At 46.4% G+C, this 230,686-nt stretch carries 172 protein-coding genes, 15 tRNA genes, 3 rRNA genes and 2 pseudogenes (2 of these 192 only partly in view); 115 read left to right on the top strand and 77 right to left on the bottom strand.

Features of this window, described 5'->3' with window-relative positions; all coding sequences use genetic code 11:
* The 6 genes from AC5YB3_RS03360 to purF all read left to right on the top strand — a co-directional run.
* Positions 1–2,851, top strand: the 3' portion of a protein-coding gene (locus AC5YB3_RS03360; RefSeq protein ID WP_494526563.1) for a FimV/HubP family polar landmark protein. Its footprint begins 590 nt before the window's first position; only the last 2,851 of its 3,441 coding nucleotides appear in the window; its start codon lies off the left edge, out of view; it ends in the stop codon at positions 2,849–2,851.
* Between the two features lie 102 nt (positions 2,852–2,953).
* Positions 2,954–3,739 (top strand): tRNA pseudouridine(38-40) synthase TruA, encoded by a 786-nt coding sequence (gene truA / locus AC5YB3_RS03355; RefSeq protein WP_494526562.1) that lies wholly within the window; start codon positions 2,954–2,956, stop codon positions 3,737–3,739.
* 44 nt (positions 3,740–3,783) lie between these two features.
* Positions 3,784–5,055, top strand: a complete 1,272-nt coding sequence (gene folC / locus AC5YB3_RS03350) for a bifunctional tetrahydrofolate synthase/dihydrofolate synthase (protein ID WP_259524135.1) — start codon at positions 3,784–3,786, stop codon at positions 5,053–5,055.
* A complete protein-coding gene (gene dedD, locus AC5YB3_RS03345) occupies positions 5,048–5,800 on the top strand; it encodes a cell division protein DedD (RefSeq protein WP_259544644.1) in 753 nt (250 codons plus the stop codon). The genes folC and dedD overlap by 8 nt, the downstream gene beginning before the upstream one ends.
* A gap of 115 nt (positions 5,801–5,915) precedes the next feature.
* Positions 5,916–6,404 (top strand): CvpA family protein, encoded by a 489-nt coding sequence (locus AC5YB3_RS03340; RefSeq protein WP_006082220.1) that lies wholly within the window; start codon positions 5,916–5,918, stop codon positions 6,402–6,404.
* A gap of 269 nt (positions 6,405–6,673) precedes the next feature.
* Positions 6,674–8,188 (top strand): amidophosphoribosyltransferase, encoded by a 1,515-nt coding sequence (gene purF / locus AC5YB3_RS03335; protein WP_006085457.1) that lies wholly within the window; start codon positions 6,674–6,676, stop codon positions 8,186–8,188.
* Between the two features lie 187 nt (positions 8,189–8,375).
* Here the strand turns inward: purF and AC5YB3_RS03330 are convergent, their stop codons facing one another.
* Positions 8,376–8,663 (bottom strand): hypothetical protein, encoded by a 288-nt coding sequence (locus AC5YB3_RS03330; protein ID WP_494526561.1) that lies wholly within the window; start codon positions 8,661–8,663, stop codon positions 8,376–8,378.
* A 166-nt stretch (positions 8,664–8,829) separates the two neighbouring features.
* Here AC5YB3_RS03330 and AC5YB3_RS03325 point away from each other — a divergent pair, with 166 nt between their 5' ends.
* A complete protein-coding gene (locus tag AC5YB3_RS03325) occupies positions 8,830–10,947 on the top strand; it encodes a DNA topoisomerase III (protein WP_494526560.1) in 2,118 nt (705 codons plus the stop codon).
* Positions 10,948–11,150: 203 nt separating this feature from the next.
* Here AC5YB3_RS03325 and AC5YB3_RS03320 read toward each other — a convergent pair whose 3' ends face one another.
* Positions 11,151–12,440: an alpha/beta fold hydrolase gene (locus AC5YB3_RS03320; RefSeq protein WP_494526559.1), complete on the bottom strand. Its 1,290-nt coding sequence runs from the start codon at positions 12,438–12,440 to the stop codon at positions 11,151–11,153.
* A gap of 255 nt (positions 12,441–12,695) precedes the next feature.
* Between AC5YB3_RS03320 and AC5YB3_RS03315 the strand changes: the two genes are divergently transcribed.
* The 10 genes from AC5YB3_RS03315 (at position 12,696) to AC5YB3_RS03270 (ending at position 24,540) form a co-directional block, all read left to right on the top strand.
* A complete protein-coding gene (locus tag AC5YB3_RS03315) occupies positions 12,696–13,340 on the top strand; it encodes an MBL fold metallo-hydrolase (RefSeq protein WP_413490655.1) in 645 nt (214 codons plus the stop codon).
* A 146-nt stretch (positions 13,341–13,486) separates the two neighbouring features.
* Positions 13,487–15,226, top strand: coding sequence for a methyl-accepting chemotaxis protein (locus AC5YB3_RS03310; protein WP_012089579.1), 1,740 nt, complete (start codon positions 13,487–13,489; stop codon positions 15,224–15,226).
* A gap of 389 nt (positions 15,227–15,615) precedes the next feature.
* A complete protein-coding gene (locus tag AC5YB3_RS03305) occupies positions 15,616–16,632 on the top strand; it encodes an XdhC family protein (protein ID WP_494526558.1) in 1,017 nt (338 codons plus the stop codon).
* Entirely contained in the window at positions 16,632–17,414 is a 783-nt protein-coding gene (locus AC5YB3_RS03300; RefSeq protein ID WP_494526557.1) for a nucleotidyltransferase family protein, read from the top strand. Before AC5YB3_RS03305 ends, AC5YB3_RS03300 begins: the two co-directional genes overlap by 1 nt.
* A gap of 3 nt (positions 17,415–17,417) precedes the next feature.
* Positions 17,418–17,936, top strand: coding sequence for a (2Fe-2S)-binding protein (locus AC5YB3_RS03295; protein ID WP_494526556.1), 519 nt, complete (start codon positions 17,418–17,420; stop codon positions 17,934–17,936).
* Between the two features lies 1 nt (position 17,937).
* Positions 17,938–20,184, top strand: coding sequence for a xanthine dehydrogenase family protein molybdopterin-binding subunit (locus AC5YB3_RS03290; RefSeq protein WP_494526555.1), 2,247 nt, complete (start codon positions 17,938–17,940; stop codon positions 20,182–20,184).
* A 211-nt stretch (positions 20,185–20,395) separates the two neighbouring features.
* Positions 20,396–20,887 carry a DUF1097 domain-containing protein gene (locus AC5YB3_RS03285; protein WP_006085447.1) on the top strand — a complete coding sequence of 164 codons (492 nt, stop codon included), beginning with the start codon at positions 20,396–20,398 and terminating at the stop codon, positions 20,885–20,887.
* Between the two features lie 104 nt (positions 20,888–20,991).
* Positions 20,992–22,446, top strand: coding sequence for a methyl-accepting chemotaxis protein (locus tag AC5YB3_RS03280; protein ID WP_063884771.1), 1,455 nt, complete (start codon positions 20,992–20,994; stop codon positions 22,444–22,446).
* A gap of 764 nt (positions 22,447–23,210) precedes the next feature.
* On the top strand, positions 23,211–23,498 hold the full coding sequence (locus AC5YB3_RS03275; protein WP_297897169.1) for a GIY-YIG nuclease family protein: 288 nt from the start codon (positions 23,211–23,213) through the stop codon (positions 23,496–23,498).
* A gap of 82 nt (positions 23,499–23,580) precedes the next feature.
* Positions 23,581–24,540 (top strand): DUF2971 domain-containing protein, encoded by a 960-nt coding sequence (locus tag AC5YB3_RS03270; protein WP_432320918.1) that lies wholly within the window; start codon positions 23,581–23,583, stop codon positions 24,538–24,540.
* 765 nt (positions 24,541–25,305) lie between these two features.
* Here the strand turns inward: AC5YB3_RS03270 and xthA are convergent.
* The 16 genes from xthA to AC5YB3_RS03190 form a co-directional block, all read right to left on the bottom strand.
* Complete coding sequence (gene xthA, locus AC5YB3_RS03265; RefSeq protein ID WP_011847158.1) at positions 25,306–26,118, bottom strand: exodeoxyribonuclease III; 813 nt, start codon at positions 26,116–26,118, stop codon at positions 25,306–25,308.
* Positions 26,118–26,417 (bottom strand): YciI family protein, encoded by a 300-nt coding sequence (locus tag AC5YB3_RS03260; protein WP_006082200.1) that lies wholly within the window; start codon positions 26,415–26,417, stop codon positions 26,118–26,120. The genes xthA and AC5YB3_RS03260 overlap by 1 nt, the downstream gene beginning before the upstream one ends.
* A complete protein-coding gene (locus AC5YB3_RS03255) occupies positions 26,417–26,962 on the bottom strand; it encodes a septation protein A (RefSeq protein ID WP_012587356.1) in 546 nt (181 codons plus the stop codon). Before AC5YB3_RS03255 ends, AC5YB3_RS03260 begins: the two co-directional genes overlap by 1 nt.
* 120 nt (positions 26,963–27,082) lie before the next feature.
* The gene (locus AC5YB3_RS03250) at positions 27,083–28,216 is read right to left on the bottom strand and encodes an IucA/IucC family C-terminal-domain containing protein (protein WP_494526554.1); all 1,134 of its coding nucleotides are present in this window, start codon (positions 28,214–28,216) and stop codon (positions 27,083–27,085) included.
* A 122-nt stretch (positions 28,217–28,338) separates the two neighbouring features.
* Entirely contained in the window at positions 28,339–30,582 is a 2,244-nt protein-coding gene (locus AC5YB3_RS03245) for a TonB-dependent siderophore receptor (protein ID WP_494526553.1), read from the bottom strand.
* Positions 30,583–30,677: 95 nt separating this feature from the next.
* Positions 30,678–32,606 (bottom strand): IucA/IucC family protein, encoded by a 1,929-nt coding sequence (locus AC5YB3_RS03240; RefSeq protein ID WP_494526552.1) that lies wholly within the window; start codon positions 32,604–32,606, stop codon positions 30,678–30,680.
* A 9-nt stretch (positions 32,607–32,615) separates the two neighbouring features.
* On the bottom strand, positions 32,616–33,281 hold the full coding sequence (locus AC5YB3_RS03235; protein ID WP_494526551.1) for a GNAT family N-acetyltransferase: 666 nt from the start codon (positions 33,279–33,281) through the stop codon (positions 32,616–32,618).
* On the bottom strand, positions 33,281–34,786 hold the full coding sequence (locus AC5YB3_RS03230; protein ID WP_347673990.1) for a lysine N(6)-hydroxylase/L-ornithine N(5)-oxygenase family protein: 1,506 nt from the start codon (positions 34,784–34,786) through the stop codon (positions 33,281–33,283). Before AC5YB3_RS03230 ends, AC5YB3_RS03235 begins: the two co-directional genes overlap by 1 nt.
* 843 nt (positions 34,787–35,629) lie before the next feature.
* Entirely contained in the window at positions 35,630–35,914 is a 285-nt protein-coding gene (locus AC5YB3_RS03225) for a DUF2798 domain-containing protein (RefSeq protein WP_006082193.1), read from the bottom strand.
* Between the two features lie 236 nt (positions 35,915–36,150).
* A complete protein-coding gene (locus AC5YB3_RS03220; RefSeq protein ID WP_494526550.1) occupies positions 36,151–36,570 on the bottom strand; it encodes a glycerate kinase in 420 nt (139 codons plus the stop codon).
* Between the two features lie 384 nt (positions 36,571–36,954).
* Complete coding sequence (gene trpA, locus AC5YB3_RS03215; RefSeq protein WP_342897893.1) at positions 36,955–37,776, bottom strand: tryptophan synthase subunit alpha; 822 nt, start codon at positions 37,774–37,776, stop codon at positions 36,955–36,957.
* Positions 37,777–37,781: 5 nt separating this feature from the next.
* Positions 37,782–38,972 (bottom strand): tryptophan synthase subunit beta, encoded by a 1,191-nt coding sequence (trpB, locus tag AC5YB3_RS03210; protein ID WP_219251498.1) that lies wholly within the window; start codon positions 38,970–38,972, stop codon positions 37,782–37,784.
* 188 nt (positions 38,973–39,160) lie between these two features.
* Positions 39,161–40,648: a bifunctional indole-3-glycerol-phosphate synthase TrpC/phosphoribosylanthranilate isomerase TrpF gene (gene trpCF, locus AC5YB3_RS03205; RefSeq protein WP_494526549.1), complete on the bottom strand. Its 1,488-nt coding sequence runs from the start codon at positions 40,646–40,648 to the stop codon at positions 39,161–39,163.
* Positions 40,649–40,652: 4 nt separating this feature from the next.
* Positions 40,653–41,726: an anthranilate phosphoribosyltransferase gene (trpD, locus tag AC5YB3_RS03200; RefSeq protein ID WP_494526548.1), complete on the bottom strand. Its 1,074-nt coding sequence runs from the start codon at positions 41,724–41,726 to the stop codon at positions 40,653–40,655.
* Positions 41,723–42,325, bottom strand: a complete 603-nt coding sequence (locus AC5YB3_RS03195; protein ID WP_494526547.1) for an aminodeoxychorismate/anthranilate synthase component II — start codon at positions 42,323–42,325, stop codon at positions 41,723–41,725. Before AC5YB3_RS03195 ends, trpD begins: the two co-directional genes overlap by 4 nt.
* A 9-nt stretch (positions 42,326–42,334) precedes the next feature.
* Positions 42,335–44,008: an anthranilate synthase component 1 gene (locus AC5YB3_RS03190; protein WP_494526546.1), complete on the bottom strand. Its 1,674-nt coding sequence runs from the start codon at positions 44,006–44,008 to the stop codon at positions 42,335–42,337.
* Between the two features lie 417 nt (positions 44,009–44,425).
* On the opposite strand from AC5YB3_RS03190, the gene rnm reads away from it, so the two are divergent.
* The 6 genes from rnm to AC5YB3_RS03160 all read left to right on the top strand — a co-directional run bounded on the left by rnm (position 44,426) and on the right by AC5YB3_RS03160 (position 49,386).
* Positions 44,426–45,286, top strand: coding sequence for an RNase RNM (rnm, locus tag AC5YB3_RS03185; RefSeq protein WP_014358016.1), 861 nt, complete (start codon positions 44,426–44,428; stop codon positions 45,284–45,286).
* A complete protein-coding gene (locus AC5YB3_RS03180) occupies positions 45,283–45,903 on the top strand; it encodes an L-threonylcarbamoyladenylate synthase (RefSeq protein ID WP_011788944.1) in 621 nt (206 codons plus the stop codon). The genes rnm and AC5YB3_RS03180 overlap by 4 nt, the downstream gene beginning before the upstream one ends.
* 159 nt (positions 45,904–46,062) lie before the next feature.
* Complete coding sequence (locus AC5YB3_RS03175) at positions 46,063–46,851, top strand: segregation and condensation protein A (RefSeq protein ID WP_011847143.1); 789 nt, start codon at positions 46,063–46,065, stop codon at positions 46,849–46,851.
* A gap of 3 nt (positions 46,852–46,854) precedes the next feature.
* Entirely contained in the window at positions 46,855–47,451 is a 597-nt protein-coding gene (gene scpB / locus AC5YB3_RS03170; protein WP_011847142.1) for an SMC-Scp complex subunit ScpB, read from the top strand.
* Positions 47,444–48,319, top strand: coding sequence for a 23S rRNA pseudouridine(2605) synthase RluB (gene rluB / locus AC5YB3_RS03165; protein ID WP_011847141.1), 876 nt, complete (start codon positions 47,444–47,446; stop codon positions 48,317–48,319). Before scpB ends, rluB begins: the two co-directional genes overlap by 8 nt.
* A gap of 101 nt (positions 48,320–48,420) precedes the next feature.
* Complete coding sequence (locus AC5YB3_RS03160) at positions 48,421–49,386, top strand: exo-alpha-sialidase (protein WP_312000050.1); 966 nt, start codon at positions 48,421–48,423, stop codon at positions 49,384–49,386.
* A gap of 145 nt (positions 49,387–49,531) precedes the next feature.
* Here the strand turns inward: AC5YB3_RS03160 and AC5YB3_RS03155 are convergent, their stop codons facing one another.
* Positions 49,532–50,269: a YciK family oxidoreductase gene (locus tag AC5YB3_RS03155; RefSeq protein ID WP_312000049.1), complete on the bottom strand. Its 738-nt coding sequence runs from the start codon at positions 50,267–50,269 to the stop codon at positions 49,532–49,534.
* Positions 50,270–50,531: 262 nt separating this feature from the next.
* Here AC5YB3_RS03155 and AC5YB3_RS03150 point away from each other — a divergent pair, with 262 nt between their 5' ends.
* The 4 genes from AC5YB3_RS03150 to AC5YB3_RS03135 all read left to right on the top strand — a co-directional run bounded on the left by AC5YB3_RS03150 (position 50,532) and on the right by AC5YB3_RS03135 (position 57,760).
* Positions 50,532–53,012 (top strand): VolA/Pla-1 family phospholipase, encoded by a 2,481-nt coding sequence (locus AC5YB3_RS03150; RefSeq protein WP_494526545.1) that lies wholly within the window; start codon positions 50,532–50,534, stop codon positions 53,010–53,012.
* A 111-nt stretch (positions 53,013–53,123) separates the two neighbouring features.
* Positions 53,124–54,140, top strand: coding sequence for a protease SohB (gene sohB / locus AC5YB3_RS03145; RefSeq protein ID WP_494526544.1), 1,017 nt, complete (start codon positions 53,124–53,126; stop codon positions 54,138–54,140).
* 334 nt (positions 54,141–54,474) lie between these two features.
* Positions 54,475–57,027 carry a bifunctional lysylphosphatidylglycerol flippase/synthetase MprF gene (gene mprF, locus AC5YB3_RS03140; RefSeq protein WP_494526543.1) on the top strand — a complete coding sequence of 851 codons (2,553 nt, stop codon included), beginning with the start codon at positions 54,475–54,477 and terminating at the stop codon, positions 57,025–57,027.
* 7 nt (positions 57,028–57,034) lie between these two features.
* Complete coding sequence (locus tag AC5YB3_RS03135) at positions 57,035–57,760, top strand: virulence factor (protein WP_259529855.1); 726 nt, start codon at positions 57,035–57,037, stop codon at positions 57,758–57,760.
* Between the two features lie 96 nt (positions 57,761–57,856).
* On the opposite strand, the gene AC5YB3_RS03130 is transcribed toward AC5YB3_RS03135, so the two are convergent.
* Together AC5YB3_RS03130 and AC5YB3_RS03125 are read right to left on the bottom strand one after the other, a co-directional pair.
* Positions 57,857–58,924, bottom strand: coding sequence for a DUF3083 family protein (locus tag AC5YB3_RS03130; RefSeq protein ID WP_006082174.1), 1,068 nt, complete (start codon positions 58,922–58,924; stop codon positions 57,857–57,859).
* Positions 58,925–59,069: 145 nt separating this feature from the next.
* Positions 59,070–59,669, bottom strand: a complete 600-nt coding sequence (locus AC5YB3_RS03125; protein ID WP_494526542.1) for an arylesterase — start codon at positions 59,667–59,669, stop codon at positions 59,070–59,072.
* Between the two features lie 52 nt (positions 59,670–59,721).
* On the opposite strand from AC5YB3_RS03125, the gene AC5YB3_RS03120 reads away from it, so the two are divergent.
* From AC5YB3_RS03120 to lepB, 3 genes are all read left to right on the top strand, one after another.
* On the top strand, positions 59,722–60,450 hold the full coding sequence (locus tag AC5YB3_RS03120) for an ABC transporter ATP-binding protein (RefSeq protein WP_006082172.1): 729 nt from the start codon (positions 59,722–59,724) through the stop codon (positions 60,448–60,450).
* A 2-nt stretch (positions 60,451–60,452) separates the two neighbouring features.
* Entirely contained in the window at positions 60,453–62,981 is a 2,529-nt protein-coding gene (locus tag AC5YB3_RS03115; RefSeq protein ID WP_494526541.1) for an ABC transporter permease, read from the top strand.
* Positions 62,982–63,263: 282 nt separating this feature from the next.
* On the top strand, positions 63,264–63,926 hold the full coding sequence (lepB, locus tag AC5YB3_RS03110) for a signal peptidase I (RefSeq protein ID WP_494526540.1): 663 nt from the start codon (positions 63,264–63,266) through the stop codon (positions 63,924–63,926).
* A gap of 119 nt (positions 63,927–64,045) precedes the next feature.
* Here the strand turns inward: lepB and gltS are convergent, their stop codons facing one another.
* The 3 genes from gltS to folX form a co-directional block, all read right to left on the bottom strand.
* Positions 64,046–65,269, bottom strand: coding sequence for a sodium/glutamate symporter (gene gltS, locus AC5YB3_RS03105; RefSeq protein WP_006082169.1), 1,224 nt, complete (start codon positions 65,267–65,269; stop codon positions 64,046–64,048).
* A 529-nt stretch (positions 65,270–65,798) separates the two neighbouring features.
* Positions 65,799–66,692 (bottom strand): TIGR01777 family oxidoreductase, encoded by an 894-nt coding sequence (locus tag AC5YB3_RS03100; RefSeq protein WP_006085415.1) that lies wholly within the window; start codon positions 66,690–66,692, stop codon positions 65,799–65,801.
* 86 nt (positions 66,693–66,778) lie between these two features.
* Positions 66,779–67,141 carry a dihydroneopterin triphosphate 2'-epimerase gene (gene folX / locus AC5YB3_RS03095; RefSeq protein WP_006082167.1) on the bottom strand — a complete coding sequence of 121 codons (363 nt, stop codon included), beginning with the start codon at positions 67,139–67,141 and terminating at the stop codon, positions 66,779–66,781.
* A gap of 98 nt (positions 67,142–67,239) precedes the next feature.
* Here folX and AC5YB3_RS03090 point away from each other — a divergent pair, with 98 nt between their 5' ends.
* The gene (locus AC5YB3_RS03090; protein ID WP_012197293.1) at positions 67,240–68,349 is read left to right on the top strand and encodes an AI-2E family transporter; all 1,110 of its coding nucleotides are present in this window, start codon (positions 67,240–67,242) and stop codon (positions 68,347–68,349) included.
* 6 nt (positions 68,350–68,355) lie between these two features.
* Positions 68,356–69,273, top strand: a complete 918-nt coding sequence (locus AC5YB3_RS03085; RefSeq protein ID WP_494526539.1) for a class I SAM-dependent methyltransferase — start codon at positions 68,356–68,358, stop codon at positions 69,271–69,273.
* 263 nt (positions 69,274–69,536) lie between these two features.
* Here AC5YB3_RS03085 and AC5YB3_RS03080 read toward each other — a convergent pair whose 3' ends face one another.
* From AC5YB3_RS03080 to ackA, 4 genes are all read right to left on the bottom strand, one after another.
* A complete protein-coding gene (locus AC5YB3_RS03080; protein ID WP_006082164.1) occupies positions 69,537–69,761 on the bottom strand; it encodes a hypothetical protein in 225 nt (74 codons plus the stop codon).
* Positions 69,762–70,389: 628 nt separating this feature from the next.
* Complete coding sequence (locus AC5YB3_RS03075) at positions 70,390–70,824, bottom strand: nuclear transport factor 2 family protein (protein ID WP_006082163.1); 435 nt, start codon at positions 70,822–70,824, stop codon at positions 70,390–70,392.
* Positions 70,825–71,305: 481 nt separating this feature from the next.
* Positions 71,306–73,459 (bottom strand): phosphate acetyltransferase, encoded by a 2,154-nt coding sequence (gene pta, locus AC5YB3_RS03070; protein WP_494526538.1) that lies wholly within the window; start codon positions 73,457–73,459, stop codon positions 71,306–71,308.
* Between the two features lie 113 nt (positions 73,460–73,572).
* Positions 73,573–74,772 carry an acetate kinase gene (gene ackA, locus AC5YB3_RS03065; RefSeq protein ID WP_006082161.1) on the bottom strand — a complete coding sequence of 400 codons (1,200 nt, stop codon included), beginning with the start codon at positions 74,770–74,772 and terminating at the stop codon, positions 73,573–73,575.
* Between the two features lie 141 nt (positions 74,773–74,913).
* Between ackA and yfbV the strand changes: the two genes are divergently transcribed.
* Positions 74,914–75,357, top strand: coding sequence for a terminus macrodomain insulation protein YfbV (yfbV, locus tag AC5YB3_RS03060; RefSeq protein ID WP_086012247.1), 444 nt, complete (start codon positions 74,914–74,916; stop codon positions 75,355–75,357).
* Between the two features lie 44 nt (positions 75,358–75,401).
* Here the strand turns inward: yfbV and pflA are convergent, their stop codons facing one another.
* Together pflA and pflB are read right to left on the bottom strand one after the other, a co-directional pair.
* Complete coding sequence (pflA, locus tag AC5YB3_RS03055) at positions 75,402–76,142, bottom strand: pyruvate formate lyase 1-activating protein (RefSeq protein ID WP_063884797.1); 741 nt, start codon at positions 76,140–76,142, stop codon at positions 75,402–75,404.
* 63 nt (positions 76,143–76,205) lie between these two features.
* Positions 76,206–78,488, bottom strand: coding sequence for a formate C-acetyltransferase (gene pflB / locus AC5YB3_RS03050; protein ID WP_006082158.1), 2,283 nt, complete (start codon positions 78,486–78,488; stop codon positions 76,206–76,208).
* Between the two features lie 1,261 nt (positions 78,489–79,749).
* Between pflB and focA the strand changes: the two genes are divergently transcribed.
* Positions 79,750–80,742: a formate transporter FocA gene (focA, locus tag AC5YB3_RS03045; RefSeq protein ID WP_494526537.1), complete on the top strand. Its 993-nt coding sequence runs from the start codon at positions 79,750–79,752 to the stop codon at positions 80,740–80,742.
* A gap of 153 nt (positions 80,743–80,895) precedes the next feature.
* Here focA and AC5YB3_RS03040 read toward each other — a convergent pair whose 3' ends face one another.
* The 4 genes from AC5YB3_RS03040 to cysK all read right to left on the bottom strand — a co-directional run bounded on the left by AC5YB3_RS03040 (position 80,896) and on the right by cysK (position 87,774).
* Positions 80,896–83,670, bottom strand: coding sequence for a TonB-dependent receptor domain-containing protein (locus AC5YB3_RS03040; RefSeq protein ID WP_494526536.1), 2,775 nt, complete (start codon positions 83,668–83,670; stop codon positions 80,896–80,898).
* A gap of 690 nt (positions 83,671–84,360) precedes the next feature.
* A complete protein-coding gene (locus tag AC5YB3_RS03035; protein WP_494526535.1) occupies positions 84,361–85,359 on the bottom strand; it encodes a TDT family transporter in 999 nt (332 codons plus the stop codon).
* A 152-nt stretch (positions 85,360–85,511) separates the two neighbouring features.
* Positions 85,512–86,585 carry a methyltransferase gene (locus AC5YB3_RS03030; RefSeq protein WP_494526534.1) on the bottom strand — a complete coding sequence of 358 codons (1,074 nt, stop codon included), beginning with the start codon at positions 86,583–86,585 and terminating at the stop codon, positions 85,512–85,514.
* A gap of 220 nt (positions 86,586–86,805) precedes the next feature.
* Complete coding sequence (cysK, locus tag AC5YB3_RS03025) at positions 86,806–87,774, bottom strand: cysteine synthase A (protein WP_006085400.1); 969 nt, start codon at positions 87,772–87,774, stop codon at positions 86,806–86,808.
* A gap of 251 nt (positions 87,775–88,025) precedes the next feature.
* Here cysK and AC5YB3_RS03020 point away from each other — a divergent pair, with 251 nt between their 5' ends.
* Positions 88,026–89,273 carry an RDD family protein gene (locus AC5YB3_RS03020; RefSeq protein ID WP_126491682.1) on the top strand — a complete coding sequence of 416 codons (1,248 nt, stop codon included), beginning with the start codon at positions 88,026–88,028 and terminating at the stop codon, positions 89,271–89,273.
* A complete protein-coding gene (locus AC5YB3_RS03015) occupies positions 89,270–90,391 on the top strand; it encodes a beta-ketoacyl-ACP synthase III (protein ID WP_494526533.1) in 1,122 nt (373 codons plus the stop codon). Before AC5YB3_RS03020 ends, AC5YB3_RS03015 begins: the two co-directional genes overlap by 4 nt.
* A 128-nt stretch (positions 90,392–90,519) precedes the next feature.
* Here the strand turns inward: AC5YB3_RS03015 and cysZ are convergent, their stop codons facing one another.
* A complete protein-coding gene (gene cysZ / locus AC5YB3_RS03010; RefSeq protein ID WP_494526532.1) occupies positions 90,520–91,299 on the bottom strand; it encodes a sulfate transporter CysZ in 780 nt (259 codons plus the stop codon).
* 221 nt (positions 91,300–91,520) lie between these two features.
* On the opposite strand from cysZ, the gene AC5YB3_RS03005 reads away from it, so the two are divergent.
* From AC5YB3_RS03005 to AC5YB3_RS02950, 12 genes are all read left to right on the top strand, one after another.
* On the top strand, positions 91,521–94,937 hold the full coding sequence (locus AC5YB3_RS03005; protein ID WP_494526531.1) for a chromosome segregation protein SMC: 3,417 nt from the start codon (positions 91,521–91,523) through the stop codon (positions 94,935–94,937).
* Positions 94,938–94,960: 23 nt separating this feature from the next.
* The gene (gene zipA / locus AC5YB3_RS03000) at positions 94,961–96,067 is read left to right on the top strand and encodes a cell division protein ZipA (protein WP_494526530.1); all 1,107 of its coding nucleotides are present in this window, start codon (positions 94,961–94,963) and stop codon (positions 96,065–96,067) included.
* 103 nt (positions 96,068–96,170) lie between these two features.
* Positions 96,171–98,228, top strand: a complete 2,058-nt coding sequence (ligA, locus tag AC5YB3_RS02995; protein WP_494526529.1) for an NAD-dependent DNA ligase LigA — start codon at positions 96,171–96,173, stop codon at positions 98,226–98,228.
* Between the two features lie 494 nt (positions 98,229–98,722).
* Positions 98,723–99,220, top strand: a complete 498-nt coding sequence (locus tag AC5YB3_RS02990; protein WP_126491686.1) for a DUF2919 domain-containing protein — start codon at positions 98,723–98,725, stop codon at positions 99,218–99,220.
* Between the two features lie 225 nt (positions 99,221–99,445).
* Positions 99,446–100,651 (top strand): HD-GYP domain-containing protein, encoded by a 1,206-nt coding sequence (locus AC5YB3_RS02985; protein ID WP_494526528.1) that lies wholly within the window; start codon positions 99,446–99,448, stop codon positions 100,649–100,651.
* A 56-nt stretch (positions 100,652–100,707) separates the two neighbouring features.
* Positions 100,708–101,571, top strand: a complete 864-nt coding sequence (locus AC5YB3_RS02980; RefSeq protein WP_432368815.1) for an SDR family oxidoreductase — start codon at positions 100,708–100,710, stop codon at positions 101,569–101,571.
* A gap of 122 nt (positions 101,572–101,693) precedes the next feature.
* Positions 101,694–102,314: a thiol:disulfide interchange protein DsbA/DsbL gene (locus AC5YB3_RS02975; RefSeq protein ID WP_011847108.1), complete on the top strand. Its 621-nt coding sequence runs from the start codon at positions 101,694–101,696 to the stop codon at positions 102,312–102,314.
* Between the two features lie 641 nt (positions 102,315–102,955).
* The gene (locus AC5YB3_RS02970; RefSeq protein ID WP_006082142.1) at positions 102,956–103,222 is read left to right on the top strand and encodes a DUF4212 domain-containing protein; all 267 of its coding nucleotides are present in this window, start codon (positions 102,956–102,958) and stop codon (positions 103,220–103,222) included.
* An 11-nt stretch (positions 103,223–103,233) separates the two neighbouring features.
* Positions 103,234–104,970, top strand: coding sequence for a sodium:solute symporter family protein (locus tag AC5YB3_RS02965; RefSeq protein WP_226060350.1), 1,737 nt, complete (start codon positions 103,234–103,236; stop codon positions 104,968–104,970).
* A 215-nt stretch (positions 104,971–105,185) separates the two neighbouring features.
* Positions 105,186–107,033 (top strand): DUF294 nucleotidyltransferase-like domain-containing protein, encoded by a 1,848-nt coding sequence (locus AC5YB3_RS02960; protein ID WP_494526527.1) that lies wholly within the window; start codon positions 105,186–105,188, stop codon positions 107,031–107,033.
* Position 107,034: 1 nt separating this feature from the next.
* A complete protein-coding gene (locus tag AC5YB3_RS02955; protein WP_494526526.1) occupies positions 107,035–107,721 on the top strand; it encodes an exonuclease domain-containing protein in 687 nt (228 codons plus the stop codon).
* Positions 107,722–107,965: 244 nt separating this feature from the next.
* Positions 107,966–108,547: a lecithin retinol acyltransferase family protein gene (locus AC5YB3_RS02950; RefSeq protein WP_494526525.1), complete on the top strand. Its 582-nt coding sequence runs from the start codon at positions 107,966–107,968 to the stop codon at positions 108,545–108,547.
* A gap of 103 nt (positions 108,548–108,650) precedes the next feature.
* Here the strand turns inward: AC5YB3_RS02950 and AC5YB3_RS02945 are convergent, their stop codons facing one another.
* Both AC5YB3_RS02945 and AC5YB3_RS02940 read right to left on the bottom strand, forming a co-directional pair.
* Positions 108,651–109,718, bottom strand: coding sequence for a ketoacyl-ACP synthase III (locus AC5YB3_RS02945; protein WP_006082137.1), 1,068 nt, complete (start codon positions 109,716–109,718; stop codon positions 108,651–108,653).
* 91 nt (positions 109,719–109,809) lie between these two features.
* A complete protein-coding gene (locus tag AC5YB3_RS02940; protein ID WP_006082136.1) occupies positions 109,810–110,481 on the bottom strand; it encodes a GntR family transcriptional regulator in 672 nt (223 codons plus the stop codon).
* A 468-nt stretch (positions 110,482–110,949) separates the two neighbouring features.
* Here AC5YB3_RS02940 and gmhB point away from each other — a divergent pair, with 468 nt between their 5' ends.
* The 6 genes from gmhB (at position 110,950) to rrf (ending at position 117,665) form a co-directional block, all read left to right on the top strand.
* A complete protein-coding gene (gene gmhB, locus AC5YB3_RS02935; protein ID WP_115333712.1) occupies positions 110,950–111,498 on the top strand; it encodes a D-glycero-beta-D-manno-heptose 1,7-bisphosphate 7-phosphatase in 549 nt (182 codons plus the stop codon).
* 613 nt (positions 111,499–112,111) lie between these two features.
* Positions 112,112–113,656: ribosomal RNA gene (locus tag AC5YB3_RS02930) — 16S ribosomal RNA — on the top strand.
* Positions 113,657–113,804: 148 nt separating this feature from the next.
* Positions 113,805–113,881 (top strand) — tRNA-Ile (locus tag AC5YB3_RS02925).
* A gap of 137 nt (positions 113,882–114,018) precedes the next feature.
* Positions 114,019–114,094, top strand: a tRNA-Ala gene (locus AC5YB3_RS02920).
* Positions 114,095–114,456: 362 nt separating this feature from the next.
* Positions 114,457–117,359, top strand: a 23S ribosomal RNA gene (locus AC5YB3_RS02915).
* A 190-nt stretch (positions 117,360–117,549) separates the two neighbouring features.
* Positions 117,550–117,665, top strand: a 5S ribosomal RNA gene (rrf, locus tag AC5YB3_RS02910).
* The 16S, 23S and 5S rRNA genes sit together here with 2 tRNA genes alongside, the layout of an rRNA operon.
* Before the next feature lie 483 nt (positions 117,666–118,148).
* Here the strand turns inward: rrf and AC5YB3_RS02905 are convergent.
* Together AC5YB3_RS02905 and AC5YB3_RS02900 are read right to left on the bottom strand one after the other, a co-directional pair.
* On the bottom strand, positions 118,149–118,907 hold the full coding sequence (locus AC5YB3_RS02905) for a DUF2057 domain-containing protein (protein WP_494526524.1): 759 nt from the start codon (positions 118,905–118,907) through the stop codon (positions 118,149–118,151).
* Between the two features lie 204 nt (positions 118,908–119,111).
* The gene (locus AC5YB3_RS02900; RefSeq protein WP_268650560.1) at positions 119,112–121,157 is read right to left on the bottom strand and encodes a bifunctional 2',3'-cyclic-nucleotide 2'-phosphodiesterase/3'-nucleotidase; all 2,046 of its coding nucleotides are present in this window, start codon (positions 121,155–121,157) and stop codon (positions 119,112–119,114) included.
* Positions 121,158–121,865: 708 nt separating this feature from the next.
* On the opposite strand from AC5YB3_RS02900, the gene AC5YB3_RS02895 reads away from it, so the two are divergent.
* Complete coding sequence (locus tag AC5YB3_RS02895) at positions 121,866–124,010, top strand: M3 family metallopeptidase (protein ID WP_494526523.1); 2,145 nt, start codon at positions 121,866–121,868, stop codon at positions 124,008–124,010.
* 215 nt (positions 124,011–124,225) lie between these two features.
* Here AC5YB3_RS02895 and AC5YB3_RS02890 read toward each other — a convergent pair whose 3' ends face one another.
* The 4 genes and pseudogenes from AC5YB3_RS02890 to AC5YB3_RS02875 all read right to left on the bottom strand — a co-directional run bounded on the left by AC5YB3_RS02890 (position 124,226) and on the right by AC5YB3_RS02875 (position 128,534).
* A complete protein-coding gene (locus AC5YB3_RS02890; RefSeq protein ID WP_432342027.1) occupies positions 124,226–124,609 on the bottom strand; it encodes a GCN5 family acetyltransferase in 384 nt (127 codons plus the stop codon).
* 3 nt (positions 124,610–124,612) lie between these two features.
* A pseudogene (locus tag AC5YB3_RS02885) lies at positions 124,613–125,059 on the bottom strand (acetyltransferase); the annotation flags it as partial.
* 311 nt (positions 125,060–125,370) lie between these two features.
* Positions 125,371–125,847: a hypothetical protein gene (locus tag AC5YB3_RS02880; protein ID WP_494526522.1), complete on the bottom strand. Its 477-nt coding sequence runs from the start codon at positions 125,845–125,847 to the stop codon at positions 125,371–125,373.
* 482 nt (positions 125,848–126,329) lie between these two features.
* Entirely contained in the window at positions 126,330–128,534 is a 2,205-nt protein-coding gene (locus AC5YB3_RS02875; RefSeq protein WP_115334363.1) for a M3 family metallopeptidase, read from the bottom strand.
* A 409-nt stretch (positions 128,535–128,943) separates the two neighbouring features.
* Between AC5YB3_RS02875 and AC5YB3_RS02870 the strand changes: the two genes are divergently transcribed.
* The 3 genes from AC5YB3_RS02870 to AC5YB3_RS02860 all read left to right on the top strand — a co-directional run bounded on the left by AC5YB3_RS02870 (position 128,944) and on the right by AC5YB3_RS02860 (position 134,880).
* On the top strand, positions 128,944–130,587 hold the full coding sequence (locus AC5YB3_RS02870) for a dipeptidase (RefSeq protein ID WP_494526521.1): 1,644 nt from the start codon (positions 128,944–128,946) through the stop codon (positions 130,585–130,587).
* A gap of 724 nt (positions 130,588–131,311) precedes the next feature.
* Entirely contained in the window at positions 131,312–133,237 is a 1,926-nt protein-coding gene (locus AC5YB3_RS02865) for an ATP-dependent nuclease (RefSeq protein WP_494526520.1), read from the top strand.
* The gene (locus tag AC5YB3_RS02860; protein ID WP_494526519.1) at positions 133,234–134,880 is read left to right on the top strand and encodes a UvrD-helicase domain-containing protein; all 1,647 of its coding nucleotides are present in this window, start codon (positions 133,234–133,236) and stop codon (positions 134,878–134,880) included. The genes AC5YB3_RS02865 and AC5YB3_RS02860 overlap by 4 nt, the downstream gene beginning before the upstream one ends.
* Before the next feature lie 567 nt (positions 134,881–135,447).
* On the opposite strand, the gene ggt is transcribed toward AC5YB3_RS02860, so the two are convergent.
* Complete coding sequence (ggt, locus tag AC5YB3_RS02855; protein ID WP_494526518.1) at positions 135,448–137,187, bottom strand: gamma-glutamyltransferase; 1,740 nt, start codon at positions 137,185–137,187, stop codon at positions 135,448–135,450.
* 108 nt (positions 137,188–137,295) lie between these two features.
* Between ggt and AC5YB3_RS02850 the strand changes: the two genes are divergently transcribed.
* Entirely contained in the window at positions 137,296–138,723 is a 1,428-nt protein-coding gene (locus tag AC5YB3_RS02850) for a GNAT family N-acetyltransferase (protein ID WP_494526517.1), read from the top strand.
* Between the two features lie 120 nt (positions 138,724–138,843).
* Here AC5YB3_RS02850 and AC5YB3_RS02845 read toward each other — a convergent pair whose 3' ends face one another.
* Positions 138,844–139,467 carry a LysE family translocator gene (locus AC5YB3_RS02845; RefSeq protein WP_268650607.1) on the bottom strand — a complete coding sequence of 208 codons (624 nt, stop codon included), beginning with the start codon at positions 139,465–139,467 and terminating at the stop codon, positions 138,844–138,846.
* Between the two features lie 358 nt (positions 139,468–139,825).
* Here AC5YB3_RS02845 and AC5YB3_RS02840 point away from each other — a divergent pair, with 358 nt between their 5' ends.
* Positions 139,826–140,410 carry a sugar O-acetyltransferase gene (locus AC5YB3_RS02840; protein WP_494526516.1) on the top strand — a complete coding sequence of 195 codons (585 nt, stop codon included), beginning with the start codon at positions 139,826–139,828 and terminating at the stop codon, positions 140,408–140,410.
* Between the two features lie 122 nt (positions 140,411–140,532).
* Here AC5YB3_RS02840 and hppD read toward each other — a convergent pair whose 3' ends face one another.
* Together hppD and AC5YB3_RS02830 are read right to left on the bottom strand one after the other, a co-directional pair.
* The gene (gene hppD, locus AC5YB3_RS02835; protein ID WP_494526515.1) at positions 140,533–141,573 is read right to left on the bottom strand and encodes a 4-hydroxyphenylpyruvate dioxygenase; all 1,041 of its coding nucleotides are present in this window, start codon (positions 141,571–141,573) and stop codon (positions 140,533–140,535) included.
* Positions 141,574–141,670: 97 nt separating this feature from the next.
* Positions 141,671–142,831: a homogentisate 1,2-dioxygenase gene (locus tag AC5YB3_RS02830; RefSeq protein WP_259541508.1), complete on the bottom strand. Its 1,161-nt coding sequence runs from the start codon at positions 142,829–142,831 to the stop codon at positions 141,671–141,673.
* 214 nt (positions 142,832–143,045) lie between these two features.
* On the opposite strand from AC5YB3_RS02830, the gene AC5YB3_RS02825 reads away from it, so the two are divergent.
* On the top strand, positions 143,046–143,960 hold the full coding sequence (locus tag AC5YB3_RS02825) for a LysR family transcriptional regulator (protein ID WP_006082119.1): 915 nt from the start codon (positions 143,046–143,048) through the stop codon (positions 143,958–143,960).
* 180 nt (positions 143,961–144,140) lie between these two features.
* Entirely contained in the window at positions 144,141–144,935 is a 795-nt protein-coding gene (locus AC5YB3_RS02820; protein WP_126491714.1) for a TIGR00266 family protein, read from the top strand.
* A gap of 149 nt (positions 144,936–145,084) precedes the next feature.
* Here AC5YB3_RS02820 and AC5YB3_RS02815 read toward each other — a convergent pair whose 3' ends face one another.
* From AC5YB3_RS02815 to AC5YB3_RS02805, 3 genes and pseudogenes are all read right to left on the bottom strand, one after another.
* Positions 145,085–146,359, bottom strand: coding sequence for a hypothetical protein (locus AC5YB3_RS02815; RefSeq protein ID WP_494526514.1), 1,275 nt, complete (start codon positions 146,357–146,359; stop codon positions 145,085–145,087).
* Between the two features lie 522 nt (positions 146,360–146,881).
* Positions 146,882–147,226, bottom strand: a pseudogene (locus AC5YB3_RS02810) (hypothetical protein).
* An 88-nt stretch (positions 147,227–147,314) separates the two neighbouring features.
* A complete protein-coding gene (locus AC5YB3_RS02805; protein ID WP_311906091.1) occupies positions 147,315–147,776 on the bottom strand; it encodes an EVE domain-containing protein in 462 nt (153 codons plus the stop codon).
* A gap of 277 nt (positions 147,777–148,053) precedes the next feature.
* Here AC5YB3_RS02805 and AC5YB3_RS02800 point away from each other — a divergent pair, with 277 nt between their 5' ends.
* Together AC5YB3_RS02800 and AC5YB3_RS02795 are read left to right on the top strand one after the other, a co-directional pair.
* Positions 148,054–148,434, top strand: coding sequence for a DUF6508 domain-containing protein (locus AC5YB3_RS02800; protein WP_006082114.1), 381 nt, complete (start codon positions 148,054–148,056; stop codon positions 148,432–148,434).
* A 150-nt stretch (positions 148,435–148,584) separates the two neighbouring features.
* Positions 148,585–150,297, top strand: a complete 1,713-nt coding sequence (locus tag AC5YB3_RS02795) for an AMP-binding protein (RefSeq protein WP_494526513.1) — start codon at positions 148,585–148,587, stop codon at positions 150,295–150,297.
* 101 nt (positions 150,298–150,398) lie between these two features.
* On the opposite strand, the gene AC5YB3_RS02790 is transcribed toward AC5YB3_RS02795, so the two are convergent.
* The gene (locus AC5YB3_RS02790) at positions 150,399–150,671 is read right to left on the bottom strand and encodes a PGPGW domain-containing protein (protein ID WP_107948027.1); all 273 of its coding nucleotides are present in this window, start codon (positions 150,669–150,671) and stop codon (positions 150,399–150,401) included.
* 272 nt (positions 150,672–150,943) lie between these two features.
* Between AC5YB3_RS02790 and AC5YB3_RS02785 the strand changes: the two genes are divergently transcribed.
* The 3 genes from AC5YB3_RS02785 to AC5YB3_RS02775 all read left to right on the top strand — a co-directional run bounded on the left by AC5YB3_RS02785 (position 150,944) and on the right by AC5YB3_RS02775 (position 153,845).
* Entirely contained in the window at positions 150,944–151,690 is a 747-nt protein-coding gene (locus tag AC5YB3_RS02785; RefSeq protein WP_259541514.1) for a substrate-binding periplasmic protein, read from the top strand.
* A 161-nt stretch (positions 151,691–151,851) separates the two neighbouring features.
* Entirely contained in the window at positions 151,852–152,892 is a 1,041-nt protein-coding gene (locus tag AC5YB3_RS02780) for a M14 family zinc carboxypeptidase (protein WP_494526512.1), read from the top strand.
* Positions 152,889–153,845, top strand: coding sequence for an alpha/beta fold hydrolase (locus AC5YB3_RS02775; RefSeq protein WP_012587412.1), 957 nt, complete (start codon positions 152,889–152,891; stop codon positions 153,843–153,845). The genes AC5YB3_RS02780 and AC5YB3_RS02775 overlap by 4 nt, the downstream gene beginning before the upstream one ends.
* On the opposite strand, the gene AC5YB3_RS02770 is transcribed toward AC5YB3_RS02775, so the two are convergent.
* A complete protein-coding gene (locus tag AC5YB3_RS02770) occupies positions 153,835–154,242 on the bottom strand; it encodes a YccF domain-containing protein (RefSeq protein ID WP_259561283.1) in 408 nt (135 codons plus the stop codon). The two genes, AC5YB3_RS02775 and AC5YB3_RS02770, sit on opposite strands and share 11 nt — an antisense overlap.
* Before the next feature lie 285 nt (positions 154,243–154,527).
* Here AC5YB3_RS02770 and AC5YB3_RS02765 point away from each other — a divergent pair, with 285 nt between their 5' ends.
* Positions 154,528–155,574, top strand: coding sequence for a pyridoxal-phosphate dependent enzyme (locus AC5YB3_RS02765; RefSeq protein ID WP_347674774.1), 1,047 nt, complete (start codon positions 154,528–154,530; stop codon positions 155,572–155,574).
* Between the two features lie 30 nt (positions 155,575–155,604).
* Here AC5YB3_RS02765 and AC5YB3_RS02760 read toward each other — a convergent pair whose 3' ends face one another.
* From AC5YB3_RS02760 to AC5YB3_RS02740, 5 genes are all read right to left on the bottom strand, one after another.
* Complete coding sequence (locus AC5YB3_RS02760) at positions 155,605–155,865, bottom strand: hypothetical protein (RefSeq protein WP_012089509.1); 261 nt, start codon at positions 155,863–155,865, stop codon at positions 155,605–155,607.
* Between the two features lie 300 nt (positions 155,866–156,165).
* Positions 156,166–156,339: a hypothetical protein gene (locus AC5YB3_RS02755; RefSeq protein ID WP_006082106.1), complete on the bottom strand. Its 174-nt coding sequence runs from the start codon at positions 156,337–156,339 to the stop codon at positions 156,166–156,168.
* Between the two features lie 819 nt (positions 156,340–157,158).
* The gene (locus tag AC5YB3_RS02750; RefSeq protein WP_259561281.1) at positions 157,159–157,881 is read right to left on the bottom strand and encodes a ChrR family anti-sigma-E factor; all 723 of its coding nucleotides are present in this window, start codon (positions 157,879–157,881) and stop codon (positions 157,159–157,161) included.
* A complete protein-coding gene (locus AC5YB3_RS02745; protein ID WP_494526511.1) occupies positions 157,874–158,536 on the bottom strand; it encodes a sigma-70 family RNA polymerase sigma factor in 663 nt (220 codons plus the stop codon). Before AC5YB3_RS02745 ends, AC5YB3_RS02750 begins: the two co-directional genes overlap by 8 nt.
* A 145-nt stretch (positions 158,537–158,681) precedes the next feature.
* Positions 158,682–159,233, bottom strand: a complete 552-nt coding sequence (locus AC5YB3_RS02740; RefSeq protein ID WP_012089507.1) for an LON peptidase substrate-binding domain-containing protein — start codon at positions 159,231–159,233, stop codon at positions 158,682–158,684.
* 101 nt (positions 159,234–159,334) lie between these two features.
* Between AC5YB3_RS02740 and AC5YB3_RS02735 the strand changes: the two genes are divergently transcribed.
* Positions 159,335–159,949: a class I SAM-dependent methyltransferase gene (locus AC5YB3_RS02735; RefSeq protein WP_012089506.1), complete on the top strand. Its 615-nt coding sequence runs from the start codon at positions 159,335–159,337 to the stop codon at positions 159,947–159,949.
* 316 nt (positions 159,950–160,265) lie between these two features.
* A complete protein-coding gene (locus tag AC5YB3_RS02730; protein ID WP_006082100.1) occupies positions 160,266–161,210 on the top strand; it encodes a chemotaxis protein CheV in 945 nt (314 codons plus the stop codon).
* 185 nt (positions 161,211–161,395) lie between these two features.
* On the opposite strand, the gene AC5YB3_RS02725 is transcribed toward AC5YB3_RS02730, so the two are convergent.
* On the bottom strand, positions 161,396–162,037 hold the full coding sequence (locus AC5YB3_RS02725) for a hypothetical protein (protein WP_012197283.1): 642 nt from the start codon (positions 162,035–162,037) through the stop codon (positions 161,396–161,398).
* Positions 162,038–162,088: 51 nt separating this feature from the next.
* A complete protein-coding gene (locus tag AC5YB3_RS02720; RefSeq protein ID WP_006086180.1) occupies positions 162,089–162,448 on the bottom strand; it encodes a DUF2750 domain-containing protein in 360 nt (119 codons plus the stop codon).
* 429 nt (positions 162,449–162,877) lie between these two features.
* On the opposite strand from AC5YB3_RS02720, the gene AC5YB3_RS02715 reads away from it, so the two are divergent.
* Positions 162,878–164,188, top strand: coding sequence for a lytic murein transglycosylase (locus AC5YB3_RS02715; RefSeq protein ID WP_494526510.1), 1,311 nt, complete (start codon positions 162,878–162,880; stop codon positions 164,186–164,188).
* Between the two features lie 144 nt (positions 164,189–164,332).
* On the top strand, positions 164,333–164,821 hold the full coding sequence (locus AC5YB3_RS02710) for an FKBP-type peptidyl-prolyl cis-trans isomerase (RefSeq protein ID WP_006082096.1): 489 nt from the start codon (positions 164,333–164,335) through the stop codon (positions 164,819–164,821).
* Positions 164,822–165,035: 214 nt separating this feature from the next.
* Here AC5YB3_RS02710 and AC5YB3_RS02705 read toward each other — a convergent pair whose 3' ends face one another.
* A complete protein-coding gene (locus tag AC5YB3_RS02705) occupies positions 165,036–166,979 on the bottom strand; it encodes a M1 family metallopeptidase (RefSeq protein WP_494526509.1) in 1,944 nt (647 codons plus the stop codon).
* A gap of 252 nt (positions 166,980–167,231) precedes the next feature.
* On the opposite strand from AC5YB3_RS02705, the gene AC5YB3_RS02700 reads away from it, so the two are divergent.
* From AC5YB3_RS02700 to AC5YB3_RS02685, 4 genes are all read left to right on the top strand, one after another.
* Entirely contained in the window at positions 167,232–167,459 is a 228-nt protein-coding gene (locus tag AC5YB3_RS02700) for a DUF3389 family protein (RefSeq protein ID WP_006082094.1), read from the top strand.
* Positions 167,460–167,573: 114 nt separating this feature from the next.
* On the top strand, positions 167,574–168,245 hold the full coding sequence (locus AC5YB3_RS02695; RefSeq protein WP_494526508.1) for an alpha/beta hydrolase: 672 nt from the start codon (positions 167,574–167,576) through the stop codon (positions 168,243–168,245).
* 363 nt (positions 168,246–168,608) lie between these two features.
* On the top strand, positions 168,609–170,327 hold the full coding sequence (ushA, locus tag AC5YB3_RS02690) for a bifunctional UDP-sugar hydrolase/5'-nucleotidase UshA (protein WP_494526507.1): 1,719 nt from the start codon (positions 168,609–168,611) through the stop codon (positions 170,325–170,327).
* Positions 170,328–170,759: 432 nt separating this feature from the next.
* On the top strand, positions 170,760–173,420 hold the full coding sequence (locus AC5YB3_RS02685) for a TonB-dependent receptor (RefSeq protein WP_494526506.1): 2,661 nt from the start codon (positions 170,760–170,762) through the stop codon (positions 173,418–173,420).
* A 104-nt stretch (positions 173,421–173,524) separates the two neighbouring features.
* Here the strand turns inward: AC5YB3_RS02685 and AC5YB3_RS02680 are convergent, their stop codons facing one another.
* Both AC5YB3_RS02680 and AC5YB3_RS02675 read right to left on the bottom strand, forming a co-directional pair.
* Positions 173,525–173,884, bottom strand: coding sequence for a TraR/DksA C4-type zinc finger protein (locus AC5YB3_RS02680; protein ID WP_011847065.1), 360 nt, complete (start codon positions 173,882–173,884; stop codon positions 173,525–173,527).
* 247 nt (positions 173,885–174,131) lie between these two features.
* Positions 174,132–175,085 (bottom strand): tRNA-dihydrouridine synthase, encoded by a 954-nt coding sequence (locus AC5YB3_RS02675; RefSeq protein WP_494526505.1) that lies wholly within the window; start codon positions 175,083–175,085, stop codon positions 174,132–174,134.
* Positions 175,086–175,353: 268 nt separating this feature from the next.
* On the opposite strand from AC5YB3_RS02675, the gene AC5YB3_RS02670 reads away from it, so the two are divergent.
* The 10 genes from AC5YB3_RS02670 to AC5YB3_RS02625 all read left to right on the top strand — a co-directional run bounded on the left by AC5YB3_RS02670 (position 175,354) and on the right by AC5YB3_RS02625 (position 185,336).
* Positions 175,354–175,785: an HvfA family oxazolone/thioamide-modified RiPP metallophore gene (locus AC5YB3_RS02670; RefSeq protein ID WP_006082089.1), complete on the top strand. Its 432-nt coding sequence runs from the start codon at positions 175,354–175,356 to the stop codon at positions 175,783–175,785.
* Between the two features lie 115 nt (positions 175,786–175,900).
* Entirely contained in the window at positions 175,901–176,770 is an 870-nt protein-coding gene (locus AC5YB3_RS02665) for an HvfB family MNIO-type RiPP peptide maturase (RefSeq protein ID WP_494526504.1), read from the top strand.
* The gene (locus AC5YB3_RS02660) at positions 176,770–177,516 is read left to right on the top strand and encodes an HvfC family RiPP maturation protein (protein WP_494526503.1); all 747 of its coding nucleotides are present in this window, start codon (positions 176,770–176,772) and stop codon (positions 177,514–177,516) included. Before AC5YB3_RS02665 ends, AC5YB3_RS02660 begins: the two co-directional genes overlap by 1 nt.
* Before the next feature lie 354 nt (positions 177,517–177,870).
* A complete protein-coding gene (locus tag AC5YB3_RS02655) occupies positions 177,871–178,239 on the top strand; it encodes a YbaN family protein (protein ID WP_494526502.1) in 369 nt (122 codons plus the stop codon).
* A gap of 267 nt (positions 178,240–178,506) precedes the next feature.
* Positions 178,507–179,058, top strand: a complete 552-nt coding sequence (gene apt, locus AC5YB3_RS02650) for an adenine phosphoribosyltransferase (protein ID WP_494526501.1) — start codon at positions 178,507–178,509, stop codon at positions 179,056–179,058.
* A gap of 37 nt (positions 179,059–179,095) precedes the next feature.
* A complete protein-coding gene (gene dnaX / locus AC5YB3_RS02645) occupies positions 179,096–182,560 on the top strand; it encodes a DNA polymerase III subunit gamma/tau (protein ID WP_494526500.1) in 3,465 nt (1,154 codons plus the stop codon).
* 223 nt (positions 182,561–182,783) lie between these two features.
* Positions 182,784–183,113: a YbaB/EbfC family nucleoid-associated protein gene (locus AC5YB3_RS02640; protein WP_006082082.1), complete on the top strand. Its 330-nt coding sequence runs from the start codon at positions 182,784–182,786 to the stop codon at positions 183,111–183,113.
* A 12-nt stretch (positions 183,114–183,125) separates the two neighbouring features.
* Complete coding sequence (recR, locus tag AC5YB3_RS02635; protein ID WP_006082081.1) at positions 183,126–183,725, top strand: recombination mediator RecR; 600 nt, start codon at positions 183,126–183,128, stop codon at positions 183,723–183,725.
* Between the two features lie 460 nt (positions 183,726–184,185).
* A complete protein-coding gene (locus AC5YB3_RS02630) occupies positions 184,186–184,677 on the top strand; it encodes a GNAT family N-acetyltransferase (RefSeq protein WP_012089490.1) in 492 nt (163 codons plus the stop codon).
* Between the two features lie 245 nt (positions 184,678–184,922).
* Positions 184,923–185,336 carry a hypothetical protein gene (locus AC5YB3_RS02625; protein ID WP_006082079.1) on the top strand — a complete coding sequence of 138 codons (414 nt, stop codon included), beginning with the start codon at positions 184,923–184,925 and terminating at the stop codon, positions 185,334–185,336.
* A gap of 180 nt (positions 185,337–185,516) precedes the next feature.
* Here the strand turns inward: AC5YB3_RS02625 and AC5YB3_RS02620 are convergent.
* The 6 genes from AC5YB3_RS02620 to AC5YB3_RS02595 form a co-directional block, all read right to left on the bottom strand.
* Positions 185,517–185,593 (bottom strand) — tRNA-Met (locus AC5YB3_RS02620).
* Positions 185,594–185,640: 47 nt separating this feature from the next.
* Positions 185,641–185,717: transfer RNA gene (locus AC5YB3_RS02615), tRNA-Met, on the bottom strand.
* 47 nt (positions 185,718–185,764) lie between these two features.
* Positions 185,765–185,841 (bottom strand) — tRNA-Met (locus AC5YB3_RS02610).
* 47 nt (positions 185,842–185,888) lie between these two features.
* Positions 185,889–185,965, bottom strand: a tRNA-Met gene (locus AC5YB3_RS02605).
* Between the two features lie 144 nt (positions 185,966–186,109).
* Positions 186,110–186,186 (bottom strand) — tRNA-Met (locus tag AC5YB3_RS02600).
* Between the two features lie 41 nt (positions 186,187–186,227).
* Positions 186,228–186,304, bottom strand: a tRNA-Met gene (locus tag AC5YB3_RS02595).
* A gap of 257 nt (positions 186,305–186,561) precedes the next feature.
* On the opposite strand from AC5YB3_RS02595, the gene rlmKL reads away from it, so the two are divergent.
* The 5 genes from rlmKL to rmf all read left to right on the top strand — a co-directional run bounded on the left by rlmKL (position 186,562) and on the right by rmf (position 193,093).
* Positions 186,562–188,691, top strand: a complete 2,130-nt coding sequence (gene rlmKL / locus AC5YB3_RS02590) for a bifunctional 23S rRNA (guanine(2069)-N(7))-methyltransferase RlmK/23S rRNA (guanine(2445)-N(2))-methyltransferase RlmL (RefSeq protein ID WP_063883043.1) — start codon at positions 186,562–186,564, stop codon at positions 188,689–188,691.
* Positions 188,684–188,938 (top strand): glutaredoxin family protein, encoded by a 255-nt coding sequence (locus AC5YB3_RS02585; protein ID WP_011847054.1) that lies wholly within the window; start codon positions 188,684–188,686, stop codon positions 188,936–188,938. The genes rlmKL and AC5YB3_RS02585 overlap by 8 nt, the downstream gene beginning before the upstream one ends.
* Position 188,939: 1 nt before the next feature.
* The gene (locus tag AC5YB3_RS02580; RefSeq protein WP_006082076.1) at positions 188,940–190,865 is read left to right on the top strand and encodes an ABC transporter ATP-binding protein; all 1,926 of its coding nucleotides are present in this window, start codon (positions 188,940–188,942) and stop codon (positions 190,863–190,865) included.
* Positions 190,866–190,893: 28 nt separating this feature from the next.
* On the top strand, positions 190,894–192,729 hold the full coding sequence (locus tag AC5YB3_RS02575; RefSeq protein ID WP_494526499.1) for a DUF3466 family protein: 1,836 nt from the start codon (positions 190,894–190,896) through the stop codon (positions 192,727–192,729).
* Positions 192,730–192,916: 187 nt separating this feature from the next.
* Complete coding sequence (gene rmf, locus AC5YB3_RS02570; RefSeq protein ID WP_006082074.1) at positions 192,917–193,093, top strand: ribosome modulation factor; 177 nt, start codon at positions 192,917–192,919, stop codon at positions 193,091–193,093.
* Positions 193,094–193,216: 123 nt separating this feature from the next.
* Here the strand turns inward: rmf and fabA are convergent, their stop codons facing one another.
* Both fabA and AC5YB3_RS02560 read right to left on the bottom strand, forming a co-directional pair.
* Positions 193,217–193,732, bottom strand: coding sequence for a bifunctional 3-hydroxydecanoyl-ACP dehydratase/trans-2-decenoyl-ACP isomerase (gene fabA / locus AC5YB3_RS02565; RefSeq protein WP_006082073.1), 516 nt, complete (start codon positions 193,730–193,732; stop codon positions 193,217–193,219).
* Between the two features lie 74 nt (positions 193,733–193,806).
* A complete protein-coding gene (locus tag AC5YB3_RS02560) occupies positions 193,807–195,540 on the bottom strand; it encodes an AAA family ATPase (RefSeq protein ID WP_107404352.1) in 1,734 nt (577 codons plus the stop codon).
* A 221-nt stretch (positions 195,541–195,761) separates the two neighbouring features.
* On the opposite strand from AC5YB3_RS02560, the gene AC5YB3_RS02555 reads away from it, so the two are divergent.
* From AC5YB3_RS02555 to AC5YB3_RS02505, 11 genes are all read left to right on the top strand, one after another.
* Positions 195,762–195,852 (top strand) — tRNA-Ser (locus tag AC5YB3_RS02555).
* Positions 195,853–196,782: 930 nt separating this feature from the next.
* Positions 196,783–198,780 (top strand): methyl-accepting chemotaxis protein, encoded by a 1,998-nt coding sequence (locus AC5YB3_RS02550; protein WP_494526498.1) that lies wholly within the window; start codon positions 196,783–196,785, stop codon positions 198,778–198,780.
* A 181-nt stretch (positions 198,781–198,961) separates the two neighbouring features.
* Positions 198,962–199,052 (top strand) — tRNA-Ser (locus AC5YB3_RS02545).
* Positions 199,053–199,603: 551 nt separating this feature from the next.
* A tRNA-Ser gene (locus AC5YB3_RS02540) sits at positions 199,604–199,694 on the top strand.
* 419 nt (positions 199,695–200,113) lie between these two features.
* Positions 200,114–200,758, top strand: a complete 645-nt coding sequence (gene uvrY / locus AC5YB3_RS02535) for a UvrY/SirA/GacA family response regulator transcription factor (protein WP_006082070.1) — start codon at positions 200,114–200,116, stop codon at positions 200,756–200,758.
* 103 nt (positions 200,759–200,861) lie between these two features.
* Complete coding sequence (gene uvrC / locus AC5YB3_RS02530) at positions 200,862–202,691, top strand: excinuclease ABC subunit UvrC (protein ID WP_494527216.1); 1,830 nt, start codon at positions 200,862–200,864, stop codon at positions 202,689–202,691.
* Positions 202,692–202,738: 47 nt separating this feature from the next.
* Complete coding sequence (pgsA, locus tag AC5YB3_RS02525) at positions 202,739–203,287, top strand: CDP-diacylglycerol--glycerol-3-phosphate 3-phosphatidyltransferase (protein ID WP_006082068.1); 549 nt, start codon at positions 202,739–202,741, stop codon at positions 203,285–203,287.
* A 220-nt stretch (positions 203,288–203,507) separates the two neighbouring features.
* Positions 203,508–203,583 (top strand) — tRNA-Gly (locus tag AC5YB3_RS02520).
* A 44-nt stretch (positions 203,584–203,627) separates the two neighbouring features.
* Positions 203,628–203,701: transfer RNA gene (locus AC5YB3_RS02515), tRNA-Cys, on the top strand.
* 49 nt (positions 203,702–203,750) lie between these two features.
* Positions 203,751–203,837 (top strand) — tRNA-Leu (locus AC5YB3_RS02510).
* 140 nt (positions 203,838–203,977) lie between these two features.
* A tRNA-Leu gene (locus AC5YB3_RS02505) sits at positions 203,978–204,064 on the top strand.
* 576 nt (positions 204,065–204,640) lie between these two features.
* Here AC5YB3_RS02505 and AC5YB3_RS02500 read toward each other — a convergent pair.
* Both AC5YB3_RS02500 and pepE read right to left on the bottom strand, forming a co-directional pair.
* On the bottom strand, positions 204,641–206,236 hold the full coding sequence (locus AC5YB3_RS02500) for a glucan biosynthesis protein G (RefSeq protein WP_494526497.1): 1,596 nt from the start codon (positions 206,234–206,236) through the stop codon (positions 204,641–204,643).
* Positions 206,237–206,811: 575 nt separating this feature from the next.
* Positions 206,812–207,525 carry a dipeptidase PepE gene (gene pepE / locus AC5YB3_RS02495; RefSeq protein ID WP_115334391.1) on the bottom strand — a complete coding sequence of 238 codons (714 nt, stop codon included), beginning with the start codon at positions 207,523–207,525 and terminating at the stop codon, positions 206,812–206,814.
* A gap of 286 nt (positions 207,526–207,811) precedes the next feature.
* Between pepE and htpX the strand changes: the two genes are divergently transcribed.
* A complete protein-coding gene (gene htpX, locus AC5YB3_RS02490) occupies positions 207,812–208,675 on the top strand; it encodes a protease HtpX (protein ID WP_006082065.1) in 864 nt (287 codons plus the stop codon).
* A gap of 229 nt (positions 208,676–208,904) precedes the next feature.
* Here the strand turns inward: htpX and AC5YB3_RS02485 are convergent, their stop codons facing one another.
* Entirely contained in the window at positions 208,905–209,840 is a 936-nt protein-coding gene (locus AC5YB3_RS02485) for a LysR family transcriptional regulator ArgP (RefSeq protein WP_259482195.1), read from the bottom strand.
* 125 nt (positions 209,841–209,965) lie between these two features.
* On the opposite strand from AC5YB3_RS02485, the gene AC5YB3_RS02480 reads away from it, so the two are divergent.
* Positions 209,966–210,583, top strand: coding sequence for a LysE/ArgO family amino acid transporter (locus AC5YB3_RS02480; protein WP_106650801.1), 618 nt, complete (start codon positions 209,966–209,968; stop codon positions 210,581–210,583).
* Positions 210,584–210,827: 244 nt separating this feature from the next.
* Here the strand turns inward: AC5YB3_RS02480 and bcp are convergent, their stop codons facing one another.
* Both bcp and AC5YB3_RS02470 read right to left on the bottom strand, forming a co-directional pair.
* Positions 210,828–211,295, bottom strand: coding sequence for a thioredoxin-dependent thiol peroxidase (gene bcp, locus AC5YB3_RS02475; RefSeq protein ID WP_006086208.1), 468 nt, complete (start codon positions 211,293–211,295; stop codon positions 210,828–210,830).
* Positions 211,296–211,298: 3 nt separating this feature from the next.
* Positions 211,299–211,850: a glycine cleavage system transcriptional repressor gene (locus AC5YB3_RS02470; RefSeq protein ID WP_006082061.1), complete on the bottom strand. Its 552-nt coding sequence runs from the start codon at positions 211,848–211,850 to the stop codon at positions 211,299–211,301.
* A gap of 172 nt (positions 211,851–212,022) precedes the next feature.
* On the opposite strand from AC5YB3_RS02470, the gene dapA reads away from it, so the two are divergent.
* From dapA to nadE, 10 genes are all read left to right on the top strand, one after another.
* Positions 212,023–212,907 (top strand): 4-hydroxy-tetrahydrodipicolinate synthase, encoded by an 885-nt coding sequence (gene dapA / locus AC5YB3_RS02465; RefSeq protein ID WP_006082060.1) that lies wholly within the window; start codon positions 212,023–212,025, stop codon positions 212,905–212,907.
* Between the two features lie 3 nt (positions 212,908–212,910).
* Positions 212,911–214,008, top strand: a complete 1,098-nt coding sequence (bamC, locus tag AC5YB3_RS02460; RefSeq protein ID WP_063884263.1) for an NlpB/DapX family lipoprotein — start codon at positions 212,911–212,913, stop codon at positions 214,006–214,008.
* 362 nt (positions 214,009–214,370) lie between these two features.
* Positions 214,371–215,453, top strand: a complete 1,083-nt coding sequence (locus AC5YB3_RS02455; protein ID WP_006082058.1) for an efflux RND transporter periplasmic adaptor subunit — start codon at positions 214,371–214,373, stop codon at positions 215,451–215,453.
* Positions 215,450–218,545, top strand: a complete 3,096-nt coding sequence (locus AC5YB3_RS02450) for an efflux RND transporter permease subunit (RefSeq protein ID WP_494526496.1) — start codon at positions 215,450–215,452, stop codon at positions 218,543–218,545. Before AC5YB3_RS02455 ends, AC5YB3_RS02450 begins: the two co-directional genes overlap by 4 nt.
* A 192-nt stretch (positions 218,546–218,737) precedes the next feature.
* Entirely contained in the window at positions 218,738–220,651 is a 1,914-nt protein-coding gene (htpG, locus tag AC5YB3_RS02445) for a molecular chaperone HtpG (RefSeq protein WP_259573847.1), read from the top strand.
* A gap of 302 nt (positions 220,652–220,953) precedes the next feature.
* Positions 220,954–221,817 (top strand): co-chaperone YbbN, encoded by an 864-nt coding sequence (locus AC5YB3_RS02440; protein ID WP_259522694.1) that lies wholly within the window; start codon positions 220,954–220,956, stop codon positions 221,815–221,817.
* A gap of 140 nt (positions 221,818–221,957) precedes the next feature.
* Positions 221,958–222,602 (top strand): adenylate kinase, encoded by a 645-nt coding sequence (gene adk / locus AC5YB3_RS02435; RefSeq protein ID WP_006082054.1) that lies wholly within the window; start codon positions 221,958–221,960, stop codon positions 222,600–222,602.
* 111 nt (positions 222,603–222,713) lie between these two features.
* The gene (gene hemH / locus AC5YB3_RS02430) at positions 222,714–223,733 is read left to right on the top strand and encodes a ferrochelatase (RefSeq protein WP_494526495.1); all 1,020 of its coding nucleotides are present in this window, start codon (positions 222,714–222,716) and stop codon (positions 223,731–223,733) included.
* 477 nt (positions 223,734–224,210) lie between these two features.
* Positions 224,211–225,515 carry an inosine/guanosine kinase gene (locus AC5YB3_RS02425; RefSeq protein ID WP_494526494.1) on the top strand — a complete coding sequence of 435 codons (1,305 nt, stop codon included), beginning with the start codon at positions 224,211–224,213 and terminating at the stop codon, positions 225,513–225,515.
* A 201-nt stretch (positions 225,516–225,716) separates the two neighbouring features.
* Positions 225,717–226,547, top strand: coding sequence for an NAD(+) synthase (gene nadE / locus AC5YB3_RS02420; RefSeq protein ID WP_494526493.1), 831 nt, complete (start codon positions 225,717–225,719; stop codon positions 226,545–226,547).
* 263 nt (positions 226,548–226,810) lie between these two features.
* On the opposite strand, the gene AC5YB3_RS02415 is transcribed toward nadE, so the two are convergent.
* Positions 226,811–227,293 carry a DUF6942 family protein gene (locus tag AC5YB3_RS02415; RefSeq protein WP_494526492.1) on the bottom strand — a complete coding sequence of 161 codons (483 nt, stop codon included), beginning with the start codon at positions 227,291–227,293 and terminating at the stop codon, positions 226,811–226,813.
* Positions 227,294–227,478: 185 nt separating this feature from the next.
* On the opposite strand from AC5YB3_RS02415, the gene AC5YB3_RS02410 reads away from it, so the two are divergent.
* Positions 227,479–228,954 (top strand): alpha/beta hydrolase, encoded by a 1,476-nt coding sequence (locus tag AC5YB3_RS02410; RefSeq protein ID WP_494526491.1) that lies wholly within the window; start codon positions 227,479–227,481, stop codon positions 228,952–228,954.
* Positions 228,955–229,052: 98 nt separating this feature from the next.
* Here the strand turns inward: AC5YB3_RS02410 and AC5YB3_RS02405 are convergent, their stop codons facing one another.
* On the bottom strand, positions 229,053–230,686 hold the 3' portion of the coding sequence (locus tag AC5YB3_RS02405) for a sensor domain-containing diguanylate cyclase (RefSeq protein ID WP_494526490.1). 601 nt of this gene lie beyond the right edge of the window; the window shows 1,634 of its 2,235 coding nt (coding positions 602–2,235); its start codon lies off the right edge, out of view; the stop codon is at positions 229,053–229,055.

Raw genomic sequence — 230,686 nt, 5'->3', positions numbered from 1 at the left:
GCGCTTAGAAGCAGCTGAAAGTAAAAATCTGTCATTAACCGATGAATTAGCTCGCACCCAAGATCAACTCACTGTCCGCACTTCAGATGTTGAAGCGCTAAAAGTGAAAGTTGAAGAATTGAATCAACGCATTGCCGTGCTAGAAGAAACCCTGCAAGCCAGCAAACTGCAAAATCAAGCTTTGAAAGCCGAAGTTGAAGCTGCCCAAACGCCAGAGATGGCAACGGGAACGGCTGAAGCTGAGACTCTGGCCCCTGCTGAGCCCGATGATTTATGGCGTAATATCCTCAACAGTCCAGTGTTAATGATTGCTGCCGCTGTGATCCCTGCCTTGTTCTTGTTACTGGCGGTGTTCTGGTTGCTGCGCCGTAAGCGTAATAAAGAACGTCGTGAAATGCAGGCGCAAGAAGCGGTGATGGCCGCGGGTGCTGCTGGCGTTGCCGGTACTGCCATCATGGACATGGATGATGACGACTTAGATGATATGGCGGTGCATTTAGATACCGACCATGCCGACTCTATCGATAGCCTGCTTGATATGGGCAGCGTCGATTTACAACCTGAGCAAGATTTGACTGACTCAAACGATCAGATGGATATGGCGTCTGAAATGTTTGTCGATCCGGGTCTCTCTGCCGAAGCTGAGGTTGAAGACGAAGGGCAATCTCTTGATGACCTGTGGGCCGAAGCCATGGGCGATCAGGAAGAGGATATTGTTGAGGAGAAACCTAAATCTGACAATATTCTTGAGGAAGCCGATCTCGATGCACTATTAGCGGGCCTAGGTTCAGAAGACAGCACTGAAGCTGAAGACGATTTAAGTGAATTAGAGCGAAACTTTGCTAGCGATTTAGCTGAAGAAGACGTTGAAGTAGAAGATACTCAAGCTGCCAATGAAGCCGTCGCTGATGACGATGATCTCGATGCCTTACTTGCCGAGTTTAGTGTTCCTGCTGAAGATCCAGAAACGGCAAAAGAACCTGCAACAGAATCTATTGAGTCTGACGATGAAGATCTCAGTGCCGCCATCGCCGCAGAACTCGATGATGAGCTAGATGATGAACTGGGCGGAGAAGAGGTTGATGATATCGATGCTCTATTGGCCGATTTCGATAAATCAATGCCAACCGCTGAACCTGAAGTCGAATCTGATCTTGGCGCTGAAATTGCTGCCGAGTTAGATGCCGAACTTGATGAGCTGGGCGTAGAAGATACCGACGACATCGATGCCTTGTTAGCAGATTTCGATAAACCAGCAGAACCTGAAGTTGAGCCTGATATTGGCGCTGAAATTGCCGCCGAGTTAGATGCTGAGCTGGATGAGCTTGGCGTAGAAGACACTGACGATATCGATGCGCTGTTAGCGGATTTTGATAAACCAGCAGAGCCCGAAGTCGAGCCTGATCTGGGGGCTGAGATTGCCGCCGAGTTAGATGCTGAGCTTGTTGAGCTTGGCGTCGAAGACACTGACGATATCGATGCGCTGTTAGCTGATTTCGATAAACCAGCAGAACCCGAAGTCGAACCCGATCTTGGCGCTGAAATCGCCGCCGAGTTAGACGATGAACTGGATGAATTAGGCGTAGATGAATCCGATGATATCGATTCGTTGCTGGCGAGTTTTGATGCTGAGCCTGAAATCAAAGTTGATGCTGAAGACGATGCCGAAAACGATACCGAAGATGATGCGATCAGTGCAGAAATTGCCGCAGAGCTAGAAGCTTCGTTACCGGAAGATATCAAGGGCGAAGCGTCAGGCGATGAAGATTTAGATGCGCTGTTAGCTGAATTTGATGTGCCAGAGCAACTCGATGCCGATGAAGATGAATTCGACTTCGATATGGAAACGGCGCAGCTTGATGCGGACGATAACGCCACAGATGAAGACAATTTACTCAAAGGTATTGGTGCGTCTCACTCGATTGATGGCACTGATGATACTTTCTCGTTAGTTGAAGAGTTGGGTGAAGATGATGATTCTGACGCCCTGACTACGGCAGCAGCCACTTTGGCAGCCGCTACCGCGGCAGCGAGTGTTAAGGAAAAAGAGTCTTCTTTCTTTAATGATTTAAAAGCCAATAAGAGCAAAGATCCCCACGTGCTTGATTGGGACTCAGAGCTTGATTTTGCGCCTAAGGCCAAACCTGCTGCGACGCCAGCCGATGCCGCCGCTGAAACGGATGTCGATGATGTCGAGCCTAATGCCGATGCTTCGCTAGCTGATACGCCTACTCCGGATGATGCGACTCAAGAGAAGCCGATTAAGGCGACGCGTAACGATGTTGATTTTAGTGAAGATTTTAAACTCGATACCCAAGAGGATGCTGACGATTCTGAGCAAGGCCTCGATTTAAGCGACGACAATGTACTTGCTGCTTTCACGGCCAATACCGATTTTGATGACGATGAAGATGTACTGACGTCGGAAGACAGTTTCTCACTCGTCGATGATCTCACAGTCGATGAAGCGTTAGCTGCACTCGATGCTCAAGAGTCGCGCAAAGCGCAGAAGAAGTTTGTTCCTGAGCATGATTTAACGAATTTCCAAAATGAAAACGGCTTTATCGACATCGACAAGTTGTTGAATGATGCCGATGAAGACGGCACTGATACCGATTTGTATTCGGAAGTCGACGTGGAAATGAGTGATGTCGGAGCCTTAATTGGCGATGCCGCTATGATTGATGTCGATGATGAAGAAAACTCAGTCAACGCTAAGCTGGATTTAGCCCGCGCTTATATCGAAATTGACGACAGCGACAGCGCCAAAGCCCTGCTCAAAGAAGTGCAAATTGACGGTAATGAGCGCCAGCAAGATGAAGCCGGACGTTTACTCAAAGAGATGAGTTAATCCCGATTGAGAGAGTTTCAACCTAACGGCGCCTTCAGCGCCGTTTTTTTTATGGGCTGCTGTGATAAAATGCGCCGCAAAATCAATTGTGAGGAAAAGTGGATGCGGATTGCATTAGGTATTGAATATGACGGCAATGGTTATTTTGGCTGGCAACGTCAGGCCGAAGTCGATTCAGTACAAAGGCAATTAGAACGGGCGTTATCGATAGTGGCTAATGAGCCTATCGGCGTCTTCTGCGCTGGTCGTACCGATGCGGGCGTGCATGCCACAGGCCAAGTGGTTCATTTTGAAACCAATGCCATTCGTAATGAAGGCGCATGGACCTTAGGGGTGAATGCTAATTTGCCCGACAATATTGCGGTGCGTTGGGTTAAAGAAGTCGACGACAGTTTTCACGCGCGCTTTTCGGCTACCGCCAGACGCTACCGTTATGTGATTTACAATCACAGTTTTCGCCCTGGGATTTTACGCCATGGTGTCAGCCATTATCACGGCGATATTGATGCCGATAGAATGCACCAAGCGGCGCAGGCACTCTTAGGCGAGCAAGATTTTACCAGCTTTCGCGCAGTCCAGTGCCAGTCAAAAACGCCGTTTCGTAATGTACATTGCGTCAATGTTACGCGCCAAGGCATGTATGTGATTGTTGATATCGCCGCCAACGCCTTTTTACATCACATGGTGCGCAATATCGTCGGTTCATTATTAGAAATCGGTTTAGGCAATCAGCCGCTGACGTGGATGGGTGATTTGCTCGCGTTAAAAGACAGAAACCAAGCCGCAGCAACGGCTAAACCCCATGGGCTTTATTTAGTTGATGTGACTTATCCAGAACAATATCAATTGCCTAAGCTCGCCCTTGGGCCATTATTTATGTTGGATTGAAAAGATCTTATTTGAGAGATTATCGAATACGAGGATGTACGGACATGCTAACAGCGCCAGCGTCAAATGCAGCATTGGAACAGTGGTTGGATTATTTGTTATCCATACATCCAACCGAAATCGATATGGGATTAACCCGTGTTTCTAAGGTCGCGCAAACCCTTGGCCTATTAGATTTAGGCCAAAGCAAGATAGTCACAGTGGCAGGGACGAATGGTAAAGGCACGACTTGCGCCATGCTGGAAAATATTCTGCGATTATCGGGTTTGACTGTGGGCGTATACAGCTCGCCGCACATGCTGAAATACAACGAGCGAGTGCGTATTAATGGCAGCGACGCCAGTGATAGCGCCTTTGTCGCCGCCTTTGAACAAATTGAAGCGGCGCGCGCCGAGATTTCCCTGACCTTTTTTGAATACGCCACGCTTGCGGGCCTGATACTGTTTAAAGCCGCCAAGCTGGATGTAGTCATCTTAGAAGTCGGTTTAGGTGGACGGTTAGATGCCACCAATATTATCGATGCCGATATCAGCGTGGTGACCTCGGTCGATTTAGATCATGAAAGTTATTTGGGGAATACCCGTGAACTCGTCGGCCGTGAAAAGGCGGGTATTTTCCGTCACGGTAAAGCTGCTATTGTTGGCGAGCCCAACTTGCCGCATACCGTCAATGATGTTGCCAATGAGGTTGGTGCCATCTTGTATCGCGTCGGCAACGAATTCAGTTATCAAGTCCATGGCAATCTGTGGGACTTTCAAGGCCAAGTGCTCAAACTACACGATTTAGCGTTACCGACCTTGCCGCTACCTAATGCGGCCACGGTATTGGCCGTAATTGAACAGGGTTGGCCGAATATCGCGCCCGCTATTATTGCCGAGGGTATTAGCACGGCTCGGTTAACCGGTCGATTAGAGCGGGTGAGTGAGCAGCCGTTAGTACTACTTGATGTGGCGCATAATCCCCATGCGGCGCGTTTTTTGGTGCAGCAATTAGCGCCAATGGTTGTAGGTAAGCGGGTGTTTGCCCTTTGTGGCATGTTGAAGGATAAAGATATTGCGGGCGTGTTGCCTGTGCTCCATCCTCTGGTCGACACTTGGTATTTAGTGAGTCTTCATGGGGAGCGTGGCGCGAGTTCTGCCATGCTACGCAAAACCTTAGCACCCGAGGCCAGCGCATTTGAGTTTGAGGGCATAGCTGAGGCATGGTCGGCATTAAAAGCGCAAATTAACCCAGATGATGTGGTAATTGTGTTTGGCTCCTTTTACACTGTGGCAGGTTTTAAGTCTCAATTTATGCAGGAAGTCCGTTTTGTCTAGCCAGTTTCATAATCGTTTAGTCGGCACTGTGGTGCTGGTTGCGCTTGGAGTGATTTTTTTGCCGGATATTTTGGATGGCAAAAAAGATCGCCAAGAAGAGCAATTTTCTGAAATACCTTTGCGTCCGACTGTGATTGAGCAGCAAAAAGCCGACGATGATATGTTTGAAGTCTTGTCGGCCGAAGATGCTGCCGCGCTGAGTGGGGCAGATGTCGCATTAGCTGAGACAGGCAATAATGCAGACATTGACAAGTCAGCTGCCATCGCTAAGCAAGACGTTAAGGCGGACGTTAAACCTGAAGTGAAGAAGCCAGAGGTTAAGCAAGCAGAAGTTAAAAAGCCGGAAGCGAAACCAGAACCTAAAAAAGAGCCACCTAAGGCGACGGTAAAAACGGAGCCCGCTAAAAAAGCTGAGACTAAAGCGCCAACCGTCGCTAAGACTGAAAAGCCCAAAGCAGAAACGCCTAAAGCCAGTGCTGCCAGCCGTGACAGCTTAAAAAGTGGCTTTACCTTGCAGCTTGGCAGTTTTAACAATGCAACCAATGTTAAAGCCTTGATTGCACAGCTACGTAAGAGTGGTTTTAAAGCGTACACTATCCCTGAAAATCCTAAAGATGGCGTATTAACCAAAGTGTTTGTCGGGCCAGATGTGTCTGAGGCAAAGCTGAAGAAAATACAAATTGAGGTGGAAAACCTCACGCGTCTTAAGGGCTGGATTGTTCCTTTTAATCCCTTAGAATCTTAATGGTGATATAAGATCAGCGACTGAAAATGATTTATTTACCTCTCTAGGGGTGAGAATCGTTTCAGTCTCTGGTAGAATCGCGCCGTCTTAAAGCCCATGTCGGAAAGCCATCTCAATGGTTTGGATTGATTACGCTATCATATTCGTCATCGGATTATCGACTCTCATCAGTCTAATCCGCGGATTCGCCAAAGAAGCCATGTCCTTAGTGGTATGGTTCGCGGCTTTCTTTGTTGCCAGCCAATTTTACCAAGATCTTGCCGTTCACTTAACTCAAATGAACGATGAGATGCTGCGTAATGGCGTTTCTATTGCCATCCTCTTTATTACCACTTTGGTACTCGGTGCCTTAGTTAACTATATTCTCGGACAACTTGTTGTCAAAACCGGATTATCTGGCACTGACAGGCTTTTGGGCTTGTGCTTCGGTGCTATTCGAGGCGCGCTTATTGTTAGCGCCTTGTTGTTTTTCATGGATGCTTTCACAGGCTCGCCCAACACCCAATGGTGGAAGGACTCTGTGCTAGTGCCCGAATTTGGCGTTGTCATTCAATGGTTTTTTGACTATTTGGAAAACACCTCCAGCTTTGTACCCAAACTATAAGAAAGAAAATTAATTAATCCTAAGTGATGGAAAGTAGCAATCGCTTAGGTATGTACGTCACTCCTGTTCAAGGGTTTATGCCTAAAAACAGGGTAACTGTGAGCGCAATAGCAAGTTTAGGCGTGCGATTGCGATTAACAGGTCAGTGACGGGATACCTTGGCGACCGATAGGTAGCACTTAAGCCGAAAGGCTAGAGGTTTACTTTATCATTTGCTTATATTTCAACATGAAAGGGCATAGAACATCTTACAATGAGGAAGCTTACCCATGTGTGGTATCGTCGGAATAGTTGGCCAATCATCGGTTAATCAGACCATTTATGATGCACTGACAGTGTTGCAGCACAGAGGTCAGGATGCGGCAGGTATTGTGACCATTGATCGTGGTGCTTTCAGACTGCGTAAAGCCAATGGTCTGGTCAAAGACGTTTTTGAAGTCAAACACATGCAACGCCTACAAGGTAATGCAGGTATTGGCCATGTGCGTTATCCAACAGCGGGCAGTTCAAGCGCATCTGAAGCGCAGCCTTTCTATGTTAACTCGCCATTTGGGATCTCTTTAGCCCACAACGGCAACTTAACCAATACAGTCGAATTAGCCGAAGGGCTGATCAAAAAACGTCGCCATGTGAACACCACTTCAGATTCTGAAGTGTTGCTCAACCTGTTGGCCGACGAACTGCAAAAAACTACGAGTTTGACCCTGACGTCGGAAGAAGTGTTCGATGCCGTCGCTAACGTACACCAGCAAGCTCGTGGTGCCTATGCGGTTGTGGCTATGATTATCGGTCAAGGCCTAGTCGCGTTCCGTGACCCATTTGGTATTCGTCCTCTGGTGTTAGGTAAGCACGAAACGCCAACGGGTACTGAATATATGGTCGCTTCTGAAAGCGTGGCACTCGATGCCGTCGGTTTTGAAGTGATGCGTGATGTGGCGCCAGGTGAAGCGATTTACGTGTCAATTGATGGTCAGCTGTATACCCGTCAATGTGCAGCAGAACCTAGCTACGCCCCTTGTATCTTCGAATTCGTTTATTTTGCCCGTCCAGATTCGACTATCGATAAAGTGTCTGTTTATGCCAGTCGCGTAAACATGGGCGCTAAGCTTGGCGAGAAGATTAAGAAAGAATGGTACGATCATGACATCGACGTGGTGATCCCTATTCCTGAAACTTCTTGCGATATCGCGCTGGAAATTGCCCGTTGCATGGACTTACCATACCGCCAAGGTTTTGTGAAAAACCGTTATATTGGTCGTACTTTTATCATGCCGGGTCAACAGGAACGTAAGAAGTCAGTGCGTCGCAAGTTGAATGCGATTAACACTGAATTCAAAGGCAAAAATGTCTTGCTGGTGGACGACTCTATCGTTCGCGGTACGACGTCTGAGCAAATCATCGAAATGGCCCGTGAAGCGGGTGCCAAGAAAGTGTACTTTGCCTCTGCCGCACCGGAAATTCGTTTCCCGAACGTATATGGTATCGACATGCCAACGTCAAACGAGTTGATCGCCCATGGCCGTGATGCCGATGAAATCGCTAAGTTAATTGGTGCCGATGGCATTATTTTCCAAGACTTACCTGATTTAATCGAAGCGGTAAGAATGGAAAATCCAGCGATTAAGCGTTTCGAAACCTCTGTTTTTGATGGTCATTACATCACTAACGATGTAGATCAAGCGTATTTAGATCACTTGACGCAACTGCGTAATGACGATGCTAAAGCGGATCGTAACAAAGATATAGGTACTAACTTAGAACTGCATAACGTCTGTCACCCATAAGGTGAAACGTTAGGCGGATAAAAAGCCAGTGATAATGTCATTGGCTTTTTTTATGGCTTTTTTATGGAGCGTTAACCGCCACTTGGGAAAGGTATCGCGATTGGGCGAGGGGGAACATCTATGAGTGTTTGTTCTCGACATCCGCATGCGAGGCTGCTGATCTTTTCAGCCATAGGTTTTGTCGTGTTTATCCCCAGATCCACAGCAGCATCCACACCCCGAATAAGCTGCTTAAGCTATGGCGGGTGACTTGGTGTTTTAGCAGTAGCGATAAACTCACCGCAATGGGCATTACTAACATGAATCCCCATGCTAAAGGCATGTCGATGATTTTCATTTGTCCCAGCCAAGTGCTGGTGAGCATGCTTATCGCGAGTAACATCAGGCTATGAAATAGCAGTAACTGATTGAATCTTAATATCAATGCTGGACTGATTGTCATCGTCTGCCGCGCATTTATTGCAAATTGTCTCATAGCCACTCCTCTAAAATTTAGTGTATTCTAGTAGTTGTTGAGAATTATTCGCAATTGAATTTACACTTGAGCTTTGGTATTTAAGCTCGGTTTGCCACAGAAATTTGCACTCATCGGGCGTTTGGGCTAAATTATACTGTAATTATATCCAGTGCCTGGTGTTTGTATGATCCTCTATATCGCAGAAAAACCTAGCCTAGGGCGGGCCATTGCCGATGTATTGCCTAAACCCCATAAAAAAGGCGATGGATTTATCGAAGCCGCCAATGGCGATTGCGTGTCTTGGTGTGTCGGTCACTTGCTCGAACAAGCAGAACCTGATGCCTATAATCCCGAATTTAAGTCGTGGAAATTCGAGCACTTGCCAATAGTGCCTGACAAGTGGCAACTAAAACCTAAGGCCGCAACTCGCAGTCAACTCACAGTGCTAAAACGATTAGTCAAACAAGCCAATACGCTGGTCAATGCGGGCGATCCCGACCGTGAAGGGCAGTTACTCGTGGATGAAGTGATTGCCTATCTTGGCGTGAGGGGTGACAAGTTACATCAAACTCAGCGTTTACTGATCAGCGACTTAAACCCACAAGCCGTAAAACGGGCGCTAACGCAGCTGCGCAGTAATCGAGAGTTTATTCCTTTGTCCACATCGGCCTTAGCCCGTAGCCGCGCCGATTGGCTCTACGGCATGAATATGACCCGCGCGTACACTATCCAAGGTAAAAAGGTTGGTTATCAAGGCGTATTGTCCGTCGGGCGAGTGCAAACGCCTTTACTCGGGCTAGTGGTGCGCCGTGATGAAGAGATTGCTAATTTTCAATCTAAACCTTTCTATGAAGTGCTAGCGCATTTGGCGACCGAAAAGCAGGAAAACTTCAGCGCTAAGTGGCAACCCAGCGAAGCTTGTCAGCCCTATATGGACGAAGAAGGGCGAGTACTAGCCAGAGGGTTAGCGCAAAATGTGGTGAGTCGCATCAGTGATAAACCCGCCTTAGTCACTCAATTAGTGGCTAAGGACAAGAAACAGAATCCGCCATTGCCCTACAGCTTATCCGCGTTGCAGATTGATGCGGCGAAACGGTTTGGCATGAGTGCTAAGGATGTACTCGATACCTGCCAGAGTTTGTATGAACGCCATAAACTCATTACCTATCCCCGCTCCGACAGCCGTTATTTACCCGTCGAGCAACATAGCCTAGCGCCGTCGGTTCTTAGGGCGATTAGCGGTGGTGCCGCTGAGTTACTGCAAGGCGCCGATGCCCCCGATCCACGGCTTAAATCCAAGGCATGGGATGATAAAAAAGTGGATGCCCACCACGCCATTGTTCCTACCGAGAAGACGGCTAACTTATCCAACTTGAGTCAGCGTGAGAGGCAGTTATATCTTCATGTTGCCCGCCAGTACTTAGCCCAGTTTTATCCGGCCTATTGTTACAGTGAAACCACAGTACAAGTGACAATAGAGGGCGGCTTATTTAATACCAAGGCGCGTCAGGATAAATCTCTTGGCTGGAAGCTGCTCTTTGCCCGCCAAGAGCCAAATGGTAGTAAGCCGAGTGGCAACAAGTCGACGGAGGAAAATGCGGGTAAGGATGATGAGGAGAATGACGAGTTTATCGGCCAATTACCGCCTCTGAAACTAGGTCAGGCTTTGCATTGTACTCGAGGCGAGTTACTGGAGAAAAATACTCAGCCGCCAAAGGCCTTTACCGATGCCACTTTACTCAGTGCTATGACGGGGATTAGCCGTTACGTAACCGACCCTGAGATCCGTAAAATTCTCAAAGAAACTGATGGCTTAGGTACTGAAGCCACCCGTGCAGGCATTATTGAACTACTGTTTAAACGCGTTTTTTTACAACGCTTAGGTAAATCTATCGTTTCGACGGATGTGGGTAAGGGATTAATTAACAGCTTACCCGCGAGTGCAACAACGCCTGACATGACTGCCCTTTGGGAAGCAAGCTTGAACGGTATTTGTCATAAAGAAACCTCCTATCAAGCCTTTATGCAACCGCTGCTCGGTACTTTATCCACGCTTATTCACAATGCAGGAGCACAACTGCCCACCGCGCTTAATGGTTTAAAAGGCCAAGGTTATCGTAAAACGGCTGGGAATAAATCCGGTTATCGTAAGTCGCCTTACCGTAAAGCCTCTAGCTCGACAAAACGCACTGGCACGGCAAGTACCGCTAAAACAAGTACAACAACAAGTAGCAGTGCGAAAAAGTCGAGTGCGAGTTCAGGGACTCGGAGTCGAACACGCAAAGTGGCTTCTGAGGTTTGATAGGCACGAGTATCATTGGTTTTAGGGGCATTTCCGGCCATTAAATGGCTGGAAATAGCCCTAAATTTTGGCAAAAAAAAAGAGTAAACCAAAACGGTTTACTCATACGGAAATAGGTCGTTGAAACTTGCCAAAATCACTCAATAGATGAGGAGCAGGTTTATAATGTCAGCGTTAACTTAATTAGCCCTTAAAATTAACCTTTATCTTAAGGTGTCGCCTCGGTTTAAGCTGATGAGCTTATCCAGTATGTGCTCACCATCCATGCGAATGCCGTTGTGTTCATATTCTGACGTTAACCAATACTTTAGCCTGCCGACCTGTTGCGCGGTTTCTAGGCTATATTGCATCTCGACAAACATATCTTCACTGTAAATGGTTGCGGCAACGGGGACGCGGTTTTGCGCAAGTTGTTCAAGATTATACAGTGCAGGCCAATCTGATTTATGGGCAAGGATTTCTGCCGCGGCTTTAAGCGGAACTAAGTGACTGAATTGGTCAAACATCCAAGGGTAAATCATCTCGCCGGTGAATAAAAATGGTTTACCTTGCTGATAATTAAAGGCGGGGAATTGTTGTCTTACTCTGTGTGCCGCCCATTGTGAAGCTGAGTGCTGGCAGTAAATAGCCTCATGCAGCAGGGCAAAAATCGGGTTAGTGTTGTAGTCGAGCATTTGACCAAAATGATTTAAAAATAACGGATTCACGACTGTCCCAGAAGCCGTGTTGATCAAAGCCTGCTCAAGTAAATAGTAAACCGATTCAGGCCCTTGCTCCATGCCGATATTAATACCCAGCAGCTGCAACATTTCAACCGTGAGGCGTTCTCCCGTTGCTAAATACACTTCATTTTCAAGCAAATGTTTTGCTAAGCGAGTGACTAAATTTTGGGCATCGTGGAAGCGTTGGAAAAATTGTTTATTCTTCACCAGCACGCGTTGATAAGTTGCAAGGTAGACGTCATCAGCGCTGCGGGTTAATGACGGTATGCCACCTGTAATATAGGCTTCGCTGACACCTTGAGGGGCGGCGCTTAAATAATGTAATACGCAAAATCCCCCGAAACTTTGGCCAAGAATCGCCCATTTATCGGCGGGGCAAAGTTGGGCACGAATCGTCTCGGCATCACGAATGATATTGTCAGCCCTGAAATGGCTCATATACTCAGCTTGAGCTGCGGGCTCTAAGTGTTGCAGGCTTTGGTAATTAATCGGTGTTGATAAGCCTGTGCCGCGCTGATCGAGTAATAACACCCGATATTCTTTTAATGCGCGGCGGATCCAGCCGCTGTTGCTGGCGGGGCGCATGGCCGCAAATCCGGGACCGCCTTGGAAAAACACGATATAAGGTAGCTTTTTATCTTTGTTTTCTGGGCTACAGAGTTCTCTGGCAAACACTTGGATTTGCTCTGCAATCGGATTTTGATAGTTGAGGGGCAAGGTAAAAGTATGTTTCTTCGCCAGCACTCCGGCGAGAATAATATCGGGTTTCATCAAACAACCTTAATGGCAGAGGATCATGTTATTGTGATTGGCAGATTGTATACCCAAATAACCTGAAGATGCAGCAACCTAGGCTAGTTGAAACTCGTATCTTCAACTACCTTGGGTATAGACCAAATAGTTTATGCAGCAGGCTAGGATTATTTGATTAGCTTTTGGTGAAGATCAATTTTTCCATTTTAAATTTGAGCCATGATGAGTTTCTTAGCGTAATCTATCGCTTATGGATAACACGAGATTGAAGCTATGAAGTATCAGATTATTCCAGTGACACCTTTTCAGCAAAATTGCAGCCTGATCTGGTGTGAAAAAACAAAGCGAGCTGCGGTCGTGGATCCTGGTGGAAACATTGACAGGATCCAAAACGAAGTGACGAAACTTGGACTCGTCCTCGACAAAATTATCCTTACCCATGGGCATATCGATCATGTCGGTGGGGCAAAAGCCTTAGCGCAAGCCACCAATGTACCGATTATTGGCCCGCATATCGCCGATAAATTCTGGATTGAAAACTTACCTAAGCAAAGCCAAAACTTCGGTTTTCCCCATTGCGATGCCTTTGAGCCGGATCAATATCTGCAGGACGGCGATAACGTGCAAGTGGGTGAACAAAGTTTGTCAGTGCTGCATTGCCCAGGGCATACGCCGGGACACATTGCCCTTTTCTCTGCCCAATCTAAGTTGGCGTGGGTGGGGGATATTTTGTTTAGAAGTTCAATCGGTCGCACCGATTTTCCTCAATCAAATCATCAGGATTTAATTCACTCGATCACCGAAAAACTGTGGCCCTTAGGCGTCGAAGTCGAATTTATTCCGGGGCATGGTCCTATATCAACCTTTGGTGAAGAGCGCGAGCATAATCCCTTTGTCGCGGATCAACTTTTACTCTAAGTGTCACGTTATTAAGAACTGTTTGATTTGTGAGCGATAATCACTCGCAAATCAAATGATTATTTCCATTGATTGTCCCACTTTTACCGATGTTTTCTGATTTTCCTTCTAGACTTAAAGCAGTTCTTCCGTCTATTGGGGTAAGTATGAAAACAAAAACCATGATGAGTGTGGTATTTTCGACCATAGTCGCGAGTGCCGTGATTTCTGCAGCACTGAGCTTCAATGTGAAGTCTAAAATCGATCTCTTTAATGATGCCGCCAGCATCCGATATCAGTCCTATCAACTTGCCGATGAATTAAGGCAAGGTTCCGATGACTTAACACGTCTCGCCCGTACCTACGCCGTCACAGGCGATGAAAAATACGAAAAAATGTATATGGATATTTTGGCTATCCGTAATGGTGAGAAACCCAGACCCGAAAAATATCATCAGATTTATTGGGATTTGGTACTGAGTTATGGCGATAAGCCAAAGCCAGACGGCGCGAGAATTGCTATAAAAGAGCAAATGAAGTCCCTCGGTTTTTCCGATGAAGAATTCCGTTACCTCGAACAAGCCCAAAAAAACTCAGATGCGTTAGTCGCCCTCGAAGTGAAAGCCATGAATGCCGTCAAAGGTATCTTTATGGACCCCAACACCCAAACCTACACGATCAAAGGCGAGCCGAACTTAACCATGGCGAGGGAGTTATTACATAGCGACCAATACCATAGAGAAAAAGCCAAGATCATGCAGCCGATTGATGAGTTCTTTACGGCGTTGGATAAACGTACCGATGGTGAAGTTAATGGTCGTCTCGACTCCTTACATGCGGCATTAAACTGGTCTCAGTTCGTGTTATTTATCGTGATTTTAGCGGCCGTTGGTGGTTTCATTATCGTTAAGAGCCGGATTGTGACTCCATTAGTGCAGACCTGTAGTGAGTTGCTCGACATTCAGCGCTCTAAAAATCTTGCGCGGCGGATTTCTGTCACCACTCAGGGAGAGATTGGCGAAATCGTTAATCAAATCAACTTGTTTATCTCTTCCCTTGCCAGCTCCTTATCGACAACGGATGGTATTGCAAAAGAGGTCGCTGATTTAGCGAAGCAAACCAAGGCATCCATTCAAGTTTCGCGTGAAAGCTCAAATCGGGTGGCGAGAGAACTAGATGCCAGCGCCAGTGCGATGGAAGAAATGACCACGACGTTAGTGCATGTGAGTGAGAGTACGTCGAACGCTGAAAGCCGCGCCGCTGAAAATGAAGCGCATGTCACTGTGGGTAAACAGACGGTATCGGAAGCGTTGAAAGCCATGTCGGTATTGGAAACTGAGTTTACCAATACTCAAGACTCTATGTCGCATTTAGTGAACGAAAGTACCCAAGTCAGTAATGTGTTGAGTGTGATTAAGGCGATTGCAGAGCAGACGAATTTGCTGGCACTGAATGCCGCGATTGAAGCCGCAAGGGCCGGTGAGCAAGGGCGAGGCTTCGCTGTGGTGGCCGATGAGGTTCGATCACTAGCCCAGCGAACCCAAGATTCCACTAAAGAAATCGATGATATTGTCGCAAGCCTTCAGAGTCGTACAAATCAAGTGGGTACATCAGTGACTCAAGCCGCGACGCTTATGCAAAAGGCGGGAGTAGAGCTGCAACGTATCGTGGCAGTATTTGAGGACATTCGTCACAGTACGGAAGCGATTCATGGGATCAATACTCAGGTTGCCGCTTCAACTGAGGAACAGTCCTTGGTTTCTAAAGAAATCGCTTCGAGTATGATGGTGATCCGCGATAATTCCCGTGAAGTATCACAGATTATCGAGCAGATAGAATCGACCTCCATTAGCCTAGATAACCAATCTCAGATACTGCGCACTAAGGCGGGGGAATATCAGTTTTAGATGAGATGTGGTTGATTTACGAACGAACGCCACTCAAGACACGGATGTCAATCCTTCCTCTTCGAATCCTCCCCTGAACATATTTTCTGCTTCGACACTTTTTGACATCTATTACTCCTTTCAATACGTACACGCCTTTGCTAACTTGGTTGCCCATGTGTTTAATGCCGAGCGTTTGGCGATGCTGTTTTTATCGACAAATGAAACTCGCATCAAACCTTGATAACAAAATAGACGTCGATAGCTGTGATATTCATCAGCGATCTTAACCAGTGATCGTTTTAGTTTTGACAGTTTTTAGTTTCGACGGTTATTTGTTTCGATAGTGTCGACAGTAAAAAGTGCATTAAGTCTTTTCAAATATCCCTAACCCAATGGAGTCCTTGCGGATGGATCACCAAATCGAAGATTTACTAGAGCATTGGTTACCGCTGGCGGATGACGCTTGGGTGCTTGCGGTGATCACCCAAATTCAAGGCTCGGCCTATCGCAAACCCGGCGCCATGATGTTGTTCCATGAGTTCGGTCAAGGCGTGGGTATGTTAAGTGGCGGCTGCTTAGAAGCCGATCTCCGCCGCCATGCCCAAAAGGCCATGCAGACAAAGCAAGTCACGTGCGTGACCTATGACGCGAGCGATGAGTCCGATGCCAGCTATCGACTCGGCTGTGGCGGCATAGTGCATATCATGTTGATCCCACTCTTAAAAGAGAATCATGATCTTGGTTTGGTTGAGCTAGTACAGGCATTTCGCCACGGTCGGTCAGGTTTTTATCAATTGCCATTAGTCAAAGCGGGGACGGATGCGCGCCAATATCAGGCCGCTTTCTACCCCGAAGCGTTGACACCGTTCCCCGCCAGCGATTTTGTCCGCACAGGTGTCTTCACCCAAGAGGCGGGAGAATCGCTGATTATTCCGCTGAGACCGAGATTCCACCTTGGGATTTTTGGTGGTGGTATCGACGCTAAGCCTATTGCCGCCATGGCCGATACCTTAGGCTGGCAAGTGACAGTTTTTGATGGTCGTACCGCCTATGCCAGAGCGGCGGATTTCCCCCATGCCCATGTAGTGAAACTTACCGCGGGGGAATTAACCGCGAATCATATCGCTCAATTGGATTGTGCTGTGGTGATGAATCATAACTTGGGCTTAGATGCTGCGGCATTGAAGGTCATTCAAGCCCACCCACTCGCCTATGTCGCCTTGCTTGGCCCAGCCCATCGACGGGATAAAGTGCTGGGGATGGCAGGGCTGAGTACTGAATCTTTTTCTGGGGTGTTTTCTGCCCCCGCAGGGCTTGCCCTTGGCGGCGAGTTACCGAGCGCAGTGGCGTTAAGTATTTTGGCCCAATGCCACGGCGTACTCCATGGTGCGACCTTAAAACATCTCGATGAGATAATGCGTTGATGACATTGCCGCCAGTGCAAAAGCCCACTGCGCTAACGTCGACACTGCCCGGTTCGAGACAGCCCAGTTTGGCAGTGCCAAAGTTGGCAGCGCAGGCGCCACGTTCATCCAAGCGGTTGTTGATCGTGGTACTTGCAGCGGGTGAAAGTAAGCGCTTTGAGGGGGTTAAGTTAGCGCAGCTTGTACCATTACTTAGCGCTACAGAAACTCGCGAACAAGCCATCATTTGCACCCATATTGAGCGTTTACAACAGCTTCATTGCCAAGATTTAGATTTGGATCACCAAGACACACATTCGCCACAATATGCGCCTTTGTTAGTCATACTCGGTGCTCATCAGCACGTATTACAGCCATTATTAGCCGAACTTCATTCCCGCCACTCCTTTGATGTTTTAATTAATCCACAGTGGCACACGGGTTTGGCCTCCTCTGTGAGTTTGGCGGCAAGTTATGCTAAGGAGCAAGGCTTTGATGCCATGCTGCTGACACTCGCTGACCAAGTGGCCTTGAGCGGCGATGATTATCGCCAACTGATTTTGACATGGCATGAAACGGGTAAAGACGTTGCCGCCCATTATTTGGATGATTTAGGTGTACCTGCTATTTTTAATGCCTCTACATTGCCTTTGTTCACCCACTTGAGTGGTGATCGCGGGGCGAAATCTATTTTAAAACAACAAGCACAGCAGGGAGCGTTAGTCGCTATAACACTACCCCGCGCCGCAATTGATATTGATACCCAAGCCGATCTTGCGTCGTGGTTGGCACTTAAGGAGTGAGTTATGGCAGAAGTTTTATCAACCAAAGCAGTTGTCAAGGAAGCGAATACCGCCGCTTCCACCCAAACACTTTCCGCTCAGACACTGACCATCAACGGTAAATCATTTACCTTAGATGTCGATCCTAAAATGCCAATCCTGTGGGCACTACGGGATATTCTAGGGCTCACGGGCACTAAATATGGCTGCGGTGCAGGGCTATGCGGTGCTTGTACTGTGCATTTAGACGGCCAACCCGTACGCGCTTGCTTAACCAGTTTAGGGCAGGCACAGGGAAAACGACTGACAACAATTGAAGGGCTGGATAATCAAAAGCTTAAAAATGCTTGGGCCGAACATAACGTGCCCCAGTGTGGCTATTGTCAGGCGGGCCAACTGATGTCGGCTGCGGCGTTAGTTGCGCAGCATCCGAAACCTTCTGAAGAACAAATCAACTCTGCCATGTCAGGCAATATCTGCCGCTGCGGCACCTACCCGCGGATTAAAGCAGCACTGCAACACTATGCCAAACAGGAGGGCTAATATGAGTACTTTTACTGCCGTAGAAAATATCAGCCGCCGCGATGTGTTAAAACTGTTTGGCGCAGTGGGTGGCGGATTAGCATTAGGGGCGAGTGGATTAACTTGGAGCCCTATGGCGCTGGCGCAGGATAAAGAAGCGCGGCTGAATCTGTTTATTGCCATTGGTGAAGACGATAAAGTGTACCTCACTTGCCATCGCTCCGAGATGGGACAAGGGATCAGAACCGGCATTCTGCAAGTATTAGCCGAAGAGTTAGAAGCGGATTGGGATAAAATCGTCCCCATTCAAGGCTTAGCCGATACACGTTATGCCAGCCAAAACACTGACGGTAGCCGCAGTATTCGCGAAAATTACGACCGCATGCGTCAGATGGGGGCGATGGCAAGAACCATGCTAGAGCAAGCCGCCGCTGCGCGCTGGAAAGTCCCCGTGAGCGAGGTGCATACCGCCGACCATAAAGTCTTGCATGCTAAATCGGGCCGCTCGACCAAGTTCGGCGAGTTAGCGTTAGCCGCATCAAAGCAGCCAGTCCCCGCCGTTGAGTCGTTAACCTTTAAAGAGGTTAAAGATTTCAAGCAGATTGGCGCATCACGCCAAATCGTTGATATGGATGCCATGTTAAGCGGCAGCGCGATTTATGGTTACGATATTAAACTCGACGGTATGCTCTACGCCAGCATCATGCGCCCGCCCGTGCTTGGGAGCGATGTGGCAAGCTTGGACGATACTGCGGCGCGCAAGTTGGCCGGTGTATTAGATGTGTATCGTTTGCCCGCCGCTAAGGGCGCACCCGCGTTTCAGGCTTTGGGCGGCGTTGCTGTTATCGCCACAAACACTTGGAGTGCCCTCGAAGGCCGCAAAGCCTTAAAAGTCACTTGGACTCAGGCCGACAACAGTCAGCATGATTCAAGTCTTTATTTAAAGGAGCTTGTCGAGCGGGTACAGCAAAGCGGTAACGTTGTGCGCCAAGCTGGTGATGAAATCAAAAACTGGCCCGAGGCGAATACGTTAAAGGCGGTTTATACCGTGCCTTATTTAATTCATTCTTCTATCGAGCCGCCCGTTGCCACCGCCCATGTCACTGAAAAGGGCTGTGAAATCTGGGCATCGACCCAAACGCCGCAAAGCACACAGCAAAATGTGGCCGCTGCGCTGGGTATGGAAGAAGATGCGATTAAAGTGAATGTCACCCTATTGGGTGGTGGTTTTGGGCGTAAATCTAAACCTGATTTTAGCGTTGAAGCCGCGCTGTTATCTAAGCAATTCAAGCGTCCAATTAAAGTGAGTTGGAGCCGCGAGGATGAAATCCAAAACGGTTACTACCATGCTATCAGCGCCCAGTCCTATCAGGCGCTGTTCGATGCCAATAACAAACCGACCGCGCTTTTAGCCCGTACGGGATTCCCATCTATTAGCTCAACCTTTGCTGAAGGGGTGGAATATCCCTCTGGCGGTGAGTTGGATTTAGGCTTTGTGGATGTGCCCTTTGCTTTGCCGAATTTAAGATACGAAGCGGTAAAAGCGCAGGCGCATAGCCGTATTGGTTGGATGCGCTCTGTGTGTAACATTCAGCACGGTTTTAGTGTCGGCAGTTTTGTCGATGAAATGGCTCATCGTTCTCAGGTTTCTTGCCCTGCAATGTGGCGTAGCCTGTTAGGTGAAGCAAGGCGTGAGACCTTTACCGACCAACAGTTTAAATATGGCAACTATGGCGAAGATCTTGATCGTCATCCCGTGGACGTGAGCCGCTATTTTGGGGTAATCGACGCGGTCGAAAAAGCCCAAGCTAAGGCGCCTAAGGCGGGTAAAAATCAGGGCTGGGGGTTTGCCGTACACCGCAGTTTTGTCAGTTATGTCGCCGTGGCCATGCTGGTGGAAGTGAGTGAGGATAAACAGCTTAAAGTGCTGAATGCCATCGCTGCTATCGATGCGGGCACGATAGTCAATCCAGATAGGGTAAAAGCCCAGACTGAAGGCGCGATTGTATTTGGCCTGAGTTTAGCCTTGATGGGGGAAATCACTTACAAAGAGGGCAAAGTACAGCAATCGAATTTCCACGATTATCCTTTGCTGCGACTTCCTCAAACCCCCGATATTGAGATCATCATTATTGAGTCCGATGCTGCGCCTGCGGGCGTGGGTGAGCCAGGTGTTCCGCCCGTTGCCCCAAGTTTAACCAATGCGATTTTTGCGGCGACGGGGCAGAGGATCCGCGATCTTCCCGTGAACAAACTATTGCGAGTGTAAGTGACGGCAAGAGAGTTAACTGAACGCCGTTTGAACAAAAAAGCGCCTAATAAGCGCTTTTTTCGTTTTTTTACCACAAAAAATTTGCTTGTTAGCGATTTTACGGGCATTAATGCCGAAAATTAGCAATAGATCAGGTTTTTGTTACCAGAATAGAGGTAATTTAACTAACAGATAAACTTCCGTGAATAGAATTATAAAGGGGTCATCCATGGAAAATCGTTGGCAAGTCGCTATTTCTGCCGGCCTATTGGCGGCTATTTGGTGTGGCGTCGCAGATGCCTTTCATCTGGTCACTTGGATTGGCTTTTTAGGTTGTAGCACTTTTTTTGCTCAACCCAAGGCTGGTTTTCAAGGCGTGATGATGGCGTGGTGCACGAATCTGTCCGGTGTGTTTTGGGCTTGGCTCATTATCTCGGGTAGCAGCTTTTTTATTTCGCCCGTATTTGGGTATATTTTTACCGGCATAGCCACTTCGGCCATGTGTTTACAGGCTAGTTATCAAAAGCTTAGCTTTATTCCCGGCGCATTTATTGGCTGTTGCACTACCTTTGCCATGGCGGGTGATGTGGCCAATGTCGTGCCGTCGTTGATCATTGGTGGCTTATTAGGTTTTAGCATGAGCCTGTTAACGGGGCAGTTGGTTAGCTTGACACAAAAGTGGTCTGCCGCCACGCGTAGTCAAGTGGCTAGCGCGGATTAGCATAATACCTGCTCAGATCTTATTACTGACATAGCTGTCGAAGCGATCTGGGCTATAATGCTGATTTAGTGCCAAATAGCATTTTGTTCTTAGGAATTATCAAGATGAAACAAATCCAGTTTCGCACCATTGATGCCATATTGATCAAGTTCAGTCTCAACGGAAAGTTTTGGGTAGTGTGTTCTATGGTGGCGTTGATCACGGCCGCCGTGGCACTCGTCAACTATCAACATACTCACCGAAACGTCGAGCAAGCTTCTATTGCCCGCGTTCAAGCGAGCGTCGATACCTTAGCGCAAGTTGCCACGGCGCAAAAGCTAGAAGCTGATGCCTTATCACAATTTGCCAGTCAATACGGTTTAACTGTGACCTCAAGGCAAAGTGAAGCGCAGCGTCAAGGGGATAAAGTGACGGCCAGCGCCAGCGTGTCAGGCATGCAAGCCTTACAACTGACGCAGAATGTCCATGAGTGGGAAGTCGATGCGCGCAGCGATGCTAACTTTATGTTCTGGTTAGCATTAGTGGGCTTGTTGCCCTTATTCCAACTGAGCTACTGGATTTCAACCTCACTCGGCGGTGGCTTGTGGGATATGTACTTAGCCATCAAACGCTTAGCTGATGGTGATTTGAGCTTTAGATTAAACTTCTTTGGCACTGACGATTTCAGTTTGATTGCCCGCGAAATTGACCGCTGCGCCGATAACATGAGTGAAATGGTGTCGGCCATTGGTAAAAATGCACAAACCTTGTCATTAGCATCCGATGAATTTAATCAACAGGCGGCCACCAGTGATGAGCTGATTGGTTTCCAACATCAATTCCTCGATTCCGTTGCTGTGGCGATGGCGCAAATGACTTCAGCGATTGAAGAAGTTTCTATCAACGCGAGCAACACTTCGCTGCAGACTAAAGAAAACTCAACCCAAATGTCGGCCAGTCGTGGGCGCATTAGCCACACAGTGGACAGTATTGGCTTACTTTCAACTAAGATTGGCGCAGCGTTTTCATCGGTTGAACAATTGTCTAAGGATGCGGCGAGTATCGATGCCGTGGTTACGACGATTAACAGTATTTCGCAGCAAACCAATTTGTTAGCCTTAAATGCGGCCATTGAAGCGGCCCGTGCCGGTGAGCAAGGTCGTGGCTTTGCCGTGGTGGCAGACGAAGTACGTACCTTAGCGGGTCGAACTCAACAGGCCACGGTAGAAATTCAGTCTATGATTGAAGGCTTACAGTCTGGCACGAGTCGTTTATCTAGCATTACCATGGAGATAGTCGATCAGGCCGATGAAGGCCGCAGCGCGATTATCGCCGTCGGTGACGATGTTCAAGGCATGGCGCAATCGGTGAATGCGGTATTTGATATGAGCAGCCAAATTGCCGCCTCGGCGGAAGAGCAGAGTGTCGCCGCGCGCGACATTGCCGGACAATTGAATGAAATCCGCCATCAGTCGGAAACCATCAAACAAACGGCCCAGCGCAGTGTGACCTTAGCCAATGATCTGCACCATGCTTCGGTCGAGTTAGATGGCATTTTAAAGCAGTATCGCACTAGCTAGTTTCACCTTTAATGTGAGTCGTCTGCATGGGCTGTTGAGTAATAATGCCCGATGCTGAGCCTCATATTAAGTATTAACGTATCATCCGACAATGGCGGAAATCGTAGTTTTCCGCCATTTCATTATCGAAATACCTCAAAGCAGATAACTGAGTTGCTTAGCATTAATTGTCACCATTTCCCCAATATCACGACCTCCTTTTATTACTAAAAGGTCCCTATTTTAGAGGGGCACTGGTGCAACAATGCCAATCTTAACTAACTCCCTCGCTGCTCGTTCAGCTAAAAAGCTGTTGCCCCAAAGTAAGATAAGTTTGTCGTCAGGTGTGCTGGATGAATTGTCATTGTTTCCCTGTGACACGCCATAAACTCATCCATGAGGGCTCGACGACGGCATCCATGCCGCCAACGGTCACAGTTGCAACAATGCCAATCTTAACGACTATTGAACTGTTCATCCGGCTAAAAGCTATTGCCCCAAAGTAAGACAGTTGAGCTACGCACATTACGCATTAATTGACATTGCTTCCCCAGTGACACGCCATTAACTCGTCCCTGAGGGCTCTACTAAAACCTCCATGTTTTAGAAGGTCACTGGTGCAACAATGCCAATCCTCACTACCCCTCTAGCTATTCGTTCAGCTAAAAAGCTATTGATCCATTTCTTCATAGAGCTGATACTCTTCACTAAACAAGCATGTTCATATTGACCAACATTTTCTAATGTCAGAAACTGACATATAGCCAGTTTCTTTGAAGGTTAATATGGACAGTAATATCAAGGTTATCTACAAAATCTCATACCCAAACGGCAAGATTTACATCGGGAAGGATCTCACAAACAGTATCAACTATTGGGGAAGTGCTAAAAGCGATTTGATTGCTGAGGATTTCAGCTTTGAAGAAAGGATGAGTATGACTATTCTTCGCGAAATCATTTTCTTCTCAGACAGTGCTGATGAGGTCAATAAGAAAGAGGCTGAGCTTATTCGCCAGTATGACTCTAACAACCCTGATATTGGGTACAATCGTTGGCCTAGGTACAAACGATAGACGCCCTTATATTTTTTCGGTAGTCCGTTACCAAGCCCTTAAAATTATTTATCAAACAAATAGCCTTTAGTGTTGCGAGTTAATGAAAATAAAATTGTATAAGTACACACCTCATATTGAGAGTTTTTTAAATACCCCCATGTTGAGGGCAACCAGAACGAAAGATTTGAATGATCCTTTCGAATTGAAGCCAAATCAAGAGCTGGTTGAATCAATCGTCACCAATGGAGCTCAATCTGAAACTGCATTGAGTTTGCTTGGCGGCAGACAAGGTTTTGCAGAATTTAAGCTGTCTTATAACAAAGGAGTTGTTGCACTGAGTGAATGTCATGACAACTTACTTATGTGGTCACATTATGCAGATGAGCATAGAGGTGGGGTTATTGAGTTAACATTTGATTTAGAGAATGAAAGTCATTCAAGAACTCTTGTCCAGCGTGGTTTGTTTCAAAATCTTGCAGATAATAACTATCAATATGGTTTGGTCAGATACCGAAAAAATCGAAGTATAGATCTGTCTATGATTAGTGGACGTCGTTATGAGTTGTGGCAGCAGATAGTTGATCAGCTTGGTTTTATAAAGTCCAAGGACTGGATGTACGAAGAAGAACACCGATTTTTAATCGACATGAATTACTGCAATAAAACATACGTTCCAGATAACGAATACTCTAGAGAAAGAATGACGTTATTTGACGTATCTGTCGAATCTGTTTCTGTTGGAGATAAGAATTATATTGTTGTACCGCCAGAGCATATTCTTAGTAAAGCTGCCAAACACAAGGAATGTGAGCCGCACTTCGAAATGTTATTTCTTAATGGTTTTACTACTCGTACGGAATATTTGCAGTTTGTGGACATTAAACCAGATTGCGTTACAGGGCTATATCTAGGCGCTAAGATGAGAAATGAACAAGTTGAGTCAATTTTGAGTGACACCGATCGATTGTCTAAATTTCAAAATTTGAAAGAAGATATTTATCAAGCGGAAATTCATAGCCTTAACTTTGATTTAGAATTCAAACCTCTGACAGTTACATAGGAGATGCAAGTATAGGTGTAGTGGTTGAGTAAAGTTGACCACTCGATTGATGTTTGCGATACTTAAATTAATCCATGGAATGCTAAATTAGCACACCTCCTAAAACAGAAATGTCCAAAAACGTGCCGCGTATTTCTTTAAAACTCACAGGCCACACCGATGCTAAACAGGTGAGCCATGGGGATTTGCGAGACGACCGTCCGCCCCATGGACGGGGCGGTCGAGCATCCAGGGAGGGACTTGCTGCGTGTCGGTGAGCGAGCACCATGGCAAGCCTGTGTTAGTGGATATCAGCCAACGAATATGCGGGGTCAGTGTAAATTAATATGATTACCATAACTTTGCTAATGCTATTACTCACCTTTATGCATTAAATCTAGTGTACTTTTGCCCTAAAGCTTGCTACGTATTTCTTTAAAAAAACAGGCTTCGCCGATGCTAAACAGGTGAGTCTTGGTGATTTGCGAGACGACCGTCCGCCTCATGGCCGCTCTTTGGCGTCCATGCCATCGCGGCATTTGTGAATCCTTTCACATCAGATGGGGCGGTCGAGCATCCACGGATGGACTTGCTGCGCGTCGATGAGTGAATGCCATGGCTCACGATTAATCTGTGGCTGAAGCTAAGCTCACAACTTTTCTGCGATGTATGCTGTTCATTTTTAACTTACTTGTGCCAATCTCATTCTGCTTAAGTCACTCTCAAACAAAAACATCGGCCTAAGCCGATGTTTTATATCTACTAAGATGGTCGAACGTTAGCTGATTAAGCCTCTTTGAACGTGCTCCAAATGGGCGCGTGATCTGAGGGTTTATCTATGCCGCGAAGATCGTAATCGACATCGGATTCGACTAAACGTGCTGCCAGTGAAGGTGTTGCTAAAATCACATCAATACGCAGGCCGCGGTTGTCATCGAAACCTTTGCTGCGGTAATCGAACCAAGAATAACGTTCGATGCGCTCTGGGTGTAATTGACGGAAAGTGTCGACTAAACCCCAGTCTTGCAAGGTTTTCAACCACTCACGTTCTTCCGGTTGGAAGCTACATTTGCCGGTTTTCAGCCAACGCTTACGATTGACTTCACCTATGCCTATGTCTAAATCGGTCGGTGAAATATTGATGTCACCTATGATGGCGATATCTTCATCATTGCTGTGGTTTGTCTGCAAGTAGTGCATTAAATCCTGATAAAACTTACGTTTAGCAGGATATTTTGTTGGGTGGTCTATGCTTTCGCCCTGGGGGAAATAGCCGTTGAATACGGTTAATGGACGACCATTCGCTTGGGCAAATGTGCCGATAATCATCCGGCGCTGGGCATCCTCGTCATCGGTTGGAAAACCTTTTTGCAGCTTTTCTGGCGCGACTTTAGACAACATAGCAACGCCATAGTGGGCCTTGCCGCCGTGGTAATGCACTTGATATCCCATGGCTTCGACGTCGGCTAATGGAAACGCTTCGTCGTGCACTTTGGTTTCTTGCAGGCCGATAATGTCGGGCTGGTGGCTGTCAATCAAGGCTTGTAATTGATGCAAGCGCGCGCGCAGACCATTGATGTTAAAGGACACTATTTTCATTAGGGCAGGACTCGTTTGAAAGGTTTAACGACCACGCTTTTATACACGCCCGCTTCGATATAAGGATCGGCATCGGCCCAGTGTTTTGCTGCCACTAAGGATTCAAAATCGGCGACAACCAGTGAACCACTAAAGCCAGCATCACCTGGGTTTTCGCTGTCAATGGCTGGATGTGGGCCAGCGATCAGTAAACGACCTTCATCGGCGAGGGCTTGCAGCCGAGCTAAATGGGCAGGGCGAGCGGCTAAACGTTTTTCTAAACTGTTCTCAAAATCTTGAGCTGAAATCATATACCACATTATTTGAGTTCCTTGCGTTGATCTTCGGGAAGGTGTTTATAAAGATAAAATACGGTCAGGACAGTATTAATTAAGGTTAAAGCGGTTAAACCAAACACTTTAAAATTGACCCAAGTTTCTAATGGCAAACTAAATGCGACATAGATATTGACTAGGCCGCAGCTGGCGAAGAAGACGACCCAATACCAAGTTACGCGGGCCCAAATCTTGTCTTCTACTTGCATTTCTTTGCCTAACATCGACTTTAATATCGATTTATTGAGCAATTGGCTGACACCTAAGGCGATGGCAAACAAGCTGTAGATGATGGTCACTTTCCACTTAATAAAAGAATCATCGTGGAACACTAAAGTGAGTGTGCCAAACACTGTCACCATAGCAAAGGTGATTAAGTGCATCTTTTCAAGTTTCTTATATAGCGCATAGGTCACGATTAATTGAAGCGCTGTGGCTGCGATCAATGCGCCGCTGGCGATATAAATATCGAAAAATTTATAGACAGCAAAAAAGATGACGAGGGGCAGGAAATCAAGCAGTTGTTTCATAATTAATCGTGTTAAAGAGACATGGGCTTGAGTGTAGCATGTGCAACATAAGGGCAAAAGCATCATGGGCCTAGGATTGCGATCTTGCCCATTAAACCGATTTAATCTTATAAGCTCGCCTCACGTTGGCTTGGCGGCGTTGACGTTAACCTTTGCACGACTTAACAGCGGGCAATCGTGGCATTGGCCAGTGTTGGCGAGTTGATACCTTAAGCAGCAAGTACGGCGAATGCAGTGGATTTTGGGACTCGTTGAGCTCGATGCTGTGCTCGTTACTATTCTCGCAACAGTGTTCGGTGTTGCGCTGTTTTGCTCTGGTTCGATGAGTAAGTTAATGCTGTTATACAGCGGATTTGTACTGCCATCTAAAAAGGTCCTGCGGCGAAACAGGGCTTGTTTCAATTGCTGGCTGTGCGGCTCAGAGAGTCCCAACTCCCCAAGATACCAGTGGATCAGATAGCCTAAGTGGCTCCAATATAACTTGGCGGGTACAGGGCTTAAAGTGAGCAGGCGCTCAACACTCGGCTGCAGTAAGTTTAAGATAAAACCTTGTAGGACAAGTTCTTTATCAACTGGCGGCTTATATGGGCTTAATGGCGAGTGTACCTCAGTGTCTATCTTGATACTTGGCTTAGTGTTGGTTTGGCAAAGTGGCTCGATGCCGTGATGTTTTTTAAAGGTCAAAGCGGTAATTGGCTGGTGTTTTGCGATGTTAAATTCAAATTTGGCCACTCGGCCACTGGCATGTAGCTGCATAAACACGGACCGTGGCTGCCAGTGAACAGACTCGAATGCGGCTTTTGGGGCATTGAAAATCCATTCCATCATAGGCGGGACTAAGAGGCCGAAATACCATTGGCCCCAAAGTGAATGCAGTGCTTTGCGAGTGTCTTTTCTACTGGGCCCAGCGTTTTTACTGACCAAAGCGCTTTTACTGGCGAAAGCGGGCGTTTGGCTGGTTGCAGCTGTTTTATCCGTCTCGGTTTCGTTTTCGGTTTTAGTTTCAGTCTGACTTTCGGCGCTAGGGTGCGCTATAGCAAAACGTGCGAGCAGTGTTTGATAGGTATCCGCACAGCTCCATTCATCGAAACTGAGTCCCGTGGGTGAGGTCGTTGCGCTAAGGTGCTCGCCATAAAAGGGCGCCCGCTCATGTAACAGCTGATTGAGTGTCAAAATGGTGTGATTCAAACCGTCTTGGCTGAGCGAGGTATCGCGCAATAGTTGCAGTCTGGTGTCTCCTCGTTGGCTTGCCATAGTGACTCCTTAATGGCTGTGATTGATTGCCGCTATTATTGATAAGTCCGATAGATGAGGACCTTGTGAGCCCAAGATTTGGGCTCACAAGGGTTTTAGAACTATCTCAATAAAAGTCTGACTTAGAAGCGATAGTCCAAGGTTAAGCTGGCACTGCGCGGCGTACCGTATTGGAATTGGCTGTATTGACCGACTTGGCTGTAGTAGGTTTTATCTAAGGCGTTGTGCAGGTTGGCGCTAAGCTTAAGTTGCTCGGTGAAGGCGTAACTTGCCATCAGACTCGCCAGTGCATAGGAGCCTTGCTCGACTTCGACTCTAATCGTGTCTATACCATTGCCTACAGGTTTATCGGCATCTTGGTAGACGCGGCTCTGCCAGTTAACCCCTGCACCAATTTGCAATTTATGCCAATCACCACCAAAGGTATAAGTGGTGAAGAGTTTTAACTGCTGACGTGGTGATGTGGTATTGATGCGTTTGCCCTTAGGATCTTCGGTGGTGAACTGGGTGTAGCCTAAGTAAACATTCCAGTCATCAGTGATTTTACCTGTTGATTCAAATTCGAATCCCTGTGTTTTTGTACCGTTTACGCCTTCATACACTTGCGTTGTGGTTCCTGGGATCACATCGCCAGTGCTGATTCCAAGATTGTCTTGCCTGATCTCAAACACCGATAGCGACATATCTAAAGCCTCATCGAACAGGCTCGCCTTAATCCCACCTTCGTAGTTTTTCCCTTTGACCGGATCTAGATAGCTTTTATCGATTCTTTGTTTAGTTTGCGGCGCAAAAATGTCGGTATAGCTGGCATAAAGCGAATATTGCTCGGTCAGAGCGTATGTGAGGCCTAAGTAAGTGGTGAGTTCGTTGCTGATGTTGAAATTGTATAGGCTTTTAAAGTTATCTTGGTCGGTTTCCCACTCATTGAGGCGTAATCCGACGAGGACTGCTAAGGCGTCGCTGAGATTAAGCTGCGTCGCCACATAGGCTGCACTCTGTTTGGTTTCGCCAGATGAGCCAGTGTCTGAGGTATCTTGCCATTGAGGTTTAGGGTACTGGAAGTTCGGATCGCGAAAATCTCCCAGTGGTGGCGCCTTTACTGTGGGATTATAGTAGGGATTGGCGAACTCTTGGCGTTGGCCATTCCAGCCAAACATCAATTGATGTTCCTGACCAAAGAGCTGGAATTGTCCTTCGGCGCGTAAATCCACATTGTGTTGGGTGCGACTGCCGTCTACATAGGCGATAGAGCCTGCTGTTGCGCCGATATTGGTTACAGGATCGGGATAACCCATGGCCCATAGCACATCGAACTCAAGTGAGTTGTCGCCATAGGTGTAAGTCCCTTTTAGGTTCCAGCCATTATCAAATCTGTGTTCGAGACTTGCAAAGGTGTTGAGGCCTTGGGTATGCGCCGAGCCCCAATCGGGCGCCGTTGAAGTGGCGCGATCATAGTTAGTGCGGCTGCCGTCACTGTAAAATAGCGGTAAACCGCCCGACATAGTACCGCTCGGTGTGGCATCTTGGTAATCAACCCCTAAGGTGAACAAGGTGCTATCGCCAATATCGGTTTCGACTATGCCGTATAAGGTGGTGCGCTGTTGCTCGTATCTGTCTTGGAACGAATCCTTATCCTGATAGGCGGCCACTACGCGACCGCGCACCGACCCTGAATCATTTAAGCCGCTGGAAAGATCGACCATACCGCGCACATTATTCCATGAGCCCACACTTACCGATGTGCTGCCCATAAACTCTTGAGTTGGGCGTTTACGGATAAGGTTAATCGCCGCAGAGGGATTACCGGCTCCCGTCATGAGTCCCGTCGCGCCGCGTACCACTTCAACTCGTTCATAGATGGCGGTGTCGATAAGGTTATCGCCATAGTTGAAGCGGGTGTCGTAGGTGGTGGGTACGCCATCGTACAGTATACTGGTCACGGCAATGCCGCGGGCACTAATGCTGTATCTATCGTTATCCATAGGGCGAGCATTAATCCCGGCAACGCTGGTCATGGCATCAATCACGCTATTAAGCTGTTGATCGTTCATCATTTGGCGGGTGATAGACGTGACCGACTGCGGCGTTTCTAAATAGGATAAATCGAGCCCTGTCGCTGTGTTCATCGCTTGGGTTTTATAGCGATTGTCGTGTAAATCCTTAGCGCCAATGACATTGATGATTTCAATCTCTTTTTGGTGCTTCTTGGTTTTACCATCCGCATCCACAGTGTCTGCTACGGCATGGGGCACACTGGCTAACATGGCTGAGCACAGCAATAGCTTTGGGTTAACGATGGCTTGTCTGCAGACGAGTGCGATGCTGGAGAGAGGGAAAGTCTTCATAATGGTGATCTTTAATTCCATTTAGGTTGGGGTTAAATAAAGCGGGCCAACAAGTGGCCCACACAAACGTTTCGTCAAGTTTCAGAAAGTGTCGGGTCTATGCGTTTTGTTGCGCGTTAACGTGTTTTCGACTCAGCGCTGCCAAGTTTGGGGCGCTTAAAGGCATGGCTTTGCCTAAAGGCCGCCAAGGGATTGTCGATACCGCCAGCGAAGCGTAGGTTTTTCTCCCTGTCGGCGAGATCTATCATTTGTTGGTTGTTATTCAATTGGATACGATTGAGGCAGGTGCGTACAAAGCTGTCCTTAAACAGATCGTATTGGGCAAACTTGGCGGCCAAATGTGGATGTTGAGCTTGGTAGTCACGTACATTGTCCGCCACTAATTCCCAGAATTGGCTTTCACTGACGCTGGTTTGCTCATCGAGCAGCGGTGCTAAATAGCGGAAAATACAGTCAAAAATATCCAGTAAGATGTAGTTAAGCTTCATCTCTTCTTCAAGGCTTACCGCAAGGCGTTTTACATCATCAGGCAGCGGCGAGGTGCCATTGAGTACCGCGACTTCTTCGCCTATGTCTTTCATTAAAATCTTGACTGGCACATATTCATCCAGCACTAAGATCAGGTTTTCACCATGGGGCATAAAGACCAGATCGTAGGCAAAAAACGCATGCAATAAGGGCGATAAATACAAGTTGAGGTAACGGTTCAGCCAGTCTTTTGCTGGCAAGCCTGAGGCCGTTATCAAGGCCGAAATCAGCGCTTTATCTTCATGATCCGTGTGCAACAGGGCGGCCATGGTCATCAGATTTTGCTTAGGCGCAATGTGCGGCAGTGGGCTTTCGCGCCATAGGGCAGAGAGCATTTTTTTGTAGGCGCTATCTTGGGTGAGTGCCTGCTCGTAATAATGGTGGTGATAACCTATGGCGGCAATTTCTTTAAGGATCACAAACCCTTGCTGAGTAAAGTAAGGGTCGCTCTCTACCAAGTTCGCCACCCACGCATTGATTTGCGGTGTGCAGCTCATGTATAGGGGCGACAGGCCGCGCATAAAGCCCATGTTTAAGATGGAAAGCGCGGTTTTGACATAGCACTTTTGTGGCGATGAAAGATTGAAGAAAGTGCGTATCGATTGCTGTACTTGGTACTGTTCGCTGCCTTCGCCAAGATAAACCAGATCGCCACGGGCGATGTCGCCGGCAAAGACGCGGGCGATTTTTTCGCGCCACTGCCAAGGATGCACAGGCATAAAGTAGAAGTCCTGCGGATCATGCTGCTGGGTTTTAAGACGTTGTTGGAAGTCAGTGAACTGCTGGCCAAGCTCCTCCTTGAGTAACGCGTCGTGACTCAAGTTTTCGAGGGCGGCAAACGTGGTTTTGCTCTTGCGCACGCCAAGCCAGACTAATTGCATCTGCATCGCGCTTTCTGGGGCAAATTGACGGTAATCCTGCATATCAAAGCCAATCCGTCCGTTATTGGCAATAAACACCGGATGGCCTTCAGTCATACCCGCTTCTATGCTCTGATAATCGGCTCGCGCCAGCGTGGCGGCGGGGATCGCCTGATGCGCTAACTTGTATGCCTTGCTGTAGAGGGTGCTAGTGATTTCCTCTAAATACGTGGGCAGTAAGGTTTCACTGATCCCTAAGTCATTTTTAAGGGAAATGATCAGCGACATCGCATCGAGGGCTTGCTCTTGACCTGCGAGTGAAACGCGGATGGAATCGGCATCGATAGCAAGATGATCGAGCTGATAGTGCCGCGCACTAAAATAGTAAGTGCTGTCTTTGAGCCTGAGTTCATAGTGGTTCAGCCCCGCTTTTTGCCCGTATAGGGTCGGCGTGATGATTTTCTCGTGGGTAAATTCGCAGAGAATTTTCTTCACTAAATGCCGATTAGCCGCTTGCCAATAGGCGGGGGTCAAGTGCTCCGGCATAGAAGTTGAGGTTGTCGACAGCGAAGGGGTGAGTTGAGTCGCCGCTGCGTGAGTTTGATGATCCTGCGTTGGCAATGGATCCATTAGTAAGGCTTTTGTGGGTAAGTTCATCTAGTTCACCTAAAGAGTCGATAATGTCATGGGAGAGGTTACGGGCGCCGCGAGCGAGCTTGGCAGCGCTGAAGTTGTCTGGACTAAGCCCGTCGAAGAGGGTGTGCTCGATGCCAGCTGGCGTTCGGCCGCAGTGCAAAATCCGAGGTAAGCTGCTTTAGTGCTTAATTGAATCGCTTTTTCATAGCGAATGCCCACTCGGCTATTTAAGCGATGAATTTTGCTATTGAGTTGATCGGGTTCAACCACTAGGCGGTTAAAGGCTAATTTTTCAAGCACGAGCTGCGCTATCGCATCCATCACTTTGAAAGATAAGCCGTTGATTGGGCTGCCATCGGGCGGCGCGATAATCAGGTGCATACCGCAATCCCCCGGCGCAACAGGATAGTGGTGACCGATTTCATCGTGGGCGGGATCGTAGAGCTCCACCATAAAGAGTGATTTGCCCTGCCACTCACCCATCAAGGCAAACTTGTGCTTCGTGGCTGCCATAAGGTTCTCTATGGCGGCGAGATTCAAGCCCTGCATGCCCCAAAACTGCGCGTACTCTTGGTTAAACCAAGACTGCAGTGTTGGCAAGTCTTGCTTGAGATCTAACGCTCTGAACTGGAAATCATTGATGCTTGTAATAGCTGATAGCTGCGTTAAACAATGGCTGCTAAATTGACTCGTCATTATTGCGCCTCCTTGTTTGGCGCCATCAAGACCGACATATTGGTTCCCGCGCCTGCGCTCATACTCGAAGTCGGCGTTTGGGGTGGATAGAGATGCGGCGATGCATCAGCAATATTCGTGTGCGGAGACGTCTTAGGGAAATGTTTAGGTTTAAGATTCAGTGTGTTAATCGCATTGGCGCCGCAGGGCTGATGATTGGCAAGTTTGGCCGGATCGAAGGTTTGAAAGGCGATGTGTTCTTCAATGTGGTAGGGCGCATAGCCGAGCACGGCCTTTAATATGATGCCGTTACGATAACAGCCCATGCCAAGATCCGGTGAGCTTACGCCGTGGGTATGCAACCCCACATTTTGGACAAAAATATCCCCGCGAATATCTATGCTGTAGTCGCGTTGTACTGCAAGTTGTCCCGCATCATCGAACTCGATCTGTTGCTTTATATCTTTGATAAATTGAGGTAAACGGTAGTGATAGCCAGTGCCTAATACCACAGCGCCCGTGGTTTGGCTCAAAGGGGTATCTTGTTCTTGATGCTGGAAATGTAATTTGAGTGCATCTGGGTCAGTTTGAATACAGGTTAACGCCACATTGGTCATCAATTGGCACTGGAAATCCGCAATCAAGCGCTTTTGATATAACAAGTCATAGATGTCGTTGATAAGCTCTGCATTAATGCCCTTGTAGAGCGATTTTTGACTGGCGATCAAAGCACAGCGTTTTTCCGGTGCTAATTCGTGGAAGTAATCGACATAATCTGGCGAGGTCATCTCCAACGTCAGCTTAGTGTATTCCAAGGGATAGAAACGTGCTGAGCGCGTCATCCAATTCAGTTGATAGCCATAGGTATCAATGTCTTGCAGTAGATCGTAAAATACTTCCGCTGCACTTTGGCCACTGCCAATGACAGTGATGGCACTCTGACTCTGCAGGTAGGTTTTTTGCTGCATATAGCTAGCTGTATGCATGACCCGCGCATCTTGAATGGGGCAATCCTTTGGCAGATAAGGCTCTGTTCCTGTGCCTAACACTAGCTTTCGGCATTGATAGGTATGGGTTTTGCCACTGCGTCTATCAAAACCTGTGACTCGATAAATACTTTCACCGGCGTTGTAATCCACTTGAGTGACTTTAAAGCCAAATTTTAGATTGCTGAGTTGCTGGCTTACCCATTGGCAGTACAAGTTGTATTCGTGGCGAGGTAAAAAGAAATTCTCACGAATGTAAAAGGGATAAAGTCTACCCGTCTTTTTGGCAAAATTAAGGTAACTGTAACGGCTGGTGGGATCGGCCATAGTCACCAAATCTGACATAAAGGGGGTTTGCAGTCTTGAGGATTTGAGTAGCATGCCTGGATGCCAATCAAAGCTGGTTTTAGCATCTAAAAATAAGCAGTTAAAGCCGTCGATAGGTTCTGATAAGGCGGCGAGGCCAAGATTGAATGGGCCAATGCCGATGCCGAGTAGATCAAAGATTTCGCGATCCATTTCCCTTTGTTGAGTAGTCACTTACGCCTCCTTTGGCAGCATGCTGTTGCGTGTTGCCGATCCAGTAATCAGTTACCTAAGGACGCAAACCAAGTAAATGCGGTAGTCAAAATAGCCTGTTTGGCTATCTATCTTGCTGTGGTTAATTAGCTATGTTTAGCGCAGTCCTTAGGCCATTTTTCCTGCTGCCTCTGTCCCGACAACGGCGAGTAAATTAGCACGTGAAAATATTCAAATGCAAACCATTCTCATTTGAGTGGTGGTGAGTGTTAATACTTTTAACTTACGGATAAGCGGGCTAAGTACGGTTAATAACGTATGTGACGGCAAGATAATTGGCTGGCAAAAAGGCTAAAATTAAGGGGCGTATAATCGAGGGGATTACGAGCATCTTGACTTTTAAGGCTATAAATACAGTTGGTTATATCGATATTTGTGTTGGTTTATTAATCGAGGGGAATTGATTTAGATTGCGGTAATGTCGGCTGAGTCCAATGGGAATAGGTGCCGTTAAACAGTCAGTGTAAATCCATTGTAAAGCGCAGGCTGGAGCCTCGCTGAAGGCATTGGTTAAAATGAGTTGGGTGTGGGTTAAGTTTAAATAGATTGGCCCAGATGTATTGGCTCTGATGAATGAGTTCAGAGGCATTGCCCCAGCTGTATTCGCTTAGCTTGGTATTTTCTCAGAGAGATATTCGCTTAAAACCGCTATTGGCTGGAGCTGTAAATAGGGCGGTTATCACGGCATGGATAGCGGCCGTGCGCGTTTATTAAGGGCATGAACTTAAGCTAAAGCCGTCCTAAGACGGCTTTGAAATGTGGCTGTTAACTCAGAATGCGAGTTCGAAAGGCTAAATCGTAAAACTAGCGTAAATCGACAAAGTGTCCGGTAATTTTACGCACTAATGGCAACACCATCAGCAGTGTCGGGAAGGCGACCACCCATGAGATCAGCCAAGCACCGAGCCAGAGTTCGATAAACTGCGGTGAAGCGCCAACGCCATTGAAAGTACTGATCCCAGAAACGATACAACTCATTAGAATAGAAAGAAAAAAGGGCATTACAACCGTGGCATACTTGGCTGGTAATTTAGGCGTGCCCAAAAAAGTACGAGGTTTGTCATCGGGCAAAGATTTAGAAATAGTCATCGGATCCTCTATTGGAAATTCATCAGGCGAATGATTTGTCACAGGCTAACACTGTCAATTCCGCTATCGACTTCATTTGCTCTCCCCATTGGGTTCAAAAGAGGAAGCAAGGTATTTAAGCGATTGATGAAGTTTAGCCTGCGCGGCGACATTCTAGGTATTGCACCGATAAAGCGCAATCATTAAAGCCCAAGCTCGCCTATCTGTACGTTCACAGTTAGCGCAGGGATCAACTCTCAATTCATTCCATTTGTTACCCAAAGCTCGCCCGTCACATTGACCCAGTGACCGAGCGAAATAGGGGATTTGCCAAGTTCAGTATCAAAGGGGAGTGCAAGGTTTGATTGCGACAGGTAAATCGTATCTTCGGGTGTTTGGCTGATGTCGACGATTTGTCCTGAAGCCTCAAAGTGACAGTTGTTCAGTAGAAATGGTAGGCGTGGAGCTTGCTCAATGATGTCAACTTGAACACTTGCTAGTTGGCCGAGTAATTCAACCGTCACCCATTGGTTAACCGGAAAGCGCATTCTTGCCTGTTGAGCGCTGCCTTGGTAATAAAACCAAATCGGTGCGCCATTGTCGCATTTGCCTGCGACTTCACCTTCAACACCATTGCTACATGGTGTTAGCTCGAGTATATAGATCCGATACTGCATATAAAGTCCATTTCATTTCGATACAGACATGCTACCGAGGAACTGTGAATAAATAACTGCGACTAAATAACCGTTAAGCTATCAGTTTGATTTCTTATCACGGTAGGTGTGGTGTTTGAGGCGTGATTGTTGAGAAAGATAAGAGCCGTAAGAGAACACTAACAATGAGGTGGGCAAGGCAGGGTAAACATAGGAGTCGGTCAATTTAAAGAGAAAATAAGTGAGGCTGCGAATGTGCCTCACTTATTCTGTTGATTTTTCTCTTTCATCGCGTCTTAAGCACTAGCGATTCAGGCTAGCGATTTAGGCTATCAATTTAAATCAGTGACTTAGTTTATCAATTTCAATCAGTAATTTATCTCAGAGATTGAAATCTTGATTAACTTAGGTCGCCGCTTTCATGGCGCGAGTAAAATCGCCAAGTGTCGCCAGTAGCTTAGCTTCATCGTGCTGGTGGGTTTCGATGATCTTCACAACGGCAGAGCCAGAAATTGCCCCTGCAGCGCCTGCTTTGATTGCGGCGCTCACTTGAGCGGGTTCGGCAATGCCAAAGCCGAGTAGCGGTGGCGGCGCGTTAAAAGTTTTCAATTTGGATAGAATTTCTTCCACCGGAACGCCAGCTTTAGTGTCTGTGCCTGTCACCCCTGCGCGGGATAAGAGATAGGTGTAACCTTCGCCGCTGGCGCTAACCAGTGCAAGGGTTTCACTGTCGGCATTGGGCGGCGCGATAAAAATGGGTGCGATACCATGGGCTTTAGCGGCTTCGCTAAAGGGCGCCGATTCTTCCACGGGTACGTCGGCAATAAGCACTGAATCCACACCCGCTTGCTGCGCTTTGGCGTAAAACGCATCTATGCCATTAGCAAAAACTAAGTTCGCATACAGCAGCAAACCGATTGGCAGTTCAGGATATTTAGCACGCACTTGCGCCAGTAATTCAAAACACGCCGTTGGAGTCGTGCCCGCCGCTAAAGAACGCAGGTTAGCACCTTGGATCACAGGGCCATCGGCCAAGGGATCGGAAAACGGAAAGCCCAGTTCTAAGGCATCGGCACCGTTTTGCACTAAGGTATCGATAATTTTCAGCGATAACTCAGGGCTAGGATCGCCAAGGGTGACGAATGGGACAAAAGCGCCACGACCTTCGGCTTTGAGTTTGGCAAAGGTGGCTTGGTAACGGCCAGTGTTGGTAGACGTGTCACTCATGTTTATTATTCCTCTTTACCATTCAAAATGTCAGAAACGGTGAAAATATCTTTGTCGCCACGACCGGAGAGATTGACCACTAAAATGGTTTCCTTGGTGCACTCGCGCGCCATTTTCACGGCATAGGCGATAGCATGGGCCGATTCCAATGCAGGGATAATCCCTTCACAGCGCGCCAGCTGTTGGAAGGCTTCTAACGCTTCATCGTCGGTGGCGGATTCATAACGGGCTCGGCCAGTGGCATTAAGATGCGCGTGCTGCGGGCCAACGGATGGGAAGTCCAATCCAGCTGAAATTGAGTAGGATTCTTCGATTTGGCCTTCGCTATCTTGCATCAAAGGCGCTTTCATACCGAAGAAAATACCTGTCTTACCGTGTTTAAGCGGCGCGCCGTGCATTGGCGTATCGATGCCTTTACCTGCCGGTTCGACGCCAATCAGTTCGACACTTGGCTCGTCGATAAAGTCAGCAAACATGCCGATGGCGTTGGAACCGCCGCCCACACAGGCGATAACCGCATCAGGTAGGCGACCTTCGCGTTCCAGCATTTGCTTTTTGGTTTCTTCGCCAATAATGCGTTGGAACTCACGCACGATTGTTGGAAATGGATGTGGCCCCGCGGCCGTGCCGAGTAAATAGTGGGCTTTTTCGTAGCTGCCAGACCAGTCGCGCATCGCTTCGTTACAGGCATCTTTTAAGGTGGCAGAACCTGAGGTGACAGGAATGACTTCTGCGCCCATCAACCGCATTCTAAATACGTTCGGTGATTGGCGCGCAATGTCTTTTGCACCCATATAGACTTTACATTTTAAGCCTAATAGCGCGCAGGCAAGGGCGGTGGCAACGCCGTGTTGTCCAGCACCGGTTTCTGCAATAATTTCCTTTTTGCCCATTCGCTTAGCAAGCAGTGCTTGGCCTAACACTTGGTTAGTTTTATGGGCGCCACCGTGGAGTAAATCTTCCCGTTTAAGGTAGATTTTCACCATAGGATTGGGGCTTAAATTGCGGGTTAAGGTCAGTGCTGTAGGGCGACCCGCATAGTTTTTCAGTAAATCGGTAAATTCGGCTTTAAAGTCTTCATCTTCCTGCGCTTCCACAAAGGCAGTTTCTAATTGCTTAAGGGCTGGCACTAAAATCTGTGGCACATACATGCCGCCATATTCGCCGAAATAAGGGTTAAGCTTTAACTTTGACATACCTTTTTCCTTATCTTATCAATCAGTTTGTCAGTGGCTTCGATGGTGCTAACCGCGTCTTGGTGTTAAACGCGTTAACTGAGCCGTTATCTATTTAGCCACTGGCATTAATAGGTTCATATTGTTTGTTGAGCATCACGCTTGTCGAGCACCAACAGCATCTAGGGCTTCTTGCTTAGCGCGATAGGCTAGAGACGTAAATGGGTGAAAGCCGTTTGGATAAGTTGCGCCGATTTAATCCCTGCGGCGGTTTCTAGGCCAGAATTAAAATCTAAACCGTAAAATCCTTGGGCATTGGCACTGGCCGCATTGTCGGCGTTGAGTCCGCCCGCCAACATGGCATGGGCCTTTTGCTGGCCTAAGGACTTCACATCAATATTTTGCCAATTAAAGGCTTGGCCCGAGCCGCCAAATTGACCTGCCGTTTTACTATCAAAGAGATAACGCTGTGCTCCCTGAGGTATGTAACCAAGCTCACCCGTTTGCGCATCGACGCTGACGGCTTTCCAAATTTGGGTAGTGAGTCCCGCTTGCTCAAGTCGCTCGGCGAGCTGTGCGATTTCAAGTTCTGTTTCCGTGCCGTGCAGCTGTACGGCAGATAACTGCAAACTGGCGGCGATATCGGTAATAGTACTTGGCGCGGCATTAACAAACACGCCGACAAATTCAATGGCGGGGGCATCGGATGCGCGATACTCCCTGAGCAGTTGTTCTGCTGCATCAAGGGTTAAGGCGCGTGGGGATTTTTCAGCAAAAATCAGTCCGCCATAGACAGCACCTGCTGTTGCTGCGGCGCGAATATCTTCCACGCGGGTGAGGCCGCAGACTTTATTGTGACCGAAGATCAATTTACGGCAGGCCAAATCGATATCTGTCTCGGCCATAATCGAGCTGCCAACGAGGAAGCCATCAACCAGCGGACTTAGACGGCGCACTTGCTCATTGTTGTAAATGCCAGATTCGCTGATCACCACGCGGTCGCTGCCAATCTGTGGCGCCAGCGCTTCTGTGGTAGCGAGATCGGTACTCAAATCCCTTAAGTTACGGTTGTTGATGCCGATAATCGGCGCATCTAATGCGATGGCGCGCTTAAGTTCTTCTTCGTTACTGACTTCGGTCAGTACATCGAGTTGATACTTAGCCGCTTCTTTCGCTAGATGTTGATATTGTTCATCATCAAGCACGGACAGCATCAACAGAATCGCATCGGCGCCTTGGTGGGCGGCGAGTTTGATTTGGTATTCGTCCACAAAAAAATCTTTGCACAGAATTGGTTGGTTCACCCGAGCGCGCACCTTAGGGATATAGTCCATATCCCCTTGGAAAAATTGCTCGTCGGTTAATACCGAAATGCCCGCCGCATATTTACCGTAAATATCGGCAATGGCTTCTACATCAAACACATCGCGGATAAGCCCTTTGGACGGACTGGCTTTTTTGCATTCTAAAATGTAACCCGCCTTGGGTGCCTTGAGTGCGGAAAATAAACTGCGGTCAGAGATTTTTGGCGACAGACTGGCCTCAGGGAAACGCAGCTTCAGGGCGGCAATATGGGCCGCTTTGGTATCGACGATACGGGTTAACACATTACTTTTTGGCATAGCGTTTGTGGCTGCCTCTGGCTGAGTACGCAGGTCTTGAGTCATTGCTGTTGGAGTCACTTCTACTTGAGACATTTGCTTATCTTCCTCTTTCTTGACCGTTGACTAGGGCTTCACCGCTGACTTTTGCGAGCTGGCTTAATAATTCAAAGGCTTTGCCGCTTTGAATGGTAGCGAGCGCAAGTAAGGTTCCGGCTTTGACTGAATCAGTAATTCCACAGAGATATAAAGCACAACCGGCATTGATGGCGACCGCATTGGCGTGTGCTTCAGTGCCGCGACCTTTTAAAATTGCCTCGGTGATCAAGGCATTCTGCGCGGGTTCGCCACCTTCTAAGTCTGTTATCTGCGCTAAAGGCACGCCTAAATCGGCGGGCGTGAGTTGATACTCAACAATGTCGCCGTCATTTAACTCAGCAACTTGGGTGTTGCCGTGCAGCGCGACTTCATCTAAACCGCTGCCGTGCACTACCATAGCGCGTTTTGTGCCAAGCGCCTTTAATACTTTCGCTATCGGTAAGACTAACTCAGGGCTATACACGCCAAGTAACATAAATTCAGGTCGTGCGGGGTTAATTAGCGGCCCTAACACATTGAATAAGGTGCGCGTTTTCAGTGCTTGTCTTACGGGCACTGCATGTTTTACCCCGCCATGGTAGTGGGGCGCAAACAAAAAGCACAGATTCAATGCGTCGAGGCAACGACTGGCAGTCTCTGGCGACATAGTTAAGTCGATGCCAAATTGCGCCAAAAGATCCGATGAACCCGATTTACTCGACACGCTGCGATTGCCGTGTTTGGCGACCTTAGCGCCTGCCGCCGCGGCAACAAAGGCCGCAGTGGTGGAAATATTAATGGTATTAAAGCCATCGCCACCCGTGCCAACAATATCAACTATGCCATTATGAAGCGGATTCTTGTTTCGCTCAGGGCAAGGAAAAGGTTTGGCGGCGGCGCGCATGGCATCGGCGGCGCCGCTGATCTCATCAATGGTCTCGCCGCGCATTTTCAGCGCAACTAACATTCCTGCCATTGCGGCTTCACTCATTTCTCCGCGAATTAATGCGCCAAAGAGTTCGGCGGTTTGTTCGCGGCTTAAACTCTTACCTTGGTATAAAACGTCGAGTAAAGGCTGAATATGGTTGGTACTCATGCGGTTACTCCTGTTGTTATGTCTTGGGTAAGAAAGGCTAAGGTTTGAATGAGCAGTGTGCTGCCTAAGGTGGTGAGAATCGATTCAGGGTGGAACTGAAAGCCAACGGCTCTGTGCTCAGGGTGCAGAATTGCCATCGGCATAGCGTCAGTCGTTGCAATCACCTGCAAGCACTCAGGTACGTGAGTGGCAACGAGACTGTGATAACGGGCAACGGGCAGGGGAGAGGGCAAACCGGCAAATACGCCAGTGCCATCATGGAAAGTCGGGCTTGCCTTGCCGTGCACCACAAAAGGCGCGCGCGCCACTGTGCCGCCGTAATATTCCACCATAGCTTGATGCCCAAGGCAGATACCCAGCATAGGCACTTTACCGGCGACTTTGGCGATAAGCGCCATCATAGAGCCTGCCTCATGGGGCGCACCAGGACCAGGTGATAACACTAGGGCTGCTGGTTCTTGTTCGTTAAGCAGTTTTTCGGCGATAAAATCGGCGGCAACATCGTTGCGGTAAATCACCACTTCACAGCCTAGGCTGCGAAATTGATCCACTAAGTTGTAGGTAAAGGAGTCAAAGTTATCGAGTAGATAGAGTTTCATGTTTGGCTCCTATTTAGATGGTACTGAAGTGGATTGTACAAAAGCCGATTGAGCTGACGCGTCATTCGCTGGCGATTCATTGACTCGCAGTCCAGCGCCCATTTTGATGGCCGAAATCACGGCTTGAGCTTTTTGACGGGTTTCATCTGCCTCGCTTTGGGGATCTGAATCAAACACGACGCCCGCGCCCGCTTGAATAAAGGCGGTGCCATTTTTAACAAAGGCGGAGCGGATCACAATACAGGTGTCCATATCCCCAAGGGCATTAAGGTAACCGACAGCGCCGCCGTAGCTGCCGCGGCGGGCTTTTTCTGCTTGGCGAACCAGTTGTGATGCGCTTACTTTGGGGGCGCCAACTAAAGTACCCATATTCATACAAGCCTGATAAGCATGCAGCGCATCTAAATCTTGGCGCAGTTGACCCGTTACGCGACTGACGAGGTGCATCACGTGAGAATAACGGTCCACTTTCAATAATTCAGCGACTTTACGGCTGCCGCTTTGGCTGATGCGCGCGATATCGTTGCGAGCTAAATCGACCAACATTAAGTGTTCTGACAGTTCTTTTTTATCTAAACGCAGTTCAAGTTCAATGCGGCTGTCTAAGTCAAAATCAATCTCGCCCGTGGCGGTTTTGCCGCGTTTACGGGTGCCGGCAATCGGGTAGACTTCGACTTGATTACTGCTGGCTTCGTATTTGAGTGCGCTTTCGGGTGAGGCGCCAAAAAGGGTGAAATCTGGGCCCCTGAAATAAAACATGTAAGGGCTTGGGTTCGTTAGACGCAGGGCACGATAAGCTCCTAAGGTATTCGGGCAAGGCAAACTAAAGCTACGCGATGGCACCACTTGGAAAATATCGCCCGCAATGATGTGTTCTTTCAAATCGATAACGGTTTGTTTAAACACCTCATCGGAAATATTGACTTGCTCAGTTGCGTCGATGGCGACCAGTGTCGGCACATCGGCAGGTGAATTACCGAGGGTTTTACATTGTGTGCTTAACTGCTGCACTCGCTCGCTCAGCGTTGCGGTGATGGCGGCATACTGGGCTGAATCACGACTGAAATTATGGGTAATGATGTCGGCTTGTTTTAGTTTATGGTCAATAAGGATTAAGGTTTCAGCGAGGTAAAATAAGTAGTCTGGGCAATCATTATCGTGGTTCGGCACGGCTGGCAGCGGTTCGACGGTATCAATCAAGTCGTAGGCCAACACGCCACCTAAAAACAGATCCTCAAAGGCGGGTTTACTTTGGCTGTCATTATGAGTGCCACAATCAATTTGCTGGATAAACATCCGCAGGCCATCGAGTGGTGAAGTTGATTTTAAGCGTGCATCTTCATCCTGCAACTTAGTGTCTTTTTGCAGTGTGACCACTAAGGTCAAGTTATCTCTGGCGACATTGACAGCAGTACTGAAAAAGAGCGCGATGGGAGCAAGTAAGCTCGCGCCATTGTCGGTCAGTGCGGTAAAGGTCAGTTGATAACCGTCGCAGCGGATCATCATGGCGGCATGGGTCATCACCATGCTTTTTAAGTGATCTTTACTGTCGATTTCTGCCGACTCCAACAACATAGTATGGGGCGCATCTTGGGTAATGTGCTGATACAAGCGCAGTGGATCGCTGTGGTAGGTTAATGCCGCCTTGAATGTGCTTGAGCGTGCGAATGTCTGTTTGGGCATGTTCATACTCCAGCTACCTTATAAAATGTCTTTAACATCATGAGTTATCTCGCTTTCTTAATCTTGTTACCCGAGTCTGCCGACATTTTTCGCACCTAACAAAAAAAGCCCGCATTTCTGCGGGCTTCTTGTTGATTCTGGTCACTTTCAAATGAGCACAGAGCTTCACACCACCCGCTAAGTTGGGAAGTGCCACCACCAAATGATGTTTAATGAAGCGTTAATGTGTGTCATTCAAAAGGGTCTCGCTAATTCAGTAATTGGTGTATAGAAAACCTTAGCTGGGGTCGAATGTCAATTGAATATTTTTCATTTTCTGCGATTTATTCACTTTAATGACGCAGAAAATTTAAGTCACACAGCCACAAAATGCGAGATAACAGCGCATTTATTAACAAATTCACGTACAATAGCCCCATGAATACTCAAAGCATATTGGCTGATCTGCACAGCCACACGACCGCATCCGACGGTCAGTTAACTCCGTCTGAATTGGTGGCTAGAGCCCTTGAAAAGGGCGTGCAGTTATTTGCGATAACTGACCACGACACGGTAGCAGGTTTACCCGAAGCCCGTGCCTTTAATCTATCGCAAGCAGAACCATTGAAATTGATCTCTGGCGTAGAAATCTCTACTCGCTGGAACAGTTATGATATCCACATAGTTGCGCTTAACTTCGATGCGGATAATCCTGCGTTATTAGCATTTTTAGAAAATCAGCGTGAATTACGTGAATTACGCGCTCAAGAAATTGGCCATAGATTAGCCAAGGCCGGTATTGAAGGCGCTTACGAAGGTGCTAAGGCGTTGGCGGGTGAAGCGGCATTGAGCCGTGGACATTACGCCCGTTGGATGGCTGAAAATGGTCATGCTGTGGATATGCCGAGCGTATTTAAACGCTACCTTGCCCGCGGTAAAACCGGTTATGTCCCCAATAATTGGGGTGATATGGCCAGCGCCATCGATATCATCCATAACGCGGGTGGATTAGCTGTGTTGGCGCATCCCAGTGGTTATAAGTTATCGGCAAAGTGGCTTAAGCGCTTAGTGCGCGAATATAAAGAAGCGGGTGGAGATGCCATGGAAGTGGTACTTGGCCAGCAAACATTAGACGACAGGGCCAACCTTGTGGCCTTGAGCTTACAAAATCAATTGCTTGCATCGATAGGGAGTGATTTTCACTTTCCAAGTAATTGGATCGAATTAGGTAAAAATCTGTATCAGCCCCAAGGTATTGATTGGGTCTGGCAATCGGAATCTTGGATGGAACGACCATGAGTCAGTTTTTTTATGTACATGAAGTAAATCCGCAAGCTCGCCTTATCAGTCAAGCTGTTGCCGCCTTAAAAGCGGGCGGTGTGATTGTTTATCCCACCGATTCGGGCTATGCCTTAGGCTGCTTGATTGGTGAGAAAGACGCGATGACGCGGATGGCGAGAATTCGTCAAATCGAGAACGATCATAACTTTTCATTGATGTGCCGCGATTTATCTGAACTTGCGACCTACGCCAAAGTGGATAATCAGGCGTATCGCATCCTAAAAAGTTGCACGCCTGGGCCTTATACGTTCATTTTTAAAGCGACCAAAGAAGTGCCGCGTCGCTTACAAAATGATAAGAAAAAGACCATAGGTATTCGCGTGCCCGACAATGTGATCGCACTGGCGTTGCTTGAAGCCTTAGATGCGCCGCTGATGTCGACCAGTTTAGTGATGCCAAATGCAGAATTTGCCGAGTCTGATCCTGAACAAATTCGCGACTTGCTCGAGCATCAAGTGGATGTGATTATCCATGGCGGTTATTTAGGTGAAAAACCGACGACAGTGATTGATATGTCTGAAGATGGCGCCGAAATTTTGCGTGAAGGCGCGGGTGATATCACGCCTTTCCTCTAAATCCAGCGCAATAGATTTATCGCTAATGGATACGAGTGAGCGATGCGGCGAGTGGCTGTGCACATTTGGCAGTTTTATCGTCGCAGATTTACAGGTATAATCGCGCGTTTGGCGTTAGCCTAAGTTGGGTATCGCAGCGTTAACGGAGCAAGATAGCGGATGCAGGGCACGCAACAGAGTCTACCCTTAGCCGTTATTCGTGGTCAGGCAATGACCGAAATGCCGCTGGATTTGTTTATTCCGCCGGAGGCATTAGAAGTGTTCCTTGAGTCCTTTGAAGGGCCATTGGATTTGCTTTTATATTTGATCCGTAAGCAAAAATTAGACGTTGTCGATTTACCCATTCAGCAAATCACCGCGCAGTATTTAGAATATATTACGTTGCTGACTCAGGCTCGAATCGAACTTGCCGCCGATTACTTAGTGATGGCGGCAACGCTTGCCGAGATTAAATCCCGTTTGCTGCTGCCGCGTATGGTGGCTGAAGATGAGGTTGAGGAAGATCCTCGGGCGCAATTGATCCGTCAGTTGAAAGCCTATGAAGTGATTAAAGAAGCGTCGCAAAAACTCGATGATTTGCCGCGGCTCGAGCGGGATGTGTTTCAAGCCAAAGCAGTGGCAGCACCTGACATTAAGCCGTTAATGATCCCGCCAGAAGTCTCGTTGTTTGAAATTGCCCGCGCCTTTGGCGATGTGCTCAAACGTATCGATGCCAATGAAGATCATCACGTTAAGCGTGAACAGTTATCGACGCGTGAGCGCATGAGCCAGATTTTAGCCATGCTGAACTCGGAAGATTTTACGGCATTTGAACGTTTATTTACCGTAGCAGAAGGCCGTGCAGGCGTGGTCGTGACCTTCTTAGCATTGATGGAATTAGTCAAAGAATTATTGGTTGAATTGTACCAAACAGAACCGTTTTCAACTATTTACGTTAAGGCCTATTAATTGATGCAGATAAATCCGACTCAATTAAAACAGCTTATTGAAGCGAGTTTGTTTGTATTGGGGAAACCCTTGTCGGCGAAAATGTTGAAAGACACGGTATTGGTGGATTTCACGGTTTCCAGAGACAAAATAAAAGCTGCATTGGATGAGCTGCAGCAGGATTATCAAGACAGAGGTGTACAACTTGTGAAAGTCGCTGGAGGTTATCGCTTCCAGACCTTAGACGTCTTGAGTCCTTTTTTGCAGCCCCTGTGGCAAGAAAAGGCGCCTAAATATTCGCGTGCGACATTAGAAACCTTGGCGGTGATTGCTTATCGTCAACCTGTGACTCGCGGCGATATTGAACAGGTGCGCGGTGTGGCCATTAGTAGTCACATCATAAAAAGTTTGTCAGATAGACATTGGATTAAAGTAGTTGGCCATAAAGAAGTACCGGGGCGACCCGCGTTGTATGCCACTACCTTAGAATTTTTAGCATATTTTGGCTTAGACACCTTAGCGGATTTACCGCCGCTGTCGGATACTGAGTCATTGCAGGCGGTTTTTTCAAGTGTGAAATTAACGCCGGAACAGTCAGAAGAGCAAAATACTAATGAGTGAAAAATTGCAGAAAGTCTTGGCCCGTGCAGGCCATGGCTCCCGTCGTGAGATGGAGGCATGGATTGCTGCAGGCCGAGTTAGTATTGATGGTGAAATTGCTAGCCTTGGGGATCGGATTGAAGCCGATGCCAAAGTGCGTATCGATGGCAGAGCGATTTCGTTAAAGTCTGCCGAAGACGTGATCTGTCGAGTATTGGCATACCATAAACCCGAAGGCGAAATTTGTAGTCGTAAAGATCCTGAAGGCCGTCCAACGGTATTCGATCGCTTACCTAAAGTGCGTGACTCACGCTGGGTTGCGGTAGGTCGTTTAGACATCAACACCTCAGGTTTATTACTGTTTACCTCAGATGGTGAATTAGCGAACCGCTTAATGCATCCATCGAACGAAGTCGACCGCGAATACGCAGTGCGTACCTTCGGTGAAATCCCTGAAGCGACAGTGCAACGTTTACGTACCGGCGTGATGTTAGAAGACGGCCCTGCGCAGTTTGATAGCATCAAGCCAGCGGGCGGCGAAGGCATGAACCAGTGGTGGCATGTGTGTTTACGCGAAGGTCGTAACCGCGAAGTACGCCGTCTGTGGGAATCCCAAGAAGTGCAAGTGAGCCGTTTGATCCGTATCCGTTACGGTATGGTTGAATTGCCAAAATCACTGCCACGGGGTGGCTGGGTTGAATTGCCAATGGAGCAAGTTAACTACTTGCGTAAATTGGCAGGTTTAGAACCAGAAACCCGCACTATGCTTGCTGCCGATAAACACAGCGTAGCCCGTGCTCAGGTGAAGAGTGCTAAAATTCGCCGCGCCGTACGTAAGCATAAAGTAACCGGTTCGGGAAAACCTAAGCCATCGCGTCAGCGCAGCTAAGTTGTTTTATCCCAATGAAAAAGGCCGCTTAGCGGCCTTTTTGCTTTCTGTTATTTGCAGCTATGTTATAACAAGAGTCAGCTGGATTGAGGAGTGAATGGATGAAGCTAATTTCAGTGCGACGGATTTGGGAGCAAGCTGCCCATAATGCGTTTACCGATTTAATCGCGTTTCAGGAAGCACTTTTTTGTGTTTTCCGTGAAGGGACTGCCCATGTGTCACCCGATGGCGCTTTGCGTATTCTACGTTCAGTGGATGGCGGCGAGACGTGGCAGAGCGTGGCACTTATTCGTTCGGAAGAGGCTGATTTACGCGACGGTAAACTGATTGAATATCAAGGGGAATTGCTTTTACTCGGTGGCGGGACCTTACATGATAAGTCGGGTATACAATCACATCTTTGGCGCTCAGCCGATGGGCGAGTATGGTCGGATGCGCTAAAGATAGCTGATAAGGGCTATTGGTTATGGCGTTTAACCGAGCATCAAAATACGCTCTATGGTGTGGGCTATCGCCCAGGACCTGATGGTGACACTCGGTTGTATAAGAGTGATGATGGCGTGCGGTTCAAGACTTGGCTAAAGGTGTTTAATAATCAAGGTTATGTCAACGAAACAGCCATTGTTTTTGATCAAGACAGCGGCTTTTGTCTCTTGAGGCGCGATCCCGTTTGGGGCCCTGAATTTGTTGGTTTACTCGGTCACAGTCGCGCGCCATTCACCGATTGGCAATGGCAAGAACTCGATAAGCGCATTGGTGGGCCAGTGATGTTGATGTATCAATCCCGCCTGTTGGCTGTGGTGCGCTTATACGATGAACAAGTTCGAACGGCTTTAGTTGAAATTCATCCTGATACTGGCGTTGTTCAAGAACTACTGACACTGCCATCGAAGGGCGATACCAGTTATGCGGGCGTTGTGATTGACGGAAATGAGTTGTGGGTAAGTTATTACTCAAGCCATGAGTTAGCTGACTCACCGCTAGATACGCAGAATTTGCTTGATGAATCAAGCAGAGCCGCTAAAGCTAAAACGATGATTTATTTTGCAAAAATTCAGTTAAGTTAAGATTGGCGGTGCGGCGTTTTTATGCTTTTTATTGCCATTGATTAATACAGCGTTCCATCTTGTGAATATCTAAAATAATAAAGGGCCATCAATAGGCCCTTTATTATTGCTGAATCATATTGCCAAAAACCGATAAGCGATGTGATTACTGAGCGTTGAACTGCTGACCGTTCACTGCGCTTGCGTCTTGACCCATTAAATATAAATAGGTTGGCATGATCTCTTCTGCGGTTTTGAGATCCAGCGGATTTTCAGCAGGGTAGGCTTTAGCGCGCATTTCAGTGCGGGTTGCACCAGGATTGATACTGTTGACGCGAACCGAGGTGCCATCACACTCATGGGCGAGGACTTGCATCATGCCTTCAGTGGCAAACTTAGAGAAGGAATAAGGTCCCCAGTAGGCGCGGCCTTGACGACCCACACTGCTCGACGTGAAGATAATCGATGCACTGGGCGCTTGGCGCATCACAGGTAGTAATGCTTTAGTTAGCATAACTTGGGCCGTGACGTTCACTTTGAGTACGTCTTCGAGTGATGGAATATCTATGTGTTCAAACGGGCCTAGGGCACCGAGCAGGCTCGCGTTATGTAATAAGCCGTCTAAATGATCGAATTGCTCGGCTATGGTATCGGCCATATCGCGATAATTTTGCTCCGTCGCGCCCTTAAGATCTAATGGCACTATGGCAGGTTTTGGATAACCGGCTTGTTCGATGACATCGTAAACCGCTTCTAGTTTTTTCACTGTTTTACCGAGTAAAATCACAGTGGCGCCGTGCTTTGCAAACTCAATGGCAGCGGTGCGACCTATGCCTGCGCCAGCGCCTGTCACTAAAATTGTTTTGCCTTTGAGTAAATCTTTTGCTGCTTGATATTCCAACATGAGTCTCTTTTTCCTCTTGGCGAGAATGCCCGCCACTTCTAGAGTCGCCGAAGTGATAAACGCATGTTTCAAACAAATGAATGAAACTTTGTTATAAATAGCTAAAATGTTTGTGACAAACTTGTGGCTAACTCAATATTTTTACGTTAACTTGAAATGAGTTAGGGGCTAACATAAGCCCTATTGGTCACAGATTTAAAAGCTATTGTGACTAATTTCTTGGGGAAAACAAAACTATTACAACAAGATTTGGGGAAAAAAGATGAAAAGACTCATTTTGGGTGTTGCGATTGCATCTGCACTGGGCCTCACAGGATGTGGTGAGGACAGTTATAACGATCTCAAGGATAAGACAGAACCACTCGTCCCTGAATCGCACATGGTGTTCGACCCTGCTAATTCAAAAGTACCATTACCGAATGATTTGCTATTCAGTGGTACCAAGGATGGCACATTATCGATTCCGGGTGAAAGCTCTGGCAATTATGTTGATCCACAAATCGCGCTTGGGGCGTTAGATGGCTGGTCGACAATATCACCGATTTCCATTGATATTGATTTAGCGAAAAAACACGACGGCACACCGCTGACCTTAATGGCGGCATCGGTTGCACAACCTGGCGCAGTAAGAATGTTTGAGGCCACTGTCGGTGGTCCATTGTCTTCTGATGCTGAATGTACTGCTAAACCGTCAGTTTCAGCGTGTAAAGTCGGAGCAGAACTTCAGTTTGGCGTTGACTTTGTATCCACCGCATCAGGCAATAAAGTGGTGATCGTGCCGCTTAAGCCACTCAAAGCTGGGCAGTCGTATATTTATGCGACAACCAATCTTATTCAAGATTCTGAAGGTCGTGGCATTGCGCCTTCAACTACTTATGGTTTGTTGAAGCTGGACATCACGACATTGCCATTAGAAACACCCGATCAATTGATGCTGCAAACCTTAGTGAACAGCTATGAGAAAGGCATTGCTGCGGCCCATAATGTCGATCCTTCGACCATAAGCTACTCTGGGCTGTTTACGACTCAGTCTGTCGCTAACGTCTATGAAACGACTAAACTGCTGATGGCAAAGGGCGCGCCTTATGCCCCCAGCTTTACTCAGATGCCAACGCCTGCCGGTTATACTGTTGCACAAGCGGTGGGATTAACGGACTCAAATAGTGCTGCCTTTAAAGCCGCTGATTTAGCCGATGTGTATACCGCAAAAATCAAACTGCCGATTTACAGTGACTGTTCTTCGGTCAGTTGTTTATCCGCTGAAGGCAAACCATTAATTAATGGTCATTGGAAAGCACAAGGCGATAGCCCTGTATCTGTGTTATTAGCTTTGCAAGCGGGTACACTCAGCCAAAATAATTTTGGTATGCAAGCCGTGGCCAATGGGATTGCGAACCCCGCCGATGCGTTAGCTAATCCGTCTCTAATGGCGGGTAAAACTTGGTTGTTAGACGATGGTACAGCGGTAGATAAAACTAAGCATTTGACTAAGTTCAACCCAATTCCAGCGATTAAAGGATATGAAACCGTACCTGTACTGATTTCAATCCCTAATGCAGCTAAATTAGCAGCGCTGTACAATAATCCTGATCTAGCGACTGTGCCATTGGCGGGTTGGCCAACCACAATCGCACTGCACGGTTTAGGTGGCGGCAAAGAAATGTCACTGGCCTATGCGGGTTCGTATGCGGCCATGGGCGTTGCAACTATTGCTATCGATATGCCACTGCATGGGGCACGTTCATTCGATGCTAACGGCGATGGGGTTTATGAAGTCTCTGCGACCGATCCTTCTTTTGGGGCTGTAGTCGGTACACCTGATGCCTTTAAAAATGGTAATCCTTTGGTATTCGTGAATATCTCTAGCACTTTGTCGGTGCGTGATAACTTCCGTCAAGCGACGATGGATCATCTAGGTGTTCGATTTGCACTAAATAAATTAGCTACCGATTTAGCTAAGGAGAATGAAGCACAAGTATTTGACGTGTCTAAAATCAGTGCTCAAGGTCTGAGTTTAGGCGCCATTGTCGGCACCGATTTTGCGACCTATGCCAGCACCGGCATGAAGAACCCTGCAACGGGTGATGCCTTGCCAAATGCGTATGGCATCAATGCCGTATCCTTAGCCGCCCCAGCGGGGGGATTAGCAGGAACATTTGCGGGTTCAGCAACCTTTGGTCCAGTGCTGTTTAGCAATATCAAGGCATCTGCGACTTTCCAAGCGCTGGTCGATAAGGCTAATACAGCAGGGTATGAGGTGGGGAGTCCTGAATATGCGGCACTGGTGCAGGCAGTATATGCCCAGTTTATTCCAACGTTTGCCTTTGCGGTTCAAACGGCTGTGGATTCTGCGGATCCAATTAACCATGCCGCTACGTTAAAAGCGACGGGTCTACCTGTTCATTTAATTGAAATAGCCGGTGATGGCAACGGTAACTTACCTGATCAAGTGTTACCGAACCGTGTAGATAACTTCCCATTATCGGGCACTGAGCCGCTGATCTCTGCTATTGGCCTACCTTGTGTCGATAGTACGAGTAAAGGTCATGGCGTTGTGCGTTTCTCTAAAGGTCACCATAGTTCGATTGTGAGCCCAAGTGAAACGGACGCTACAGATGGTATGGCTGCCGCTGCTACCGTTGAAATGCAGACTCAAGTAGCAACCTATGCTGCGACTGCAGGTAAAGATGATGCGACGATTTTAGTGACAAACAGCGATGTCATTGCGACTTGTCCTAACTAATCTGCGCTTAATCGGAAAAACCCAGCGAATGCTGGGTTTTTTTATGGGCCTTTAGGCTGTTAGAATAGCGCGCAATTGACTGATTGATGTAACGCCCTAACGGAGAGCACTTTGGAATTTTTATACGAGTATGGAATGTTTTTGGCGAAAGCCGTCACGATAGTGGTCGCAATCGTTGCGGTTATTATTGTGGTGTTGGCTTCCACTGTTAAACATAAGTCAGATAAGGGCGAGCTGAGGATCACTAACCTGTCTGAAGAGTTAGAAGAACTGAAGCATGGCTTAAAAGAAGAACTCCTTTCAAAGAAGCAATTCAAAGCCTATGAAAAGCAATTAAAGGCTGAAGAAAAGGCGAAAGACAAAGCTGCTGATGATACTAGCACGGGCAAAGTGTTCGTGATCGATTTCAAGGGCAGTATCGATGCTGCTGAGGTTGCGTCACTGCGTGAAGAAATCAATGCCATTTTAGCTATCGCGGAAAAAGGCGATGAAGTGGTTGTTAATGTCGAAAGTGGTGGCGGTATGGTGCATGGCTATGGTTTAGCCTCTAGCCAGCTTGACCGTTTACGCCAAGCCGAAATTCCGCTAACAGTCTGCGTTGATAAAGTGGCTGCCAGTGGCGGTTATATGATGGCCTGTGTTGCGAATAAAATTTATGCGGCGCCTTTTGCAATTGTTGGTTCAATTGGTGTTGTCGCTCAACTGCCGAACTTTAATCGTTTGCTGAAAAAGCATGAAATCGATTATGAGCAACATACGGCCGGTAATTTTAAACGCACTTTGACAGTGTTTGGTGAAAACTCCGATGAGGGAAGACAGAAGTTTCAAGAAGAACTCGAAGAAACCCACGTCTTATTCAAAGCGTTTGTCGGTAAATATCGCCCTGAGTTGGATTTAGTGAAAGTGGCTACTGGCGAGCATTGGTACGGCCAGCAAGCCATTGAATTAGGGTTAGTTGATGCGATTTCGACCAGTGATGATGTGATTATGTCACTTGCCGCAGAGCGCACTGTGTATAAGATGCGTTATCAGGTGAGAAAGAAACTTGCCGATAAAATTGCCCATGGCGCCTCTTTATCTGTGAATGCCATTTTTAATCGTCTTATCGAGAAAAACCGTCCAATGTAACGGAATCTAGTGTGAATACTTTTTGAGTATTCACACTTTTTTGTTTGGCTTAACGCCCCAAGCTGCGTATCTATTGCAGATTTTTTTGGCTTTTATATTATCCCCCCTCAATTTAAAATCATTAACTCACTATTGCTATCAGCTTGTTAAGCACATTAATAAAACGTCATGCAGCAAATGCGTAAATCCATTGCGAATGAAAAATCCCTATGTTAAAAATCCCGTCGATAAAGTGGTGTTAAAAATTAAACTAAAGTTAATTAATTTTTAATGCTGTTTCAATGTTGACGTTAAATAACCTTAGCTGAATCAGTCTTAGGTGCTGGAGATTAACATGGGGAGACGAGTGCGGGTGTTTATTAGCCTTATAATATTCACTGTCTCATTACTCTTGCTTTATAATTTAGAGCAAGAATATCAATTAAGTGACATTATTAAAGAGGTTAAAGGTTTTTCATTTGTTGAGTTGTTATGTGCAGCGCTGCTAACCGTGGGTAGTTACTCTTTATTAACCTTGTACGATTTTATTGCCGTTCGAAATGTCGACAAGGAGATACCTTATCGTAAAATAGTCCCTATTTCTTTTTTAGGTTTTACCTTCTCCAATACTATTGGGTTCTCTCTGTTAACGGGGACGTCGATAAGATATAAGTTTTATTCCGAACTTGGATTAAGTGGTAATAAAATCACTCAAATAGTCATTTCATGTTCAGTGACATTCTTCCTCGGACTCTTTTTTATTTGTGGTATTGCACTGGTATGCTTTCCCTCTGAAAAATTATCAGCCTTACCTTTGCCAACATGGCTATTTCCATTAACGACAGTAATCGGTATTGGCATGCTGCTCAGTGTATTGGGCTATTTACTGATGAGTGTGCTACGAAAAAAGCCATTTAACTTTCGTGGCTTTGAAATTACGCCACCTCTGTTATCTGTATCTTTAAGACAGTTGTTGGTGTCTTCACTTGATTGGATTGTCGTAGGAACCTTGTTTTATAGCTTACTGCCCGCGGTAGAAAATTTGGGCTATATACAGGTCTTAAGTATTTTCTTTGTTGCGAATGCGCTTGGTGTGCTTGCCCATGTGCCGGGTGGTATTGGGGTGTTCGAGTCCGTCGTGACTGTGGCCTTATCGCAATATTTACCGGTTGAGCAAATCCTCGGCGCCATTATTGTCTATCGGATCATTTATTACATTATTCCATTTTTAATCTCTTTGGCATACTTTGTTATTACGATCGCGCTGTCAAATAAAGATAAAATTGTAAAATTAAATACTCGAATTGCATTTATCCGCCAACTGTTACCACCGCTACTGAGTATCAGTGTATTTAGCTCAGGTTTATTATTACTCTTGTCAGTGGTTAACCCTTCTATTATTCATAAGTATCACTGGTTAGGTGAGTTAGTACCGCTGCCGATCATCGAAATATCGAGCATCATTTTGAGTGTGAGTGGTGTCTTGCTATTGTTGTTATCCCATGGATTATTTAAACGCTACCATAATGCCTTTGAATTAACGAAAAAACTGCTGTTGGTGGGCATGTTATTTATTATGCTTAAGGGCGCGGAATGGGAAATATCACTCGCGATAGGATTAGTGTACGCATTGATGTTGCCATGTGAGAATTTGTTTTATCGGAAGGGTTCAGTCGTTGGGATTAAATACTCTTTGGGTTGGCTGTTATCACTTTCTGCTGCCTTGTTCTTGATGATTTGGGTATTATTTTTCTCCTATCAAGATGTTGATTATGATCATTCACTCTGGTTTACCTTCTCCCCCGATAGCCATGTATCGCGAGCATTGCGAGGAGGAGCGATTGCTATCTTTATCGTGCTTACCTTTGCCGTGCGCTATTTTTCGTCTCGTACTCAGCTTAAATCACCACAACTGGACACGCCTTCATTAAAACAGGCGATGGAGATTGTCACGCAGTCGCCGAGCAGTCATGGCTATTTAGCCTTAGTGCAAGATAAATCAATCCTATTTAATGAGGATAAAGACGCCTTTCTTATGTATGCAAGGGCTGGACATTGCTGGGTGGTAATGGGCGATCCAATTGGTAATCAACATAAATTTGATGATTTATTGTGGCAGTTTAGGGAGTTATGCGATGCCTACGACGGTTGGCCGGTGTTTTATCAAGTGACGCAAAAATACCTGCCGAGCTTTTTAGAGCAAGGATTAGGTTTATATAAGCTAGGCGAGGAGGCAATTGTTCAGCTTGACCAATTTGACTTATCGTCGAGTCGCTATCGGAGTTTGCGCCAGAGTCATGCCAAGGCGCAGCGTGAAGGCTTAAGTTTTGCTGTGATTGAGGCGAGCCAAGTGAGGGCCATACTGCCGCAATTAGAAGCCATATCATTGACTTGGTTAAAGGCGAAGCAAGGGCGCGAAAAGGGGTTTTCTGTCGGCTATTTCTCTGCCGCTTATCTGTGCTCGACACCTATGGCATTAGTGTATGCAAACGGTGAGCTCGTGGCGTTTTCAAATATTTGGGCGAGTGCTGCTCAGGTTGAATTTTCTGTCGATCTGATGCGTTACGAGCCTAAATTATCGAGCAGTAATATCATGGATTTTCTGTTTACTGAACTATTGCTATGGGGAAAACAGCAAGGCTATCAGAGGTTTAATCTCGGGATGGCGCCTATGTCAGGCTTGACCGACAGAGCGTTAGTGCCATTTTGGACTAAGCTAGCGAAGGTTGTGTATAAGAAGGGTAATAAGTTTTATAACTTTCAAGGACTTAGAAGGTACAAGGATAAATTTAATCCAACGTGGGAGGCCAAGTATTTGATTTGTTGTGGCGGATTATCTCTGCCAATTGTAGTGGGCAGTTTAGTGACATTAACGAGTCGTGGTGCAACCGGTGTATTTAAAAAGTAGGTGAACGATGAATAAATCCTTTGTGAAAATACTAAGCCTTATGATGATGTTTTGCTGTAGCTTTAGTGTCTTAGCCGATGACTTTGCAGACTCACTCGGCCTGACATTTCTGCCGGTCGTTAGCAGCGCAAATGACAAAGCGAGTGCGAAAAAGCCGCCCTTAGTCATCTTTATGAGTGGCGATGGTGGCTGGGCTAATTTAGATCAAGGTGTGAGCCAGTTATTGCAACAGCAGGGCTGGCCAGTGGTGGGGTGGAGTTCGCTAAAATACTACTGGAAACAAAAAGATCCCAAGGATGTGACTCAAGATACTATGGCCATTATCGATAAGTACGAGGCCGAATTTGGCACACAAAAGGTGGTATTGGTTGGCTATTCATTTGGCGCCGAAATTATTCCTTTTGTGCTTAATGATCTGCCACTTAAGTATCGACATAAGATCCTCGGCGGGGTGTTATTGTCACCTTCGCAGACGTCGGATTTTGAAGTGCATGTGAGTGAAATCGTCACGTCTAGCAATGAGTCCGCGAGTTATCTGACGTTGCCAGAGGTGAATAAGCAGACGACAGTGCCTATGCTGTGCTTATATGGCAAAGACGATGATGCCCCTAAGCATTTGTGCCCAGTAGTAAAACAGCCTAATGTGACTGTGATGGAGTTAGACGGCGGCCATAGCTTTGATGATGATTACGATAAAGTTGTGACTATCATAAAGCATTGGTTGAAAAGCTAAGTTATACCCATCACCGATATCAGCTTGAATACATTCAGAAAGAAAAGGGCGCTTAATGCGCCCTTTGGGTTTTCGCGAATTGAATGTCGCGTTAAATCAGATTTGATAGCTGATATGTTGATGGAAGCGTACGACGAGATCTTCACGCTCTGGGTCTACACCGATATCTGCGGCGAAGGCCTTCAGGGCTGTTTCGACATTGTTCATAAAGCGTCCGAAGCCTGAATCATCACAGTCTTTGGTGCCCGCGACTATGGTGAAGTGCGCGGCTTCGACTAAGTTATCGGCATTCCAGCGACGGATCACTTGTTGCTCAGTCGCATTAGGATCGAACCCTATCATTTGTACTTCGGCTTTGCTGTCGAGTTTTTCAAACTTACTGTTACGCACCAGCGGGGTTAAGCCGTTTGCTATCATGGCAAGACGCGTCAGTTGTCTGTTGGCTGCCGCTTTGAGGAAGCAATCTTCAAGGTGTTGATATAAAGGCGTAAAGTCGGTTGCTGAGTCAGGTAATAAACCCTGCTTAAGCTTGCGACTCAGTGGCAAGCTTACTGTCACATAAGTGAGAGAGCTGACGTTCTCTGGTAATTCGCACTTTCTGGCTTTATATCTTGGGCCGATGGCACGCAGTTTATAGCCATAGGTTTCTTTATAGCCCTTGGCTTTTGCGAACAGATCATAGGATAAATGCTGATGGTCGCGGACCTTAACTTTAAGATCGCTTATCGGCATTAAAGGCATCAATTCTGTCAGTAATTCGCGCACTCTAATGTGGAAACTGGCGGAATTACTGCGGATATCTTCACCCGTGGCAAGGAAGACAATGCGCAGTTTACGGGCGCGATAGTTTTCTTGCGAGAATAAATTTTGGGCTTCGTGGTAGGCTGGATTATAAAAAAATAGAATTTGTTCAGTGGTTTGGAAGCAATATGCTTCGGTATGGTAACGGACAACAGGCAGTTTATCGTTAGTGATCACGTGGACATTACGCAGATCGTGTTGTTCTGCCAAATTAAATATCAAACGGCTTAAGGTTTGATAACAGCTTTGATAATCAGGATATTGACTCAGTAGTTCATCCGTCACCTTGATTTCGGCTGTGATGTATTGATTGGTACGGGCTTCCTTGGGTATGTACACTTTTTGCTGATGGCTAAGGGACATATTGACTCCTTGTTTGAGTTAACCATTTGCTAACACGAATTTTACTGTTTATCTATAGGGTTAATCTTGCGTTAGAACACGTTTTTATCCGTTGAGCATGAGTTTAGCTAAGTAAGCTGTTCGACAGCTTAAAATAGCAGCTATTTTATTGGGTTAACGCATCTTCTATCCATGGTTGCATCCAATTTGCTATCTGCGTCTGCGCCTTTTCGTTGGGGTGAATGCCATCCCGCTGCATTAATTCTGGATGGGGCGCGATATCCTGCATAAAGAAGGGGATCAACACGATATCCTGTGCTTTGGATATGTCTTGATACACTTGGGTGAACTTTTGGGTGTAGCGAGGGCCATAGTTAGGCGGTACCATGATCTCGGTCAGCAGCACTTTTGCGCCGCTATCTTTGGCTAGGGTAATGATTTGGATTAGATTATTTTCAAGTTGCGTTGGGGGGAATCCACGTAAACCATCATTACCACCCAGTTCAACGACCACAAGGTCGGGGGCGACGGAATCGAGTAAGGCGGGTAATCGGCGTAAGCCGCCAGCTGTGGTTTCGCCGCTCACTGAGCCATTAGTAAATTGATGTTCGGGCAGATTTTTTTGCAGCAGCGCCACCCAGCCTGACTGCTCTGCCATGCCATAGCTAGCGCCTAAGCTGTCGCCGAGGATCAACACCTTTGCCGCGTGCGCTGGCGTGGCCATGAATACACTCAATAGGATGAATGCCCCCAGGGTCTTCGCCATTGATTTTAATCTTAGCGATTGATACCAGAATGATTTATATAAGAAGGATCCTATGTCTAACGTCATCTTAAAAAACAGTGCCATCAATGTTGTTAACCTCGAAAAATCAGTGACTACTCAGGAAGGAACGCTCACTATCCTCAAGGGCATTAACTTAGATGTCAAGCAAGGTGAGAGTGTGGCCATTCTTGGCCCGTCGGGTTCGGGCAAGTCTACTCTGCTCGGGCTGCTTGCGGCGCTTGATACGCCTACCTCTGGCGAAATTTGGCTCGATGGCGTGGCGTTATCCCCACTGAATGAAGAGCAAAAAGCCGCGCTGCGTAAACAGAAGGTCAGCTTTATTTTTCAATCGTTTATGTTAGTGGATACCTTAACCGCGCTGGAGAACGTTATGTTACCCGCCGAGCTTGCGGGCGTGAGCAATGCTAAGGAAAAAGCCCAAGCCATGCTGGTGCGGGTCGGTTTATCCCATCGTTTGACCCATTTACCCAAACAATTATCGGGCGGAGAACAGCAAAGGGTGGCGATTGCCCGTGCCTTTATTTGTGAGCCCACAGTGCTGTTTGCCGATGAACCCACGGGTAACTTGGACAGCGTCAACGGCCATAAAATTGCCGATATGTTGTTTGAGCTGAATCAAGAAAGCCACACCACTCTTATCCTCGTCACCCACGATTTACTATTGGCCAAGCGTTGTGAGCGGCAGCTGGTTATGGATAACGGCCATTTACAGGAAGATACGGCGCACACAGCACCGCTCGCCGATGCTAAGGAGGCTTAACAATGGAGTTAAGTCTGGCATGGCGCCTGTTTAAGCGCGAGTTACAGCAAGGGCAATTGTTATTGATTATCCTCGCTATTACGCTCGCGGTACTATCTGTGAGTGGGCTGGCGCGGGTGAGTGAACGGCTGCAAGTGGCGATCACTGGCCAAGCTTCGCAGTTTATTGCCGCCGATCGGATTATCGATTCGCCGGTTAAAATTGATGCGGCGATTTTAACCAAAGCCGAAGATCTTGGGCTTAAGCATGTGACGAACATGCAATTTAATTCCATGGTCTATTCGGGTGATAAGTTTCAGTTAGTCACAGTTCGCGCCGTTGAAACGGGTTATCCACTCAAGGGCGACATTGAACTCACCAGCGGTAAAACCAAGGCTTTACCTCAAGCGGGTGAAATCTGGTTTGAGACTCGCTTAGGTGGACTCCTCGGTTATCCCAAATCCATCGAACTAGGTAACAGCGAATTTGTGCTCAGCAATGAGATCAGCCGCTTACCCGACGCGGGTTTTAATCCTTTTGCTTCATCGCCCGTGGTATTAATGCGCATGGAAGATGTCGCCAAAACGGGAGTGATTCAACCGGGCAGCCGCGTGACCTATCTGTATCAATTTGCTGGCGATGAAGCTTCGCTTACGGCCTTTGAGCAAAGTGTTAAACCGCTTCTCAATAGCACCCAGCGTTGGGTCGATGTGCAATCCGGTGACTCGCCGATAGCGGGAGCGGTTAAGCGAGCTGAGCGCTTCTTACTGCTGGCTAGTTTGATGGGCATTGCACTGGCCTGCGCCGCGATAGGCATTGCCGCCCAGCGTTATTGCCAGCGCCATTACGATGTGGTGGCCATGCTGAAAACCTTTGGCGCCTCAGCAAAGCAAATTCGGTTGTTGTTCGGCACTCACTTATTGTTAGTGACGTTAATGGGGATTGTGCTTGGCCTTGTCGGTGGTGTGTTACTCGATTTTGGGATCAGTTATTTATTGCCACCCGAAATTGCCGCCTATTCGCCGCCACTTACACGCCCCTTATTGCTCGGCATCAGCACTGGGCTTATCAGCGCCTTTATGTTTTCGGCTTACCCACTAATGCGTTTGCTGGCCATTCCGCCACTACGAGTGCTACAGCGTCAGTTAGAAGGCCTACAACTGGGGATGTGGCTGCATCTGCTTTTGAGCTTAGGGGCGATGGCGTTACTGGGCTATTTGTATTCCCAAAGTTGGGCTTTGACTCTGACTGTGGTCGCGGCGGTGTTGCTGCTCGGTGTGCTGTTAAGCGTGCTTGGCTTTGTGATGATACGTTTAGGCCACAGTGTCGGCATGAAGACCACCAATCCCTTACAGTTGGCACTGGCAGGGCTCAGACGTCGTGCGCGGCAAAATGCGGTTCAATTGGTGGGATTTAGCGCCGCACTGGTATTGCTATTGACGATTCTGGCGTTAAGACAAGACTTGCTCAACGAGTGGCAAAAGCAGCTGCCCGAAAATGCACCTAACTACTTCCTTGTTAATATTGCCCCCGACGATGCTAAGCCCTTAAATGATTTTATGACGACTAAGGGGATAGTGGCGACGGATATTTATCCTGTGATCCGTGGCCGTTTAACACAAATTAACGGCGAAGTGCTGATTTCGAATGAACAGTCTGAAGCGGGTGAAAAGGGCAGAGTGGGTATTTCCCGCGAGTTAAACCTAACGTGGCGTAATACGCTGCCTGCTAACAACGAACTGTTAGAGGGGCATTTTAATCAAGCGGCCGATGAAGTGTCGGTGGAATCTGGCGTGGCGGACCGTTTAGGTATTGGCATTGGCGATAAGTTGACTTATGTGATTGATAATCAAGAGCTCACAGTTAAGGTTGCCAGTATCCGTGCCGTGCACTGGGAAACGCTGCAGCCGAACTTCTTTATGATTTTCACCCAAGAAGCCCTCGCGCCCTTTGCTTATACCTCGATGGCGAGTTTCTATCTGAATGATCAGCAAGCTACGAATGACCAGTCAACAAATGACCCAGCAACAAACGGCCAAGCACTGAGTGCCGATGGTACGCCTAAGGATGCGGTAATCCTTGCGCTTATTCAGCAGTTCCCGACCATATCGATCATCGATGTGGGCGCTATGGTGGGGCAGTTACGGCAGATCATAGAGCAAGTGTCGCTGTCGCTGACCTTAGTGCTGGCCTTAGTGTTACTGGCCAGTGCGTTAGTATTGATTGCACAAACTGAAGCGGGCATGGCAACTCGGCAGCGCGAACTGGCTGTGCTGCGTACCTTTGGCGCTTCGGGATGGCTATTGCGCAGTGCAACGGGTTTAGAGTTTGCCTTGCTTGGCGGTATTGCGGGCGTGTTAGCCGTCATTGTGGCTGAATTTGCGTTATATCTACTTAAGACGCAAGTGTTTGAGCTTAATGTGTATATGCACTGGCCTTGGTGGGGAATCGCCCCTGTTTCTGGCGCCTTAATCGTGGCCTTACTTGGGGTGTGGCGTTGCCGACAATTGCTTAGCCAATCTTGCTCTGAGCTATTAAAGGCGGGCAGCTAGTGGTTGCTTGCATGGGCTAACACTTGAGTTTATGACTTAAAATAGACAGCGTTAACAATAAAAAGCACTGATGCCGCATAAGCTCAGTGCTTTTTATTGTCAGGCTTAATCTGCTGAGTTTGAGCATGACTCGAATATGAATATGAGCATGAACATGCGTCTTTACATCGGCTTACAAATTGATCTGTGCCTAAGCTGGTAGCAACAGAACTTAGTGCAACGCAATGGGTCTATCTAACTGAGAACAGCGACTAGCTTATACATGCCATAGAGAGGAAATATATGTTCAAAGGAATAACCAAACTGCTTAAGGAGAACCGCTCCTTTTTTCTGTTTATCAGCTTAATGTTAGTGTTCAGGAGCGCTGTGGCCGATTGGAATACAGTGCCATCGGGTTCTATGCTGCCGACTATCGTCGAGGGCGATCGCATTCTGGTAAACAAGATAGCCTACGATCTTAGGGTGCCATTTACCCATATCGCCTTAGTCAAACTTGCGGATCCCGCCCGCGGTGATATCGTGGTGTTCGATTCGAAAAAGGCCGATAAAAAACTCATTAAGCGGGTGATTGCTGTGCCAGGCGATACTGTGATGATGCGGGATAATCGTTTGTATTTGAATGGCGAACCCCTTAGTTACTCATCCCAAGCATTGAGTCCTTATGCTCCCGCTGATGTCACCGAAATGCAGGAGAACTTACTCGGTATGGCCCACAGTATTCGCCTTAATCCTGTCCCCTCAAAGCTCGCCAATTTTGGACCTGTCACTGTGCCAGACGCGCATTATCTAGCGCTGGGTGATAATCGAGATAACAGCGCTGATTCTCGGGTCATTGGCTTTGTGCCACGCGATGAGATTGTAGGCCGTTCAAGCTCAGTGGTTTTCTCCCTTGATTATGCTGATCATTACTTGCCTCGACCTGAGCGCCTTATGCGCGAGTTTTAGCATGCGCGGATTCTAGTATTCGTGATGTTGCTCCATAAAGAAGGGCGCCGAATGAGGCGCCCTTTTGTTAGCTGATTGATTCAGCAATGATTGATTTAAAAATGATTACTTGAAAGCTACTACTTCATAAAGCTCAAATAGCCCTGCAAGACAATCAAGTTAACGATGTCGATAAAGAAAGCGCCGACGATAGGCACAACCATAAAGGCTTGGGGTGACGGCCCTGTGCGCGAGACGAGCGCGCCCATGTTCATTACCGCCGTTGGCGTTGCGCCCATACCAAAGCCGCAGTGGCCACCGGTGATCACCGCCGCATCGTAATTACTGCCCATCACTTTGAATGTCACGAAATAGGCGAACACCGCCAGTACTGCGGTTTGCACCAGTAAGATGACTAGCAGCGGGATGGCTAAATCAAAAATCTCCCATAGCTTTAAGGTCATCAAAGCCATAGAAAGGAACAGTGACAAAGCGACTGTGCCTATGACATCGATGCTTTCAGTATGGGGCTTATAGCCGCGGGTGAGTTCAGTGATATTGGCGATGATAACGCCAAGGAAGAGAGCATAAACAAAGTCGGGCATTTTGAGCCAAGCTATGCCCGATTGGCTGATCCACAGCGTGAGCCATTTTGAGCCTGCAACACACAGCAGCAGTACAAACAGGGTTTCTAATATGGTTTTGGCTGTGACTTGATCTTCTTCTAACTGATCGTAAGTCACTAAATGCGGATGTTCACTGTGATGCTTGCGACCAATCCCATAGCGAGAAACAAGATTATGTTTACCGATTAATCGCTGCGCAACGGGGCCACCTATGATCCCGCCCATGATTAAACCAAAGGTCGCCGCGGCCATGGCAAACTCTAAAGTATTGATACCGTAGTTTTCCGCAAAGGTTTGTGACCAAGCGACGCCCGTTCCATGGCCACCCGACAGGGTAATTGACCCTGCAATAAGGCCCATAATCGGGTCTAGCCCTAACAGATTGGCTAAACTGACGCCGACGGCGTTTTGGATAACAATATAAATCGAGGCAACACCCAGAAAGATAAAGACTTTTTTACCACCGCTGAGTAACAGCTTGTAGTTTGCCGAGAGGCCAATCGTGCTGAAAAACATCAGCATTAAGGTATTTTGCAGCGATAAGCTGAAGTCGAGACTGATATTTTGAAAGTGAAGAAATGCGACACCCGCGGCGACAACGAGGCCACCCACTATGGGTTCGGGGATATTATATTGCCTAAAGACACGTACATGGCGATTGATGGAGTGGCCGATAAACAGCACGAAAATGGCAATTAAAAATGATTCTAGCTCGCCAATCGTATAGGTCGTGTGCATGAAAATTCCTTACAAACTGTCTTAGTGTGGGCATTTCAGTGAGCACAATGCCCATTGAGGAGTCACCCATCTTGTTATTAAGTACCTGCTAATGCTGGATGTTAAGCGCTTGATGTCGAGGACAGATCAGTGTCAATCCGATAAAAATTTAAAGGATGAGTGAGCGCGAGTGTGTTTCGTTTTATGGTTTACAGGCCAAGAACAGCAGATTAAATAGCCTGTTCTTGAGCATAAATAACTGTCTATTTATGAGGTGTTGCTGAGTCTATCTGTGGTCAAGGTTGAGGTGATTAATGCGTGCCTCCTATGACCGAATGGAGGCGAGTTTAGCAGAAAAGTGTCGCGCTGTCGCTAAATCACATTACAAATCATGATGTTATGATATTGTTTTTCTAGTGTTGCTAAAGTAGCGCTTGTGCTTACGTCAACATGTTGCAAGCCTTAGCACCGAAATTCGTGCGCATTAGCGCCCGAATATGTCGATGTTTACAGCAAGATTCCGCGGGATTGTTAGCATCAGCGTTCTAGCCTATTTGGCTAACACGTCGGTTAAGGCATTGTCGAGGTCACTGAATTGAAACTGAAAACCGGCTTCGAGGGCGCGTTTAGGATAAACAAACTGTCCTTCGGTCAGCAGCTCTGACATTTCACCCATAGCCAAGCGTAATGCAAGCGGAGGGGTCGTGATAAGAGCAGGGCGATTGAGTGCTTTTCCAAGTGCTTTGGTAAACACAGCGTTACTGACTGGGTTGGGGGCAGTGGCGTTAAATACGCCTTTGCAATGTTCTTGGCTGAGTAAAAAGTCGATAAGGGAGATGAGATCTTGCACATGGATCCAGCTCATGCCTTGACGTCCATGACCAATTGGGCCACCGAGTCCGAGCTTAAAGGGCGGTAGCATTTTCTCTAATGCGCCGCCTTTTCCTAACACAATCCCGATACGGATAATGCAGACGCGGGTTTGCTCAGTATTTGCATTAAGCGCTTCTTGTTCCCATTTTCGGCAGATGTCATGGCTAAACTCAACATGGGCACCACTGGATTCATCGAGCAATTTATCATCATGTCGACCGTAATAACCCACTGCCGAACCACTCACCATGATCTTAGGCGGATTACTACTCTGCTGTATTAGCTGAGTTAATCTTGCCGTGATATCCCAACGGCTATCACAAATCCGCTGCTTCTGGTTTTTGCTCCAGCGCTTAGCGACGATCGGCTCGCCCGCAAGATTCACTATGGCGTCGATATGATTCAGGTCGCTCAGCGCATCGAGGCTCTCAAGGTAATGGTGCTGATTACCGAGTATTCTCTGCGTTTGTTGCACTGAGCGCGTTAATAACGTCAGTTGATGATGGGGCGCCAATCGTTCGACTAATTGGCGGCCAATAAAGCCGCTTGCGCCAGTGATCAGTATATTCATGGAACCTCTCTTATCGGTTGAGCTCTGAGGATATATACCGAAATACGGTGTGCAACGATCACTTAGTCTGGGTATTTCTAGCGAGATTATTTCTGATAACACAACTCCATAGAGACTGAATCAGCAAAGCGCAGGGCATGGGGTTTGTCGATTTCGACACTGGCAAATTCAACCCAAGGATGCTCACTGGCGATGGCCAGCGTTTGGCTGGTAAGATTTTCGAGTAATGAGAAACGGTTATTCTCAATCAGCTCAATGATCTTTTTGGTGATAGTGCGGTAATTGAGTGCATCCTCAACATTATCACTGTTACGGGCACGCTCGGCACAATAATGGATCACGACATTGATGATCACGTCTTGGCGATTTTGAATTTCATCTTCTTTAATGCCGATAAAAGTACGAAGTCTTAAGTTTTTAATGCGTATAATCGCGGTTTCTGGTTTCATAATGGCAAATGGCTATCTTAAGCTAAGGTTTCTGAGGTTAAGTGTGTTCTCGGGTTAGCCTAACAATTTTATCTAAGATCAAGAAGGATTTTTAATAAATGACGCGACCTAATGCGCCCTCCGCAGCTTACCGTGGCTTTGCGGTTATGGCCTTTGTAGTGATTATTTTGGCAGGGATTAAGGCGGCGAGCCCGATTGTGGTGCCGTTTGTGCTGTCCAGTTTTTTGGCGGTGATTTGTAATCCCGCGATTGGTTTAATGACCAAATTCCGTGTGCCTAAATGGCTTGCGGTGATCCTCTTGATGGGATTTATTGTGTTGATGGGCCTCTGGTTAGCCTCGGTTGTCGGCAGTTCAGTCAATGAGTTCTCCAAGCAATTACCCCAATATCGGGTGCAGTTAGTCGAGCAATTTGCTTGGATATTAAATAAGTTACATTCCTTCAATATTCAGATTTCGAAGGATCAAGTGTTAGCGTATTTTGACCCTGGCATGGCCTTGTCTATGACCACTAATATGCTGTCGGGTGTCGGCAATGTGATGGCGAATTTATTTCTGATCATCTTAACCATCGTCTTTATGCTGTTTGAAGCACAATCGTTACCAAAGAAATTACATTTGGCGCTGGACGATCCCGATATGCGCCTCAAGCAGATTGACCGCTTTTTACAATCGGTTAATCAATACATGGTGATCAAGACGCTAGTAAGCTTAGCGACCGGCGTTATCGTCGGTGTCGGTTTAACCATTATTGGCGTGGATTATGCCATGCTGTGGGCGGTGATCGCCTTCCTATTTAATTACATTCCCAATATCGGTTCTATCATCGCTGCCATTCCTGCGGTGTTATTAGCCTTTATTCAGCTTGGCCCTGCGGCTGCTGGCGGTACTGCACTTTTATATGTCGGTGCCAACATGGTGATGGGCAATATGATTGAACCTAAATTTATGGGCCGCGGCTTAGGCTTATCGACCTTAGTGGTGTTTTTATCGTTAATTTTTTGGGGCTGGTTGCTAGGCTCAGTGGGCATGTTGTTGTCGGTGCCGCTGACTATGGTGGTTAAAATTGCCCTCGAATCGAGTAAAAGTGGTAACTGGTTAGCCATATTATTATCGGACGATGTTGAAGATAAGTTCGTGGCCAACAACACGGAAAACTCAAGTTCCGATGCCGATGAAGCCGATACAAGTACAACAGAGAGTAAGTAATAGAAGATGCAAAGTTTTATACAAGCGCTAGCGACAATTGAATTAGGTGATGATGCAGTGCGGTTATTCCATGGCCGCGGTGGACACTTCGCGGGTTGTGAACACCTATGTTTAGATTGGTTTGCGCCAGTGCTATTACTGACCAGTTTCACTCCCTTAGCCGATGACGATTTAGCCACATGCCAGCAGGCTATTGCGGCGCGTTGGCAGGCCATTCGTCCAGAAAGCCAACTGAATTTAGTCTATCAATACCGCAGTGCGGGCGAGACTTTTACTCAAGTGCTGCAAGGCGAAGTGCCTGAGCCGCATATTGTTAGTGAAAATGGCGCACGCTTTCAGGTGCATTTAATGCGCGGACAAAACCACGGTTTATTCCTCGATATGGCTAACGGCCGCGAGTGGGTGAGAGCAAATGCCCGCTATAAAAAAGTGCTTAATTTGTTTGCCTATACCTGTGGTTTCTCGGTGGCGGCATTGCAAGGCGGCGCCGATGAAGTGGTCAATATGGACATGAGCAAAGGCGCATTAGGCATAGGTAAACAGAATCATTTGCTGAATGGCTTTAGTGCGGGAGCACGTTTTTTAGGCCATGATATTTTTAAATCTTGGGGCAAACTGAAAAAGCTCGGTCCCTACGACATTATTGTGGCCGATCCACCGAGCAATCAAAAGGGCAGTTTTGTCGCGACTAAGGATTATGTGCGTTTAATCAGGCGTTTACCTGAGTTACTTGCCGATAATGGTGAAGTGTTACTCTGCCTCAATGCACCCGAGCTCGATACCACTTTCCTACGCCAGCAGGTTGCAGATGCGGCGCCAGCACTCGAATACATAGAGCGCTTAGCCAATCCGCCAGCGTTTATGGATGTGTCTGAAGAGAAGTCGCTTAAGGTGCTGCGTTACCGTTTATCGACTCGAGCCTAGTCTTGATTTAGCTTAATAGGCCAGTTTAAACTGGCCTTTTTTGTCGGTTTTTAATGAGGCTAAATGGCTAATTTAATTGCTGATTTTAAAAGTGCAACAAATATGGATGTGCAAACTCAAGGCAACCTTGCTGTCAAACTAGCTTGAGTGTTTAGCTTTTTACGCTGTCACTTGTTTATGAGCAAAATGTTACTGAGCAAATGGCTACTCAGAAAATTATCACTCAGTCATATTATCACCCAATCATTAGCTTAAACGCTCCGTCAGTAGCTTAATCGCTCAGAGAGCTGCGATTGTCCAAAGGTTTCAATCACTTTACTGACTTGATGTTGATCTAAGTGTTTGAGGGCGGAAATTTCATCATAAAGCCTGTCCTGAACATCTAATGGCATATTCATGTGTTCCATAAACATGCGGATCCCTAATACATCGCCGTGGCTAAATAATGTCGTTAGTGTGGTGGCTTCAAGCTCAATAAGTGCGTTCATATCTTACCTCCTACTCGCGTCATTACTTAATTGATAGCAGCTAGCGTCATACTTCCCTAGATTCATTGCTTGTAAGCGATTTCTGTTAATAGCGTTTGTGCATATAGGGCAGCATTAAATGGCGTCATGGGCGGCTAAATATCATCTGTAAAGATGAAAGTGTTTCAGTTTTTTGGACAGATTTTGAGCTTTATAAGTGATAGCACGCCTTAAATGTTATCGAGGAAGAAACAAAACTGAAAGTTTTCTGTAATTATAGTTTTGGCTTTGTTATACTGCTGCCCACGGAATATATCCCTTTCCTCACAGGCAAAATGTCAGCATAGAATGACATGCCTCTGCGACCTTACCCAATCAAGCAGGAGTTGTTATGGAAGTTCATGAATACGAAAATGCTTATTATCAAGTGAAAGACGATGTACTGACGTCTTTACCTGCTGAAAGCGAAGAAGAAGTGATCCAGGCCTAATCGATAACGATTAGACTGACGGTACTTATGAGTCGGACGTAACAAAACAAGCACATTGAAATAGCAACCTTAGGGTTGCTATTTTTTTAGCTGAAATCGGCGCTAGGATTGAGCACATGACAAGACATGCACAATAAAAGTGGCGAGCGAGAAGGGAGATTAACCGTTTACTTTGCGCTTTTCTGGCATCAGCTCGACGATAGTCCACTTACTGCCAATCTTGTGAAGACGTATGGTCCTGTCATCAATCCACGGCTGACCGCCTTTAAGCCCTTTCATTTTGATCACGACAATGACGTCTTTGGTAAATTTACGGAAGAAGTCGATATCGATATCATCAATTTCCATTTCAACATTGGTCATCGACAGGCCGAGCATATTACGCTGCACCGCGGCGGCAATATAGTAATGGGTGAGCACTTGTTTAATTGGCTCATCGACAAATTGCTTGGCTTGTTCAACATCGCGATCGACATAAATCGCTTTAAAAAAGCCTAAGCTCACTTCTTCGGGCGATAACTGGCGTTGATCTTCCGTCGAGGGATCGCCGCAACCAAAGAGGAACAGCAGGGAGATAAAAAATAGAGTTCGCATAAGTTTTAGTTATTGGAATTTGTTCTGAGTATCGCGATTTTAGACTTAATGCACAAGTTCTGTCGTTATTTGCGATCTATTGGGAAATGCGTTGACTCAAGCCTATTGAGTGTGGCATATAGTTAGGAGGCATATAAAAAGGTTATCCACAGAAACTGTGGAAAACTATGTTGAAGACTTCAGTGATACTTTGTAAGTCACTGATATTGTCTTGCTTTATCTGCTGGTTAAAAAGTGACGCTTTTCAGTTTTCCGCCATGTTCCACTTTCACTTGTGGATATTTTTCGCCGTTTACTCACCTTATTCACACCGCTTAATTCGTTTCTCCTCGTATTTAGTCTACTTATTTTGCCATATTGGCTTTGCTATTGAGCCATTGTCGCAGCGCGATAGCCTTGCTTAAGCTAAATTTGAGCATAAAAAAAGCACCGGTAAGTACCAGTGCTTTGTTGTGCGTAACGCTATGCAGATTTCGCTGTGTTAGCCTTTAGCTGTGTCGTTTTGTGCTGCTTGAATTGCCGTTAGGGCGATAGTGTAGACGATATCATCGACTAACGCGCCGCGAGATAAGTCGTTCACAGGTTTGCGCATACCTTGCAGCATAGGACCGATACTGATCAGGTCCGCGCTTCGCTGTACAGCCTTGTAAGTCGTGTTGCCTGTATTGAGGTCTGGGAACACGAAAACGGTGGCTTGGCCAGCGACAGGACTATCAGGTGCCTTAGAGCGAGCAACATTTGGCATAACCGCCGCATCGTATTGTAATGGACCATCAATAATCAGATCTGGGCGTTTTTCTTTGGCGATACGGGTCGCTTCACGCACTTTATCCACATCTGAACCTGTGCCTGAGTTACCGGTTGAGTAGCTGATCATTGCCACTCTTGGCTCAATACCGAAGGCTTTTGCTGATTCCGCCGATTGGATGGCGATATCGGCTAATTGCTCTGCATTTGGATCTGGGTTAATTGCGCAGTCACCGTAAACAAGCACTTGATCTGGCATCAACATAAAGAAGATGGACGAAACTAAGCTTGAGCCCGGTGCCGTTTTGATCAATTGCAGTGGTGGGCGGATGGTATTAGCTGTGGTGTTAACCGCGCCAGATACAATACCGTCAACTTCGTTTTGCGCCAGCATCATAGTGCCAAGCACCATGTTGTCTTCTAACTGTTCACGGGCAACGACTTCCGTTAAGCCTTTGCTGCGACGCAGTTCCAACATAGGTTCTACGTAACGGTCGCGCACCTCTTCTGGATCGATAATGATCACGCCTTCGCCAAGCACCACATCTTGCTGTGCGGCGATACGCAGGATTTCATCTTTTTTACCTAAAAGCACACAGCGAGCGATACCGCGTTCGGCACAAATGGCCGCCGCTTTAATGGTTCGTGGCTCATCACCTTCTGGCAGCACCACAGTCTTGTGGGCGGCGCGCGCCAATTCCGTGAGTTTGTAACGGAAAGCGGGTGGTGACAGGCGATGCTCACGGGGCGAGTTTTTAGTGACGCTTTCAATCCAAGTTTGGTCGATGTGACTGGCCACATAATCCTGCACTAGATCAATACGAACCGCGTCATCTACGGGTACTTCATGGTCGAAACGTTGAATGTTGAGCGAGGTTTGCCAAGTGTTGCTGTCGATTAAGAACACAGGTAAACCGGTTTCAAAGGCCTGTTCACACAGCTTAAGAATTTCTGGCTCTGGCTCGTAGCTACCCGTCAACAGCAGGGCACCAATTTTCACGCCGTTCATGGCCGCAAGACAGGCTGAAACGATGACATCTGAGCGATCGCCTGAGGTCACAAGTAGTGAGTCAGTCTTAATATGGGTCACCATATTAGGGATACTGCGGGCACAGAACGTCACTTTGCGCAGACGACGAGTATGCATTTCGCCGGCATTAAGAATGCGTGCGCTTAAATGCTTCGCCAGATCCGAGGCGCGTGGTGCAACAAGATCAAGGTTGTATGGCACGCTGCCTAAAATACGCAGTGGGCTTTTACCTGGCATTTGGAACATGCTGGCCGCATCTGAGCGTTGAACACCTTGGTGATCAAAGACTTCAGAGAGATCAGGGCGCGCGCGACCTTCGTCGTCAACGGGGGCACCAATCTTGTTGATCACAGCGCCAATCAGGCGTTTGTTCTTTTTTCCGCCCCAAGAGTTGTAGGCGATTTCAAGGCGGTTCATCAACCCAGTTGAAGTATCGCTACCTGGCGTGGCAATAAAAATCACGTCTGCATCCATGGCTTTAGCGATGGCATAGTTCACATCGTCGGCAAAGGGATGGTTACGTGTTGGCACTAAACCTTCAACAATTAAGGTCTCAGTGTTGCTGGCGCAATCGGACGCACGGGCAATGATTTGCTCCATTAATACGTCGGTTTGGTCAGCACGAATTAAGGCTTCGGCATGGGCCATGTCGAAGGGCTCTAACGGATTCACTGTCGGCGATTTGCTCAGAATAGTGGTTGAGCGTTCTGGGCCATTATCATTAGGTCTAAGTTGGGAAATCGGCTTAAAGAACTGAACTTTAACTCCGTGGCGCTCCAGTGCGCGAACCATCCCAAGGCTTAAGGAGGTCAGGCCGACTCCGGTACCTATGGGGATTAACATAATATTACGAGACATAAAAACCTCTAGTTTCGATGGTTTTTGGCAGAAGAGTTTCTGCAAATTTGCTTGTGAGTATGGCTATGTAAAGCGTAAAGCCGTTTGGGTGAGCAAACGGCTTAGGTCATTTTTTATTTGTTGATCAGTTTAATTGAATCTTCGGCGATAACCCATTCTTCGTTCGTTGGGATCACCATGGCAATCGTGCCTTTATCTTGAGTGATGATGCCTTTCTTACCGAAACGCGCCGCTTTGTTGCGTTCGCTATCGACATGGAAATTGAAGATTTCCAGCATGTTGAGCACTTTTTCACGGATTAAGTCTGAGTTTTCGCCAATGCCGCCGGTGAAGACGACTGCATCTAAACGGCCCAGTGGCACAGTGTAAGAGGCGATGTATTTGGCTAAACGGTAGCAGAAGATTTCTAAGGCTAAGGTCGCGCCTTTATGGCCGTCGGCGTAACCTTCTTCGATTCCGCGGCAATCGTTAGTCAGCTCGGAAATCCCCAGCAGACCACTTTGCTTGTTCATCAGGTTATTCACTTCTTCTAAGGTGTAACCCAGTTGGTGAACTAAGTGATAGATGATTGAAGGGTCAATATCGCCACAACGTGTGCCCATGACCAAACCTTCTAATGGGGTTAAGCCCATAGACGTGTCGACACTTTTTCCGCCTTTGATGGCAGTCACTGACGCGCCGTTGCCCAGGTGAGCACAGATAACGTTGGTTTCTTCAATGGGCTTGTTGAGCATTTTTGCCGCTTCACGGCTAACGAATAAATGACTCGTGCCATGCATGCCATAACGACGGATACCGTGTTCACGGTATAACTTGTAAGGCAGGGCGTAGACATAGGCTCTGTCAGGCATGCTTTGGTGGAATGCGGTATCAAATACAGCAACCTGTGGCAATTTAGGGAAAGAGGCAATGGCTGCACGGATGCCGATAAGGTGAGCAGGATTGTGCAGGGGGGCTAATGAAGCACAATCTTCGATACCTTTGATCACGCTTTCGTCGATGATCACAGAACGAGTGAACTTTTCACCGCCGTGAACGATACGGTGGCCAACGGCTTGAATTTTTGCTGCTAATTCAGGCTGTTCCGCAAGGATTTTATTAACAATGTATTCAACTGCTTCACGGTGAGCCGTAAATGCGCCTAAGGCCGCTTCATGTTTTTCGCCGTTGATTTTCCATTTAATGCGCGAGTCTTCTAAACCAAAACATTCGGCTAAGCCAGAAATTTGATCGTCACCTGTTTGCGCGTCAATGACGGCAAATTTGAGAGAAGAGCTACCGCAATTGAGAACTAAAACCAGATTATTTGACATGTGTAAACCCTTTGCCATTGTGTTTAATATAACGATTCAAAAAAATTAGGATCTGCGGTGTTTTTACCATAACAGTCTTGGGGCGATTCGCCAGATTGTGCTATGGTAAAAGCAGTATTCCATTGTAGTTGGTGTCTAAAATTGAGCATTAAGATCCTCAAAACCTTAGGTGATGGTCATCAATATATGAAGACTTGGCCTATGGTTAGACAACTGGGTTTTTATTTCCCTGAGTATCGGGTCGTCCGAGCTACTCAGCTCGCCATACTGGTGATGCCAGTGTTGGCGTTTTTTGTGAGTATGAGCCAGCTGTATATTCACGGTTGGGCATTTCTGCCCCAAGCTGTCACTCTCGGTTTATTTTTCATCAGCTTACCGTTACAGGGGCTGCTGTGGTTAGGTTGGCGAGCGCGCCATCCATTACCGTTAACGCTGTTCGACTGGAGTAACCAGTTGAGTGCGAAGTTGTCGTCCATGGGTATCAATTGCCATACCTTAGGCGCTAAAGCCTGTTACCTCGATATGGCGCTGATTTTAAAAATAGCCTTTGAGCGTTTAGATGCCAGTTATTGGGAAGAACTTTAGGCGATTGCCGCTGTTATCCGCGTTGGCTTTTCTATTACTGTGGATTAATAAATCGCGTTAATCCCTTGCCCAACAAATACGGCTTTGATCTTTTCCATGGTTTCTCGGCTCGGTGGTGATATGCCATCGAGTTGATAGCTTTCGCCCATGGCTTCCCACTTGTGTTTACCTAATTCGTGATAGGGTAGTAATTCTACCTTTTCAATGTTTTTCATGGGCTTGATAAACTCGGCCAGTTGTAATGCCGATGCTTCATCGTCGGTAAATCCGCCCACCACCACATACCGTATCCAAGTCGCTTGATTACGCTCTGCCAAATACTGCGCAAATTGCAATGTTCTATGGTTGCTGACTTTGGTTAACTCAATATGTTTTTCATCGTCCATGTGCTTGATGTCGAGCAGGACCAAGTCAGTGTGGTCGAGTAACTCATCAATCACTGGCGTGTACTTACGTACAAAACCATTGGTATCTAAACAGGTATGAATACCTTCTTGCTGACAGGCTGTGAATAATTCGGCGACGAATTCTGCCTGTAAAATGGCTTCACCACCACTGGCCGTAACACCACCATTGCTGGCATCGAGAAAAGGCCGATAGCTGATGATTTGACTCATTAACTCATCGACCAGAACTTCTTTTCCGCCATCAAGATCCCAAGTGTCACGGTTGTGGCAATACTGGCAGCGCATTAAACAGCCTTGCATAAAGGTGATAAACCGTATGCCTGGACCATCGACTGTGCCAAAGGATTCCACTGAGTGGATCCGACCGATAACTGCCATTGTGACTCCTGTTAAAATAAGTGAGGCTGTAGCACAGTGTACTACAGCCTTGACTAATTTAGCTTACAGACCTTTGGTGAATGTACGCGTGATCACATCTTGTTGCTGCTCTGGCGTCAGTGAGTTGAAGCGCACTGCGTAGCCAGAAACACGGATGGTCAGCTGTGGATACTTGTCTGGATGCTTAACAGCATCTTCGAGCATCTCGCGGTTCATCACGTTGACGTTCAAGTGTTGGCCACCTTCTTTTTTGTCATTGTGGTCGAAGTATCCGTCCATCAATGCCGCTAAGTTGGTACGGCGAGCATCATCATCTTTACCCAGCGCATTTGGCACGATTGAGAAGGTATAAGAGATACCATCTTGAGCGTGGGCAAATGGGAGTTTTGCCACTGAGGTTAAAGAAGCGATTGCGCCTTTTTCATCACGGCCATGCATAGGGTTTGCACCCGGTGCAAATGGCGCACCTGAACGACGACCATCTGGTGTGTTACCGGTTTTCTTACCATAAACCACGTTTGAGGTGATGGTCAGAATTGACTGAGTTGGGATCGCATTGCGATACATTTTACGGTCGCGAATTTTCGCCATAAAACGTTCAACTAAGTCACAGGCGATATCATCAACACGTGGGTCGTTGTTACCAAATTTTGGATAGTCACCGCTAATTTCGAAATCAACTGCAATGCCGTTTTCATCACGAACAGGTTTTACTGTGGCGAATTTGATGGCAGACAGTGAGTCGGCAGCGATAGACAGACCCGCAATACCACAAGCCATAGTGCGACGTACGTCTCTGTCGTGCAGTGCCATTAGCGCCGCTTCATAAGAGTACTTGTCGTGCATGAAGTGGATTGAGTTCAGTGCTGTGACATATTGAGTCGCTAACCAATCCATTAAACCGTCTAAGCGATTCATCACGTCGTCGTAGTTTAATACGGCGTCAGTGATAGGGTCGGCTTTAGGGGCAACTTGGATTTTCAGCTTTTCGTCAACGCCGCCGTTAATTGCATACAACATAGTTTTAGCTAAGTTGGCGCGGGCACCGAAGAACTGCATGTGTTTACCCACAACCATTGGGCTTACACAACAGGCAATAGCATAGTCGTCTGATTGGAAATCTGGACGCATTAGGTCATCGTTTTCATATTGAATTGAGCTAGTGTCGATAGACACTTTGGCGCAATATTTTTTGAAGCCGATGGGCAGTTTATCTGACCACAATACTGTGATGTTTGGCTCTGGACTTGGACCCATAGTGTAAAGGGTGTTCAAGAAACGGAAGCTTGATTTAGTCACTAACGTACGGCCATCTAAGCCCATACCGCCGATTGACTCAGTCGCCCAAATTGGGTCGCCAGAGAACAATTCATCGTATTCTGGAGTACGTAGGAAACGTACCATACGCAGTTTCATCACGAAATGGTCAATCATTTCCTGAGCTTGTTGCTCAGTTAAGGTGCCATTTTTCAGATCGCGTTCAATATAGATGTCGAGGAATGAAGAGGTACGGCCTAATGACATCGCCGCGCCGTTTTGGCTTTTTACTGCGGCTAAGTAACCGAAGTAAGTCCATTGAATTGCTTCTTGTGCAGTGGTTGCTGGGCGAGAAATATCGCAGCCATATTTGGCAGCCATTTTCTTCATTTGACCTAGTGCACGGTGTTGCTCAGCGATTTCTTCACGTAATTGGATAACATTTGATAATTCTTCACCCGCTTCGAACTGCGCTTGCAGTGAAGTGAATTGGGCAAACTTATCTTTCATCAGGTAATCGATACCGTAAAGTGCCACACGGCGATAGTCACCAATGATACGGCCACGGCCATAAGCATCGGGTAAACCGGTTAAAATACCTGATTTACGGCAAGCCATAATTTCTGGGGTGTAAACATCGAATACACCTTGGTTATGGGTTTTACGCAGTTCTGAATAGATGTATTTAACGTCTTCATCTAGCACGCGGTCGTAGGCAGCGCATGAGCTTTCCACCATACGGATACCACCATTAGGCAACATAGCGCGTTTTAGCGGCGCATCTGTTTGTAAGCCAACGATAGTTTCTAATTCTTTATTGATGTAGCCAGCGTCGTGGGAAGTGATGGTAGAAACCATCTTAGTATCGAAATCAACAGGCGCGTGGGTACGGTTTTCCTGTTTGATGCCTTCCATGACTTTATCCCACAGGGTTGTGGTCGCTTCGGTGGCACCGGCAAGGAATGATTCGTCGCCTTCAAAAGGCGCGTAGTTTTGTTGGATAAAGTCACGTACATTGACTTCAGATTTCCAATCGCCAGGGGTAAAGCCTTCCCATGCGTTGGCAAACAGTTCAGTTTTTTCGGTCATCGTACTAATACCTTCTGGTTGAGATAAAGGTTATTGGCGATCAGCGTGAAGCGATGCTGAGTATAAGCCAATAGCTAATTCCTGAAATAAAGCTCCCTTCATGATGACGCCCTATGATGGGAACTGGATTTTGAAGTGCTGTCACTCCAAAAGTCTGTCTATTGATACCCGATAAGATGACAAATATTCGCTTACTTTGATTATCGGCTACCGATCAATCTCTTTTGTAATTGGTAAGACCAATTGCCCACAAGCATATTAACATAGGTCTGCCGCTATCGCATCTTAAACGGATTGGTTTGTGCTCGCTTAATCCCAAATTTGCTAGCTAGGTAGCATTTTTTTACCACAATTAGGAATACAGCACGCTTTTCAACTTGGTGTGACATTCAAACCTATGACTTCCTAAATCAATAAACCTATGGTTGTTGTCATTTACTGTCCCCCTTTATCTGGGAGAAATCTATCCTCGTATAGATTGATTTTTGCTGGGTTGGTGATGGCCGGATAAATAGGGTATGACAGTGGCTGTTGTGTTCGTGACGTAGAAACAAGCTCCTTGTTAGCTATTTGTATTAATTGTAGTTTATTCGCTAATCTCGTTGATGTTTAGGGAATGGCATAAGGTTATCCATACTGGCCAAACGGTAATGCCTGAATTCCGCTAAAAAACATAAAAGAGTGGCTGAGCAAGGCTTTTACCACTCATCAGGCATGTTGTCGCTTGCTGCTGGGCTAAACTGTCAATACTGAGGCGTGGAGCGCTGGCGGAGTCAATCCAGTGGATATTGAAGTGTGCGAGTCAATCTATTGCCACATCTATGCTTTACTGCCTAATCAATGCTTCACGACTGAGTAGATCTGAGTTTACTGAAGCTGATTTAGTGAACCGTTTGATAGCGAGTTTGATAACGAGTGTACTTGAGAGTTGAATTAGCTGGAGACGAGCCATTTTGGTGTTATTGACAACCTAAATAGCATGTCATTCTGGTGGCTAAAATTGACCATTGTTGGTAAGACCAATTAACCTTTTGTGTTTTTGGTTTCAAGTTTTCACATTTTTGGTGTGAATAACATCACGCTTTGGCAATATCTACTTCACAGCATTAGCGCGTTGTATGGTACAAAGCGAGACTTTAGTGAATCATCATTCTTAGCAAATCAACATCTCGGTTTTGATTCGTGCTATCTGCGCAACGGCGCTGCAGGAGAGATATATGCTACGCATTCAAGTCTGTTTATCTGAAGTTGGAGTCATGCAATGAAAAGCCCAAATCCATCATCAACCCCAACTGTGACAAACACTGCCCACGAAGCGCCACAGGTTTCAGCGCACTTTAGTTGTTATAATCAGGCGGAAATTTACGGTACCAGCAAAGTGGTTAAAGCGCCTTGGCAATCCTTTGGCCTAGCTGTGTTTGCTGGCGCCTTCATCGCCTTAGCCTTTGTATTTTATCTGACAGTGACCACAGGTGCTGGCGATGCGTCTTGGGGTTTAGTTCGCTTCGTTGGGGGGATAGCCTTTAGTTTAGGCCTGATTTTAGTGGTTGTTTGCGGCGGCGAGCTGTTCACCAGTTCAGTACTCAGTACCGTCGCCTGGGCACAAAAACAGGTCTCTGGCGCTGAATTACTCAAATGTTGGTGCCGGGTTTATGCGGGCAATTTTGTCGGCGCTATACTGATGGTTTGTTTGATCACCGCCGCGGGCATGTATGAACTCGATGGTGGTAACTGGGGATTAAATGCCCTTAAAGTGGCGCAGCACAAACTGCATCACACATGGATCCAAGCCTTTAGCTTAGGCATTTTGTGTAACATGTTGGTGTGTTTGGGGGTGTGGATGACCTTTGCCAGTCGCGATGTGCTGACTAAATCCCTACTGTTGATCTTACCTGTGGCCATGTTCGTCAGCAGCGGTTTTGAACACAGTATCGCTAACCTGTTTATGGTGCCTATGGGCATGATGATCCAATCTATCGCCAGCCCAGAATTCTTCGCATCTTTAGGCGTTACTCAAGAGCAGTTTGCGGATTTAACCGTGACTAACTTTATATTCAACAACTTAATCCCAGTCACCCTTGGCAATATTGTCGGCGGCGGTGTGATTGTGGGTTTAGGTTATTGGTGGATAGAGCAGGGTAAAACGACGTCAAGCGATCCACACAAAACTCACCATGAGCACTTTTCTGCACCCCATTCACATACCGAAAAACCTCAACATGCGAGTGAAATTAAGCTGACGAAGCATTCTTAGAACGCTTTAAATGACCCGTTGAAGTATAAGAAAATGCCCAGCAAATAGCTGGGCATTTTTTATGCTTATTTACTGGGCTGCGTAAAAGAAGCAAATAAAAACAGCATCCGAAGATGCCGTTTTTTGATTAGGTTCTAATTGATAAAGACGATATTAGAACTTCACATCATATTGTAGATAAACGAAGCGGCCGATATTGTCATAGACACCTTGATCATAGAAAGGCCAGTTGTTTGGTGCGCTGAATGATGGCTGTTTATCCAGTAAGTTACGGACCCCTAAGGTGACTTTGTTATCATCAGCAAAATAGTAAGCTGTTGTTAAATCAAACTGTACATAAGCTGCCACATGTTGACTTCTGCCTGGGTTCACTAAATCACCATTTGCATCGACATCTGTAGCCTTGCCAACATCATAGTAACCAACCAATTGGCAAGACTTGTTACCTGTATTACGCTTATCATACATTTCGTACCCAGGGAGGTAACGCATATTAAGTGAGGTTACAAAATCATTTTGTTCTAATGAAATGCTGCCGTTAATACGATAGTCACGCATTGAATTATCAGCAATATCATCACATAAAGGTTGTACTGCTGAAGATTGCGTTTTATAGCTTAGGAACTGTTCTGCTTGTAAGCTTGACTTCAAAGTACCAAATGAGAATTCACTGCTATATTGAAGATCATAGTTTAGGCCAGTTGCACTCTGCTCTGTCAGGTTTTGTTTGTTAGTTTGAACATAACCGTCTCTGTTAGAGTCAGTTAGACGGCCTTCAGAGTTACGCACGACTAAGTTAGTCAAATTACCTTTTGCTTCTTCATCCAGAATTTCTTGAATAGCAAGGCTACCTACAACGTCATCTATTTTAAGTGACCAGAAATCGACAGATAGTGATAAATTATCTGTAAACTGATAAACTGCGCCAAGGTTATAAGACTTTGATTTTTCTGGTGTTAAATCTGGGTTGCCGCCACTTTTCGAGTTTAACTCTTGGCGTTGACAATCAGGGTGGTTTTGAACATTACCTGCAGCATTACACAGTTTAGTATCAATGGCTCTAGTGACGCCAGACGATTCGGCTAGGAACAAATCGCTTAGGTTTGGAGCTTTAAAGCCTGTACCATATGATGCCCGTAGCAATAAGTCATCAATAGGACGATATGATAGTTTGGCTGAATAAGTCGTATCACTCGCATCAGCTAGCTCCCAATCTGCTTTGTCTTGTCTAGCAGCTAGGCTTACTTCTAGATTATCAAGTACAGGTAATGAAAGTTCTATGAAACCGGCAAGATTACTGAATTGACCACCGCCATTTGAACCTGCACCACCGATAACTTGACCACCTACGGTTGCAGGATCTGAACGATCGGTATATTTTTCTTCGCGCATGTCTAAACCCGTCGCTAGGCCAATTTCACCACCAGGTAATTCAATACCAGGGAGCAGTCCTGATAAGACAAGAGAAGAGAAAGAGACTGTATATTCACCCGTACGATGAATGGCTACTTGTAGATCTCGGCATGTATCAGATAAATCTTTTGAACTACAGTCATTAATAACGAATGGATTCAGTTTTGACTTAGGGTCATTGAATGCATTGGCGACTTCTTCTGACAATAATTGACCAGATGAACCAATTTGACGGTTGGTTAAACGAGAAAAACCAATATCAAAGTTTAGACCCCAATTGTCGTCGATGTTGTAGTTTGCACCACCTACTGCTTCGAATGTTTCATTTGTGTTGTCTTTTTCACGATTTCCGAAATCAAGGTAACGGCGGCCGACGCTAACATTGGCTTCACCCGCTTCAACTAAACGAATAATTTCTTCTGCTTTTGCTTGGTCATCTTTATAACGGTCATTACGTAAAAAATCCGCTAGGAATGGGCTGTTGGATACATCTACTTGACCTGGGGCCGGGGCATTCGAGGTCTTAGTATAAGCACGAGTGTAACGGAATTGACCATTAAACGTCAGGTCATCATTCATCTCATGATTAATGGTAGTAAAGATTGACTGGCGTTCAGACTCTGGCTGAAGTTGATATAAATGTGCAAAATCGTAAGCACAACGACCACTTGATAAGACATCACCTGCAGGGCAGTTTGACCAAGGTTTAGACCCTTCGTCAGTCGCAGCATTTGTGAAACCTTTTGCAGAACTTATTGAAGTAAAACCAGGAATTCCCCAAGTTGATCTTCCATCCCCACCTTCGTGACCTTCTATCAATGCTGTACGACCAAATTCACGATCAGATGCTTGAATTACATCTCGAGCGAAATGTTCTGCAGAGAATAGGATACTGGTTTTCTCGTTACTTGTACCGGTAACAATTGATGCTGATAATTCATTACCATCCCACTTATTTGTCGCACCGCCATATTTGGCACTCAATGCGACGCCATCAAATTCTTTCTTAGTAATAATGTTTATTACACCAGCAACCGCATCAGAACCATAAATTGCAGAAGCACCATCATTAAGGATGTCGATTCGCTCAACTGCTGCCATAGGCACTTGGTTTACGTCAGTAAAAATGCCGCCTGCGGTATTCTTTGCTATGCGACGGCCGTTCAATAAAATAAGTGTATAATCGGAACCAAATCCTTTTACACCAATCGATGACGCACCAGCGGCTTGGCTTAAAGTTGATGATTCATTGAAACCACCAGAGGCTGCATTCGTTCTTAAAAACTCAGAAACGGTAGAAAAGCCTGTTTTTTCTATGTCTGCTGCAGAAAACATCGTTATAGGTGTAGATGTTTCTAAATTGGTTCTTTGAATGCGAGAACCTGTTACAGCAATACGTTCTACTTTTGCACCGTCTTCAGCAGCAAATACAGCTGACGTTGATAAAGCAGCTGTAGTAGCTCCACCTATTAACGCAAAGCGAACAGCTTTGGCTAATGTAGAATTTGCGCGCATTTTATTCTCCCTTAACACATGTTGTATGTTTATTTTTATTTTTCTTAAATGGTTACTTATGTAAAGAATAAGCACTCATTTAATTAAGCTCAGGATATAACCACAAGAAAATAACAAGTGCAACACTGAGCTTTAATGGCTCTTGTTGTTAGTTTGTTAATTAAAGTGATTTAAAGGTTGTAGGTAGATTTGTCTTGAGCCAATAAACATGGGAGCGGGGTCTATTTACTGATGAATTTGTTTGTGATACCTCCTTGTTGTTTCTACTTGTTGATGCTTTGGTGGTAAATGTGTTTATGTTATGTTTTTAGTTTGTTTCGCGCATTGGGTTGTAAAAATAATATTTTGTGATTATTTTCATGTAAAAAATATAAAAGCTGATTAATATAGGGTTTGCCATTCTATATATTTGGAATTAAAAGCTTTAAGGTTTAGGTGACATAAGGTTTTTTGTGCGGTTTAATTTAATGTAACTTTATTATTCACGATTTGTAGTGATGGACTCAATAATTACAGTGTGCAATCCAGTAAAGGTTGATAAGTAGTCTTTCGTTGAAGTGAATACCAAAAGTGAAATAGCTTAAATATAAAAGGAAGGTGAATATATATTCACCTTCCTTTTGGTTTATGGTCTAGTTTGAAAATAATCTCTCATGTTAAACGAATACATTTTACAAACTGCAATTCTGTTTATTTATTCTCAAGCATGGTTGTTTGTTCTATCGCTTTAAAGCGTACTGGAAAGTAGTGTGCTAAATAGCGTAGAGCGACATAGACAACCACTAAGGTGGCGATCACAAGCTCGAACTCTGCTAAGTATTTTATCCATACCGCTAATTCACCCATGTTGTTGAACTGGGTTAACCAAGCGGCGGTTTTAAAGAGCGCGGTAGCACCGATAACCATAGGGAAGGTAAAGGCTGCATAGCCTGGGCTAAAGGGCAGCTTTAACAGGTGAAAGAAGGCCAAGTAGATGATGCTCGTCATCAAAATGGCGATGCTCAGCAGTAAGGCGACTAAGGGAATTGACGCCTGCTCGCAAACGGTTAAATAACCTGCGAGTGATAAACTGGCGGGCGCCGCGAGAATCGCAATGGTTGGTTTAGCGACATCAGGTATTGCCTGACAGAAAATGAGGCGATAGAGCATTAAAGGCAGCATGACTAAGTAAGCTAACATTCCAAAAACCAAAATGGCGTTTGCTAGCCATTGGTAGTCAGATACAGGGAAAGACACCGCCGCGACTATGATGCCAATCGGTGGCACAAACCAACTTGGTACCATGTGCTCGAGTTTAAAATCGATGGAGCGGTAGTAGATAAACGCACTTAAGAAGAGCACATGGATACCTATGGCCACTAGCCACAGGGTTAAGCCAGCTTGGGGAAAATAATCGCCTAATGATTTAGACACCACCATCAGCCCCATGGCGAAGGTGGGGATCACGCTACCAATCACTGGGTGGCTGAGTTCGTCCTTTAGAATAGTCGGATGCAGCATAAACTTACCCATGAGCAGTAACAGCAACACAGAGGCGATGATGGCGCCTGTGAGTTGCCCTGCGCCATTAAGTGAAGGTGTCATGTTCTCCCAAGTCCAACCTAAGCTGGCAATGGCAAGTGCTAGCCCTGCCATAGGGCTGGGAAGTTTAGCTGCGTGGGATGTCCAGCGTTTGCGTTTTGAAGTCATGTTGAATACCTCTCAATACTGACAATGCTTAACATCGCTTTTTTGGGGCGCTGTTTTGATGTCCTCAGTGTACTGCGGGTATTAATGGTAAATAAATTTGATTAATTTTATTCATATAATAAATTTTTATTACTTAAAGGTTGCCATTAAACTTAAGGTTTGAGTTTACAACGCAGTAGCGTGTGTCCTAGGCCAAGATTGTCTGTATCTTCATCCACATACAGTCCCGCTTGGTGAAGCAAGGCCAATAAATCCTTAGAGTGATACATGCGGCTATTGCCATTGGCCATGGCGCTGAAATAGAGGCTAGTGGCATTTACGCAGTAGGCAGAGGCGGCCGATGGCTGTCTATCCCAAAAGGTTTCGACGATAAAGAGTTGGCTGTTTGGCGTCATTGCCTTTGCCGTGCGTTGTAAAATGCTCAGGATCTGGCTTGTTGAAAAGCAATCTAGAAACTGGCTCATCCAGTAAGTATCCGCGCCATCGACAAAAGGCAGGGTGTCGTCCAGCAGATCGGTGGCAAAGGTATGGACTCGCGCGGCAACGCCCCGTGCGATGGCATTTTGCGTCGCCACTTCAAGTTGTCCTGGGTAATCCATGATCGTGACTTCAATGTTGGCGTCATAGTCACAGCAGCTCAGCGCCCATTTGCCTGTGTTGCCGCCTATATCCACTAAATGGCTTGGCTTATGGGCGAACACTAACGGCAGAAGCTGTGGAAAGGCATGATCCGAATAGTAATGATCGAAGGCAAACCAGCTCTGTTTCGCTTTGGGTGGTAAATCCTTCAAGGCAGGGTAGATAGTATCCCAGTCACCGAAAACTTTAAGTCCTGTGGCCTTGCCTTCGAGTAGTGCGGTATCAAGGCTAAAAAGGCCTTGATAACAAACGTCCTGCACAAAGTTAAGGTTGATGGCGGCCATGTCGTCATGGAGTAAAAAGTGCCCCGTTTTGTCGAGTACATAGCCAGACTCATGCTGCCAAACGAGCCCCATGCTGAGCCCCATATCCAGCAAGACTCCAAGGGCGTACTCGCTCAGTGGTGTCGATTGGCTTAACTCGACCGCAGTGATCCCACGTTCAGCCGCGTTATCTATTTGCGCTAACACACCGAATTTGAGCAGGCAGTGGGCGACTTGGAAACTAATGGGGCCAAAGGCGATTTTTTGCGCTTCAAACTTAGCATTAAAGGCGCTGATATGACTTGGAGTGCGGTAAAAAGGCATAAAAAGGAATGGATTGACGAGAATATCCGTTCTTTATAACTCACTGAGCCGCTAATGCTACTGGTGATACTGAGAACTATGAGCTGCATCCAAACTTGAGCCGGAACTTGTTTGCGCTCTGCAGTCGGGATCTAATTAATGCAATGTCACAAATAAAAAATACCCAGCAGAGGCTGGGTATTTAAAGGGCTGGGTATTTTAAAGGGGAATCCAACGTCAACTATTGAATGTTTTCTTCGTCGCCGAATTGGCCTTGGAACAAAACTGAAGATAAGTAACGTTCGGCAGCCGATGGCAAAATCACCACAATGGTTTTGCCCGCAAATTCTGGCAATTCAGCGATGCGGTTTGCGGCAACAACGGCGGCACCCGATGAAATACCTACTAAAATGCCTTCTTCTTGCATTAAGCGACGGGCCATGTCGATGGCCTCATCGTTGGTGACAGCTTCTACGCGGTCAATCAACTCTAAATCTAAGTTACCAGGGATAAAGCCTGCGCCAATACCTTGGATTTTATGTGGACCAGGTTGTACCGGTAAACCCGCCAAGGTTTGCGCAATCACAGGAGAATCTGCTGGCTCAACCGCCACTGAGGTAATGGTTTTGCCTGCTACTTTTTTCAAGTAACGGCTGACACCTGTAATCGTACCGCCCGTACCTACACCGGCAACAAACACATCCACTTCGCCATCGGTATCATTCCAGATTTCTGGACCTGTGGTTTTTTCATGGATTTCTGGGTTAGCAGGGTTATTAAACTGCTGTAATAAAATGTATTTTTCAGGAGCCGATTGACGGATTTCTTCCGCTTTATCAATTGCACCTTTCATGCCTTTCGCGCCTTCTGTCAGCACGAGATTTGCGCCAAGGGCTTTGAGCAGCTTACGACGCTCTAAACTCATGGTATTTGGCATCGTTAGGGTAAGCTTATAACCACGGGCCGCGGCAACATACGCCAACGCAATACCTGTGTTGCCAGACGTCGGCTCAATCAGCTCGTGGTCTTTAGTCAGTAGACCCTTTTTCTCGGCATCCCAAATCATATTGGCACCGATACGGCATTTAACACTGAAACTTGGGTTACGCGCTTCGACTTTGGCCAGCACTTTACCTTGGCTAACACGGTTTAAACGTACTAGCGGGGTATTACCAATAGTATATGAATTGTCTTCGAAAATTTTGCTCATGGATTGCTTGCTCCTATGTTGGCACTATTGAATCATAATCTGCTGTGGCGCTTTTAGAAGTGATTGTTTGTTCTTCTTTATTCGATTTGGTTATTAAAGGATGTGCTGTTATTCGCAAACCCTGATTGGCAGCCAGTTTAACTGTGTTAACCTCTTGCTAACATAAAAAAGATTGTTGCATTCGCAAGGATAACTTCTTGATGTGTCAATCGTAAAACAAGCCTATCACTCGTATCGGACAAGACGCAAACATGAAACAACAGCAAACGGATTTGGGCAAAGACCCAAAAACTATGGTGACTCCCCATGCTTTTACCATTGCAGACACTGTACTTTATACGCCATTGGCGGCGCCCTTAAAACGTGCTTTAGCCATGTTGATTGATGGTTTACTGATCACAGTGTTAGCGGAGCAGATGGATTGGATGTTTGTATTGCTGGTGGTCGGTATCATTTATATTGAGAAACGCAGTCATCAATTGGGTCGTTTACTCAAATGGGGACTTTATGCCGCAATGTTAGCTTTTATGTTGCTCACGACCGCCGATAACCTGCTTAATGTTAATGGCTCAAACAATACCGATAATGAGCAGGCAGTTGAGGGGGCTGCATTGGGTAAACAAATTATTACCTCGCTTCCAGCCATCATTTCGTTGAGCCTTTGTGATAATTACGCTTGTGGTAAAACTCAAGTTCAATCCCTGCGCGAGGTGATAGAAAACGCTTCAGCATCAAAGGGCATGACAGAGATTGAGCGACGGGAGATAGTCCTTAGCGCCATCGCCAACAGTAGTTTGTCTGCCGCAGACAGCGAAAAGCTCCAGACGGAAGTCCTTGATGGCACCTTGTGGCCAGTTATCGCGCCCCAAGCTGAGTTGCAAATGCCTGATACTCAGTCTGAGCCGCTCAAGTCGACACAAGCCATTGGAACCAGTGAACCAACTGATCCCGCGCAAGGTGTTGTGGCTAATGCAGCAAAAGTAACCGAAACGACAGACACAACCAAAACAGTACCTTCGCCAAGCACAAGAGTGAAAAGCGCCGATGATGAAGAGGAATCTACAACCCACAGTGTTATCGCTTGGGTCAAAGGTTTTATGAGTGATATGGGGCTGGGCTTTGGTTGGGCGGCGTTTTACTTTACCGTTTTTACCGCGCGGTTTGATGGTCAAACCTTAGGCAAGAAGATGCTTGGCATTCGGGTGATCCAGCTCGATGGCGCTAAAATCAGTTTATGGGCCGCCTTTGGCCGTTATGGTGGTTACGCCGCAGGCTTCACCACTGGCTTACTTGGCTTTATGCAAATATTTTGGGATGCCAATCGGCAGGGGATCCAAGATAAAATATCTTCAACAGTCGTGATAGACTTAGCACAAATGCATAAAAAGCAACGATTAGAGCAGCAAGTACAGGGGCAAAGTGAGTTAGCGCCCGCGCTTACGAGTGATGATGCCGCCTCTGCTCACCTTACAACAAGCACCCGTTCGGAGCACCTATGAAACAGGTCGTGATTTCGGGGAGTGGCTTATTTACGCCGCCCCACAGTATTTCTAATGAAGCCTTAGTTGAGAGCTTCAATGCTTATGTGGATATTTACAATCTTGAAAATGCAGGCTTAATCGAGCAAGGCCATGTCGCGGCTTTGTCCTATTCCTCGAGCGAATTTATTGAAAAGGCCTCGGGCATCAAACACAGGTATGTGATGGTGAAAGAGGGCATTCTCGATCCCGAAGTCATGATGCCGTTAATTCCAGAGCGCAGTAGCGACGAGTTATCTATGCAGGCTGAAATTGGGGTTGAAGCCGCATTGATGGCACTTAACAATGCCAATCTCAAAGCTGAGCAGATTGATCTGGTGATTGTTGCCTGTGCTTATACTCAGCGTGCGTATCCTGCGATGGCAATTGAAATTCAACGTGCGCTCGGTACGCGTGGCTATGGTTACGACATGCAAGTGGCGTGTTCATCGGCAACCTTTGCAATAGTTGCCGCTGCTAATGCGATTGCTACGGGCTCAGCTTCAAGAGTGCTCGTCATCAACCCTGAGATTTGTTCGGCGCAGGTGAATTATCGCGACCGTGACAGCCATTTTATTTTTGGTGATGTCGCGACCGCACTGGTACTGGAAGAGCAAAGTCTAGCTCAATCTGACAATCTGTTTAAAATCCTCTCAAGCCGCTGTTTTACTGATTATTCGAATAATATTCGCAGTAATTTTGGTTTCTTGAATCGCTGCGATCCGAGTGCTGCCCATCAGGCCGATAAACTGTTCCACCAACAAGGACGCAAAGTGTTTAAAGAGCTGCTGCCGATGATTTACCAACATTTGGATGAACATCTGGCCGAACAAGCATTAACGCCGCAGTCTTTTAAGCGTTTATGGTTGCATCAAGCGAACATCAACATGAACCAGTTTGTGGTGAGAAAACTGTTAGGGGATGATGTGTCAGCGGAACAAGCGCCTGTCGTGTTAGACGAGTACGCCAATACCGCATCCGCGGGCTCTGTGATTGCATTTCACAAGTATTCCAGCGACTTCAAAGCGGGTGATTTAGGCTTATTAAGCTCCTTTGGTGCGGGATATTCCATCGGCAGTGTGATTTTGCAGAAGTGCTAAGCTGAACCTAGTAGCGCAGATTGTTCTGCGATCTTTATCAATAAAAACAGCCTCAATTGAGGCTGTTTTTATGTTGCAGGAATCGATATCAAACCCACATCATTTTAGACAAGTATTGTTATCTTTAATTATTCTGGTGCGATTGCATGATTGCGGTAGGCTTCACGATACTTGTCGACCCACATCGCCGTTGCGCCACAAATCGCCACAGGCATCACGATAAAGTTGACGATGGGGATCATCGAAAACAGCGTCACAGTAGCGCCAAAGCTAAAACTCGTGCCACGGGTTTGATTCAAGGCAAAGCGCATATCCTTAAAACTGACCTTGTGATTATCGAAGGGATAATCGCAGTACTGAATTGCCATCATCCAAGCGCTGAACAGGAACCATAATATTGGCGCCAACGTTTGGCCCACCATAGGCACTAAAAACAGCAATAAAAACACCAATGCGCGGGGCAGATAGTACTTGAGCTTGATCCACTCACGCCCAAGGATACGCGGTAAGTCTTTGATTAAATCGATGCCAGTACCGGTATTCAGCGGCTTGCCAGTTAATAGCTGCTCGACTTTTTCAGCCAACAGACCATTAAAGGGTGCTGCGAGCCAGTTCATCACAGAGCTAAATACAAAGGCGAGCATCACCAGCATAGTGGTCACTGCGAGCGGCCAAAGTAAAAAGTTTAACCAGCTTAAGTAGTCAGGCAGCTGGGCGTCCATCCAAGTGAACATGGCGTCCAACTGGCCTATTGCTACATAAATGACGCCTGCAAACAGCAGCAGGTTGATCATCAAGGGAATAAACACGAAAGTTCGTAGGCCTTTACGTGTAATTAAACCAAAGCCATCGAGAAAATAATTAACGCCGCTTTTGGCTGGGAAGGGCAAGGTTTTCTTCTGTGTCATATCGTCTTTCCAAAAAGTTGGGCTACAGCTTGAGAGACAGCCTGATATAAAGATAACTGCGATTGTGATCAACTCATGGGCAGATGACAAGCTAAAAGCCGCATGAATTCAATAAAAAGCGTTACAAAATGCTGCCTGCTTTGTTAAAGTTGGCCGATAAATGCATTTGCACCACTGGGCTCATTTTCGGGCCAGACTTTAGAGACGCGCTAACTGGCACCATGAGATTAAAACAGATAAAACTTGCCGGCTTTAAGTCGTTCGTCGATCCCACTAAAATTCCTTTTTTACAGGCATTAACCGCCATTATTGGCCCAAATGGCTGCGGTAAATCGAATGTGATCGATGCCGTGCGTTGGGTATTGGGTGAAAGTTCGGCGAAACATCTGCGCGGTGATTCGATGGCCGACGTGATCTTTAACGGCTCAAGCGCACGAAAACCTGTGTCTGTGGCGGGTGTTGAACTTATTTTTGAAAATAAAGATGGTCGCCTCGCGGGTCAGTATGCCAGTTACGAAGAAATCGCCGTTAAGCGTCAGGTGAGCCGAGACGGTGAGTCTTGGTATTTTCTCAATGGCCAAAAGTGTCGCCGTAAAGACATTACCGACTTGTTTATGGGCACAGGCCTTGGTCCGCGCAGCTACGCCATTATTGAGCAAGGCACTATTTCCCGCCTTATCGAATCTAAACCCCAAGACTTGCGCACTTTTATTGAAGAAGCCGCTGGGATTTCTCGCTATAAAGAACGCCGCCGCGAAACCGAAAATCGTATCCGCCATACTCGCGAAAACCTCGAGCGTTTAGGCGATATTCGCAGTGAACTCGGCAAACAGTTAGATAAACTGGCGCAGCAGGCCAAGGCGGCTAAGCAATATCGTGAGCTAAAACAGGCCGAGCGCAAGACCCATGCTGAACTCCTCGTGATGCGCTATCAAGAGTTGCAAGATCAGATGGCGAGTCTGTCTGAGCAAATCCGCGCCATCGAAGTGCAGCAAGCGGCGGCGCAGTCGCTGGCGCAAACCGATGAATTGCAAACCACTGAATTGCAAGTGCAACTCGCCCAATTAGCGGAGCAAGAACAACGCGCAGTCGAAGCCTATTATCTGACGGGCACCGAAATCGCTAAGTTAGAACAACAGTTACAGAATCAAAAGCAGCGTGATGCCCAGCTCGAAACCCAGTTGGCGCAAGTGAAAGAGCAGATCCTGCAAAACACCGATAAGCTCAACGGCTATAAAGCGAGTCTTAGCGCGTTAGAACTTGAGCTTGCCAAGCTTGGGCCGCAGCATGATGAACAGCAAGAAATCATGGATGAGCTGCAATCCCAATGGGAAATGAGCATAGAGCGCAGTCAGCAGCAGGCCGAAGTGGCGCGTCAACAGGCCGTGGATGTTTCGCAGCATAAGTTACAGCTTGAACTGCGCCGCAGTCAGTTAGCGCATCAACAGCAATTATTGCAGCATAAACAGCAGCAAAGCAGTGAGCAGCAAGCGCAGCTCGTCGCTTTAGTGGACAGCGATCTCGCCTCAAACATCACGCCACTGCAACAAGAAATAGCGTCTCTTGCTGACGCCACTAGGCTACAAACCGAGATTAATCATCAGCAAGAACAAATTGTTAGCGCAAGCACGCAAGCTTTGGATGACGCCCGCCATAGCGCCGAGCACATTCAGCAGCAATTAACCGCGACTAAAGCGCGCCATGAGCTGGTTGAACAGTGGTTGACTAAGCAGGAACAGCAAAGTGATAAACCGCAGTTATGGCAGAGTCTAACCGTTGAAAATGGTTGGGAAACCGCGGCCGAACTCGCCCTCAATGGCTTGTTGACCTTGCCCGTTGGCGTCACTGAAACCGAAATGGGGTTTCAAGCGTTAACGTCGCAATCCACCCAGAGTGAGTACTTACAGGCTGAGGTGAATCTTGCCCCTTGGTTAGCGGGGCTTAAGTGGACAAAAGATATTTACGCCGCTAAACAACTATTGCCACAGTTAAAGACCGATGAGCGGATTGTCACCGCTGACGGGTATCTCCTCGGGCAAGGTTTTTTAATCACTAAGACAGAGGGTGCTCAGTCACTGGTACAGCTCAGCAAAGAGCAAGCCCAGTTAGCGCAAAACATCCTCGATTTGCAGCAATCCTTGCACCTACAGCAAGATAAGATGACGGCACTTGCGGCTACCTTGCAGCAGCAAAGACAACAATTGACTGCTGGCGCGCAAAAATTGCATCAATTACAGTTGGATAAAGCGACAAAGTCGATGCAGCTCAGTGGCTTAACTGAGCAAGTGAAGGCGCGCGCTGAGCAGCAGAGCAAACTTGAAGCTGCATTAAGCGCGAGCTTGATTGACCTTGAACGCTTGAGCGAGCAATGCGAAGTATTGGCAGAGCAAGAAACAGAGCTTGATGATGCGTTGCAGGCGAGTATTGATATTCAGCGACAACTCACCCAAGACACGCAGGCCGATAGCGTGCGCCATCAAGCATTGAAAGCGCGTATTACTGAGGTTGAACGTCAGTTATCGACCACTGCTTCTGCCTTACAAGCTGTAACGATGCGCATGGCCGTCAGTACCGAACAAATTGAATTACAGCAAGTGCGTGTCAATGAACTTATCCACACCCGTGAGTCAGTGTTAGCTGAACTTGCCAAAGTCGCCCAATTAAGTGGCGTACAAAATAGTGTGCAGCTAACTGAGCAGTTAACGCAGTTATTGCAGCAACAACATGAGCAACAACAGGGCTTAAAAAACGTCCGTCAGCAACAAAGTGGGCTCACTGAGACATTAAACAGTATAGGAATAAAGCAAAAACAAGAGCTTGGTAAGCTTGAGGGCTTGACTCAAAGCCTGAGCACGTTAAAGTTACGTCGTGAAGGAATAAAAGGCCAAGCCAATAGTCAGCTGGAAGCCTTACAGGAACAGCAAATTGTTCTGTCTGAAATCCTTGGAAACCTGCCCGCGAAGGGCATGCCTGACAAGTGGCAGAGTGATTTAGATCAAATACGGCAGAAAATTGTTCGCTTAGGCGCGATTAACCTTGCGGCTATCGAAGAATTTGAACAGCAAAGTGAGCGAAAATCCTATCTTGATCATCAAGATGACGATTTAAATAAAGGACTGGCGACCTTAGAGGAAGCGATCCGTAAGATAGACAAAGAAACCCGAAGCCGCTTTAAGACGACATTTGACTCAGTCAATGAAGATCTCGGACGCTTATTTCCGAAGGTGTTTGGTGGTGGCCGAGCTTACTTAGCGTTAACGGACGATGATTTACTGGAAACCGGCGTCACTATCATGGCGCAGCCGCCAGGTAAGAAGAACAGCACAATCCATCTTCTTTCGGGTGGTGAAAAAGCCTTAACCGCTTTATCATTGGTATTCGCAATTTTTAGGCTGAATCCTGCTCCCTTCTGTATGCTAGACGAAGTGGATGCGCCATTAGACGATGCTAACGTAGAACGTTTCTGTCGATTACTGAAAGAAATGTCACAGAGCGTACAGTTTATTTATATCAGCCATAACAAAATAACCATGGAAATGGCTGATCAACTTATAGGCGTGACTATGCACGAGCCCGGTGTGTCTCGTATAGTCGCGGTAGACATAGAGCAAGCGGTGGCGATGGCTGACGCTGGATAACTAGAACAAAGACAGGGTAACCAATGGAAGATTTGCAACTAGTATTGTTTGTTTTAGGCGCCATAGCCATAGTTGCTGTGCTGGTGCATGGATTTTGGTCTATCAGAAGACAACAACCTAAGTCATTGAAAGATAGTTCAATGGGCAATTTTTATAAGAAACAGGCCGAGAAAGGTGAGTCGAGCCCTAAGCGAATTGATGCCGAAGGATTTGATGCCGACGGTATTGGCGCTGTGCGAGTGCGTAAAGCTGGCGAACTTGCGCCTAATAACGAAACTCCTACGGCCAATCCTTATTTGAAACAAGAAGTAAAGCTAGAGACTAAGCCGCAAGAATTTACATCGCCAGAATTTAAAGCAGAACTTAAACAAGGGCTTAAACCAGAGCTCAAAGTAGAAGCGAAACACGAACCTATTCCAGCTCAGCCAGATTTTAGCTTGCAGCCACCTGTTGCAAAAGAGCAACACCGTGGTCCTAAAGTTTCGCGCCATGAGCCTGTCTTGAGCACGCAAGCGAACACTCTCACGAATGTTCACACTAGTACGCCAGCGCCGCAAATGGGTCAATCCCATGCTGCTATCGTGGCGCAAAAAGCCGCAGAGCAAGAACAGGCACTTCGTGCCGCGCCGCAGCAAACCGCCTTGTTTGAAGAAAATGAACATCAAGCAGACCATCAAGAAGAGGCTTTTGTCGAACAAGCCGCTGAAGATGAATTAGGTGAGCCACGCGACGTGCTGGTTTTACATGTGGTCGCAAAAGATGGCCAACAGCTGAACGGCGCCGAACTGCTTCCTTGTTTCTTAACCTTGAATTTTAAATATGGCGATATGAACATTTTCCATCGCCATGTGGATAACGCAGGCAATGGTAAAGTATTGTTCTCTATTGCTAACATGTTGAAACCTGGCGTGTTTGATCCCGACAACATGGAGCAGTTCAGTACCCAAGGTGTGGTGTTTTTCATGACGTTACCTTGCTACGGCGATGCCTTAATGAACTTCTCGATTATGCTTAACTCTGCGCGCCAACTCGCTGAGGAGATCGATGCCGTGGTGCTCGACGGTCAACGTCTGCCTTGGGGTGAGTTTACTAAGCAAGATTATTTACACCGCATTCGCGCTAACGCTTAGCCGACGCCGCAATTTGGCGGTTTATATATTGATGAGGCCGCTAATTGCGGCCTCATTTTTTGTGATCTACTTTTTGTGATCTAAAGCATTCTGGATAAAGAATATGCAAGACATTCAACTCGATACACTTCTGTCTGAAGACGTTACCCCAGAAAACGCATCGCAGGTGATGCAGGCGCTCAGCCAATCACTGAACGAGCACAACATTCGTTACTATGTGGACGATGCGCCAAGCATTACTGATTCCGAGTACGACAGGTTGATGCAGCGTTTACTCAAGCTTGAGGCGTTATATCCCCATTTGATTGTGGCTGATTCACCGACTCAAAGGGTGGGCGGATTAGCGCTCGCCAAGTTTGATCAAATTACTCACCTTAAGCCTATGTTGAGCTTAGATAACGCCTTCGATGAGGCTGATTTCAGTGCTTTCCACAAACGTGTCACCGATAAAGTCGGTGAGGTGAGTTTTTGCTGCGAGCCTAAACTTGATGGCCTGGCCGTGAGTATCTTGTATCGCCATGGCGTACTTGAGCGCGCTGCGACCCGCGGCGATGGTTCAGTGGGTGAAGACATCACTGAAAACGTTAAAACCATTAAATCGATACCGCTTAAATTGCGCGGTAATGATTTCCCTGAACTCGTTGAAGTGCGCGGCGAAGCCTTTATGCCTAAAGCAGCCTTTGAAGCGCTGAACGACAGGGCGCGCGCCAAGGATGAAAAACTCTTTGTTAATCCGCGTAACGCTGCTGCCGGCAGCTTGCGACAACTCGACAGTAAAATTACCGCCGCCCGCTCATTGGCTTTTTATGCCTATGCGCTAGGGGTTGTTGAGCCGGATTCCCATCCGTTAGCTAAAACCCATTTCGAGCAGTTACAGCAGCTTAAATCGTGGGGCTTACCCGTTAGTAGCGAAATCAAAGTCTGCGCTGAATTAAGCCAAGTCTATGACTACTATAAAGACATTCTTACTCGTCGCAGCGATTTAGCCTTTGAAATCGATGGCGTCGTGATGAAAGTTAACGACATTGACCAGCAGCAACGTTTAGGTTTTGTGGCTAAATCTCCCCGCTGGGCGATTGCCTATAAATTCCCTGCACAGGAAGAAATGACTCTGCTCGAAGGGGTTGATTTCCAAGTGGGCCGCACAGGTGCCGTGACGCCAGTCGCGCGCTTAAAGCCAGTATTTGTTGGTGGCGTGACGGTATCGAATGCGACGCTGCACAATGCCGATGAAATTGCCCGCTTAGGCATTAAAGTCGGTGACACTGTGATCATCCGCCGCGCTGGCGATGTGATCCCACAAATTGTTGCCATAGTGCCAGAAAGACGTCCTGAAACGGCGACTGACATTGTATTTCCGCATAATTGCCCTGTGTGTGGCAGTTTAGTCGAGCGTCTCGAAGGTGAGGCAGTGGCGCGCTGTAGCGGTGGTTTATTCTGCGAAGCGCAGCGTAAAGAAGCGATTAAGCATTTCGCATCCCGCAAGGCTTTGGATATCGATGGCATGGGCGACAAAGTCGTCGAGCAATTGATTGATAAAGAACTCGTCCAAAGTCCTGCGGATCTGTTTAAGCTCACCCCCTCTATGATGACTATGCTCGACCGCATGGGGATGAAGTCGGCAACTAATTTAGCGGCGGCGATTGAAGCGGCCAAAACCACAACACTTGCGCGTTTCTTATATGCCTTGGGCATTCGCGAAGTGGGCGAGGCGACGGCCGCAAACCTTGCGGCGCACTTTACCAGTTTAGATGCGCTGCGGGTGGCAACTGTGGAGCAGTTAACTGAAGTGGAAGATGTTGGCGCCGTAGTGGCCCAGCATGTGGCCCACTTTTTTGCTCAGCCGCATAACCTTGAGGTTATCGATGCCTTAATCGCTGCTGGTGTGCATTGGCCCGCCATTGAAGCGCCAAGTGCTGATGCACAGCCGCTTAAAGGCCAAACTTGGGTATTGACTGGGACGTTAAATCAGCTCAATCGTAATGATGCAAAGGCGCAGTTGCAGGCGCTGGGGGCAAAAGTTGCTGGCAGTGTGTCGAAAAATACCGATTGCTTAGTGGCGGGTGAGGCGGCAGGTTCAAAACTTGCGAAAGCGCAGGAGCTTGGCGTTAAAGTGATGGATGAGGATGAGTTATTGGCACTCCTCGCCGCGAACGCTTGACTGCTGTGGGCTGAAATAGGCCGTTGGCTTTTGTCTGGCGTTTCGCATCTACAGTTTAATACCAATCGTATTAAATATCTGTTCATTCAGCGGGAGTTCAACGCGCTTTAGACAAGGCGAAGGCTTGAAGGCATAGTGGTGCTCTGTCGAAAGCCTTAAACGCAGTATAAAGCGCGTTGAAACCCGCCCTTCGGGAGCCATACAGGCATCCCACTCCGGTGTTGCATTGACTTAAAAGGGAATAACCATTTCTGCGTCAATGCGCCTTGGATTGAGATGCCTGTGAGGCTCTGAACTGATTAGATATTTAATGTGATTGGTATAAAAACCACTGAATCGTGAGCATTAAATAGCGCCTTGCCCAAGGCGCTATTTTTATGTGGCATAGCAAAAATGACGACATGGAAAGATAGTCTGCTTTGGCTATTGAATTAGTCGCGATTGGCACCATCTCCTTGATATGCTGTTTTAGATTTTGCTAATTGGAAACCTATTTGAATTTCAGTCACATCACTTGGCTCGATGATAAAGGCCATATTAAACCGCCGATCTTTTTATATGCACTCTTGGCCTATCTTGCGCGCGGTTGGTGCATTTTTATCGCCTCGCTGACCCAGATGGGTGACCGTTCTGAGTTAGTGCGGATTTTTTACCCTGAAAAGTCAGATTTTTTGCTAGCACTCGGGGCGGGACTTGGCGCGGTTTTGATTTATCTTGTGGTGATTGCCGAACGTCGCCGTTCGCCTCAATGGTTAAGACCTATTTTTGTGCATTTGAAATGGGGTCTGTGGTTGCTGCTGATGATTGATGGTGTCTTGCTGGGGCAGCGGCTGAACCATGGCCAATTCCTATTCCATTGGAGCCTCGCTTTAGACGCGTTGATCTTGTTCTGGTCGGGTATTTATCTCATTAAATCGAAGCGACTCAGTTATTATCTTCGTGACTGGCCAAAAGAAGATCCAAAAATAGAACAAAAAGAGCTTCAGCCTTAAGATCCTATCCTATTGTTATTTAGTCTCTTTATTTAACTCTGAGGCGCAGGGCACAAATTAATGTGTCTTATGCCTCAGTTTGATAAGGATTTTTCATTTGTACTCTGCATCGAACGCTTTGAATCATCTATAGTTATATGTACTTAGCTTGAATGTGCCCTGTTGGATACGCAGATGAGGTCATCTGTTTATGTCCTGCATCACATTTGAAAGGAGTCATACTGCGTGGAAAAAGTACCTCAAAAAAAATTATCACTATCAGAAATTCAACTTGGCATGAGAGTCAAGTTGCCCTTGTCATGGACGAATCACCCCTTTTTATTTAACCGCGTTGATATCAGCAGTGCCGCTCAAATCGAAATGATCCGTGGCCTAGGCGTCCCCTATGTGTTTTTGTTATCGGAATCGAATGCAGAACTGGATATTGTTGAAGAAGACGAAGACATTGAAGACGAGATAGCAGTCGAACCCGAACGGGATCTCAAGGCCGATACCCGTAAGGCGATGCGTTTGAGTCAGAAACGTTTTCTAATGAATGTGAATAACTCACGTAATGTGTTTGGTAAAATAGTCAGCGATCCTGAAGGCGCCTATCGATTATCGGCGGCACTGGTCGAAGACTTGCTAAGCCATTTGCAGGAAGTTGAAACACCGTTCCTTACCTTGGTTGGGATGGATGAGAAAGATGTGAGTGTGACCCAACATGGCGTCTCTGTGGCTGTGTTGGCAATGATGATAGGTCATGCACTGGATTTAACCCCAAGAGAGTTGCGTGATATCGCTCTTGGCAGTTTGCTGCATGATATCGGTAAGCTTAAAGTGCCCGATGTCATCCGCCGAAAGCGTGGCGCGCTGACGACACACGAAGCCAACTATTTGCAAATGCATCCTAATTTTGGTTTTGACATGTTGAATCGGTCGGGATTATTCCCCAAAGAGGTGTTGAATATCATTTTATACCACCATGAGTTTGTTGATGGTTCAGGATTTCCTGATGGATTGACGGGGCATAAGATCCCAATCATTACGCAGATCGTGAGTTTAGCAAATGATTACGATCAGCAGCTCAGTGGTCAGCAAGTGACATCTCCTCAAGTGGCATTAGGTTATTTGTTTAAAAACCGTGCGAGTAAACATTCAGAGTCACTGATTTCTGTGTTGGTTAAAATTCTCGGCATCTACCCCCCTGGGACAATTGTCAGGTTATCGGATGATAGCGTGGCAAAAGTCATGATGACCACTAAAGAAGTGAGTCAGCCCCAAGTGTGGGCTTGTAAAGAGGACGGGAGTGAAGCATCGCTGCGTTTCTTAAGTGACGAAGGCGTGACAGTGCAAAAAGCCATCAAAGCGGAAGAATTGTCCGAGGGCGCTATTCGTACCTTGCAAGTCGATAAAGGGGTTAGTTTTTATTTTAGTTCGCTACAAACTTGAATCTTATGCGCTAAGTTCCGTATTCTATCCGCTGATATGATTCCCTTAGGGCTAATATGGCGAATGTAAAAGCAGAAAACGGCGCAGTAAAATCCAGTGTTGCCTTAGTCGGTTGTGGATGGTTTGGTTTTGCTTTAGCAAAGCAGCTCGTCCATGAGGGCTATAGAGTCACAGGCTGTAAGCGCAGCGCCGACGAATTATCGGTATTAACTGAGGTCGGGATTGAAGCCTATCCGCTGCAATTGGGTAGCGAAGCACCCTCTGCCCCCGATGCTCAAGCGTTAAGCGGTTTATTTCAAACCGATTATCTGGTGGTCAATATTCCTCCCCGATTAAAGCGCGGTAACGCCGCGTATCTTGAAGAACTGCAACAACTCATCGCATTAACCCAAGGCTGGCAATATCAGCAGATTGTGTTTATCAGCACAACGGGCGTGTATCCGGCCCAAGATAAAGTGATGACCGAAGCCGATGCCTTGGCAGAATCTAGCGACAGCCAAGTGCTATTAGATGCAGAAGCTTTATTTCAAGCCTTGCCACATGCCTGTATTGTCCGCTTTGCTGGACTCGTAGGCCCCAAACGCCACCCTGGACGTTTCCTTGCCGGAAAAACCGATGTCAGTGGCGCCAATGTGGCAGTGAATTTAGTCCACTTAAGTGATTGTGTCAGCGCGGTAAGTCGGATTCTCGCGGCAACGGGTTCAGGTTTATCTGTGGCACCGATTTATAATCTTTGCGCGCCGACACACCCCACTAAAGCTGAGTTTTATCAAGCCGCCGCCGAGTCCCTTGGTTTAGTCGCGCCCGAATTTAATCAACAATCCATGCCGAGTAAAGTCATCCAAGGTGACGCAATTGTCACAGATTTAGGCTTTCTATATCAGTATGCTTCTCCGCTGGATATGCTAGCGGCATGTTGAGAAAGGTTAATTATTGTTAAAGGTAAAAGCCGAACTTTTAGGTTATCTTTGGGTTCCAAGTTTTGCTTGAGCGAATGTGTCATCCTTATTTAAACCAATGACGAATAAAAAGAGACAATATAATGAGCGTGTTTAATCGAGTTCGACCCATAGCCGCATTGGCGTGCGGATTAATGTTGAGTGCCAGCTTTGCACTGCAGGCCGCAAGTTTCGAAGAAGGCAAAGATTACGTCACTGTGGCGGGGATTACCGAAGCGCAAAAGCCAGTGCTGCGAGAGTTTTTCTCCTATAACTGCCCACATTGCTATAAGCAAGAACCACTTATGGACCTGACAGTGCAACTGCTCGGCAAAGATGTGGCTTTTGAACGTACCCCTGTGGGCGCTGGCCGTCCTGCTTGGGAACTGAGCCAGCTTGCCTACTATGTGGCGCAAAAATTAAAGATGACTAAGCAAACCCATGGCGCTATTTTCAAGCAAATCCATGAGAAAGGTGAGCAATTTACTGCGCCTGAACAGGTTAAAGCCTTCTTTGTTGCCCAAGGCGCTAAGGTGGATGATGTTGATGCCGCGATGAATTCCGTCGATGCCAAATTCACCCTCATGAATTATGACTCTCAAGCTGAGCTTGCTGGGATCAAGGGCGTACCCTCATTACTGGTTAATGGCCGTTATATGCTGACGTCGACCGCGCACACGCCAGAAGAGTTAGCAGCATTAGTTAAGTTTTTAGCCGCGAAGTAACCGCGTTTAATAAATGGAGACTAGACTCATCGCGGCTAACGAATAAGCGCCTTGCGAGCCGCATTGGGAAACTTATCCCGCTATTCGCTAATCTAGCGTTAATAACCCAGTCTAGGCTGGGTTATTTTTTGCCTGAAATTGAAAAAGCAATTGTGAATCAAACTACGCGATAACTATTAAGTGAAATGCTGAAATGAAACGGCTTTGCTGCCAGCCTAACGTGATTTGGATGAGTGATTTGAAATCGCCTATTAATTAAAGAACGAATGCTGATATCTCATCCATCTTTAGTGGTTAAACCCTCAAACCATATGATGCACTTTCAGTCTAAAGTCATCTTTAAGGCTGATTAAACTTCTAATTTTTCAAGCTCAGACAACACGTTATTCCTATTTCTTGTTTGTTTTCCCGCCTTATCTACCTACATCCCTCTCATTCTTGTTCGACATTGGTCTAACCTGTTGAAAAAGTTGAAACTGTATCTAAATGTAAAATCATTGTTAACTCGTTGAATTTATGTCTATTCACTATTTATGGACAGTGTTTTGAATCACGAGTTAGACGAAAGTCGTGATTGTGCTCACACCAGCTGTTGCTAGATTAAACAAGACTTAAAATTAAAACAGCACAGGGGAGTCACTATGGGTTTTGAAAACAATGACAAGGCAAAAGGTTATTGGCGCGAGAATATTCGTCTCGTTCTGAGCTTATTAGCCATTTGGGCGGCAGTCTCTTTTGGATGCGGCATTTTATTGGTTGATGTACTCAATGAAGTCCATTTCATGGGATTCAAATTAGGTTTCTGGTTTGCACAGCAGGGATCTATGTATGTATTCGTTGCGCTTATTTTTGTCTATGCGGCAAAAGCCAACGCCTTAGATAAAAAATATAACGTACAAGAAGACTAAGGAGCGTTGAGATGGATGTTCAAACACTAACGTATATTATCGTAGGGCTCTCGTTTGCGCTCTACATTGGGATTGCAATCTGGACCCGAGCGGGTTCAACCAAAGAATTCTATGTTGCAGGTGGCGGTGTTCACCCAGTAGTTAACGGTATGGCGACGGCGGCGGACTGGATGTCGGCGGCGTCGTTTATTTCATTAGCGGGTATTGTGTCTTTCGTCGGTTACGACGGTAGCGTGTACTTAATGGGCTGGACGGGCGGTTACGTATTGTTGGCTCTGTGTATGGCGCCGTATTTACGTAAGTTTGGTAAGTTCACTGTGCCAGATTTCGTTGGTGAGCGTTATTACTCACAGGCGGCACGTACTGTCGCAGTTATCTGTGCCATCTTTATTTGTTTTACCTATATTGCAGGGCAAATGCGCGGTGTGGGCGTGGTGTTCTCGCGCTTCTTAGAAGTGGAAGTCGACACGGGCGTGTATATCGGTATGGCGGTCGTGTTCTTCTACGCCGTACTCGGTGGTATGAAAGGGATTACTTACACTCAGGTTGCTCAGTACTGTGTATTGATTTTCGCATTCATGGTGCCAGCCATATTTTTATCTGTGATGATGACAGGCCACATTATTCCACAAGTGGGTTTCGGTGCTGAATTGCTCGATGCCGCCGGTAATAATAGTGGTGTTTACTTGCTTGAAAAACTCAACAATGTGTCAACTGAACTTGGCTTTGCCCCTTACACCGACGGTTCTAAGAGCATGATTGATGTGTTCTGTATTACTGGCGCGTTAATGATGGGTACTGCGGGTTTACCCCACGTTATCGTGCGTTTCTTTACTGTACCTAAAGTGAAAGATGCGCGTATCTCTGCGGGTTGGGCGTTAGTGTTCATCGGTATCATGTATACCACAGTGCCAGCGTTGTCAGCGTTCTCTCGCGTAAACATGATTGAAACCATTAACGGTGCTGATTCGCAAGGTGTGGCTTATGAGTCTGCGCCGCAGTGGATTAAAAACTGGGAAAAAACCGGTTTGATCAAGTGGAACGACAAAAACGGCGACGGCAAACTTTATTATGCAGCAGGCAAGATGGAAGATCCTGCTAGCAAAAACGAAATGAAGATCGATAACGATATTATCGTACTCGCAACGCCAGAAATCGCTAACTTGCCAGCTTGGGTTATCGCCTTGGTTGCAGCGGGTGGTTTAGCGGCGGCCTTGTCAACTTCTGCGGGTTTGTTGTTGGTGATTTCAACCTCGGTTTCACACGATTTACTGAAGAAAAACCTGATGCCAAATATCTCCGATAAAAAAGAGCTGATGTTTGCTCGTTTAGCGGCGGGTGTGGGCATTGTGATTGCGGGTTACTTTGGGGTGAATCCACCAGGCTTTGTGGCCGCAGTGGTAGCGTTCGCCTTCGGGTTAGCGGCATCATCACTGTTCCCTGCGATCATCATGGGCATCTTCTCTAAGACAATGAACAAAGAAGGCGCGATTGCCGGTATGTTAACGGGTCTACTGTTTACTGCGGCTTATATCATCTACTTTAAGTTTGTGAATCCAGCGGATAACGTTGCCGCTAACTGGTTCCTCGGTATTTCACCAGAAGGTATCGGTATGGTGGGTATGTTAGTGAACTTTGGTGTGGCAGCGTTAGTGAGTCGTGTGACTACGGCAACGCCATTACATGTTCAGGAGATGGTCGAATCGATTCGTTTCCCTAAAGGTTCGGGTGAAGCGAGCGGTCACTAAGCTCATCGCTTAATCATTGCTTCAACACAAGAGAGCGCTTCGGCGCTCTTTTTTATTGCGCATTTGGAAAGTATTTTGCCCTGTAGTTGAATGAGTCTATTGAGGAGTTAACGGGAGCATCCTAAGGCTGACTTTAGTCGAATGTAGCGCAGCGACAATGCAGGCTATAGTGATGACATATAAGTAAAAGTTTCGCCTAAAAGAAGGTGTTGCCTATGAATGCCAGTGAGTTACAACCCGTAGTGCAATTTCTACAAGGGCTAGTGCCTTTTGATACTCTGCCTGAAGATGTTGTGGTGCGCTGTGCTAAGGCCATCACTGTCGGGTATTACAGTAAAGCCTCTGGTTATGTCAATTTTGATGCTAACTCGCCCAAGTTGTATATGGTGCGTAGCGGCGCCTTTGAGGTGCGCGATCCTGAAGGCGTGCTGGTCGATAGAGTCGGCGAGGGGGAGTTTTTTGGTTTTTCGACCTTGTTATCGGGGGAGAAAGTCGTCAACAAGGTCGCTATTCTCGAAGACGGTTTGGTTTATCATTTGCCCCAAAGCTTGTTCGATCATCTCAGAAGCGAGAGCCGCAACTTCGATAAGTTTTTTACCCGCGCATTTGCTAAACGTTTACGTCATGAGGCTCGCTTTAAGGCGAAAGATCTGACGACCACTAGTCGGATCAGCACGTTAATGTCATCCGCGCCTATTGTTATCGATGCCCACGCGAGCGTGACGCAGGCGGCACTCTTAATGCGAAACAGCCGAGTGTCATCCCTGTTGGTCACAGATAATCACAAGCTAGTTGGGATTTTAACCGATAAGGATTTGCGTAATCGGGTGTTAGCGGCGGGGCTCGACGGCCATATCGCAGTGCATCAAGCCATGACGGTTTCGCCGATCTCAATTTCATCCAATGCGTTGATTTTTGAAGCCATGTTGCTGATGAGCGAGCATAACATTCATCACTTACCGATTATCGACCAAGATAAAGCTATCGGCATGGTGACCAGCACCGACATCTTGCGCGGGCAGGGCTCGCAACCGCTGCTGTTGATTGGCGAGATTGAACGCCAGCAGGATCTTGCCAGTTTAATTAGCGTCAGTAAGCAAATTCCGCTGTTACTGCAAAATTTGATCAGTGCTGATGCCAGAGCCGAAGAAATTGGCCGAGTGTTAACCTCTGTCACCGATGCGCTGACACGGCGGCTAATCGTGCTCAATCAACAATTGCTCGGTGAGCCGCCCATGGCTTTTTGCTGGTTGGCATTTGGCTCACAGGGACGCCAAGATCAAGCCGCGTGTTCAGATCAAGATAATGGCCTGTTAGTCGCAGAAGAGATGGATGATTTTGCCAAAGGTTATTTCGATGCCTTAACTCATGCGGTGTGCGCTGGGCTTGACCAATGCGGTTATGATTTTTGCCCCGGCAACATTATGGCGCAAAACCCACAGTGGCGAATGTCGCTTAAACAGTGGCAACAAGTATTTGAAAAATGGGTAATAACACCCGAGCCTAAGGCGTTACTGCACGCCAGTATCTTCTTTGATATGCGCTCGGTGTACGGCCCACAAACCTTATTTGATGCGCTGCAGGATAAAGTCTTGGCTCAAACCCGTGATAACGATATTTTCCTCGCGGGCATGACAGGTAATTCGCTGGTGGAGTCGCCACCGCTGGGCTTTTTCCGCAAATTTGTCCTCGAACGTGATGGCAGCGAAGTCAAAGGCATAGATTTGAAGCATAAGGGCAATGCTTTAATCAATGATATTGCCCGTGTTTATGCCCTGTCGGCAGGGATCAAAGAAGTGAATACTGCGAAACGTATCCGTGCCTTGATGGACGCAAACATTCTCAATCGTAAAGATGCGCTTAATCTTGCCGATGCCCACGAGTTTATCGCCCATATGCGGTTATCGAACCAAGGTTATCAACATAATCTCGGGCTAGAGGTGAGCAATTATCTGTTACCCGCACATTTATCTTCGCTGGTCCGCCATCAGCTACGTGATGCCTTTAAAGTGGTGCATGAGGCGCAGGCGGGGATGAAGATGAAGTTCATGCGAAGTTTTTGATATGAATACACTGCTGCTGAAAATGAAACTTAATTGGCGGGCGCTACGTTGCCAACATCAGTTATTTAAGGGCTATTATCAATCGCTATTACCTCTGCTGGCGATGCCGTTATCCGAAGCGCCTCTGGTGGCGATGGATTTAGAGATGACAGGTCTCAATCCGCAGCAAGATCAAATCCTCAGTATTGGCTTAGTGCCGATTGAGCGCGGCGAGATCCCTTTAGCGCGCGCCGAGCAAAAATTAGTGCAAATTCGCGGCAGTGTCGGCCAGAGCGCGACGATCCACGGGATCCTCGATAATCATCTGGTGCAGGCGGTGACGATTGAGGAAGCCATGGGCTGGTTTATCAATCAAACCTATGGCCGGGTGCTGGTCGCGCATCATGCTCCGCTAGATTGTCGCTTTCTGCAGCAGGATTTATTGGCCATTTATCATCAAGCCCTTGTCCTACCCGCCATTGATACACTCATGCTTGAAAGGCATCGTTTGCTACGGGAACATTCAGTGATTAAAGAGGGCAGTTTGCGCCTTGGCGCTTGCCGCGAACGTTACGGTTTGCCCATTTATACAGCCCACAGTGCGTTGACCGATGCCTTAGCTTGCGGGGAATTATTATTGGCGCAAATGGCGGCCATGGGCGGGGCGGGGCAACTTACTGTGGCAGATTTATTGCGGCAATCGACTTAGCAGTTTCAGTTTTAACTCACTCTTTGTGGATGAGTTAATCGAGTTGAGGTGATGCTGCTTTACGCTGATTTAACTTTAATCTCACTCTGATTTCACTCTGATTTCATCTTAGGTTAATTACTGACAGGCTAGACTTGAAACCTAATCCTAAGCTTAACTTTAAAGCTTAAATTGAATGCCGCCAACTTGGCAATCCAACTAACTTGTACTTCACTCTAATAAACTGAGTGTGTAGGAGAACATGATGCCGTTACCTTTGCTTTGGATGGGAGGTGCCGTAATTGGCTCAGTTTTGTTGGCCGATGAGCGCGAGAAGCGTCAGCAACTTGAGCGCGACAGATTACTCGGTAAGGCCCCTAAGTATCCCGTCGCCAATCGCGCTATGGTGGCGGCGCCGAGTCAATGGCAAAAGGGATTAAAACAAGTTGCGCCAATCCCAGGCAGTATTGTCTGTTGTTATGTCTTTGGCGTGATTGAACATACGGGTATCTGGCTGGGTGACGATTGCTTAGTGGAGTTACACGGCTCAGGGTTGGTGCGGGCAGTGTCGGTAAAGCGTTTCTTGGCGGGGCGAACGGGCAGCCAAATCTATCTTGCCTGTAATCATCTGCATCAACCACTCATCGCCGAGGCTGTGTTAACCCGCGCCGAGCAGGCGATTTATCAATATCGTGAGTACGATTTGTTCGACAATAACTGCCATCGATTTGTCTGGTCTTGTATTAGTCAAAGGGGCGAAGAGGTGGTTAAAGGTTTTAATGAGTTAAATCAAAAACTCGCCGAGCATTTTAATCAAGGTATTTATTGGGATGAGATGATCAATTAGTAAGTTGAATGAATAAGTTTTGTCGTCATAAACTAAAAAAGCCATCGATTAAGATGGCTTTTTGTCTTAGTAAAACAAGATATTATCGTTTTGCAGAAACCGTTTACGGCTTACAAAAATAATCCACAGCGCGTTTAACTAACTCTATGCCCGTTTTATCGCAAGGCGGTAACTCGGCATCACTGATATTGATAGGCGTCACGCGATCGCCCCATTGCAGCAAAAGTGCGGCAGAGGTTAAGCCCGCACCAAAGGCACAAGAGAGTATGGTTTGATTCGGCTTGATCACGCCTTGCTCTAACGCATCACAAATCGCAATTGGAATAGTTGCCGCCGAGGTATTGCCATAGTTGGCAATGTTAACGAAGGCTTTTTCTTTCGGAATTTTCATCCGGCTGACTAAAGTATCGATAATGCGCTCGTTGGCTTGATGCGGGATAACAAGATCCACTTCATCTTTATCAACGCCACATTTTTCAAGCACTTTAGTGCTTAACTTGTTCATGCCGTTAATCGCACGTTTGAAGATTTCTTGGCCATCGAATTCAATAAAGAAATCCAATGACTCGGCAGAGAATCTGTCCATCGCCGTGCCAAAGCCCGCTTTAAGAATGTCACGACCTTCAGGATCGTTATTCAGCTCATAACCGAGCACGCCACCGGCAACATCTGTTGCTTCAACGACAACGGCACCTGCGCCATCACCGAATAACACGGCAGTTTCGCGGCGTGACCAATCTAAATAGAAAGAGAGACGCTCGGCACCAATCACCAATACTTTCTTGCTCTGGCCACTCTTGATTTGTGAGCTGGCTAAACCTAAGCCATATAAAAAGCCACTGCAGGCTGCATTGATGTCGAACGCGGCACAACTGGCGCCAATATTAGCTTGTACAGTTGATGCGATATTCGGGATCAAAGTGTCTGGACTGGCGCTGGCCAGAATGATCATGTCGATTTCACTGCCATCGATACCCGCAGCTGCGAGCGCGCGTTGTGCTGCAACTGAAGCGAGTTCAGAGGTGTTAACATGACTGATATGGCGCTGGCTGATGCCGGTGCGAGATTTAATCCATTCGTCGGATGTCTCGATAAAGGTCGCAAGATCATCGTTGGTCAGAGTGGCTGGTGGAACACATTTGCCCCAACCTGTGATAGTGGCGTACTGCATGGTGGTTTCTCTCAAATAAAAAAGGCAGAACCTGGGCGCTGCCTTGAATCGACAACAAAGCTTATCGGCAACTCTAATGGCCGTCCGTGATCTAGACCACCTGTTTGGCGACGAGATCTCGAATTGTCATTGCGGCATGCAGAATATGATGACGCAGTAGCGCCGTCGCTTTTTCTGTTTCTCTCAGTTTGCAGTGGTTGAGTAAAGCTCTGTGCTCATGCTCTGCAGCAGGAATCCCCCCCGCGAGCAATAACTGCAAACGAATGTATCTATCACAATTAGTATTGAGGCCGTGAACAACCTCAAGGGTGTGTGGGCGATTAGCCGCCTGATATAAGCAAGTGTGAAATTGCGTATTCAACTCGCTCCAACTGGCAACGGCATCTTCATGTTTGAAGGCCGACTCCAATTGTTCGAGTACACGTTCAGCTTTTTCTAAATCAGCTTCTTGAAGCAGTGGGATCGCCTTAGCGAGCAGATCGGTTTCGATCATGGCACGTAATTCAAAAAGTTCGGTGACTTGCTCGACGGATAACACGGTCGCCGTTGCACCTTTATGGGGCTCAAACTTAACGAGTCCTTCGGCTTCGAGTTGCAATAAGGCTTCTCTCACCGGAATGCGGCTGACATTTAACGCTTCAGCCAAGGCACTTTGTCTGAGTGGTTCTCCTGCGGCTATGTCACCTGAAAGAATTCTCTCTCTGAGCACTTCAACAACTAACTGGGTGCGGGTTTTGTGGACTATAGGCGTAGTTCGACTCATTATTTCCGTCTATTTCGGGTATTTTCTCGTTATCTGCCCAAGATTACCGTTAAAAACACCACAAATAAAGGGGAATGCTTGATTGAGTGGTGCATCTTAGGGATTAACAATGCCCAAACGGCGAGGGTTTTGATGGTTTTAGCTCTCTCAATTATGCGCCTTTCTTGGAAACAATCTTTAATGCGACAGTCATCATTTTCCTAAGTGCGCTGTATATCTACTGCAATGAAGTACTTCGACTAGTCGGTTGAGTCAGGCACAACTGTTAAATATGTTGCCCAAGGACTTTGATTTAACAGGATAAGATTTTTCATACATTGCGACTCTCGGGGCAAGGTGTTATCCGCATCTAGTGATAAGCATCACTAACGCTCAATTTAGCGTTAAAAGCACAACTTCGCGGTGCAATTTCTGATAATGAATGGAATAATAGCGTGATAACGCCTTAGGCGATTTTGGAGTATTACAGTGAGTCGAGCAGTATTTTTAGACCGTGATGGCGTGATTAACAAAGATCATGGTTATGTCCACTTAGTGGATGACTTCGAATATATCGAAGGTGTGTTTGAATCTTGCCTCTCTTTGAAGGAAATGGGCTACAAGTTAGTTGTCGTCACTAATCAATCTGGTATTGCCCGCGGCATGTACACAGAAGATCAATTCCACAGCTTAACGGAGTGGATGGATTGGAACTTTGCCGACAAAGGCGTTGAACTCGACGGTATCTACTATTGCCCGCACCATGCTGAAAATGGCATAGGGGAATATAAGGTCGACTGTGATTGCCGAAAACCTAAGCCGGGTATGCTCAATGATGCAGCGCAATTCCTGAAAATAGACTTAGCTCTCTCAGTCATGGTTGGCGACAAAGCCGAAGATATGCAGGCAGCGAAAGCGGCGGGCGTAACCACACGTATATTAGTGCGCAGTGGTAAGGTTATTGCTGATGACAGTGATGCCACTGTGGTACTGGGCAGTATTGCCGATGTGCCAGCTTACTTAAAAAGCCTAGGCTAGTTGCTGCACTACTACTTATAAGCAGATAAACATTTGCTGATAAGTTCATCTCAAGCAGCAACTATCACAGTAACCAGTAGCGCGAGTTGCCGCTCTTGTTGGATGAGAGTTTGCGTTAAAGCGATCCAACATGGCATAAAGAGCTAACTAATAGGTTGGCTCTTGTCATTTCTAGCGCTGATGAACCTTATCTTTTCCCATAACTCAGCACAAATTCGATAATATTGGCGTTAAAACACGCTTTTAGTTTAAAAAGTGTGCGCTTGAATCGTTTTTCGTAATTATTCGCGCCAAAGGGGTTGCGGTAAAATCTGACATCCCTATAATGCGCATCCACTGACCCAGCGGGGTCAACGGTTAAACGCTGAATAAGCTGCTAACCATGCTCTTTAACAATTTATCAAGCAAATCTGTGTGGACACTCACAGGTGTTGAGTTAATCGAAACTGCTTAACCTTAGGGTTGGCAGTCAAAAATTTAAATCAACCAATTCTTTCACGAGAGTGATGAGTGTTCATAGCAATATGTACAAAGACTTACTACTTATTTTCGAATAAATAGAAGTCGAACAGAATTCGTTGAGCCGTTTGACGTAAGTCAAACAACAAAACTTTAATTGAAGAGTTTGATCATGGCTCAGATTGAACGCTGGCGGCAGGCCTAACACATGCAAGTCGAGCGGCAGCGGGAAGATAGTTTACTATCTTTGCCGGCGAGCGGCGGACGGGTGAGTAATGCCTAGGGATCTGCCCAGTCGAGGGGGATAACAGTTGGAAACGACTGCTAATACCGCATACGCCCTACGGGGGAAAGGAGGGGACCTTCGGGCCTTCCGCGATTGGATGAACCTAGGTGGGATTAGCTAGTTGGTGAGGTAATGGCTCACCAAGGCGACGATCCCTAGCTGTTCTGAGAGGATGATCAGCCACACTGGGACTGAGACACGGCCCAGACTCCTACGGGAGGCAGCAGTGGGGAATATTGCACAATGGGGGAAACCCTGATGCAGCCATGCCGCGTGTGTGAAGAAGGCCTTCGGGTTGTAAAGCACTTTCAGTAGGGAGGAAAGGTAGCAGCTTAATACGCTGTTGCTGTGACGTTACCTACAGAAGAAGGACCGGCTAACTCCGTGCCAGCAGCCGCGGTAATACGGAGGGTCCGAGCGTTAATCGGAATTACTGGGCGTAAAGCGTGCGCAGGCGGTTTGTTAAGCGAGATGTGAAAGCCCCGGGCTCAACCTGGGAATTGCATTTCGAACTGGCGAACTAGAGTCTTGTAGAGGGGGGTAGAATTCCAGGTGTAGCGGTGAAATGCGTAGAGATCTGGAGGAATACCGGTGGCGAAGGCGGCCCCCTGGACAAAGACTGACGCTCAGGCACGAAAGCGTGGGGAGCAAACAGGATTAGATACCCTGGTAGTCCACGCCGTAAACGATGTCTACTCGGAGTTTGGTGTCTTGAACACTGGGCTCTCAAGCTAACGCATTAAGTAGACCGCCTGGGGAGTACGGCCGCAAGGTTAAAACTCAAATGAATTGACGGGGGCCCGCACAAGCGGTGGAGCATGTGGTTTAATTCGATGCAACGCGAAGAACCTTACCTACTCTTGACATCCACGGAATTCGCTAGAGATAGCTTAGTGCCTTCGGGAACCGTGAGACAGGTGCTGCATGGCTGTCGTCAGCTCGTGTTGTGAAATGTTGGGTTAAGTCCCGCAACGAGCGCAACCCCTATCCTTATTTGCCAGCACGTAATGGTGGGAACTCTAGGGAGACTGCCGGTGATAAACCGGAGGAAGGTGGGGACGACGTCAAGTCATCATGGCCCTTACGAGTAGGGCTACACACGTGCTACAATGGCGAGTACAGAGGGTTGCAAAGCCGCGAGGTGGAGCTAATCTCACAAAGCTCGTCGTAGTCCGGATTGGAGTCTGCAACTCGACTCCATGAAGTCGGAATCGCTAGTAATCGTGGATCAGAATGCCACGGTGAATACGTTCCCGGGCCTTGTACACACCGCCCGTCACACCATGGGAGTGGGCTGCAAAAGAAGTGGGTAGCTTAACCTTCGGGGGGGCGCTCACCACTTTGTGGTTCATGACTGGGGTGAAGTCGTAACAAGGTAGCCCTAGGGGAACCTGGGGCTGGATCACCTCCTTACCTATACGACTAACTTAATGTTTGGTCGAAAAATGCTCCTGCATTTTCGACATTCGGTACATCCGTGTACCTTTTGAGTGTTCACACAGATTTGCTTGATAGAAGAAAGAGTAAAAGATAGACCTAGTTAAATAGGTTTATCAAAGATGGGTCTGTAGCTCAGCTGGTTAGAGCGCACCCCTGATAAGGGTGAGGTCGGTGGTTCAAGTCCACTCTGACCCACCAAATCTTCGTTCTCCTTTGTTAAATTAACACTCGTTTAGTTCACTAAACGAGTGTTAATTTGCCGCGGATAACTTGATTTGGCAAACCAATCCTTTTAGAGGTTTGGAACATCTTACTTACTCGCACTGCATGTAAATGGGGCTATAGCTCAGCTGGGAGAGCGCCTGCCTTGCACGCAGGAGGTCTGCGGTTCGATCCCGCATAGCTCCACCATTTACACCTTATTCTGACTTTATTGCAAAGTAATAAGGCATATGCACTATGGATAGAGATGCCAAAGATAAACTTAAAAATTATCTTTGGCTTTTTTAAGCCCGCTCTTTAACAATTTGGAAAGCTGATAGTATTTAATTGCATGAGTCTGTCATGTGATTAATTACAAAACGTTCAATGCGAAAGCATTGAACATGAGTTCTCAAACACTTTATTAAGTGTCTTGAATATTCAAAAGTAAATTATTCTTTATTGAATAGTTTACGTCTAAGGCGCGTCCACTTCTTTGGTCAGAAGTGAGACAAGTAAAACCAAGCTGGTCGCAATACGACTCAGATGAGTGAAACTCATTTGGGTTGTATGGTTAAGCGACTAAGCGTATACGGTGGATGCCTTGGCAGTCAGAGGCGATGAAGGACGTAGTAACTTGCGAAAAGCGTTGGCGAGCTAGTAACAAGCATTTGAGCTAACGATGTCCGAATGGGGGAACCCAGCAGCATAAGCTGTTATCGCAACATGAATACATAGTGTTGCGAGGCGAACCCGGGGAACTGAAACATCTAAGTACCCGGAGGAAAAGAAATCAACCGAGATTCCCCTAGTAGCGGCGAGCGAACGGGGATTAGCCCTTAAGTCAGTGGGGTGTTAGTGGAATGTGTTGGAAAGCACAGCGGCACAGGGTGATAGCCCCGTACATGAAAACTAACCATTGATGAAAACGAGTAAGGCGGGACACGTGACATCCTGTTTGAATATGGGGGGACCATCCTCCAAGGCTAAATACTCCTGACTGACCGATAGTGAACCAGTACCGTGAGGGAAAGGCGAAAAGAACCCCTGTGAGGGGAGTGAAATAGAACCTGAAACCGTATACGTACAAGCAGTGGGAGCGGTTCTTGAGACCGTGACTGCGTACCTTTTGTATAATGGGTCAGCGACTTACATTTTGTAGCGAGGTTAAGCGAATAGCGGAGCCGTAGGGAAACCGAGTGTTAACTGCGCGTTTAGTTGCAAGGTGTAGACCCGAAACCCGGTGATCTAGCCATGGGCAGGTTGAAGGTTGAGTAACATCAACTGGAGGACCGAACCGACTAATGTTGAAAAATTAGCGGATGACTTGTGGCTGGGGGTGAAAGGCCAATCAAACCGGGAGATATCTGGTTCTCCTCGAAAGCTATTTAGGTAGCGCCTCGAGCGAATACCATTGGGGGTAGAGCACTGTTAAGGCTAGGGGGTCATCCCGACTTACCAACCCTTTGCAAACTCCGAATACCAATGAGTACTACTCGGGAGACAGACGGCGGGTGCTAACGTCCGTCGTCAAAAGGGAAACAACCCAGACCGTCAGCTAAGGTCCCAAAGTACTAGCTAAGTGGGAAACGATGTGGGAAGGCTTAGACAGCTAGGATGTTGGCTTAGAAGCAGCCATCATTTAAAGAAAGCGTAATAGCTCACTAGTCGAGTCGGCCTGCGCGGAAGATGTAACGGGGCTAAGCTAGTCACCGAAGCTACGGGTGCACAGTTTACTGTGCGCGGTAGAGGAGCGTTCTGTAAGCCGTTGAAGGTGAAGGGGTAACCCACGCTGGAGGTATCAGAAGTGCGAATGCTGACATGAGTAACGATAAAGGGGGTGAAAAACCCCCTCGCCGAAAGACCAAGGGTTCCTGTCCAACGTTAATCGGGGCAGGGTGAGTCGACCCCTAAGGTGAGGCCGAAAGGCGTAATCGATGGGAAACAGATTAATATTTCTGTACTTCCGCTAACTGCGATGGAGAGACGGAGAAGGCTAGGCTAGCGCGGCGTTGGTAGTCCGCGTTTAAGGTGGTAGGTTGATTTCTTAGGCAAATCCGGGGAATCGCACTTTAGTGTGCAGACTGAGAGCTGATGACGAGGTCCTAAGGGACTGAAGTAGTTGATGCCATGCTTCCAGGAAAATCTTCTAAGCTTCAGGTTAGCGGGAATCGTACCCCAAACCGACACAGGTGGTCGGGTAGAGAATACCAAGGCGCTTGAGAGAACTCGGCTGAAGGAACTAGGCAAAATGGTACCGTAACTTCGGGAGAAGGTACGCTCCTGTTGGTGATGAGACTTGCTCTCTAAGCTGACGGGAGTCGCAGATACCAGGTGGCTGCAACTGTTTATCAAAAACACAGCACTGTGCAAACTCGCAAGAGGAAGTATACGGTGTGACGCCTGCCCGGTGCCGGAAGGTTAATTGATTGGGTTATCGCAAGAGAAGCTCATGATCGAAGCCCCGGTAAACGGCGGCCGTAACTATAACGGTCCTAAGGTAGCGAAATTCCTTGTCGGGTAAGTTCCGACCTGCACGAATGGCGTAATGATGGCCACGCTGTCTCCAGCCGAGACTCAGTGAAGTTGAAATTGCGGTGAAGATGCCGTATACCCGCGGCTAGACGGAAAGACCCCGTGAACCTTTACTATAGCTTGGCACTGAACATTGAACCTACATGTGTAGGATAGGTGGGAGACTTTGAAGTTGTGACGCTAGTCATGATGGAGTCGTCCTTGAAATACCACCCTTGTAGTTTTGATGTTCTAACCTAGGTCCCTTATCGGGATTAGGGACAGTGCCTGGTGGGTAGTTTGACTGGGGCGGTCTCCTCCCAAAGAGTAACGGAGGAGCACGAAGGTTGGCTAAGTACGGTCGGACATCGTACGGTTAGTGCAATGGCATAAGCCAGCTTAACTGCGAGACATACACGTCGAGCAGGTACGAAAGTAGGTCATAGTGATCCGGTGGTTCTGAATGGAAGGGCCATCGCTCAACGGATAAAAGGTACTCCGGGGATAACAGGCTGATACCGCCCAAGAGTTCATATCGACGGCGGTGTTTGGCACCTCGATGTCGGCTCATCACATCCTGGGGCTGAAGTCGGTCCCAAGGGTATGGCTGTTCGCCATTTAAAGTGGTACGCGAGCTGGGTTCAGAACGTCGTGAGACAGTTCGGTCCCTATCTGCCGTGGGCGTTGGATGATTGAAGGGAGCTGCTCCTAGTACGAGAGGACCGGAGTGGACGAACCGCTGGTGTTCGGGTTGTCATGCCAATGGCATTGCCCGGTAGCTACGTTCGGAATCGATAACCGCTGAAAGCATCTAAGCGGGAAGCGAGCCCTAAGATGAGTCATCCCTAGGAATTTAATTCCTCTAAAGAGCCGTTCGAGACTAGGACGTTGATAGGCATGGTGTGTAAGCGTTGTGAGGCGTTGAGCTAACATGTACTAATGACTCGAGAGGCTTAACCATACAACCCAGATGGGTTTTACTGAAAATGTTCCAGACATTTTCTAGCACTTCCTCCATCCATGGAGGTCGTACGAAAAGCCTTAGACAGAATATCGACACTTGATGAAGTGCGAACTCAAACAAAGAAAATCAGCTTTCCGAATTATTATTAACGTGGTCCTGAGATGGACACGGTAATAAACAGAATTTGCTTGGTGACAATAGCCTTGTGGAACCACCTGATCCCATCCCGAACTCAGAAGTGAAACGCAAACGCGCCGATGGTAGTGTGGGGTCTCCCCATGTGAGAGTAGGTCATTGCCAAGCATCCAAATAAACACAAAAGCCCTAGCCTAAACCGCTAGGGCTTTTGTGTTTATACGCTTCGCGAAAACTTATCTCGATGTCAACCCGCCGCTGAGCGGGATCCCCAGCAGCGCAATACATTGCTCCGCGCGACACATCATCAAAATGCTGCGCATTTTAGGCAATGATGACTCGCCCCCATGTATCCCCTTCGGGGATAAAAGAAAGTAGGTCATCGCCAAGCGCCTAATTATCTCATTGAGATGTAACGAAGCCAGCTGAATAAGCTGGCTTTTTTGCGTCTAGAATTTACATGTTTTAGCGTTTTTGAAATTGTTTCATTGTTTGAAATAACATTAAGCTGTGAAGTGGGAATGGTTTACTGGGCGCTTTTTTAATGAGCTTAAGTTTTACTAAGTTCTAATTTTACGAACTGAATAGAGCCGCCAGTCCATGTGAGACACTTAGCTGACGGTCTGAAGTAGATAGCCGAAGCGGTATGGGTCACTCTTTGTTTATTTTGGCTTTGAAGCTGGCTTTGGTATTGTCGTTAGCTTGTTTATACCAGTAATCAAGCATTTGACTGATTTCAGCTTGGCTAGGTGCGGCTGTAGAAGACACAGAAGGGGTTGGTTTGCTCTTGTCATTGACTGCTGCGGCAGCTGACGACATCACTGCTGGCGCGATCAAGTTCGTGGATGTGACTGCTGCTGTTTGGCGTATTTGTGGTTGGCTTGCCAATACTGGTGCAATGGCGTCGTTTGGTTGTGTTGTCGCGGTATTCATAGTGAGATTTAATGAAGCCGGATGATTGCTAAGGTTGTACTGCTGTATCTCGTGTTCGAAATCCCGTCCCAGTTGGATCCCATTCTTAATCAATTTATCGCTGGTAAAACTCACCGCTTCATCTTGAGTATTTGATAGTGTCAGCTTGGGTGACTCATCAAATTTCTTGGCATCTCTGGCTGAGTTGATGGTTGGAAGTGTCAGGGTAAGTGTTTGTGCTGACGCATCAAAACGGACGATGAGCACGTCGGATAGATAATGCACTGAGTCAGCTTGTTGCCGGTATTGCGCAGCATAACGGAAGGCAATTTGATTGATACCATCGGCTAAAACGAGGTTGCTACTCTTTACGGCTGGCTTGCCATTGACCGTTAACACTTCAGCATTTTTAGGCAGATTGAGATTAACATCGGCTGTTGCTGGCTGCACTGCAACCAGCATTAACGCAGTGGCACATAAGATTGATTGATATTTCATAAGCTTTCTCTGTTGTTGCGAGGACGCGCTAAATAATAAGGTAGATTTCTGACGACACAAAGCAGGTTTAACCTTTAGTGTGGAGCAAGATGAACTAAATGGCGACACACTGTTTATAGCGCGCAGATTAGCGTTAATTTAATCGGTAGGGAATAAAAAAGGCTCACGAGGAGCCTTTTGAGGTGATATTTCGGGATTGAACGCTTATTTGGTTAGGTTGATGCTATAAACGGCGAAACCTAGTTCATCCTTGCTGATCTTTTTCATTTCACGTTGTTTATTGGCTTCGATAAAGGCCGCGGCTTTGTCACTGTCTTGGGTTTGGAAGCGAACGTCTAATGTGACGTTGGTCGTGATTGTTTTGAAATCCCAGTTGTAATCGGCACTTGGATTGACCATACCTTCGTACTTACCCGTGGTTTCGTTGTACTGAGATTGCGCTGTGATATAAGCCGCTAACGCCTCACGGTTGGTATCGGGCAGTTCGAGCACGACATGGTCGCTACCCGTACCGGCAAATTTACCACCAAAGGCGCGGTAGTTATTTGAGGCGACGATAAACTCTTTCGCGGCAAATTCTTCACCTGTGATGACTTTACCGTTTTCGTCTTTATAGCTTAAATCAACGATACGGTTTGCGTTGGCATTAACAACGGCGCAATCGCGGTCAAACTTGTTCGGTTGAGTGACATCAATTTTGTAAGTTAAGCCATCGAGTACGTCGAAGTTATAGGTTGGATGGCCATCCCAGTTGATTAACTCTTGTGGGGTGGTTTTTGCTGGGTCGATTTGATTGAACTGGTTGGCTGAGCACTCAAGCCAATCTTTCAATTCGGCGCCCGTTGCTTTGACTGCCACCATAGTATTGGGATACAGGTACAGATCGGCGGCGTTTTTGAAGGTCAGTGGACCTTTATCGACTTGCACAAATTGATCTGCGTCGCTGGTTGTACCGTGGCGACCGCCCGCTTTAAAAGGTGCAGAAGCTGACAGTACTGGCAGCCCTTTTAATGCTGCAGGTAATTTCGCTTTCACGTTAGCGATTTGCGCATCGGAAACGATTTGTACCGTTGGGTCGTCCTGCACTAAGGTAAGGAAGCTATACATGTCCGCCGCGGCGACACCGATAGGTTCATCCACAAAGGCGAGGGTACCTTGGTGCTCGGCTGCGACAGCATCGTGAATAGCAGCATCCGCTTCAACTAATGGGGCTTTATTTGCGCCATCATAGATAGGGCGAGCTTGCGTTTTGGCACTAAGGACATGCCACTTGTCATCTCTACGCTCAAGTTTAAAGTCAACCACCCCTAAGTTATCACCCCAACGACCTGGCATCACTGCGGGGACGCCGTTCAGTAGGCCTTTAGTGACATCGGTATTGGGCAAGTCAGCATACTTAGCATCTGGGAAGATAGAGTGGCTGTGACCGAATAGAATCGCATCGATACCGTCAACATAAGTCAAAGCGTAGGTGGCGTTTTCAGCCATAGGATCGCCAGGATTTTCCGTCGAACCAATGCCAGAGTGTGGAATGGCGATAATGATATCGGCCCCTTTGGCTTTCATTTCTGGGACATATTTTTTCGCGGTGGTAACGATATCTTCAACCGTCACTTTTCCCGTCAGATTTTGTTTATCCCACAATAGAATTTGCGGTGGCACAAAACCAATATAACCAATGTTAATGGTTTGATTATTGCCTTCGCTGTCGATAATAATTTTTTGTTTGATGATATAAGGGGTGAATAAATGCTCACCTTTTTTAACTTCTTTCCAGCAACCATTATCGTCGGCGCAATAAACGTTTGAGTTGATATAAGGGAAATCTGCACCACTAATGGATTTATTTAAGAAATCTAAACCATAGTTAAATTCATGATTACCGATATTGCCGACTTCATAATCTAATAGGTTCATGGCTTTATAAGCAGGGTGAACATCGCCCATTTGCAGGCCAACTTTGGCCATATAATCGCCCATAGGGCTGCCTTGCAGTAGATCGCCGTTATCAACGAGGACGCTATTCTTGGCTTCGTTGCGTGCAGCGTGGATCAAGCTTGCAGTGCGGGCAAGACCGATTGTGGGATCGTCTTTACCACTGTAGTAGTTGAAATCCATGATATTTGTGTGCAGATCTGTGGTTTCGAGTACCCGTAAATCGGCTTGAACGACTTTGTCGTCATCAGAATTACAGGCGCTGACACCAAGGGCGGCAGTGATCATCACTGCGAGTATTTTCTTATTTAACATAGTTATCTCTATTTATATTTATTTGACCCCAACGCATGTTCCGTCAAGAGCATGCCCATCATCCCGTTAATTCAGCGTCATTTAACTGTTAGGTTAATTTGTCGCTAAGTTAACGAGCGGGAATTATAAAGACATTTGATGATCTGAATGTGACATTAATCGGAGAAAAGCTGTTTCAAATTGTGACCCAGAGTGCGTCTGCCTAAATAATGAGCCATTTGGCCTGTGTATTTGTTACATTGAGGTTTAAATAAGCACAGCAAAAAGTTTATTAAGAAGAATTAATATTTGTTATAGAAACGGTGTTTTATTTGCTTATGCTGCTTTCTATGTTGAGAATATTTGGCTTAAAAAATCCAATTGGATTGTTTTAAATAATTCTTTTTACATTGAATTTTAGCTAATCCTCATCATTTCTGCTTGCAAGCGCATAACACTGATTGCTGCGCCTTAGGTGTAGCTTAGCGTTGGCATAGGCACATATAGACTCTAAATACACATAAAGTGATACAAATTAGCGCCGCAGTGGCGGGGTAAAACTTGGCTGAAATGCGCGTAACTTGTTAAGGTAGTTCATCGAAATTGACGACCGTAGCAACAAGCGTTCGTTGACTCAGACTGTTTTAAACTGAAAGCCAAAATCCGTTAGCGCGCACCTTTCACCTTAAAAATACAAACGAAAGGGCAGCAACATCCAAGGGAGTTAATATGCGTAAGTCCGTTATTACCACAGCCGTGGCCGCGGCTTTGTTACTTGGCGCTTGTTCAGACAAGCCAGCCGCCAGTGCCAATGAAGCCAAAAATGCCGTAGCGACTCAAACCGCTGCTAAAGCGCAAGCAACCAATGTGTTGCTGAGCAAGAGTCCACTGCAGGATCAAGCGCCACAATTTAACCTTATCCATACTGCAGATTATGCTCCTGCCTTCGAGCAAGGCATTAAAGCCCATGATGCTGAAATCGCTGCCATTGTGAATAACAAGCAAGCGGCCAGTTTTGACAACACCATTCTGGCGATGGAAACCTCAGGTGAATTATTAACGCGGGTGTCGCGGACCTTCTTTAATCTCGCCGGTCTGATTTCTGATGATGATTTCCAGAAAACCGAAGCGGATCTAGCACCTAAGCTATCTGCCCATCGCGATAATATTTATCTCGATCCGACGTTATTTGCCCGTGTTGAAGCGGTATATCAACAAAAAAGCAGCTTAAATGCGGAAGATCAGCGTTTAGTTGAATACTACTATGAGCAGTTTGTTCGCGCTGGTGCGAAATTGTCGGCTGAAGATAAAGCTAAAATGCGCGACTTTAACGCCGAGCTTGCAACCTTAGCGACGGACTTTTCACAAAACAGCTTAAAATCATTTAAAGATGATGTGATTGTTGTGACTGATAAAGCCCAGTTAGCCGGTTTATCTGACAGCGAAATCGCCACCTTAGCCGCAGCGGCCAAAGCTGCTGGAAAAGAGGGTTATTTGATTACCTTAGTGAACACGACTCGCCAACCTGTGCTTTCTAGTCTGAGCAACCGTGAACTACGCCAAAAAGTGTGGGAAACCTCGGCGCACAGAGCTGTTGCAACCAATGGCCCATTGATTGTTAAAATGGCGCAAATTCGGGCTAAAAAAGCCAACTTATTGGGATTCGATACTTGGGCATCCTATGCGGTTGCCGATCAAATGGCGAAAACCCCTGCCGCTGTGTATGAAATCCTCGATGATTTAGCGCCAAAAGCCTTAGCACGTGCCAAAGTAGAAGCATCTGATATTCAAGCCGAAATCAAAAAGGCGGGCGGTGATTTCGAACTGCAACCTTGGGATTGGGCTTACTACGCCGACAAAGTGCGTAAAGAGAAATACGATCTCGACGAAAGCAGCATCAAACCTTATTTCGAGTTTAATACTGTGCTGCAAGACGGGCTGTTTTTCGCGATGCATAAATTGTATGGCATCAGCTTAAAACCGCGTACCGATTTACCCGTGTGGAATCCCGATGTCTTAGCCTTTGAAGTCTTCGATAAAGACAACAGCTCTATTGGCTTATTCTACCTTGACCCTTATGCCCGTGAAGGCAAAGGCGGCGGCGCGTGGATGGATGAGTTCGTCACCCAAAGCGGTCTGCTTGGCACTAAGCCCGTTGTTTATAACGCGCTGAATATTCCTAAGCCAGCCGATGGCCCAACGTTAATGACCTTCGATGAAGTGACCACTATGTTCCATGAAATGGGTCATGCGGTTCACGGTTTATTCTCGCAGGTGAAATACCCAAGCGTGGCTGGCACATCAACTGCACGTGACTTTGTTGAGTTCCCATCCCAGGTTAACGAAGATTGGAATATCGATCCTGCTGTGATTGCTAACTATGCTAAACACTACAAGACGGGTGAGCCAATTCCTAAGGCACTGCTTGATAAAATCTTAGCCTCAAATAAGTTTGGCCAAGGTTTTGATACCGTTGAGTATCTGTCAGCCGCCTTGTTGGATATGGAATGGCACTCTATCAGCGCCGATACTCAAATTAGCGATGTAGAGAAGTTTGAGCACCAAGTGTTAGCTAAACACGGCCTCGATTTTGCGCCAATTCCCCCGCGTTATAAATCGAGTTACTTTAGCCATGCCTTCTCCGGTGGTTATTCAGCTGGATATTATGCGTATTTGTGGACCGAAGTGTTTGCCGCCGATGCCTTTGCCTATATGGGCGAGCATGGTGGATTGAAAGCCGATAATGGTGACAAATTCCGTAAGGAAGTCTTATCTAAAGGTAACAGTGAAGATCTCATGCAAGATTACATTCACTTTACCGGTAAAAAACCGACAACCGATGCACTGTTAAAGCGCCGCGGTTTAGTCGACTAATCGATTCGTTGTAAAAAGGCCCAAAGGCTTGTTAGGGAAACCTAGCAAGCCTTTTTATTGATGTCGGGGCGGTTATTAACCATTTTTTTTTTCAAGACAGGAAGTTAGAGGACGGGGAAATCTACCGATAACGCGCTAATCACAGTTCCAAAATAGTTTCTTGGAATGTTGATGAAAGGCAGTCTTAAACAATTTTATTCTTATTGATTAAATTGCTATGTTTGATTGTCACTTATAAAGTTAGCAATAGTGTCCTCCTGACGTTGACTCTCTAATAGCCACTCAACCCTCCATTCTGTTAGGCGTTCACCCGTTTTATGAATGAATTTTCCAGCTTCAGGTTCATCAATCCATTCAAGCTGTTTAACAAGTACTAAAGGCGCTTCAGACCCGTCAGTTTCATTCGAAAATTCAAGAGCTTCATTATAAGTATGAAATGCGTAATAGTAGATTTCACCATCAAATTCATCTGGAGCACCTTGCCAAGGGCGACACCAAACACGATATTCTAGGACTTGATCATAGAAATAACCGCCGCCTGATTTTGTTTCCGCCGGATACTCTCCAATCCTATTCTCATCGATTGAATCAGGATACATAGACAATTCCTCAATGGAATATAACGCCATATGCAACAACGGATAAGGTTTACCCTGTCCATCAACGGGTGAGCGACCCGTTACTGAAAAACCAATATGTTGGTAAAAACCTAATGCTTGTTGATTCTGCTCATTAACATCCACCTTTGTGGCTCCCAGTTCATTAATAGCATGTGTCGCTAGCATGGAACCAATCCCTTTTCCGCGCGCGTCAGGTGAGATGAACAGCATTTCAATATTGCCATCATGTACCCCGCAGAATCCGAGTATTTCTCCATTGTCATTTTTAGCGCATTTTAAGTGAACGGCATAAAAATACTGTTCGAGGATCAGCGGCTTTAATTGTTGTAGATCTTCTTCTGCTAAAAAGTCATGGGTTGCTCTTACCGATGCTTCCCAAATATCGAGCAGACTAAGATGATCTGCTTTTTCTACCATCTCAATATTCATCATATAACTCTATTGAAGATTTAATGTCGCCTAAGCGGTGAATTAAAGTGCGTTAAAATGTAAAGCGGAAACGTACCAACCTTTACGAATCCGCCTTTAAAAAGGATATGATTACGGACGGGATCCGCAGTAACCTTGTCGACAATTATGATAGAAAAGTTATGTTTTTCAAAATTTATCTGACATAGACACCTAATTTCTCATCGTCACCCATTATCTTTTTTGGGTTATATTATGACGTGTTGTTAATGTTTTCTAATGAAAAATATACTTAAACTAATATCAGATAATAGAGCTTGTATTTACTGTGCTTACTTAAATATTCGTTTTGCTAAGCTTTGTCTAAACACGATTGGATCCTTGCGTAGAGTTTCGTAAAAGGCAAGGAAGGTTAGATATTTAACAGACGACATTAACCAGTTCGCTAATAACGGAAAAATAACAAAGCAAAGAAAAATCCAGGTTTGTTTGTGTTCAAGAACTAATAAAAATAGTAAGTAACAAATGAGTTGAAAATAGACGTTTATTTTATTGATTTTAACTGCTCGAGGTCTACCTCGTATAATTAATACGTTTGGTATAACAATACTCAGGGTCATGATCACTATACTTGATGCGAAAAGGGTACCAAACTCTTCGTGTGTTAATTTACCGAATAGCGTTTCAATCGTAAGGAAAAGTAAAGGGCCGATAGCACCCGCACCAAACATAAGGAACATGATGACTGCAATACCAACGACAAACACGCCGATAGATAAGTCATGTTTCTCAAAAAAATTATCTGACATAGACTCTGAATTCCTTATAGCTGACTATTGTTAGGTTGTTGATTTTTCCACCGGTGCGCCTTATTGCTAAGGCTAAAGCTGGTACTTACTGTATCTTTACATTCTCGTAATATTAATCGAATGGGATATTAGTGGCATAAAGGAATCATAGGGAATATTCATGGTCTATAAAAACCACTCCAGCACCAATTGTATTTGGGGAAGCATCCAGAGCTTTGAATATTCGAGTGGTATTGAGTTCGTTCTGTCATCGCAGTGTGAGAAGTTTTTCTTTATTTGCTTGAAATGGAGAGCTTAGTAGGGCATTAGACATAATCATTTCCATTGATAATTTAAAAAATATCCTTATATGCGGCAACACAGTACTAAAATATTGAGCCAATTAATAGGTTATTGTAGAAGTTGCTGAATAAAATTATAAGAAAACGGGAGCCGAAGCTCCCGTTGTTTATCTTGCCTTTGGCAAATGATGATTGGTGATGTTACTCGGCCAGTAATCCGCGGCTACGCAGTAGCGGCTCTATGCCGGCTTCTTTACCGCGGAAGTTTTTATACATCAGCATAGGATCATCGCTGCCGCCTTTCGACAGGATATTGTTACGGAAGGAATCCGCAGTGGCCTTGTCGAAAATGCCGTTTTCTTTAAAGGCTTCGAAAGCATCCGCGCCTAAAATATCCGACCACAGGTAGCTGTAGTAGCCTGCTGAATAACCGCCCGCGAAAATATGCGAGAAGTAAGTGCTGCGATAGCGTGGGCTGATTTCTTCAATCAGTCCCATTGCCGCTAACGAGTCCGCTTCAAACTTGGCCGCATCCTTTGGCGTGGTGTCGGTTAATGTGTGCCAATCTAAATCGAGCTTAGTGGCCGCCATGTATTCAACGGTGGCAAAGCCTTGGTTGAACTTGCTGGCCGCTTGGATTTTCTTCACTAGCTCTTGCGGGATCACTTCGCCGGTTTTGTAGTGCTTGGCAAATTGGGCTAACACTTCGGGCTGAGTCATCCAGTTCTCATTTACTTGCGATGGGAACTCAACGTAATCCCGAGGTACGGCGGTGCCACCCTGTGAGCGATATTCCACGTTCGATAACATGCCGTGTAGGGCGTGGCCAAATTCGTGGAATAGGGTGCTGGCTTCATCGAAGGTCAGCAGCGCTGGCTCATTGCCCGCTGGGCGAGGGTAGTTCAATACGTTAACAATAATAGGTTTAGAATCAACGCCATTCATATTGTATTGTTTGCGGAAGGAATTCATCCAAGCGCCGCCACGTTTGCTGTCGCGGGTGAAATAGTCACCCATAAAGATGGCCATCAGCTTACCGTCTTTATCGTAAACTTCCCAAGTACGGACTTCTGCATTGTATTTGGGTAAGTCGGTACGTTCTTTAAAGGTTAAACCGTATAGACGGTTAGCCGTGTAAAACACGCCTTTTAATGTACTGTCGAGGGAGAAATACGGGCGGGTTTGTTGCTCGTTAAAGCTGTACTTAGCAACACGAATTTTGTCAGCGTAGTAATCCCAGTCCCACGCTTGCAGCTTAAATTTGCCACCTTGCGCGTCGATCATGGCTTGCATATCAGCCACTTCGGTTTTGGCTTGGGCTAATGCCGCTGGCCATACTTTGTTGAGTAAGCCATAGACGTTTTCTGGCGTTTTAGCTGTGCGTTCTTCTAACACGAAATCCGCATGGGTTTTATAGCCCATCAGTTGAGCACGTTCAGCACGCAGGGCGGCAATCTTCGCGAGGATAATCTTGTTATCGTTGGCGTTATTGTTGTTACCGCGCTCGATATAACCTTTGTAGAGTTTTTCACGTAACTGGCGGTTATCGGCATAGGTTAAAAACGGCGTGATAGAAGGGCGAGAAGTGGTGAATACCCACTTGCCTTCATGGCCACGTTTTTTCGCGGTTTCAAAAGCGGTCGCAATCACATCAGCGGGTAAACCTGCGAGATCGGCTTTGCTATCAACCACTAATTCGAAGGCATTGGTTTCGGCCAATAGATTGTCACCAAAGGCTAAATTGAGTTTACCGATTTCTTCGTTCAATGCGCGCAGTTTGGTTTTATCTTGCTCGCTTAAGTTAGCGCCGCCACGGGTGAAAGATTTATAGGTATCTTCCAGTAATTTGGCTTGGGCCGTGCTGAGTTTTAGGCTGTCTTTCGCGTCGTGAACGGCTTTGACTTTTTGAAACAGTTTGTCATTGAGCAATATATCGTCTTCGGCGGACGATAACATAGGCGACACTTCTTTGGAGAGTGCTTGCAATGCTGGCGTAGTATCGGCGCCTGTCAGGTTAAAGAAGACGTTAGATACGCGGGTCACTAGATCGCCAGAAAATTCCATGGCTTCAATGGTATTGGCGAAGGTGGGTTTGGCTTTATTATCAACAATCGCTTGAATTTGTTCGTGTTGCTGAGCTACGCCCGCTTTAAAGGCTGGGAGGAAATGCTCTGGCTTGATCTTATCAAAGGCCGGAATTTCCATAAACGTATCATAGGGTTTAAAGAATGGATTGGTCGCATTCTGACTGATAATCTGCGCCGACACGGCATTGGGCGCCGCGTTGGCTTGAACACTGGCTTCGGGTTGTTGTGTGCTACAAGCGCCCAAAGTTAAGGCTAAAGCGATGGCACTTAGCGTGAGCTTAGCCGTGCGGGCTTGCGGTTTAAGGGTTAGTCCCTTCATTATTTGTTCCCCGTTAGGTCGATTATTGTTATGGGTGATTGTTTGATGATGGCCATGGATTTCAGCAAAAATTGAAGTCTACGCGCGGCTAAAATCATTAACTTATATTAATGTGACTGTTTAACATGTATCGGACAAGGGGTTCCATCGATTTTGTGTTTAGTTTGTAACAAATGTTTTGTTTCAGGCTATTAAGCAAAAAATTGTGGCAAACTGAGTGAGGCTGTTATCGCGTCTCGGCGCGCTTTCTTGGCAAGGTCATGGGTCAAGGCTGTAATCGAAGAGAATAGCTGCAAACACGTTACATATGGCTGGCATAAGCCACACCTTGCACTAAACCAGCGTAATTCATTTTTAACCGTCTCTTGCAGTACGGTCCTAAACACAAATAACAATAATAGGATCTTCTATGTCTCAATCTGGTATTCAATATGCTCGCGTGCGTCGAGCGTTATCCTTGGCATTACTGACTGCGTCCAGCTGGGTTATGCCGCAATGTATTGCAGCGCCAGCAACAACAGCGGCTCACACAAACGTCCCCCAGTTAAGCCAAAATGCACTAAAGGTCGCCGATTACGCGGTCGCAAAATACGATGCGGCTATGGTGCAGAGTTTGACTCAGTTGGTGAGTTTTAATACCCAAGCGGTTGAAGGGCAAACGCCAGATACCAATCCCGCCTTTGTGGGCTTCAAGTCGAGTTTAAAGCAACTCAGTCAGGATCTCGGGTTAGATTATGCCGATCATGGTTATGTTGTGTTGATTGGCTTAGATGCCAATTCGGCTGTAAACAATGAATCTAAAAAGTTAGGCATAGTCACCCACGGCGATGTGCAACCAGCTAATCCTGCATTGTGGGCGCAGAGCCCTTATCTGCTTGATACTCAATCGGAACCGGGCAAACTGATTGGTCGCGGCACAGAGGACGACAAGGGCGCCATCGTTACCGCCATGTATGCGATGAAGGCGATTAAAGATAAACACATTAAGCGAGATAGACGCATTGAACTCTTGGTTTATCTTGCTGAAGAGTCCGACTGGGAACCACTGAAAACCTTTTTAGCCAGCTACACTCCAGCGGACATGAACATTACTATCGATGCCGAATACCCAGTGGTCACCGCCGAGAAAGGCTGGAGCAAGATTACCTTTACTGTGCCCAATATTACGATCTCCAATATAGAAGCGAAAGCAGAGGCTTCAACTCAAGCGCCCACGTTAACGGCTTTCTCTGGTGGCTATTTTGCCAGCCAAGTACCGCAGCAGGCTGAAGCAGAAATTGAGGCGGTTTCACCCGCATTACTGACAAAATTACAGACCAGAGCCGCCGCGCAGCAGGGGATGAAATATCGTTTTGAAAACCATTGCGTCGATAAACAGTGCAACTTGCATATCTTTGCCGACGGTAAAGCCGCCCATTCATCCACTCCTGAAGATGGAGTGAATGCTGTGACCCATTTGGCGGCATTGTTAAGTCCCGAATTGAATGATAAACCTTGGCCGAAAACTAGCGCATCCTTAACCGCTGCCGCCATGAACGAGCTGGTGGGGTTAGGCATTTATGCCGAGCAATTTGGTGACTTAGCCTATAAAGATGATTTTATGGGACCGCTGACCTTAGCCCCAACTGTGATGGTGCAAACGCAGAAGGGCACTGAGGTGACCATTAACTTGCGTCGTCCTGTCGGCAAGACGCCAGAGTTACTCGCTAAGCAAGCCCGTGAAGCCTTAGCCCTGTGGCAGGATAAACACCAAGTGCAGCTTGCTGATATCGAAAGTTATTGGGGTGAGCCTATGGTGATGAAGGATGCGCCGCAGCAACAAACTCTACTTGATGTTTTTGCCCACTTCACTGGCATAGTCGACCCTAAACCCGTTGCAATAGGCGGCTCAACCAACAGTAAATTATTCCCCAATGCCTTAAGTTTTGGCCCAGCCATGCCGGGCGTGGAATACACTGGCCATACCGAAAAAGAGTTCATCACCCATAAGCAATTTATGCTGAACCTAAAAATGTATACCGCAGCGTTTATCGAGCTATCGGCGGTAAAATAGTGCTCTTTGTTAAAGTGATTGTGCAATGGCATAAAAGTGTAGGGAGCAATAAAGTCTGATATCAAGTATTAAGCTAAGCATTAAGGGTTAATAGAACAATGGCGGTTAAATCTTAGATTTCCGCCATTTCAACTCTAAATACTCAAAGGCTCAAAGCTAGTGAGTTATATCGTCAGTTGTGCTGCATGAATTGTCATTGTTTCTCCTGTGACTCGCCGTCTTTTTATTTCATAAGAAGTATCCCTATAGGCTCGACGGCGGCATTCATGCCGTCAACGGTCACGGTTGCAACAATGCCAACCCTGACTAACCCTTCTGCTATTTGTTTAGCTAAAAAGCTATTGCCCCAAAGCAAGACAACTGAGTTACGCAGCATTGATTGTCATTGTTTTCCCAGTGACACGCCGTAAACTCATCCCTGAGGGCTCGACGGCGACATCCATATCGCCAACGGTCACTGTTGCAACAATGCCAATCTTAACTAAGTCCCTAATTCACAAGTCCATCCTAAAAAGCTTTTGCCCCATTGCGAGTCAGCATCATAAATTTATGCTAGGTGTGATACACACTAATTGACCAAATTTTAGTAATGCTACAGTGTGTCTATAGAAATCAGGCCTTACCAGTTTTGTTCTGAGCCTGATAATATCGTAGAGCTAAAAGATGGAAAGCCATTCCAGATCTTTATAGATGAAACTCAATAAATTCGGAGTTGGGGACAAGGATGAAACTGCATAGTATTCGGATATCAAATTTTAAAAGTTTTGGTGCGGAACCAACAGAACTGGCACTGGAAGATATTACTTATCTGATTGGCCCCAACGGCTCAGGTAAGACTGCTGCACTTCAAGCTTTGTGCCGACTGTTCGCATTTGATCCATCATTACGCCGTATTCAGCGCTCAGACTTCCATGTCCCGCACGATGAACAAGAAGCGCCCAAAGAAAGGCAGTTATGGATTGAGGCGGACTTTGTGTTCCCCGAGTTGGAGGGCGAAGAAGATAACTCAACCGTTGCTCCACATTTCAGTCACATGCGCCTTGATGACCCTGATGGAATTCCTAGGGTACGGTATCGCCTAAGTGCCACTATGGGCTTGGATGGGGATATTGATGAGACTTTTGTGTATGTGCTTGAAGCTAACCCGGACGGTTCACCTCTAAATCCCGAAACAGTTCCTAGATCAGAACGAAATCACATACAAGTCCACTATCTTCCCGCAAGAAGAGATCCTGCTGACCACATTGCATACGGAACGAGCGCGCTGCTTGGACGATTACTACGTGCCGTGAACTGGGAAAATGAACGAGAAGAGGTCAAAGGATTCACCGACCAGATTAGCGAGAGTTTGGCTGCTAATCCATCGGTCAATGCTTTTAGTGCCCACCTGAAGAAAACATGGGGCACCCTTCATAAAGGTAGCTACTTTACAGATCCCAAGATTACTTTTGTGGCATCTGAGATAGAGGCGTTGCTTCGTCATTTGTCCGTATCATTCTCGCCTGGACATGATGAAAATCTTGTCGATTTTTCTCGACTCAGCGACGGTCAGAAGTCGATGCTCTATCTATCGTTGGTTCTTTCATCTCAAGCTATTGGCCGTGCTGTCCTTGCCGGTGAGGACGACTCTTTTGACTCAGAAAAGTTGCTTCCACCTGTTTTTACTCTAATTGCCCTTGAGGAACCAGAGAACAGCCTCTCGCCTCACTATTTGGGGCGGATTGTCAACGCTCTGAGCGCCATGACGAGCAACGAGGATGCTCAGGCCCTAATCGCTACGCATGCTCCGTCAATGTTACGACGTGTTGATCCGGAACATATTCGATATCTTCGACTTACCGAAACCCGGCAATCAAGAGTTAAGAAAATCCAATTACCCGCTAAAACTGATGAAGCGCACAAGTTTGTACGCGAGGCTGTCCAGGCATTCCCTGAGATCTACTTCTCACGTTTGGTTGTGTTGGGTGAAGGGGATAGCGAAGAAATTGTACTACCGCGCCTTTTCCAAGCAAAGGGGGCGCCAGTTGATGAATCAGCGGTTACGATTGCTCCGCTTGGAGGTAGGCATGTAAACCATTTTTGGCGTCTGTTATCCGCACTGCAAATCCCATTTTTGACTCTTCTAGATTTAGATGTGGGCAGATATCAAGCGGGCTGGGGAAGAATAAAGTATGTAAATAACCAACTTGGTTTGTATCAACCTGAAAAGGTACTACCAACTACTTTTTCTTTATCAGATTGGAATGATGATAAAGTACCTGTTCGTACACATCATTTCTTTGAAAACAGCACTAAGAGTGTATTTTCAGAGCTAGAAACACGTGGTGTTTTTTTCTCATTTCCAATGGATTTAGATTTTTCAATGCTTCTTGCTTTCCCTAATGCGTACGGTGTTCAGCAGGAGGTTTCAGATGAGTCTACGATTAAAGCCGTTTTGGGCAAGAGCCATCATGGCTCATACCAATACAGCGGAGACGAGTTAAATCTTTTCTCCACGTATCACAAGCTTTTTAAACTGGGTAGTAAGCCCGCTGCGCATATAGATGCTCTTGCTCAACTGAGCAACGAGGAATTGCTGGCGAACATACCAGGATCATTTGGACGACTTGCTGATGCCGTGATAGCCAAGCTTGCGGAGCTGCCCGAGTGATTGCTGTAGATGCATGGTTGCCTTCGGATGGGCTAACACTTGAACCCAATGCTCTGCTGGCTGCGAAGGAACAAGCGCGCTGTCTTGCACTGACTGCGGGGCCGGGAGCGGGCAAGACGGAAATGCTTGCACAGCGAGCTGACTTCCTCCTCCGAACCGGAACCTGCCGTTATCCGAAGAGAATACTCGCTATTTCTTTCAAAGTTGACGCCAGCAAAAACTTGAAGGAGCGAATCCAGCGACGCTGTGGACAAGAATTGGCTTCCCGTTTTGATAGCTACACATTTCATGCGTTTGCAAAGCGTATTATTGATCGCTTCCGAGTAGTGCTTACTGGTAATGATGCTCTGGATATGGATTATTCGATTGGCGAAAGAAAAGTCACAGGAAGGCAAATTACATTTCATGATCTTGTGCCGCTAGCAATTCAAATTCTCAAGGCCTCTGCTGTCGCAAGAAATGCCATACGCCAAACTTACAGCGATGTTTTCTTGGATGAATTCCAAGACTGCACGGATCAGCAATATGAACTCGTTAAGGTAGCCTTCCAAAGTACAAGCATTCGTCTTACCGCTGTCGGTGACACCAAGCAGAAAATCATGGGATGGGCAGGAGCTTTGGACGGAATTTTCCAAACGTTCGCTAAGGATTTTTCAGCCGTACCACTAAACATGTACCGAAACTTTCGTTCAAAACCACGCCTGCTTCGGATGCAGAACGAGATAATTCGTGTGCTTGATCCAGCTTCCGTTATGCCAGATCACCAACTTACTGGTGAGGAGGGAGAGGTTTTCGCGTGGCAATTCGAGAATGCACAGGGGGAAGCTGAGTATTTAGCCGATTTGATTACCGGGTGGATAAGAAATGAAAAGGTTCCGTTGTCCGAAATCGCCGTATTAGTATCCAAACAACTAGATCTTTATGCCAACCACTTGATGACGGCATTGGAAGTTAGGGGAATACCGTACCGGAACGAGCAGGAGATGCAGGATATTACTGTCGAACCTGCCGCAAGGCTCGTTGTTGACTATTTGTCCTGCCTCTACGGCCAGCGAGAGCCCAAAGCTTGGATTCGGCTTATTAATCAATTGATTCCCTTTGCTGATGATGAGGTGCAGTCTAGCGCTAGGCAAAGCTTCCAACGCTTCTTCAAGGAGCAGAGAAAAATCATCACCATGACCGAGCTGTTGGATGAGCCGTTTTCGGGATGGTGGGATTCTGTGTGTAGCTTTCTGAAGAAAATAGGAATGGAGACTCTTGTTGCTCTCTCGCCTGACTATGAGTCACATGCTAGGTTAGGTGAAGTTGTGAGAGATACCAAAGCGCACATTGAAGAATTGCTTGAACTTACCCCCGATTTGCCTCAAGCCTTGACTCGTTTCTCTGATGATCAGGCTGTGCGTATTCTGACTATCCATAAGAGCAAAGGATTGGAGTTCGACTCAACGATAATTATGGCCGTTGAGAACGAAATATTCTTTGGGGATCAAGATGCTAATCGGTGTGCTTTCTTTGTTGGTGTATCCCGTGCCAAGCGTCGGCTTGTTCTTACATACGCAAAAGAGCGGGATAGACCTGCTAATTATCAAAAAAGATGGGATATAATGCGAACTCCTCAAGTCGAATATTTTGGCTACGTATAGCCATTCTGTAGTGGTCAAGTAAAACTGGCCACAGGTTTAGAGCTTTTCCATACTTTTGGTAATCTGAAATCCTTTCATTAGAGCAAAAGTCCTAACATGCTTTTGTCCAAAAGCGTGCTGGGTATCTCCTTTATACAGACAGGTTACACTAGTGCCAAAAAGGTGAGCCATGGTGATTTGCGAGACGACCGTCCGCCCCATGGACGGGGCGGTCGAGCATCCACGGACGGACTAGCTGCGCGTCGGAGAGTGAATGCCATGGCAAGCCTATATGATTGGATACCAGCCAACGCTACGATTCCAACGACTGAAATAACAGGCCACCCAGTACGGTTTGCCTAAACAATTAGGTCTAAAAGTCAGCTATGTTCAGTACGATTACTTGTTGCCACACAATAAAAAGTCCTGCTTATACAATTATGTATAGCTGGGCTTTTTTAATCGAAAGTTTGCATTCACTGAGCGGAAGGACAAGCTTTACTCAGAGTTTATGACCTAGTTCGAATAGGTCATAAATCCTTTTATCTCATTCACCTATTTCACTCACTCATCTCTTTCACTAACATGCTAGTAGCCGATGGCTTCGCTACCCGAGTGGCGTGGATCAGACGCGCCAAACATCCCTTGTTCGGTCACCATGATTGATTGTGTACTTCCCATAGCGGATTGTACTTTCACTTTGTGACCTTTGGCTTCGAGCAGGGAAATGGTATCGCGGTTTAAGCTGGATTCAACTCGCAGTTCATCGGGCAGCCATTGATGGTGCACCCGTGCCGCATTACTGGCTTCGGCGATGTTTAATCCATGGTCGATCACATTCATGATGATCTGCAGTGTGGTGGTGATAATGCGTGAACCGCCCGGGCTGCCAGTGACGAGGAAGGGTTTGCCATCCTTCATCACTATTGTTGGGCTCATGGAGCTCAGTGGGCGCTTATTGCCTTCGACCGCATTGGCATCACCGCCAACTAAACCGTAGCCGTTTGGCACGCCGGGTTTGGCCGAGAAATCATCCATCTCGTTATTGAGCAAAATGCCAGTTCCCTTGGCCACTAAACCTGAGCCGTAGCTGAAGTTTAAGGTGTAAGTGTTTGAAACTGCATTGCCCCATTTGTCCACTACCGAGAAGTGAGTGGTTTGGTCGCTCTCATAGGGCGCGAGTTTACCTGGCTTGATTTCGGCGCTTGGCGTTGTTTTATTCATCGCGATTTGGCTGGCGATTTTTTGGGCGTAGTCCTTACTGGTTAAGGCTTTGACGGGCACCTTATAAAAGTCGGGATCGCCTAAGTATTCGCTGCGGTCGCTATAGGCATGCTTCATGGTTTCTGCCATCAGATGAATCGTCTGAGCCGTATTGTGGCCGAGTTTATCAATCGGGAATTGTTGCAACACATTAAGCATTTCTATGATGTGCACGCCGCCCGATGATGGTGGTGGCATAGACACGACCTCGTAGCCACGGTATTCGCCGCGCACGGGTTCGCGTTCCACAACCTTATAATTTTTAAGGTCGTCTAAGGTCATAATGCCGCCAGCGTCTTTCACCGCATTGATGAGTTTAGTGGCGGTTTCACCTTCGTAGAATCCTTTGGTGCCTTTTTCAGCGATCAGACTTAATGAATGGGCAAGCTCAGGTTGTTTAAGAATATCATCAACTTGATAGTCACTGCCGTCGGCTTTGTAGAAGATAGCAGCCGTGGTTGGCCATTGGGTCATGCGGCGTTTTAGACCTGCAAGAGATTCGGCAAGATCTGGCGTAACGCTAATGCCTTCCTGCGCCATTTTAATTGCGGGCGCGGCGACTTGGGCGAGTGTCATAGTGCCATATTTTTCAAGGGCTAAGCTCATGCCCATCACTGTACCAGGGACGCCTACGGCAAGGCCGTGTTCGCGGCTCAGCTTCTCAACTGCATCGCCATTCTCGTCGAGGAAAATGTCTTTTTTGGCTTTAGATGGCGCCATTTCACGGTAATCGATTGCGATGGTTTTGTTTTCTTTAGCAATATGCACCAGCATAAAACCGCCGCCACCGATATTGCCGGCACGCGGTAAAGTGACTGCCAAACTGAAGGCCACGGCCACGGCCGCATCAACGGCATTGCCGCCTTGTTTTAGGATCTCAACGCCAGTGCGACTGGCGAGTGTTTCTTGGCTGGCAACCATGCCATGCTTGGCCCACACAGGTTGTGCTGTGGCCATCTGGCTGAAAATTGACGATTCTTCGGCAAGCAGACTGGGTGATGATAGTAGGGGAAGCGCCATGGCAATGGCGAGAATAAGAGGTCTAAAAGGTCTTGTTGGACGCATACTCAATCCTGAATTTATTTTCATTATGGCTATGCAATGTGCCGAGAATTAGGCTTAATTGCAACCTTGTATATTAGTTAAGATCCGTAAAGGACGAGAATTTACCCAATGAGACAGCTTATCTTGGCCTTTGCGAGCTCAATGTCGGACATATCGGCCAGTGCGTGGAATGCCGTTATGGGGGAGGCGAATCCCTTCTGTCGCCATGAGTTTCTGTTGGCGCTTGAGCAGAGCCATTCGGCCTGCGCTGCAACGGGTTGGACGCCGCGGCATTTATGCGTGTTTGATGTGGGTGACACATTTTATGATGTCGCCAGAACCGATAAAAGCCTGTCGCCTTTGGCTGCAGGGGCGCTAATAAGCCAGCAAGCGGCTAAGCACTTCAATCCTTTATCGCTGGTGGCGGTGATGCCCTTGTATCAAAAGTCCCACTCCTACGGCGAGTACGTGTTCGATTGGGCGTGGGCCGAAGCCTATGATCGCCATGGACTCGATTATTATCCTAAATGGGTGAATGCGATTCCTTTTACCCCAGTGCAAGGGCGAAGGATGGGCATTCATCCTGCATTCGATAGCGTTGAGCAACTGCGCGTGGCGCAATTACTGCTGCTGACATTGAATCGCCGGCTAACATCAGAGCTGTTTGCGTCAGAGCCTTGTGTGTTAGAGCAAGGTGATGCGGTTTTTGATGAGTCAGAGCTTAATCAGTCCGTTGTTGATGAGCCCGTTGTTGATGATGCTGATCTTGATGGATCAGTACAAAGCGTTAAAGATCAGGGCGACAGCCCAATTTCTTCATGGCATAGCTTGTTCGTTACCCCAAGCCAAACACCGTTATTTGAAGGCTCGCATAATTCGCTGTTAAAACGCTTAGGCACGCAGTTTCATTGGCACAATCGCGGTTATCGCAACTTTGATGATTTTCTGGCGGGCTTTAGTTCGCGCAAACGTAAGAATATCTTGAAGGAGCGGGCGCAGTTACAGCCTTTTAATCTTAAGTTTCACTTTGTCGAAGGGGAGCAGATTACCGCTTCGCAATGGCAGACGTTTATTCAGTGTTATCAATTAACTTACCTTAAACGCTCCGGTCATCGCGGCTATTTAACAACTGCTTTTTTTCAGCAGTTGGGGGCACAACTTGCTGCACAAGTTTTGCTGTTGGTGGTCGAGGATGCCAAGGGCGAGATGGTAGCTGGCGCCTTGTATCTCAAAGGCGAGAATACTCAAGGGCAAAAATGCTTATATGGCCGTTATTGGGGCACCACGGTTGAGCTCGACGGCTTGCATTTTGAGGCCTGTTATTATCAAGGCATTCAATACTGTATTGAACATGGATTCCAAATGTTTAATGCGGGGGCACAGGGGGAGCATAAGGTGCTGCGCGGCTTTGAACCTGTTGAAATGTATTCCTACCATAATATCGCCCACTTAGGATTTAGGGCGGCGATTGCCGATTTTGTTGAGCAAGAAGCACAGCAAATGCAGCAATATATGGCGCAGATGCGAGCTGTTTTGCCCTACAAAAAAGAGCCCTAATAAAAGACCGAGTTAACGGGACCTTATTGGGCTCTCATTTATGTCGTGCATGTTCAACCTATGTAGTACAACCTAAGCAGTTCTATCTAAGCTGTTAATTCAAACGGTTAGCTATGAATGTTAGCTCATGGCTAACCACACGCCCACGCCTATCATCAGGCTGCCTGCAATGCGGTTTAACCAGCGAATATTATCGCCGCGGCTTAGAAAAATACGCAGGCTTTTGCCGCCGCTGGCGTAGGCAAGCATAGAGGTAAACTCGGTCACCATAATAATGCTCAGCAGCGCGAGCAGCTGCGGCGCAACGTCGCGCTCGGCATTGATAAAAGGTGGCAGCAGCGACACCATAAATGCCCAACCTTTAGGATTGGCAATGGCGGTAATAAAGCCTTGGGAGATCAAGGTTACATTGCTGGCTCTGGGGTTAGTGTCGTCATCGCTTAGCATGGCCATCTTGCCGCGGGCACGCCACATCTGTACGCCGATATAGCCTAAATAAATTCCGCCAACCCATTTAAAGATTTGAAAGACTTCGGGATAGTTGAGCATGATACTGGCAACGCCCATCACGGCGGCTGTCGCCACTAACGCTACGCCTACCAGTTCACCCAGCATCATCCACAGGGTGCGGCGCACACCTATGCTCATGCCCAAGGTCATGGCGAGCGTCATGCACATGCCCGGCGTGATAGAAACAAAGAAGAAGGTCGGGATAAACACTGCAAGTAAAGCAAAATCTGGCATGGTTTGGTCTGTCTTGGGTGAAGATGGGAAGGGCGATAGTGTAATGAAAACCGCGGGTTTAGCCAATGTGCGTCCCGTTTTTTTCGATGAGTAACTGTAACTTAGTATGTAAAAAACTCGGCTTTTTTGGGATGTTGACTCTGCTATCACCACAAGACCTTGCTATTTATCTATCGAGTTTGCCCTGCAGATCCCCATCTTTGCGGTACAAAGTGCGCCGTATTAGCGATAGATGAGAGATTAACATCGTCATATTTTCTGTTTGTCACTTTTGTTACTTTTATTAATTTAGTCACTTGAGCTTGAATGCTGAGGTTTGGTAGGGTGACAGCATGAGATTAACTGCAGGGGATGCATTATGGTTGAGAATAAAGGGACTGAAGTAAAACAGACAGAGAAACAAAAAATGTTGGCGGGTCAGCCCTATAAGGCATGGGATGATGAGCTATTAGCTGAGCGGATGCGGGCGAAATCCGTTTGCCATCAGTTTAATCTGGCCGAACCGACTCAGCTTGATACGCGTATGGATCACCTTCGTGGTCTGCTCGATATTCAACACTGCGCCCATATTGAGCCCAATTTCTTTTGTGACTACGGTTATAACATCCACATAGGTAAACAATTTTACGCTAATCATAATCTAACCATATTGGATGTTTGCTCAGTCTCGATTGGCGATAACGTGATGTTTGGTCCCCATGTGATGATTTCTACCGCCACGCATCCTATAGATCCCATTGCGCGGCAAACGACGGAATACGGCGCGCCAATTCAAATCGGTAATAATGTCTGGCTTGGCGGTAACGTCTCTGTGTTGCCCGGTGTGACCATTGGCGATAATTGTGTCATTGGTGCTGGTAGCGTAGTGAATAAGAGCATTCCGGCGAACTGTGTGGCGGCTGGCAACCCTTGTAAGGTTATCAAACCCATCAATGTGGAATAATGCAGGAAGGTCGATGCCGTGTGATTGGCGTCAATGCTGATGCTGATTTAGATGACGATTTAGAAGTCGTAGAAACAAAAACGGTACGCAGTGCGTACCGTTTTTTATTAGCAGGATGAAACTTACAGTACGCCGCGGCGCATTTGATCCCGCTCAATCGATTCAAACAGAGCAGTAAAGTTGCCTTCACCAAAACCTAAGTTATTTTTGCGTTGGATGATTTCGATAAAAATCGGTCCGAACAGGTTTTTAGTGAAAATTTGCAGTAAATAACCGGATTCATCGCCATCCACCAAAATTTGGTGATGTTTGATGCGCTCACGATTCTCAGTCACCTGCGGCAACTTTTCAAATATGGTGTCGTAGTATTCAGGGATAATGTCTAAGCATTGGATTGAACTGCCTTCCATCGCATCCAGAGATTTTACGATATCGCGGCTTCTAAAGGCTAAATGTTGCACACCTGGGCCGTTATATTCCTTCAGGTATTCATCGATTTGGTTTTTATCGCTGCCTTTACCTTCGTTAATCGGGATACAGAAGCTGCCATCGGGCGAACGCAGGGCGTAGGACACTAGCGCGGTTTGTACGCCGCTGATGTCAAAGTAGCGCACTTCAGTAAAACCAAAAATGTTTTTATAGAAGTTAGCCCAATGTTCCATTGTGCCTTTGTAAACGTTGTTGGTTAAGTGATCGACTTCGATAAAGCCTTTCTCTTGGGTGATCACTTGCTCGTCTAAGTCTTCAAAATCAGCGGCATAGATATTGTTATCTGCGCCAAAGGTGTCGATGAAATAAATCAAGCTGTCGCCAATGCCGTAAATCGCAGGATAAGGCAGATCTTTATTGGCATCATCGGCGGGTTTTGCACCACGTTCAACGGCAACGCGATAGGCAAAGCCAGCATCTTCTACCCGCCAGCCCATAGAACAAATGGCTGGGCCGTGGGATTTGGCAAACTTAGCAGAGAAACCTTCGTGCTCAGTGTTGAGCAGAAAATTAATGTCATTCTGTTTGTAGTACAGGATGTCTTTGTTCTTGGCTTTTTTCAGCAGTGAAAAACCAAAGTCGATAAAGACTTTGTGCATAAAATCAGTATCAGGGCTGGCGAATTCAGTGAATTCGATACCTAATAAGCCCAGTGGATTTAGTTCGCTTGCCATGATGTTTTCCTCATTATTTTAGTTCAACCGCCGACACTCTTTATCCCTTTTATTACGTTGGGATACGCAACCTTTTCGGTGCGCTGGTGGCTTAGGGCTAGTCTTCTAGCCAAGAGCGGTTGTAGTCTTTGCTCATGCAATTTTGTACATGTTCGGTTAATTTAAGTGGGGCGAATGTGTCCACCATCACTGCGTATTCATAGGTTTCTTTCTTGCCAATCGAGGCTTCAGTGCGGCCCGGTTGTGGTCCGTGGGCCACGCCTTTTTGATGTAAGGTCATGTAACCCGCTTCAATGCCCGTGCGGCTCATAAAGTCGCCATCGACGTAATACAAAACTTCGTCGCTATCTATGTTGTTGTGGTAATAAGGCGCTGGAATCGATTTCGGGTGGAAATCGTAGGGGCGCGGCACGAAGTTACAAATTACAAAGTTATGGGCAGTAAAGACTAAGTGATCAGAAGGCGGCAGATGGATTTTGCCCACCTTTGGCGCGTATTCGGTAATGTTGAATGCCCAAGGGTAAACACAGCCATCCCAACCCACTAAATCAAAGGGATGCCATTCAAGTGTGGTGAGTTGGTACTTATCGCCAAACTTACACACTAAGGGGAAGGCGCCGCGCTCAACCACAGCATCTTGCAATGTGGGCACGCGTAAATCGCGTTCGCAATATGGCGCCGATTCTAACAGTTGGCCATACTCGTTACGGAAATGCTTAGGCACTTCCACCATAGAGAATGACTCGATAACGAAAAGTCGCACATTGCTGTAATCGTTGAATTTAAGTTGATAAGTCGTGCCGCGTGGGATCACGAGATAGTCCCACTTTTGGACCTTAATCGTGCCGTACTCGCTGTAGAGTGTGCCTTCGCCTTCGTGAACAAAAACCACCTCATCGGCATAGGCATTACGGTAAAACTCGTCGGTATCGGCGGTGACTTTGGCGGTATAAAGTGCTAAGTCATTGTTATAAAAAATCTTGTTACGGGCGCTGAAAAAATTACCTTCACGGTCGGCATCGCGGGAATCGAGTTTATAGTTTTGGACCAGCGAGTCTTCCCAATTGGCACCGTGGCCTAGGTTGTAAGGTGCTACTTCCAACGCTTTGGTTGGCATGTTGTGGTGATATTTATTGGAATAAATATTGGAAAAACCATGGGTTGAGAACAACTCTTCACGGTAAAGCTCGCCGTTTTCCTTTTCAAATGCGATATGGCGCTTATGGGGGATCTGGCCTTGTTTCACATAAAATGGCATGGTTATTCCTTCAATATTGCGTTGCGGGATTACCTACATCGCTGGTCGTTATGCTGCAAGTTGCATTAGTGTGATCTTGTTATCAATTTAGTTGCTTGAATGAACAAAAAAAAGAATAATAAATCCGTTATCTCAATCTAAAAATTAGATGGTATTCTAATCTTTACGAATCGTAGTGTTTCCGTGACATGTTCATAAGAGCCAAGGAGTGACCATGCGCATCGATATTGATGCTTTTAATGTGCTGCAAGTGCTGGTGGAAGAGGGCAGTTTTGCCAAGGCGGCGGAGCGATTACACAAGGCGCAATCGGCAGTGAGTTATCAAGTTAAAAAGTTAGAAGAGCACTTAGGCGTGCAACTTTTTAGCCGTGAGCAATATCGTGCAGAGCTGACGCAAGAGGGCCGGGTGATTTTGGCCGAGGGGCGAAGATTGTTGCAACACCTTGCAAACATTGAACATCTTGCCAGTCGTTTCAGTGAAGGTTGGGAGCCAAAGTTAGAGCTAGTGATAGATGGAGCCTTGCCGATGGAGCCAATTATGACGGCTTTAAAGCGTATGGCTGAACATCAAATCCCCACAAAAATTCAGCTCAATATGGAATTTTTAGGCGGCGTACAACATAGATTCGAGCGGGATAATGCCGACTTGATGTTAGTGAAAGATTATCGCACTGGCCCCTATTATCACCCGCAACCTTTGCCAGCCATCACCAGTGTGCTGGTGGCAAGTGCTTCGCATCCTTTGTCTTTTATTCGCGAAATTAGTTTGTCTGAACTGCAGCAACACGTGGAATTGACTATCGAAGACTCTTCGCCCAATAAAAGTTACCGCGATGAAATGCAATTTGGCGGCGATAAAGTGTTTTATCTTTCAGGCTTTATCATGAAAAAGAACGCCTTGTTAAAAGGCTTAGGTTTTGGTTGGTTGCCGGACTTTTTAGTGCAAGAAGAGTTGGCTAAAGGGGAGTTAGTTGAAATCGACTTTGTCGGTGGCAGCCGTTTTACCTTTATTCCACAGCTCGTCTCGACCTTAGAGCGGCCGTTAGGCCGTGCGGGACAACTTTTTACCGAGTTGATATTAGAAGAGTTTGCTAAGGCTGAGCAGTTTAATGGCGTGGGTTTAGGTTGATAAGTCGCCGTTTGTCATCTTTTGATACAAGTCATCGCATAAAATAATCGCATTTTGACATTTTATGTCATAGATTAAGCGCTAGATTAACAGTGAAATTGAGCCGCGATAGGTAAAGAGTCGTCCATCGGGGTCAATCTAAAGGCTAGTAACAAGGAACTGACAGTTAAGGGGAACAGTATGTCTAGACGTTGTCATGAAGTGGATTATGAAATCATCGGCCACAGTATGCAGTTGGTTGAAGTGGAGCTCGATCCTAACGAAACCGTGGTCGCCGAAGCGGGCGCGATGAACTACCTAGAGCAAGATATTAGCTTTGAGGCCAAAATGGGCGATGGCTCTGAACCAGAGTCCGGCTTTTTTGGCAAGTTGATGGGCGCAGGTAAGCGGGTGCTGACGGGTGAGAGCATTTTTATGACTCACTTTACCAATCAAGGCAACCAAAAGCGTAAAGTCGCCTTTGCTGCCCCTTATCCGGGCACTATCCTTGCGATCGACTTAGCCGAATATGGCGGCGAGCTTATCTGTCAGAAGGACAGTTTTTTAGCGGCGGCTCTAGGTACGCGCGTTACAATGAAATTTAATCGCCGTTTAGGTACGGGCTTTTTCGGTGGCGAAGGGTTTATCCTGCAAAGCCTACAAGGCGATGGCATGACTTTTATCCATGCGGGCGGCACCTTAGTTAAGAAAGAATTGAGAGGCGAAACCTTAAGGGTTGATACCGGTTGTTTGGTTGGATTTACACCTGGGATAGATTACGACATTGAGCGCGCAGGCTCGTTAAAGTCTATGGTATTTGGCGGAGAAGGCTTATTTTTAGCGACGTTAAAAGGCCACGGCACGGTTTGGCTGCAAAGCTTGCCATTCTCACGAATGGCGGATCGCATTATCGCCCATGCCCCATCTGCGGGTGGCAGTGATCGCGGTGAAGGTTCAGTGCTTGGTGGCCTTGGCCGCATGCTTGATGGGCGTTAAGCCTTAAGCTCAATCGATTTAAGTCAATCACAGCACCATTTTGAAATTATGCTGTCATCTTTCTTTAGGCATTCCAGACAATCCTCTGGAATGCCTTTTCAGTTGCAAGATGTTATTTCCTTCATCATTTTCAGCATATTTCGCTGCTATTAAAGCTGTGTTTGGCCGTTATTAAGGCTTTGCTGAATGCGTCTTTCCACCAGTTTCGATATCAGATACATCATTAAATAGCCTGTGCCCAAGGCTAAAATCACTGCGACGACATTCTCGGTATATAGGCGGTAAGCGCAGAAAGTACCGACCAGCACTGCGATACCAGCAAGGCGAATGAGTAGGCTTTGGGTAAAGTAGCCGTGGGCTTTGATATAGGCCAACTGATAGCCGTTGAGCATCATAAATATAAAGAACATAGAGAAATGCATCAATACTGGCGCCGCTTTAATGTATTGCTCGGGGAATAACCAAGCCACCAATGGCTTGCTCGCGAATATCATAGCGACGAAAAACACTCCGCTGATCCACAGGGAGACTTTAGTCAGCCATGACTTGATTTGTTGCACTTCATCAAAGCGTTTTTCTCGTACACACACTGCCACTTCGGGCAGCACAAAGCGGTAGATGGGGAAGACAAACAGCAAGGTGAGGTAAGTGATCATCGGCCGCACTACTACTTGGAAATCACCCAGTTCATCTATGCTGAAATAGGCAATAGTCAGCAGTACTGTGATGTAAATCATCAAGATACTGGCACCCGCTTCCATGGACGCTGTCAGGCTTTTTTTCATAAAACTACGTAAACCCGTATCAAAATGCACCGCACTTAAGGGCGGAGTTGCGATATCTTTGCGCCGTTTTAAGTACATATATAAGGCAACGATGAGCGATGACAGTGTCATGCTGTAAAAGAGTGAGGCTATGGCCGTTTGTTTTAACCCATAGAAACACAAGAAAAAGCTGGTCACTTGCGCGAGTGGCTCAAGCCAAGTCACTCGATTGGAGATGGCATATAGTCGGTACATAGCGATTTGATTGGTAAAATACACCTTGAGTCCCATGCTCAAAATAATGCCAACCAGTTGAAAATATTCAACGTTAAGGTGAAGTTTGTGTTTGATATAGGGCAAGACTAAGCCCCATGTCAGCAGCACCATAGCGATCAAGCTGTAGCGGAATATATTGGTGATATCCACATCTTGCTTGGTCTGGGAGTAAGTCACCACCATAGAGGAGCGAAATCCTGTCATCAGGATCAGCGACAGTGAGATAATATCGATAACCGAGTGATAGAGCGCCAGATCTGCTTTAGCAACCCATTGTGCTAACCAAAGCTTAAAGAGAAAACCCACAGAAATACTGGCGAGTGATGCCCAGAATCCCGCAATAATTGCCTGCTTAACCCGTTGAAGTGATGTGGTGTGTTCCATTGTCAAAATCCAGCTTTAGTCTGCGGTCATTATAGGTATGCTATGGGTGTCGTTAAGGTTTTGCATTAGTCGATGCTTTGGCTGCTTTGGCTGCTTTGGTTACTTTAGCTGTGTGAGTACCTTTTGATAACGCTTATCTGATTCGGTTCGATGCTATAACTTTATGCAAAGAACTTAATACCAATGCTTTGATGTCAGGAGCTTAGTCTTCTGTCTAGACTAAAACCTTGAGTACCGCCGAAGACATTTCATCTTAGTTGATGCGCATATTAGCACTGGCTGAGTCTAGCATTCAGCTCATGAGTGACCAAGCATCAGAGAGTAAAGATATGATAAATATCAGTATGTTGCTTAATTGTAACTACGGCCGTTAATTTGCTAGGGATTGCGGGATACATAGCAGTTCAGATAAGGGCGCGAACTGTGCAAGCGTCATGGTTTTGAATGCTTGCACGCCCTACTTAGAACTGGGCGTGCTAATAAAACTGCCGTGATTAGCCATTTCGCACATGTTATGCGTGACTATTCGGTAATAATATTGACGATATCGAGGATTTTACGGCTGTTATTATCGAGTTTGATCAATGCGCCTTCAACTTGAATGCTAATAATCCCATCTTTGTCTAAGGGCACAATGATACGGCCGCGGTCATAAATATCATGCTCAAGCACATCACCACGATGGAGTTTTTTCTGCCAGCCGGGTGGCAGTGGTTGACCACGGTTAACTTTTTTCTGTAATCCCGGTGGTAAATCTTTATCATTTTTATGGTGTTTATGCTCTTAGTCGTCTTTAGCAAAAACAGAGATAGGCGCCATTAAGCTGAGCACTAGCCCTGCGACAACCATTGACGTGAATTTATTCATCTGTGCTCCAAAAGGTGTTTAGTCGATGCTGTGACAATAGAGTCTCTTAAATGAACCTTAGCTGAACGTTTTACGTTGAGATGCTAACTCAAGGGGTTAACATTAGCACAGCTTGCCATTGCTCGGCGGTCACAGGTTGGATACTTAGCCTTGAACCCTTAGTCACTAAATACATGTCAGCTAATTGCGGCAGGTTTTTAATCAAGCTTAAGGGGATAATATCGTTAAATTTTTCGACAAAGCGGATATCTACTCGTAACCATCTTGGTTTAGTTGGATCTGACTTAGGGTCGAAATATTTTGATTCGGGATCGAAGGCCGTGCTGTCGGGATACGCATTGGTCACGACTTCTGCGATACCGACAATACCGGGTACTTTGCAGCTTGAATGGTAAAAAAATACCTTGTCGCCAATCTGCATCGCATCGCGCATAAAGTTACGCGCCTGATAGTTACGTATTCCATGCCAAGCTTCGGTTTGGTTCGGGCAAGCCTTAAGATCATCTATGCTAAATTCGTCGGGTTCCGATTTCATAAGCCAGTAGTTCATTGGGTTTCCTTAATTCATAGTGGCCGTTAAGCGCTTCAATATCCGTGAGTTTATCTTAATTTTATCGAACACCCCAGTTCGTCACTCAGATCAAGCATTGTGAGTTTGATTAAGTTTCGGTTCAGATAAGGTGGCTTAGCCTGTGGGCAGCAATCTTATTTGGTATGCCTTATGCAAATTCTCGTTTCTAAGGCAAAGCGTCAAATTCGATCTCGGTTTGTGATTGGTGCCCTATAAGTTGTGGCAGCAGTGGCAATCAAAACCTGTGAGGTGTGTTATGGGAACTTCAACAATGACGTCCGACTGTGGTTTATACACTAAATATCTTAAGGATTTTACAGCGGGTGATGTGATCCTAAGCCATGAGCGGATGCTGGAATTTATTAATGACCTGACAACCCAAGGTTGGTTATTGGCAAATTTCACTTGGGACTATTGGTATAACAACAGTTACTTAGTCGATAAACCCGCCTACATTCGTGAAGCGAGCATAGCACAATGCAAATTGCTGCTGACCGCCATGACGCGACTTGAGGTCTTTAGTCCTGGCGTATTAGAAAATATGCGCCGCCAAGGGATTTTACTGGCCATTGTTGAGCGCTTGCAAAGCTTAAATGTGCCTAAGTCGAGCACTCATCTTGAATTTATCAGCCGCTAACCCCGCACTTTACCCGCACTTTAATGGATTGTTATCTAATCGATTATCTTACTCTTTAGTCTAATAAAGTGTTTTTTTGCTTGTGACATGATCCGTGGATTGGTTAGTTTGGACCTCGCTAATCATAATAATAAATGCACGGAGGCCTTAATGTCTGTTCCAACAAGCCAAGTTATCAGTCCGCTCAACGTCAGCGAGTTTAGAGGCGAGTTATCACCGAAACTCGTTGAGAAAACCATAGGTCAATATCTTGATGAGATTGCGGCAACCTATCCCGACCAATTAGCCGTTGTCGTACATCATCAACATATCCGCTGGAACTACCGCCAATATCTAGATCAAATAGAGGCGCTCGCCACAGGGTTATTGAAGCTTGGCATTCAGCCCGGTGATAGGGTGGGTATTTGGTCTCCTAACAATATCGAGTGGTGTTTAACCCAATATGCGACCGCTAAAATTGGCGCCATCATGGTGTGTATTAACCCTGCGTATCGGCCTGAAGAATTGCAATATGCGCTGAGTAACGTGGGTTGCCGCGCGGTAATTTGTGCCGACAAGTTTAAATCCAGCAATTACCTCGAAATGTTATACGAATTGGCACCTGAACTAACTTCTTGCCCTGCGGGTCAATTACAGGCGAAGGCCGTTCCTGAGCTCGAGTTTGTGATCCGTATGGGCGCTGAAAAATCCGTCGGTATGTTGAATTTTGATGATCTGCTCGTCGATGTGACCGCCGATGACAAGGCGGCACTCGAGAGTATCGGCAAAGCATTAAGCCCGTATGATTCGATTAATATCCAGTTTACCTCTGGCACGACGGGCAGCCCAAAAGGTGCGACCTTATCCCACCATAACATTTTGAATAATGGCTATTTAGTCGCAGAGGCGATGAAGTTTACCTGCCACGATAAACTCTGTATTCCTGTGCCCTTATACCATTGTTTTGGCATGGTGCTCGGCAGTTTAGTCTGCTTAGCCAAAGGCGCAGCGGCTGTATTCCCCGGCGAATCCTTCGATCCCTTGACGACATTGCAAGTGATTGAGCAAGAGCGGTGCACCGCTTTACATGGCGTACCGACCATGTTTATTGCCGAGCTTGAGCATCCTGAATTTACGCGTTTTGATTTGAGTTCTTTACGGACCGGCGTGATGGCGGGGGCAACTTGCCCAGAAGAAGTGATGCGCCGAGTACAAAATCTCATGTATATGAAGGAAGTACTAATTGGTTATGGTCAGACTGAGTGCAGTCCGCTCAATCATATTACTGAAATCGATTCGCCGGTTGAGAAACGGGTGCTCACCGTTGGCCGAGCTTTGCCCCATACCGAAGTGAAAATCGTCGATGAATTTGGTGAAGTGTTGCCAATTAATCAACCCGGTGAAGTCTGTAGTCGGGGATATTGCATTATGCAGTGCTATTGGAACGATCCTGAAAAAACGGCGGCGACCATAGACAGTGCGGGTTGGCTACATTCGGGCGATATCGGCCAAATGGATGAGCAAGGTTATGTGCAAATTGTGGGTCGCATTAAAGATATGATCATTCGCGGTGGCGAGAATATCTATCCCCGTGAGATTGAAGAGAAACTTTATACCCATAAAGATGTGCAGGATGCTGCGGTTTTTGGCGTTCAAAGCGATAAATACGGAGAGGAAGTGTGTGCTTGGATTAAAGTCCGCTCTGGCGCGACGATTACCGAGGAAGATATTCGTCATTTCCTCACCGAGAAGTTTGCCTACTTTAAAGTACCGCGTTACATCAAGTTTGTGGATCAGTATCCAATGACAGTGACGGGGAAAATTCAGAAATTCAAAATGCGTGAGCTGATGTATCAAGAGTTATATGAAGATATTAATGCTTAAGTGATGTGATTTGGTGAGTCTGCTTTTTCGACTTCAAGCCGCACAATGCGGCTTGAATTTTATTCAGTCTATAGATGCCGTTTAACCTACAAGTGAGCGAGTTAACGGAAGAGTCGACGGGTCATGCCATCAAGCCAAGCCGCACTTTGAGTTAACTTTCGCTGACTACGACGCAGCGCCAGCTTTGCCCACGCATATTGTGTGCTGAGCAGCGCCAATCCTAAGATAATCAAGAGTAAACCTGGGCCGGGTAAGAGTAAAAAGACTAGCCCAAGCAAGGTTAAAGCTGCGCCAATCACAGTGATCCCTGCTTTAGTTATAGCGCCTTTTGCATGGGAGGACGGCGCGAGATTGAAAAAGGTAACTTTGCGCATAGGAGTTGGCCTCATGGTGAGTTAATTGAATTAAGCTGTACTGTCAGCTGTGTGCTAACTGTATGTCAGTTTTCAGTCTAATCCTTTGCTCGTTTATTGGCAGCTTATGTCGTCAGCCGAATTGTAACAAAACTTCACTTCTCCGCAGTGGCTTCATGGCTATACTAAAACCAGAGATAAAGTATCAGCGATAAAATCTTGGCAGATAAGTTTAATGCTTAATTTGTCGATGATTTAGTGGTTAATCCAAGCCGCAGGCTAAGGAGTCCCAAATGGTTCGATGGCGTTTAATGCTCCTTGCGTGTTGCCTTTCCTCCATGGGATTGAGCACAGCGAAGGCGGATACCTTAATGCTGACATCCTTACTTTGGCCGCCTTATTCTGGGCAGCAATTAGCCGAGCAGGGCGCGAGTATTGCCGTGGCGCGAGCGGCGCTCAAAGTGATGGGGCACCAATTAGAAGTGGATTTTTACCCATGGAGCCGCGCTGTAAAGCTCGCCAGTATGCCTAATTCTGACTATCTGGGTTATTTCCCTGAATATTATTTTGAGACTGAAAAGTTTGTTTTTTCTAAATCGATTGGCGACGGTCCTTTGGGGTTGGTGGAGCAAAAAGCCCATCCTGTGAGTTGGAATTATGTCGAAGATCTGAATCGCTATACCTTAGGTGTGGTGAAAGATTATGTGAATACTCAGGCGTTAGATCGCATGATTTCCACAGGCGTTCAGCCGACTGAAGCCGTCACTTCAGACGAGCACAATATTAAGAAAGTGGCCGCAGGCCGTATTGATGCGGCGGTAATCGATGTCAACGTGCTGCACTATTTACTTAAGCAAAAGCCCTTGCAGCCGCTGGCGGAAAAGCTGCAAATCAACCGCCAAATTTTAGCGAATAAGCAGCTTTATATTGCGTTTCGTAATACCGAAGAAGGTCGACGTTGGCGAGATATTTTCGACCAAGGCTTGGCGCAAATTGACGTCGAAACCATCATCGGAGAGCTACTGTATCGTGAAGACTAATGCATGATTTTGGTGAGTGTGCTCTCTAATTTTCCCTCTATTTTCAGCCTATTCCTCTTAAAATCACATCAGATATACTGCTTGTCATCATTCTGTCTTTGTTCACTATTAGCATCACCTTAACGGCATGAGTTGCTCTCTCATTTTTTGATTAAGGTGACATGAATAAACTTCCCTTTGAGCTACCATTTGAGTTAGATACGCTGCAACAACTCATTGATACTCATCATCTTAAGTTGCAGTATCACATTCTTGCCGACATTCCATTTCGTCACGAACATTTTCCTCTCTACAGTGTTGAACTGGGCGGGGGAGATAAGCCCTGTCCGACAGTACTCTTTGTGGGCGGCGTGCATGGGGTTGAACGTATTGGCTCTCAAGTCATCTTGGCATTGCTGAACAGTTTGTTGCAGCGACTGGTGTGGGATAAACACCTACAGCAGATGTTAACGGGAGTGCGGCTAGCTTTTGTCCCAGTGGTGAATCCCGTTGGCTTATTTATGGGAACGCGAGGTAATGGCAATCAAGTGGATTTGATGCGTAACGCCCCGATAGAATCCAGCGAAAAAGTCTCCTTTATGGTGGGAGGGCAGCGGATATCGTCGCGGCTGCCTTGGTATCGCGGCATGGGGGGAATGGAGCTTGAAACCGCCGGTTTAGTTGCCTATGTACAGCAATTGCTTAGCCGCAGCACCAGTTTGATTTCCCTCGATGCTCACTCAGGCTTTGGCTTGAGTGATCATATTTGGTTCCCCTACGCCCATACGCGTACCGCCTTCGAAAATGCCAATTATATTTTTCATCTAAAACAATTATTTGAACAAAGTTATCCCCATCATGGCCATTATCGGCTCGCACCCCAGAGTCAGTTTTATCGCACCCATGGGGATATTTGGGATTACCTCTATCGCCAACATCAAGTGGCCGATCCCCATGCTCAGGTACCGTTTCTGCCTTTGACATTGGAGATGGGATCCTGGGCTTGGATAAAGAAAAACCCAAGGCAAATATTTAATTTTGCAGGTTTTTTCAATCCGCAGAAAACACATCGTCACCACAGAATTTTACGCAGGCACACAGTGCTGATGCAATTTATGATGGAAGCGGCCTACGCCCAATCGTTAGAGCAGTTAACGCCTGAACGTTTGACTGAACTCACTGAGTGCGCGCGGCAGTATTGGTATCGGGAGCCACAGTCATGACAACTTGGGTGTTATTGCGGGGATTAATGCGTGATCAGCGCCACTGGAATGGCTTCGATCAGCGACTGCGACAAAAGGGGCTGCGAGTACTGACACCGGATTTGCCAGGTAATGGGACGCTATCCCATGAACTAAGCCCACTTAAGATTGCTGACTATGCCCATGCCGTGTGGCTGCAATTGGATGAGCAGGTACAAGAAGGAGAAGCCATTTACCTTCTCGGCTTGTCTATGGGCGGTATGTTGGCGCTGGAAATGGCGCTCCAGCGGCCTTGGCAGATAAGGCATGTTTTTGTATTAAACAGCAGTGCGGCGAATTTATCGCCTTGGTATCAAAGATTTAATCCACTGAATGCATTGAAGGCGTTTTGCTTGCGGGCTCGGGGTAAAGCCTTACATCCCATCGAGTCGACAATAGTGCGTTTAACCAGTTTTCGCCATCGGCGAGATTGCGATTTAATTGCCGAATGGAGTGAATTTCGCCGTGAATCCTCGCCAACTATTCGTAACGCCTGGCGGCAACTGTGGGCGGCTTTTCAATATCAGTGTCCATTGACCGTGGAAGTGCCGATAAGTGTGCTCTGCGGTGACCGTGATGCGTTGGTGAGCATGGCATCGAGCAAAGCCTTGGCACAGCACTTTCACACGGATTTGATAGTATTAGCGTATTGCGGCCATGATGCGGCCATTGATGCCCCTGCAAAACTGGCACATTATCTGTTGGCGATTGTGGCGCCGACTAAGCCGCAAGCAGAGGTTCAAGAGGATGATGAACCTGCCCATGCGCAATATGCCCATACTCAATACAGTTGCAACGATTTACTGGAGGAAGAAATGGCCTTTAACGAGGCGATATTTTCAGTGTGGGATGAAAAAGCGCTATCCATTCTCCACAGTAAATCATCGGCAATGAACAGCGCTAAGACGGGTAACTCACTACCGATCAGGCTTTAGCCACGACGGTTTGACCTATCGGTGTTAGGCTAAGTAACGCCAATTTAAGATGCTGTATTCCAAAGGGAATACCGATAATTGTCACAAAACAGGCTAAGGCATGGACCAGGTGGCCTATGGCTAACCAGATCCCAAACAGCAAGAACCAAATAATGTTTCCCATCATGCCTAGGACACCCGTACCTAAATCATCACGACCGGTTAAGTGACGACGGCTGATTTGTTCTTGGCCAAAGGGCCAGAAGGTCATTTCACCGATAACAAAGCAGGCGCGGCCAAAGGGAATACCAATAATGCTGATAAAACACAGGATACCTGCGAGCCACCAAGCGAGTCCCATCACAAATCCACCGAGCACAAACCAAGCGATGTTGAATATTAAGCGTAATACTGCCATTGAAAACTCCTTATGTTACTTTTTTAGCCTTTATCGTTAGCTGTAATGAATGCTGTTAGCTTTGATAAGCTGAATATATACCAATGACTAAGCGAGAAACGTGCCAATTATTTGGCTATTAATAATCAATGACTTAGTTCTATCCGTTTAAGCTTCATTTGTGATTTTTACTAATTCTTCGCTAAATTGCTAATTTCTTAAGAGCAGAAGAGCAAAGGCGGCGTTACACTAGCCATTCCATCGAATGGCTTAAAAGCCTGAGTATTTAATCGTTTGAGTAGCCTGATGTTTGCAAATTCCCCCGTCGATATTTTTGCCTTTGCTGGTCGAGAAATATTTCTAAAACGTGATGATTTATTGCATCCAGCGTTTAGCGGCAATAAAGCGCGTAAATTCGGCTACTTTTTAGATCATGAGTTTGCAGGCATCAACAAGGTGATAGGTCATGGCTCACCCTTAGCAAACTCTTTGTATTCCCTATCTACATTGGCCAAGATGAAAGGCTGGCAGTGTGATTTTTATGTTGACCATATTGCCAGTCAAATAGTCAAGCATCCCACGGGGAATTACGCTGCGGCATTGGCAAATGGCGCCAATATTATCGACTTAAGTGAGTTAATGGCGCAAAAGCTGGCGTTTACTCAGTCGCAGGGTGAACCTCAGGTTTTATCTGGCCACAATGTTAGTTGTGAACCTGCTTTGCAAACGGGTAGTGCGCGACTGAGTTGCCAAGAGTATATCGAGACTCAGGTACTCGCGAATGAGCCGACGGCGCTTTTTATCCCAGAGGGCGGGCGTTGTTCCTACGCTGAATACGGGGTAAATGTATTAGCGCAAGAAATAGTGCAATTTGCGCAGGCGAATGATTTAGTCGATTTAACGGTATTTTTACCGTCGGGGACGGGGACGACGGCGTTATTTTTAAATCAGTACTTTATTCGTCAACAAACGGCGATTCGCGTTGTGACTTGCGCTGTGGTGGGCGGCGATGATTATTTACGTTTGCAATTCTCTATGCTTAATCCAAATACTCTCGAGCATCCACAGATAGTGAATGTCGGCAAAAAATATCACTTTGGTAAACTTTACCCTGAATTTTATGCCATGTGGCAGCGTGTTTGTGCCTCAGGGATTCAGTTTGAATTACTCTACGATCCCTTAGGTTTTATTGTGCTTGAGGATTATTTACAGCGTAGTGAATTAGGTCATGTGATGTATCTGCATCAAGGCGGAATATTAGGGAATGAGACCATGTTGCCGCGTTATCAGCGTAAATTTGCTGGGACATGGGACTTTTCAAAGAATAGTAATATAACCAGCGCAATAGATTAAGACCGCTTCTTTAAGACTGCAGATGGTTTCTTAAGATAGTAGATGGTTTCGCTTAAGGATTTTATAGGTACGTTGGCCTATCTTTTCGAGGTGTTTTAAATCTTTTAGACTAGGTTTTGCATCGCAAAATTGCCAATAGCTGATTTCAGCATCTAACATTTCTAGCATTTTTTTCGAACAACCTAAACATTGTCCTTGGCACAGTTGTGCTTCCGCTAAATTGAGCGGAATTGTCGCTTTGATCTGGCTTATCAAGCTTTGCATGGCGATTTGGGTATTGGGTTTTGGCATAGATGAGGTGCTGAACAGTATTCATGGGGACGAATATTAGCGGATGCTGCAGTGGAAGTCGGTGATCTAAGCTGTATTTGACTCATTTGGTTCGGCAGGTATCTGTGTGAGAGAGATACAGCCTGAACCAAATGTGTTCGTCATGATGACGTAAAAAAGGATAGCGTGTTCGTGACATTCGGCTATCAGTTTACTTAAGTGTTCGGTACTGCGAAGAGAATGGAAACCGATTAAATACACTTGAGCAAACGGGGTATTACAGTACTTATTTCTAACTTATCGTCTAATTTATTTTTTGACTTATTTGTTTGCGGACAATAACCATTTCATAAAGCTGATGGCTTCAGTACGTTTTGAAAAAGTCTGTCTGTTTTTACCTTGACGATCGGTAAAAGCAATTGAGGTCTTATTTACTGAGATTGAATCTACAGGGAAGTTCACTGTAATTTCATGTCCATTAATTTTGTATGACATATGCCACACTCCTTTTTGTTAATTCACCCATAGGTGAGATAATTGTAACTATAAAATATCCTTAGCAATTTGCGAAAGATTCGTTCTATTGAGTATCGAGGTTACCCCATCTTTGATTCATTAATCAAGAGATGCTTAATCGATAAATAATACATGCTGTCGATTATGCCAATGGACTAACTTGATTCTGCCAGTTGACCATAGCTTAATGACAATACTATGACAGTGTGGAGAACAGTAAGTTCACAGACATAACCACATGATTTTAGTGGTATCGAATGCTTGAGCTTATGGGGTTTTGCTTGTAGTAGGCTTTCTTTATGAGGACCGAACTCTGATTGCTAATAGTCAGGCTGGTTTAAAAAGGTAAACAACAAGGTGTTTCTCAAAACGACGTGCAGTATATCAATAAAAATAGCTTATGCAAGTTTAATTTTTATTCAATGTGATTATTTGTTGATTGATGTTGAGTTAACGTGAATTGTTTCTGGCTATTCATTTGATTTAAAGCATAAAGCTCGGTATGGGGCATATTCTTATCTTGTATTTAGCGGCAATGCTGAGTGTCCATATTGCGGCTTTTTAGGCGAAAAGGATGTGGCTACTGTTAGCCAATTGAATTAAAAATTATAGCAAACTGAATAAAAATTCATGCAAATAGAATAAAAAATCCCATTGAAATAGATTATCTCAATGGGATTAATGGCTTATTTCGTAACTGATAATTTAGCAACTGAAGATTCAGTAACTGAAAATTTAGCAACGGATTCATCTAAACAAATTGAATAAATAAGTCACGCTACAGCACAGGCAGTAGGCTTAATAAATCAGTTCTCCTATGGGGTTAAGCAGCTTGCTTAGGCCTTTGGTAAAATGCAGCGGCGCATCTAACACTGTGTAGCATAAGCAACCGTCAACGGTTTTAGGTGAGTGGTGATGTTGGCTATCGAGCACAATAAAATCACCTGGCACATAGTCACCGTTAAGATCCGAAAACGCTCCCGCTAACAATAGGGTTAACTCATAGCCCTTATGGGTATGTTGGGGGATTTCACCTTGCGCATCTATGTGCAATAAGCTCGCGCGCGTGTTCATTTCATCGACATCAAAACGCATACGACTGACTTTGCCTAAGATTTGCCAAGGACGGGCCAAATGCTGGCGAAATACCGATGGCACTGTGTAATGCTGTTGTTTTACTTGAACATCCAGAGGAGCATTATTAGGCACCTCCGTTGCCGCAGGCTGGGCCATGATTTGCGCCAGCATAGTGTCAATATCCATTACAGGCACTTGAGTGGCTTGAGTGTTTCCAGCATCAATATGCGCAGTGTGAATCGACTCTTGGTCTATATGCTTTGCAGCATGAGCGCCATCTGGATTTAATGCCGAATTGGCGGCTTGCTCGGTTATCAGGGCAAGTTGCTCACGACACGTCTCACATAATGCGCAATGTGCTGATACCGCGATGGCCATAGATAAAGGTAAGACCCCATTCGCATGGCTCACGAGTAATTCATGTTGGGGATGATGCTTAATCATTTTGTGTCTCCAAGAAACTTTTCAACTTTTCTAGCCCGAGTCTTAATCGTGACTTTATGGTGCCTATTGGTACCTTGAGGGCATCGGCTAGCTCTTGTTGAGTGAGTTCTTGCATGTAGATACCTTGCACGACTTGTCGTTGTGCGAGGGGAAGGGCATCAAGATGTTGGAGGAGTTTCGCCGTCAATTTATGATCAGTGAGTGTGTCTTGAGCCATGGTCGCATCGCACAGCGGCCAAATATCATCGCCAAAGGTATCTTCTTTATTGTGTTGTACTCGTCTCAGCATATCGAAACACTGATTACGCATTATGGTAAATACCCAAGTCGTCACTGAGCCTTTCTCTGCATTGTACAGATGGGCCTTAGTCCACACGCTGGTCATGGTTTCTTGAACTAAATCCATGGCTAAGCCTTGTTGATTCAGTCTTTGTAAACCAAAGGCGCGGATCTTGGGCATAAAATGCTGGAATAAATGCCCAAAGGCGGCTCTGTCCCGTTTGTCAGCTACTTGTAGCATAAACGTGATCAAAGTATCCGCTTGAGGCTCGCAGGTTTTGAGAGCGGGAATGTCGTTATCCATAGCCGAATGAGTCAGAGACGTGATAGGGCCATGATACCGATTTTGCCTGCTTTGTGATTGAATATTTTCCATTATTTTCGCTCTTATCCCAGTCGTTAGTGCTAAGTTTGAGATCAGTAACGACAAAATTGAGAGGCTTGTTTCACTTCTGAGCCCAGTTTTACTGTCAAACTGTCAATCAATACGGAGTGGCTTAAATAAAGGATCATTCACAGGATTATTTTATCACGGCCCGCAATAGGTCTCGGGTCATAATATGATCTAAGGTATTAATGCAGTTGTACTTTTCTGAGGCTTGCACGGGCAATATTTCTAGCCAGCGTTGGCAGACCCAAGCAATGTCTTCAAACTGTTCCGCTTGATAGTGCTTGAGATGTTGTGGATATTCCTTGAGGATATTTTGTAACATTTGGCTCAAGTAACGCTCATCGGTCGCAATACGTGTCGCAGGCCAGTTGTCGATAAAGCTAACATCACCGCGCTTTAATCCATCGTCTTCGATACTGATTTCATTGACTTTAAAGCGCTTTGAACCTTGAATGCTGATCCCTAATAGTCCATCGGGTAGGGTTTCAAAATCAATAATATGCACTAAGGTACCTATGGGCTGAATGGTTTTGCCATCCTCTTCGAGCATACATAAGCCAAAGCCTTCGCCTGACTTTAACGATTCGGCGACTAAACGCTTATATCTAGGTTCAAATACCCGCAGTTGTGTGTAACCTTCGGGCAATAAACAAATGGGTAGTGGAAAAAGAGGTAATTTCATCGTGGCCTCTGGTGAACTTATGTTCCTATCATTACGTACCATAGTGGCAGTTCGATCAGTAAAATTATTCAACAATAGTTTACCCATATTTAGAGGATGGCATGAAATTAAATCCATTTGAGAAAAAGCTCGTTCAGCATCCAATACGTTTTTGGCTACAAAATCATGTCGAAGCGCCTTTGCTTACGTCTATGATGCCTAAACCTATGGCCCGCTGCGAGCGTGCATTAGAAATTGGTTGTGGGTTTGGTAATGGTATTCAGTTGATCCGCGAGCATTTTGGCGCAGGACATATCACGGCCGTGGATATCGACCCTGAAATGGTCGCAGCGGCGCAATCTCGCTGGCAAGCTCGGCCACAAGGTTTGAAAGGGCTGAGTTTCTCGGTTGCCGACGCCTCTTGTCTTCCCTTTGCCGATGGCGAGTTCGATATGGTGTTTGATTTTGCCGTATTCCACCATATTCCAGATTGGCAGGCGGCCATCAAGGACGTTGCACGAGTACTGAAACCAAACGGTTACTTTGTGGTAGAGGATTTATATCGCGCTGCGATTTGTAATCCACTGAGTCGACGCCTATTTGAGCATCCACAGCAAAATCGCTTTAATCACCGCGAGTGGTTAGTTGTGTTGCGTCAAGCTGGGTTTGAGATAGTCTGCGACAGAAATGCCTTGGATCTTGCGGGCATGGTGCTTGCCCAGAAAGTGCAGCGTTAGGTGGCAGCGCCGCTGACGCAAATTGAATGTTCGTTGTGAATGGATTGAATATTCGTGCTTTTACTAATATTCATACTTATGCCAAAGCCAAATGTTTTGGCTATTTCGCCGCTTGAGCACAGACATGAGCCGACAGCGCCATTGATATTCGGGGGTTGAGTAAATCAAGTTAGCGGCATGATTTTGCGAGAGTGGTTGTAATTTTTAGATAAAATAGCACCTCGGCATGGTTCTTCATGGGAGTTTACCGCTATAATTTGAGCTAATCCGTCGCATGTGAGGAAAGGATTTTCCTCAAGAGTAGAGAAGCAGCATTATGGCAAACGTACTTGCAACCGTAGATCAGCGTACCAAACTCGTGGGTGAGAACCGCCTCGAGTTGTTGCTCTTTAGCATTAATTCCACGCAGTTATTTGCCATCAACGTCTTTAAAGTCAAAGAAGTGGTTAAGCTTCCTCCCCTTAATGCCATGCCTGGGAGTCATCCTCATATTTATGGTGTTGCTAATATTCGCGGCATTTCTATCCCTGTGATCGATTTACGTTCGGCTATTGGGTTTAAACCTGTGCCGCCAGATGATGATGCTAATATGATCATCACAGAATATAACCGCAGCGTGCAGGGCTTCTTAGTCGGCAAGGTTGAGCACATTATCAACATGACATGGAGCGATATCATGCCGCCGCCGAAAACGGCGGGGCGCAATAATTATCTGACGGCAATTACCCGCATCGAACATCAAGGCAAATCGCAATTAGTGTCGATTATCGACGTAGAGAAAGTACTGGCGGAGATCATTCACTACGATATTAGTCTTTCTGAAGGTGTGCTCGATGAAACCTTAGTCCATGAAATGCCAGGCAGAAAAATCTTGATTGTGGACGATTCATCGACTGCAAGGCGTCAGGTGCGTGAGACTTTAAGCCAACTAGGCATAGAAATCATTGAGGCTTCTGATGGCTTGCAGGCATTGAATTTATTACAAAAATGGCGTGATGAAGGTAAGCAAGTTTCCAAAGAATTGTTGATGATGATTACTGATGCCGAAATGCCCGAGATGGACGGTTACAAACTGACGTCTGAAGTCCGCGGTGATAAAGCTATGTCAGATCTATATATAACCTTGAATACTTCACTGAGCGGCAGCTTTAACCATGCCATGGTTGAAAAGGTAGGCTGTGATAAGTTTATTTCTAAGTTCCAGCCGGATTTGCTGGTGGAAGTGGTACAAGAAAGATTAAGACAAGTGATTAATCACTAAGCATCTTGAGATTCGAACTATCGGTGATTGACCTTGTGTTGGTCATCGGTAGGCTCAGCGCTTTTAATAATTGCTTTTAAATGTGGCCTGTTTATATCAGACTTTTTATATCAGCCCTTCAATTGCAACCTTTCCATCGCTTTTGTGCAAATCCCTGCCAGATTACCTTTTTATTTAACGCTCAATTACGAGGCGAATTCGGCTTCTACATCTTGTAATACTTGGCGTTTCATTTCTTTGGCGGCGGCAATATGGATGCGGGCGAGTCGTAGGGCGTAGTTGAATCTTGCTCGGCCGACGAGGCGCACCAGTTCGGCAAAAAACTGTGGATCTAAGGTGAATTGCGTCGAGTAGTACTGGATTGCAGCATTGACTGAGTTAAAGGTCACGCCATCAAATTCGAAACCTGCATTATAACCTTGGTCGTCAATTTCTTCGCCTTCTAATACCAGTGGCCAGCCGGGTGCGTTGATACGGTCGCGGGCAATCTGGTACATCATCCAAGCACTTTTCTTAAAGCCTTCAAACACTTTGCAGGAGAATTCAGACTCGGCAAGTTCTTCTTCGGTCCAATTAATCCCAATCGCGAGGTGTTTTGCATAAATGCGCATCAGTGCATCTTTGACGGCCATACGACAATCCCAAATTGAACTCAGGGTATGTTGTTTGGCTAATCGTAAGCATTCGTTGCAGGCGGGCACGGCTAACGAAGGATGTGGCGTATGTGTGTGGGCAATATATTCGAAGTGTTGATTGCTCGGTTCGCCGCAAAACCAACAGGTATGGCGTTGGTCGAAAGGAATATCGATAAGCGGGATAGCAGACATCAAGGAATGAGCACCTCAGTCCTTGATGTCACTAATGGCATATTGAAGGGATTAAACTTCTTCAACATCAACCAAATCTTTTGCTAAAACAATTGGATCAAGTTCAAGGCAATCTTCATCAGTCTGCCAATCCACACCGATCAATACACCATCGTCGTTGAGATCCGACACCCAATATTCCAGAAATTCTTCTAATGAAATAGCAACGGGTTGGTAGTCGTGCCATTCGTCGCTGCAATGGGATTTTGCAGTGGCTTCATTTGACCACAGTGGCATCACATCTGTGTCTTCAAATTCTGAAGAGTCACAAACGACCCAGCCTTCGCCAGTTTCATCCATTAGACCCCAAAGCGTCTGATGTTGTTTTACATTTTTGATAAAGCCAGCCAAAGCCGCATTGATTTCAGTCATGATAGGTCTCTTTGATGTGTGCTGTTAACTTATCCATTATACGGTAACATGCTGCGATACCAAGGGATTCTTTGTTAAGATTTTTCTTGTGTTGGATAACTGAGCAATAAGCCGGTGCCACAAGGTATTTATGGCGATAAGGATTGTGTTACGTGTCGCTATGGGTCAGGATTATTGGCAATGATAAGCCTTGATGCAGTGTGCTTTACTGTTCAAGTGTGACTCAGATAGAGGCTTTCCGTGGGGGAGAAACATGTCTTCTATACCATTGGCCGTTAAAGGTTTTTTTAATAGAACCTTTAACTCGTTATGCCAAGGCGAATATCTCTCTAGGGCAATCCCCTCTCGAAGAAGGAAGATTGTCGTGTTTAGCCACAGCAGTGTGATTACTGTGCCATTGTTGTGAAATCAAATATTGGAGTTGTTGATTTGATTAAAATTAAAGGGTTAACTTATCTGTTTGCGAGTATTGCCGCCTGTTTCAGTCTGAGTGCCTGTTCCAGCGTGCCAGCGGCGAGTGCCAGTTCCAACACTAACGCAGTCAGTTGCAACGCAAGTGGCATAGCCGCAGAAGCCAACCCAATGCCCGATATCAGTGCTAGCGTACAAGCAAATGCTGAGGCATTTCCGAGTTGTGTGACTGGGCTACAAGCGCGGGCGCGCACCGAAGGGCTGTCAGAGGCGACGATTAACTCGACCATTGCGAATTTGAAATTTGTGCCTCGGGTGATTGAGCTTGATCAGCAACAACCCGAATTCAGTCAGACATTCGATAATTATTTCAGTAAGCGCGCCACCGAATGGCGCGTTAATGAAGGCCGTCGCTTACTGAAAAAACACAGCGTTTTACTCAATCAACTAGCCAAAGAATATGGCGTGCCGCCGCAATATATCTTGTCTTTTTGGGGGCTTGAAACTAACTATGGTTCCTATAAAGGCAAGATGTCGGTATTGAATTCGCTCGCGACTTTGGCCTGTGAGCCACGCCGTAGCAATTATTTCACTATAGAATTGATGCAAGCCTTAAAGCTGAAAGAAAAGTATCAGTTTGATGATGACACTATGGTGGGATCATGGGCTGGCGCTATGGGACACACGCAATTTATGCCGTCGGCCTATGCCAAATATGCCGTTGACGGTGACGGTGATGGTAAAGCCGATTTATGGAATAGCACCACTGACGCGCTGACTTCCGCCGCGAACTTTTTACAGCACTTAGGCTGGCAGCGAAATGAACGCTGGGGCCGTGAAGTCTTATTACCAAAGGATTTTAGTTACAGCCATTTAGGGGCGAAACAGCCCTTGGCGTTATCAGAGTGGGCCGCCCTTAATGTCACGCAAGCGAATGGTCAACCTTTGCCCGCCGTTGATATTCAAGCCGCGTTGTATTTGCCAGCAGGGCATACAGGGCCTGCCTTTTTAGGCTATGAGAACTTCAATGTGATCATGCGTTGGAATCGTTCTGAGTATTATGCCATTACTGTGGGGCATCTCGCCGATCGCATTAATGGTGGGTTACCTTTGACAGTGAGCCCGCCAGAACAGCCACGCTTAAGTCGCGAGCAAGTTAAGCAATTGCAAGCAAAACTGAATGAGGCCGGATTTGATGTTGGCAAGCCAGATGGCGTGTTAGGGCGTAACTCTGTGGCAGGATTGCAAGCCTTTCAACGGAGCAAACAGTTGATTGCCGATGGCTTCCCAAGCCCAGAGGTGTTTACCGCTTTAGGACTATCACTGTAGCCACTGCCACTGTCGTTACTGTAGCCAAAGAGCGCTCGCTGCGGGTTTTGAGCGCTTTTAGGCCGGATAAAAAAGTGGAGTGAAAAGCTCAGTTTTGTTAAGCTCGGCCCACAATTGAAATCGAAGAAAATCAAAGGATATTCGATGAGCATTAAAGACGATATGGTTGTGCAGTTTAACTACACACTGCGTGACGAGAAAGGCGAAGTGATTGAGACGAACGAAGGTCGCGATCCGATTGCCTATTTACACGGTCATGACAACATGATGCCTGGTGTAGAAAACGCGATTAATGGTAAAGCCATCGGTGAAAAATTCACTGTGACTTTACCAGCTGCCGAAACATACGGTGAGCGCGTAGCGGATGCTGATGCGCACCAACGTGTGTCGGTTAAGCACTTATTAGGCGCGACTGCGTGGAAACCGGGTATGACTGCAGTGGTCAATACTGACCAAGGTCAACGCCAAGTGACTATCGTTAAAGTGGGTAAGTTTATGGCGACTGTGGATGTCAACCATCCATTAGCGGGCCGCGAACTGACATTTGATATCGAAGTCGTTGGTGCCCGTGACGCGAGTGATGAAGAAATCGCCCACGGCCATGCCCATGGCGCTGGTGGTCATCACCACTAATTTTCAGGCTTCGGACTCGGCTTTGAACTTGGCTTTTATCTGACTCAATGTGAGATGAATATAAGTTCAGAATAAGTTGAATGAATCGAGGCTAAAGATTAAATAGCAAAAGCCCAAACTTAGGTTTGGGCTTTTTTGTTTTTATGGTGCTAATGGCTTAATAGTTAGCGCAACTGCAAATGGCACTTCATCTCGCTAATGGCTCTTTATCTGGCTAATGGCTATGTTCATGCTCGAGTGGTTTGTCGGCAAACATCATATCTAGGCTTGATTGGGTTTGTGGATGATAACCGCTGCGAGCCTTAAGATAGACACTCTTGGCCCAGTCGTACTGATCTGTGCTTGCAAGCTTTTGATATAACGGCACGATTAAGCGCATGCGACCAATATGGGTCAAGTGCTGTTTTAATGCGGGTAATACCGTGTAATAGTCGTTGTCTAGGGCGAGTGAATACCATGCAAAAGCGATTTCACTGTTGCCTGTGCCCGTAAAATGGAACGCCTTGTCTAGCTCAGCAAGCTTGGCTTGGTCAAGATTAACTCTTGGCATTTCATTGATAAACCTTAACCACTGGTGCACTGTCCAAGTACTGGTTTTCAACTCGCTTGCGCTAAGTTTTCCGTCAAGCCAAGTTTGTCTTTGGGCATCGATATCATCGAAGGCGTGGGAATTGGGCGGCACTAAAAATGACGGCAAACCTTGACCTTCAATCCAAGTATCCACTTCGGTCTCACTGACAACATTGGGATATTTGTTTAATAGATTCAAAGATAAATACTCACGGAACTGCGCCGTGGTAATGCTTTGAAATGTAAAATGATTGAAGTAGCTTTTCACAAAAGCATCGAAGCGTTCGCGGCCAAATTTCTGCTCTAAAAAGATTAAGAACAACTGGCCTTTCACATAAGGGACACCGCTGAAGGCCTCGTCGGGTGAGCGCTTTCCAAGATCCACATGCAGCACTGAATCGCCAGGCGTGAGTTCTGCAAGCTCGGCAAGCAGCTCAGAATAGCCGATGGTTTGCTCCATCAGCGCTCGGTCGCGGCCGTAGAGATCTTCCATGATGCGGTTCTCAACATAGGTCGTAAAACCTTCATTAAGCCAGAGATCGCGCCAAGTGGCGTTGGTCACCAAGTTCCCCGACCACGAGTGAGCAAGTTCGTGGGCAATCAGACTCACTAAACTTTTGTCACCCGCGATCACCGTTGGCGTAATAAACGAAAGCCGTGGATTTTCCATCCCGCCGAAGGGGAAGCTTGGCGGCAAAATAAGCAAGTCATAACGTCCCCAACGGTAATCGCCGTAACGTTTAGCGGCGATTTTGATCATCTCCGGCGTGTCGGCAAATTCCTTGCTGGCTTTGTCGAGGATTTCTGGCTCAGCCCAAATGCCCGAGATGTTGTCTAAGGGAGCGAACTTTAAATGCCCGGCTGCAATGGCGATTAAATAAGCTGGGATCGCCTGCGGCATAGTGAATTGGGTCTGCGTGCTCGACAGGGTTTTACGATCGGCACTCATGACCACACTAATGGCTTTATCGGCAGTAATTGTTGCGCTATAGGTTTGGCGCACGGCTGGGGTATCTTGCAGTGGGATCCAGCTGCGAGCATGAATCGCCTGACTCTGACTGAACATAAAAGGTAACTGTTTACCTTGGGTTTGCTCTGGAGTTAACCATTGAATACCAGATGGATTACTCGACGTGTGATAATTGATTTTAACTTTTTGGGTATCTTCATCGGCAAGTTTGATGGTCAGCGCCGCGCCTTTTACAGCGTCCGCTTTGGCTAAGGTAAAGGGCACGCTTTGCCATTTCCCATTTCTATTCAAAGCACTCACACTGTTAATCGTCAGTTCTCGAGTATCTAAGATGAGTTGTTTCCCCGGCTTATGCCAAGCTAAATCGAGGGTGGCTTCACCGGATAAGCGGTTTTGCTTAAAATCGACGGCAAGTGCTAGCTCAACATGACTCACGCTGACTTCAGTGTAATTGGCATAGGTCAGTGCATCTAGGTTCTGCTGCGTCTGTGCTTGTACAACAGTGGCAGTCGGCTCAGCGGCTAACGTATTTGGAGCGCTATTGGCATCAGTGCTAGGAAGGAGTTGCAGCGCAAACAGAAGGGCGCTGCTCAGGACGGTACGGCGAAGTGAAAGCATTATTTAACAGCCTAATGATGGAGTATTTTAGTTCGAGTTTGGGCCGATAACAGCATCAATGCTGCTTGGTTTTCTATCGGCTCTATCTATATAGTGCAAAAGTTTACCTGATAATCCAGTGGATTTGTTATCTCACTGTTAGCTCAAATGTAATCAAATTTTAATGGCTCGTATGCCGGCAAGGAAATGCCATCGGTAAAAGACCACATGTTTGCTATGATGTCGGCGTTTTCACATAGGGCGGTTATCAAAATGGTGTTAGATTTTTCGCAGGGTAAGTTAATCGTCACTGAGTTCGAAGTGCAAGTGCGACTCAATGTTGCCAGTATCGTGCTGCAAGCGAGTGCTGAGGATATCGGTTTGAGACGTCAGCCACCTATGTTAATCGCCGATGGTGGCGGTGTGCGTTGGAGCTTAGTGTTGGACTCAAATGCCCAGTTACGGGCGATTCAAGATGTGCTGGGAATGGACGCGGAATAAAGTACGCCTGCATAGTGCATAGTGCATAGTGCATAGTGCATAGTGGTTAACTTGTAGATTTATCATCAGTTTTTAGTTGATGAGTGTTTAATATCGAATTGGGGATTTTTTAGTATGTCAGTTTATCTTGAGCGTATTGTCGTTGAACCTAAGACACCCGCTACAGCCGTGGTTATTTGGTTACATGGATTAGGGGATTCGGGTGCCGGATTTGCCCCCGTAGTGCCTGCATTAGGTTTGCCTGCCGATCATGCTATCCGGTTTATTTTCCCCCATGCCCCGGAGCAAGCCGTGACCATCAATGGCGGCTACGTCATGCGCGCTTGGTACGATATTAAAAGCATGGATTTGCACGACAGAGCTGATATGCAAGGCGTGCTTGAGTCGGAGAAAAGGGTTGCTGCATTAATTAACGAACAAATCGCGGCGGGTATTGCGAGCGAGCGTATCGTATTAGCAGGATTCAGTCAGGGCGGAGTTATGAGTTTATTCTCTGGAGTACGTTTCCCCGAGCAACTTGCAGGGATTATGGCACTGTCTTGCTATTTACCGACGGGCGATATATTACCCGCTGAATTAAGCGCAGCGAATCGCAATACACCCATATTACAGCAACATGGTCTACAGGATGATGTAGTGCCATTATCCGCTGGAACATTAGCCAAAGAAGCCTTAATTACGGGCGGTTATAATGTTGTGTGGCAGACTTATCCTATGCCGCATTCAGTGATCCCTGCGCAGTTAAACGAGATTTCTAAGTGGTTATTACAGCGATTTGAAATGTAGAAAAGTCTAATTGCTGATAAAAACAGCATGCGGTAAATTGAAAATTGCCCATGCTTGTTTTTTTATGGGAACAATCACTGTTTTCTGTATTTTTTTCTAAGTCATTTATACTGAACGATTTAAATTAATTTATTTCATTTTTATTTTTAATTCTCTAAATATATAGAAATCAGTCATTCAGCTTATTTTTTATATGAAACAAATCTGTCTTAAAACGCCCGCGAATTCCCCTATAAATGTCAAGTTTTTAATAAAAATGACACAATTTATCTTTATTCTTTGTTATTATCCGTGACGCTGAACTTGATGGAGTTCACGGCAATCTTTCTATGATAAAATAATTAAAATCAAGGGGTTGATGTAATGAGACATATGCTTATTAAAGGACTAGTTGCAACTGCTGTTGTCGCTGCGCTTACGGGTTGTAATAATAGTGATGACGATAAAGTCCCAACAACGTGTGCTGAAGCGGGAAGCGCTTGCACAACATTTACCGTTTTACACACCAATGATAACCACGGCCGCTTCTGGGAAAACAGTGACGGTGAATATGGTATGGCTGCACGTAAAACCTTAATTGACAGCATTCGTGCTGAAGTCAGTAAAAACGGTGGGCAAACATTACTGCTGTCTGGTGGCGATATTAATACCGGCGTACCAGAATCGGATCTACAAGATGCGATCCCAGATTTCACGGGTATGAATAAAATTGGTTACGACGCTATGGCTGTCGGTAACCATGAGTTTGATAATCCATTATCCGTTGTTGATATGCAGCGCCGTCTTGCAGAATTCCCTATGTTAGCGGCGAACATTTACCGTAGAGATGTGGATGGCAATCCGGGGGAACGTTACTTTGATGCTTATAAGGTATTCGATATAAACGGTCTAAAAGTCGCGGTAATTGGCTTAACGACCGAAGATACGGCTAAGATTGGTAATCCAGAATTCATTAGTGGCCTGAAGTTCACCGATCCAAAGACTGAAGTCGCTAAAGTGATTAAAGAAATTAAAGACGCCAAAGCGGCCGATATTATTTTCGCTACCACGCACATGGGTCATTATGCTGACGGCCATAACGGTAGTAATGCCCCTGGTGATGTGGCTATGGCTCGCGCACTGAAAGAAGGCGATTTGCAAGTGGTTATTGGTGGTCATTCACAAAACCCAGTGTGTATGGAACCAGGTACTGACAACAAAGCTTACGCTGACTTCAAACCAGGCGATGAGTGTGCTCCAGATAAACAAAATGGTACTTGGATCATGCAAGCCCATGAATGGGGTAAATATGTTGGCCGTGCAGATTTTGAATACTTTAACGGTGAACTTCATTTAGCAAGCTACAAGCTTGTGCCTGTGAATATGCGTAAATTGGATGACGCAGGCAAGAAGACAGCTGATTTAGCTGGTACTAAGATTGAACCTGATGCTGAGTTAAAAGAGCTGCTGTCTTACTACCAAGAGAAAGGTCAAGCTAAGTTAGACGAAGTCATAGCAACAACGGATGCCCTGTTAGATGGCGAGCGTGCAAACGTGCGTAATAAGCAAACTAACTTAGGCCGTATGTTAGCGATGGCACAAAGTGATAAAGTCAAAGCCGATTTTGGCGTGATGAACTCGGGCGGTGTACGTGCCTCTATTCAGCCTGGCAATATCACTTACCGTGATGTGCTGACTGTTCAGCCATTCGGTAATATGGTGACTCTGAACGAAATGACAGGCACTGAAGTTGCGGCTTATTTAGGCGCAGTAGCTAGTCTTCAAATTGGTTCTGGTGGTTATGCACAAATCACGGGCGTGAAAATGACCATTGACTGTACGGCTAAGACTGCCAATATCAGTGTGATTAATGGTGAGAACTTCAGCCCAACAGGAACTTATAAGTTCACTGTACCTAGCTTTAACGCTGCAGGTGGTGACGGTTATCCTAAGCTAGAAAGCCCAATTCAAACGGGTTTTGTTGATGCTGATTTACTCTATTCTTTCTTGAAAGAGAAACAAGCGATTAAAGCTGCTGACTACAGTCCGATAGGCGATATCGTTTATGAAAACTCAAACAGTGTTGAAGGTTGTCAACTTTAAGTAATCAATCACTACTCAGTGTTTAAATATAAATGCCACTCAATTGAGTGGCATTTTTTATTACTAATTAATATTAAATTAAGTGTAAATTAATATTCAGCGTTTTATTTTTGATACATTTTGATTCATCTGTGACCTTTAGTTTCTCATGGTAGTTTTAGTTAACAATTGGATTTTATTGTATCAAGTTGCTTATTTAATGTATTTAACTAGTAAAAATCCCTTAACTGCATGATGCATATCCATTATTCTATATCACAATTTTAGGTATTATGTCTTTATCGTGTATCAATTTGTTTTATTTTTGAATTAACTTGTTTTAATGGTTGACTTAAATGTTGCGCATTAACATTATTCCTACAGCGAAATAGAGTTCGCTGGCTAAATATAAAAATAACAAACAAAGGTTTTGTTTACCTCAAGGAGAGATTAATGCGCTATTTAAGTTTAACGGCCAAAGCCGTTCGTGCTAGTTTAATTACAGTGGCGACAAGCAGTGTGGTTTTTTCTGGATTAGGCTTTTCTGCAATGGGAAATGCAGCAGAAGAAAATACGAAAGTTGAACGCATTGAAGTAACGGGTTCTCGTATTAAACAAGTTGATATGGAAACTGTTTCACCCGTGACAGTCATTAATGCCGCGGATATTGCCATGACAGGTGAAAAGACCGTTGCTGACGTATTGAATAACTCTGCGATAAACAGCTTTGGTTCTTGGCGTGGTATTTCAGGTTATGGCTCTGGTGCAAGCTCAACCAGCAATGTCAATTTACGTGGTCTAGGATCGTCTGCGACCTTAGTGTTATTAGACGGACGCCGTATGCCAGGGACGAGTTCGAGCTCTGGCTCAGTGGCAGATACATCTTCTATCCCTATGGCTATTGTTGAGCGTATTGAAATCCTGCGGGATGGCGCTTCAGCAGTCTATGGTTCCGATGCGGTTGCGGGCGTGATAAACATTATCACTAAGAAAGAGTTTGAAGGGTTTCAACTCGATTACAGTACAGAGCAACCAAGCGTAGAAGGGGGCGATGCTAACCGTTTATCGCTTGCAACTGGCTTTAATACCGATAAAGGCAATATCACTCTCACCTATGAATATTATGATACAAAAGCGGTAATGGACCGTGATATTTGGCGAATGGATGATTCAAGTTATAACGCCTATAGCGGATATAGCTCAGTACCAAACGGTAAATATGGACCAGGCAATGGTAGCTGGTATAGTAATTCAGATATATGTGAAAAAACGGAAAATACCATAGACTCAGGTGATGGTCGTTGTTTATATAATCATGGTAATGTCACTAAGTTATTTGGCGATCAAACCCGTAATTCGCTGTTATCTAATTTCTCCTATGAGATTTCAGAAAATATAAAATTCCGAGGCCGAGCTTCTGCTTCATTAGCTGAAACTGAAACCCGTTATGCCGGTACGCCAGTATCAACTAATACCCCTGTGATGAGTGCCGATAATAAGTACAACCCAGTTGGCGAAGAATTAGTGATTTCTATGCGAGGCGCGCAACTTGGCGAGCGAGATACATTAACTGAAACCAACAATTTTGATATTCTTGGTGGCTTTGTTGGCACGATAGATTCAGGTAATGGTATCGACTGGGAATTAAATGCCCAGCATGCGACCTCAACAACAAACAGTTTTAACTACAATTTACTTAATGACGATATTATTCAGCAAGAAATTGATTCGGAGCAATATGATATTTTCAATACCTCCGGCATGAGTTATGAGCAGTGGGACCAACAGATGACAGATCTGTATCGCAAAGCTGCACATACTGGGGTTTATCAGGGTAAATTTGAAAGTACTCAATTGGATGGTCTTGCTTCGACCTTACTGCTCGATGACGGTAATTTTTCGGTCGCTATGGTCGGCGGTCTTGAATATGAAATGATCAAGTTTAAGCAAACCAGTGATCCAGAATCGGCCGCGGGTATTATCTCCGGCGGTTCGGGTGGTGATGATGTGGATGCCACGCGTGACCGTAGCGCCGCTTATTTGGAACTCCAAGTTGGCTTACCTGCCAACGTTGAGTTCTCTGCCGCAGTACGTTATGAGCGCTATGAGCAGGAAGGAACTCTCACAGGGCCTCAAGGGGAGGTGGTTAACTCATCGACCTTCGATGCCGTGGTGCCTAAGTTTGGTTTAAGCTGGCGTCCTATAGACACGCTATTACTGCGTGCTAGCTATGGTGACTCATTCCGCGCGCCGAATATGAGTGAAATGTTCTCGTCTCAATCTTTGAGTTTTGAGAAGAGCGTTGACTCTTTATGGTGTAATGAACCCGGTAATGTGGATGCCATATATTGCGCCACCAATAACCAACATAAAACTTGGTTTGGTGGTAATCCAAACTTAGAGGCTGAAGAGGGTAACTCGTTAACTTTTGGTGGCGTTTGGAATGTCACTGATGCATGGAACTTGGAGTTATCTTATTACTCAATCACCTACGACAACAAAATTGAGTCGATTGATGTAGATGATATCCTGCGCGATGAAATCAAGAATGGATCTTCTCCCTATGTGACACGTGGTCCAGATGGCAAGATTGAGTATATTGAGGCGGGAATACGTAATTTAGCCACAGTTGAGACCTCAGGTATCGATTTTGTAACGGCTTATAACTTAGAGACAGGTTTTGGTGATTTCAATTTCAAACTGGATTTGACTCACGTGCTTGATTTTAAGAAGCAGGATAATGCCGAATCAGAGATGATCGATTACGCAGGAACGACAGACTCACCCGATTGGCGCGGTAACTTTGCGACAAGTTGGAAATACGATGATTTCTCTGCCGCATGGACAGTCGTCTATATTGGTAGTCAATCAGCAAGTTATTTCAACGAGTTAGAAAAAACCGACCGTTATGTCGATTACGATAATTACTTTAAACACAATATCCAATTTGGTTATACCCATGCTTATAACGGCTCTATCACAGTAGGGGTGAATAATGTGTTTGATGCTGAAACACCAAACTATTACACCTACGCCGATTATCGCGATGTGAATGTGGGTTTATATGATGTGCTAGGTAGAACGTATTACCTGAGAATAAACCAGAAGTTTTAGGTTGTCCGCCCTCCCTGGATAACTCAAACCTCCGCTTGCGGAGGTTTTTTTGCTTATTTTTTGCCTACTTATTAGGCTGCTTACCGGATATCGAAACAGTGCTATCAATGGGTGAGGCGCAGCTCGTGGCGGTGTTCGTGTTGATAATGTTCGGCGCAGGAGGCGCAGCGTTGTTCTGTGGGATCTTGGCTTAAGCGTTCGGTTTCGATTTCCGCTTCGCAGTCGGAGCAAAGGCCGTAGAGGCCTAAGTCGAGCTGACAAAAGGCGGCATCAAGTTTATTCAGCTGGCAAAATAGCGGGTGATCGGCCAGTGGCGTTTGCGCCAATTTATCAATTAATTCTGCCAGACTCAGGCTAGCATAATGCTCCCCTATGGCTTCGAGGAACGGAGGGAGCGCGCCGATTTCTTTCCTTAGATTAGCTTCAAGCTCTGACAATTCATGTCTGATATGGGTGGTGCTCACGTAAAATCGCCTATTTCATTTGACTCTAGGCGTCCAGTCTAATAGTTCCACTACCAACGACTATGATAAAGATCAAGTATCTGCCACATTTTAGGTTTTTTCGCCGTTAAAAATCGAAAAAGTACTTCATTCCTATCGCATTATGTGTGCTATGGCGAAGTCCCTTTCATGGCTCACATTGCCGCGCATTGAATCTCGATTTCTAACGCTTATATGGCTTGTTGCCGTTCTGTGGTAGCTCACTCTTCTATGATTCGTTGCCTAAGTTTCGCTGCGCAGCTTCTAATACCGCGACGATTTCTTCTGTGGTTTTAAACACGCGCAGCTCTCTGAACAAGGTATCGGCTTCAGGGTATTGGCGATTGAGATAGGTAAACCACTGTTTGATTCGGGCGGGATAATAGTCGCTCTTGCGGCCATTGAGTTCCCTTTGGGTATAACTGAGCATCAGCCCTAAGGTTTGCGCCCAAGTGTAAGGGGGGGCGCCTGTTTTGATGGTATCGGCCAAGTTCGGCAATGAAATCGCCCCGCGGCCGATCATAATACTGTCGCAGCCGGTGACTTCGATGCAATGCTTAGCATCATCGCTGTTCCAAATCTCGCCGTTGGCGATCACCGGGATAGGCAAACGTTTGCGTACTTCTGTGATGTATTCCCAGTAGGCGGGCGGTCTGTAGCCGTCGACTTTACTGCGCGCATGGATGGCAAGCTCAGTTGCTCCGGCTTCATACACTGCGATAGCATTTTCCATGAACAGTGACTTATCTTCGTAGCCCAAACGTATTTTGGCGGTCACGGCATGTTCTTTCGGTACCGCTTGACGCATGGCTTTGACAATATCGTGCACACTCTCAGGATATTGCAGTAATACGGCGCCACCTTTGCTGCGATTAACGATTTTAGCTGGACAACCAAAGTTGGCATCGACACCGTGTGAACCGAGTTCAATCGCCCGCAGGGCATTTTCGCCCATACATTGGGGCTCTTGGCCGAGTAACTGCACTCGCACTGGCGTACCTGAAGGGGTATTGCCGTTGTTGAGTAGCTCAGGACAAAGTTTGAGAAAGACTTTTTCAGGCAGCAGTTGGTCTACCACACGCACAAATTCGGTGACGAGCAAATCGTAGGGATTGATGGTCGATAGAATGTCACGCATCAAAGCGTCTACTACGCCTTCCATTGGAGCCAAAATCACACGCACTGCTGTAAACCCATATCTATTTGCAAAGGGCGAGCATTCTACCTTATCGGCCTTAAGTTACAAAGTGGTCGAGTGAATGCGGATGAATAGGCGTCCCCATAAATAAAATCCACGCTAAACTGGTTGTCCTAGCAGGATATTTTGACCATTTCTGTGATTTAGTGATATTTTTTGCAATAGAATCGAAATAGGGCAGGTCTTTTGCAGTAAGCCAGCTACTTCTACTGTTGTTGGTCAACATTACTCAATAAACAAGAAGGGATTATTTATGAATTCAGTTAAAAAAACAGCAGTTGCAGTAGCCTTAGGTTCAGTCGTAATGAGTTCAGCTTTTGCTGTCAATGCCCAAACTAACCCGTTTGGTTTTGAAGCAATGGATGCGGGTTATCAAATTGTCGGCTCAGAAGGAAAATGTGGTGAAGCCAAATGCGGCGCGGATATGAAGAAAGCCGCCGCTGAAAAAGCCAAAGAAGGTAAATGTGGTGAAGCTAAATGTGGCGCCGAGATGAAAAAAGCGGCTGCAGATAAAGCCCATGAAGGCAAATGTGGCGAAGCGAAATGCGGTGCCGATGTGAAAAAAGCCGCGATGGCGAAAGCACACGAAGGTAAGTGTGGTGAAGCGAAATGTGGCGCGGATATGAAGAAAACCGCTGAGAAAGTTGACGCTAAAGTCGAAGCCGTTAAAAAAGAAATGAAATAAATCTGACTGCACTGATTCCCGCAGTGATGGGGGTTATTGAGTCAAAAGAGGCCAGCCCGCGCTGGTCTCTTTTGTTTTATCCTAAAGCGATGACAGCAAGCGTTCGTGAGGTTCTATGAATGATCAAAAAAATGCGGCACTGGTAGGGCTGGGTTTAAGGCGAGAAATGCTCAGTGAGTTTTGTGAATCGGTGCCAGAAGCGATTAATTTTTTTGAAGTAGCACCAGAAAACTGGATGACCTTAGGCGGTAAGTTTGGCCGTCAATTTCGTGAACTGACCGAGCAACATACTTTCTATTGCCACGGTTTGAGTTTATCGATTGGTAGCCCTGAACCCTTAGATCTCGCGTTTGTAAAAAACATCAAATCCTTTATGGATTTACACCAAATCCAAGTCTATTCCGAACACTTAAGTTATTGCTCAGGCCAAGGTCACTTATACGATCTCATGCCAATCCCTTTTACCGACGCAGCGGTAAAGCATGTGGCGGCGCGGGTGAAGCAGGTCGAAGATATTTTAGAGCGGCCACTTATTTTAGAAAATGTGTCATTTTATGCCGCCCCCAGCGCGCACATGAGCGAACTTGAATTCGTCAATGCTGTGCTGCAAGAAGCCGATTGTAAGCTGCTACTGGATGTGAACAACATCTATGTGAACTCGATAAATCATCAATACGATGCCGATACCTTTTTACAGGCCATGCCGACGGAGCGTATCGCTTATCTGCATATCGCTGGGCACTACAAGCAAGCTGAAGATCTACTCATCGACACCCATGGCGCCGCCATTAACGATCCCGTTTGGGCATTGTTGCAACGTTGCTATGCCTTACATGGGGTAAAGCCGACCTTGCTTGAGCGTGACTTTAATGTGCCGACAACCGCTGAATTGTTGCTCGAGCTAAATCAAATCCACGCTTATCAAGCGGCAGCGAACAGCTCTCACATTCAAAATAGCGCTCATGTTGTAAAGAGGATCGCCTAATGGATTTTAAGCAAGTGCAGCAATCCTTTATCGATTATATCCGCGATCCTTCTCGGCCATTGCCCGCGGATATTGATGTTCGGCACATGCAGGTTTACCGCGAGTTATTTTTCAATAATGTGCTGGGATTTGTGTCGAACGGCTTTCCCGTGCTGAAAAGTTTGTACTCTGAAGAAGAGTGGTTGGCATTAGTGCAAAGTTTTTTTAGTCAACATGATTGCCAATCGCCGATTTTTATCGACATTGCAGGCGAGTTTTTAGATTTTTTACAGCAGGAATATCAACCCACGGCGAATGATCCTGTTTTTATGCTCGAATTAGCTCACTATGAATGGCTAGAGTTGGTCGTTGCGGTCGCACAGGCGAGTGGGGATGAATCTCAACTTAGCCCAGCCCAAATTTCGACGCAGGCCTTATGTTTATCGAAGACGGCGAGGGTGGCGCAGTATCATTTTGAGGTGCAGCACATTCGTCAGGATTATCGGCCGCAGCAACAACTCGATACGCCAGTGTTTTTTTGTCTCTACCAAGATGCCGATTGTGAAGTGTGTTTCCTACAGTTAAATCCCTTAAGCGCACAGGTGCTGGCATTTCTTCAAGCTCAAAGCCAAGCGGGTTTTCAAGAGATAGTTGATTGGTTAACAATCACTTACCCTCAAATGGCGCCAGAGATTATTGCGCAAGGTTGTACTCAGTTACTCGAGCAATTAGCGGCCAAAGGTATAGTGCGCGGTCGTCAGTCTTAAGGTGGGGATTATTGCCGAAATAAATGCAATAACCCTACAGTTAGAGGGTTTTTATTGATTTGACAAACCGCTACAATGTCGGCCGTTTTGTGATCTCAATCACTGTACGATTCCTGCGCACTTATACTTGCACATACTAGAGGAGCTGTAATGAGTAGTCAGCCGTTCAAAGACCCATTTAATTTTTTGTATTTTATTGGTTTTATTTTAGTTTTACTGTTGCCGACTCTGCCAGCAAGCCTGTCTTGGTTAAAGCACTTAGGTCTAATTTAAGCGAGCGTTAATCTCGAGCGCATAGACTATTGGCCACTCTTAGAGTGGCTTTTGTTTTTCCGATAAAGGGTAAGTTAATCTATGGTATTAAAGCGCGGATTATTTTTATTGTTAGGTTTAACCGCGTTAGCCTTGGGTTTACTCGGTATTGTGCTGCCTTTGCTACCGACCGTGCCGTTTATCTTGCTTGCCGCTTTTTGCTTTGCCCGCTCCAGTGAACGTTTACACCATTGGTTGATGACTCATCCTTGGTTTGCCGATGCCTTAACCCAGTGGCAAGAGCAGCGAGCAATGCGTAAGGGGTTGAAACGCAAAGCCATGGTCGTCAGCGCGCTGAGTTTTAGTGTCAGCATTATTGTGGTGCCTTTCCTTTGGGTAAAAGGTTTGCTGCTCGTGATGGCACTCGTCTTACTCTGGTATCTCAAAGGGATCCCTGAAATAGAGGGATGATTGAGCGACACTATGGATTCAATGTGTGGCAAATTGTTTTCGCCGCGTCATGGGTGAGGGGATGTAACACAGTGCCGACAGGGTTTGATCTAAGGCACAAATTGATAACCTTTCCATCACTTGTGCGTTGTGATTGTTGCAACTAAAACTAAAGCGGCATAAGCTTTGTCCGACTTTCGACAATGCGTCCACCCAGTGTGGACGTTTTGTTTTATACCGCCAACGCTAGGTTGGTGAATTGATTAAGTAACTTATTAAGTAAATATGATGGCTATGAATACAGAAACCTTATCCTTGATAAAGCAAAGCATTAAAACGATTCCTAATTATCCTAAGGAAGGGATTTTATTTCGAGATGTCACCAGTTTGCTTGAGAATGCAGCCGCCTATAAAGCGACCATCGACTTGTTAGTTGAACATTATCGTGGCCAAGGCTTTACCAAAATTGTGGGCACTGAAGCCCGTGGTTTCTTGTTCGGTGCGCCGTTGGCTTTAGAATTGGGTGTGGGTTTTGTACCTGTGCGTAAACCGGGTAAATTACCGCGTGTGACTATCAGCCAAAGCTATGAACTGGAATACGGTCACGATAGCCTAGAAATTCATACCGATGCGATTAACCCAAATGACAAAGTGCTAGTCGTTGACGATTTACTCGCGACTGGCGGTACTATTGAAGCGACCGTTAAACTCATTCGCCAACTGGGCGGTGAAGTTAAACATGCGGCCTTTGTGATCTCATTACCTGATTTAGGTGGTGAAGCCCGTTTAACCGCATTAGGGCTTGAGTTGGTTAAACTTTGTGAGTTTGAAGGCGAATAAATCTGCAGCTAAAGGCGCCTTGGGATAGTTTGATGGCATGTCAAATCATGACATGTTATCTTTCAAAGTTCTCGGGGCGCATGCTCCCGCTCTTGTATCACATACTCTGGGGAGTTCCATGTCATATCAGGTGTTAGCCAGAAAATGGCGCCCTGCCACATTTGATCAAATGGTTGGCCAAAGCCATGTTTTGCATGCCTTGACCAATGCGTTAAGCCAGCAGCGCTTACATCATGCATACCTGTTTACGGGAACGCGCGGTGTCGGTAAAACCAGCTTGGCGCGACTCTTTGCCAAAGGCTTAAATTGCGAACAAGGCGTGACAGCGACTCCCTGTGGTGCTTGCGGCAGCTGCGTGGAAATCGCTCAAGGCCGTTTTGTCGATTTAATTGAAGTCGATGCTGCGTCCCGCACTAAGGTCGATGACACCCGTGAGCTGTTAGATAATGTGCAGTATCGTCCGACCCGTGGCCGTTTTAAGGTTTATCTCATCGACGAAGTGCATATGCTGTCGCGCAGCAGTTTTAACGCACTGCTAAAAACCTTAGAAGAACCCCCCGAGCACGTTAAATTTCTTTTAGCGACGACCGATCCACAGAAACTGCCGGTGACTGTGTTATCCCGTTGTTTGCAATTCAATTTAAAAAGCCTGACCCAAGGCGAAATTGGCACTCAGCTCAATCATATCTTGACTCAAGAGCAATTTCCCTTTGATGCTGAAGCCCTAAAGCTTCTTGCCAAAGCCGCCAATGGCAGTATGCGTGATGCCTTGAGTTTGACCGATCAAGCGATCGCCTTTGGTGGCGGCAATGTGATGCTCACTCAAGTGCAAACTATGCTGGGCAGTATTGATGAGCAGCATGTGGTTGCCTTGCTTAAAGCCTTAACCGATGCCGATATTGGCGTGTTAATGCACACTTGCGCCCAAGTGCTCGCGTACGGCGCCGATGCCCAAGAAGTGCTGCGCAGTTTGCTTGAGCTGTTACATCAAATTACCTTGACCCAATTTGCCCCCGCGGCCGCGCAGCAATCTTTGTATAGCGCGCAAATTCGCGCCTTTGCCGAGCAGCTGACGCCGGAGCAAGTGCAGCTTTATTATCAGATTTTATTAACGGGCCGCAAAGATTTACCCCATGCACCCGACCCTAAATCGGGTCTTGAGATGGCGCTGTTACGCGCAGTCGCATTTGTGCCAGAAAAGCCGGTAAAGCGTTGGCAGCCTGATGCGGTCGCTGAGATCCGTTTACCAGAAGGGCAAACGCCCGTTGCGGTAACTGCTGCTGTGCAAGCTCCTCATGTAAATGAACCACAGTTTGCTGAAACACATACTGCTGAACCACATACAACTGAACCGCATACCATTGAAACAGTGCCTGCTGAAAAAAAAACAGCATTAATTGAGCAAACTAGCGCTAACCAGCAAGTTGAAACCGCGCAAGCGGACGCTGTTGACATGGCTGACGTGTCAATTGAGCCAGCAGATACCTCAGAGCAGGCGCTTGATGCTGAGCTCGAAGCGGATGCGGCATTAATTGCCGAACAGGCGGTGATTCTAAGTCAGGCGCAGAGTCAGGGATTTAACGCTGACAGCTTAAACACTGACATAGTGAATGCTGAGGTAGAGCCTCAAACTCAAACAGTATCAACCGCTCAAGCGCCTTCTATACACATTTCTGAACCCGTTGCTGACATTGAGGCATCGGTTGCCAGTCTTGATGCTCATAATAGTGAAGTTCCTGAATTAATTGGGGCAACTGCCGAGTCGAGTATTGTTAATCCAGCAGCGGCTGAAATGGTTGTTGATTCAACACCTGCTGATAACAACAGCGCAGCTGAGAACACACTGGATAACAATCCCACCGCTAACAATACGCTTGAGCAAAAGGGGCTAGATGAACATCGCCCCTATGGAACTGAAGCCGAGCATTCATATCCAGCGATGGGAGCTTATGCCCAAGAGTCAGCACCGCTCGATTCCTATCAAGATGCTTATGTTGAATTCTCCTCCGGCTCTTACAATGACGATGATTTTCATCACAGCTTTGACTCTCATGCTGTGCCTGATGATGTTCAACACTCAGCTAATGTTCAACACTCAGATAGTGTTCAACACTCAGATAGTGTTCAACACTCAGATAGTGTTCAACATTCTGCTGATGTTCAAAGCGCAGCAAGTATTCAAAGTGCTTTAGGCATGCAAGGCTCTGTTGATAGTCAGTCAGCTGCAATGGCTCAAGTGTCTCCTCAGACACTAACTCCAATTTCAATTCCAACACTAGCCTCCGCATCCTTAGCCGATGATGATATTCTCTCGGCGGTGTTGGCGGCGCGGGATTCACTGTTATCAGATCTTGATGCCTTAAGTGTTAAGGACGGTGATGAAAAAAAGTCGTCACTGGACTCAAAATTAAAGACACCAAACAGTAAAGCCAATGGGATCTGTTTATCAAAACCTGCCAGTAAAAGTGATGCAAGTAAGACAAGTGCGTCATTCTCTGCCGATCCCGCCGCTGATTTAGATCCCGATTTAACAATAGATTTCGATGATGATTTTGACTTAGATCTTGAGCCAATTGCTCAGCATCAATCAGTGCCTTCGGTTGCAAGAGCCTCTAGTTCTGTCCCTGCTGATCCAGTCAAACCGGCAGCATATGACCGTCCGCCTTGGGAGGCTGCGCCAGAAGTAGCGTCAACAGCTGAGCTTATCGAAACGACTCAGGTTGATAGCGGTAATACTGATATCGCTGATGCTGTGATGGCTCAAGGCTCTGATATAAATGATGACTCTGCCAGCAGTTGCCAAGGATCTTTAAATACTAGCAACACTGCCAATGACGTACAGAATAATGCGGCAGATGGTAATGACTCCCAGAGTGCTGAGCAGGGTTCAGATTCGAAGTCACAAGTGCTTCAAACTCAAGCAAGACATCAAGATAAAGTGCAAGCTACCGCGTTAACGCCGGCTAGCACGACTGCACTGACTCAGACTGCTAGCGCTGTTGAACGTACGCAGGAGAGGGAAGTCGCGCTTAGTACACTTCCGATCAGTGGTCATCCATTAGATTTGCATTGGTACAAGTTGATGGCGAGCTTAGAGGTCGGCGGGCGAGTGCGGCAACTGGCGGTTAATTCCGTTTGCCAAACCCTGAGCGATCCTTTGCCGCTGCTGCTTAAGCCAAATCAGAAGCATCTTGCGGCCGATGTTGCCATAGTACAGCTCGAGCAAGCCTTAAGTGCTGCGCTCGGGAACCCAAGACGGGTACAAGTGGTCATAGGAATCGATGCGCAGCGGGAAACGCCTTTAGAGTTACGTAAACGTTTCCACCAAGAGTTGCTGCAACAGGCGCATCAATCACTGATCCATGATGACAATGTGCAATGGTTGATCCAACGTATGGGCGCCGAACTCGATGCCGACAGTTTAGTGTATCCGCCCGAGTTGTTGAATTTACGCAGTCAGCAAATACAAGCGTTACCTGAGTTAACTGAGGCGGCGAGTTAACCATTATTGACGAGCCCTTGGGTAAAATGTTCGTCGTTAATTTGTAACCTTGTGGTTTAAATTTGAGCTTGAAGTGCATATTTATAGTGATGCTGCTGAGAAACTCGGCATCGAGATCATAAGTTTATTAACAAGATAACGGCATTGATTGCCAATCCCATTTATTTAAGTAAGATTAGCCGCGTTAATGCTTGCGACTAACCCTAATAGAAGAGAAAAGACTATGTTTGGAAAAGGCGGTATGGGCAATCTGATGAAACAGGCCCAGATGATGCAAGAAAAAATGGCCAAAGTGCAGGAAGAAATCGCCCGTATGGAAATGGTGGGTGAATCTGGTGCAGGTTTGGTGAAAGTCACCATGACTGGCGCGCACACAGTGCGTAAAGTTGAAATCGACCCAAGCCTGATGGAAGACGACAAAGAAATGCTGGAAGATTTGATTGCTGCGGCTTGTAATGACGCTGCCCGTCGAATCGAAGAAAACCAAAAAACTAAAATGGCCGAAGTCACTGGTGGTATGCAATTACCTCCAGGCATGAAAATGCCATTTTAATTGAGATAGCCGATGAAATTTAGTCCACTGTTAGATGAGTTAATTCAGTCCCTGCGTTGTTTACCTGGGGTTGGGCCTAAATCGGCGCAACGTATGGCGTTTCAGTTACTCGAGCGCGACAGAAAAGCAGGGCTTAAATTAGCCAGTGCGCTGTCCAGTGCGATGAGTGACGTCGGTCATTGCCAGTCTTGCCGAACCTACACTGAAGAAACCCTCTGTCCGATTTGTGCTAGCCATAAACGCGGTACGTCTTCCACCATTTGTGTGGTGGAAACGCCGGCCGATGTGTTAGCCATTGAGGCGGGTGGACATTTCACCGGTCGCTACTTTGTTCTTTTAGGTCATTTATCGCCACTCGATGGTGTTGGGCCAGAAGAGCTAGGTTTAGCGTTACTCGAGCGCCACTTGGCTTCGGGTGATGTGGCCGAGTTGATTTTAGCGACCAATCCGACGGTAGAAGGCGAGGCAACAGCGCATTTTATTGCTGATATGGCCAGACGCCATAAGGTGATGATCAGTCGCATCGCCCACGGCGTGCCCGTTGGTGGCGAGCTTGAATATGTGGATAGCACGACGTTAGCCTTGTCATTCAATGGCCGTTTACCGCTTTAACAGAACACAGTGACTCAGTTTAGTTAGTGTAATGCGATTGATTATATTAGCTTAATTTAAATGCTGAACTGTTCGACTCGACTCAATTGTCGCGATATCCCTTAAACCCGCCAAGAACCTATCTTGAGCGGGTTTTTATTTGCCCAGTGTTTCAACCTAGATGTCGAGGCTGGGTTGTGGTGATAGGGCCGTGGAGATAGCGCTGTGCTTCAATCCTCATTTCAATTGATATCTACCCATATAAAAACTAGGTTTATCAATAGTTTTTTAAATTTCATACTTGTCTTATGCGAGCTTCATCCGTAAAGTCGGTTTGATAAGAAGCGGGCTAAGTTGCGATTTACCACAGTGTTCGTGCCTTTGTGCCTAAGCTAATTCGTGGATTTAGATCTGTGTGCTTAGCTCTGTGTACGTTGAACCGGACAGGTATTTTTTATTAGAAAACCATGGAGGGGACTCATTGGAAAAGATTACGATTAGGCATGCAGAGAAGCGTGACGCCGCAGCCATTCAAGCCGTATATGCCTGCCCAAATGCCTATACTGGTACCTTACAACTCCCTTGGCCATCGACCGATAAATGGGAGTCACGCCTTGCGGCAACATCGAATCATATTAGTCGCTATGTCGCAGAGATTGACGGTGAAATTGTCGGCGAGTTGGGTTTTGAGGTGTATGAGCAACCCCGTCGTAGGCATGTTGCCTCCTTTGGAATGGGGGTAAAAGACAGCTACCAAGGCCGCGGTGTTGGTAGCGCCTTGATTAACGTTATGCTTGAGCTTACCGATAAATGGATGAATATAAAACGAATTGAATTAACGGTTTATACCGACAATCATGCCGCCATTGGTCTATATAAAAAGTTTGGTTTTGTAATGGAAGGTGAGTCGAAGGATTTTGCCTTTAGAAATGGTGAGTTTGTCAGTGTGTATCATATGGCGCGGATAAAATAGCATGCTGGTCTTGGCACTATTTTAACGGTTGCTTAAGGCATTTACTTTAAGAATGGACTCTAAGCGCTCATTCCAAGTCCTAACTTTAAGTCATAACTATATGATCTGACGCTAAGTGCTCAATCTAAGAACTTACTTCAAGTGCTCACTTCACAAACCGAGGTCTGGGATAGCATTAAGCGCTCATTTTCAGAGCTCGCTTTAGGTGCTAAGTGTGTGTCTATCTCAACTTTTAAGGATAAAAAATGGGACTCATTTTATTGCCACTACTGATACTTTGGTTGGGTGTCGGTATTTATGCCATTCGTATCGGCTATCAAGTCTTGGCTGGGACATCTCAATTAAGCTATACACTCAGCGTTTGTGCGATCGCTATGGTGGCATTACTGCTTTATCTCTATTTTGGTTTCGCTCAATTTAAGGAAAATAAAGCGTTGTGGGCGTTCGAAATTCCGATGTTTTTTGCTGCGAATAAGCTCGCTTTTGGCGTCATGATCCTTGGTCTGTTGCTGCACTGGTTCGGTCAAGGTGTTCTCACTTCCGCTTATTTGAAACCTCTACCTTTCATCATGATTTTCACCGTTTCCTTTGGTGCTATGGCAGGAGTCATATTGTCCGACACCTTCATGGCGAAATTTGAAATCCAAAAAACGCATTGATGTCAGCTAATCAGGTTAAATTTTTAGTTCGAATGCTGTTGCTGAAGTGGATTTGAACTGACGATCTTCGATCGCTATTTATAGAGAGTTGAACCTGACGAGTTACCAGTGGTGCACTGATGATTTACAGAAAGTTTTATGAATTTCAGATACAAAAAAACCAGCTTAAGCTGGTTAAATTGGTTGCGGGAGCCGGATTTGAACCGACGACCTTCGGGTTATGAGCCCGACGAGCTACCATACTGCTCCATCCCGCGTCCGATTGTTGCTGTCAATAACTATTTTAATTCTGTCATTTAAGAATTGGTTGCGGGAGCCGGATTTGAACCGACGACCTTCGGGTTATGAGCCCGACGAGCTACCATACTGCTCCATCCCGCGTCCGATTGTTGCTGTTAATAACTGTTTTAATTCTGTCATCTAAGAATTGGTTGCGGGAGCCGGATTTGAACCGACGACCTTCGGGTTATGAGCCCGACGAGCTACCATACTGCTCCATCCCGCGTCCGATTTTTGCTGTTAATAACTGTTTTAATTCTGTCATCTAAGAATTGGTTGCGGGAGCCGGATTTGAACCGACGACCTTCGGGTTATGAGCCCGACGAGCTACCATACTGCTCCATCCCGCGTCCGATTGTTGCTATGAATAACTATTTTAATTCTGTCATTTAAGAATTGCTGCCGAAGCCGGATTTGAACCGCCGACCTTCGCCTGTTGTTTATAATGAGTTGAGCCCGATGAGCTGTTTCTCGTTATAAACACATATAGAAAGTGGTTGCGGGAGCCGGATTTGAACCGACGACCTTCGGGTTATGAGCCCGACGAGCTACCATGCTGCTCCATCCCGCGTCCGATATCTATCTGTTTTACTTTACTATTTTGCTTTAAATTGGTTGCGGGAGCAGGATTTGAACCTACGACCTTCGGGTTATGAGCCCGACGAGCTACCATGCTGCTCCATCCCGCGTCCGTCTTCAAAGCGGGGCAGACTATAACGGCAGTGCCCTTGCAATGCAAGGACGAAGATTGAAAAAGGTGGTGAACGCTTAAATATAAAGCGGGATGGGCGGCATTCATACGATTTACTTATAAGTTGGGGATTTTCCGTCGATTATCTTAGGCCAAGACAGTGACTAAATGGGGCTTTGGCTAATAACTGTTTATCTTTTATGTATCCGAGCAGGTATAATGTCGCTTTGATTTTGACTGCGTACTGATTATCCCATGCTTAATTTTTTTGCCGCCGCCCCTAAGGGCTTTGAATATAGCTTAGCCCAAGAGCTGACAGAATTTGGTGCGACTGAAGTAAAAGAGAGTGTTGCTGGTGTGTATTTCACGGCCTCCTTAGCTTTAGCGTATCGCATTACTTTATGGACACGCTTAGCCAGCCGCATTGTGTTGGTTATCTATAAAGGAAGCTGCGAGTCGGCAGAACAACTCTATAATGCAGCTTATTGTGTTGATTGGCCGGCACACTTTTCCAATAAAAGCACTTTTAGTATCGATTTCCATGGTACGGGTGGTTTTCTTAATAATACCCAGTTTGGCGCCTTGAAGATTAAGGATGCGATTGTCGATCGTTTCCGCGACGATGATATTGAGCGTCCGAATGTGTCTCGCGTTGATGCTGAGTTTAAAGTCGATGCGCATTTCCGTAATGGCGTGATCACGATTGCGATGAACTTCTCGGGTCCATCGCTTCATCAACGTGGCTATCGTTCGACCACAGGTGAAGCGCCATTGAAAGAAAACTTAGCCGCCAACATGCTCGTACGCAGTGGCTGGCAAGCGGCGCCTTCAACCTTGCTCGATCCTTTCTGTGGTAGCGGTACAGTGCTGATTGAAGCGGCGTTAATGGCTGCCGATATTGCCCCTGGTCTGCAACGTAGCCGTTTTGGTTTTGAACATTGGCGCCGCCATGATAAAGCCGTGTGGCAAGAAATCGTTGAAGAAGCGAAAGCGCGTGCCTCATTAGGCGTGAAACGTTGCGAGATTAAATTCTACGGTTCTGATATCGATTCGCGCTTAGTCGCGTTGGCGAAACGTAACGCCGAAAATGCCGGTGTACTGGAGTTAATCGAGTTTCAAGTTGCGGATGCTTTAACGATAGCGCCGCCTGCGGAAAGTGGCTATTTGATCACTAACCCACCTTATGGTGAGCGTTTAGGCAATGTGTCTGAGTTATTGCAGCTTTACTATCAGCTGGGCGACAAGTTTAAGAAAGAGTTTGGCGGCTGGAAAGTGGCCATGCTGTGTAGTGATATCGAACTGGTGTCATCGCTAAAGCTTAAAGCCGATAAACAGATGAAGATGTTTAACGGCGCACTTGAATGTGCCTTTAATATCTATACCTTACATGCCAACAGTACTCGCCGTGATACGCCAGTGCTGCCAGATGGCGTCGATATTGCCGATATCGCCCCAGCTTTTGCTAACCGCATTAAGAAGAATGCCAAGTTATTAGAGAAATGGGCGAAGAAAGAAGGCGTCGACAGCTATCGTATTTACGATGCCGACATTCCTGAATATAACGTCGCAGTCGATAAGTATTTAGATTACGTGATTATTCAAGAGTATATGGCGCCAGCGACCATACCTGAAGCCGTGACTAAGCGCCGTTTAAGCGATGTGTTATTAGCACTGCCGTCGGCTATTGGCATCAACCCTAACAAGATGATCATGAAGACGCGTGAGCGTCAAAAGGGTACGAGTCAATATCAAAAGCTGGATGAGCGTAAGTTAGAGCTTATCACTACCGAATATGGTGCTAAGTTCAAGTTGAACTTAACCGGTTATTTGGATACAGGTTTGTTCCTCGATCACAGATTGACACGTCGTTTAGTCGGTCAAAAATCTAAAGGCCGCCGCGTACTGAACTTGTTCTCTTACACAGGTTCTGCTTCTGTACACGCAGCGCTTGGCGGTGCTAAGTCGGTAACGACAGTTGATATGTCTAATACCTATATCGCTTGGGCGAAGGACAACTTTGCGCTCAATGGCCTGCAAGGTAAGCAGTATGAGTTTGTTCAATCTGACTGCATGCAGTGGATTAGGGATTGTAATGAACAGTACGATCTGATTTTTATCGATCCGCCGACCTTCTCAAACTCTAAGCGCATGGAAGATTCGTTTGATGTGCAACGGGATCATGTGAATTTACTGTCATCCTTAGTGAAACTGCTCAGCCCAACGGGCGAGCTAGTGTTCTCTAACAATAAACGTAAGTTTAAGATGGACATAGAGACGCTGACAAAGATGAACATTAATGTGACAAACATTGATGACGTGACTTTACCTATGGACTACAAACGTAATCCACATATCCATAACACCTGGCTTATCACCCATGCCTGAGTTGACTCAAGCAGAGGGGGATAACAAGTCTTATCTGCTATATCACACCGATGGTTGCCATCTGTGTGAACTGGCCGCGGCGTTACTGGACGCGGCCGACATTGGCTATCAGGCCATAGATATATGTGACGATGAATACCTCGCGCAGCGTTATGGCGTATCGATCCCTGTGATTAAAGCTTGGGATGATAGAGAATTACATTGGCCATTTAACGCAACGCAATTACAAGAGTTTACAGGAGCTTAGTTTGAGTCTGGTTCGTATCAATAGTGGCTCTTTAGCCTATGGTTACACTCCGTTGTTACAAAAAGCGGATTTTACTATTCAACGCGGCGAGCGCGTGTGTATTGTTGGCCGTAACGGTGCCGGCAAGTCGAGTTTATTAAAAGTGTTATCCGGCGATGTGCTGCTGGATGAAGGCGAGTTCAACATTGCCGGTAATGTGAGTGTTAGTCGTTTACAGCAAGATCCGCCAAAAGCTGAGCAAGGCACGGTATACGCGTATATCGCGGCAGGATTAAAGGAAGTGGGTGAGGCGCTTGAGCGTTATCATCAACTGTCCCACGATGTCGCCCATGCCGATCCAGAGCAAATGGATCGTATGTTAAATGAGATGCAAGGTCTGCAAGAAACCTTAGATCACTATAATGGTTGGCAGCTCGATTCGCGCATTCAACAAAACTGCGAGTTGTTAGGCCTCGATCCTGACAAATCCTTGAGCGAGTTATCCGGTGGTTGGCAGCGTAAAGTGGCGTTAGCCAGAGCACTGGTCAGCGAGCCAGATCTGTTGTTACTTGATGAGCCTACCAACCATTTAGACATAGACACGATTGAATGGCTTGAAAAGTTTTTACTTGATTATCAAGGTGCTATCGTCTTTATCAGTCACGATAGGGGCTTTATTGCCCGTATGGCGACGCGGATTGTCGATTTAGACCGTGGTGTTGTGACCTCATGGCCGGGCAACTATCAAATGTATCTTGATGGTAAGCAAGAATGGCTGCGCGTTGAAGCTGAGAAAAATGCCTTGTTTGACAAGCGTCTCGCCGATGAAGAAGTATGGATCCGTCAAGGCGTTAAAGCCAGACGTACCCGTAATGAAGGCAGAGTGCGCGCACTTAAAGCGCTACGTGATGAGCGCAGTGAACGTTTGAATCGTCAAGGCAACGCTAAGATGGCGGTATCGGATACCGAACGTTCTGGTAAGTTAGTATTTGATGTTCAAGATCTTAACTTCAATCTGCCCGATAAAAATCTGGTTAAGAACTTCAATACCACAGTGATCCGCGGTGACCGCATTGCGCTGATTGGCCCGAACGGCTGTGGTAAATCGACCTTGATCAAACTATTAATCGAGAAGCTGCAACCGCAATCGGGCGAAATTAAAGTCGGCACTAAGCTCGAAATTGCTTATTTCGACCAATATCGCGAAGCCTTAGATCCTGAGCAAACGGTTGAAGATAACGTTGGTGAAGGTAAAAAGACCATCACGATTAATGGTCAAGACCGCCACATATTAAGTTATTTGCAAGACTTCTTGTTCTCGCCTATGCGCGCCAGAACGCCAGTAAAAGCGCTGTCGGGTGGTGAAAAAAACCGTCTGTTACTGGCTAAGCTCTTAATTCGCCCTGCAAACTTAATCATACTCGACGAACCGACCAACGATCTTGATATTGAGACCCTAGAATTGTTAGAGTCGCTGCTAACTGAATATCAAGGCACACTTTTGTTGGTGAGCCATGATAGGGCATTTATCGATAATACCGTCACCAGTAGTTGGTGGTATGCGGGTAATGGCCATTGGAGCGAGTATGTTGGTGGTTATCAAGACGCAGTGAATCAGGGGGCAAAGTTTTATTCTGAGGAACCTAGTTCGCAAAAGGCGGTCGAAGCTCCTGCGGTTGAAACGAAAGCCGTTGAAGTTAAGGCTGCGGAACCTGCGAAAGCGGTAAAAAAACTGTCGTATAAGTTACAGCGTGAGTTAGAGTCGTTACCCACTGTGATGGAGCAATTAGAGGCAGATATTCTTGCATTGCAGACCACCATTGGACATTCAGACTTTTATAGTCAGGCGCAGGATAAAGTCAATCAGGTATTGAGCCAGTTGGCGGATAAAGAAAAGCAATTGGAAGTTTGCTTCGAGCGATGGGAAGAGCTTGAGTCACTGAAGTAAACCAATAATAAAAATGGGAATAGAATTAATGAAGTTACAGTTGGATAAAGCCCTTTCCTTGGTTGCCTTAGGTGTCCTTGGTGTATTAAACAGTGCCCATGCTGCACCTGTCTATGAAATCGTTAATATCGATAGTTATGAGCTGCAAGGTACGCTTAAAGATACTCGTAACGGCTATGCTCTAGGCGTGAATGCCAATGATGAGTTAGTCGGTATCTCAAAGGGTAAGAAAAAGCTCAGCAGTTCAGATGTTGAAGGCGGCGTCATTGATGTTGCTGATGGTATCGCACCGGAAGAAACTATTACGTATTCGATAGATAAAGCCATCATTGCTAATAACTTTGCCTTTGTTGCTAAGGAAAATGATGATACATCTAAGCCTTGGTTCCCCACTTTTGACAGCATTAATGGTACTACAGCACCAAGTGATACTACTGTGATTAATTCAGTTGATACCTTTTATTACGGTATTAACGATGCAGGTATTAAAGTGGGCAGCATGACTGCGCCTGAAAAGAAAACAGAGAATACATCTACTGCTGATAAAGCAGATGATTACTGGTATTACCGTGACTATGAGTTCCGCGGTGTCGCCAAAGCTGGCAGTACTGAAATACCGCTAGTACCTCCCTATACGCAATTTGTTAATGCTGATAAGACTAAAACCGTTGAGTTAGGCGGATGGTCAGCGGCAACAGCCATTAATAACAATAATTTAGTAGCGGGTTATGCCAGTATTGATATTAGTAAATATGGTAGCGATAGAGTTAATTATTGTTTAGGTACAGAGAATACTTTGCCGGTAGATGTGTGCGTACAACGTGAGCAATATCCGAATTCTACAGGTACACGTAATATTCAGTATCAAACTCGCGCCTATGTATGGCAAATCGATAATGATACGGCTACAGGAACGGCGTTGCCTTTAGGATTAACACCTAAAGCTGATAACACTTTAACCTTTACCGCTCAAGCGCTCGGCTTGAATGATAACGGTGTCGTTGCGGGTCGTTCACACGTTTATCGTAACAATGATACAGATAAGCTGCGTCAAGATGCGGCCTATTGGGCTAAAGATACCGAAGGTAACTACCAATACCACTGGATCCCTATGGGGGATTCGATTTCAAGCTCTATCGCCTATGATATCAACAACAGTGGAATTCTGGTCGGTAGTTATCGCAGTTATATCCAAGGGTATTTACGCGATAAATTTTTCGTCTTTGATACTAATACCCCAGATGTCGCTTATGTAACCCCGAATGATTTTGGCTCAACGACAACGGATCTTTCGAGTAAGCCAAAAGACATCAACAACAAAGGTCAAGTTGTTGGTTATATCGAGACAACATATGATAAAGAGAAGCCACGCCCTAAAGCGGGTTTTCTGTATGAAAAATCGACAGGTGAGTTTAATAACCTTAACAAGTTACTGACCTGTGAGTCTAAGGGTTATGAAAAAGCCAGTGATGGTAGCTGGGCACGTCATCAAGTCGAAGTGCGTGACGGTTCGGGTAAAACCTTCACGTATAATGCCGATATTATTGTGGTCGAAGGGACAAGTATTAACGAAGAGGGCACTATTGTAGGGACAGCATTCATTCGTAAGCCTTCCTTACAACTTGATAGTGCTGGCAATATTATTGTTGGCGAAAATGGTGAAGCGCTATTTGAACTCAATGGCAATGGTGATCCAGTGACTGCCTATATCCCGGGTATGGTCGTACTAAAACCCATCACTAATGGTGAGGCTTGCACCGTTGAGGATAATACCGATACGGGTAATTTTGAGCGTTCTGGTGCTGCAACCTTAGCTTGGTTATTTGCTTTACCATTAGTGTGGTTCCGTCGTCGAACTCGCTAAGTTTTAAGCTTCAATTCAGACTAAAAAAATCGAGGCAAAATGCCTCGATTTTTTTTCGCTAGGATCTCAATAGTTTAATAAATAGTCAGTATAATAGCCGATTTTTTGATTGATCTTGGCGTCAAAAAGCACTATTTCTATGAGTGAAGCTTTTGCTTCTATTTTATGTAGAACAGAGGACGCTTGCATGAAAAGACAAAAACGAGATCGTTTAGACAGAGCTTTTTCAAAAGGATTCCAAGCTGGTGTGGGTGGGCGCTCTAAGGAGCTCTGTCCTTATGCAAATCTTGATTCGCGATCGCAGTGGTTAGGCGGTTGGCGTGAAGGTGTGGATGGCCGAGTTAATGGGCTATTTAATAAATAATTGAGTTTTAACTCATTAATTAAATAGTCCAGAACAAGCAAAGTAATGCAGCATATTGCCCTCAGATGAGGGCATTTTTATATCTGCAGTACGTATAGCTTCAGTGTCTTGGCGTCAGACGGATTAGAATGTAGAGGTATCGCTAAAGACACCGACTTTTAGATCGGTTGCACTGTAGATTTGACGGCCATCCACTTCTAGGATTGCATCTGCAATACCCATCACCAGTTTACGGTGAATGGTACGCTTGATATTGAGCTTGTAAGTGACTTTCTTCGCGCCTGGTAATACTTGGCCGGTAAACTTCACTTCACCTACACCCAGTGCACGTCCTTTACCTTCAGCGCCTTCCCAGCCTAAATAGAAGCCCACGAGTTGCCACATGGCATCTAGGCCTAAACAGCCTGGCATTACGGGATCGGTAATGAAGTGGCAGTCAAAAAACCATAAGTCTGGATTAATATCGAGTTCAGCGACAATTTCACCTTTGCCAAACTCGCCGCCATTATCATTGATAGTGACGATTCTATCCATCATCAGCATGTTATCGACAGGCAGACGAGGTGAGTTTGGACCAAATAATTTCCCATGGCCACAGGCGATGAGTTCTTCTTTATTGAAACTGTTTGCTTTATTCATTGTTTTACTACTCCAGCAATAAGAGCCGCCAAGGTTAGCGAACACGTGTAAGCTAAACAACTCCGATCAGCTAATTAGCGGCGAAAAAATCCCAATTTTGCGAGTAATCTCGTGATTAGGCCGATTTCCTCCTCCCCATTTCCCGCGAGCTTGTCTAATCGTTCCTGCACGAGACCATATAATGAATCATGTGGGAAATCATTATCTTCATCGGCAACACCCGCTGGCATTTGCATTAATAGCTCAACCGCTTGGTCCATATGTTCAATGGCATAGATGTGAAACAGGCCTTTGCCTACAGCTGTAATCACTTTGGGATTGAGATTAAGCTGTAATACGTTTGACTTCGGCATAATAACGCCTTGTTCTCCCGTAAGTCCGCGGCGTTCACACAGATTAAAAAAGCCTTCAATCTTCTCGTTGATGCCGCCAATCGCTTGCACATTACCAAATTGATCCAATGCGCCGGTAATCGCCAGTGATTGAATAATGGGTTGTTCGGCAATCGCTGACATCAAACAACAGTACTCTGCGAGTGATGCACTATCGCCATCAATTTCTTGATAGGACTGTTCGAAAACGATATTGGCATTCAGGTGTAATGGCGCATCTCGTCCAAAGATACGGTACAAACAGGCTGAAAGGATCATCATGCCTTTGGCATGTATATTCCCGCCAAGTTCAGATTTTCTTTCAATATCGGCTACTTCACCATCACCGTAGTGAACAGATGCCGTGATACGCGCTGGTTCACCATAGCTATAATCGATAGCATCAATCACAGTTAAGCCATTAATCTGGCCAACCATAGCACCCGAAGTTGGCAGATTTATGAAATTGTCATCGAAGCTCTGGCCCGAATATTCTTCCGAACTGTTATGACGATAGTTGGCTTGGGTTAACGCGTGCTCAATACTGCTTGCATTGATGCTCGGTTTACCACGATAGGCTTTAGCTTGCATCATGAGCTGGGCGAACTCGAGCATAGATAAACTGAGGCGACGCTGATGTTCGGTTAACCGTGCACTATAGCGAAAGAGTGGCGCTAAGCTTGATTGTTCAAGCGTGACATCCACACTTTGGGCAACAGCTTGCAGCCATGCGACGTATTGTGACTCTTTATAACGGACCAAGTCGATTTCACTGGCAAGTTCCGCTAATAGGGTAAAGTGACGTTGAAATTGCCAATCTTCAGTTCTGACTTGGCTATAAATCATCCCGGCACCAACCAGGACTATCTTACAGTTCAATGGAATAGAACTTAAGTTATTGCTAATTTGATACTCTTTATGGGTGAGGATTTGCATCACTAACTCCCATAAACCTTCACGTTTCCACAGTGACTCGGCGCAAATAAACACATAATGGCATTGGGCTAGGGCACCAGCTTGATACTGACTCGTTGTTCCTGTTTGCGCCATACGGCCAATTAAATCTGCACGGCGAATATTGCCACTGAGGTAGCGATAGTGAGTTGTTTTCTCGGCAATACTTCCTTGATTTTCCTGCGGCTTATCGGACTGCCACTGAAATGTTACCGCCTTATCAATCGGACGTGTCGCCACTAAATACGCAGGGGACAAAGGTGCAAGGCTATCGATACAGGCTTTGATCATTAACTGGCGGTCAATGCTCGGGAAATCGGCCAGATACAAGTGTTGATCGACAATAGCTTGGTGGAGTTTAAATGCGTCCACAGTGCGCTCTTGCCCTAAGAGCAATGCGCTTAGATTGGCAGCCGTTTCGGAAAGGGTTGGCAGGCTAAATTCAGGTGCGAGTGAAGACGTGGGTATCAAGAGTGAATTCATATAAGCATTTACCGTGAAAAGTTACAGTGATTTTACCATACCAAGACGACAAGTCTCTCACTGTATAGGTGTTTTTACGTCTGTTTGCCCGATTATTCGTTGAAACTAGCGATGTATTTGCCGTAAAAAACATCGTGGTGAACATAAGTTGAGCATTTGGCTCAATAATTAAAAATTGAGGTTTACAAGCTAGCGGTATGCTTATATTATTTTCGGCGTTCGGAGGGGTGGCAGAGTGGTTTAATGCACCGGTCTTGAAAACCGGCGTGGGTTTATAGCCCACCCAGGGTTCAAATCCCTGCTCCTCCGCCATATTTAGTCAAAAGGCCGCTAAGCAATTAGCGGCCTTTTGCATTTATACAGTTTGAACCCTTGGGTTCCTGATTCGAGGCACGGCTCCTCCGCGATTTTCACGAGAAAGGCCATCAGCAATGATGGCCTTGTTTGTTTGTATAATTTGAACCAAGGTTACTCATTCTAAGCTCAGCTCCTCCGTCATATTTAGTCAAAATGCCGCTAAGCAATTAGCGGCATTTTGCATTTATACAGCTTGAACCCTTGGGTTCCTGATTTTAAGCGCAGCTCCTGCGCAATACTTACGAGAAAGGCCATCAGCAATGATGGCCTTTTTTGTTTGTATAATTTGAACCAAGGTTCCTCATTCTAAGCTCAGCTCCTCCCTCATATTTAGTCAAAATGCCGCTAAGCAATTAGCGGCATTTTGCATTTATACAGTTTGAACCCTTGGGTTCCTGATTTTAAGCGCAGCTCCTGCGCCATATTCACGAGAAAGGCCATCAGCAATGATGGCCTTTTTTGTTTGTATAATTTGAACCAAGGTTCCTCATTCTAAGCTCAGCTCCTCCCTCATATTTAGTCAAAATGCCGCTAAGCAATTAGCGGCATTTTGCATTTATACAGTTTGAACCCTTGGGTTCTTGATTTGAGGCACGGCTCCTCCGCGATATTCACGATAAAGGCTATCAGCAATGATGGCCTTTTGGGTTTGTATAATTTGAATTAAGGTTCCTCATTCTAAGTTCTGCTTCTGTGAAGCAGAGATGGTCTTTTATGTCCGATCTTCTTGTTTATGGTCTACACTCATCTCAGTGGCCAAGTTTATGGTTTTTATGGTCTTTAAAATTTGCACTAGGATGGTGCGACGTATGATTCTCGATTGTCTAGGATCATACGGCCGAGCAATTCTCCCATCTGGGTGACTTATTTTAAGTAGAGAAAGCTATGTTGTTACCAACACGTATTTCGCAGCGGCTCACTATGGGCAGCATAGTGCTGCTTTTACTGACCGGACTTGCCGTTTTTGGTGTGATGTCACTTAGGGGGCAACCTAGAGTAGTGGCGGCGAGTCAAGAGTTAATCGAGCAAACCGGTAGCAGTATCGTGAGGCAACTCGCGCTCAAGCTTGCAAGTATTGAGGGCATTACCTTAAGCCTTGCACACCTCGCAGAAGTGTTACCCCACGAGCAAGCTCTTTACCTTAATTCCTTACCCAATCTAATTGATAATAATGGCGATCTCACTATCGCTGGCGGCGGGATCTGGCCTGAGCCGGATAAATTTGTCGCTGGAAGCACCCGCCATAGTTTTTTCTGGGCCCGTGGTAGCGATAATTTGCTGGCTTATTCAGATGACTATAATGCGCAATCTGGTCCTGGCTATCACAATGATCCTTGGTATACCGGGGCACGCACAAGTTCTGTATCCCAGTGTTTATGGTCTGAAGCCTATCAGGATACCGTTACGAAAGTGGCGATGGTGACATGCAGTGTGCCATATCATCTGACGGGGACATTTGCCGGGGTCGCAACAATAGATTTGAAACTTGATGATTTAGCAAAATTTCTAACAGAACATGGCAATGTAACTGACGGCTATGCTTTTGCTTTAGATCAAGCGGGTAATATCTTACATTTTCCTGAAGCGAATAAGTCCGACACTATGCTGCGCTTCACGGAACTCGTCGGGCAGTTACCTTGGCTTGCCCCCGTTGAAGCTGCGCTCAAACAAACCTCAATTAATAACGTTATTTCAGTGAGTTTAGATAAGGATGGAAGACTCAATCAGGCGAGCGAGGTAAGCCTTTTTGTGATGCCTGATACCGGATGGGTGATTGGTCTTGTGACGCCAAAGACCCGAGTCACAGGGCTTGCCCGTGAGCTGACCTTTGATATTTTGTTGTTTTTATTGCCCTTGCTCGCCATTTTACTTTATTTGGCTTGGTTGTCGGGTAAAAAACTGTTGGCGCAACTTGAGGAAACCACAGATCAAATTGCTTCCCTTGGGAGCGGTAATTTGGGCGCCAATGTCGAGCTGCAAATTCAGCGGGATGATGAAGTTGGCGCTTTGCGTCGAGCTGTAAATACCTATGCGGGTACACTGAGGGCAATGCTCGATTTGATCACCCAAGAGGCGAAGAAAGTTCAGTTTGAGGCAACGCAATTAAGTGGTCTTAGCCATAGGTTAGCCCAACGTGCTGAACAACAGCGGCTTGAGAGTGCGCAACTCGCCGCGGCGATAACACAAATGTCTTCAAGCGCGATGGAAGTGGCAAATAACACTAATGATTGCGCTGCAACAGCGCAATCTTCTTTAATTGTGGTGCGAGAAGGGCAAACCCGAGTGGCATCCAGCAATGCTTCCATTGAGGTATTAGCGGGGGAAATCGCCAATGCGACCAAGGTGATATCCCAGTTGGCTCAAGATAGTCAGAAAGTGGGCGCCGTATTGGATGTGATCAAGGCGATTTCTGAGCAAACTAATCTGTTAGCGTTAAATGCGGCAATAGAAGCAGCAAGGGCGGGGGATCAGGGTCGTGGCTTTGCGGTTGTTGCCGATGAAGTACGAACTCTTGCGGGGCGAACTCAAGATTCCGCCAATGAAATCAGTACCATGATTAACGCTTTGCAATCGGCTTCGCGGCTTGCGGTACAAGCGATGCAAACAGGTGAGTCCCGCACTGTCCACGCAGTTGCTGAGGCTGAGGGAGCGGCCAGTTCTTTATCGAGTACTGTACAAAGTTTCGATGATATTTCCCAGCGAGCTCAGCAAATTGCTTTAGCCGCTCAGCAACAAAGCCAAGTGACTCAGGAGATCAATGAGTTGGCGGTGCGGATTAATAGTATTAGTGAAGATAACTCTCTTGATGCGACCGCGCTCGATGCGTTAAGCCTTGAGATGCAAAAATTATCTGACCGTTTAATCAATATCAATCGAGCTTAATCCTAATATCCTAATAAATAGTGGGTCACCTTGAAGTGGCGCTTCAACCGACAAGGGACTCAAAGATAAGTTAAAGAACGCGATATTTTTAAGCGGATTGGATGTAGATTGACCATATAGATTGTTTTTTTAAATTAAGGGTTTACAGCGGAGTAGGAGATAGCTATTATCTCGCTCGTTCGGAGGGGTGGCAGAGTGGTTTAATGCACCGGTCTTGAAAACCGGCGTGGGTTTATAGCCCACCTAGGGTTCAAATCCCTACTCCTCCGCCATATTTAGTCAAAAAAGCCGCTAATTTGTTAGCGGCTTTTTTGCATTTTGCAGTTTGAACTCCAGACTCCTCATTCTAAGCGTAACCCCTTCGCCATATTTCACGGAAAAGGCCATCAGCAATGATGGCCTTTTCCGTTTATGCAGTTGTCACCTTGGGCTTCTCGTCCCAACACTTCATTTTTAACGCTATTCAGCGACTCATAAATTATTTACCTATTTACATTTAAGTTAGTTGATCCAGAACTCATCAGCATGTCTTTTTGACGTGTGCTGACTGGATTTTATTTATCGCGGGTAACTATCCGTACTGAGAGTGCTTTGTTGTTGATTGACTTCAATCTGCTGCTTTATTTATAAGGCAGTGTGATTGAGCAAAATATATAAAGCTTGATGTGAGTCGTTTATCCATTCGAGTCAGTTGGCAAGTTGATTAAGCCCTTTACTGTTTAACTGCTTTTGACCTAAGTGAATATGAAATAGTCAATTAACACGATTAAGCATAAATTTAAGTTTACAGTGGCAGCAGAGATCGCTATTATCTCGCTCGTTCGGAGGGGTGGCAGAGTGGTTTAATGCACCGGTCTTGAAAACCGGCGTGGGTTTATAGCCCACCTAGGGTTCAAATCCCTACTCCTCCGCCATATTTAGTCAAAAACGCCGCTAATTTATTAGCGGCGTTTTTGCATTTGTGCAGTTTGAACCCTAGGTTCCTGATTCGAGGCACAACTCCTCCGCCATATTTCACGGAAAAGCCATCTGCATCGATGGCTTTTTTGCTTATATTGAAGAAATAACAACCGATTTGCTAAATACTTTACTATCGATTCAACAAGGGTTTTAGGCTGATAATGCTTGGGTTATTGCTTCGTTTTTAAACGCTTTTTATGAGTATGCTATTCTGGAATCCTTTCTTTAAATATCATCTAGTTAACAATGTTGAATTTATGCTTTGCGAAATGGGGTTGTTGGGCTAAATTAGCCTTATGAACTCGTTATCCGTCAGCTGTGTTGCTTTGTTTAACGCGCGGATCGAGCTGTAAATTGTAAAAGGTGGGTTAAGTTGATTTCGATATATTTGGTTGACGATCATGAGCTTGTGAGAACTGGGATCCGCCGCATCTTGGAAGATGAACGTGGGATCAAAGTGGTGGGCGAAGCCCCTGATGGTGAGACTGCGGTGCAGTGGGCTCGCCAAAACGAAGCTGATGTGATCTTAATGGACATGAATATGCCTGGGATGGGCGGACTGGAAGCCACTCGAAAAATTCTGCGTTATCAACCCCATGCTAAAATTATTGTGTTGACTGTGCACACGGAAGATCCATTCCCGAGCAAGGTCATGCAGGCTGGCGCTTCGGGTTATTTGACGAAAGGGGCGACGCCGCCGGAAGTATTGCAGGCGATACGTCAGGTTTCTCGCGGCCAGCGTTATTTATCCCCTGAAATTGCCCAACAGATGGCGCTGAGTCAGTTTAATCCCGCCGATGAAAACCCGTTTAAGTCTTTGTCTGAACGTGAGTTACAGATCATGTTGATGATCACCAACGGCGAGAAGGTGAACGATATTTCTGAGCAGCTGAACTTAAGCCCTAAAACCGTTAACAGCTACCGTTATCGCCTATTTGCTAAACTGGGGATCAGTGGTGATGTCGAGCTAACGCGGTTAGCTATTCGCTATAAAATGTTGGATGCTGGCCATTTTTAATGGAAAGTGGATTGCGTTGATCGATGGCTTGAGTCGAGTGAGTTCGTGGGTTAAATGTTGCTATGTTGTCTGTGTTAAGTCTGCAAAACTGTGGGTGTAAATGATGTCGAATGAATTTAACGCCCAAAGTTTTTTACGTACGGTTTCATCCTCCGCTGGGGTTTATCGCATGTATGACGTCAAGAATGACGTCATTTATGTGGGTAAAGCCAAAGATCTCAAAAAACGGCTTACCTCGTATTTTCGTAAAAACCTCGCTAATGTTAAGACCCAAGCCTTAGTCTCGCATATACACCATATTGATGTGACGCTGACCCACAGCGAAACCGATGCTCTGTTGCTTGAGAATGATTACATCAAGCAATACATGCCCAAATACAATGTTTTATTGCGTGATGACAAATCTTATCCTTACATACTGTTAAGCCAGCACGAACACCCAAGGCTTGCTTATCATCGTGGTCCGCAGCGGGAAAAAGGCCACTATTTTGGCCCTTATCCTAACGGCGGCGCCGTGCGTGAAAGCCTGCATTTAATGCAGAAGCTGTTTCCAATTCGTCAATGTGACGACCTTTACTACAAGTCTCGCTCACGCCCCTGTTTACAATATCAACTTTCCCGTTGTAGCGCGCCCTGTGTGGGTAAAGTCAGCAACGCTGATTACGACGAGCAAGTGAAACTCGCCAGCCTGTTTTTAAAGGGCAAAGATCAGCAAGTGATCAGCGCCTTGGTTGACAAAATGGAGCTTGCGGCTGAGCGACAAGCTTATGAGCAAGCTGCACGATTTCGCGATCAGATCATGGCGCTGCGTAAAGTCGCCGAACAACAGGAAGTATCGAATAATAAAGGCGATATGGATGTCATCGGTGTGCATTATTCGTCGGGCATCGCCTGTTTCCATTTGCTGTTTATCCGCGAGGGTAAAATTTTTGGTAGTCGCAGCTATTATCCTTCTGTGCCGGCCCAAACCGATATGGACGAAGTGCTGCGCTCTTTCATCCTGCAGTTTTATTTAAATGCGGATATTCAACGCACGATCCCAAAAGAAGTGGTGATTAGCCACAACTTTGAAGAATTACATGAACTCGAAGCGGCGGTTTCTGAGGCGCTAGATAAAAAGTTTTCGATTAAGACTAATGTGCGCGCCGACAGGGCAAGCTTCTTGCGGTTAGCGGTGACCAATGCGACGAATGCCGTAGTTACGCGCTTGTCCCATAAAAACACGGTCGAACAGCGTTTTGTGTTACTTGAGGAAATCCTTGAATTGAGTACGCCTATTCAACGGATGGAATGTTTCGATATCAGTCATACCATGGGGGAGAGCACGGTTGCCTCCTGTGTGGTGTTCAATCGGGAAGGGCCGCATAAAGGCGAATATCGTCGCTATAACATCGAGGGTATTACACCGGGCGATGATTACGCGGCAATGAAGCAAGCGGTGAGTCGACGTTTCGATAAGATTGAGGCGGGCGGTAAAATCCCTGACATTTTGTTTATCGATGGTGGACTTGGGCAGTTGCGTATCGCCCAGAAGATAGTGGATGAAAAGTTTGTCCATTTAGATAAAGCACCGCAGCTCATTGGGGTGGCGAAAGGCGAGGGCCGTAAACCTGGGCTCGAAACCTTAATCTTAGGGGATACAGAAACCAGCTTTTCCCTCGAAGGTGATTCGCCTGCGTTGCACCTTATTCAACATATTCGCGATGAGTCCCATCGATTCGCGATAGCTGGCCATCGTAATCGTCGCCTGAAAACCCGCAATACTTCCACATTGGAATCTATTCCAGGAATTGGCCCTAAACGCCGTAAAGCTTTGTTACAGCATTTAGGTGGGTTGCAAGAAGTGAAAGGGGCAAGTGTGGCGGAATTAGTCAAAGTACCAGGGATCAGCATAGAAATGGCACAAACCATTCATGATGCATTGCGAGGGTGATAAAATTAAGGCAAGATTGGCGCTGCTTTTGACTAACTGGTTTGATCATGCCGTTTAACTTACCTATAGCATTAACTCTTTTCAGGCTTTTTTTACTGCCCATCTTTGTGGTGCTGTTTTATTTACCCTACGACTGGACCCCTTTTGTTGCCGCTTTTACTTTTTGGCTCGCGGCGTTAACGGATGCATTAGATGGTTATGCTGCCCGTAAATTGAAGCAATTAACCCGTTTTGGTGCTTTCCTCGATCCAGTCGCTGACAAGTTGATGGTGATCACAGCCTTAGTGCTGTTAGTCGATCAATACGCCAATATCTGGCTGACGATGCCAGCACTGTTTATGATAGGCCGCGAGATTGTCATTTCAGCGTTGAGAGAATGGATGGCTGAAATTGGTAAACGTGGCACTGTCGCCGTGTCTTGGATTGGTAAATATAAGACTGCCGCGCAAATGGTGGCGATTATTGGCCTGATTTGGCAATACAATCCTTTAATGACCAATGCCGCGTTTGTGCTGTTATATATCGCTGCAGTATTAACTTTTTGGTCAATGATGAGTTACATTTTAGCCGCTTGGAAAGATCTGACTGCTGAATAGTGCAATAAAAAATCAAAGAGATTATTTAGTGTGCAAGCAGTAAGTTATCGATAAAACAGCGGTTGACACTGGGTGGTAAATCGGTAGAATGCCACCCCGTAGACAAGAGACGATGTGAAAACAAAATCTTAACGCTACTGAATATTGAAATGTGATATTCGCTCAGTTGATAAGGTGAAATACAATACCTTATTTACTTGAGTAAATAGTAAAGCAAAATGCGACATTAGCTCAGTTGGTAGAGCGATACCTTGCCAAGGTATAGGTCATCGGTTCGAACCCGATATGTCGCTCCAATATTCTTGAAGTCTGATTCTGGTTAATCCGAGTTAGCAACTATGGCGCGATGGCAGAATGGCTATGCTGCGGATTGCAAATCCGTCGATCTCGGTTCGACTCCGGGTCGCGCCTCCATAGATGAACGTATTAATGACATGATTCCCGTCGTTAATATAAAGAGTTTGCCCGAGTGGTGGAATCGGTAGACACAAGGGATTTAAAATCCCTCGCTGGTAACAGCGTGCCAGTTCAAGTCTGGCCTCGGGTACCATTATTTTTTATAATAATGGTAAAAATAAAATCCTAAGCTTCAATAGGTTTTTATTAAAGATTTGTTTTTTGTATTAAGCGTTAGCTACATAGAGTTAATAATATTTATGACATGATTCCCGTCATTGATATTCAGAGTTTGCCCGAGTGGTGGAATCGGTAGACACAAGGGATTTAAAATCCCTCGCTGGTAACAGCGTGCCAGTTCAAGTCTGGCCTCGGGTACCATTATTCTGTATGAATAGCATAAAGCCTCAACGAAAGTTGGGGCTTTTTTGCATCTGGATTTCCACATTTAGTCAGTGTTGTTCGCGAGAGATTTAAGGCCAAACTTGACTGACACGCTTGGCGTACCGTTTTCGATATAAGAAATAGTCATCAATGTGTTGGACTAGTCTCGCTAGCTTTAGTTAGCAGGACTTCATGCTGCGATGCTCGTCAGGGGAGTGCTGAAAACTGATAGCATCATGCAGCAGCTGTGCGTTTGAAGCTGATAGCATCAACTTGAAGCAAGCCAGTAGCTATGCTGATGTAACTCTTTGTGCAGAGAAGTCAGAGCGATAAGGCGTGAGATTATTTCGGCTGAAACGCAGGTCGTGAGTTTTTTGCTTTGGTTTAACCTATTTATGCTTGAGATAAACCTAGGAATAGAAAACCTATCAATAAAATCTATCAATAACATCTATCGATAAAATCCTAGGCATAAAAAAGCGCCAGTAAAGACTGACGCTTTTATTAACCCTATCTTTTTATTAACGCTATAAGGTCGGTTTATGCTCGCTAAGCAAGGGAACTAATTAAGCTCTATTGCCAATCGTCGCTATTCCAGCGGTATAACCAAGTCGCTGCTAGAGGTTTATCGTCTTTCTTCAACTGTAATCTCAGTTCGGCTACATTGGTGCTTTCTGGTTCGAAGCTGACAAATACCCGTGCACCATTGATGTCAGGGTGGGCAACAATCCGAGTAGACAGGATTTTGCCTTTGTTGATGCTGGCATCGATACTAATTTTATCAATATCTTGTGGCTTGATATTACTAAAGTCGACGAGTAACTCTTTACCCTTGCTGAGCACTTGCCCCTTCGAACTGCGGACCACTCGTGCCTTTGACGCGATTGAAGGGCTGTCGTTTGACGCCGTCATACGATAGGAATATTTATAGGGTTGATCTTTCTTCAGGCCGCCTTGTGGCTCCCAATAGGCGACTATGTTGTCGTTGGTTTCAGCACTCGATGGGATTTCAATCAACACCAGCTGGCCCTTGCCCCAATCATTGAGTGGCTCAATCCATGCGGAAGGGCGAAGTTGATAGTTTGCACTCAGATCTTGATAGTCTTCAAACTTGCGGTGGCGCTGGATCAGACCAAAACCTTTAATATCTTCATCGGCAAAGGCGCTGACTTGCAGTTTGTTGGGATTATTTAGGGGGCGCCATAGACGCTCGCCATTACCGCGATCGATTTGCAGACCGTCGGAGTTGTGTACTTCAGGGCGGTAATCGGGTTTATCCGAGTTATCTAATCCACCAAATAGGAACATAGAGGTTAGCGGTGCAAGGCCAACATGTTGAATATCTTTGCGTGGGAACAGGGTTACATCCACTTCGACACGTGAAGGTGCGCCAGGATAAATACCAAAACGATAGGCACCCGTGACACTTTGGCTGTCGAGCAGGGCATGCACCACAATCGCCGTTTGGTATTTGGATGGTCGTTCAACCCAAAAGCGCTTAAATAATGGATATTCTTCGCCTTTAGGCTGGGCGACATCTATCGCTAAACCGCGATTAGACAGGCCATAGGTTTGGCCTTTAGACAGTACGCGAAAGTAGCTCGCGCCTTGGAACATGATGAATTCATCTTTTACTTCATCGTCATTGATGGGGTAATGCAAACGCACGCCAGCATATTGACCCAATTGGGTGATGAGTTTTTCGATGGCGTCACTGGGCACATCGAACGAGGCCTCAGTGAGTTCAATCGGTATCGCTTTGCTGTTTTCGACCACATCGATGTCGACGAGGTTTTTATAGAGAAAACCCGGAGCAAAAAGCTGTACTGAAAATTTAGTGGGTGTACCGCCCCAAATCGCGGCATTTTCTTGATAATTGATTTTGCCATAGGTGGCAAAATCAAGATCGATTAGTTCTTGAGGCGCTTTCTTGGCTTCTTTAAATGGTTTTTGCGACAGTTGTTGCGCGAGTTCGACTACAGTATCGTGGGTAAAATTTTTAGATTTTTTTTCTGGGGCAGGCGCAGGTGCTCCGGTTGTCTCTGCCGCTGCGGCATTGACGTTATTCATGCCGACGACGTAGACGATGGCGGTCAAGATGAAAAAAGGTAGTTTTTTGAGTAATGCCGGATAACCGGTAGGGTAATTCATCGTATGATTCATTCGCAAAATGGAAACTCCTTACTAAAATGACGCTGATTCATAGGCAGATATGCAATATGTTTCAGTCTAGCTAAAGATGTTTGAACTATTTAATCCCTAATTATTAATAATTTGTCTGCGACAAAGCCCTAAGTTGTTGGATTCGAATAGCTGTGGCGAGCAGTAATTTTACCTGTGTAGCTGGATATTTGTAACATAAATTATGATTTGCGCTATTTAGGTGCTGCTCTGGATACTTTGCAGTGTTGTTTAGATATCAATAACAGTAATTGCGAATGTGCTCGGCGGTAGTAATAGTCAGTGGTAGTAACACCTAGTAATTGCTCAGTGGTAGTAATAGCTCAGTGGTAATAAAGAGTGTGGTGAAAACGCGCTTGGCTAAGCTAACTTAGCACTGATTCAATCGAGTGGCGTTGCTACAGAGCCGAGGCACCGTTAACGTTAGGATTTGAAGAAAACAGACAAGCGCATTAGGGCTCAAGCGATAGGACTAGATAAATAACTGAGGCTCACCGTTTTTCCTGTGAGCCTATTTAGATGCGCTATGCGGCTGCTAGCTTGAATATTAGGGCTTGAGTAAATTAGGCCTTGAGTAAGTGCGACAGATCGCTGCCCACAGGGATAGGGATTTCTTGCTGTTCTCCGCAGAACAAATACGCAGGTTGGTCACCTAAGAGTGAGAGTTTGTCTCCTTGACGCCACAGGGCTGAGCCTTCAACTATGCCGACCACTGGGGTTAATGGGTCGACCTTAGTGAATTCTAATAACCGCTGGGCACGGGTTTCACCGTTGTGGCCCGGTGCTTGGTAATTGGAATAATGCGGATTGAGCTGGAACGGCACTAAGTTTAATGCCTTGAACGATGGCGGCTCGATGATGGGCATATCATTCGTGGTGCGAATGCTCAGTCCCGATACGTTAGAACCCGCACTCCAGCCGATATAAGGTTTGCCAAGGGCAACTTGTTCACCAATTAGCGTAACCAGATCATAGCGATATAGTTGGTGCAACAAATGAAAGGTGTTACCGCCGCCGATTAAAATCCCGTCGGCATCTTTTATCGCTTGTTGAGGATCGGGATGCTGATGAATGCCACTGATATCGAGTTCAAGCTCACTTAATCCTGTCACTACAGATGCTAAATAATTGTCATAACTCATGCTGACGCCAGCATAGGGGATAAAAATCCATTTTTGCGCGTTGGTGGTAAGCGGTTTAATAAAAGGGATCGCGTGGGCAAGATAAGGTGTATCACCGACACGAGAGCTGCTCAGTAGTAGGGCATTGATTGTCATTTTGTATCCTGAAATCTCGGAGTGTGCAGGCATGTTAACAAAGATTAATCCCGATAAACATAGAGAAATAAAGCAGAATTGCGCTGTAGCGCCGATAGCCGCTAGATTTAAGTTTCGATTAATATAGTGACCCTAGACTCTCGAACCATGAAAGACAGTGCCTTTATACGAGAAAGATAACCTAATTTAAAAACTCTTTTCTTTTACCACTTGAATTTCGATGATTTGGACATATTATGTCTTTGAACAAAGTTAAATGGCACATTCTTGCCCTAAAGGAGCTGAAATGAAGCGTATATTTTTATTGATTGCGACTAACCTAGCTGTGTTGCTAGTAGCCTCAATTGTAATGTCTATTCTAGGCGTGAACACGTCTACTATGGGTGGACTGCTGGTGTTCGCTGCCATTTTTGGATTCGGTGGGGCCTTTATCAGCTTAGCCATTTCAAAATGGATGGCGAAAAAGACCATGGGTTGTGAAGTGATCACCACCCCACGTGACAGTACCGAACGTTGGTTAGTAGAGACGGTTGCCCGTCAAGCTAAACAAGCGGGGATTAAAATGCCAGAAGTGGCGATTTATCAATCACCCGACATGAACGCGTTTGCTACAGGCCCAAGTAAAGACAATTCTTTAGTGGCTGTGAGTACGGGTCTGTTATATGGCATGAGCCAAGATGAAATCGAAGGCGTATTGGCTCACGAAGTGAGCCACGTTGCCAACGGTGACATGGTGACCTTGACACTGATCCAAGGTGTGGTGAACACCTTCGTGATCTTCGCGGCCCGTGTGGTTGCAGGCATTATCAACAACTTTGTGTCGAGCAATGATGAAGAAGGCGAAGGTTTAGGCATGTTTGCTTACATGGCCGTGGTTTTCGTGCTGGATATGCTATTCGGTATCTTGGCTTCAATCATCGTCGCTTACTTCTCACGTATTCGTGAGTACAAAGCCGATGAAGGCGCGGCCCGTTTAGCGGGTAAAGGCAAGATGATTGCTGCGCTTGAGCGTTTACGCCAAGGTCCAGAAAGCACGGCAATGCCTGCACAAATGTCTGCCTTTGGTATTAACGGCAAACGTTCAATGGCGGAAATGATGATGAGTCATCCTCCATTAGAAAAACGTATTGCAGCGTTAAGAGCAAGCTAATAAAGAGTGAGTTAGGTTTAAGTTTTAAGACTCACTTGAGATTAGATCTATGACTCTCAATATCGGGCTCAAACTTTGGTTTGAGCCCGATTTTTTATGCCTACCATTTAACTCACATTTGATGAAGCAAAAGGCGCCGCTATGAGAATCATCACACCGCGTTAAACACCATCGCGGGTAAATCGCTGAAGATTCATGCGGGTTGTGCGTTCATTCTTGATGCAACAAATCATACCTGCAGTAAATTGTGTTGCGCGGTTGCCGCAAGGGCGCGATAGACCAGTGTCGTTTGCTTCGCCTTGATATTCCAATGCTGCCAAAATAGTGGCACGCGCATGCGTCGCTCTGGCGTGAGCTCAATCAGTATCCCTTGATCGATTAACGGCTTAGCTTGCAGATGACCGACGAGTCCATAACCTAAGCTTAAGTTAATCGCTTCTAAAAAACTTTCTGAAGAGGGGATTGTATGTTGCCACCATTGCCCTGGCGTCATATTGAAATATTGGGCGAGAAACTTCTCGTGCAGCTTATCTTTGGTGGAGAACACCACTGCTGGCGCCTTCGCTAACTGGGCTTGGCTAATGCCGTAAAATGGCTGAGTGTTGCTAAGTGACTGAGTGTCGCTCGGCTCACCAAAATAGCGCGCGGCAAATTCGGGCGTGGCCACACACAAATATTCCATCGTCCCTAAAAACTCACTGCTGCAACCCGCCATCGGCACTTCGGTTGTGGTGACGCAGCCGACCGCTTCACCATTTTTCAATAGATGATGGGTGTAAGACTCGTCATCGACAATTAATTCCAATAACCAAGCGTGGCGACTGAACATGCCAGCCAGCGCGGGTAAAAACCACGTGGCTAAGCTATCGGCATTCACAGCGATGCGCACTGTGGTCGGATGGTTGGGATCGTCGGCGTCCATCTCGGCTCTTAATTCACTCTCAAGTAATTGCACCTGCGAATAGTGGCGCAGTAGGCGTTTGCCTGTGGGTGTCGCGACCACAGGATTGGAGCGAATAAGTAATGACTGACCAACTTTTTCCTCAAGTTGCCGAATACGTTGCGATACTGCCGACTGGGTGATGTGCAGCACTTTGGCGGCGCGATCGAACCCGCCTTCCGAGACCACAACGGCGAGGGCTTTGAGATTGGCGTATTCCAGCATAGTCATCCTTAATCGATGTGTGTTTGATGGTTATTAATTTTACTTATGATACATAAAAAACATTAGTTATATTAATTTTGTTGTTTTGACTATGCTAGCGCCTTCTTCGAACATGAGAGGTGGTTATGCAAGCGGCATTTATACAAGGTATGGGAATTGGTGGCAGTTTGATTATTGCTGTAGGCGCGCAAAATGCCTTTGTGCTTAAGCAAGGTATCAAGCGCTCGTACCCGTTACCGATTGCCTTGCTTTGTTCTATCATTGATGCGCTGATGATCACTGCGGGTGTGGCGGGGCTAGGGCACATCATTGAATCTTTCCCGACCATTAAGCATGTGGCGAGTTTCGGTGGCGCCGCGTTTTTACTCTGGTATGGCGCGAATGCGCTCAAGGCATCATTTGTGGCCAAGGGCATTGAGATGGAGCAGGCTGATAGTGCCGATACCTTCAAAAAGGCCGTGTTGACCACGCTTGGGATCAGTCTGCTTAATCCGCATTTGTACCTCGACACTGTGGTGCTGCTCGGCAGTATTAGCACTCAATTTGATGATTTACATCGGCCTTGGTTTGGCGCGGGTGCTGTACTGGCATCGTTTATTTGGTTTTTTGGCTTAAGTTTTGGTGCGCGTTTGCTGGCGCCCATTTTTACTCGCCCAGCGGCATGGCGTTATCTTGACCGTTTTATTTGGTTAACCATGTGGAGTATTGCCGCCGCGATTATTTGGCCCTATGTGGCAGGATAAACCGACGTTGTGATGCCATAGAATACGGGCTAGCTGAATGCATTTGCGGAATTTTTGCTCGGTTAGACAGTATATTGTGATATGAAAGTGAAAATTTTTCATGAAAAAGGTCCTGATTTCAGGACCTTTTTGTTATCGATTGCCGATTATTTATTCAGCCTACCGACATCAACTGACGACGTTTACACTTTACTGCCGATTAAAGCAGCAGCTTGACATGTCTTATCAGTCGTCATATCAGCCATTAACCCGCGATTTGCGCGAGTACGACTTCATGGTGATCTTTGGTTTTAAACTTATCGAACACGTGGGCAATAGTGCCATCGGTATTGATAAGGAAGCTTAATCTGTGGATGCCATCATAGGTTTTACCCATGAATTTTTTCTCACCCCAGACCCCAAAAGCGTCGGCGACACTGTGGTCTTCATCGCTCAATAAGGTAAAGTTGAGCGCTTGTTTTTCAGCAAATTTGGCCAGCTTAGCCACAGGATCTGGGCTAATGCCAAATACCGTCACATTATGGCTATCGAGCGCGGCTTTGCTGTCACGTAGACCGCAGGCTTGCACTGTGCAACCCGGCGTCGCTGCTTTAGGGTAAAAGTACACTAAAACAGGACCTTGCTTGAGGCTGTCGGCCAGTGAAACTGATGTGCCATGTTGATCCTGCAGGGTAAATTGAGGCGCTTTTGCCCCAGCCGTTAAGGTATTCATCTATTATCCTCTGTCCTCTAAAATGGCTGTGCCTTCCATACGACGAATAGTGCAATCTAAGGTCATATCTTGGGCGAGTTGATAGATACTCTGTTCGAGCTTTTCTAGTTCAACTTTTTCAGGAATATTAATGGTCAGCGACACGTTTTGCGTCTGCTCACTGTCAGGTAATTCTTCGGAGAAAGAGCGCACTGCAGCCAGATCTAATGACCTGTCGGCAAGGAACTGGGTAATGCGTTTTATCGTGCCGCGCTGGTCTTTACCCGTGAAGCGAACTTCAAGGCGAGAAAGGTAATTTTGTGGTGTGTGTTTAGAGGTACGTTTCATCACTGTCATCAGTTCTAACTCGACGCAGAGACTGGGGAGCATGCTTTCAATTTTCGTTATTGATGCCCACGAGCCTGACAACATCATGATAAGGGTAAATTCGTTACCAAATAATGCCATACGGCTGTCGACGATATCGCAGTCACAGTCACTGGCAAGACGAGCTAGTTTACTTACGAGTCCAGGACGGTCGAGACCCATCGCTGTTACGACCAGGAAATTGGTCATGAATTTTCCTCACTTTTTCGATATCATAGAGCGAAAACTCAGGGTTGAAGCTGAGTTTTTGTGCGGGATGTAATGCTACCATAACTAATTCAATTTGAGAGCCCCGTTAATGCTTGTCATTAGTGGTTGGCATCAGTACCATAGCGAATCCTGAAATCTTGGGGAAAGTCAGATGATAAACGGAAGCATCGTAGCCTTAATCACGCCAATGAACAGTGATGGCTCAGTAGATTTTGCAAGTCTTGAAAGGTTAGTCGAATTCCATATTGACCAAGGCACAGATGCCATTGTGGCCGTTGGTACTACTGGCGAGTCAGCGACTCTGCCTATGTCTGAGCATGTAACGGTCGTTTCACAAACCGTTAAATTTGCTGCGGGCCGCGTTCCTGTCATTGGTGGTAATGGTGCCAATGCCACATCTGAAGCCGTTGAGCTCACCAAGTCCTTATCTAAGGTGGGTGTTGCCGCTATGCTTGGCGTAACGCCATATTATAATAAGCCAACTCCTAAGGGATTGATTGCGCATTATAAAGCAGTTGCTGCCAGCACAGATATTCCACAAATTCTTTATAATGTCCCTGGCCGTACTGCCGTTGATATGTTGCCAGAAACCGTTGCCGAGTTAGTCAGCGTGAGCAACATTATTGGCGTGAAAGAAGCGACCGGTGACTTATCCCGTGTAAAACGTCTGCGCGAACTGTGCGGCGACGATTTCCTTTTGTATAGCGGCGATGATGCCACTGCCAGAGAGTTCTTACTCTTAGGCGGCAATGGTGTCATTTCAGTGGCGAACAACATAGTGCCACAAGCCTTTAAAGCTATGTGTGATGCGGCGCTTGCCGGCAATGCTGAGCTTGCACTGAGCATAGACACACCGCTGCGCGGTTTATACAGCACACTCTTTTGTGAAGCCAATCCTATCCCAGTTAAATGGGCTGCCCATCGCATGGGTTTGATTGAATGTGGCCATATTCGTTTACCTTTGACTGAACTTTCTGAGCAATGTCATGGTCTGTTGATAGAAGCAATGACTCGTGCCCAGATAGAGGTTAAATAATTAATGTTAAAGAAAGTCACCCCACTGATCTTAGTTGCTGCCGTTGCAGCCTGTAGTTCGCCACTCGATCGCCGTCAAGCGAATGGTACTGAAGACTATGTTCAGGCTGAGCAAGCGCCTTTGCTTAAGATCCCTGCCGGATTAAAAACACCGCCCTATAATAAAGAATTCGATGTGCCAGCATTGGGCCCTAAAGCCAATGCTACTGTCTACGGTAAAAATTTGGATATCCGCCCGCCACTGCAAGTACTGCCTATGGCTGAAGGTACTCACGTGGAAGAGGGCAGCGACAACATTAAAATCGTGGTCGAATCTATCGACAATACAGTGGACTTGAAACAAGAAATCTTTAGCAACTTAGATGGTTTCTTGGCCCAAAAAGGTATCGCTGTTCGTAGCCGTGATTTTGATAAAGGCAACATAGAAACCGATTGGATCGAAAGTCGCGAAGTAATCGAATCAAACATGTGGGGTTCAGATAAAGTTTATCTGCTTCGCCAACGTTACCGTTTCGATGTGGAAACACGTCCACATGGCCGCACTGCCAATATCGTTATTCACTTAGTTGAACACGAAGAGTTTTACGACGATAAAGCACAAAACGTGTTACTAAGCGGCGAAGATAAGCAAAGATACACGATTGATATGCTGAACAGTGCGATTGCCTACATCAGCGTTAAACGTGACCAATCTATTCAAGCGAATCGTTTGAAGCAAACCTTAGGTATCAATGTCGATTTAGTCACGCCAGAAGAAGGCAAAGCCTACTGGTCTGCTAAAGCCCCGTACAAACAAGTGTGGGATCGTCTGCGTATCGTGCTGCCAGAAATGGGCTTCGAAATTGCCGATATGGATAGCGCGAAAGGATTGTACTTTATCAAGTTTGACGATAACTCAGGTTTCTGGAGTTCATTGTGGGGCGAAGATAAGTTAGCGCTCAAAGAAGGCAGCTACCGTTTACTGCTCGAAGATGGCGATACGCCTGAAGAGACTAAGATATTCCTCCGCGATGCTGAAGATCAGCCATTGAGCGATGAAGTCGTTACCAATGTGTATCAGTCACTGTCAAACCTGATGAAAGAAGAACGCAAACTGCGTTAATTTCAACGGTTGATGAGAGAAGGGCGAATTATCGCCCTTTTTTATTGGCTGCGATTTATGGATCGGGGGGGATGATTATCTAAGCAAACGGTGTTTTAGGCTTTAATTGTCTAGATATCAATATTTTTTGAATGGTTTTAGCAATAGGTTCCGCTGGATTTATCATTTTTAGAGATAATCACTAATCAACCTCGTTATCGTACTGCATTCTGGTCATTCTGCCATGTATATCGCCAAAGACACTTAATCACACATATTTTGCGCTATTGGCGTAATTTGTAAGAAAAAGTAAAACGTATTGATGCGATGATGTGAGTGAGTAAACTAGCCGTCATTAATGCGAGTCATCCCTTGGAAGCCCGATGAAAAAAATTATTCTAATAATCGCCCTATTGGCCGCGGCATGGTTTGGATATCAAGCCATGCAACCGCAAGAGATTGCCACCGCGCAAATGAAACTCATGCCTAACGTAGTGATCGCCACTGCTGCCATGGCACCTATTCGCGATGAAGTGGAAGCCATCGGCACCAATAAAGCCGCAGAATCTGTGACCATAACCCCTAAAGTCACCGACATGGTGATAGCACTTAAGTTTGATGATGGCGACATAGTTAAGAAGGGGGACTTGTTAGTCCAACTGCAAAATGCGGAACAGATTGCTAAGGTAAAAGCCGCGCAAGTTAAAGTCAGTGATAATCAACGTGAATTCAACCGTATCAGTTCGTTAGTCACCAGCCGCACTGTGGCAGAGTTAGAACGCGACAGATTACAAACCCTTATCGATACCACCCGCGCAGAGCTTGAGCAGGCGCAAGCATCACTCAATGATCGCAGTATTCTGGCGCCTTTTAATGGCCGTTTAGGTTTACGCCAAATCAGTGTCGGCAGCCTAGTATCGCCCGGCACTGCGATCACTACCTTGGATGATATCTCTAAGATTAAACTCGATTTTTCAGTGCCTGAGCGTTTTATTCAAGATTTAGCCCCAGGTAAGAAAGTTGAAGCCAAAGCTGTGGCCTTTCCTGATTTTACCTTCAAAGGCGTGGTGACTTCGATTGATAGCCGCGTAAACCCAACGACACGCACTGTGATTGTCCGCGCCGAAATCCCCAATCCTGAGCTGCGTTTATTACCGGGGATGTTGATGAAGGTCAAACTCATCAAACGTAGCCGCGAAGCCTTGATGTTGCCAGAATCTGCCATTATCCCAATCCAAAATGATCACTTTGTTTACAGCGTTAATGCCGACAATGTGATTGAGCGTAAACAAGTCACTATTGGGATTCGTACCCGTGGTTGGGTGGAAATTTTAGACGGTTTAGCCTTGGGTGAAAACGTGGTGATCCGTGGCTTATTGAAAGTCCATCCTGGGGATAAAGTGCAAACGGAGTTCGCTGAAAAGTTTAGTTATCTTGCGGATACGAGCGCGGAGCCAAGTGTATGATCCTGACTGATCTCTCAGTAAAACGTCCCGTATTTGCCTCAGTGATCAGCTTGCTGCTAGTCGCTTTCGGGCTTGTCTCCTTTGATAAATTGCCCCTGCGTGAATACCCAAACATAGATCCGCCTGTGGTGTCTATCGACACTAACTACCGCGGCGCCAGTGCCGCTGTGGTGGAAAGCCGCATTACCCAATTGATTGAAGACAGGATTAGCGGCGTCGAAGGCATTCGGCACGTGAGCTCATCGAGCAGTGATGGCCGTTCATCCGTCACCTTAGAGTTTGATATTAGCCGTAATATTGAAGATGCGGCTAACGATGTGCGCGACCGTATTTCTGGCTTACTCGACAATTTACCCGAGGAAGCTGATCCCCCAGAAGTGCAAAAAGCCAATGGCGGCGATGAAGTGATCATGTGGCTCAATTTGGTGTCGGATCAAATGACCACCCTCGAATTGACCGATTACACCAACCGTTATTTAGCCGACCGTTTTTCAGTGGTCGATGGTGTGGCGCGGATGCGTATCGGCGGCGGCAAAGTGTATGCGATGCGGATATGGCTCGACAGACAAGCCTTGGCATCGCGCAGCTTGACGGTTGCTGATGTAGAGGCTGCGCTTAGAGCCGAGAACGTCGAGTTACCCGCAGGTTCGATTGAATCTAAGGAGCGGCACTTTACGGTGAGGCTCGAGCGGGGTTATCGCACCGCCGAAGATTTCGCAAATCTAGTGATCACCCAAGGGGAAGACGGTTACTTAGTTAAACTGGGGGATGTCGCGCGGGTGGAAATCGGCTCTGAAGAAGAGCGGATTATGTTCCGTGGCAACAAAGAGGCGATGATAGGTTTAGGCGTGTCTAAGCAGTCAACCGCCAATACCTTGGAAGTGGCGCGTGCGGTGAATGCGCTGGTTGATAAAATTAACCCAACCTTGCCAGCGGGCATGTCCATTAAGCGCAGCTACGATAGCTCAGTGTTTATCGAAGCCTCGATTAAAGAAGTGTACCAAACCCTGTTCACTGCGATGGTCTTAGTGATTATCGTAATTTATCTGTTCCTTGGCAGTGTGCGCGCCATGTTGATCCCTGCTATCACTGTGCCTGTGTCCTTGCTTGGCACCTTTATTGTGCTGTATGCGCTTGGCTATACCATCAACCTTTTGACCTTGTTGGCGATGATCCTCGCCATCGGCATGGTGGTGGACGATGCGATTGTGATGCTGGAAAACATTCACCGCCGTATTGAAGAAGGAGATTCGCCCTTAAAAGCGGCCTTCCTCGGTGCACGTGAAGTGGCCTTTGCGGTCATCGCCACCACCTTAGTCTTGGTCGCCGTGTTTATGCCAATCACTTTCCTTGAAGGCGACTTAGGTAAACTATTCAAAGAGTTTGCTGTGACCATGAGTGCGGCAGTGCTGTTCTCTAGCCTAGTCGCTTTAACGCTCACACCTATGATGTGTTCCAAGTTGCTCAAGCCTAGCTCGCAGGATTCTTGGTTGGTGCGTAAGGTTGACGGCATCATGACCAAAGTGTCAAACCGTTATCAATTATCGTTAAAGTCTGCCATGGCTCACCCGTTATTGATGTCGGTTTTGGTGTTGATCGCGTTAGGCTCTAGCGCCTATTTGGTCCAAAAAGTGCCGCAGGAATTTGCGCCGCAGGAAGACCGAGGCTCGTTATTCTTGATGGTCAACGGACCGCAAGGCGCGAGTTACGAATACATAGAATCCTACATGAATGAAGTGGAAAACCGCTTGATGCCGCTGGTTGACACGGGTGATATTAAGCGTCTGCTCATTCGTGCCCCACGTGGTTTTGGCCGCGCTGCGGATTTCTCTAATGGTATGGCCATCGTCGTGTTGGAAGATTGGGGCAAACGTCGCCCCGTTAAAGAAGTGATTGCAGACATTAACAAACGGCTTGCCGATCTTGCTGGGGTGCAAGCGTTTCCTGTAATGCGCCAAGCCTTTGGCCGCGGCGTGGGTAAACCCGTGCAGTTTGTGATTGGCGGCCCTAGCTACGAAGAACTGGCCCGCTGGCGCGATATTATGATGCAAAAGGCGGCACAGAATCCTAAATTGCTCGGTTTAGATCACGACTATAAAGAGACTAAGCCGCAGCTTCGCGTCGTCATCGACAGAGATAGAGCGGCGAGCCTTGGGGTATCGATTTCAAATATCGGTCGTACGTTGGAATCCATGCTGGGCTCACGCTTAGTCACGACCTTTATGCGTGACGGTGAAGAATACGATGTGATCATTGAAGGCGAGCGCGGTAATCAAAATACCGCAGCGGATCTGCAAAACATCTATGTGCGTTCCGAGCGGACTCAAGAACTTATCCCGCTGTCGAACTTAGTGACGGTGGAAGAGTTTGCCGATGCCAGTTCGCTTAACCGTTACAACCGTATGCGCGCTATCACCATAGAAGCCAGTTTAGAAGATGGTTATAGCCTAGGTGAAGCCCTTGATTATATGAATCAATTGGCGCGTGCTTATTTACCAGCAGAAGCGGTCATCAGCTACAAGGGCCAATCCCTCGATTATCAAGAGTCGGGTAGTTCTATGTACTTCGTGTTCTTGCTCGCGCTGGGGATTGTATTCCTCGTGCTCGCGGCGCAGTTCGAGAGTTACATTCACCCTATGGTGATCATGCTGACTGTACCGCTGGCGACCGTGGGCGCGTTAATTGGTTTGTGGCTCACGGGGCAGAGTCTTAATATTTACAGCCAGATAGGTATTATTATGCTCGTCGGATTGGCGGCGAAAAACGGTATCTTGATTGTTGAGTTTGCAAACCAATTGCGGGATAAAGGCGTTGATTTTGACAAGGCCATTATTCAAGCGTCTGCGCAGCGTTTACGACCTATTCTCATGACAGGCATCACTACCGCCGCTGGCGCCGTGCCTTTGGTTATGGCCGCCGGTGCGGGCGCTGAAACCCGTTTCGTGATTGGTGTAGTGGTGTTGTCGGGGATTTTATTGGCAACCCTATTCACTATCTTCGTGATCCCCGCCGCCTACGGACTGTTCGCCCGTAACAGCGGATCGCCCGAAGCCATAGCCCAACAGTTAGAAAAAGAATTAGCCCAAGACTAACGCCTCACTTAGGCTGATGTTGAAAGTACACTAAAGTCCACATATAGGCGCTTGGTATTCATCAAGCGCCTTATTTTTCGCCATTCGAACCTCGTTTTAGCCCTTGCCCTTGAAAAGCAAATTTGGAGCCCCATTTAAGTAAACACTAAGCGTTACTTTTACCAAATTACGTAACAAATAAAGGAAAATTTCATGTCACAACAAGAAACTCATGGTTTTCAAACAGAAGTCAAACAGCTGTTGCATTTGATGATCCATTCTTTGTATTCCAACAAAGAAATTTTCTTGCGTGAACTGGTCTCCAACGCTGCGGATGCAGCGGACAAGCTGCGTTATCTGGCGTTGACCAATGACGCTCTGTATGAAGGCGACGGTGAACTGCGAGTCCGTATCAGTGCTGATAAAGAAAAAGGCACTGTGACCATCGAAGACAACGGCGTGGGTATGACCCGCGACGGCGTGATTGAGCATTTAGGCACAATTGCTAAGTCGGGCACCGCTGATTTCTTTAAGAATCTATCGGGCGAATCTTCAAAGGATTCACAGTTAATCGGCCAGTTCGGTGTCGGTTTCTATTCAGCCTTTATCGTGGCCAAGAAAGTCACGGTTCGCACTCGCGCTGCCGGTCATAAGGCCGATGAAGCCGTATTGTGGGAATCAGAAGGCGAGGGTAACTTCACCGTTGATACCATCACTAAGGCGAGCCGTGGTACTGAAATCACCCTGCACCTGCGTGATGAAGAAAAAGAATTTGCCGATGATTGGCGCCTACGTTCAATCATTACTAAGTACTCAGATCATATCTCTGTGCCAGTCGAAATGTGGCAAGAAGGTACGCCAGAAAGTGATGGTGCTGATGGCGAAAAAATTTCAGCGACCGAAGGTCAATGGAAAGTCATGAACAAAGCGACTGCTTTGTGGATGCGCAGCAAAGCTGACATCAGTGACGAAGAGTATCAAGAATTTTACAAACACATTTCCCACGATTATACCGACGCACTACTGTGGAGTCATAATCGGGTAGAAGGTAAGCAAGAATACACTAACCTATTGTATATTCCTGCAAAAGCACCTTGGGATATGTGGAACCGCGACCGTAAGCACGGCCTGAAACTGTTTGTGCAACGTGTGTTCATCATGGATGACGCTGAGCAATTTATGCCATCTTATCTGCGCTTCGTGCAGGGCTTGATTGACTCAAACGATTTGCCGCTGAACGTATCCCGCGAAATTCTGCAGGATAACCACGTGACCAAAGCGATGCGTACTGGTATCACCAAACGTGTGCTTGGCATGCTGGAAAAACTGGCAAAAGACGATGCAGAAAAATATCAACAGTTCTGGGCTGAATTTGGCCAAGTGTTGAAAGAAGGGCCAGCGGAAGATTTCGCCAACCGTGAACGTATCGCAGGCTTATTACGTTTTGCCTCGACCCATACGGGTAGTGCTGCGCCGACTGTGTCACTCGATGACTACATCAGCCGCATGAAAGAAGGCCAAACTAAGATTTATTACATTGTTGCCGACAGCCATGAAGCCGCCGCTAACAGCCCACATTTAGAGTTGTTACGTAAGAAAGACATCGAAGTCTTACTGATGTCAGAGCGTATCGACGAGTGGCTAATCAACCACTTAACTGAGTACAAAGAGAAACAACTGCACTCAGTGACCCGCGGTGATTTAGAACTTGGCGAGCTGGAAGATGCAGCTGAAAAAGAAGCGCAAGAAAAGCTTGAGCAAGAATCGGTAGCTTTAGTTGAACGCATTAAAGCGGCATTAGGCTCGACTGTTGCGGATGTGAAAGTCACGTCACGCTTAACCGACACCCCAGCCTGTGTCGTGGCGGGTGAAGGCGAAATGTCGACTCAGATGATCAAGCTGATGCAAGCTGCCGGTCAACCAGTGCCAGAAGTGAAGCCGACATTTGAGATCAACCCAGCGCACCCATTAGTGTCGCGTTTAAATGATCTTCAAGATGAAGCAGCCTTCGCGGATTGGTCGAATCTGCTGCTGCAACAGGCGCAATTGTCTGAAAAAGGTAGCCTTGCGGATCCATCGGCCTTTATCAAGCTGATGAACCAAATGTTACTGGCTAACATGAAGTAAATGACTATCGGGGCCTTTCTTTGAACGGCCCCGATATTGTTTCTAGTGCAGGAAGAGTGGTTTGTGCCTAGAGCACTCCACTTCCGTGTTGCATCAATTCAAAAGGTGGTCGACATTCTGACATTGATGCGCCTTGAATTGAAGCACCCTAGGCGCTCTGAAACTCGACTCTTCAGGTTGCTTGGGTATACAAGCTGTTAAGACAACGATTTTAAAATAGCGCGTTGAAACTGAGTGCTAACACTTAGTTTTAAAAGCATAAGGCCTCCTATGTTTGAGGCCTTAAACGTTAAGGGAATACTATGGACAATATCCTCAGCCTGACTAAAGACAATATTCAGCAAGTCGTTGACGCCTCGATGCAGCAGATCGTGGTGTTAGCATTTTGGGCACAGCCGCAGGAACAAAGTGTGGCTATGCTGCACACCTTAGAGCAAATTGCCGAGCAAAATGCGGGTCGATTCGTGCTCGCTAAAGTTGACTGTGAAGCAGAATTAGAAATTGCCAATTACTTTCGCATTCAAAGTCTACCGACCACGTTAGTATTGGATAAAGGTCAGCCTGTCGATGGTTTTGCTGGCCTGCAAGATGCGGCGCAAGTCACAGCCATGCTGGATAAACATTTACCGCCAATGTGGCAGTTACAGTTGGCACAGGCCAAAGCATTACTCGCACTTAGTCAAGTGAGCGCAGAGGATCTTGCCACTGCTGCCGTGTTGCTTAAAGACGCGCATGCAGGCTCAAATCAAGCGGGTGAGGTGAGTTTAGTGCTCGCCGATGTGTATCTGATGCAGGGCGAATTAGTGTTAGCGCAAGCCATGCTTGAGAAAGTCGGGCTTGCCGACCAAGATGGTTACTACCAGAGTTTAAAAGCCAAGCTCGCACTTGCCCTTGATGCGGCGGATACCCCTGAAATTCGCGATTTACAGCAAAAGTTTGAGCAAAATCCAACAGATTTAGTGTTATTACTCGAACTGAGTAAGGCATTGCATGCCGCCCACCGCGATGATGAAGCATTAGATCTGTTATTCGGTGTGCTCAGTAAAGATTTAGGTGCTGAAAATGGCACAGTAAAACAAGTATTTATGGAAGTATTAACGGCACTTGGCCAAGGTAATCCCATAGCCAATCAATACCGCCGTAAACTCTATACCTTGCTCTATTAATGATAAAAATGCCTAAGGAACCGCAGTTTATTTGCGGTTTCTGAGGCTAAAGTCGAAGCTAAAAGCCTTCTCAATGGCGGCCAGATGTGCGAAGATCGCCGCCCTAAGAAGAATATCAATGCGAAAAGAGGACTCTTGAGATGCGCATTATCCTATTGGGCGCCCCAGGTGCCGGTAAAGGTACCCAGGCCCAGTTCATTATGGAACAGTATGGTATCCCACAAATTTCCACTGGTGATATGTTACGTGCTGCGGTAAAAGCTGGCACTCCACTGGGTTTGGAAGCGAAGAAAGTGATGGATGCTGGTCAACTGGTTTCTGATGATCTGATCATCGGTCTGGTTAAAGAGCGTATCGCACAGGAAGACTGTGTTAAAGGTTTCTTGTTAGACGGTTTCCCACGTACTATTCCACAAGCGGATGCGATGGCGGCAAACGGTATTAGCATTGATCACGTGATTGAAATCGATGTGCCAGACGAAGAAATCGTTAAGCGCATGAGTGGTCGCCGTGTTCACCCAGGTTCTGGCCGTGTTTACCATGTGGTTTTCAATCCACCTAAAGTGGAAGGTAAAGACGACGTGACGGGCGAAGATTTAGCTATTCGTCCAGATGACGAAGAAAGCACAGTGCGTAAACGTCTTGCGATTTACCACGAGCAAACTAAGCCGCTGGTTGAATACTACGGTAAAGTGGCTGCAGCTGGTCAAACTCAATACAACAAGTTTGACGGTACTCAATCGGTTGCGGCCGTGAGTGAGCAGCTTGCCAGCGTGTTGAAATAACCGAAAAAACTTAATTTACGAGAACGAGTTCTCATATTAGAAAAAAGCCTGCCGATGCAGGCTTTTTTTATGGGCATCTGAATGTTAGCCTCCAAGTGAACTTCATTAACCATGAGCCTAACGTTGAATCCTTCCCCTGCTTTTGGTGTGTTATTGGTTAACCTCGGCACGCCTGATGAACCTAGCCCTAAGGCCGTAAAACGATTTTTAAGGCAGTTTTTAAGTGATCCCCGTGTCGTCGATTTATCACCGTGGATTTGGCAACCGCTGCTGAACGGCATTATCCTCAACACCCGTCCGACTAAAGTCGCGAAACTCTACCAAAGCGTGTGGACGCCGGAAGGCTCACCCTTGATGGTGATAAGTGCACGCCAAGCACAAAAGCTGGCGGTGGACTTAAGCGCCACGTTTAACCAGACCATCCCGGTAGAACTGGGCATGAGTTACGGCAATCCCTCCATCGATGCGGGATTTGAACGCCTGAAAGACCAAGGGGCTGAGCGCATTGTTGTGCTGCCTTTGTATCCCCAGTATTCCTGCTCGACGGTGGCAAGTGTGTTCGATGCCGTTGCCAGTTATCTTAAAACCGTGCGTGACATACCTCAGGTTCGCTTTAATAAAGACTATTTTGATCATGATGCTTATATAGCGGCGCTAGCGCATTCAGTGACGCGTCACTGGAAAACCCATGGGCAGGCCGACAAGTTGCTATTGTCATTTCACGGTATTCCCCTGCGTTATGTGAAAGAGGGCGATCCATACCGTGAGCAGTGTTTTGTCACGGCGAAACTGTTAGCGCAAAAACTTGAGTTGAGCGAGTCGCAGTGGCAGGTGTGTTTCCAATCGCGCTTTGGCCGCGAAGAATGGCTCACGCCCTACGCTGATAAATTATTGGCCGAGTTACCTGCGCAAGGGATCAAAAGTGTCGATGTGATTTGCCCTGCGTTTGCGACCGATTGCCTCGAAACCTTAGAAGAAATCTCCATTGGTGCTAAGGAAACCTTTTTACATGCGGGTGGCAGCGACTATCGGTTTATCCCTTGTTTGAACGACGATGAGTTACACATTGAATTATTACGGCAATTAATCCAAGAACAAGCGGTATCTTGGGCCCATACCCAAGCCACCTGAAGAGTCGAGTTTCAGAGCGCCTAGGGTGATTCAATTCAAGGCGCATCAATGACAGAATGTCGACCACCTTTTGAATTGATGCAACACGGAAGTGAAGTGCCCTATGCGCTCCGTCCCGGCGGCTGATGTTAAACACGAGGTAACGCACTTTATACTGTGTTGACTATTTTTAACTTAGCCCACTAGGTCTGCAAATAGCCGCAATCGCCATGGATGGCGTGAATGCCATTTATGCAGGAGCAATAAATGGCCTTGTCTGAACCATTCCATTAAATTCCCGCTGAATCCTACATCTTCAGGTTGTTTGGGTATTGGAGCACTGGCTTCGAACTGATTTTGTGATAGAATCTGCGCCCTTCCGGCTAAGGGGTGGTTTTTTTGTCTCGCTAGCCTAGACTCAATATTTTTAGGATGCTGCTTGGCTTGACCGCCTCGGCAGACGCCAATTAGCATGGATGCCAGGAAAAGAGAGCCACTATGAAGTTTCCCGGTCAGCGTAAATCAAAACATTATTTTCCGGTTAAAACCCGAGATCCGCTGCTTGAACAGCTGACTCAACAGCCTCAGCCGTTTGCGACCTATATCAGCGGTATTGATCAAACCTTAGTGGATATCGAAGCGAAAGTGGAGGACGAATTGCTGAGCCGTTATGGCTTACCAAAAGGCAACTCGACCCTGATCAATGATGAACAGGCCCACAGACTCTACACTGAGTTAAAAATTCATGGCTTGATTAGCGATGAATTTGCTGGTGGCACGATTGGCAACACAGTGCACAATTATTCTATTCTGGCCGATGATCGTTCAGTGTTATTCGGGGTGATGAGTCAGAATATCGAAGTGGGCAGTTACGCTTATCGCTATTTATGTAATACCTCTTCTAAAGTTGATCTTAACTTTCTACAGCCTGTAGATGGCCCTATCGGTCGCTGTTTTACCCTGATTTCTGAGTGTGGCGAGCGGACATTTGCGATTAGCAAAGGCTCGATGGATAAACTCACGCCTGAATATATTGATAAAGATGTAATACAGGGCAGCTCTGCCTTAGTGCTGACCGCGTACTTGATGCGCGCCAGCGATGGCGACCGTATTACCGATGCGGCCATGTGCGCCATCGAATACGCAAAAGCCGCCGAGGTGCCGGTAGTATTGACCTTAGGCACGCGTTTTTTGATTGAAGAAGATCCGCAATGGTGGCAAAACTTCATCAAAGAACATGTCACCATTTTGGCGATGAATGAAGATGAAGGTGAAGCCTTAACCGGTTCACGGGATCCTCTGCTCGCCAGTGAAAAAGCTTTGGAATGGTGTGACATGGTATTAACCACTGCGGGGCCTATCGGGCTTTATACTGCGGGTTATACTGAAGATTCTGAAAAGCGCGAAACCGTTCATACCCTGTTGCCGGGCGCGATCCCTGAATTTAACCGTTATGAGTTCTCCCGTCCAAAGCTTAAGAATGACTGTGAAACACCAATCAAAGTGTTTGCCCACATTTCACCTTATATGGGCGGTCCAGAAAAAATTGGGAATACTAATGGCGCTGGCGATGGCGCATTATCGGCGTTATTACACGATCTGGCGGCCAATGCTTTCCACAAGACTAACGTGCCAGGTTCGAGTAAACATAAGCGCGATGGCCTGTGTTATTCCTCGTTTTCCCAAGTGTGTAAGTACGCTAACCGCGTCGCCTATGAAGTCTTAGCCCAGCATAGCCCGCGTTTATCCCGTGGTTTACCTGAGCGCGAAGATAGCTTAGAAGAATCCTACTGGGAAAGATAAGCCAGTACCTGTATTGGTATTAAGCTGACTGATTTACGCTAGGGCAATAACGACAAACCGTTGTTGCCCTTATTTTTATGACGTTTATCAACAATCAATCCGCTAAGCGCTAATTTTAACTACAGGCAGTTGCGAATAAATGTTAACGTTAGTCGGGTTCAGATAGTCCAAATACAGCGATTATTTAAGGTGGAATTTTCGGTGAAAGCGCAAATCTTAAGAGAAATGAAGGTACTCACGGCCATAGGGCCAGAGTTCGAAGTGCAACGTCGGGTCGCGTTTATTAAAACCAAACTAAAAGAAGCGCGCAGCAAGGCATTGGTATTAGGGATCAGCGGTGGGGTGGATTCTTCTACCGCTGGGCGTTTGTGTCAGTTGGCGGTGGACAGTTTAAACCACGAAAATAGCCAAGGCGGTTACCAGTTTATCGCCGTGCGCTTACCCTATCAGATCCAAAAAGATGAGCATGAGGCGCAATTAGCCTGTCAGTTTATTCAACCTTCTAAATTGGTCACAGTGAATGTGCATCAAGGGGTTGATGGTGTGCACAGCGCTACCGTCGCCGCATTAGCCGAAGCCGGATTGCCTTTGCCCGATGTGGCAAAAGTGGATTTTGTGAAGGGTAACGTTAAAGCCCGTATGCGGATGATAGCCCAGTATGAACTCGCCGGACTCGTGGGCGGGCTTGTGGTGGGGACAGATCACAGCGCCGAAAACATCACAGGTTTTTACACTAAGTGGGGCGATGGTGCCTGCGATTTAGCGCCTTTATTTGGTCTTAACAAGCGCCAAGTTCGCCAACTTGCCGCGTATCTTGGTGCGCCAGAGTCTTTAGTGCATAAAGCGCCAACCGCGGATCTAGAAGATAATAAACCGTTACTCGAAGATGAAGTCGCACTGGGGCTAACCTATGCCCAAATCGATGATTTCCTTGAGGGTAAAGATGTCGGCAAGGCGGTTGAAGACAAATTGATTGGTATTTATAAGGCAACGCAGCATAAACGTCAGCCTATCCCAACCATCTACGACTAACGCTGAATCGTATTCGAATAAGCACTCGTTGGAACTCAGTTCACGAGTGCTTTTTTATGTCTCTCTATTACCTAGTGACTGAGCTTGCGGCAGCCTTTACAGCTGTTGGTGTCGCTGTAGCTCGGAAACTAGCAGCGATTGTTCATTGAAGCTGGCTATCTTGCTGAGGCATCTCACTGGAGGATGTTGCAGAGGAATGTTGCTGAGGCCTGTGACAGTGGCATCTGGTCGCAACATTTAGCAGCGGCATCTTGTTGTAGGGATTATGGCAAGACTAAGTGTTGGCGTGTCAGGGCGATCAGTTGATTTGGGTACTGGCGATAATCCAAATAGGGCGTGAGTAAACAATGCTGCCCCAGCGAAGATGGAGGCGTCATCGCGGTTATGGATTTGTTTTGGGCGGTTAAATGCTGCGCACGGATATCGCTTGCAGACATGGTGAGTCCTAAACACTTTGCAGCCACTTGCCCCGCGATGAGATGGATCTTCGCGTGTGCCATCAGCTCTATAGCGCCTATGCAGATCATTTCATTTTGCTTGAGTAACACTTGGTCACGATAGCTGCGCCAATCCTCTCCGACCGCGCTGATTTTTGCCATAATAGTGAAGATCTTACGCCAATGATTGCCATTTAACGCTATGAGTGCCCCGACAGCGTCTGGTTGAGTGTAATGCCAGTTGTCAGGTATCAGCGGCGCGGTAGGAAGATAGTAGGCCAAGCTAGCGTGTGGATTACCGATAATCATCGAGAGCGTATAAGTTTCATTGGAATAAGACTGCTTTGGATCCTAACCCGATTAAGGTCTATGCGGCTAATAAAATTGTGGGCTTATGGCAGTGGATATTATTGTGGTAAAAAATTTGAAGGATGTTTTTTTCTAACCGTATAATTGGCTTGCTCATTTTATCTTATTGTTATGTAGGAACAGCCATGAAGGCCATTATCATAGGTTCGACAAAACACCTATTCTTAGCCGCATTGTATGCGAGCATTGGCATAGCGCTGGCGTTACTCGCGACCGGGATTTACTTTCTCAATGCGCGCCCTGAATTGTCGTTATGGCATACGGTCGAGCTAGATAATGAGTTCCATTACAATACTAAACTCGCTAGTTTTAATGAGTACTTAGCGCTAGAAGAGCGCTTATTCGCCGAAGTTGAGCGCAAAGTCGTCCAAAAAATTCCTGCCAATGAATTCTCTCCCGTGAACCGCTATGTCAAAAATAGTTTATCCGATCCTGCCCATTGGCCCCAAAATTGGAATCGCAGTTATGAATGGCCCAAAGCCGATGCCGAGTTTGGGATATTGCTGCTCCACGGCATGTCAGACTCGCCCTATGCCTTATCCAATGTGGCTGCGCATTTTAAAGGTAAAGCCCATGTGCTGGGTTTAAGACTACCAGGACATGGCACGATTCCGAGTGGCTTGACTGAGGTTTATTGGCAAGATCTCGCCGCCGCAGTGAACTTAGCCACAGCGCATATGCGGCAAACACTGGAAGGTAAACCGCTATTTGTTGTGGGTTTTTCGACCGGTGCCGCCATAGCACTAAACCATGAGTTAGAGCGTATCAGTCAAGATAAAACCCCAGATTATGCTGGGATGATTTTTATCTCGCCTGCGATAGGGTTAACGCCATCGGCGGCGGCCGCACGCTGGCAGAGTTGGATTGGCCGATTGCTGGAGCTGGATAAGCTGCAATGGAACAGCATTCAAGTGGAGTACGATCCCTTTAAATACACCTCTTTTGCGGTCAATGCGGGGGATGTGGTGTATCAGTTAGCGCTACGCAATCAAGGTTTATTGGCTGGATTAACTTTGCCGCAAAGGGCGCAAGTTCCATCGATACTTACTTTTCAGTCGGTCGTGGATGCAACCGTTTCAACTTCGGCGGTGGTGAATAATCTGTATCAAACGTTACCAGAAAAAGGCCATGAGCTCGTGCTGTTCGATATGAACCGACTCGATGTGAATGCCAAAATGGTGTCCAATGATCCGTTAGCAGGCTTGCTGTCGAGCATCAATAGCCCTGCGCAGCATTATCGTGGCACTGTGGTGGAAAATATCAGTAATGAAACCACGCAAGTTCAAGCGCGCAGCTTTGGTTTAGATGCGCTAGGTAACGTGGTCACAGAAGGTAAGGAAGTGCGTGCATTAGATTTGTATTGGCCCGCTGGCGTGTATTCTTTGTCCCATGTTGCGCTCCCCTTTGGTGTGGATGATGGCCTCTATGGCGCAGTTATTCAGCCTGATTTACATCGGATACAAATTGGTGCCTCAGCTTCGCGGGGGGAGCGCGGTTTATATAGCGTGTCGGCATCGGAAATGTTGCGCCAGAAATGGAATCCTTTTTTCCCATATTTGCTGGAGCGCATGGATGAGTATCGACTCGCGCATATGCACTAGGATTTTGTGCTTGATTAACCGCTCAGCTAATCTGGCCTAAACCTTCTTTACCTTTGAACGACTGTCTCCTCAGCGGCTTTCTCTTAACCAAGTTCCAGTTAAACAATCAGGCTGCAAACAACCCGATCACGCCCCTGTTCCTTTGCCAGATACAAGTTATTGTCGGCCTGTTTAAGCCAGTACTCTAAGGATTCGCTATAGGTGGCATTGGCAATCACAGCGCCGATACTCGCGGTGACATTAAAGCTTCGATGATCCTGCGGATTGATGATCACAGTGCCTGCGAGCTGCCGTTTAAACTCATTGAGATGTGCTTCAACTTTCAAGGCATTACACATAGGCAAAATCAGTAGAAACTCTTCGCCGCCGTAGCGCGAGATTAAATCAATATCCCGTTTAAAGAGTAACGTTAGGAGTTTAGCAACCACTTTTAAACACTCGTCGCCACCCAAATGGCCATAAGTATCATTGATTTGCTTAAAATGGTCTAAATCCAATATGGCAAGCGTCATGGCATCTTGACCCCGTTCGCACATCTGTTGGATCAGTGGAAATTGATGCTCGGTATAGCGGCGATTATAGAGATTCGTCAGCGGATCGCGCTCGGCTAAATCCTTTAATTTCACATTGGCAGCCTCTAAATCTTGGGTGCGCTGCTGTACTTTTTGTTCAAGTTCTTGTTGGTGTTCGAGTAAGGCTTGTTGGTTCGAGGCTAAACTTTCATACAAGCTATAGATTTCTTTAGGGGTGCTTTTATCGAGTAGAGCATGCTCAAACTTCTCGTCACTGGCTTTTTCTTGCTTAGCTGGACCGAAATGCTGCGCTAAAAGCGACAGAGGTTCGGTCAGTAACTTACTGATGGCTTTAGTAATAAAAAAGGCACCGACTAAGGAGCAAAACAGCAAAATTACCGTGTTGACATATTGGCGCTCAGCCAGTTTTAGAAGCGGCACAAAAGGTTCTAAAACATAGAGTTGCCACCCATTGTTTAACTTATGCTGGGCATAGATGTACTCTGGAGTATTTGAATCTAGGTTATGCAGGTTCATCAGTTGAAGCTGGGCGCGATAAATCTCACTGCCTTTGCTGAATGACAAGGGACTGAGGGGCGCCAGGCCTAACCCTTCGGAGGCATAAATCAGATTGTTGTTCTCATCTGTCAGTAAAATAGATTGCTGCTCATGATGCAGGTTTTGTTTATCTATGCTGGAAAAATAGCGTAAATCTAAGCTGCCTTCGACTATCCCTCTGGCTTGATTGGGATCATTTTGACGAAAAATAGGGGCACTAATGGCAACGATCACGTCATTACCAAAACCTCTGCCGATAAATGCGGGTGATACAAAGGTTTTATGGTTATAAAACGCTTGGATAAAGTAGTCCCTATCGATCACCGAATAAATATCAGAGGGACTGTCTAACTTCACTACATTGGTTATTGGGCTGGCAGCGAGTAAGTTGCCTTGCTCATTAGCAAGTAACATCGTCTTAAAGCTTTTATTACTATCGTGTACGCTCGACAGTAATGCCTGCCATTCATTGATGTCTGCATTAGACATACTCAAAAAATTGGCAGTGCTAGCGATGACTTGGGTGTTGTAAGCGAGATAGTTGTCCGTTGCATGGCTCAAATGGGTTGCCGTATCGTCCAGATTGCGATTAATCATCACTTGTTGGTTGTCGATAAAAAAGTGATTAAAGGCTAAGGACGAGACTAATAAACTCACAGTAA

The sequence above is a fragment of the Shewanella sp. 1311 genome, from assembly GCF_059338235.1.
The sequence above is the reverse complement of the archived record's forward strand: the minus strand, read 5'-3'. Positions and strand labels throughout refer to the sequence as shown.

Coding starts and splice junctions, on each gene's coding strand:
- AC5YB3_RS03295 (WP_494526556.1), top strand. CDS start 17,418: ATGGCAGAAGTTTTATCAACCAAAGCAGTTGTCAAGGAAGCGAATACC.
- AC5YB3_RS02550 (WP_494526498.1), top strand. CDS start 196,783: ATGTTGTTACCAACACGTATTTCGCAGCGGCTCACTATGGGCAGCATA.
- AC5YB3_RS02450 (WP_494526496.1), top strand. CDS start 215,450: ATGATCCTGACTGATCTCTCAGTAAAACGTCCCGTATTTGCCTCAGTG.
- AC5YB3_RS03220 (WP_494526550.1), bottom strand. CDS start 36,570: ATGCAGTATCGGATCTATATACTCGAGCTAACACCATGTAGCAATGGT.
- AC5YB3_RS03150 (WP_494526545.1), top strand. CDS start 50,532: ATGAAAAGACTCATTTTGGGTGTTGCGATTGCATCTGCACTGGGCCTC.
- AC5YB3_RS03225 (WP_006082193.1), bottom strand. CDS start 35,914: ATGACTATTTCTAAATCTTTGCCCGATGACAAACCTCGTACTTTTTTG.
- AC5YB3_RS02670 (WP_006082089.1), top strand. CDS start 175,354: ATGAATTCAGTTAAAAAAACAGCAGTTGCAGTAGCCTTAGGTTCAGTC.
- AC5YB3_RS03250 (WP_494526554.1), bottom strand. CDS start 28,216: ATGGCAAGCCAACGAGGAGACACCAGACTGCAACTATTGCGCGATACC.
- AC5YB3_RS02685 (WP_494526506.1), top strand. CDS start 170,760: ATGCGCTATTTAAGTTTAACGGCCAAAGCCGTTCGTGCTAGTTTAATT.
- dapA (WP_006082060.1), top strand. CDS start 212,023: ATGATAAACGGAAGCATCGTAGCCTTAATCACGCCAATGAACAGTGAT.
- AC5YB3_RS03320 (WP_494526559.1), bottom strand. CDS start 12,440: ATGAAACCCGATATTATTCTCGCCGGAGTGCTGGCGAAGAAACATACT.
- AC5YB3_RS02710 (WP_006082096.1), top strand. CDS start 164,333: ATGAGCATTAAAGACGATATGGTTGTGCAGTTTAACTACACACTGCGT.
- AC5YB3_RS03075 (WP_006082163.1), bottom strand. CDS start 70,824: ATGCGAACTCTATTTTTTATCTCCCTGCTGTTCCTCTTTGGTTGCGGC.
- truA (WP_494526562.1), top strand. CDS start 2,954: ATGCGGATTGCATTAGGTATTGAATATGACGGCAATGGTTATTTTGGC.
- trpB (WP_219251498.1), bottom strand. CDS start 38,972: ATGTCAAAGTTAAAGCTTAACCCTTATTTCGGCGAATATGGCGGCATG.
- AC5YB3_RS03080 (WP_006082164.1), bottom strand. CDS start 69,761: ATGAACGCACTTATTGAGCTTGAAGCCACCACACTAACGACATTATTT.
- recR (WP_006082081.1), top strand. CDS start 183,126: ATGAAATTTAGTCCACTGTTAGATGAGTTAATTCAGTCCCTGCGTTGT.
- AC5YB3_RS02575 (WP_494526499.1), top strand. CDS start 190,894: ATGAAGTTACAGTTGGATAAAGCCCTTTCCTTGGTTGCCTTAGGTGTC.
- AC5YB3_RS03040 (WP_494526536.1), bottom strand. CDS start 83,670: ATGCGCGCAAATTCTACATTAGCCAAAGCTGTTCGCTTTGCGTTAATA.
- AC5YB3_RS02470 (WP_006082061.1), bottom strand. CDS start 211,850: ATGACCAATTTCCTGGTCGTAACAGCGATGGGTCTCGACCGTCCTGGA.
- AC5YB3_RS03020 (WP_126491682.1), top strand. CDS start 88,026: ATGAAACAACAGCAAACGGATTTGGGCAAAGACCCAAAAACTATGGTG.
- AC5YB3_RS03085 (WP_494526539.1), top strand. CDS start 68,356: ATGCAAAGTTTTATACAAGCGCTAGCGACAATTGAATTAGGTGATGAT.
- AC5YB3_RS02865 (WP_494526520.1), top strand. CDS start 131,312: ATGAAACTGCATAGTATTCGGATATCAAATTTTAAAAGTTTTGGTGCG.
- AC5YB3_RS02480 (WP_106650801.1), top strand. CDS start 209,966: ATGCAAGCGGCATTTATACAAGGTATGGGAATTGGTGGCAGTTTGATT.
- AC5YB3_RS02890 (WP_432342027.1), bottom strand. CDS start 124,609: ATGTATCCTGATTCAATCGATGAGAATAGGATTGGAGAGTATCCGGCG.
- AC5YB3_RS02585 (WP_011847054.1), top strand. CDS start 188,684: ATGCCTGAGTTGACTCAAGCAGAGGGGGATAACAAGTCTTATCTGCTA.
- AC5YB3_RS02735 (WP_012089506.1), top strand. CDS start 159,335: ATGAAATTAAATCCATTTGAGAAAAAGCTCGTTCAGCATCCAATACGT.
- AC5YB3_RS02805 (WP_311906091.1), bottom strand. CDS start 147,776: ATGAACTACTGGCTTATGAAATCGGAACCCGACGAATTTAGCATAGAT.
- AC5YB3_RS02870 (WP_494526521.1), top strand. CDS start 128,944: ATGTCTCAATCTGGTATTCAATATGCTCGCGTGCGTCGAGCGTTATCC.
- AC5YB3_RS02640 (WP_006082082.1), top strand. CDS start 182,784: ATGTTTGGAAAAGGCGGTATGGGCAATCTGATGAAACAGGCCCAGATG.
- htpX (WP_006082065.1), top strand. CDS start 207,812: ATGAAGCGTATATTTTTATTGATTGCGACTAACCTAGCTGTGTTGCTA.
- AC5YB3_RS02800 (WP_006082114.1), top strand. CDS start 148,054: ATGGGAACTTCAACAATGACGTCCGACTGTGGTTTATACACTAAATAT.
- ligA (WP_494526529.1), top strand. CDS start 96,171: ATGCAAGACATTCAACTCGATACACTTCTGTCTGAAGACGTTACCCCA.
- AC5YB3_RS03115 (WP_494526541.1), top strand. CDS start 60,453: ATGGAGTTAAGTCTGGCATGGCGCCTGTTTAAGCGCGAGTTACAGCAA.
- AC5YB3_RS02485 (WP_259482195.1), bottom strand. CDS start 209,840: ATGCTGGAATACGCCAATCTCAAAGCCCTCGCCGTTGTGGTCTCGGAA.
- AC5YB3_RS03240 (WP_494526552.1), bottom strand. CDS start 32,606: ATGAACTTACCCACAAAAGCCTTACTAATGGATCCATTGCCAACGCAG.
- AC5YB3_RS02440 (WP_259522694.1), top strand. CDS start 220,954: ATGGACAATATCCTCAGCCTGACTAAAGACAATATTCAGCAAGTCGTT.
- rmf (WP_006082074.1), top strand. CDS start 192,917: ATGAAAAGACAAAAACGAGATCGTTTAGACAGAGCTTTTTCAAAAGGA.
- AC5YB3_RS03135 (WP_259529855.1), top strand. CDS start 57,035: ATGAATAAATCCTTTGTGAAAATACTAAGCCTTATGATGATGTTTTGC.
- AC5YB3_RS03195 (WP_494526547.1), bottom strand. CDS start 42,325: ATGAAACTCTATCTACTCGATAACTTTGACTCCTTTACCTACAACTTA.
- AC5YB3_RS02740 (WP_012089507.1), bottom strand. CDS start 159,233: ATGAAATTACCTCTTTTTCCACTACCCATTTGTTTATTGCCCGAAGGT.
- AC5YB3_RS02770 (WP_259561283.1), bottom strand. CDS start 154,242: ATGGCAGTATTACGCTTAATATTCAACATCGCTTGGTTTGTGCTCGGT.
- AC5YB3_RS03275 (WP_297897169.1), top strand. CDS start 23,211: ATGGACAGTAATATCAAGGTTATCTACAAAATCTCATACCCAAACGGC.
- AC5YB3_RS02880 (WP_494526522.1), bottom strand. CDS start 125,847: ATGTCAGATAATTTTTTTGAGAAACATGACTTATCTATCGGCGTGTTT.
- pflA (WP_063884797.1), bottom strand. CDS start 76,142: ATGGCAGTTATCGGTCGGATCCACTCAGTGGAATCCTTTGGCACAGTC.
- AC5YB3_RS02875 (WP_115334363.1), bottom strand. CDS start 128,534: ATGAAGGGACTAACCCTTAAACCGCAAGCCCGCACGGCTAAGCTCACG.
- AC5YB3_RS02730 (WP_006082100.1), top strand. CDS start 160,266: ATGGCAAACGTACTTGCAACCGTAGATCAGCGTACCAAACTCGTGGGT.
- ushA (WP_494526507.1), top strand. CDS start 168,609: ATGAGACATATGCTTATTAAAGGACTAGTTGCAACTGCTGTTGTCGCT.
- AC5YB3_RS03255 (WP_012587356.1), bottom strand. CDS start 26,962: ATGAAACAACTGCTTGATTTCCTGCCCCTCGTCATCTTTTTTGCTGTC.
- xthA (WP_011847158.1), bottom strand. CDS start 26,118: ATGAAAATAGTGTCCTTTAACATCAATGGTCTGCGCGCGCGCTTGCAT.
- AC5YB3_RS03235 (WP_494526551.1), bottom strand. CDS start 33,281: ATGACGAGTCAATTTAGCAGCCATTGTTTAACGCAGCTATCAGCTATT.
- folC (WP_259524135.1), top strand. CDS start 3,784: ATGCTAACAGCGCCAGCGTCAAATGCAGCATTGGAACAGTGGTTGGAT.
- pflB (WP_006082158.1), bottom strand. CDS start 78,488: ATGACCGAAAAAACTGAACTGTTTGCCAACGCATGGGAAGGCTTTACC.
- cysZ (WP_494526532.1), bottom strand. CDS start 91,299: ATGACACAGAAGAAAACCTTGCCCTTCCCAGCCAAAAGCGGCGTTAAT.
- AC5YB3_RS02850 (WP_494526517.1), top strand. CDS start 137,296: ATGAGACAGCTTATCTTGGCCTTTGCGAGCTCAATGTCGGACATATCG.
- AC5YB3_RS02425 (WP_494526494.1), top strand. CDS start 224,211: ATGAAGTTTCCCGGTCAGCGTAAATCAAAACATTATTTTCCGGTTAAA.
- AC5YB3_RS02745 (WP_494526511.1), bottom strand. CDS start 158,536: ATGGAAAATATTCAATCACAAAGCAGGCAAAATCGGTATCATGGCCCT.
- AC5YB3_RS03270 (WP_432320918.1), top strand. CDS start 23,581: ATGAAAATAAAATTGTATAAGTACACACCTCATATTGAGAGTTTTTTA.
- AC5YB3_RS03005 (WP_494526531.1), top strand. CDS start 91,521: ATGAGATTAAAACAGATAAAACTTGCCGGCTTTAAGTCGTTCGTCGAT.
- folX (WP_006082167.1), bottom strand. CDS start 67,141: ATGAAACCAGAAACCGCGATTATACGCATTAAAAACTTAAGACTTCGT.
- AC5YB3_RS03120 (WP_006082172.1), top strand. CDS start 59,722: ATGTCTAACGTCATCTTAAAAAACAGTGCCATCAATGTTGTTAACCTC.
- AC5YB3_RS02790 (WP_107948027.1), bottom strand. CDS start 150,671: ATGCGCAAAGTTACCTTTTTCAATCTCGCGCCGTCCTCCCATGCAAAA.
- AC5YB3_RS03300 (WP_494526557.1), top strand. CDS start 16,632: ATGACATTGCCGCCAGTGCAAAAGCCCACTGCGCTAACGTCGACACTG.
- scpB (WP_011847142.1), top strand. CDS start 46,855: ATGCAGATAAATCCGACTCAATTAAAACAGCTTATTGAAGCGAGTTTG.
- AC5YB3_RS02815 (WP_494526514.1), bottom strand. CDS start 146,359: ATGGAACACACCACATCACTTCAACGGGTTAAGCAGGCAATTATTGCG.
- uvrC (WP_494527216.1), top strand. CDS start 200,862: ATGTCGAATGAATTTAACGCCCAAAGTTTTTTACGTACGGTTTCATCC.
- AC5YB3_RS02725 (WP_012197283.1), bottom strand. CDS start 162,037: ATGTCTGCTATCCCGCTTATCGATATTCCTTTCGACCAACGCCATACC.
- AC5YB3_RS03315 (WP_413490655.1), top strand. CDS start 12,696: ATGAAGTATCAGATTATTCCAGTGACACCTTTTCAGCAAAATTGCAGC.
- apt (WP_494526501.1), top strand. CDS start 178,507: ATGGCTATGAATACAGAAACCTTATCCTTGATAAAGCAAAGCATTAAA.
- AC5YB3_RS02840 (WP_494526516.1), top strand. CDS start 139,826: ATGGTTGAGAATAAAGGGACTGAAGTAAAACAGACAGAGAAACAAAAA.
- hppD (WP_494526515.1), bottom strand. CDS start 141,573: ATGGCAAGCGAACTAAATCCACTGGGCTTATTAGGTATCGAATTCACT.
- AC5YB3_RS02820 (WP_126491714.1), top strand. CDS start 144,141: ATGTCTAGACGTTGTCATGAAGTGGATTATGAAATCATCGGCCACAGT.
- AC5YB3_RS03100 (WP_006085415.1), bottom strand. CDS start 66,692: ATGAATATACTGATCACTGGCGCAAGCGGCTTTATTGGCCGCCAATTA.
- trpA (WP_342897893.1), bottom strand. CDS start 37,776: ATGAGTGACACGTCTACCAACACTGGCCGTTACCAAGCCACCTTTGCC.
- AC5YB3_RS02965 (WP_226060350.1), top strand. CDS start 103,234: ATGGATGTTCAAACACTAACGTATATTATCGTAGGGCTCTCGTTTGCG.
- pgsA (WP_006082068.1), top strand. CDS start 202,739: ATGCCGTTTAACTTACCTATAGCATTAACTCTTTTCAGGCTTTTTTTA.
- ackA (WP_006082161.1), bottom strand. CDS start 74,772: ATGTCAAATAATCTGGTTTTAGTTCTCAATTGCGGTAGCTCTTCTCTC.
- AC5YB3_RS02795 (WP_494526513.1), top strand. CDS start 148,585: ATGTCTGTTCCAACAAGCCAAGTTATCAGTCCGCTCAACGTCAGCGAG.
- AC5YB3_RS03330 (WP_494526561.1), bottom strand. CDS start 8,663: ATGAGACAATTTGCAATAAATGCGCGGCAGACGATGACAATCAGTCCA.
- adk (WP_006082054.1), top strand. CDS start 221,958: ATGCGCATTATCCTATTGGGCGCCCCAGGTGCCGGTAAAGGTACCCAG.
- AC5YB3_RS02560 (WP_107404352.1), bottom strand. CDS start 195,540: ATGAATTCACTCTTGATACCCACGTCTTCACTCGCACCTGAATTTAGC.
- AC5YB3_RS02970 (WP_006082142.1), top strand. CDS start 102,956: ATGGGTTTTGAAAACAATGACAAGGCAAAAGGTTATTGGCGCGAGAAT.
- pta (WP_494526538.1), bottom strand. CDS start 73,459: ATGTCTCGTAATATTATGTTAATCCCCATAGGTACCGGAGTCGGCCTG.
- cysK (WP_006085400.1), bottom strand. CDS start 87,774: ATGAGCAAAATTTTCGAAGACAATTCATATACTATTGGTAATACCCCG.
- fabA (WP_006082073.1), bottom strand. CDS start 193,732: ATGAATAAAGCAAACAGTTTCAATAAAGAAGAACTCATCGCCTGTGGC.
- AC5YB3_RS02760 (WP_012089509.1), bottom strand. CDS start 155,865: ATGCCAAAACCCAATACCCAAATCGCCATGCAAAGCTTGATAAGCCAG.
- rnm (WP_014358016.1), top strand. CDS start 44,426: ATGAATACTCAAAGCATATTGGCTGATCTGCACAGCCACACGACCGCA.
- AC5YB3_RS02765 (WP_347674774.1), top strand. CDS start 154,528: ATGTTTGCAAATTCCCCCGTCGATATTTTTGCCTTTGCTGGTCGAGAA.
- purF (WP_006085457.1), top strand. CDS start 6,674: ATGTGTGGTATCGTCGGAATAGTTGGCCAATCATCGGTTAATCAGACC.
- AC5YB3_RS02945 (WP_006082137.1), bottom strand. CDS start 109,718: ATGCAGTACGCCACTATCACAGGTTGGGGCAAATGTGTTCCACCAGCC.
- AC5YB3_RS02905 (WP_494526524.1), bottom strand. CDS start 118,907: ATGAAATATCAATCAATCTTATGTGCCACTGCGTTAATGCTGGTTGCA.
- AC5YB3_RS02830 (WP_259541508.1), bottom strand. CDS start 142,831: ATGCCATTTTATGTGAAACAAGGCCAGATCCCCCATAAGCGCCATATC.
- pepE (WP_115334391.1), bottom strand. CDS start 207,525: ATGACAATCAATGCCCTACTACTGAGCAGCTCTCGTGTCGGTGATACA.
- trpD (WP_494526548.1), bottom strand. CDS start 41,726: ATGAGTACCAACCATATTCAGCCTTTACTCGACGTTTTATACCAAGGT.
- gltS (WP_006082169.1), bottom strand. CDS start 65,269: ATGCACACGACCTATACGATTGGCGAGCTAGAATCATTTTTAATTGCC.
- AC5YB3_RS02695 (WP_494526508.1), top strand. CDS start 167,574: ATGTCAGTTTATCTTGAGCGTATTGTCGTTGAACCTAAGACACCCGCT.
- AC5YB3_RS02785 (WP_259541514.1), top strand. CDS start 150,944: ATGGTTCGATGGCGTTTAATGCTCCTTGCGTGTTGCCTTTCCTCCATG.
- zipA (WP_494526530.1), top strand. CDS start 94,961: ATGGAAGATTTGCAACTAGTATTGTTTGTTTTAGGCGCCATAGCCATA.
- AC5YB3_RS03190 (WP_494526546.1), bottom strand. CDS start 44,008: ATGCCCAAACAGACATTCGCACGCTCAAGCACATTCAAGGCGGCATTA.
- AC5YB3_RS03180 (WP_011788944.1), top strand. CDS start 45,283: ATGAGTCAGTTTTTTTATGTACATGAAGTAAATCCGCAAGCTCGCCTT.
- AC5YB3_RS02895 (WP_494526523.1), top strand. CDS start 121,866: ATGCGTAAGTCCGTTATTACCACAGCCGTGGCCGCGGCTTTGTTACTT.
- AC5YB3_RS02975 (WP_011847108.1), top strand. CDS start 101,694: ATGAGCGTGTTTAATCGAGTTCGACCCATAGCCGCATTGGCGTGCGGA.
- AC5YB3_RS02455 (WP_006082058.1), top strand. CDS start 214,371: ATGAAAAAAATTATTCTAATAATCGCCCTATTGGCCGCGGCATGGTTT.
- AC5YB3_RS02655 (WP_494526502.1), top strand. CDS start 177,871: ATGGTATTAAAGCGCGGATTATTTTTATTGTTAGGTTTAACCGCGTTA.
- ggt (WP_494526518.1), bottom strand. CDS start 137,187: ATGCGTCCAACAAGACCTTTTAGACCTCTTATTCTCGCCATTGCCATG.
- AC5YB3_RS03340 (WP_006082220.1), top strand. CDS start 5,916: ATGGTTTGGATTGATTACGCTATCATATTCGTCATCGGATTATCGACT.
- AC5YB3_RS02700 (WP_006082094.1), top strand. CDS start 167,232: ATGGTGTTAGATTTTTCGCAGGGTAAGTTAATCGTCACTGAGTTCGAA.
- AC5YB3_RS03285 (WP_006085447.1), top strand. CDS start 20,396: ATGGAAAATCGTTGGCAAGTCGCTATTTCTGCCGGCCTATTGGCGGCT.
- htpG (WP_259573847.1), top strand. CDS start 218,738: ATGTCACAACAAGAAACTCATGGTTTTCAAACAGAAGTCAAACAGCTG.
- AC5YB3_RS02900 (WP_268650560.1), bottom strand. CDS start 121,157: ATGTTAAATAAGAAAATACTCGCAGTGATGATCACTGCCGCCCTTGGT.
- AC5YB3_RS02705 (WP_494526509.1), bottom strand. CDS start 166,979: ATGCTTTCACTTCGCCGTACCGTCCTGAGCAGCGCCCTTCTGTTTGCG.
- AC5YB3_RS03125 (WP_494526542.1), bottom strand. CDS start 59,669: ATGGCGAAGACCCTGGGGGCATTCATCCTATTGAGTGTATTCATGGCC.
- AC5YB3_RS02780 (WP_494526512.1), top strand. CDS start 151,852: ATGAATAAACTTCCCTTTGAGCTACCATTTGAGTTAGATACGCTGCAA.
- trpCF (WP_494526549.1), bottom strand. CDS start 40,648: ATGTCTCAAGTAGAAGTGACTCCAACAGCAATGACTCAAGACCTGCGT.
- AC5YB3_RS03305 (WP_494526558.1), top strand. CDS start 15,616: ATGGATCACCAAATCGAAGATTTACTAGAGCATTGGTTACCGCTGGCG.
- AC5YB3_RS02750 (WP_259561281.1), bottom strand. CDS start 157,881: ATGATTAAGCATCATCCCCAACATGAATTACTCGTGAGCCATGCGAAT.
- AC5YB3_RS02665 (WP_494526504.1), top strand. CDS start 175,901: ATGAATGATCAAAAAAATGCGGCACTGGTAGGGCTGGGTTTAAGGCGA.
- AC5YB3_RS03175 (WP_011847143.1), top strand. CDS start 46,063: ATGCAGGGCACGCAACAGAGTCTACCCTTAGCCGTTATTCGTGGTCAG.
- AC5YB3_RS02720 (WP_006086180.1), bottom strand. CDS start 162,448: ATGACTGAAATCAATGCGGCTTTGGCTGGCTTTATCAAAAATGTAAAA.
- mprF (WP_494526543.1), top strand. CDS start 54,475: ATGGGGAGACGAGTGCGGGTGTTTATTAGCCTTATAATATTCACTGTC.
- AC5YB3_RS03280 (WP_063884771.1), top strand. CDS start 20,992: ATGAAACAAATCCAGTTTCGCACCATTGATGCCATATTGATCAAGTTC.
- AC5YB3_RS03260 (WP_006082200.1), bottom strand. CDS start 26,417: ATGTGGTATATGATTTCAGCTCAAGATTTTGAGAACAGTTTAGAAAAA.
- AC5YB3_RS03245 (WP_494526553.1), bottom strand. CDS start 30,582: ATGGAATTAAAGATCACCATTATGAAGACTTTCCCTCTCTCCAGCATC.
- AC5YB3_RS03160 (WP_312000050.1), top strand. CDS start 48,421: ATGAAGCTAATTTCAGTGCGACGGATTTGGGAGCAAGCTGCCCATAAT.
- AC5YB3_RS03155 (WP_312000049.1), bottom strand. CDS start 50,269: ATGTTGGAATATCAAGCAGCAAAAGATTTACTCAAAGGCAAAACAATT.
- AC5YB3_RS03290 (WP_494526555.1), top strand. CDS start 17,938: ATGAGTACTTTTACTGCCGTAGAAAATATCAGCCGCCGCGATGTGTTA.
- AC5YB3_RS03035 (WP_494526535.1), bottom strand. CDS start 85,359: ATGACTTCAAAACGCAAACGCTGGACATCCCACGCAGCTAAACTTCCC.
- lepB (WP_494526540.1), top strand. CDS start 63,264: ATGTTCAAAGGAATAACCAAACTGCTTAAGGAGAACCGCTCCTTTTTT.
- AC5YB3_RS02415 (WP_494526492.1), bottom strand. CDS start 227,293: ATGATTATCGGTAATCCACACGCTAGCTTGGCCTACTATCTTCCTACC.
- AC5YB3_RS03325 (WP_494526560.1), top strand. CDS start 8,830: ATGATCCTCTATATCGCAGAAAAACCTAGCCTAGGGCGGGCCATTGCC.
- AC5YB3_RS03310 (WP_012089579.1), top strand. CDS start 13,487: ATGAAAACAAAAACCATGATGAGTGTGGTATTTTCGACCATAGTCGCG.
- AC5YB3_RS02625 (WP_006082079.1), top strand. CDS start 184,923: ATGGGACTCATTTTATTGCCACTACTGATACTTTGGTTGGGTGTCGGT.
- hemH (WP_494526495.1), top strand. CDS start 222,714: ATGAGCCTAACGTTGAATCCTTCCCCTGCTTTTGGTGTGTTATTGGTT.
- AC5YB3_RS02960 (WP_494526527.1), top strand. CDS start 105,186: ATGAATGCCAGTGAGTTACAACCCGTAGTGCAATTTCTACAAGGGCTA.
- AC5YB3_RS03130 (WP_006082174.1), bottom strand. CDS start 58,924: ATGTCCCTTAGCCATCAGCAAAAAGTGTACATACCCAAGGAAGCCCGT.
- AC5YB3_RS02955 (WP_494526526.1), top strand. CDS start 107,035: ATGAATACACTGCTGCTGAAAATGAAACTTAATTGGCGGGCGCTACGT.
- dnaX (WP_494526500.1), top strand. CDS start 179,096: ATGTCAAATCATGACATGTTATCTTTCAAAGTTCTCGGGGCGCATGCT.
- AC5YB3_RS03015 (WP_494526533.1), top strand. CDS start 89,270: ATGAAACAGGTCGTGATTTCGGGGAGTGGCTTATTTACGCCGCCCCAC.
- AC5YB3_RS02950 (WP_494526525.1), top strand. CDS start 107,966: ATGCCGTTACCTTTGCTTTGGATGGGAGGTGCCGTAATTGGCTCAGTT.
- focA (WP_494526537.1), top strand. CDS start 79,750: ATGAAAAGCCCAAATCCATCATCAACCCCAACTGTGACAAACACTGCC.
- AC5YB3_RS02660 (WP_494526503.1), top strand. CDS start 176,770: ATGGATTTTAAGCAAGTGCAGCAATCCTTTATCGATTATATCCGCGAT.
- bcp (WP_006086208.1), bottom strand. CDS start 211,295: ATGAATACCTTAACGGCTGGGGCAAAAGCGCCTCAATTTACCCTGCAG.
- rluB (WP_011847141.1), top strand. CDS start 47,444: ATGAGTGAAAAATTGCAGAAAGTCTTGGCCCGTGCAGGCCATGGCTCC.
- AC5YB3_RS02845 (WP_268650607.1), bottom strand. CDS start 139,467: ATGCCAGATTTTGCTTTACTTGCAGTGTTTATCCCGACCTTCTTCTTT.
- AC5YB3_RS02410 (WP_494526491.1), top strand. CDS start 227,479: ATGAAGGCCATTATCATAGGTTCGACAAAACACCTATTCTTAGCCGCA.
- AC5YB3_RS03030 (WP_494526534.1), bottom strand. CDS start 86,585: ATGCCTTTTTACCGCACTCCAAGTCATATCAGCGCCTTTAATGCTAAG.
- AC5YB3_RS02775 (WP_012587412.1), top strand. CDS start 152,889: ATGACAACTTGGGTGTTATTGCGGGGATTAATGCGTGATCAGCGCCAC.
- AC5YB3_RS02825 (WP_006082119.1), top strand. CDS start 143,046: ATGCGCATCGATATTGATGCTTTTAATGTGCTGCAAGTGCTGGTGGAA.
- bamC (WP_063884263.1), top strand. CDS start 212,911: ATGTTAAAGAAAGTCACCCCACTGATCTTAGTTGCTGCCGTTGCAGCC.
- AC5YB3_RS02755 (WP_006082106.1), bottom strand. CDS start 156,339: ATGTCATACAAAATTAATGGACATGAAATTACAGTGAACTTCCCTGTA.
- AC5YB3_RS03090 (WP_012197293.1), top strand. CDS start 67,240: ATGACGCGACCTAATGCGCCCTCCGCAGCTTACCGTGGCTTTGCGGTT.
- AC5YB3_RS02980 (WP_432368815.1), top strand. CDS start 100,708: ATGGCGAATGTAAAAGCAGAAAACGGCGCAGTAAAATCCAGTGTTGCC.
- AC5YB3_RS02940 (WP_006082136.1), bottom strand. CDS start 110,481: ATGAGTCGAACTACGCCTATAGTCCACAAAACCCGCACCCAGTTAGTT.
- rlmKL (WP_063883043.1), top strand. CDS start 186,562: ATGCTTAATTTTTTTGCCGCCGCCCCTAAGGGCTTTGAATATAGCTTA.